This window comes from Mesorhizobium maamorense (genome assembly GCF_044998965.1).
Lineage (GTDB): Bacteria > Pseudomonadota > Alphaproteobacteria > Rhizobiales > Rhizobiaceae > Mesorhizobium.
The window spans coordinates 3,566,232-3,796,917 of sequence record NZ_CP173356.1 but is presented as its reverse complement, the minus strand read 5'-3'; the positions used below and the strand labels follow the sequence as shown (position 1 = coordinate 3,796,917).

The following is a 230,686-nucleotide window of genomic DNA, read 5'->3' as shown; positions in this document are numbered from 1 at the left end:
GGCGCAGGGCCTCGGCTGGTCGAGCAAGCACGCGTCGGGCATTGCTGGCGATGCCATCACTTCGGGGCTCGAGGTCACCTGGACCACGACGCCGACCAAATGGAGCAACAACTTCTTCGACAACCTGTTCAACTACGAATGGGAATTGACGAAAAGCCCGGCCGGCGCCCATCAGTGGACGCCTAAGGGCGGCGCAGGTGCCGGCACGGTGCCGGACGCGCATGATCCCTCGAAGCGCCGCGCGCCGGCCATGCTGACCACCGATCTCGCGCTGCGGGTCGACCCGGCTTACGAGAAGATCTCGCGGCGGTTCCACCAGAATCCGGATCAGTTCGCCGATGCCTTTGCCCGCGCCTGGTTCAAGCTCACCCATCGCGATATGGGCCCAGTCGTTCGCTACCTTGGCCCGCTCGTGCCGAAGGAGGAGCTGATCTGGCAGGATCCGATCCCGGCCGTCGACCATGAACTGGTCAGCGAACAGGATATCGCATCGCTGAAGGCCAAGATCCTGGCCTCGGGCCTGTCAGTTTCCGAACTGGTCTCGACCGCCTGGGCTTCGGCCTCGACGTTCAGGGGTTCCGACAAGCGCGGCGGCGCCAATGGCGCCCGCATCCGGCTGGCGCCGCAGAAGGACTGGGACGTCAACCAGCCTGCTGAATTGGGCAAGGTGCTTGCCACGCTCGAATCCATCCAGAAGGCTTTCAACGCGGCACAGACCGGCGGGAAAAAGATCTCGCTGGCCGATCTGATCGTGCTCGGCGGCGTCGCCGCGGTCGAGAAGGCGGCAAAGGATGGCGGCAACGAGGTGAAGGTGCCGTTCACGCCGGGCCGCATGGATGCCTCGCAGGAACAGACTGATGTCGCCTCCTTTGCCGCACTCGAGCCGAAAGTCGATGGCTTCCGCAACTATGTCCGGGGGCCGCAGCCGATGTCGGTCGAAGCGATGCTGGTCGACCGGGCACAGTTGCTGACGCTGACCGCGCCGGAGATGACGGTGCTGGTCGGCGGCCTGCGGGTGCTCGGCGCCAATACCGGCAAGTCCAGGCACGGCGTGTTCACCGACAGGCCGGGCACGCTGACGAACGACTTCTTCGTCAACCTGCTCAGCATGAACACGGTCTGGGATCCGGCCGCCGGGTTGGATGAGATCTACGAAGCGCGCGACCGCAAGACCAAGGCGGTCAGGTGGACCGGTACCCGCGCCGACCTGATCTTCGGCTCGCATGCGCAATTGCGTGCGCTGTCTGAGGTGTACGGGTCCGCGGATGCCGGGCAGAAATTCGCCAGGGATTTCGTTGCGGCGTGGACCAAGGTGATGAACGCCGACCGGTTCGATATCACCGCCTGATTCAGGCGGAATTTTTCCACCCCATAAAAAAGGCGCGAGGCTCGGCCCCGCGCCTTTTCTTGTCCAGGCTTTCGAAATCAGTCCTTTTCGAAGACGCGCGCCTTGGCGACGACGCCGGCAATGGCGCCGCCGATCAGCGGCGCGACGATGAACAGCCAGAGCTGGCTGATCGCGGCGCCGCCCGAGAACAGCGCCGGGCCAATGGAACGGGCCGGATTGACCGATGTGCCGGTCACCGGGATCATGGCGAAGTGGATACCCGCCAGCGTCAGGCCGATGACCAGTCCGGCGAAGGCCGTCGCATGCCTTTCCGCGGTAACGCCGAGGATCACGGTGACGAAGGTGAAGGTGCCGATCAGCTCCCACAGGAACGCGGAAGAGACGCCCCATTTCGTCTCGTCCCAGCCATTGGCGCCGAAGCCGCCAGTGTGTCCCCCGGCCTGGCCGGAGACGATGATCCACAGCGCCAGCGATGCCAGGATGGCGCCGATGATCTGTGCGATCCAGTAGGGTATGACGTCCTTGGCCGGCAGCCGGCCGGCAAGGAACACGCCGAGTGTCACAGCCGGGTTGAGATGCGCGCCCGAAATGGGGCCGATCGCGTAGGCGGCCGCGATAAGGCCGATGCCGAAGGCCAGCCCGATGCCTTCCTGCCCCAGCGGCAGCGCGCCGCCGAAGCCGCCCGTCACCACCGACGCGGTACCGATGAACACCAACAGGAATGTGCCTAGAACTTCCGCCAGATAAGTCTTCATTGCCCTCTCCTCGTGACGATCCGCCGGTCCACGCTTTCCGCGCCGCGAATCATGGCGGCAAGAGTATTCCCAACCGAAAAACTTGGAAAGCTGAGCTGTCGCATCCCTACCGTGCTTGCAGCCGCCAGTTAAGAACATTAGAGAGCTTGCATCTATTGACGATCTGCTGTTGACCGCGCCGGAAGATTTACTGCTCGAGCGGTTTTCGCCGATCCCAACAGGCGGCCTGCCGTCGCGAGAGGGGGCGGGGTTCAATCTCACCGTGAAAGGCTCTAAGAGCAGACCGAGATGATGCGCTCGATTTGGTGGACTGAAGAATGCGACTAGGCGGACGGCTGGCTGCGGCCATCGAAGTGCTGGAAGACATTGGCCGGCGTCACCGGCCGGTGGCCGATGCGCTGAAGGACTGGGGCCTGTCGCACCGTTTCGCCGGCGGCGGCGATCGTGCGGCGATCGGCAACATCGTCTACGATGCGCTGCGCCGCAAGCGCTCGGCAGGCTGGCTGCTGGGCGATGACACGCCGCGCGCCATCGGCTTCGGCGCCCTGCTGCTCGAATGGGGCCAGACCGCGCGCTCGCTCAACGAAGCGCTCGACGGCGACAAATTCGCGCCGCCGCTGCTGACAGCCACGGAGCTCCAGGCAACCGACGAGCGGCGGGTTGCCGACGCGCCGCCCGCGGTGCGCGCCGACATACCGGATTGGTGCGAGCCGCTTCTGCAACGCGCCTTTGGCGAGGCCTGGGTCGAGGAGGGCGCGGCGCTCGCCACCCGCCCGCCGCTCGACATCCGCGTCAACACTTTGCAGGCCGATCGGGCCAAAGTGCTGGCGGAACTTACCGAAGCCGGCGCCAAGCCAGCCCCTATCGCCCCGCACGGCATTCGCATTCCGCCGATCGACGGCGACGGCCGGCATCCCAACGTGCAGGCCGAGCCGGCTTTCCAGAAGGGCTGGTTCGAAGTCCAGGACGAGGGATCGCAAATCGCCGCCGCTCTTGCAGGTGCCGAGCCTGGAATGCAGGTGCTCGATTTCTGCGCCGGCGCCGGCGGCAAGACGCTGGCGCTATCGGCGGCGATGGGCAATACGGGTCAGGTCTTCGCCCATGATGCCGAGAAGGCGCGGCTGGCTCCGATCTTCGATCGCATCCGCCGCTCGGAAAACCGCAACGTGCAGATCGTCACCAAGCCGGCGGAATTGTCGCCGCTCACTGGCCATATGGACCTCGTCCTGGTCGACGCGCCTTGCACCGGCAGCGGCACCTGGCGGCGGCGCCCGGATGCCAAATGGCGGCTGACGCGAAGGCAGCTCGACGCCCGCAAGGGCGAGCAGATGGCGATCCTCGATACCGCTAGTAGCTTCGTCAAGGCGGGCGGCCTGCTGGTTTACGTCACCTGTTCGGTGTTCGACGAGGAGAATGGCGACCAAGTCGCCTCGTTTTGCCAGCGCAATGGCGGTTTTGCCCCGGTCGATCATCGCCGGCTCTGGGACAGCCGGTTTCCCGGCCATGAAACGGCGATGCGGCTCGGCGCGCTGGGCGGTATCTGCCTGTCGCCGGCGCTGAGCGGCACCGACGGTTTCTACATCTGCGCGCTGCGTAGGGCTTCCTGAATGGAGCGGAAGCGAAGCTTGCGCTTCCGCTCTCGAGATCAAATTGCTGCAGTGCAGCATTGCATGATTGCTTGCCGCTCACGCCTCTGCAATAAGCTTTTCCGGCAAAGGTGAAAGCAGCGACGGCCATGGCAGCAAAGATCGTACCCGCTCCGGACTATGAGGACCGCGTCAGGGCGTCCTTCGCGCGCCAGCAGGCAATGGCGACCATCGGCGCCGAATTGACGCTGGTGACGCCCGGCATCATCGAAATCGAAATGCCCTATTCGGCCGCACTCACCCAGCAGCATGGTTTCCTGCATGCCGGCGTCATCTCGACCGCGCTGGACTCGGCTTGCGGCTATGCGGCCTTCTCGCTGATGCCGGAGAATTCCGGCGTGCTGACCATCGAGTTCAAGGTCAATCTGCTGGCGCCGGGCAGGGGCGAGCGCTTCCTGTTCCGCGGCTCGGTGACCAAGCCCGGCCGCACCATCATCGTCGCCGACGGCCAGGCCTATGCCTTCGCCGCCGACGGCGAAGCCAAGTTGATCGCCACCATGACCGGCACCATGATGACGATGGTGGGCCGCGACGGGATTGCTGGGTGAGTGGCCGGTTCGCCGCAGGCGAATTCATCGTGCCAGTGGCACGATGAAAGGCCACGAACGCCGGGAGCTGCCGCAGGCAGCGGGTTCCGGCGAGCAGGCGGTGAAGACTGCAGGACAGGGAGGAGTAAATCATCATGACCGATAAAGTGTCGCGCCTGTCCGGCAAGGATGTCCTTTTCGTCATGGCTGCGCAGGCCGAATACGGGCCGCATCTACAGCGGCTGTTCACCCCGCTGATGACCGGTGTCGGCCCGGTCGAGGCAGCCGTCCGGCTTGGCGCCGAATTGTCCTGGCTGAAGTCGCAAGATGCGCTGCCGGACCTCGTCGTGTCGCTCGGCTCCGCCGGCAGCCGGACCTTGGAGCAGACGGAAATCTATCAGGCGGTCTCGGTCAGCTATCGCGACATCGACGCCTCGCCGCTCGGCTTCGAGAAGGGCGCGACGCCATTTCTCGATTTGCCGGTTACGGTGCCGCTGCCGTTGCGCATCCCGGGCATAAAGGAGGCGACGCTGTCGACCGGCGGCGCAATCATCACCGGCGCGGCCTTTGATGCAATTGCGGCAGACATGGTCGACATGGAGACCTTCGCCTGCCTGCGCGCCTGCCAGTTGTTCGACGTGCCCCTGATTGGGCTGCGCGGCATTTCCGACGGTGCGGCTGATCTCAGGCATGTCGGCGACTGGACCGAATATCTGCACGTCATCGACGAAAAGCTGGCGGATGCCGTCATGCGCCTCGAACAGGCGATCGGCTCGGGCTTGCTTCGGACGGCATCTCCCGGTGACGTGACGGGACCGTCTGAAAGTCAGGTTCGCAACCCATTGCGCCGACTCGTTTCTTTCTCTAAACGCTCGCCATGAAAACAGCCAATCAACCCGACACCGTCCTGATTGTCGATTTCGGCAGCCAGTTCACCCAGCTCATTGCCCGCCGCATCCGCGAAGCCGGCGTGTTTTCCGAGATCGTGCCGTTCCAGTCGGCCGAGGCGGCATTCAAGCGCATCAATCCAAAAGCCGTGATCCTGTCCGGCGGTCCGGCCTCGACCACGGATATCGGCAGTCCGCGGGCGCCGCAGATCGTCTTCGAGGCCGGCGTGCCGGTGCTCGGCATCTGCTATGGCCAGATGGCCATGTGCGTGCAGATGGGCGGCGTTGCCGAAAGCTCCAATCATCGCGAATTCGGCCGCGCCTTCGTCGAGATCGAGAAGGAAAGTCCGCTGTTCGAGGGCCTCTGGGCAATCGGCCAGCGTCACCAGGTGTGGATGAGCCATGGCGACCGCGTCATCTCCTTGCCCAAGGGGTTCGAGGTGTTCGGCAAGTCGGAAGGCTCGCCCTTCGCCATCTTCGGCAATGTCGAGCGCAAGATGTATGGCATCATGTTCCATCCGGAAGTGGTGCATACGCCCGACGGCGCCCGGCTGCTCAGGAATTTCGTCCACAACATCGCCGGCATCGAGGGCGACTGGACGATGCGCGCCTACCGCGAGCACGCGGTCGAGGCGATCCGCAAGCAGGTCGGCAAGGGCAAGGTCATCTGCGCGCTCTCGGGCGGGGTCGACTCCTCGGTCGCCGCGCTGCTCATCCACGAGGCCGTCGGTGACCAGCTCACTTGCATCCTCGTCGACCATGGCCTGATGCGTAAAGACGAGGCCGCCGGCGTCGTTTCGATGTTCCGTGAACATTACAATTTGCCGCTCATTCTGGTGAACGCGTCGGATCGCTTCATCGGTGCGCTCGAAGGCGAGGCGGATCCCGAGAAGAAACGCAAGACCATTGGCCGGCTCTTCATCGAGGTGTTCGAGGAAGAGGCCAAGAAACTCGGTGGCGCCGATTTCCTGGCGCAAGGCACGCTCTATCCCGACGTCATCGAAAGCGTCTCCTTCACCGGTGGCCCGTCGGTGACGATCAAGTCGCACCACAATGTCGGCGGCCTGCCCGAGCGCATGAACATGAAGCTGGTCGAGCCGCTGCGCGAACTGTTCAAGGACGAGGTCCGCGCACTCGGCAAGGAACTCGGCCTGCCCGAGAGTTTCATCGGCCGCCACCCGTTCCCGGGCCCGGGTCTTGCCGTACGCTGCCCCGGCGGCATCACGCGCGAGAAGCTGGAGATCCTGCGCGAAGCCGACGCCATCTATCTCGACGAGATCCGCAAGGCCGGCCTCTATGACGCCATCTGGCAGGCCTTCGCCGTGCTCTTGCCGGTGCAGACGGTCGGCGTCATGGGCGACGGCCGCACCTACGAATTCGTCTGCGCGCTGCGCGCCGTCACCTCGGTCGACGGCATGACGGCAGATTTCTATCACTACGACATGGCCTTCCTGGGCGCCGCCGCCACCCGCATCATCAACGAGGTCCGCGGCATCAACCGCGTGGTCTATGATGTGACGTCGAAGCCGCCGGGAACAATTGAGTGGGAATAAAGGTAGGTCGTTCGCCAGCATTCGGCGACTATCGAAGAAACTTCATTAACCGTCTGAATCTTATGTGCTTTTCTGTCTAGTTCTATCGCTGACTATCGCCCCTAAGCGGAATCATTTGACGGTATATCTGACGGCATTCCTTTTCGCGTCATCTTCGCTGCAGACTGATGCCGTCAGTGCGCCGGACTCAAGCATGTTGGCATCTTTCGAGGTAAGGCATTGAATCCAATGGGTTCTCCCAGGGCCTTGACGGTAAAACGAATGACGGTAAAGTTAGGCGTTTCACAATCCTAGATGCGCCAGTCCGCCTCCTCCTATGCTCACAGACATCGCACTTAAGAAGCTGAAACCAAAAGAGAAAATATACAAAGTCACTGATCGTGACGGTATGTACGCGACCGTGGCTCCCACAGGGCAGATATCGTTCCGATACGACTACCGAGTGAATGGTCGGCGAGAGACAGTGACGCTTGGGCGCTATGGTGAGGGAGGCATCTCGCTAGCAGAGGCGCGTGACCGCTGTCTTGCCGCACGAAAAATGGTTGCAGCCGGAAAATCGCCAGCCCAGGAAAAGCAGCGCGACAAGCGGCGCCTGTCTGCGACGGCTACGTTCGGCGATGCCGGCAGAGTATGGTTTAAAGAGGCGAAGATGGCGGACAGCACGCGCTCGATGCGCAAAGCCGTCTTCGATCGAGACATCTCGCCGACTTGGGATAAAAGACTCCTCACGGAAATAACGTCGGACGACTTGCGGGCGCTCTGCGCAAAAGTCAGGGATCGTGGCGCACCAGCAACGGCCATTCATGTCCGGGATATCGTTAAGCAGGTCTATGGTTATGCCATTCTGCACGGCGAGAAGATCGCCAATCCGGCGGACGAGGTAGGGCCAGCTTCCATAGCCACCTTCGAGGCGAAAGACCGGGCGTTGTCACCCGTAGAAATTCGACTCATGCTGAAAGAGTTGGAAAACGTGCCGACGTTGCCGACCATTCGGCTGGGCCTAAAGCTGATCCTGCTCACGATGGTTCGGAAAAGTGAGCTTCTGGAGGCGACGTGGGATGAGATCGACTTCGAGAACGCGGTGTGGAGCATTCCCAAAGAGCGAATGAAGCGGAAGAAGCCACATAACGTCTACCTGTCCCGCCAGTCCCTCGACATCATGATTGCGCTCAAGACTTGCGCTGCGAACTCTCGATACGTGCTTCCATCTCGCTACGACGCCGACGAACCCATGTCGCGCGCGACCTTCAATCGGATTACGATGGCGATTGTGGACCGCGCAAAACAACAAAATCTGCCGCTTGCTCCCTTTACGGTGCACGATCTACGGCGGACCGGCTCCACGCTCCTAAACGAGATCGGATTCAATCGAGACTGGATCGAAAAATGCCTTGCGCACGAAGACAGTCGCTCCTCCCGCGGCGTCTATAACAAGGCAGAATATGAACCGCAGCGGCGCCATATGCTGCAGGAGTGGGCCGACATGATTGAAGCGTGGGCGGCTGGCAATAAACACGCACCCACACTGCAGCCGATTTCCGGGGCAGCGGTCATCCTCGATCCGATTTGACGGGTCTCGTCATCCGCAACCGTACGTCGGGTCCCGGGGCCAGTTCGATCGAACCAGTAGAGGACGCGTTCCGCCGTTCCTGAATCCACGCTTCGACTTCTCCCAGGTCCCAAACGACGCAGCGGGGGGTCAGATTGAACCGTCGGGGGAACTCGCCTCGTTGTTCCATTTCGTAAATGGTCGTGTCCGATAGCGGGACGATTTCTCGCAGCTGCGACCTACGAACAGTTCGTACGACGCGACGCGAACCGAAGTGTGGCAGAACGGAAATCGGGCCAGGCTGCTCAATTTTGGATGCATTCACCTCTGAAGACTGCTGCGGTTTGACCATTTCGTACCCGGGAGAGAATTGCGTTGCCGGCCAATCGTCGCGCAACTTTCCGAAGTCGCGTACAGCCGTCAATTGCGACCACCTATCCTTGCTCGCGCGCCAAGGAAACCCGAAGGCGCCTCATTGCAGGAAGTGTCTGGATGCGCTGGGAACTTTGCTCTGCGGTCATTTCAAAGTGGCTCTATTGCTGGAAGAGATCGAAGGACGACAGCGCTGCTCCCCTACCTACGCACCAGCCGCAAGCGCGAGCCAATGAGGATTGGGCATCCCGGACCTTCCGGCCGAGGGCGATCCAGCTGAATTAGCCGAAATCGTGCACCACAATGTGATCAACTTGGGGAACCCCATTCCCAACGCCCTGCTGACAATCTAGAGCTTGTTAAAACATCGCTGTCAGACCGATTAGAGGTGAACTGACAGGCGAAGGGCCGGGGAGCCGCCATGTCTGTTTCCGGTTCGAAGCTGCTGTGGAACAGCGCCATCCGCTTTACCTGTTTTTGGGCCGTTGTTGCGGCTGTACGTTCGCCTGGTTAGATGTTGATCGGATTTGGCGACCCTCATAGCAGTGGGAAACGGAGACCTGGGAGGCGTGAACACTCAAGGCTTTGCATTCGTCATAGCTAGCAGTTTGGTGGCGTTCGCAGAGCTGCGCGAGGAGAAGGTTTCAGAACCTTCTGGGTAAGCTCGTCCAATATGCGTTGGAACATCTGGGCCCGTACTAGCCGCATTGCGCACCGGAGCGTCACGCTCAACCTCTTGCATCCGGGCTGACGGAAAAGCCGGCGCAATGCAACGATCGCCAGCGCGCAGACATTCCTCCGATGAACTCGCACCGGCGCGATTTCGACTCATCCGCGTCGCAGCAAACGGAGAATTACGAGTGGAGCCGGTCAAACCGTCCCGGTTGGGGGCCGAAGCAGTCCGTGGTGATGGTACCCTGAGCATCGGTCGCGGGCAAAGCAGCACGCCCATCTGGGCCTGCTCCTCAACCTCTACCAGCCCTTATCCACTTCATGTTCAAACCGACACAGCTGTCATAACATCGCGTCTTCTCGACGAGTTGGGCAGGCCGATACAGGTCTACGCGCGCGCTTCAGGCCTGATCAAGCCAACTCTGGTAACCCAACCGGTGAGGACCAGGACCAGCCGCCGATCGAGCACGCATGCCGTGTCATTGAATATGAGACGCCGGCCGATATCCTCTGCGATGGAAATGTTCCTTATGACATACCCGCCACGTACCGGTGGGCGTACTTTGATCTGCTTTCCACCGGCTCTTACCCCGGAGCGCTAGGTGGAACTATGCGCCTGTTCTTTCGCTTCGTCGCGCCGTTTGTGCATCGATCTTCATTGAAAAACATGGTTCTCAAGATGGGCACTGCGTATCAAGATCTTGTGCAGTACAGGCTCGGCCTGCCGAAATCTGCAGATGGCATTGTTGGCCCGTCGGTTGCCATTGACGAGAATCCAGAAACAAAGCCAAGTTCCAGTTTCTGGGATGCGAAGGGCCAACGGATGCCGCCCAAAGGTGACATAGGAGGAAAACCCCTTGCCTTGGTCACTCCCACCGCCTTGGTGCCAGGTGTTTATGTTGAGGTGAACAGCGATTCTGCGGCAGAGTTGTGGATGGACGTTTCTCTGCTGCATTCGACCGGCACTGTTGACGGCGAACCGTTCGATTTCGACTGGCTGTTCTCGCCGTCCGATGGGTAGCTCACCGGTCGACAGGGTCACCCCAGCGGGTCTCAACCGCATGGTTGAGGCTCAGGCTCGCATCGTGTCTGTCTCACCTCAAATTCGGTTGGTTTAGTATCCTCTAGCAGTGGGAGGGACGACGGCTGACCAAAGCCGGTTACTTCATTTGCATCGGCGAAAGGAAGGACTGCAACGTGACCATGGGTTCCCCGACCTGTATCGATATGTGCGGTTCCGCCCCCAAACCGCGCTCGTGAGGGTGAGGGGGGAAGAACTTGAAAGCAGGACGAACTGGGTTAGAAACGTGAGCGCGCGGCACGATGGCGGTCGGAGTTCGGCGTTGCTGCTATGACTTGGGCGTGAGGCCTGCTGCTCGATCGTCCGCCAGCACTCGGTTTGCCTCCTCTTCGAGGATCACTCCAAAGTCAAGCGGACGTATGTTACCTCGAATGTCGGTCAAAGCTGGCCGGTAAGTATACCACAACTCGCGTATTGGTCGCTGATAAGTCTCGTAGTTTTCAATTCGGCAAAACCAATTTTGCTGGCACTTTATGATCAACTCGACCGAGTCAACGGCTGATATGAGCCGCCCCTGCAACCCTTTTTCGATCACAAATTCGCGGGCAAGCCTTTCAAAAGAACCTCGGTCATTCTTCTCGATTTCGCTTATGTTTTCCGCGATGAACTGATCTCCGATCTGGATTACCGGTACAACAGTAGAATTGTACGACGCCGCATATTCTTTTGACGGGTCAAAAAAAACGGTGAAATTAAAGAGGTATTCAGCCGCAAGCAGGGCTGCTCCCATCAGGGCAAGAACGCCTGTGAGCAATCCGACTAGCTCGCCAGCAACCTTCATAAATGCCATGCCTCTTTTTCGCGGAGAACTGTTGCTCGAACGATCGCCACGCTTGGCCCACCCAGGCCACTGCGTGACGCGTTTTAGCAGCACGCGGGGCATCTTTCGCAAGGATCAGATGCGTACGCGTTCTCAGGGACTGAGACCAAATATGCCGCGCAGCAAAACAACAAGACGATTGCCATAGCTTTGCCGACTATTCCCATGCACCCCCGCATCTTTTCTTGCTCGTGGATCGATCGTTCGTCAAAACTGATCCATTGGTCGGATCGGATTAGACCGTGCCGTGTGCATCGCGCGAAAGCGACGTTTCCAAGCCTTAGTCCCATTCTATTAGAACAGTCTCATATTCCTGGCTGAAAATCGACTCAATTATGGCAACGGCGCGTGATAAGTGAATTGGCGATATACTTTGCTTTTGGAGATCGGCTCACGGCATTCCCTGCAGAGAACGTTGACTCTCCAGGCCCGCCGCATTCCGCGCAATGCCTCCCAAGGGCACGGAAATGGGCGAAATTCGTAGCCTTGCTGAGTTCACGCGCGGATATCACACAGTGCCGAGCCAACCGACTTTCGAGCAAAGGCTCAATGGGCTTGATGCCAGATTATGCAAGCGACGTGGGAAGAACTGCGCATCAAATTCAGTCTCGTTGACGATCCTTTTCGACCGCGCGACGACATTTTTGCGGGAGTAGCCTATCCACGCGAGATGCTCGACCGATACGGCCAGAACGGCCTCCTAGCTGCCTACAATGCCGGTCCTGGGCGATACAAAGAGCACCTTACAGCTGGCCGACCGCTGCCGCGCGAGGCGATCGAGTACGTCAGGTAAATCGCACCGCTGATCAATGGTGCGACTCCAATCTCGTCACGTGCACGGCAAAGATCGGGCAGGGTGAGTGTGCTCGGCTCAGTGATTTTATCGCATAGCGCGAACGCCTCGAGCGACACCGCATTGTTTAGCTGCGGTGATGCCGATTGTGATACCGGGATGGTGTTCGCGGCGATCCATCTGCCCCGCATGCGATCAGCGAGCGCCCGAGCCGTCATCGATCTGACGGCATTCGAACCGCAGCCGGATGGCTTCTCTCTTAGAGATTCATCCGCGGGGAAATCCGGTATCGAGAGCCTGTTCGCCAAGCGTCCGGCGGTGCTGGCGCGATGATCACTGGAAGCCTGGTCAATCGCATTCCGGTCGGTTCCGTCGATAAATTGCGGTAGGAGGTTGGTTTCCAAGGAGTGCGGGGAGGGATGGCAGGATAAAGGGCCGCGATGTGCGGCTCGGTCGGATGGTTGTTTTCATTATGGTTTTCGTTTCGCTTCACGATGTGCGCAAGAAGTCTGCGATGCGCGTCATCGCTATTTCCTCAATATTTCCAATGAAATCGCACCTCGCGATTGCCGAAGCCGTGATACGCGATAATGGCGTTCGCCTCCGCCAGGCAGCCGCTCGCGCGCGGGGCTTCTCATCCTGCCGACAGTCACTGCGGTCCGGGAGCGCGCGTAGGTCACTTGGATCTGTTTCAGACCGACGGTCTGCTCGCCAAGATACGCACTACGGCTCGTCGGCTGATTTGTTTTCGCTTGGCCGCACGCATGCAACTTGGGATCAACGGGTGGGCTTGCCTCCAACACCATCTTGTGCGTGATCATGAACTAGGTCTTTAGGGGAAGGGGTGGTCGTGTCAGACATCGATCTTGGCGAACTTAGGGCGGCGCTTGATAGCTGGGCTAGACTAGTTGCTGCTGAACGTGGCGCCGAAGGCGTCTATCTGTTCGGCAGTCTGGTTTACCGAGGCGGTGCGCAGTTCACATCCCTAAGCGATGTCGATTTGGTCGTGAAATTCGGAACATCCATGAACGCGTTGGCGCGCGCCACGTGGCTTGGCCAGCTGTTCCCCCTAAAGAAGCAACTCGAGATCACGCTCTTAAGCCTCTTGCAGCGTCGTATCGTGGAACCGCTCGCGAGTGTCGCAGCTGTAACGCAAGCTGAGATTGACCTTGATATTCAGAAAGAGAACCAGCCCTCCTTTTATTCGAGCAACACATTCGTCGATCTGTTGAGCGGCGCGACGATTGACGGCTTGCCCGGATCGGCGTCCGCGGCGCCGTGCAATCGTCTGCTCGCAGGTAGCATCAGTATGACCCAAAAAATGCGACACCAGTTTCTTGGGGTGAGTGCCAACAATCGGACGATTCTCCAACCTTTCGACGGCGAAGACCGTGTTCCCAAAGCGGTGATGCGCGCAGCGGCTATGGCCCGCCGACTGGCTGATCCGAGCTTAGGTAAAGGTGCCGAGTATGACACTCGCTTGGGGCTCGATCACCTCACGAAGTATCTACTGGATCACGAGAAGGACGATTTGCGGCTTGAGGATCTGAGCCGGTTGATCTCCGAACGTCGGGGTGCGCGGGGCGAGGGTGGACCAATCAGCCAGTTCGACCAACTGCTCTTGTCTGAGATCGTCTTCGACCTAGCCGCCGCTAGTCGCCAAGGCTCGTCAATTATGCCGGTTTCCCTGCCCCGTCACGGTACTCCACCGAGTCAGCAGGAAACGCACGTTGTACCCGACGCGCCGAATGACGGCGGTAGCGCGCCGGCCAACACGACGCAGAAGGAGGGGAAGCCGCCGCTGCCGAAGTTTAAGGGTGGGACGCCGTTGAGCTTTTTTCGGACCGGTTCCAACAGGCGTTTCCCGGTGTTCGAAGCATCGAATGGTTCGACCAAAGCGCTAACGCTATCGATCGCTTGGCACGTCTACTCCAGCAGCCGCTGAAGTTTAGCGATGCGGCCCCAATCTGGTGGTGGCGCGATGGAAATCTCGACATCCAACGCTTTGCCCAAATCGATGCGTCCGTGGTCCTTATTAATCACGACGAGCTGAAGATTCGGCGGATAGCCGCCGTTCCCGGTGCGACCTACAAATGGAACTTCGTTTATGTCGAAGTCGACGCAATGGAACCCACCGGCCTCTATGAAGCGGATCCAGATCGACTGGAAGAACGGATAAAGATGAGCGGATACGCCGCTGAGGAATACGGGCTATACGCGGGGTCACATATCTTCAATCGTGGAGAATATGATGATGGCGGAACCTACATTGACGGGGTTTATGTTGATACCACAGGGAACAGTACACTTCGCGTACGTTACTTGACGCCATACAATTTTATAATCGCACCGCAAGACTCGCCAGTTAACAACATGGAATTCGATAGCGTCTTGGTTAGCTACATGAACAGGGCTCTAAATGAAGATGCGAAACTGGTAATCGAAGAGCTATCGCGCGAGGTGGCGCAACTGCCGTTACATCTTATCAAATGACGTCGTAGTTCCCTAGGATTTGCTCAAAAGCGAAGTTCGGGAGACTTCACAGCGGCCGGGTGCAGCATACCCGTCTAAGAATCGACCCTCTCCGCGTGCCAAAGCTCGTACTGCGGCTTGCATGATCCGCCTGGAGCATTAATCCGCCGTATCGGAATCCTTCCTTCGGGCGCGTGCAAGTAGCGCCGAACCGCTTTTTGAAGTGTCCTGAAACAATAGCCGAACCTCTCGATCGTTGCGCGCCGGGTGGGCGAGCATTCGGTCTCAGGTGCTTACGGAAAGATGGTCCGGCGTAACCGTCGATATTGTATTCGAAGTGTCTAAAAACAAGCTTCCCTCAAACGTTGTTGCGATCCATGCTCGACGCCGCCCCTGACGTACAATCGTTCATCAGCCAGCATCTCCACAGCCTGCTCTTTCTCGAGGAGTTTACCTTCGCTCGGACGAAATTCACGCCGCAGGGCGAGGGGCGAAGCTGGCGATGCAGAGGCTGAGCGCCGGTGGTTCGAAAGCAAGGTGCGTGGAAAGGCAACGAAGCAGGTGTGCGAAACGCTGCGCCACCTGCGAAGCTGCCCGGATATCCCTGTCCCCAATGAACGTGGCCGTGTCTTCAATCTGGCGGCCACGGCCTTCAAGGACATCTTGAAAGTCGTTGTCTACCGACCATCCCCGAACCTGCCCGAGGACTGCCGCCGCGTTCGTCGCCATGTCAGCAAGACCGAGGGCTTCATTCATATCATCGATGCGAATGATTACCTCGAATTGTCCCGCTTGCTTCGCGTTCCCGAGGAAGTCGTGCGCTATTTTCGCTATCGCGAATTGGTGCTTACGGAATTTGCGGAGAGTGCCGCGCTCTTCCGAAACAGCCTTCGTAGGCCACTTCATTGGTGTGATCCGGACGCGGCCCCGGGGGCGGCGTCGGAGGATTTTGCGCGTAGGCTTATACAGGACGAACAGGACTGGAATCTGGCGCCGTTCCTGCGCGGGCTGCATGACCATCGTTCGGTACCGGAGCTGAGCGACGATTATCACGACATCTTGCTGGAGTCTGCGAAGCTTCCCGGTGGCATGGCGTGCTGCAAAAGAGCGGATTATGCTTTGTATCGAGAAGGCGCAAAAAGACGAGTTTAGGAGGCCATGCCGGTTCACCTTTCCCGCAACCGATTGCGGCTTTATCTTCGTTCCGGCCGATCCTGAATGGGTCGCACACCCGGACTGGCCCACGATGCGGGTTCGTGGCTTGTGCCAGTTTGTTGAGGCCCACAAAACGACCAACGGCTATCGAAGTGCGTCGGGATTCTTGTGGCCAAGGATGGAGAGCATTTCGATATCCTTTGGTGCCTCGTCGCCCATGCATGGGGAGAGGACCCGGCGTTTCAACGGCTCTCCAAAGCAATTTTCCGTTCCGCGAATTGAAAGGACGCGACCTCTATGGATATCGGGTCGCTGATGATCCGACGAAAGAAACTGCACCAATAGCTGACTACGCAAGCAGAAGTCCTAGACTCCGTTCGACACCTTCGACAACCGCTTTCGCCTCATTGCGCCCGACCGGCAGGGCGGTGTGGACAGCGGTGTTACGCAGTTTCATCCAGTTGGAAACTTCTTCTTCAGTCGCGTTTTCGATATGGCCTGCGCGGATAGCCCGAAAAAAGAGCTGCCTGAGCGACAGTGGCCTATCGACGTTTTCCCATGGCTCTTTGTCCAAGCGTTTTCGAAGCTCTGCCTCCAACAGCGACATAGCCGCGATCACAGCCGCACGATATTCCTTGGCATTGAATAGGCGCCGCGGCTCAAGATTCTGCACATGGCCCATCTCTTGCCCCAGGTGGACGAATGTCTGGCCGAGTATGTGGATGAAGTCGCTGTCTTCAGATAAGATAAGCGGGCGGCTTATGTATAAGACTCCTGGGGGTGAATCCGCGATGTTCCATTCCGTGACAACCGGAATGACTCGCAAAGGCTGGCGATTGGGACGCGTGGAAACCTCTTGCGCACGTCCTAGCGCCAAGCCCAGTTCAAACTGGGTGTTGCGGGTTGTGGCGTCGACGACCATCACGGCAGCGCGGTCGATAAGCGTGTCGATTTTGGCGCTGATGCTTTCACCCAGATTGACCACATCGGCTGGCGTCACCGGAACAAATCCCGCTGCTTCAGCAAGAGGAAAGATGTGTTGCTTATAAAAGGGAAGTACGTCCAGCGGCGTTGCAAACAGGCAAAGCCGCGTCATCGCATCGCGGGGCAACAGGAATTGTTCGAGTGGCTTCTCGTCCGTTGGCTTTAGCGTTGGGCCTGCATGCTCGCGGCGGTATTCGCGGAGCTCGGCAAAGGCTTCTGCAAGAACGTCCCCGTAGCGGTCTCGCGTTCCTGGCAGGTTGACGACCTTGACGCCTCGACGCTCGAACCGGGCAATGTCGCCTGGTCGTGCATTGACTACGACAGCGTACGCCATACGCCGGGTCTTACCCAGGCGGGTTGCGACGACGTGCCAGATTTGCCTGAAATCAGGATCGTCCAGGCTGTAACCCACGAACACGGCCGTTTTCGTGATGAGCAGGTTGGCGAGATAGGTAGCAATCAGTGGGTAGTTAGCCAAAAACCCGTCATAGTCGGCCTCTGTCACCACAAGGCGCTTGGGGTGGCGCAAATCGCCATGGAGTTTGAGCAAAAGTATCCCGGTAGTCCCGATATTGATGGAGAGTTGGTCTTCATCCACTACCGGATGGACCGAACGGTTGTCCTGCCGTTCGAGGTCGTATTGCTTCTCCAGCAGAAAATCGAAATTGGTCGTGCAAACAATATCGAACGGAAGAGTACAAAACTCCTTGTGCGCAGGGCCGGGCCGCACCTTATCAAGGTGAAGCAGCTCGGCGAGCCGTTCGATAAGGCGCGTTCGTCCGAACTCATGTTCGTAGGCGGAGATCGCATCCAGCACCCCAGTCGGCGAATAGTCCGTCAGCTCATCCGCGAAATGTTTGCTGAGATCGCCCCATAGCGGCATTTTTGCAGGCGGTGGCAACACTGCGTTGAGCGACATGCCCGCGCCAATGACGGGCAGCCAGCGTCCGTTAACAAGGTCGTCCAGTAATGGCTTGGGAAAATACGAGAGATACTTTGGAGCCACGGGTGCCTGCAATTAAGTTGGTGCTGAAGAATAGGTCAGTAAAGCGCGGGCAATCGACATTAGGCAAGTACCCATGAAGCATTGGGGCATCCTGTTGCGCAGCACCGGGCTCTATCAGCTACGCCCAAAAGCTGCGCAGGACGAAGCCACTGCGCGTGTTCGCCCTTCGGGTGACGATCTCCTGCCCAACACGGGAGCCGCGTCTCGAAAGCCGTGCAATTTCTCCGCGCCGGCCCTAATCCATCGCACCGAATTGCCAAGACAAACTATCCCAAGGAAGCGCAGAAATGAGGACAGCGCCACCGAGCCGCCAGCCTCGTCGGCTAGCCACGGCCACACGAACCGTCGTAGTCCATGCGCTTGGTGAAGCCCCGTTCCGTCCCAGAACAAGATCTTCAGAGAGCGAGGCATTCTTGCCGCGGAAGAGAACAGATGACGCAAGAACAGCTCATTCTTCAGATGTTCCTGGAGGAGGTGGAGAGCAAGGATCGCAAATACGGGCACTATCACTCCGGGAGCATCTGGGCTCCGGATCGACCTACCGTCCTCTATGTTGACACGGTGCCGATCGGGCTCGCCATCACCGAAATGACCGAAAGAGTGACGGTGCGATACTTCGATGGCGAATACCATCGGGAGGACAGCAGGCTCATCCGATCCGCCAAGCCTTGGCAGCTAACGCATTCCTGGACAAGGGAGCAGGACGTGCCCTGCGGGCGCTTTCGGGTCATTGCCTACTCGCCGAAAAAGGGCATCGACTGATCTGTCATTTGGCAAGCGACCGAGCAGGAAGTGATTGGCGCTCTGATCCCAAAAATCGTGGAAACCTTGAAGGCGGCCAAGGGCACTGTTCAGCGCCTTATGGACGCCGAGGATGTGGCGGCGGCGAAGAGGAAGAAGGAGAGAGAGGAGGAGTGGGAGCGCTATCTGAAACAGGAGGATGCTCGCAAGGTGGCTCAGGCACTAGCCGATAGCCAGCAGCAGCTTGCGGATATTATTGAAAAGTGGGGCAAGGCGATCACGGTAGAGCGTTTTTTCGCGGATGCCGAAAAGCGGTTGAACACTTCGGACGATGAAGATCGCCGCAAGCGCCTGGAGGAGCGCCTGGCTCTCGCGAGAGCAATGATGGCAAGCGTCGATCCGCTGGATTTCATCGAAGGCTGGCGGGCACCGCAGGAGCGGTACCAGGCAAAATTCGACTACCCTCGACAAAGCATGAGTGCGGAAGCTCAAATTTGAACGTTTTGCCATAAACGTGGAGCGCGGCAGGCGGACATTGGCTTGGGAGGAGTGCACAGCGACGTTGGTCTCAATGCTCGATAAGAGGCGCATTGCTGCCATTCACAATGCGGACATTGAAAAGGCCATCGTTGGGTGGAACTCCGTCTTTCGGAGCGGTTTGGGTTTTGGGCAAGAGCAACGGCATCAGGGTCCTGAACGTGCACGGCGGCGCGCGCTCACGAAGCCACTACACCTCCGCCAAGGGACAAACCCCGGCCGAGGCGCCCTACGATGGGACTTTGCCTGTGTTTCCTGAATCTCGCAGGTGTGGCCTTAAGTCGCAAACTATTGGGCTCAGAAGCGGGGCGTCGGACTTCATTGACGGCGCGACAAGCACCATATGCTCATCCAAAGCCCTCCAAACGAGAGAAGCTCGCCCGACGTCGCACTGCGGTCGTCAGCCAGCAATGGCTATGGACTAAAGGAACCTGGAAACCATCATGCCTGAAAATATCAGACTAACGTCAAGAGACGTTCCCCTCATTCAGCTCGGCGTATACCAGTGCCGCTTCCCGGTGAGCGAAGATCCGTCAGTACCTGGCGGCTACCGTTTTTGTGCCGGGCCAACTTCGCCTGATCGCTTCTACTGCGATCACCACCACAGCATCGTGACTGCCGTCGACCCTCGTCGAGCCCGCTCGGGTCCCCATTTGCCCCAACGGCGCGCCGCGTAAATTACGTTTGAGCGCTCCGCACGCTGGCAGTCGCGTCACCTCATCGGGATGATGTTGTCCTCAAATCTTTCTTGCAATTCGGCAACCCCATTTCAATCAACGAAGCGCGTCCTGTCAGACTTGAGGACGACGGTGGCGAACTCGGGCATTTCCAGACCTTGGCGCACCTTGGCATCAAGATCCTGCTCGGCCGCCTTGATGGCGGCGAGCCGCGCCAGCACGGTCCGAGCCTCCAGGCGGGGTACCACGGCGACGCCATCGCGGTCGCCGATCAGTATGTCTCCCGGCGAGGTAGTCACGCCTCCCAGCACCACCGGAAAACCGACTGTGCCTGGACCATTGCGCGCCGGCGAGTTCGCGATGACGCCAGCACAGTAAACCGGCAACCCGACCGCCTCGATCCCGATAACATCGCGCACGAGGCCGTCGGTGACGAAGCCGGCGACCCCCTTATTGCGCGCCATGCCAAGCACGAGATCCCCGGTGACCGCCGCCCCGGCAAAGCTGTCGGTGGCCGCAATGATGACATCGCCACTTACGGCGACATCCAGCGCCCCAAACAGCGCGAGATTGTCGGAAGGGCCGCACTGACAGGTCACGGCGACGCCGACCAGCGTAGCAGCAGCTGGCGATAGCGGCTTGATCGCATGGTGCAAGGCTCCGCGCCCGCCCATGGCGTCGACGACCTGGCTGACGGGCACGCCGGAAAAGGCACTGATGATGTCTGCCGCAGGCCGCTCGAAACGGCGCTTGATGGTGAGCAGCGGCGGGTCTTCAATCATGTGGCAGCCTCGTAGCTTGAACGAACGAAAGACAGTCTGGACCGAGGTCGCTAAGGCTCCGTGCCCCCATCAGCCCCATGACCCGGTCGATCTCCTTGCGATAAAGTTCGAGCACGTGTCGCACCCCATCTTCGCCGGCGACCGCGAGCCCCCATAGCTGTGGCCGGCCGATCAGGCAGCAGGACGCTCCGAGCGCCAACGCCTTGACGACGTCGGAGCCCCTCCTAACGCCGCCGTCAATCAGGACAGGTATGCGGCCATCGACAGCCGCGACCACCGCAGGCAGCGCGTCGAGCGACGCGACGGCACCGTCAAGTTGGCGTCCGCCGTGGTTGGACACGATGACGCCGTCGATACCGCGCGCCACGGCCTCAGTGGCTTCTCCGGGATGCAGGATGCCCTTCAGCAACAACGGTCCGGACCAAACGGTGCGCAGCCAATCGACGTCGGCCCAGGACAGCCCAGGGTCGAGCAGTGCGGCCATGCGGCCCGCCAGCGCGCCAACCGTCGCCGTCTCGCCGGGACGCAGGTAGTTGCCGAAGGTCAGTTTCGGAAGCCGGGTGCGCATGCGCAGCAGCCACGCCGCCTTGGTGGCGGCCGCCAGCGTCCCTGCCACACCGAAGCGCGGCGGGATGGAAAACCCGTTGCGGATGTCGCGTTCCCGGTTGCCGAGCAGCTGATTGTCGACGGTGAGCACCAGCGCGCCGTATCCTGAGGCACTCGCCCGATCCACCATTTCCCGGGTGAAGCCGCGATCGGTGTAGACGAACACCTGCATCCATCGCGGGCTGGTCCCGGTGGCTGCTATGTCCTCCAATGTGCAGGCCGAGCCGTGACTGGCGCAGTAGAAGGTGCCAGCGGCTGCCGCTGCTCGGGCTGCCGCGCACTCGCCGTCGGGCCAGAACAGACCAGCCAGGCCAGTTGGCGCGATACCGAGCGGGATGGCGAGCTTTGCGCCGAAGAGATCAAGGGAGAGATCCCGTGTCGCTGCACCGTTGAGGGGCCGCGGCAGGATAGCAACGTCGTTGAACGCCTGTTCGTTGCGGCGCAGCGTTCGCTCATCCTCGGCGCCGCCGTCGGCGAAGTCGAACACCGGGCGCGGCAACGTCCGCAGTGCGGCGTCGCGCACCGCGGCGATGCTGTACAGGCGCTTCAGCGCCGCCGTCGAAGCAGGTGATTCTGCAACGCCGGCACCGCCGTTGGCCCGAGGGGCTATGTTTGAGATAATCGAGGAACTACTCACGGTTTCTTACCGCCGATGCGACCATAATGCGTCGGTCCTCCGCCCCCCGGAACACGCACACAGCAGAGCGTGCCCTCGAAGGAGGGGTCGCTGCCGGTCGCCAGCACGCCGGCATTTGTCACCCAAAGCATCTCGCCGGAGAAGACGCAGTTGGTCGTTGCCTTGCCGCAGATGAAGAAACCTTCCGCGGTACCGTCGGGCTTCAGCACATGAATACCATTGGCGGCAATATCTGTGACATAAAGGCGGCCATCGGCGCCGACCTTCAGCCCGTCCGGGATCGGATTGGTTCCAGGCAAGCGGCCAAGATCTTCGACGCAACCATCGGGACGCTGCCGCTTGACGTGCCCCGTGTAGGACTCAGCCCAGACGATCGAGCCGTCCGTCTCGATCGCCAGTCCATTCGGGAAGGTCGGCTCGTCGAAGCCGACAGCAAGGTAGGCACTGCCATCGGGGTTGACGGCAAAGATGTAGCTGGGGTCCGGATTGCTGGGGTTGTATGTGCCGGGATCGCTGAAGATAAGCCGGCCATCAGCAGCAAACACGAGATCGTTTGGGCCATTGACCCGAATGCCCGCAACTTCTGTTAGCAGGATTTCCGGCTTTCCGCCTTCGGCAACTCGCTGGATCGATGGCGTTGTCATCTCCGCGGCCCGCCAAGGTCCGGTCGTGCCACCATTCTGACAGACGTAGAGCAGGCCATCCGAACCGAGAACGCATGCATTCGGCGCTCCCGCAACATACGCGAACTGCCAAGCAGTTCCTTCACGATCGATGGCGGTCAGCTGGCTGCGATAGCTTTCGACGATGACAACGCGCCCATCAGAAAGCATCGTTGGACCCTCGGGCCAGCCGAGGCCAGTCGCGACAACCTCGACTGCGAGCTTTTCAACCTCCTTCATGGTGCGATCTCCAGACCGGCAGCCTATCAAGATTTGTCGGGTCTAATCCAGCAGTCTACGCGTTCGTTGAATACATTGTGCGGCGATTGCAGGCATCGACGCATGGCCGCTTTGGGGCGCGAAGTCGACAGGAGCGTCGGCACCAGCGATGTCCGCTTATAGAAGCCGGACGGTGGTGCGGGGATGGCGGACATGAGGCGCAAACCCGCCGCTCGCTCGCTACGGCGCTGTTTACGGCGCGCTCGCGCGCGGCTAGCCACTCTCTACCGCAAGCGGGGTCGAGCAGTTCACGCAGCGCTCGCTCAAGACGATGATGGACGTGCGGCCGCCGAGGCGTTGCGCTCGTTGATCGGCGAGATCGTGCTCACTCCTGGTGACAAGCGCGGCGAGGTGCATGCGGAGCTACGCGGCGAGCTGTTCGGTATCCTCGAATTCGCCAAAGCTGAGCAATACAAAAGTCCGACGATGTTATGACAAAAGGGGTTGCGGGTCCTGATTCGAACCTGCGCACCAGACGTCACCCATCGGCCGCGGAACCATACGGAACGATGCGGGAAGATTTCTGATTTTGGCCCACGAATAAGCTAATGGAACCAATGACTTGGGCACGTCCTCCGGGCCCACCATCGTCCTCTAAACCCCTTGTTAATACTACAAACTGCTGTTTCCAAAGCGCTTTCCGCCCTGTATGGTTCCAACATCGGCTCCAACATTTGGGTGGTTTTGGGTGGCAAAAGTCGCTGGTCTGATAAGAAAGAAGAGTGCCTATTTTTACGTGCGCAGGATACCCGAAGAGGTCCGTTCGCTGCTTGGCGGCAAGCAACAGGTAACCCGGAGCCTCAACACCACGGACTATCGTGTAGCTTCCGATAGGGCGCGGAGGATGGCAGCGGAAACGGACAAGGTTTTCGCGGATGCGCGTCTGGGAAAAGCGCCAAGCGCGGTGGCAAGCCGTGGCGTCACGCGCGAACAGCTTTTCGATGCTGCCCGGCTGCACCTATACAATCTTGAGCGCCGGACAACGGATTGGGGAGACACCAGCCCGGAAGCCGCGAAGGAAATCATCCAAGCGGATTTGGCGAACATTGGTTCGCCGCACGAAGAGGTCTGGGCAAGCGCTGTCCAGCCGGCGACTGCAAAGGTGATCAAAGAGCTTGGCTTAGAACTTGATCGCGGTGACCGCCTTTGGTTCGAGTTCGCGTCCCTCATCCGCCGAGCGGAGCAAGAGCACCTAGAACGGGAGCTAAGCCGCATCAACGGGACGATAGGAGCCACGGCGACGGACGCGCTATTCTTCAACACATTCGCGCACAATCCCCCACCGAAATTGTCCCTGCCATCCGGGCTGTCGCTCAGCCAAGTTATCACCCGATTTGAGAACGACCCGACGCGAGGCCACCTTACTGAAAGCGCGGGCAAGAAATACATTCTGCCGTTCGCTGTCCTTCGTGAGGTCGTTGGCGAAGACAAGCCAATTGGCGAGATTGCCCGCGCGGATTGTGCAGCCTGCCATGAACTTCTAGCCTCGCTGCCCCGCAACTATAACAAGCTGATTGAATTTCGGGGGAAAGGGCTTAGGGAACTGGCCGAACTGGCGAAATCGAGTGGGGCCACGCTCCTCTCGCAAGGCACGGTGCAGGTCTACGCTCATCATCTGTCGGCGTTTTTCAACTACGCCGTTCAGAAGGGCATCATCGATCACAATCCGGCCTTCCGCTTGATGGCCGGACAGCCCAAAGAGGGATCGTCCCGGCTGACCTTCAACGACGATGAACTGAAAGGCTTACTAGCGGAGTTGCCCGGTTGGGCCGGCAATCGACGTGGTGGGAGGTTCTGGGCACCATTGGTCGGACTGTTTTCTGGAATGCGGCTTGGCGAGGTCTTGTGGCTGCACACTGACGAATTCCAAACGGTTGACGGCATTGACGCTATCGTCCTGCGTCGGACGGATGACCGCAGCCTGAAAACCCGTGGCGCGGCTCGTGTCGTTCCTATTCATGCCGAGCTAAAACGGCTCGGGTTCATGAAGTTCGTTGAGGATCGAAAGCGGGCTGGCGGAAGGCTGTTCATCGATCTGCCGGGAGACGATCAACAGCATTGCGTCGATATGTTTCAGAAGCGGTTCAGCTACATGCTGAAACAGAAAATAGGGGTGCGGGCGGGCGTTTCCTTTCATTCCCTTCGGCACAACTTCCGCGATGGGCTGCGCAACGCGGGAAGTCCTACCGATGTGACTCGGGCGCTGGGAGGCTGGGGCCGTGGCGGCAGCATCGAAGAGCGCTATGGGCAAGGCGCGCGTCCTGCGGTTCTCAGCCAATGGATGGACAAGGTGACGTATCCCGGCCTTGATCTCAGCCATTTACACATGGCGAAGGCAGATCAGCCGGAAGCAGCCTGAAACTTTGCAACTGGGTGCAAATCCTGTGAACCTCACTGAGCCGACTGATCTTCCAGATTGGAAGTGGCCCCGGATGCCAGTCTACAACGGCTTCACTCACGAGGAGCGAGTTCTCGGCTGGCAACTCATACACCGCTTCATCAAGGATGGCTGGTTGCCAAACCCCGAGCGATGTTCGATCTCGGGTGCTACGGCAGCCCTCCAAATGCACTGCGAGGACTATTACTCCCCATGGGCGCCGTATCCAATCAATCGATCAATCCACATGGCCCTGCATCGCCGGTTCCGGCAACCCGATCCTTGGAACCGGATCGTAGAAAGGTACGCGGTGACCGGTGCGGAGTGGTTTTGTGCCCTCGCCATGCAGCCAATTGACTTGGCCGCAACGCTGCGCGCCCGGCACGGGGCTCATATCGCAGACGTTTTCCGGAGAGCCCCTTTCCCTCCGAACAATATTGCCGCTGTCCAGCGGGGTTAGCACGGCCCGCCACGGCCCTATCGCCAAGCGTAGGTCGGTAGGCAAATAGTTCGTGCCTGCTAAAAGTCACAAGGCTCGAGGAAACTCTCCTCGTAACGGTTGCCTTCTCGATGGATGTATCAATCCGGGGTGTCTTGGAGATCGCGCACCAACGCGATCACATCCAAGTCGATGATCTTCGCGATTGCCAAAAGCTCAACGAGATCGACGCGGCGGTCACCGCTTTCAATGTTTGCAATGAACGGCTGATGCCGGCCGAGCACCTTTGCCACCTCGGCCTGCGACATCCCTTTTGCTCGCCGCTGTCTGGCCAGCGCCGCTGCAATCATCTTCTGGCGCTGGGAATAAACCGACTTCCGCATTGAATGGTTGACCAGTGATCAACCGGGCGGTAATCCGATATTCGGATTATCCAAAAATCGGATATTTGGCTGATCTTAGCGGCCGGGCTGCAACAGCAATTCTGGAGCAGAGTAATTCAAATAGGGGGGACGTCAAATGAGCCGCTGGCTGGTCAGCACACTGTCAATGATCAACGGGTTTATGGCGCTCGCCATTTTCTCCCTTGGTGGGCTGCTTGGGGGCATACTTCTGGGTCAGCCCGGATTGATCCTCGGCTTTATCGGCGGCTTTCTTGCCGCTGCGATACTGTGCGGTGGATTGGCGGCACTCTGCCTGATCGAGAAGCATCTGCGGGTGCTCGCCGATGATCTAAGGAAGCGCCAGAAGGCCATTGCTCCGACCCGAACAGAGCCATCAATCAGATAATCCTCGTGAGGAGCCAGTTCGCAGTTGGCAACTGGCTAGCGGGCCTTTAGCTCACGGCGACACACCCTCCCGAGCTTCCCGCAAAGCCCGGCTGAACAGATGGTCGAAAATCCGATCACGATCCTCGGCGTTCGTCATGATGATGTTTTGCAGGCTGCTGTCGCGCTGATACTGCTTGATGGTCTCTTCAAGCAGACGACGGACGAATGTCGGTCGTGAAACATCCGGCGGATTATTCCGCAACACCGCTGCCATGTCTTCATCGAGAGCTTTCCGCTTTACCTGCTCTAGCCGGATAAAGTCTTCCTCTGTAAATTGCGTTCCGTGGCGCTCGTTGAACGATTTGACGATTTCAGAAAGTGCCTTGGCTTCATCCTCGGTGTATGGCTTCGCTCCAAATTCACTGATCGCCATCAATGGCTTAGTATCGCCAGCATTCAAGGAAGCTGACCCGGTTTCCTTCTGCTGCACCCTAAATGCCCGGAGCCTCAGCATTTCTTCGGTGATGTCGACTTCGGGTGGCTGCTCACGGTTGGGAAGCATTCGGTCGAGCCAATCCACGTAGGCGAATAGTTTTTCGAGACTGGTATCTCCAAGCCGAACAATCTGTGCAACGAAGCTATAGAACCGCTTGTAACTTCGAAGCAGTTGTCGAAATTCCTCTTGTCGCCCTTCGTCATCCTCAGCTTCGAACCGCCCAACCGCGTTGCGAACAAGCGCTTCGAGCGTTACCCGATCCTGAGAGGAGAGCACCCCCTTGAAAAAGGTGGTGGCAAAACGGTCGATTTCGTCGTCATCGATGACGTTGCCCCTTTGGCTTAATCCGGTTTGAAGTTCGCTCTGGCCCAACGCGAGGACCAGAGAATGAAGCGCAGCCGTTTCAGTGAAGAGCAGATCATCGGGATTTTGAAGGAGCATGAGGCCGGAGTTTCGGTGGCCGATCTGTGCCGCAAGCACGGGGTCAGCGACGCCAGCATCTACAAATGGAAGGCGAAGTATAGCGGCATGGACGTGTCGGAAGCGAAGCGGCTGAAGACGCTGGAGGATGAGAACGCTCGTCTGAAGCGGCTCCTGGCGGACGCCATGCTCGACAATGCCGCTTTGAAAGATCTTCTCGGAAAAAAATGGTGACGCCCGCTGCCGAGCGAGAGGCTGTCGCGCATCTTCGAACGGCATTCGAGATGAGCGAGCGGCGGGCGTGCAAGACCATCGGCTGCTGTCGGATGACGGTTCGCCACAAGGCGAGCCGTGGCGACGATGGTGACCTGCGGGAGCGGATGAAGGCGATCGCGCATGAGCGCCGGCGCTTCGGCTATCGCCGCCTGCACGTGCTGCTGCGGCGGGAAGGTTATGTGGTCAATCACAAGCGTCTGTTCCGGCTCTATCGCGAGGAGAGGCTTGCCGTTCGGCGCCGTGGCGGCCGCAAGCGAGCCATTGGAACGCGGGCACCGATGATGGTCCCCGTTGCACCCAACGACCGTTGGTCACTGGACTTCGTGTCGGATCAGCTGACCGATGGCCGTCGCTTCCGGATATTGACCGTCGTCGACGACTGCACGCGCGAGTGCCTGGGGTTGGTCGCGGATACGTCTCTGTCCGGCGTGAGGGTTGCCCGCGAACTCGATCGGCTCGTGATCGAACGCGGCAAGCCGAAGATGGTGGTCAGTGACAATGGCAGCGAACTGACCAGCAATGCGATCCTTGCCTGGGCCGATGCAAGCCGCGTGGACTGGCATTATATCGCGCCGGGCAAGCCAATGCAGAACGGCTTCATCGAGAGCTTCAACGGTCGCCTCCGTGACGAACTGCTGAACGAGACGCTGTTCACCTCATTGGCACAGGCTCGCGCGGTCTTGGCCAGTTGGCGGACAGATTACAACTTCAATCGCCCACATTCGCGGCTCGGATGGCAGACCCCCTTCGAGTTCGCCCACACCTTCACCCCGCGACGGGACACAGCGCTGCGCACCGTGATCAGCTCCGCGCCTGTGCCCGTCGCTCAAACCGCCCAACAGGGCAACATAGATCGCCGGAGCGAACTCAGGATTGGATAAAACTTGGGGGCAACGTCATCGACAAAACCGAATTGTCGGATACGGGCCTCTAGCTGATAAATTTGGTTCTTGTCGGACACCGCCTCGATGCTCGAAACTTCATAGAAGGGGCGGAAAGCCTCCTTGATGTCATCCATCGTATTCTGAAAGTCGAGGATGAACGTGCGCTCCTTGCCGTGATATGTTCGGTTAAGCCGGGACAGGGTTTGCACAGCCTGCAATCCGGCGAGTTTCTTGTCGATATACATTCCGCAGAGCTTCGGCTGATCGAAGCCCGTTTGGTACTTCTCCGCAACGATCAGAACCTGGTACTCAGGCGTGTCGAAACGGCGCGGCAATTCCGTCTCACTGAAGGTGTTCAACTCGGCTTCGGTATATGTGTTGCCATCAATGTGGAGTTCGCCAGAGAACGCGACGAGCGCTTTCAAGTCGCGATAACCCTTGTCCTCGATATACGCCTTCAGTCACCAGGAGCCCGAAAGGTTGTGCTTGGCTTACTCGTGGACGGGAGCAGTGTTCGGCTCAGCCGCGAAACAAGAGCACGGGTGTCGGATCACGTGCGCGGTATTGAGAAGTTTGGGCTAGCCGCTCAAGCTCGACGATCCGAGCTTCACCGCCCCGATCTATGCCAACCTTTTCGCCGACGAGGAAGGCGAGGGCCACAGCCTCATCTGGTCCCGCCCCAGCCGCCGCAACGGCGAATGAATGAAGATCCTCTCGCTTGGCAATCGCGCCGGGCGAGAGTTCTCTAGGTCTGATCAGACCGTCGCGCAAATCGCAGGCCCGCACCGCCGCCATTTTCCGCAAGGAATTCTATCCCCGCTGCCTCAAATGCACGGCGGATCGCAGCAAGATTGTTTCGGTGCGGAATACGAATACTCCTCTCGAAGTCTACTATCGTAGTCCTGGAAACAGCGGCTGCCTCGGCTAGGTCGCCCTGACTCCATGCCTGTCGGCGAAGTGATTGGGCGCGGGGAGAGGGTTGGCGCCGACCGACACTGGCCTGATTTCCTCAAGGAAGAGCAGGATGACGCTGAAAAGGCTGACGCCTTGCTGGCTGAGATTGTGGCGACGCCAGCGCAGTCCTTGGCGGGCGTGGTCGCCAGGCTCGCGGTCATCCTTCGGGAGGCGACTGACAACACCGACCTTTGCGAATTTCCGCTGCCGCACATCCGCTCGGCCTTGGCCGATCTGCGGCGCCTCACGCATGAAACGATAAGCGACGAGCCTACCGGCTGGCCCGCAGGCGATCAGTCTATCGGCGTGCTGTTCGAGCAGCCTGCATCATCTTTCGCCGCCTGGCGCGCCTTCAGCGCTTGGAGCCAGGGCGATGATGATGCGTATCGCGCCTGGACCGACACTTTCAAGACACTGCAAGGCGCGAGCCAGTAGGCACCGCAAGTCTAGGCGCACCGATCGCGCAAATGGGGATTGCGACGTAAATCGGCGCGTCTATCCCGCACGTGAATGTGCTCGCAAGCCACTATGTCTACGAAGCGGCCAGATGCGCCGGTATCGGCCGCAGTTCTGATCAGTTTTCCGCGCCGTCGCTACTCCTTTGTTCTTGTTGCTCAACACCGGAACCGTTCCGAATTTCCAGGATCATTTTTCCTGGAAAAGGCAAAGAATTCTATGCACCCGTCGCCATTTATCTGAGACAACTTCTTTTTATCTGAGACAATTCCTCTCGTCCTCTCGTCCTCTCGTCCTCTCGGTTTAGAATGTCTGCGGCTTGAGAACTTCGTGGGCAGTTTTGGAGCAAAGAGTGGTTCACCACGACCGGCTTTGTCTGGCGAGCAGACTGGTGCTGATCGCGTCCAGCTTTCTCGCGGTGCTGGTCTCTCGCGGGGAGGCGCAGAATGCGGACCGCGTCATCAGAGATCAGACAACCGTCATTGAGCGGTTCGAGCCGCCGCCTCGGCGGCCTCCAAGTATCACCGTTACGCATGCCGCGCCGGTCGCCGGCCTATCCCCCGAGCAGCTCAAGACCATCCGCTTCCGGCTCCGCAAAATCGATCTCGAAGGAGCGGTCACGCTCCATCCGGCGATCTTCTCTACGCTCTGGAGGAAACTGATTGGTCGAGAGGTTTCACTGCTCGATATGAAGGAGATCATCGACGGAATCGAACGCATCTACCGTGAACACGATTACTATGCGGCGGCTCTGGTCCCGCAGCAGGATTTCAGCAGCGGCCGGATCCGCATCATCGTCTACGAATCCTATCTCCGCGACGTTGTCGTGGAATCGGACCAGCCCGGTCTCGAGGAACGGCTGAAGCCGTATATTGCCCGCATGGTGGGGGAACGACCGGTCCGTGTCTCTCACCTTGAGCGCTACGCCTTGCTCGTCGCCGATATCCCCGGCTTCACGGTGGAGGCCAAGCTTTCCAAGGTCGAGGACGATCCGGCCGCGGGGAGGCTTGTTTTGAAGGTCGACTTCAAGAGGAGAGGGCTCGATGCCCGCCTCGACAATCTGGGCACGCCATCAACCGGGCCGCTGCAGCTTTCCGGTATCGCGCGCGTCAACGATGCTCTCGGATTGTTCGAGAGCACCGAGGCGCTCGCGGTGACCAATCCCGCCGACCCGGACGAGCTCGTGTTTCTCCGGTTCGGGCAGGCATTTCCGCTCGGGCCGTCCGGGTTCGTCGCCGGGTATGAGTTCGGCCAAGTCTGGTCGAATCCACTGGACGACGACGACATTCACATCGGGAGCACGTTCGGAAAGGCTTTTTTGAATTACGCGATTGTGCGCACGATCGACCACAATCTCTTCGCCAAATTCGCGATCAATACCAAGGATGTGGCAGTCGACGTCAACGGCGATCCGGCGGCGCGCAATAGCAATCGATGGCTGACGGCGGCAGCCACGTTTGACACGACCATAGGCGGTGTCGCCGTGGTCGCCGAGGCCGGCCTGGGCCAGGGTTTAAGCGGTCTCGGCTCGAACACCGAGAACGCTGATTTCACCTACATGTTCGGTGAAGGCACGCTCTCACGCGATATTACCGATACCCTCTCGGCGCAACTGCAGTTCACCGGCCAGTACGCCTTCACCGAGCTCCCTTCCGCGGTCCGCTTCGACCTGGGAGGCGACCCCTATAGCCGAGCCTTCGACAGTTCCTCGATCACCGGCGACGATGGCATCGCGGCCGCGTTCGAGCTTCGGAAAGGGATCGATGCCATCATGCCGTGGCTGGCCAATCCCAGCCTATTCGGATTCGTTGACTATGGAGCGGTGTGGAACCCGCCGGGCAGGGATTATGAGTTCGCTTCGCTCGGTTCCGTCGGTATCGGCATCCGCGCCGGGATCGGAACCCACCTCAACGTCCTGGCCTACGTCGCTACGCCCTACAAGGATGAAGCCAAGCTCGGTGTCGAGGGCGCCCTGTTCCGCGTCGCGGCTGGGGTGCGGTTCTAGCCATGCGGCCTTTACGCTCAAGTCTCGCCCAGCGCGTGGATCCACGCTCATGAAAAGGAATTGCCCATGATCACGATCCGTTCGATGTCCGTGACCACCCTCGTGGCGCTAGTAAACCTGGGTGTCTTGTGGGGCACGGGCGTGCGCGCCGACACCCTCCCCCGGGTCGAGGGCGATACGCCGGCAAACGTTTCTGCTGTCATAGCAGAGATCCAATCGAAAGCCGTATACGCACATACAAGCTGGGGCATGCGCGTGGTCGATCTCGACATGGGGACTGTGCTTGTCGATCAGGCGGCCGACCGGTCGCTCACTCCGGGGTCGATCATGAAGGTCTACAGCACGGCCACTGCGCTCGACCTGTATGGGACGGACTACCGGTTCCATACCCCGGTCTACAAAGCTGGGCCGGTGTCGGAAGGCAGGCTTGACGGCAATCTGATCTTGGTCGCCTCTGGAGATTTCAGCTTCGGCCTGCGAGAGCAGCCTGACGGCACTCTCGGCTACAACAATTTTCCAGAGATCGACCACAACTATGCCGACACCGGCTTTGCGGGGGGCGCCTTGGTCAAGGAGAGCGACCCGCTAGCCGCCCTGGACAATCTGGCGAAGAGGGTTCATGCCTCCGGCATCGCGGAGGTCAAGGGCGACGTCATCATCGATGAGCGGCTTTTCGAAACCCATCGCGACCCCACGGACGGGATCATTTCCCCGATCTGGCTCAACGAAAACGTCATCGACATCATGACGACGGCGGCCAGCGCGGGGCAGCCGGCCAAGATTGATTGGCGACCCAAGACCGCGTCCGTCAAGGTGATAGGCGCCGTGATGACCGTCGCAGAGAATCCAAAGCCCATCACGATCGAGTCGCCTGCCCCTGGAGAGATACGGGTCAGCGGCGAAATCGCCGCCGGAGTTGCGCCCACCTTGAGCATCTGGCATGTGCCGGACCCTGCCGCCTTCGCTCGAACAGCGTTCATCGAAGCTTTGCAGCGCGCCGGTGTGAAGGTAGACGCGAACGCGCTTGGGCCAAATCCAGTTGACGAACTGCCGGACGCGGCGGCCTATTCCCCTGACGACAAAGTGGCCGAGCACGTCTCGCCTCCGCTCTCGGAATTCGTCAAGGTCGTTCTCAAGGTCAGCTACAATCGCGGCGCCCATCTGATGCTGTGCCTTGCAGCCGTGAAAGGCGGAAGCCGAGACTGCGTGGCTGGAATCGGCAAGGAGCTCGAACTGCTCGACCGCCTGGGTGTGTCGCGGCAAAGCACTTACGTCTTCGACGGCGCCGGCTCCGATGATCACGCCAAGACAGCGCCCGCGGACCAGACAACGGTGCTCACGCGAATTGTCAAGGAGCCGTGGGGATCGGCCATCCGGGACGGAATGGCCATCCTGGGCGTGGATGGAACACAAGCTGCGAACGGTCTTGGAACCCCGGCCGTCGGGCATATTCACATCAAGGATGGCACACGGGTGATCTCCGCGCCCGGAGATTATCAGGGCATCATCATCGCCAAGACCCAAGTCGGCTATATCGAGGCGAAAAGCGGCCGCGAGCTCGCTTTTGCGATCTTCCTCAACAGCGCTCCTTTTGGCTCGGTCGAGGATTTCATCTCCGCCGATCACGACATTGCTGCAATTGCCGCCGCGATTCAGCAGGCCTACTAGGCGCGACGCTTGTGAGGCAGGCATGGTAACGCCCCACAGCACTCCCAGCTTTTATATCTTCCGTAGCAGCGCCTTTATGCGCGTTCTCTTCGGATTGGCATTCTCATTGGTACGTCGGTACGTCGCGGCGATCGAGCCGCGGCCGCATTGGAGGAAGAGATGGAACGAACGCTGTTCAAGAGAACGCGAAGCGGCTTGACGGTTGCCTTGGGCGTCGTGGCGCCACTTTGGGGTGCCGGAATCGGCGCGGCCGCAGCCGAACTCGACCTTCCGCCCGCTATCCGCTCGATTATGGACGCGCCACGCTATTCCGGGGCGATCTGGGGCCTCCGGGCAGTCGATCTCTCCTCGGGAGCCACGACGGCGGCCTATGGCCCGGACTGGCTTTTCTTCACCGGTTCGGTGCGAAAGCTGTTCTCGGTCGGTCTCGCGCTCAACGCGCTCGGCATAGATCATCGCTTCGAGACGAAGGTCTATCGCGTCGGCGAGGTAGGGACCGACGGCACGCTTCAGGGAAATCTTGTCTTGCTCGCAAGCGGGGATCTGACCCTTGGCGGACGAACTGCGGCCGGCGGCAAGATCGCCTTCACCAACTTCGATCACACCGAGGCCAATTCGCTCGGCAGCGCGATCCTCACGGAGTCCGATCCACTGTCCGGGCTGAATTCCATCGCGAGCCAGGTCGCCAAATCCGGAATCAAGGCCGTCACGGGCGATGTCGTCATCGATGATCGCCTTTTCGATCATTTCCGCGTGCCAAACGGGAATGTTCTGATCACACCGATGATCGTGAACGACAATCTCATAGACGTGACCATCCTGCCGGCTGAAGCTGGGCAACCGGCCGCGGTGGACTGGCGCCCTAAGACCGCGGCTTTCACCGTCAGTTCGCAGGTGAAAACCGTCGTCGCCAGCGAACCGATAGAAATCTCCCTCGAGATCTCGCCCACCAACCCTAAGGTCGGGATCGTCAAGGGCCAGATCCCCGCTGGCTACAGGCCGAGCCTGCCCGGCGTGGCAACATTGGTCCAGACGTTCCCTATCGTCGAGCCGTCTTCCTTTGCGCGCACAGCTTTAATCGAGGCGCTGGGCAGGGCGGGAGTCTCAGTTACGGCATCGGCGACAGGCCCGAACCCGGTGGCAAAGCTTCCTTCGAAAAGCGCCTACTTACAGTCAGCGGAAGTCGCTCGACTCGTTTCACCGCCATATGCGGAATACGCGAAGCTGATCCTCAAGGTCAGCCACAATCTCGGGGCCAATCTGAGTCTTGCGCTATTTGGACTGACGCAAGGAGCAAGAACCATCGAGACGGACCTCGCAGCCGAGCGGAATACGCTGATAGGTGAGTACGGACTTTCTCCCGACGGCTTCGATTTTCCGACAAACGGCAGCGGCAGCCCCGATAGCCGTGCGACACCCGGCGCCGTTACGGGCCTCCTTGCGGCAATGCGGAAGACGAAAGCGTCGGAAGTTTATTTCGACGCTCTTCCCGTTCTCGGGGTCGATGGTTCGTTAGCCACAGTCGGGATCGATCCGCCAAATCCCGTCATTGCGCCAGGCGTGGGAAACGTGTTTGCGAAAACCGGGACAACAGTCGCGGACGGCACGCTCAAAGCCCAGGTCTTTGCGGGATACATCAAATCGAAGGCAGGAAAATTGCTGGCCTATGTCACTTATGTGAACAACGTCGCGCCAATCGGGAGCATTGCGGATGTCATCAAGGTATTCGCGGACGAGGGAGCGATATCTGCGATTTTGTACGAACTCAACTGATGACCGCGAGATTTCCCATTGGGTGCCGTGGGGCACGTTCCAACCGCCGGAGCAGATGATGAAACATTCGAAATTGGCGTCTTGGGCGGGAGCCGCGATAGTTGCCTGCCTCCTGCCGAAACTGGTCTTCGCCGAGCCCGTCATAACTGACCCCGTGACGACTGACCGTGTCACCGAGGTTCTCCCAAAGCTCGATGCCATTATCCGCGATGGCATGTCGCGAACCGGCGTGCCCGGCTTGGCGATCGCCATCGTTCACGGCGATACGGTAGTGTTTCTCCGCGGCTACGGCGTTCGCGAGGTGGGCAAACCTGAGCCCGTCGACCCCGACACTGTGTTTCAGCTCGCCTCGATGTCGAAGCCGATTGCGTCCACGGTGGTCGCCACTCTCGTCGGCGATGGTCTCGTGGCTTGGGACGATCCGATCGTAAAGCACGACCCCGGATTCGAACTGAAGGATCCTTGGGTCACGCGCGAGGTCACGCTTCGTGACATGTTCTCTCACCGAAGCGGTCTTCCCGGACATATTGGCGACCTGCTCGAGGACCTGGGATACAGCCGCGAAGAAATCCTGTTCCGGCTACGCCACGTCAACCCGGCCGGTCCCTTCCGGGCAAGCTACGCCTATACCAATTTCGGCTTGACGGAAGCGGCGCTCGCCGCAGCCAAGGCTGCCGGGAAGCCTTGGGAAGTATTGTCGGAAGAACGGCTGTACCGACCCGCGGGCATGACCCGGACGAGCTCGCGACATTCTGATTTCCTCGCCGCCGAAAATCGCGCCGTGAATTCCGTCCGCGCTGACGGCAAATGGCTTCCCGGCCCGCCACGCGATCCTGACGCCCAGTCTCCGGCTGGCGGCGTCAGCTCCACGGCACGCGACCTCGCGCAGTGGCTGAGGCTCCAGCTTGGCGGCGGCAAGCTCGATGGCAAGGAGATCGTCACCTCGGCTGCTCTCGCCGAGACTCACCAACCGGTGATCGCACGGGGATCCGCGCCGGGTCCGTACGGCGCTTTTCCTCCTTCTTACGGACTCGGCTGGAACGTCGATCTCGATCCGCAAGGTCGTATCCATCTCAGCCACTCGGGAGCGTTCAATCTTGGTGTCGGCACGAATGTGCATCTCGTTCCGTCGGAACGGCTCGGCATAGCCGTGGTGACGAACGGCTATCCGGTCGGCCTCGCGGAGGCCACGAGCAAGAGCTTTCTCGATCTGGTATTTGCCGGAAAGGTTGAACGAGACTGGATCGACGCCTACGGCCAGTTCATGGCTGATGCCATGAAGCCCGACTACGGCGGCGCCATCGATGCCGCGCGCGCTCGCTCGCAGCCTTCGCCGGCCTTGCCTGCCGCAAGCTATGTCGGCACTTACGACAACGACTTTTATGGCGGACTGACGGTTACACCAAAGAGCGGCAGCCTGGTCATGAGCCTCGAGCCCCGCACGGAGTCCTTTCCACTTCAGCACATCGCCCGCGATACGTTCACATACCAGCCGATAGGCGAAAACGCCTCTGGACCGAGCGCCGTTACGTTCACCGTTGAGGCCGACCGGACGACAGCCGTCACGATCGAGAATTTGAACCTCCATGGCCAGGGGATTTTTCTTCGAGACCCACGCAAGCCTTGACCCAGAGAGAGAGAGAGAGAGAGAGAGAGAGAGAGAGAGAGAGAGAGAGAGGAGCTTGGGGGGTGTCGAGCATGACCGACATAGCGAACCAGCCGCCTTGAGGTTTCGATTCTGACACGATGCCGCTGGACCCACATCGTCCGGCGTCCGAGAACCTTCACGCTCGGCGGCGTTGGCGTCCCAGAAGACTTAGGTGTTGCCCAATGTTATTAGGTTGCGTCTAACGTCAAACGCCCCAGCAACCTGGTAGGTGACATGGATTTCAGGACGTTCTCAGGCTACGGATACCTTCTCATCGGCGGCCTTATCCTCGTTGGCGCCGGGCTCCTGACCATTTCTCTCATCGTCAATCTTGGGGTGGCGCACAGTGTGCGGCAGGACGCACGCCATCGTGAAAAGCTGTTGGAGTATTATCGCAACACCTTTTCGCAGCTGGGGGTGATCCTGATCGGAATTGGAGTATCTCTGTTCATCTTCTTTTTTCAGCAGAATTACCAGGACCAGCGCAAACGCGAAGCCGAACTCCAGCAGGTCATGGCCAAACTGGCGGCACGAATTGCTCGTGGCGCTGCCGTTGTCGAATCCCTTGGTGAATTCGACACGCTGCTCGATGACGGCGGGCCCTACATCGATCCGAAACTCGGTGGAAAGAACAACGCCATCGGCGCGCACGGAGCGGAGCTCGCCAAGCAGGTCGCCGAGATTCTTTTGGTCGAGCGCGATGTTGACGTTCAGGCGTTCGAGATCCTGAACCTATCGCGCGACTTCGAATCGTCGTTCGTCGTCAACGAACTCGATCCGACGCTGTGGTTCAATATCGTCAGCGATGAGAGCGAGATCAAATATGCCACCGCCCAGCTCCCGCTGGACTACACGGATTTGCACGATGCGATCGGCGGTGAGCCAGTTGATGCTGCGATCGCTAATCCTGAAAAGGAGCGGAAGATCAAGCAGGAGGTGCTGGATATCTTTTATGATGCCGACCTGTTGCGCCTGCGCAGCAGGAGACTTCTCGGCCGTGCGTGCTGGCTTTTCAGCAACGGGCGGGGCTTCGTCAAACTTAGACCGGTCGATGAGATTGAAGCGGACGCCAGGTCGCACCAGGAGTGGATCGATCGGTCGAAGCATTTCCTGACGCATTTGACTTCGGGAGGCGGGGATTGCTTCAAATTGCTCCGCTACAGCCCAACGTCTTGAATCGAGACTGATTTCGCTACCCTCGCGTGGCTAATCTCCGTCCGCCGCCGCGTGCCGGGATTATTCCGTCGCGAAGCTCTATGCCTTGTCTCCTTCCATGTTCATGTTGTTGCCTCGCCCACGGAACCGGCTCCGTTTCCAGGGCCACTTTTCCTGGAAAAGGCAAAGAATTCTATACCGTTGTCGCAATGTCTCTGAGATAAATTGTTCCGTCTTTGGAGTGTCTGCACCTAGAGAATTTCATCGGTGCATGTATCCTTGATAGGCTGAAATATGTGCCCAGTCATTATTGTATCCGAAAGACCCGAAGATGCCGACTATAAAACGATGTTGAGGGCCTTGGTCAGCTATAATGATGCGGCGGGCGAACCCTCTGGCTATGAGCCAGTCGCCATCCTCATTCGTGATCATGATCGCGATGAGACCATCGGCGGCCTGTGGGGAAAAGTGTCTTACGATTGGTTGTTCGTCGAACTGTTGTTTGTTCCGGAACTCCTGAGACGGCAAAAGCTCGGGACCCAACTCATGGATGCTGCTGGACAGCTCGCTCGGGAGCGGAAGTGCGTTGGGGTCTGGCTGGAAACTTATGGATTCCAGGCGCCAGCTTTCTATCAGAGCTTGGGTTACGAAGTGTTCGGGCAACTTCCAGATCACGCTCGGGGCTCAGGTCGGTTCTTCTTGCGCAAGATGCTGGCAGCATCGGTTTAGTGACAAGCAGTGCATCTCGGCTATGGTAGAGTGCGGATGTGGCCCGGTGGACTCGCGGCTGGACAACCGCATTCTGGTCGAGTTGGAAGTCGACCCTAAGCGAGTGCGCGTGAGGATGGCCGCCTGAAAAAGAATAATGTTCTGCGCTCCGTTTCGCGCCGGCTCATTTTTGCAGGCTCTGTCGGCTGCGGCCCCTCGATCAGGAAGGCGATGTTCAAAGGGAGGCAGAGCCATGGCGTCGGTTGATGAGATGAAGAGCCGATGGGTCTGTAGCGAGTGGGGCTCACCGAGATGGCGTGACGTCTACGCCAAATAAGAGGCGATACGCCGCTGTTACTGAACGCCGAGTCCCACGTCCCACGCCAGTTACCGGCTTGAGCAGTGGGACAAGAGCCAGGTCGGCGCGACCCATACCATCCAGGCTTACGGCTCGGTGCCTTATGCCTAGCTAGTTTCTTGTGGGAACCGGGCAAGAGCCGACAGACGCGCGAGAAGCTGGCAAGAGCTTCCTTATGATCCCAGCACTTGGGAGGCGGGGATGGTTGTTGGCAAGTCTGGAACTTACATGCTTCTCGACGGCTGCACGTGGAGGGTCGTGTTCATGAGGGAGGCTCCCCCGGCCGCTATGTTCGCAATTTGGACCTGACGAATGACAATCGCCCTCCCTCAAAGCAGCTAAGCCTCTCCGAAACGCTGCTGGGCCATTGCGCCAGCAAGCCAGATCGGATCGAACAGGTCGACCAAAGCCCTGTGGCAAGGCGATTGAATTTGGTCGAGACCCGCTTCGTGGCCGCCCGTCAGAAACGCGCCGACGCCTTCGTCGACCGCGGCTGGATCTGGAATCCGCAGCCCCAGCGAGGCCAAATCGCCGGCAATCGACGTTTGGGACGGCAGGTACGCAACCGCGGAGCGCAGCCGCATGCTCGGCGCTGGAAGCCGGATCATCACAATTCGGGTCACCGATGGCTGCGCGTCGGGGCCGATGATCGTGGCACCGCACATCAGGCCCGCAAGGACGCTAGCCGGTGGCGTCGGCAAGGAAAGGCAGAAGAACATGCGGCCATCGCCGCCGGGTTCGACCAAGTCGAGGTGCATGGCCCGCCCTGCCACCGCGAGCGGGCCTTCAAGTTGAAACCGGCTCGTCGGCAGCCGCTCCGAATAGTGCGCGAGAACGCCCTGCGGGCCACTCGATTGGATTGACAGTTCCGCCCGGATCAGCTGGGTGCGAAAATAGGGCGACCAGGCGTGGGAGTAGCAGGCGTAGGTGCCGGCGAGCGACCGGCTTGCATCCTGGCGCTGCCCGGCGAGCGACCGGCGCGACGGTTCGCTTAGCCGCTCCAGAACGTCACGCTCGCAATTATGTCGAGTACAAATGGCCTGGATGAACTCGTCGAGCTCGCAGTCGGCGATCCAGGCTCCCGGACGCCCGACATCCACGACCTTCGCCCAGTCCTCGTAGAGCCGAAGCTCGCGCGGGTGGGCACGCCCCTGCATCCATTTGTGCGCGCGCTCGACATCGAACGACGTCGCCGGGTTGACACGACGGAACGCCGCCGCGAGGTCCTTGCGTGTCACGGCGCCGAGGAATGCCATCGTCACCCGCAATTTCTGACCAATATTCTGCGTCACGCGTTCTCCTTTGCTGTTGTTCTCCCGCCCGCGGATTCGCCCCGAATTTCCAGGGTCAGTTTTCCTGGAAAAGGCAAAGAATTCTATAACGCCGCTCCCGCTTATCTGAGAGGATCTCTTTTCGATTTAGCGCGTCTGCGGTGAAACCTTCGTCACCCGGCATGCAGGCGGCAGAAATGCTGTTGATTTGCTGCCTCAATCGGCAGTCATGGGTGCATGGAATCCAATCTAAGATTTCCTAATTCGGGAAGATTCGAGGGACCAGGCGGGTGGGTAGAAAAGTCGATGTCATCAGGCGGTCGCGCCTTACGGCCGGCCGGCTCAGGCAAATTTGTCCGCCGACGCGGATCTCGTGCCTGGCGCCGGCCCTAGTACTCCTTGCAGGCCTGCTATCGACGGCACTTCCAGCAAACGCCAGGAACTTCAATGTCGGCAGCGAGGCGCAGCTCCAGGCCGCGCTCGATCCGAGTGGTGGCGCTCAGGACGGCGACACCATCACCTTCACCGCGAACATCATCTTGAGCACCAACCTGCCTGAAGTGAAGCGCGACGTGACCATCAACGGCGCCAATCATACGCTCTCCGGTAACAAGCAGCATCGCGGCTTGTTCGTCCAGTCGGGCAAGGTCGCAATCAATGATCTCGCCATCGAAAATGCCAAGGCACAGGGCGGCAACGGCGGCAACGGCGTGAGCCCCAACACGGGTGATGCCGGCGGCGGCGGCGGCGGCGCTGGACTTGGCGGGGCCCTGTTCGTCGCCAGCAGCGCCCGTGTGACAGTGAGCAACGTCACCTTGCTGCACAACCTGGCGCAGGGTGGCGACGGCGGTGCCGGCGTTTCGGCCGGCAGCAACTTTGCAGGCGCCGGCGGCGGCGGCGGCGGTATGTTCGGAAACGGCGGCATATACGACGGCACCAGGGCCAAAGGCGGCCCCGGCGGTGGCGGCATTGGAGGTGGACCGGGACCCGAGAACGGTGGACCTGGTGTCTTTGGCGGCGGCGGTGGCGGCGGCGGCGTCCGTGGAGGAGACGGCGGATTTGGCGGTGGCGGCGGCGGCGGTGGCGGTATCGGTCCCGACGGGAACCCCAGTAACGGTGGTCAGGGGGGAATCGGCGGCGGCAGCGGCGGTGGTCATGGACAAGGTGGCGGTGGCGGCGGCGGCCTGGGCGGCGCGATTTTCGTTCAGCATGGCGGCGAGCTCACTGTGGCCGGCCATCTCGACATTTTTAGAAACAGCGTCGCAGGCGGCAACGGCGGAGGAGGAAAGGCCACCGCCGGCCAAGGCATCGGATCGGGCATTCTCTTTCACGGCAACGGGTCATTCACCGTGGCCCCTGGCGCCGGGCAGACCCAGTTGATAAGCGACACCATTGCAGATCAGACCGGGGGCGCCGGCAGCGGCGGCAATTGGGCTATCGTCAAGAACGGGGCCGGCACGACCATTCTCGACGGTGCGACTTCGCTCTCCGGCGGCGGCACCGTCAATGAAGGCGTCCTGGAGATCAACGCTCTGCGCCTGGCGGGCAATATTACAAACAAGGCCTCACTCGTCTTCGCCCAAACAATCAACGGCACGTATACCGGCAACATGTCCGGCAGCGGCAGCCTAACCAAGACCGGCACTGGCGATCTCACGCTCTCAGGTACCAACACCTACGCCGGCGGCACGACCGTCAACGGCGGAGCGCTGTTGTTCACCACCGACGCCAGCCTGGGCGCCGCGGGCATCGGCATCAACCTGAACAACGGCACGATCGGAAGCGTGGCCACGGTCCATCCGGGACCGACCAGCAATCGCCCCGTCACGATCACGGACAAGGGCGGCTTCTCCGTTGCATCGGCTCCACTCACCTGGAGCGGCGTGATCAGCGGAAGCGGCCAGTTGACCAAGGCCGGCGACGGCGACCTGATCCTTTCAGGGGCCAACACCTACGGCGGCGGCACGACCGTGACCGGCGGCGTCCTGCGCTTCACGAATGACGTCAACCTGGGCGCGGTGGGTACGGCGATCACGTTGAATGGCGGCGCGGTCGGAACCACAAAGGACACTCCTTCGGTCACGTCGATCGACCGCAAGATCGTGCTCGCCGGTAACGGCGGCATCGACGTGGCGCTGCATCCCTTCATCTGGAGCGGCAGCATCAGCGGCGGCGGTCGCCTCATCAAGAGCGGCGACGGCGAGTTCGAGCTAACGGGCGCCAACACCTATTCCGGCGGCACGCTGGTGCAGCGCGGAACGCTACGGGTCGCTTCCGACGACAAGCTCGGCGCCATGGGTACGGGGATCACGCTGGAAAACAACGGCGGCCTGCGCGCATCCGAGACCTTCACCAGCATGCGCAATGTCTTACTGGAGGGCGCCGGTGGCGTATTCCTGGTCGACCCCGGCAAGACCCTGACCCTGAATGGGATAGTCGGCGGTTCGGGCAATCTCACCAAGGTCGGCGACGGCACTCTTATTCTCACCGGCGCCAACAGCAACGCCGGCAACATCTTCAACAACGGCGGCGCGGTGCAGGGCAACACCACGAGCCTGCGCGGCAATATCGTCTTCGACCCCAACGCGAACAATCCGATCGCCAAGTCGATCACCTTCGACCAGGCGACCAACGGCATCTATGCCGGCAACATCACCGGCCTCGGCAGCCTGACCAAGACCGGCGCCGGCGCGCTGACCTTGGGCGGCAACAACAGTTATACCGAGGGCACGACGGTGTCGGCCGGCATCCTGCAGGGCGCAGCCAACAGCCTGCAGGGCCGTATCCTGAACGATGCCGCCGTCATCTTCAACCAGGGTGTCAACGGGACCTATGCCGGCGCAATGACCGGCGTCGGCACCCTCACCAAGAACGGCACCGGTAAGCTTACCCTTACCGGCAGCAGCACTGTCGGCGGCGGCACGACCATCAATAGCGGGGGCTTAGCCGTCAACGTTCACCTGACCAGCAACGTAACGCTCAACAAGGGCGGCATCCTGAGTGGCGTCGGCAACATCACCGGCAATATTACAAACAACGGCGGCACGATCGAGCCGGGCAACTCCATCGGCAACATCACGATCGACGGCAATCTCACCTGGAACAGCGGCACCTTCGAGGTCGAAATCAGTCCCAGTGCCAGCGACCGCATCACCATCGTTGGCGCCGGTCACAAGGCAACGGTACATGCCGGCACCCTCGACGTTGTCCCGTTGCCCGGCATTTACGTGCCTAACACGACGTACACGATCGTCTCGGCGCCGGCCGGCGGCATCGCCACATTTAACGATGTGACCGCCGATTTCGCGTTCCTGCGCCCCGTGCTCAGCTTCGATCCCACCAACCTCTATCTCTCCCTGATCCTGGCGCCAGATGCCTTCCGCTCGGCCGGCCAGACGTCGAACCAGCGGACGGTCGGCGGTGTGCTCGATGCCGCTGCAGCTGGCGGTAACTTCGGTGGCATCGTCGGGGCGCTGTCGGGCCTGCCAACAGCGCAGGGGGCACCGGCCCTGCGGGCACTCTCCGGCGAGATCGCGGCGGGTGCCATCATGGCCGGCATCGACAGCGCCGATCGGTTCCTGGCGGTGTTCGACGGGCAGGGCGAGGGCGGGCCCCAGCCTGTCGGCACGGAGGGCGCGGCGAGCGGCGCCGCGGCCTATGCCGAGGACGACAAGGCGGCGGGCGAGGGCAGCTTCGCCGCGCTCGACATGTCGGCAAGCCATGCCGCCGATCCTGTCGAGGCGGTGCTTGCCCGCCGCTGGAGCACCTGGGGCGCGGCCTATGGCGGCTCCGAGCAGACGGGCGGGGATCCGTTCGTCGGATCGCACGATACGAACGCTCGAACCTTCGGGCTGGTCGGCGGTGTCAGCCACCGCTTCGACGAGACGCTGGTCAGCATCGCCCTCGGCGGCGGCTGGTCGAACTTCTCGCTCGCCGATGGGCTGGGCGAGGGCGATGCCGGCACCTTCAATGCCGGCATCTATGGCCGGCAGGGTTTCGGCAATGCCTATCTCTCCGGCGCGCTGGCCTATGGTTTCAACGCCGTCGAGACCAACCGCACAGTGCTTGGCGACACGCTGACCGGCAAGTTCGACGCGCACACCTTCTCGGGCCGCGCCGAGGCCGGCTACCGCTTTGAGACGCCGGTCGTGGCGATCTCGCCCTATGCCGCCTTCCAGGCGATCTCCTATCACCTGCCGGCCTATTCCGAGACGTCGAGCGGCGCCGGACCCTTCGCGCTTCACTATGACAGCGACACCAGCACCGCGACCCGGGTCGAGCTCGGTACTCGGCTCGATCATGCGATCGCGCTCGAAGACGGCGCCAGACTGACGCTGAGCGGCCGCGCCGCATGGGCGATCAATGGCGGCACCGATCGCAATTTCGGCGCCGGCTTCCAGGCTCTTCCCGCCAGCAGCTTCACCATCGACGGCGCCGAACCCGACCGCAACGCCCTGCTCATCGACGCCGGCGCCCAATACACCTCTCCCTCCGGCGTCTTCGCCGCGGCCGCCTTCCAGGGCGAGTTCTCCGGCAACGTGAAGAACTATTCCGGCAAGCTCAAGCTCGGCATCACCTGGTGAGGCTATGCGCATCTTGCCGTGTTGTTCCTTTGTCAACAGTCAATTCAAGATCCCCCAAATTCGGGGGACTTCTGGGGTCAAGCACATGGGTAGAAAAATCGATGCACCGAGGCAGGCTCATCTGACGACGGCTCTGCTCGGGGAAACTTGTCTGTCGACATCGGGCTCGCGCCTGGTACTGGCCATCCTTCTCGCAGCTGGAACGCTGTCGACAACGCTTCCGTCGAGAGCCGAGGACTGGCCAGTCTACAACGAGGGGGATCTGCATTACGCCATCTTCAACGCCGACTACGGCGACACAATCCGGTTCTACGCCAATGTCACGCTGACAGCCAACCTGCCGCCCGTGCGGAGCGGCAACATGACCATCAACGGACAAGGCTTCACCCTCTCCGGCAACAACCAGTATCGCGGCCTGTTCGTGCAGCAGGGCGCGATCAACGTGGCGATCAAAGATCTCACCATCACCAACGCCAGGGCCGAGGGCGGTAAGGGTGGCGACGCAAGATTTATTGTACCCGGCAATCCCGCCCGCGGCGGCGGCGGCGGCGGCGGCGCTGGACTGGGCGGCGCGCTGTTCATCGGCAAAGGCGCCAATGTGACGGTAAGCAATGTCAACCTGCAGGCCAACCAGGCGCGCGGCGGCAATGGCGGCGCGCTCGGACCTTTGACCTTGAGCAGTTCGTGGGGCAGCAGTGGCGGCGGCGGTGGCTATTGGCCGATCGGAGCCGATGGCGGCGACGGCGGCGCCTCCGTCAGTGGTGGAGGCGGTGCGCCAGACAGCGCCGGCGGTGACGGTAGCATAACAGACGGCAGCCCCGGTGGTTTTGGCGGCGGCGGCGGCGGCAGCGGCTGGTGTTCGGGCAGCGACTGCCCTTATATACCGGGGGCCGGGGGTTTTGGCGGCGGCAGCGGGGCCGGCAGTAGTGGAGTGGCTGAGCCTGGTGGCTTCGGCGGCGGCACCGGCACCAGCAACGACGTCAGCGGTGGCGGCGGTGGCGGCGCCGGTCTCGGCGGTGCGATCTTCGTTCAGGAGGGCGGCAGCCTGACCCTGGCCGGCACTCTCAACATTTCCGGAAATGCCGTCGCTGGCGGTGACGGTGGAAGGAGGGGTGGGCAGGGCAATGCCACTCCCGGCCAGGGCATCGGGTCGGGCATCTTCCTTCACGGCAACGGGTCGTTCAGCGTCGCCCCTGGCGCCGGACAGACGCAGACCATAAGCGACATCATCGTCGACCAGACCGGAGCTGGCGGCACCGGTACCGACAGTGGCAGCTGGTCTCTGGTCAAGAATGGCGACGGCGCGACCGTTCTCACCGGCGCCAATGCCTATAGCGGCGGCACCATCGTCAATGCCGGCATCCTGCAGGGCAAAACGTCGAGCCTCAGAGGCAACATCACCAACAATGCGTCCGTCATCTTCGACCAGGCCGGCAACGACGGCACCTTCGCCGGCAACATGTCCGGCAGCGGCGCCCTGTTCAAGCGAGGCGGCGGCGTGCTTTCGCTCACGGGCACCAACACCTACGCGGCCGGCACGCGGGTGGAAGAAGGAGTCCTGCAGAATCGCTTCCGATGCCAAGCTCGGCGCGGCAGGCACCCATCTCAACCTGGACGGTGGTGGCGGTCTGAGTGCGTCGGCGACCTTTGCCAGCACCCGCCCCGTTTGGCTTACCGGCGCTCGCGGCATCGTTCTCGTCGATGCCGGCGAAACCCTCACCCTGAGTGGTGTAGTCAGTGAAAGTGGTGCGCTGGTCAAGTCCGGCCCCGGCGACCTGATTCTTAGCGGGGCCAACACCTACTCGGGCGGCACGACGGTCACCGGCGGCGTGCTGCGCTTCGCCAACGACGCCAACCTGGGCGCGGCAGCCACCGGGATCATGTTGAACGGTGGTGCAGTCGGGACCATGACGGACACACCTGCGGCGACGTCGATCAGCCGCAATATCACCTTGGCCAGCAACGGTGGCGGGATCGATGTGGCGGCGCAATCCCAGTCTCTCTCCTGGAGCGGCAACATAAGCGGCAACGGTGGCCTCTTCAAGACCGGAGCCGGCACGCTGGTCCTCATCGGCAACAATACCTACACCGGCGGCACGCAGGTGGCAGGAGGGACCCTGTGGGTTGCCTCCGACGCCAAGCTCGGCGCAGCCGGCACCCATGTTGACCTGAACAACGGGGCTCTGCGCGCCTCGGAAACCTTTACCAGCGCCCGCCCTGTCGGGCTTTTAGGCGCCGGTGGCGCTATCCTCGTGGACGCCAACAAGTCCCTCACCTTGAGCGGTGTCGTCAGGGGTTCGGGCAGCCTCACCAAGACTGGCGACGGCACCCTCATCCTCACTGGCGCGAATGCCTATACCGGCAGCACCACCGTCAATGCCGGCGTCCTGCAGGGCAATACAATGAGCCTGCTGGGCCACATCACCAACAACGCCTCCGTCGTCCTCGACCAAGCAGCCAACGGCACCTATGCCGGCAACATCACCGGCCTCGGCAGCCTGACCAAGATCGGCGCCGGCACGCTGATCCTGCCCGCCGCCGCCAACTACGCTGGCGGCACGACCGTCTCGGCCGGCGCGCTGCAGGGCACGACCTTTAGCCTGCAAGGCAACATCCTGAACAATGCCGCCGTTATTTTCGACCAGGGTTTCGACGGCACCTATGCCGGCAACATGACGGGCACCGGCACGCTCACCAAGAACGGCCCTGGCACACTCACCCTCACCGGCACCAGCAGCGTCGACGGCGGCATGACGGTCAACGCCGGCGCGCTTCTGGCGAACGGCTCGATCGCTTCGTCTCGCGGCCTGAGAGTGAATACGCGCGCGACGGTGGGCGGCACCGGTATATTGCCGTCGACGATCATTAATGGCGGCACACTTTCGCCTGGGAATTCGATCGGCACGATCAATATCATCGGGAACCTTGCGTTCGGCGCCGGCTCGGTCTACGCGGTCGAGGTCTCCGGCAGCGCGGCCGACCGCGCGAACGTTACCGGCTCCGCCGATCTTTCGGGCGGCACCGTCGATGTCACGTTCCTGGCAGGCGGCTCTGTTTCCAGGAACTACACCATCCTCAATGCCACGGGCGGTCTCGGCGGCACCAAATTCGCCGGTCTCAGCGACGCGCCGTTGCCCGGCTTCAAGACCAGCCTCAGCTATGACGCCAACAATGTGTACCTGGTAACGGGCACCGACCGCACCGATCCTGAGCTTAGTGCCCTCAATCGGAACCAACGGACCGTGGCCGACAGGGCGCTCGAGCATTTTGAAGCCAATGGCAGGCTGCCCGCGGAATTCGTCAGGCTCGATGCGAACGGGCTGTCAGCCGCCTCCGGCGAGATCGCGGCGGGTGCCATCATGGCCGGCATCGACAGCGCCGATCGGTTCCTGGCGGTGTTCGACGGGCAGGGCGAGGGCGGGCCCCAGCCTGTCGGCACGGAGGGCGCGGCGAGCGGCGCCGCGGCCTATGCCGAGGACGACAAGGCGGCGGGCGAGGGCAGCTTCGCCGCGCTCGACATGTCGGCAAGCCATGCCGCCGATCCTGTCGAGGCGGTGCTTGCCCGCCGCTGGAGCACCTGGGGCGCGGCCTATGGCGGCTCCGAGCAGACGGGCGGGGATCCGTTCGTCGGATCGCACGATACGAACGCTCGAACCTTCGGGCTGGTCGGCGGTGTCAGCCACCGCTTCGACGAGACGCTGGTCAGCATCGCCCTCGGCGGCGGCTGGTCGAACTTCTCGCTCGCCGATGGGCTGGGCGAGGGCGATGCCGGCACCTTCAATGCCGGCATCTATGGCCGGCAGGGTTTCGGCAATGCCTATCTCTCCGGCGCGCTGGCCTATGGTTTCAACGCCGTCGAGACCAACCGCACAGTGCTTGGCGACACGCTGACCGGCAAGTTCGACGCGCACACCTTCTCGGGCCGCGCCGAGGCCGGCTACCGCTTTGAGACGCCGGTCGTGGCGATCTCGCCCTATGCCGCCTTCCAGGCGATCTCCTATCACCTGCCGGCCTATTCCGAGACGTCGAGCGGCGCCGGACCCTTCGCGCTTCACTATGACAGCGACACCAGCACCGCGACCCGGGTCGAGCTCGGTACCCGGCTCGATCATGCGATCGCGCTCGAAGACGGCGCCAGACTGACGCTGAGCGGCCGCGCCGCATGGGCGATCAATGGCGGCACCGACCGCAATTTCGGCGCCGGCTTCCAGGCTCTTCCCGCCAGCAGCTTCACCATCGACGGCGCCGAGCCCGACCGCAACGCCCTGCTCATCGACGCCGGCGCCCAATACACCTCTCCCTCCGGCGTCTTCGCCGCGGCCGCCTTCCAGGGCGAGTTCTCCGGCAACGTGAAGAACTATTCCGGCAAGCTCAAGCTCGGCATCACCTGGTGAGGCTATGCGCATCTTGCCGTGTTGTTCCTTTGTCAACAGTCAATTCAAGATCCCCCAAATTCGGGGGACTTCTGGGGTCAAGCACATGGGTAGAAAAATCGATGCACCGAGGCGGGCTCATCTGACGACGGCTCTGCTCGGGGAAACTTGTCTGTCGACATCGGGCTCGCGCCTGGTACTGGCCATCCTCCTGGTAGCCGGCATGTTGTCGGCCGCGCTTCCGGCAAGTGCTGTCGAGACTGACTGGATTGTCAAAGACGAAGCGACGCTCAGGGACGCCATCAGTAGCGCCCAGAAAAACGACACCATCACCTTCACCGCGAACGTCACCCTGAGCGCAAACTTGCCCACCGTGCAGAAAGACGTGACCATCGACGGTGGCAACTTCACGCTGTCCGGCAATAACCAGTATCGCGGCCTGTTCGTCCAGTCCGGCACAGTAGTCGTCAACGATCTCACCATTGCCAACGCCAAGGCCCAGGGCGGCAGAGGAGGCGACGCAAGGTATGGCGGCGAGCTGTATATTGGAGGCGGCGGCGGCGGTGGCGGCGCTGGACTGGGCGGCGCGCTGTTCGTCGCCAGCGGCGCCAACGTGACGGTGAGCAACGTCAACCTGCAGGCCAACCAGGCGCATGGCGGCAACGGCGGCGCGCTCAGGCCAGATACCGGCGGTTGGACCAGTGGCGGCGGTGGTGGCTATTGGCCCACCGGTGCTAACGGCGGCGACGCCGGCCCTGTCGTCAATGGTGGCGGCGGTACAGGCGGCGGCGGCGACGGTGCCCACGCCTTTGAGCGCCAGGGCCACCCCGGTGGCTTCGGCGGTGGCGGTGGCGGCGGCCCCAATGGAGGTGGCTCCGGCGGTTTTGGCGGCGGCGCCGGCGGCAACGGCGATATCTTCCACTCAGTGGCTGTGCCCGGTGGCTTCGGCGGCGGCAATAGCAACGGCAAGGACCCCAGTGCCGGCGGCGGCGGCGGCGCCGGTCTCGGCGGTGCGATCTTCGTTCAGGAGGGCGGCAGCCTGACCCTGGCCGGCGCTCTCAACATTTCCGGAAATGCCGTTGCGGGCGGTGACGGTGGAGTGGAAAACGGGTGCAAAGGCCTTCCAATATCTCCAGTGTGTGGTGGCAATCCCGGCCAGGGTATCGGTTCGGGCATCTTCCTTCACGGCAACGGGTCGTTCAGCGTCGCCCCCAGCGGCGGGCAGACACAGACCATAGGCGACATCATCATCGACCAGACCGGAGCTGGCGGCACCGGCGCCGACAGCGGCAGTTGGTCTCTAATCAAGAATGGCGACGGCGTGACCGTTCTCACCGGCGCCAACGCCTATAGCGGCGGCACCATCGTCAATGCCGGCATCCTGCAGGGCAACACGTCGAGCCTGCAGCGCAATATCACCATCAACAATAATGCCTCCATCTTCTTCGATCAGGCGGGCAGCGGCACCTATGCTGGCATCGTGTCCGGCACCGGCAATCTCTGGAAACGAGGCAACGGCGAGGTCGCGCTCACTGGCGAGAACACCTATACGGGCGGCACGCGGGTGGAAGGCGGAACCCTGCTTGTCGCCTCCGACGCCAAACTCGGCAAGGCAGATGCCCATCTCCACCTGCTCGACGGCGGCGGTCTGCACGCCTCCGAGACCTTCACCAGTTCCCGGCCCGTCGGGCTTTTGAGGGGTAACGGCGTCTTGCTCGTCGATCCAGGCAAGGCCCTTACCTTGAGCGGCGTCATCGGAGGAAGCGGCGTGCTGGTCAAGTCCGGCTCCGGCGACCTGATCCTTTCCGGTACGAATACCTATTCGGGCGGCACGACCGTTTCGGCCGGCGCGCTGTTGTTCACTACCGGCGCCAGCCTAGGCGCCGCGGGCAGCGCCATCAATCTGAACAGCGGCACGATGGGGCTAGCTTCGGATGCTTCGGCACAGACGGTCAATCGCCCCGTCACGATCACGAACAGCGGCGGTTTCTTCGTTGCATCGGCTCCACTGACCTGGAGCAGCGTGATCAGCGGCACCGGCACGCTGGTCAAGTCCGGTACCGGCACGCTTTTTCTCTCCGGCAACAACACCTACACCGGCGCGACGATCGTCGACGCCGGCACGCTTGTGGCGAACGGCTCGATCGTTTTTTCGAGCCTGACGGTGAATGCGGGCGCAACACTTGGCGGCACTGGCAGTGTCGGCGCCGCCACGCTGGCCGGCGGCACGCTTTCGCCTGGGAATTCGATCGGCACGATCAATATCATCGGGAACCTTGCGTTCGGCGCCGGCTCGGTCTACGCCGTCGAGGTCTCCGGCAGCGCGGCCGACCGAGCGAACGCTACCGGCTCCGCCGATCTTTCGGGCGGCACCGTCGATGTCACGTTCCTGGCAGGCAGCTCTGTTTCCAGGAACTACACCATCCTCAATGCCACGGGCGGTCTCGGCGGCACCAAATTCGCCGGTCTCAGCGACGCGCCGTTGCCCGGCTTCAAGACCAGCCTCAGCTATGACGCCAACAATGTGTACCTGGTAACGGGCACCGACCGCACCGATCCTGAGCTTAGTGCCCTCAATCGGAACCAACGGACCGTGGCCGACAGGGCGCTCGAGCATTTTGAAGCCAATGGCAGGCTGCCCGCGGAATTCGTCAGGCTCGATGCGAACGGGCTGTCAGCCGCCTCCGGCGAGATCGCGGCGGGTGCCATCATGGCCGGCATCGACAGCGCCGATCGGTTCCTGGCGGTGTTCGACGGGCAGGGCGAGGGCGGGCCCCAGCCTGTCGGCACGGAGGGCGCGGCGAGCGGCGCCGCGGCCTATGCCGAGGACGACAAGGCGGCGGGCGAGGGCAGCTTCGCCGCGCTCGACATGTCGGCAAGCCATGCCGCCGATCCTGTCGAGGCGGTGCTTGCCCGCCGCTGGAGCACCTGGGGCGCGGCCTATGGCGGCTCCGAGCAGACGGGCGGGGATCCGTTCGTCGGATCGCACGATACGAACGCTCGAACCTTCGGGCTGGTCGGCGGTGTCAGCCACCGCTTCGACGAGACGCTGGTCAGCATCGCCCTCGGCGGCGGCTGGTCGAACTTCTCGCTCGCCGATGGGCTGGGCGAGGGCGATGCCGGCACCTTCAATGCCGGCATCTATGGCCGGCAGGGTTTCGGCAATGCCTATCTCTCCGGCGCGCTGGCCTATGGTTTCAACGCCGTCGAGACCAACCGCACAGTGCTTGGCGACACGCTGACCGGCAAGTTCGACGCGCACACCTTCTCGGGCCGCGCCGAGGCCGGCTACCGCTTTGAGACGCCGGTCGTGGCGATCTCGCCCTATGCCGCCTTCCAGGCGATCTCCTATCACCTGCCGGCCTATTCCGAGACGTCGAGCGGCGCCGGACCCTTCGCGCTTCACTATGACAGCGACACCAGCACCGCGACCCGGGTCGAGCTCGGTACCCGGCTCGATCATGCGATCGCGCTCGAAGACGGCGCCAGACTGACGCTGAGCGGCCGCGCCGCATGGGCGATCAATGGCGGCACCGACCGCAATTTCGGCGCCGGCTTCCAGGCTCTTCCCGCCAGCAGCTTCACCATCGACGGCGCCGAGCCCGACCGCAACGCCCTGCTCATCGACGCCGGCGCCCAATACACCTCTCCCTCCGGCGTCTTCGCCGCGGCCGCCTTCCAGGGCGAGTTCTCCGGCAACGTGAAGAACTATTCCGGCAAGCTCAAGCTCGGCATCACCTGGTGAGGCTATGCGCATCTTGCCGTGTTGTTCCTTTGTCAACACGTGGTTGAGAACCCCCCAATGCGGGAACTTCGGGAGCCGGGCAGATGGACGCTGGCATCGCGTCTGACGCTGTCTATTTTCCTCGCCGCGGTGGGCATGATGTCGGCAGCGTTTCCGGGAAGTGCCGTCACCATCACATTGTCACCAGTGAGACACAGCTCAAGGGCGCCATCAATAACGCCCAAAAGCGTGACGCCATCACCTTCAAAGCCGACATCACCTTGAGTGCCAACCTGCCCACGGTGCGTAGCGACGTGACCATTAATGGCAACAACCACACGCTGTCGGGCAACAACCAGTATCGCGGCCTGTTCGTGCAATCCGGCGATGTAGCCATTAACGATCTCACCATCGCCAACGCCAAGGCCAGGGCGGCAAGGGCGGCGACGCAAGATTTCATCGATTCGGCTACCCCGACCCCGCCGGCGGTGGTGGCGGCGGCGCTGGACTGGGCGGCGCACTGTTCGTCGGGCCCGTAGCCAACGTGACGGTGAGCAACTCCAACGGGACCATTGCGAGGCACCGGTATCGACCGGATCGCACAGCTCCTTGCCATCGGAACAACTGGCTGACGTGAATGCCGGCCGATCGCGCGACCTCGGATACCGATACTCCCGGCTCGAATGACGCTGGCGACCAAACGCTCCTTCTGCTCCCGTGACCAGCGCCGGCACCTCTCGACCGAGGTGATCACTTCCAACCGCGCCGTCGTCATAGGGCTACTCCTAGAATTGTCCCTAGGACTTCCGACGTTCGCCCTCAGCCGACAAGACGGCCCTCACCGGAGGGCTACGTTCTACTTACGGCCCCAACAGGACCTTTCGTAATGTGGGGTCGTGCGGTTGGAACCGGATGGGCAAGGGCTTTGATGCGGGTCAAGCCATTGTAGGCTGACATCTTGCGAACCAGTCCGCATCGGTTCTGAGCCCACCGATGCCTTCATTGCCTGCCTCCTTCATTTCACAGAGTGCACCAATGACCTCTCGAACGGGCTGATCTTGGCCGAAGGACGGCTGAAGCCTCGATCGCCTATGCCGCAACGGCGCGTCGCGCGTTTCTTCCCCTGGGCATGCCCATTCCTCGCGGAACCAAGAAACGCGCGCCTGCACCATCCTCCGCTTTGCTGCGGTCGCAAGCGATGCGGCGGCGGTCGCCTTCGGCCCCACGATCGCCATCGAGGTCGCATGGTGCGGGCTCGGAAACGAAGAGAACGGAGACTGAAAATGGCTACCATCGGCACTTTCAAGAAGACCAATGCGAACGAGTTCACCGGCGAGATCGTCACCCTCAGCGTTCAGGCCAAGGGCGTGCGCATCGTCCCCGACACCCGGGCCAGCGGCGAGAACGCGCCAAGCCACCGCGTGGTAGTCGGCAAGGCCGAAATCGGCGCCGCCTGGTCCAAGCGCTCCAATGAGGGCCGCGACTATCTCGGGCTCAAGCTGGACGATCCGAGCTTTACCGCTCCGATCTACGCCAACCTTTTCGCCGACGAGGAAGGCGAGGGGCACAGCCTCATCTGGTCCCGCCCCAACCGCCGCAACGGCGAGTGAACTGGCAGACGCCTCGCCCGATGTCGGGCGAGGCGCCTTCTGCCGGTGACCGCGGAAGCTTTCCGCGCCGCCTGCGGCCATGACCGGCGTCTTTTCATCAGGTGCGCTGCTTGATGCGCGCCGACGCCACTCCCTCAAGAACTCGTGGCAGTGCGAAATAGCGCCCCTCAATTGCGCACCTGATCACCGTCTCCACACTCCTCCATCCTGACCATCGATCGCCGTTCAATCGCGACGGCCACAAGGAGACACCCGATGAATGCCGACGCCGCGCCATTGCCGCCGCGCTACCTGCGCACTTCGGAAGCTGCGCATTTCCTCAGCCTTTCGGCGCGTACGCTGGAAAAACACCGCACCTACGGCACCGGGCCCGCCTATCGAAAACTCGGCGGCCGCGTCGTCTACGCCGTCGACGACCTCCAGGCCTGGGTCCAGCGCGGCGCCATGACGTCGACATCCGATCCGCATGGCTCGGTGCTGCCCGCCAAGCCTCAAGCCGCCCGCCTAATCGCGTACGCCGGGCGCGAGAGGCGCTGACCCGGCTGATCTCCCCTATGTCGGCACGACCACGCCAACCGTCGGAACGCGGACAGCTTGATCTGTTCCACGCGCTGCCCGGTGTTGTCGCGCCACGCGATGCGCAGGATCTCATGGCCTATCCCTTCTTCTCGCTTGCCAAATCCAGGCGCATCGCGCCGATCGACTTTCGCGCCGGCGATGTGGCTATCCGCGTCGAGGCTATGCCAGATCACGGCATGGCGACGATCTGGGACGCCGATATCCTGATCTGGGCCGCGAGCCAGATCGTCAGCGCGCGGGACGCCGGATTGCGTACGTCGCGCCTGATGGCTGCGACACCATACGAAATGCTCACCTTCGTCGGCCGCGGTGTCTCGAAGCGAGACTATTTGCGCCTCAAGGCGGCGCTCGATCGCCTGCAGTCGACAAGCGTTGTCACCTCCATTCGCCAACCCGCCGAAGGCCGGCGCCATCGCTTCTCGTGGATCAACGAGTGGCAGGAGCGCTTCGATCGAAACGGCCACCCGCTCGGCGTCGAATTGATTTTGCCGGATTGGTTCTATCGCGCTGTCATGGACGATGCGCTGATCCTGACGATCGACCGGGCCTATTTCGGCCTGACGGGCGGCCTGGAGCGCTGGCTCTATCGGCTGGTGCGCAAGCATGGCGGACGCCAGCGCGCCGGCTGGCGTTTCGACATCCGGCATCTGCATCAGAAGTCCGGCAGCCTGTCGCCGCTCAAGCGCTTTGCCTTCGAACTGCGTGACATCGTGCGCCGCCAACCTTTGCCGGGATATCTGCTGTTCACGGAAGTCGCAGCCAGCGGTCGTGTGCTGCTGCCGTTCGAGCCGGCGCCCGCGCCGGTTGACAGGATCGTGCCATCGGGAACCCGAACTATCGTGCCATCGGGAACCGCCTCCTCGTGCTTTCGGGAACCGCGATCGGCCTTAACGGACGAGCCCGCAACGGAAAATCACGCCCTTAACTTAGAGTCTAACTCTCAATCTAACAGTCTTGCGCGCAAGCCGCGGACTGACGGTGGGGAGAAGAGGCAGCGGTGCGTTGGCCGGCGCGAGGGAGACGACACATGACGTCGTCTCCCCAATCGCCGCCGCGCGGCGACCTCACGACGGTCGAGCTGATCTGGATCGAGAAGCGGATCGAGCACCGCATCCGCTTCGGACGTGCTGGCCATGAGACGATCATCGACAAGCGGCGCCGCGTCGTCGGATTTGCGCCGGGCAGTGTCTTTGCGTTCGTGCGCTGGGCGGCGAATGACTTTGGCACTGTCGTTTCGCGCATCGACATCGTGCGCGCGGTGTTGCCCGCTGAACCGTATCAGACGCTGCCTCACATCCGGCCAGGCGGCGAGATCCTGCTCAAGATCGCAGGCTGGGACAAGGTTGAGCGGGTTCTCCAACGGATCGATGCGATAGAAGCGATCGGTCTCGATCCGGCTGAAGTCGCACCGGACTATTGGCGTCAGACCCACAACCGTCTCATTGCCGGCGCAACGCCGCGTGCTTAAAAGGGCGCACATTGCGCGGCGGTTGGTTGGTTGTTCTTGCTTGATTTTCTGGCGCGTTCCGCACATTGCCGGCCACCCGCGCAATGTGTATGGAGCAGCCAAGATATTGTATTTGTTTTCCTTTTTCCACATTGCGGTGCCGCGCCATGGCTGATGAGCGCGAGTTTCGCATTCGACCCGGGCGCATCCGCTCCACGCGCGCCCAGCAGGCCCGGCCCTTCATTGCGCAGGCGTTGGCCGCGGCGAAAAAGGCCGGCGGCGGTATTTCGCGCTCGAGCCGGATTGTACAAGCAGGCCGCTCCCGCTTTGGTCACGGTCAGCGCGCCAGCATCCAGGCCAACCGCCTCATCACCTCGCGGTCGCGCAGCGCCGTCGTCAAGGCGCGAGTCGTCCGTCATTCCCTGCGCGCCGCTCCACTTGGCACCCATCTCAACTATCTGCGCCGCGAGGGTGTCAGCCGCGACGGGGAGAAGGGGCATCTGTTCGGGCCGGGGACGGAGAATGCCGATGGCGCCGCCTTCGCCGCGCGCGCCAAGGACGATCGTCACCATTTCCGCTTCATCGTCTCGCCGGACGACGCTCTCGAAATGGCGGACCTCAACGCCTTCACCCGCGATCTGGTGGGGCAGATGGAGAAGGACCTCGACACGCGGCTCGACTGGGTGGCGGTCGATCACTGGAACACCGAGCATCCCCACATTCACCTGATCGTGCGTGGAGTTCGCGACGATGGCCAGGATCTGGTCATCGCGCGTGACTACATCAAGGAAGGCATGCGCGACCGGGCTCGCGATCTGGTGACCCAGGAACTCGGTCCGCGCAGCGATCTCGATATCCGCCACGGGCTCGAAAGCCAGATCCAGTCCGAGCGGTGGACGCAACTCGATCGGCAGTTGCTTCGCGACAGCCGTGACAACGGGATCATCGATCTCGCGCCATCTCGCCTAAGGCAACCGGACGAGTATCACGCTCTGAAAATCGGTCGCCTGCGCAAGCTCGAGACCCTTGGTCTTGCCCAGCAGGCCGGGCCTGGCCAATGGGCAATCGACGAACGGGCCGAAGCAGCACTGCGCGAGCTTGGTGAGCGCGGCGACGTCATCAAGCGCATCCACCGCGCGATGAGTGCGGCTGGCATCGAGGGTGGCTCAGCCAACTATGTCCTGGCCGCGGAGAGCCTGGAGACGCCGGTTGTCGGCCGGCTGGTCGATCGTGGGCTCGATAACGAATTGATCGGCACGGCCTATGCCGTGGTTGACGGCGTCGACGGACGCACCCATCACATCAAGCTCTCCGATCTGGAGGCGGCCGGCGACAGCGCACCGGGATCGATTGTCGAGCTGCGAAAATTCGATGATGCGCGCGGTCAACGCCGGGCCGCGCTCGCCGTGCGCTCCGACCTTGGAGTGGATCAGCAGATCACGGCATCGGGTGCGACCTGGCTCGACCGTCAGGCAATCGCGCGCGAACCGGCCGCCCTGGCCGAGGCCGGTTTCGGCGCCGAGGTTCGCGAAGCCCTCGACCGGCGCGCCGAACATCTTGTCAAACAGGGGTTCGCGGAGCGCCAAGGCAGACGGGTCGTCTTCACCCGGAACCTGCTCGACACGCTGCGACGTGCGGAACTGGAGACGCTGGGCGACAGGCTCGCCGCCGACACCGGAAAACCCTTCAAGCGCGCCGCCAGCGGAGACTTTGTTGCCGGCGCCTATCGCCAGCGTTTGTCACTCGCCTCCGGCCGTTTCGCCATGATCGACGACGGGCTCGGCTTCCAGCTCGTCCCCTGGACGCCCTCACTTGAAAAGCATCTCGGCCAGCACGTCTCCGGTGTCGCACGTGGCGACGGCGGCATCGACTGGAGCTTTGGCCGCAAGAAGGGTCTCGGCCTCTGACACTGGAAGAAAGGAACAACCATGTCCGCCACGAAAATCCTGTGGGGCCAGATCCTCACGGTCTTCCTGATCGCCCTGGCGACGACCTGGGCGGCGACACAATGGACCGCATGGCAACTCGGTTTCCAGATGGGGCTCGGTCCGCCCTGGTTCGAGATCGCCGGGTTGCCTGTCTATTATCCGCCCGCTCTGTTCTGGTGGTGGTATTTCTACGACGCCTACGCGCCTTCTATCTTCGTGAAAGGCGGATTGATCGCCGTGTCCGGTGGCTTCCTCTCGATCATCGTTGCCATCGGCATGTCGGTGTGGCGGGCGCGCGAAGCCAAGACTGTCCAGACCTACGGGTCGGCGCGCTGGGCCGAGAAGCGAGAGGTGGAGGCAGCCGGCCTAATCGATAACGATGGTGTCGTGCTCGGGCGCTATGACTGCCATTATCTGCGTCACGACGGGCCAGAGCATGTGTTGTGCTTCGCCCCGACCCGGTCCGGCAAAGGCGTCGGCCTGGTGGTGCCTTCGCTTCTGACCTGGCCGGGCTCGGCGATCGTCCACGACATCAAGGGCGAGAACTGGCAGCTCACCGCAGGCTTCCGCGCTTTGCACGGTCGCGTGCTGCTTTTCGATCCGACCAATTCGAGATCGTCAGCCTACAACCCGCTTCTGGAAGTCCGCCGCGGCGAATGGGAGGTTCGCGACGTGCAGAACATCGCCGACATTCTCGTCGATCCGGAAGGGAGCCTGGAGAAGAGGGACCATTGGGAGAAGACCAGTCACGCGCTGCTGGTCGGCGCGATCCTGCATGTTCTCTACGCCGAGCAGGACAAGACGCTGGCCGGCGTCGCGGCCTTCCTCTCCGATCCCAAGCGCCCGATAGAATCGACGCTTGCGGCGATGATGAAGACCGCGCACCTGGGAGATGCCGGCCCGCATCCGGTCATCGCCAGTGCGGCGCGCGAGCTGCTCAACAAATCCGACAATGAACGCTCGGGTGTGCTCTCCACCGCGATGTCCTTCCTCGGTCTTTACCGCGATCCGGTTGTCGCCGGCGTGACCCGGCGCTGTGACTGGCGAATTTCCGACATCGTCGGGGGAGGCAACCAGCAACGCTCTATCTCGTCGTGCCGCCTTCGGACATCAACCGGACCAAACCGCTTATCCGCCTCATCCTCAATCAGATCGGTCGCCGCCTCACCGAGGACCTGACTACCAAGACAAGCCGCCACCGCTTGCTTCTGATGTTGGACGAGTTCCCGGCGTTAGGCCGCCTCGATTTCTTCGAGAGCGCGCTGGCTTTCATGGCCGGCTATGGCCTGAAAAGCTTTCTCATCGCGCAGTCGCTCAACCAGATCGAGAAGGCTTATGGCCCCAACAACTCGGTCCTCGACAATTGCCATGTCCGCGTCAGCTTCGCCACAAACGACGAGAGAACCGCCAAGCGTGTCTCAGATGCACTCGGCACGGCAACCGAAATGCGGGCGATGAAGAACTATGCCGGTCACCGGCTTTCGCCCTGGCTCGGGCATCTCATGGTGTCGCGGCAAGAGACTGCGCGGCAGTTGCTCACTCCTGGCGAGATCATGCAGCTTCCGCCGACTGACGAGATCGTCATGGTGGCGGGCGCGCCGCCGATCAGGGCCAAGAAGGCCCGGTATTACGAGGACGCCAGTTTTAAGGAGCGCGTGTTGCCGCCACCCGAACTGGCGCGGTCGCAAAAGGCCGAGCCTGACGACTGGAGCCAGTTGCCGATCCTGGCTCACTCTGAGGCGACACAAGTCTCCGGAACGCTACAGCAGGGCGATGGCGATCCAACGGGATCGGAGCGCCGCCTGCAGGCAGAACTCAATCGGGTGCAGGCGGTCGAGAAGGCGGCGCCCATTGAGAATGAATTCGAGATGGAACCGGCCGACGATGCCGACGACGATGATGCCGTCCGCAACCGACGCCTGGCGCGCCTCATGCAGGGCGTTGCGCGGCAGGTTTCCCTGGACCCCGATGACGGCATGGAGTTGTAAGCGTCATGACGGCTCGCAAAAAAAGGTGCAGATCTCCGTCTATCTCGATCAGGCCATCATGACGATGCTTGGCGATTATGCGGCGCGGCGTGGTCAACCCCAATCCATGATTGCGGAAGCCGCACTGGCTTCGTTCCTGTCGCCGGATGCGGATGCACGCCGCGAGGCTGCTATCGCCAAACGCCTCGACCAGGTCGACCGCCGTCTGGCCAGGCAGGAGCGCGATATCGGCATTGCGGTCGAGACACTGGCGGTGTTCGTCCGTTTCTGGCTGACGACAACGCCGGCGTTGCCCGAGCCCGCCGCCCAAGCCGCGCGTGCCAAGGCGGCCGAACGCTACGATGCCTTCGTGACGGCCCTGGGCAGGCGCCTGGCCAAGGGGCCGAAACTGCGACAGGAGATTTCCGAGGATATCAATCCGATGGACAACAGCGAAAACCCACCCTGACGCATTGCAGGGCCAATAAGCGGCTAGCGCGGAGCCTGATGGCCATGCTCATCATGATGATGGGTATACTCGACGCCTCTGGCGGTCACGCGACGACAATGTTGTTGCAGCGATGATGACGATGATGATCAGCCGCGGCAACAGGATGGGCGAGCAAGTCCCGGCAGCCGGTCCGTCGCACCTCGATCAATCGATGGCGTCAGCCTTGTTGTCGGCGAGGAGAGCCGCCCGCTTGCCGATAGCCGACTTGACCGAGTCGACCAGCTGTTCAGGAAAGCCACGGGGCAGCAAGATGAACACCTCGTCGGCCTGCTTCTCCACGTTTTCAGCAATGTCGTCGAAAATCCTGTGCATGACAGGGCTACCCACACCGGCAATGTCAGCGGTCTGCAGGAAGTGGCGTGGCATGATGTCAGGTATCGAATAGTGCCTGTTCTTGCCGACCGACATGGCCAGTTTGAATTTTTTGCGCGGAATCTGTCCGGTATCAAGGCTGGGCTGCGCGGTCAGCACGTCGTAAAGCGGCGTCATGCGGAATCGTCCGCCAGGGCTGAGGAAAATACTGAAATTCTTGGCGTGGCCGTCGGTCGCGCCAATCAGCCAAAACAAGATGCAGGTGCGCAAGAAGGTGGCGATGTCTTCATCTGGCGTATCGCTACCCTTCAAGAGCTCGACAATCTCGCGCATGCCGGGACCGCCATCCGACTGGTACTTGCGCGTCGGCGGCACTGACAGTGCTTGACAGATATCCTCCTGCGGCAGGCGCAGGAGGCGGCCGTCGCGGGCCCACAGCCGGTCAAAGCGTTCTACGATCAGCGTGCGGCGCTTGCCGAAGTCAGCCATCTGGGCCTGGGCGGCGGGAACGCCAAACGCTTGCAGCAGCTTAAGGCACAGATACTCGTTCTCGACGCTGTTGGAGAGATCGATGCCGTTCGGCAGCCGGCCGATCTGCGGCTTCAGGATATGGGTGGTCGCTGCCGTGCCGATCGGTTTGAACCAGCCTCCGTCCTTGCGCAGCAGTGCGGTCTTTTCCTGCGCGCCGGCAATCGAGATGCGAAAGTCCTCATCCTCGCCGAGGCCGAGCGGAGCGGCAGCAAGGTTCTCAAGGATTCCGGCGACGTCCTGGTTGCTGACCGGCTTGCCTTCGACACTGCCGGGAGGGCCTGGATCCATGCCATCAGGCAGGAATTGCAACGCGCCGACGCAGTCATGGCCGAGCGCAGCCAGCATGCTGTAGGCATCCGTGCCGTCGGCGCCGACGCGTTCGGCAACACGCCTGCGTATGGCGTCATTGTCCGGAAGCAGGTTGTCGAAGACGTTGGTCACCGGCGTGCCGATATAGCGGTCTTCCCGCAAAGGAAGCGAGAGTGAGATCGGGAAGGTGCCGCGCCAGTCCAGCCATTGGCGGGCGTATTGGAAGTCGATGGCGCCCGTCGATTCCCTGCGCAGTACGCCCACTAGGCGCCCGTTCAGGAAGACATTCAAGGGGATGTGAGCCCGTCGCCGTGCCATTAGAACAGGTCCTCAATATCAGCAGAGCTGCCTTTGCTGCGCGCGCGCACGACGAGTTCAAGGTCGAGAGCGGAGAGGGCGGCCATCAAGGTGCGGAGTTGCATCGCAGGCTCGCCGGCCTCGAGGCGGGAGACCGTACCCTGGCGCAGGTGGATCTGGTTGCCGAGCCTGCCTTGCGTGAGCCCGGCGTTCTTGCGGGCGCGGCGCAGGATGGCTCCTAGTTGTTTTTCGTTGCGAGCGATCTGGTCTGTCATGATGGGTCTCCACGCCCGTAATATACGCGATCGCGTATTAGCCGTCAATATACGAGGTTGCGTATAAATCGGTGATATACGCGATCAGGTATATAAGGAAGATATACGCGATCACGTATGATGTCGGTCAGCTGGCAGCGGCGGTCTTGGCCCCAGCTGAAACGAGACGAGACATTCTTGATGCTTTGTGAAGCACATTTCGCCGCTCAGTTGGGAACACATCAACCAAACTGGCATCTACACTTGGGATACGGAACTTCAGATGCCGGACCGCTACGACGAGACGCGTCCTGAAAACCGTGTATTCCTTGCTCACTCGCGATTCATTGCCCCTCGGCGAGGATCAAGATTCTTAAGCGACACGAGCGTCTGCCCGAGCGGCTACGCCTCGAGTTACTTTCTCGAGGTCGGCGTGGGGAATGGGAGGTCCGCGACGTACAAAACATCGCCGACATCCTGGTCGATCCCGAAGGCTCGCTTGAAAGGCGCAACCCTTGGTGGCCGCGCCGGCCTTCGCAATCCGCAAGCCCGCCGTTGCCGTGTTCACGCTCGATGACTATGTCGCGGCGGGCACAATGTCGGCCGGCCAGGCCGCGATATTGCGTGCCGCGGTTGCCGTGCGCGCGAACAAGGCACTCGTATAATCGGGCAGTACGACAATGGCATTGGTTCGGGTCAGAGTCGCGTGCTGCTTGTCTGGAACAGGCTGATCTTTCCCGACGGACGTTCCATCGTTTTGGAGCGTCAGCCAGGCGCGGATGCTCAGGGTTTTGCCGGCCTCGAGGACGAAGTCGACTATCACTGGGGCGACTTGTTCAAGGCTGCGGTATTGTCGACGGTTCTGAGCGTCGGCGCGCAGGCCGGTTCGTCAGATCAAGACAGCGACATCGTGCGTGCCCTGCGTAGCGGCGCTTCCGATAGTGTCAGCCAGGTAGGCCAGCAGGTGGTTCAGCGGCAACTCGGTATCGCGCCGACGCTTACGATCCGACCGGGGTTTCCCGTCCGCGTGCTCGTTACCCACGATCTTGCGCTCGAGCCATACGGAGGTTGACATGGCCAAGTTGAAGCTCGCCACGATCGCCGACGACAAACCGGTCAAGATTACGGTGGAGCTGCCAGCGCCGCTACATAGCGACCTGATCAGGTACGCGGAGATCCTTGGCAGGGAAATAGGGCAGTCATCTGTCGATCCGGCGCGCCTCATCGCGCCGATGGTTGCGCGGTTCATCGCGACCGACCGAGGCTTCGCGAAAGCAAAAAAGGAGAAGCTGTAGATAGCCGGCCACCTCATCGTGTGCGTTTAAGCCGGCGGGCAAAGATCGCGGCTATTGGTGCGCTTTTAGGATCCTGGCCTCACCCAGCAAGGACGACCGGTCAGTTCCCATCATATTGATCAAGTTGCGGGCCTGCTTCTCGGTGATGCCCGTTTCGCGAGCCAGGAACCGAACCAAAAACTCTTCCTCTTCCTCAATCCGCGCCCGGTTCTTGCGCCTTGCATCTGCTGGGCGGGGTATCGCCTTCACCGCAGGTTGCGGCATCCAGAACGACCAAACCGGCCTCTTTCGCCGCAGCGAGAAAAGCTTGGCGTGCGATTTCGACCTGCTGCGGCATAGGGAGGCGGCCGGTACATGCTTGAAGTGCCGCCTTGTAGCGCTCGCCATGTTCCTCAGGCCAGCTGTCCATCATAAAAATTGCGGCCTCGGAGACGCTGATCAAAGTGCGATAAGCGCCTGGTCTTTTTCGTCTCGATGATCACCGGCTCTTGAAAGAATGGATCCTGCAAATGGTCTGCCCGTGCGTTGCCAAAGCGAACGAGGGAAAGATGGTTTCGTTCCGAAGCGGCCTCGGCCGGGCAAAACGCAATGGTGTCTATAAGGGTGGCTACCCGCGCTTATGCCTGAGATATCCACACTGTCTTCCCGGACGGCCACACGCCAGGCCAGGCGACTTCGCTGACTTGCGTGCACGGCGTGACAAGGTCGACGCGTCGGTCTTCTTCCTCCAGGAGGTGACAAGCCCCGCCGGGCTGTGGCCATTCGACAGGCACTGGTAGAGTAGACCCGCCGCTCCATTTGCGAAGCGACGGGCTCTCGCCCACCCCATACCTGTCAGAGCAATTTAGATGCCAAGCAATAGCCGGCCGAGTTCGATGAGGGTAGGAACGCCGTCAGACGTCGGCGCCTGGTAAACCTTTGTGCCGACCAGCCGGAAACGTAGCGCGCCAAGCCTTGTCTGGTCGGCGACGCCGAGAAGGTAATGGCTCGGCAAGGGTGCGAACAGCACGTTTCTCACGATGCGCGAGATGCCGTTCGGACCGCTGCATGAGACGTCGTCCCAGCTGTCGGGCGCGGAGTCGCCAATGGGGCCGAAGGTCGCAACCCCTTCCATTCAGCGTCAGGCATAGCTCAGAATAGGAAGACATTCCTCCTCCAATCAATTCGCACTTGACAGTTTTGTTCTTTTTTTGTTCACTTTCCGTACAGGAAATTAGGGGGCGTTCAGATGGATCGCGTTGTGTCACTCGACGGCCGGCAAGAGGCTGCCCTTCAAGCCGTCGCCGACAAGTTCGTTGCCATCCACAAAGGGATGTGATGAAGGCCCTCAAGGAAATGATCGTCCTCAATGGTCGCCTTAAGGATCGCCTTGACGCGCTCTCGGCACCACGCCGCGCGACACCCTAGGGCGGATCCGCAATGGCCACGATGTACCTAGACGCTGAAGCCAAAGCCGAGCTCCACTCCAAAGCAGAGAAGCTCATCGCCCGCTACGAAAGCCCTCTTGAGACCGTGAAGGCGCTCATGGCAATCACCAGTCCAACACCGAACAAAATATGACTTCGTTGTCCCGATCCCACGATGCTAGACAGTCCGTCAAAGCAAAGAGGCAGGCCGCATATGGACCGCATTTCCATCCTTGAGAGGCTGATTGCATTCCCGACCGTGAGCCGGGATTCCAATCTCGAACTCATCCACTATGTCGCCGGAGTGCTGGGTCAACATGGCATAGCCAGCCAGATCATTCCCAGCCAGGACGGTCACAAGGGGAACCTTTTTGCCACAATCGGCCCCTCCGGCACGCCGGGCGTCATGCTTTCGGGCCATACCGATGTCGTGCCGATCGATGGGCAGGACTGGACGCTGTCCCCCTTTGAGTTGACCTCGCGCGATGGAAAACTCTACGGGCGCGGTGCTGCCGACATGAAGGGCTTTGTCGCTTCGGCTCTCCAGGCATGCGTCAAGGCTTCGACGTTAAAGTTGAAGACCCCCCTCCATCTGGCGCTTTCCTACGACGAGGAAATCGGCTGTATCGGCGTGCGAAGTCTTATCGAGATGTTGCAGGGAGCGCCGCAAAAGCCGCTTCTGTGCATTGTCGGCGAACCGACCGGCATGCAGGTGGCGACCGGCCACAAGGGCAAGATCGGCGCGCGGGCCCTGTGCAGGGGGCGCGAAGGTCACTCGGCGCTGGCGCCTCTGGCGCTCAATGCCATCCATCTCGGATGCGATTTCGTCGCGGCGCTTCGCCGGGAACAGGTCAGGCTGGCCAGCGAAGGCGCCCATGATGGAGACTACGATATCCCCTATACCACCGTCCACGCCGGCAAGATGAATGCCGGTGTGGCGCTGAACATCGTACCGAATCTTTGCACGATCGATTTCGAGATCCGCAATATCGCCGCCGACAATGCGGACGAGATCCTCGACAGGCTGCGAGGCGAGGCGGGGCGCATCGCGGACGAAGCTGCCTCCATCGCTCCCGAAGCCGCGATCGACATCGAAGTCTTCACCACCTATCCGGGTCTCGATACGCCCGCCGTCTCGCAGGCAGTTGCCTTCGTCAAATCCCTGACCGGCGCTAATGGCACGATCAAGGTGGCGTTCGGCACGGAGGGCGGACTTTTCAGCCGCGACGTCGGCACGCCGACCGTGGTTTGCGGCCCCGGCTCCATGGCGCAGGGGCATAAGCCGGACGAATTCGTCAGCATCGAGCAATTGGACCGGTGCGACGCCATGCTGGACAAGCTGCTGCATCGGTTGACCGAGGCGTCGCCGCTGACGATGTGAGGCCGGGATAGGTCCTCTCGTCCGTTATTCGTCGCCTGGAACGCCATAGCTCGGCGCGTCCGAGGGGTTGATGGCGCGCGTCACATAGGCGTCGAGTTGGGGCTTGTAGAGTTCCCACAACGCGGCCAGTTCCTCAATCGGACAGGCTTCCGTCCAGTCGCAGCGCAGATCGGCTACCGGCCAGGCGACGTCGCGCACCAGTTTCATGCCGGCCGAACGAACCGGCCCAGCCTCGCCACCAGCCTTCAGCGCTGCCCGCATGGTAGCGATGATGCGGTCGCCGAGATGGCCTTTGGAAGCGAGGAAGGCGTCGACCATGGCGTGCGGCACGCCGTCATTGGCGAGAAGGTTGCCGCCGCAGGCAACATTTTCGGCCAGCGCTTCGGACCAGGTGCCAAGCGCCTTGGGGCCGGAATGAATGGCGGTGATGCCTTTAGCATCGACGGCCAGAACCTGCCGGTAGTCGATATGGGTGCCGGTGCGCTTCAAGATGGCGACGGCCTCTGCTGCAGAAGCGCCGCGCGCCATCAGCTTGAGCCCGCGCGTGCCGAGCGTCGGGTCGGTGACGTTCTGGCTGGCGATAGCGCCGACACCGGCCTGCGCATAGGCGCAACGCGCCGCAACGGCGGGCGAAGAAGACGACACCGCGACCCCAAACATGCCCGTTTTCGCGCAGCGCGCGACGATGGAGAAGGTCATGGCGCTCAGTCCGGAATGACGGCGGTGCCGTCGATCTCGACCAGCCAGTCCGGCCGGGCCAGGGCTGAGACGACCAGCCCGGTGGAAACCGGATGCACGCCTTTGATGTACTCGCCCATGGTCCGGTAGACCGCCTCGCGGTGGCGGACGTCGGTGACGTAAACGACCACCTTCACCAGATGCTCCATGGTGCCGCCGCATTCTTCGATGAGCTGCCTGATGTTCTGCATGACTTTGTGGGTCTGCTCGACCGGATCGTGGCTGTCGATGTTCTTGGCCGTATCGAGGTCCTGCGGGCACTGGCCGCGCAGGTAGACGGTCCTGCCGCCCCGTGTGACAACAGCCTGACACAGGTCGTTATCGAGCTTCTGCTCGGGATAGGTGTCTTTGGTGTTAAACGGGCGAATTCTCGTATGCGCCATTGTGGCCTCCCTTGGATCGAAACCTGTCGGTCCGAAAAGTTGACTATTGCTCCTCGGCCCGATGCCTCATGGAAGCATGATAGGCCATATATTTGCGCCGCGTCGAAATGCGGTCCGCCACGTGCATGGCGTCGTGCCAGACGCCCCAGATGAAGCTGGAGCCCCTGCGAGCCTGCCATGGCAAGCCCAGGAAATAGATGCCTGGCTCGACCGATACGCCGCGCTGATGCCTTGGCCTGCCCTTCTCGTCAAAGGTGTCGACCTTTAGCCAGCTATAGTCGACGCCATAGCCCGTTGCCCAGATGATCGAGGCAATCCCGACCTCATCCAGGTCCAGTTCGAGAACGGGATGGGTCATGCATCGCGGGTCCGCATCGATCCTGCGGGCACCAGGCTCTTCGGGGAGATCGAGGCCGTTGCGGGCGATATAGGCATCGGCTTCGTCCAGCAGCGCTGTCAGATTGGCGTCGCCGCGCCGGATATTGTCGCCAAGATCGGGCGCGAAGGTCAGCAGGCCGTTCCGGAACGATTCCGTGCGGCCGACAAGCGTCATTCCCTGCATCGCCAAGCGCCGGAAGTCGATCGTCTCGCCTTCGCGCACGCCGCTCACCGCAATGGTGACATGCTCGGTGCCAGGTCCCGGCGTTTCGGTGTCCCATTTGCCCAAAACCCCCAGCCACCAGCAGAAATCACGGCCACGATAGGCGCGGGGAGGGCGGTCGTGCGGGCCTACCGAAAGATATACGCGCTTGCCCGAACGCTGGAGTTCATCCGCAATCTGCACGCCTGAAGATCCTGCCCCAACCACCAGCACCGCGCCTTGCGGCAATTGCGCCGGATTGCGGTAGGCATTGGAATGCATCTGCACCAATCTGGCACTCTCAGGCACGACGGAAGGAATGATCGGACGCTGGAAAGGCCCGGTCGCGGCAACTACGCTATCGGCTTCGATCACGCCTTCCGACGTGTCGACCCGGAAGCCGGGTCGGCCGACATGCCTTTCTGCCTTTTCCACCGCCACGCCGCAGCGGATGGGGGCAGCGATTTTCTCGGCATATGCGACGAAATAATCCGCGACCTCCTCTTTCGGGGGAAATCCGTCGGGGCCGGTGTCGGAGAATTCCATACCCGGAAAGCGATCGTGCCAGGCGGGGCCGTTGGCGACCAGCGAGTCCCAGCGTTCGGAACGCCAGCGTTCGGCGATACGGCCCCGCTCGAGGACAAGATGAGGCACGCCGTTTATGGTCAGGTGCTCGCTCATGGCCACCCCCGCCTGACCGGCGCCGACAACGAGCGTGTCCACTTTTTCGACTGGCATTTTCGTTACCTTTTCTGGCGATTAGGGATCGCCGTTCGCGCAACCCGGCGCACTAAACTCCCGTGTTTGCCGGTGATCGGCTCGGTTTGAGGCGGGAAAAGTCCTCGGTTCGGTTCATGCGGCAACTCAGGGAAGGACAATCGGCAATGTCAGTCACCCCCGCCTGGGCCATCACGCCCCTGAGTTCCGCTTCGAACATCTTGGCCAGATGAGCCGGCCCTTTCGTCCCCAGCGCGGCGGTGGCGGCGAGGAACGGCCTCCCTGCAAATGTGAAATCGGCACCGCATACGAGTGCTTTCAGGACGTCCAGCCCCGAATGGACTGAGCCGTCCAGCATGATCGCGGCGCGCCCCGCCACGCGGCGCTTCAATGCCTGCACCAGATCGATCGCGGCCGGTGCCGCATCGAATTGCCGCCCGCCGTGGTTCGATATGATAATTCCGTCGATGCACAGTTTTACCGCGTGTTCGGCATCGTCCGGGTGCTGGATGCCCTTGAGCACCAGCGGCCCTTGCCACTTCTGGCGAATGCGCTCGACCAACTCCCAGGTGACCGCTCCCGCCATATGCCGGTCGACATAACCGGCAACGTCGGCAGGGCGGCGGCGTCCCTTCAGATAAGGGACGAAGTTGGCAAAGCGCGGCTGCCGGTGACGAAGCGTGGAAATCAACCAGGCCGGCGCCCGCGCCACATCGTAGACCGTTCTCCAGGTCGGCCGGAAGGGCACCGTCAACCCGTTGCCGAGGTCGCGCAGGCGTTTCTGGCGCATCGGCGTATCCAGGGTGAGCACGAGGGCATGAACGCCAGCTCTGACGGCTCGGTCGACCATGTCCAACGTTACGCGGTAGTCGTCCTCGGGCACCGCGTAGAGTTGCAACCAGACCACGCTGGGGGCGATGCGGGCGATCGTCTCGATGTCGGAGTTGGATACCATCGACAGCAGGAACGGAATCCGTGTCTTCTCCGCCGCTGCGGCCAGGGCGTCGTCGGCATTCGGCCACACCAGACCCGACAATCCCATGGGAGAGATTCCAAGCGGCATCGCATAGTCCCGGCCGAATAGCGTCGTGGTCAGGCGCGGCACGCTTGTATCTAGACCATAGCGGGGAATGATTTCGATGGCATCCAGCGCCCGGCGGTTGCGTTCGATGCAGATTTCACTACCCACACCGCCTTCGAGATAGTCGAAGGCAAATCTCGGAATCCGCCGTTTCGCACGCTTCATGAGGGCTTGAAAGCCAGGATACCGCCTGATGAGCTTCGCGTCGGCGCTGGTGGAAGCGCCAGCACCCCATCCCGATCCGGGACCAAGCTGATCTAGCCTTGGAGTTGCCATGCTCGGTCTCTTTGGGCAACGTCGACGTCAGCGCAGCCCCGCGGCGCTCCCGCAGGGCTGGTGTTTACGCGCGACACGTGACGCCTCAACCGGAAAGATAGACCGGGAGGGAGTCCGGATCGCGTCTCGGCACAAGGGCGTGCCATGCCTAAGGAAACGAGTGTTTTCATCATTCTTGCGTTTTCAATCTTGCCACCCCGGCCGAACGCCGGAGGCCGCAAGGCTTGTTCACGTAAATATGTCGAGCGGTAGGAATGCGGACACGATGGCATTGGGAACATCGACCAATTCGCTGATGCGCAAATCCACGGTCGCACTGCAAATGGCATAGGCCTGCTGGCTATGGTAACCCCTGGTTCCCAGATAGTCGATCATCCCGAGCAAAGCGCGCCGCGCCGCAAGATTGATGCTTTCCGAGACGTTGGTGCCGTTGTCGTCGAGCGACAGGCCGGTTGTCGCCATATACTGGCGGGAGGTTGCGCGGGCTGTTTCGGTGTGGATGAAACGCAATTGGGTGAGCCTGTCGCGCGCCGCCTGCTGCTTGTGCAGGGTAAGGCGCGCGGTCAGCGTGGCGCGCATCTCGATGCCTTGCCCGCAGACTTCGCCGTCACCCTGCGCGAAATGCGCATCGCCGGTGGAGAACAGGGCGCCCTCGACGAAGACCGGAAAGAACAGCCGCGCGCCGATGCCCGTCTGGCGAATATCAATGTTGCCGCCGTTCTCACGCGGCGGCCCGGTGCGCAGCGCTTCCGCGCCGAGCCGGGCCGGCACCGCGCCCTGAGGCTCGGTCGGCGGGAAGCCGAACTCACCGCGTGCCAGCGAGGCGGCTTCGCGCGCATTGGCGCGCTCAAGCAGCGCCCTGTCCGGAGCGACGCCGATGGTACCCATGAACGGGTCCGCCGGTATACGGATGCCGGGCAATTGCTCGCTGGTGGCGAAGCCGCCTTCCAGCCGCCACTTGACAAGATAGCGATCCGGGAACACGTCGCGCAGGAAGCCGAACCCCGTCGATTGCACCGTATAGCCGAACGTCGCCGGCGCGATGTCGACAATCTCGACTTCCAGTATGTCGCCGGGTTCCGCGCCTTCGATATGGACCGGGCCGGTCATCGGATGGACGAGGTTCGAATCGATGGTTTCGAGGTCGGCGAGTGTCGTTTCCGGCGTCACCTGCCCGTCCAGCGCATCGCGGGTTTCGATGACGAGGGTGTCGCCGTGCCGGCAGCGGGCTATCGGCCCGATATCCGGGTGCCAGCGGTTGTGGCCTTCGGCCGTGTCCTGGCCGAGCGGATTGCTGGGATGGATTTTCATCTCGACCCGGGCCATGTGCCGCCCCCTCTAGCGTTCGTTCCGGAAATAAGGTTTGCCGAGCGCTGCCGGCGCACCCAGCCGGCTGCTCTTGTCGAAGGCCGAAAGCAGGATCAGCACGGCGATCGTCAGCACGTAGGGCAGCATGGACAACACCTCGGCCGGGATCGAGCCGAAGCCGGCTGCCTGGAGGGTGAAGTTGGCGCGTAGCGCCAGACCGAAAAGATAGGCTCCGGCCAGCAGCCTGAGAGGGCGCCACGAAGAGAAGACGATGAGGGCGACCGCGATCCAGCCGAGGCCGCTGGTGGTGGCGGCCTGCGACCAGTTGGGAACGCGCGCCAGGACCAGGTAGGCGCCGGCGAGCCCCGCCAGTACGCCGCTCGCAATGGTGTGGCAATATTGGATTGCCGCCACCCGTACGCCCATGACGTCGGCAGTCGCCGGGCTTTCGCCAACCGAGCGCGTCGTCAGACCCGGCTTAGTATAGCGGAAATAGACCGCAACCAACACGACCAGCACCCAACTCGCATAGACCATCGGGTCATGCTGGAACAAGATCCGGCCAAGCACGGGAATGTCGGAAAGGAAGGGCAAATCACAAGGCGTGATGCGCACGGCGATGGCCTGGCCCTCGACGGACTTGCCCAGGAACGTGGCGACGCCGCTGCCGAAGATGACCATGGCCAGGCCGGCGACGATCTGGTTGGCTTTCATGGTCACGCACAGGAATGCGTGGACTGCCGCCAGGGCAGCTCCGGCCAGCATGCCCGCGACCAGCGCCACGGCGATGCTCGATGTGCCTTGCGCGGCCAGAAATGCCGATACCGCGCCCATCAGCATCATGCCTTCGATGCTAATGTTGATGACGCCAGCCCGCTCGGACAACAGGCCGCCGAGCGCGGCCAGCATCAGGGGGGTGCCCGATGCGACCGCGGCCGCAGCGGCCAGAATGAGGATGGCTTCGTTCATGTCTATTCTCCCGTCCGGGCACCCGGTGCAGGGCCGACAATCCTGACGCGGTACAGGAGGAAGATTTCGCCGGCGAGCAGGAAGATGAGGATGGCGCCCTGCAGCACCACGGAAATGGAACTGGGCACGGCGATGCCCGGAAGCGACTGGAGCGTCGCTCCGGCATTGGCGAGACCGCCCAGCAATATCGCCACGGGCACGACGGCGAGCGGATTGTACAGCGCCAGGGCGGCGACGATGATGCCGGTATAGCCGAAGCCGACGGCCAGCCCCGTCGGATCGAGTCGATGCGCCCGCCCGGCGACTTCCGAGGCCCCGGCAAGGCCGGCCAGGGCGCCGGATATCAGCAGGAGAACCAGTGCGGTGGCGGCCACGTTGATGCCTGCATAGCGGGCTGCACCGGGAGAATCGCCCACCACCCGCGCTCGGAAACCGACCCTTGTCCAGCGCATCATGGCGAAGACCAGTACCGCCATGGCGCAGCCGATCAGGAAGCCGGCATGAATGCGCGTATTGCCGAACTCCATCAGCATGCTGCCGAGGGGGATGCGTGTTCCTTGGGGAAAGTTGGTCGAGGTCGGATCGCGTAGCGGGCCGTTCGAGCCGAAGATCAGGAAGCGGGCCAGTAATATCGCGACATAGTTAAGAAGCAGCGTGGTGATGATTTCGCTGGTGCCGAGCCGGACGCGGGCCAGTGCCGGAACGAGCATCCAGGCTGCGCCGCCGGCCATGCCGGCAGCCAGCACGATAGCGGCGGCGATCGGGCCGGCAAAGGCATCGCCAAGGAAAAGTGCTGCCGCTGCCGCGCTCATGCCGCCGGCCACAAGTTGTCCCTCGGCGCCGATATTGTAGAGCTGGAACTTGAAGGTGACCGCCGCCGCCAGTCCGGTGAAAATGAGCGGGGTGGCCGAAACCAGCGAATCTTCGATGCCGTAACGCGTGGCGAACGAGGCGGAGACCATCTCGCCGTAGATGAGGATGGGATCGAAACCGTTGGCGAACAGAAAGGTCGCCCCGACGGACAAAGCGAGCGCGATGGAGCAAAGCGGGACACCGATGTGAAGAAGCGGCCCGGCCTGCGCGCGTCGGTCAAACTTCAGCAAAGCGCTTTCCCTTTTTCGATCCGGCCATGGCCAGGCCGATCTCGACTTCGTCGAAATCACCGACCGCGCTTTCATGGGCGATGCGGCCCGCATACATGACGACGATGCGATCAGCGAGATCGCGCACCTCGTCGAGATCTTCCGATATCAACAGGATGGCGGCGCCGCGATTGCGGTAGTCCTGAAGCATGGTGCGCACGAATTCGATGCCGGCGACATCGAGCCCACGCGCCGGCGAAGCAATGACGAAGGCTTTGGCCGAATTGCCGAGCTCGCGCGCCAGAAGGACTTTCTGGACATTGCCGCCCGACAGGCGGCGCACGATCTCGCCGGGCTCGCGCGCCTTGATCTCGAATTGCCCGATGGCTTCAAGCGCGCGCCGCTTCGCCTCGCCCCTGTCGATCAGGAAATTCATCTGCGCCGTCAGTTGTAGGTTGTCGGCGATGGAAAGGCCGGACGCCAGGCCTGTGCCGAGGCGATCCTCCGGGACATAGGCGAGGCCGGCGCGGCGGGCGGAGCGTGGGCCTTGCCCGGTCACGTCGTTGCCATCAACGCTCACGGTTCCGGAAACCGGCGTACGCAGGCCCGCAAGCGTCTCGGCAAGCTGCAACTGCCCATTGCCGGCGACCCCTGCCACGCCGAGGATTTCGCCGGCCCTAACGTGCAGGTCGATATCGTAAAGGCCGCAATGGTGGTGCGCCGGCAAGGACAGGCCTTGCGCCGACAGAACGATGCTGCCGGGCGCGCGGATTGCCGGGCGAGGTTTCAGGTCGACATCGCGCCCTACCATCAGACGAGCCAGTTCGGCGGGCTCATAGGTTCCGGTTGCGGCGCTGGCCACGACCTTGCCGGCGCGCATGATGGTGGTGCGGTCGGCAATGGAAAACACTTCGCCCAGTTTATGCGTGACGAGCACGATGGCCTTGCCGTCATCGGCCATGGCCCGCAGCGTCGTGAACAGGGATTTTACCTCGCCGGGCGCCAGCACTGCCGTCGGCTCGTCGAGGAAAAGCACGTCAACGTCGCGAAACAGCATCTTAACGATTTCCACCCGCTGCCGCTCGCCGAGCGAAAGCCTGTCGATGGTGGCGTCGGGATCGATTTCCAGCCCGTAGCGCGAGCCGAGGTCGGCTACCGTCGCGCGGATCGTGCGGGCATCCATGAAGAAGCGCTGGCGCGGATCGCCGAGCACGATGTTTTCCGCCACGGTAAAACGCTCCACCAGATGAAAATGCTGGTGGATGATGCCGATCCGCTGGGCCAGCGCGTCGCGCGGGCTCCGGAACGTCACGCGCTTTCCGGCAACTTCGAGTTCGCCGCTGTCGGCGCTGTAAAGCCCGGTGAGAATGGAGGCCAGCGTGCTCTTGCCGGCTCCGTTCTCGCCAAGCAGCGCATGGATTTCGCCGGCGCGAAGCTGGAAATCCACCCGGTCGTTGGCAACCACCCCGGCGAAGGCCTTGGAAACGTTCCTGGCTTCGATGAGCACGGTGCCGGCACCCACTGCGCTCGTTCCGGCTTTGGCGTGCGCTTTATTTTCCATTGGCGGCGCCAAGCACGCCTTCCACGAAGTAGTTCATCTCAAGCAGTTGCTTGAGCGAGGCCACGTGTCCCGCCGCGAGGATTTCCTTGCCGTCCTGATCCTTGATCGGCCCGGTGAAGGGCGCGAAAGCGCCGCTTACGATCTCCTTGCGTTTGGCCTCGACGCGGTCGCGCACGTCCTGCGGCACGGAATCGCCATAGGGTGCGAGGCCGGTGGTATCGTCCTTCACGTAGCCGTAGATCGGGTCAGGCTTCCAGGTGCCGTCGCGAACCGCCTTGGCCACGTCGATATAGATATGGCCCCAGTTCCAGACGGTGCCGGTGAGCCACGCCTTGGGCGCGAAGGAGGACATGTCGGCGTTGAAGCCGGTCCATTTTATGCCCGCTTCCTGCGCGACCTGTCCGGTCGCTGGCGTATCCTGGTACTGGGCGAGCACGTCGACGCCGGCGGCAACGAGGCTTTCGGCCGCCTGACGCTCGATGTTGGGGTCATACCAGGTCGAGGTCCAGACAACCCGGACGGTCGCATTCGGGTTCATCGAGCGGGCGCCGAGCGTAAAGCTGTTGATGTGGCGCAAGACTTCCGGGATCGGGAAGGCCGCGACGAAACCGATCTCGCCTTTCTTGCTGGCCGAAGCGGCGACCATACCTTCGAGGTAGCGCGCCTGATCGGCCATGATCATGTAGGTGCCGAGGTTCGGGGCGGTCTTGAAGCCGGTGGCATTCATGAACTTGACGTCAGGATAGCGTTCGGCGGCGGCAACCATCTGGTCCATATAGCCGAAGCTTGTGCCGAAGATCAGCTGGTTGCCACGCCGCGCCAGATCCTCGAACGTGCGCTGGCTTTCCGGTCCCTCCGGCACGTTTTCCACGAAGACGGTCTCCACATCGGCGCCGAGCGCCTTTTCCATCGCCTTTCGGCCGAGGTCATGGGAATAGGTCCAGCCGGCGTCTCCGATGGGGCCGATATAGACAAATGCCACCTTGAGCCGCCCATCGGCGGCTTCGGCCATGCCGGCCATGGCCACGAGGCCGACGGATAATAGGGATGCTGCTAATTTTCGGGCAAGATTCTTGAACACGGCTTTTCCTCCCTTAGCCAAATTGCATCCATTGTTTCTTTATATGTCGACAATAGTCAATTAAATTGTATCCAACACTCGATAGCTTTCGGGCCGCAATCGGAGGCCGGACGAACCAGACCGGCCTCGGATGTCGTCAGTCGGGCATGGGATGGTGGATGCAGAAGTTCTTGATCTGCTGATAGGCGGCCACGGCCTCGAGCCCTTTTTCGCGGCCATAACCGGACAGTTTGTAGCCGCCGAACGGGAATTCCACGTCGAGGCCGACGCCGAAGGAATTGACCCAAACCTGGCCGACGCGCAGCTTTTCTCCGACGCTTAGTGCGGCGCTGATGTTGCTGGTGTGGATACCGGCGACGAGGCCGAAGGGCGAATCGTTTGCCAAGCGCACGGCTTCTTCCGCGGTATCGAACGGAATGACAGTCAGCACCGGCCCGAAAATTTCCTCGCGGGCTATGCGGGTATCGTTGCCGGCGCCGACCACCAGCGCCGGCTGCACGAACGCGCCGCCGGCGAGGGCGGCGGTTTTCGGCGTCTCGGCGCCCATGAGCAGTTCGCCGTCCTTTCGCGCAACGTCGAAATAGCGTTCGACGTCCTGCATGTGCTTCGTGCTGATCAGCGGGCCCATGTCGGGATCATCGACGCCAGCACCGAGCGTCATGCTGCTGATGCGCGCATGTAGCCGGGAAACGACCTCGTCATGCACCGAGCGCTCGACGAGAAGGCGGGTTCCGGCATTGCAGACCTGGCCGCAATGGGTAAGGAAGCCGCCCGCCACGATCGGCAGCGCCTTGTCCATGTCGGCATCGGCAAACAGGATCTGCGCCGACTTGCCGCCGAGTTCCATGTTGCAGGGGATGGCATGGGAGGCTGCGGCGACGAGCACGCGCTCGCCGGTTTCCACCGACCCCGTGAAGGTGACCTGGTCGATGCCCTTGTGGCGCGCCAGCATGTCGCCAACCACAGAGCCGCGCCCGTTGACGAGGTTGACAAGGCCGTCAGGCAGGCCCGCTTCCTGGCAGATTTTCATGAACTCGTAGGCCGTCACCGGCGTTTCGGCCGACGGCTTGATGATGACCGAGCAGCCGGCGGCGAGCGCGGGCGCCACGCCGCGTGCGATGAGCTGGAGCGGATAGTTCCACGGAATGATGTGCAAGCTGACGCCGATCGGTTCCTTAACGGTCCAGTCCGACCAGTCCGGTCCGAGCGGGATGGAGTTGCCGTGCATTTTGTCTGCGGCGCCGCCGTAGAATTCGAAGAAGCGGGCGGAGCAGTCGACCTCCCAATAGGCGTCGCGCAAGGGCTTGCCGCTGTCGGTGCTTTCGAGCCGGGCGATTTCGTCGCGCCGTTCCAGCAGCAAGGCAGCGATCCGCTGCATGGCGCGGCCTCGTTCGAACGGGCGCATCCGGTGCCAGGGACCGTTGTCGAAAGCCTCGCGTGCCGCGGCCACGGCGGCGTCGACTTCGGCGGCACCTGCGCGCGCGAATTCGGCAATGACCGCGCCCGTCGACGGATCGATGCTCTGGCCGACGCCGTCCGATCCTTCGTTGAGGACCTTGTTGCCGTAGACAAGCGGAATGAAGTGAGAATGAGCGGTCATGAGATCTCCCTTGGCCAATGCGTACCGGCGGTCGTCGGTTACGATTGCGCAATGCACTGGTATTGTGTATACAATCACTCTATATTTGTCGACATGATTTGACAGCATGTCCGCAGAATGTTAGGCGTCTGATTTCGAAACGGTCATCAAATTGGGGGAGTCCATGGACCTCGGACTAAAGGGAAAGTGCGCTCTGGTAACGGCCGCCTCACGTGGCCTGGGGCGCGCTTCGGCGCTTGCGCTGGCGGCTGAAGGCGCCAAGGTGGCCGTCGCCGGGCGGGATGCCAAGGTGCTGGACGAATTGGTGCAGGAACTGCGCGCCGTGGGCGCGTCGGATGCGATGGCCGTCCGTATGGACCTCGCCCGGCACGAGACGCTGCGCCCTTCCGTCGACGCGGTGGCAGAAAAGTTCGGCGGTCTGGATATTTTTCTCGGCAATACCGGCGGTCCTGCCTCGGGCCCATTTCTCAGCGTTTCGCGCGAGGCGTGGCAGACGGCGATCAACGAAATCCTGCTGCCTCTGGTTGATCTTTCCCGTGCTGTGCTTCCGCACATGCAGGCCGCGGGCGGCGGGCGCATCATGTTCGTGACCACCGTCGGCGTGAAGATGGTGCAGCCCAACATGGTGCTTTCGGATTCGCTGCGGCTGGCAATCGTCGGCCTCGCCAAATCGCTGTCGATTGAGTTCGCGCATGAAAACATCATGGTGAACTGCCTTTGCCCCGGCCCGTTCGCCACAGACCGCATGGAAGACCTGATCGTCGCCAGCATGGAGCGCGACGGCCTTTCGCGCTCCGATGCCGAAGCGGTGTGGCTGGACGAGGTGCCGGCGCGCAAATTCGGCGATCCGGGCGATTTCGGGGCCATCGTGGCGACCCTTGCCTCGTCGCGCGGCGGCTTCATCACCGGCACTGCCATCGCGCTCGATGGCGGCAAGTCGCGAGCCTATTGAGGCCCCAACGGGTGCCAGTATTCCAGCGGAGATCGATATGACAGTGCAGATGGATGGCGGCGCCTCGATCGTCGGATGGCTCCAGGCGGCCGGAGTGGAGAACGTGTTTTCCGTCTCCGGCGGGCCGATCAATTCGATCTACCGCGCCTGCGCCAAACAGGGCCTGCCGCTGATCCATGCACGGCATGAGGCTGCGGCGTGTTTCATGGCCGAATCAGCATCGCGCGTCACCGGCAAGGCGGGCTGCGCGGTGGTCACGCTTGGCCCTGGAGTCACCAACGCGGTCACACCGGCGCTGGTGGCGACGATGGCTGGAACGCCGATGATCATCATCGGCGCGCATTCGGGTACGCGCAGCTTCGAACGGGGTGCGGGCATGTCCTACGATGTGCTGCCCGTCATGAAAGGCGTGACCAAATGGGCGGCGCGCTGCATCGATGGGAATCGGCTGACCGAGTATCTGGACATCGCCTGGCGCAAGATGTGGGCCGGACGGCCGGGGCCGGTCTTCCTTGAAGTGCCGACCGACATCCTGTCCAGCGCGGTCGACGCCGCTTCCGCCTCCACACCGCTTTCTGCGCCGCCGGCCCCAAGCAAAGCGGGTGTCACCGCGGCGGACGCCGAGGCTTTACGCACGCTGTGCAGCGCCGCCCGTCGTCCCCTGCTGCTGCTCGGCGACGAAACATTCTGGGATCGCTCCGACCGCACCCAGGAAGTTGTGGACAGGCATGGCCTGCCCTTCTCGACGCTGCGCCTGGCACGCGGCATCGTCGACGAAACGCAGGAGCGTTTCGCTGGTCCCGGCTACACCGCCTGCAATGGAGCGCTGCGCCGCGCGCTGGCGGAAGCCGACTGCATCCTGCTGGTCGGTCATCATTTCGAATTCGATCTCGAATTCGGCGATACGCTCGGGCCTGGTACCAGGGTGATCCAGGTGGCGTCCGACACGGAATTGCTGAACCGAAACCGCCGCGCCGACCTCGCGATCGCCGCTTCGCCGTCGAGCTTCTTCGACGTGCTGGCCGACGCACCGCCGATGCAGCCGGATAGTGCATGGGTTTCTTCCATCCTTACCGACTGGGCGACGGAGTGGAAGTCCCAGCGCGGGGAGGACGATAATACCGGCGTCCATCCCATCGTCGCGGTCGATGCCGTCACCGACGCCGCGCCCGGCAATACGATCTTCGTGTCGTCGCACGGCAATGTCGATTTCTGGGCGGACGCCCGCCTGAAATTCTCCGAGCCCGGCCGTTATCTGCGCGCCGGTCAATCCGGATCGCTGGGCGCCGAGGTGCCCTATGGCGCGGGCGCAAGCTTTGCCGATCCCGAGGCGCCGGTGATCGTCTTCGTCGGCGACGGCGGAGTGGGTTTCCATGTTTCGGAACTCGACACCGCCGAACGCTATGGCCGCGCCTTCATAATCGTCGTACTTGACGATCAGAAATGGGGGCGATCTCGCTGCCCCAGCACCAGAGTTTTGGCGAAACCTACCAGATGGACCTGCCGCGGCGCGACTGGACCAAGGTCGCCGAAGGGCTCGGCGGCAAGGGCTATCTGTGCCGCGACCCGCGATCGATCGGCGAGGCAGTCAAGGCAGCCATCGCCGCCGGCAAGCCGGCCATCGTGCAGGTGCCGGTGCGCAGCGTCATCAGTCCTTACATGGCCTATATCTCTTGAAAATGCAGACAACGAGGACGACGCGATGAAAATCTGGAAGAATGGCAACGCCACCGGAATCACCCCTCCCAACCATTTCGGCGGCCTGACCGTGCTTGATGTCGTTCCGTTTTCCGGCAGCAACTTCTCGGTGCAGGTGTCAAAGGCACCGAAGGGCGGCGGCGGCGAACTACACCATCACGACGACTGGTCCCAGGTTTTCCACATGATCAGCGGGGAGATGACCTTCGACACAGGAAAGGAACGATTTAAGCTGTCGGCAGGACAGGCAGTGCTTTTCGAGCCGGGTGACCCGCACTATACGATCAACGAGGCCGATGAAGAGAGCACCTACCTCGTCATTACGGTCAAACAATAGAAAGGGCGTTGGGCGAAGGCGAACAGCCATATCGGCGACACGCACGTGTATGGTTGAAGTCTTCGTGATCCTGCTCTTGAGAATCGGAGTGACGTGTGGTTGAAGCCGTTGCAGAGGAAAAAGAATCCCGGCTGTCGTCCGACAGCCTGATCCGATTCTCGAAGGCGATATACTCGACAGCAAGCTGAAGCCTGGTGATCGGCTCGACGAGCAGTCGCTAGCCCGGCGTTTCGAGGTATCGCGTACGCCGGTGCGTGAGGCCTTGCGGCATCTGGCCTCCAGCGGCCTTGTCGAAATCCGCAAGAACCAGGGTGCGACGGTGCGGCGCCTGACCACCACCGAACTGATCGAGATGTTTCAGGTGATGGCGGAATACGAGGGACTCTCGGCGCGGCTAAGCGCGCGGCGCATGTCGATTGCCGAAATCGAGGAAATGCGACGTCACCACACGGAATGCACTGCCCTCGCCGAGGGCCGTGACTATGAGGGCTTTTTCGCCGCCAACAACCTGTTTCATGAGGCGATCTTCCTTGGTTCGAAAAATGAGTTCCTGCATGCGGAAGCCCGCAAGCTGCGCAACCGCGTCAACGTTTACCGCAGGCACATCACCGGGCCGCGGCTGATGCATAAATCGGTCGAGGAACACGCCGGCATCGTCGCGGCGATCGAGGCCGGCGACGAGGAACGCGCCCATCGGCTGATGCGCGAGCATGTGGATCTTCTCGCCGGCTCGGCGGCCGACGTGGTGCTCGCGCTTCAGGCGCAAAACGGCGAAGCTTAGCGCTGTTATTTGCCGACGCAGGACTTCTGTAGCTGGACATCGCATTTGCAAGAGTTTCCGGCATCGGCGACCTGCGGCTGATTGGATGCAAAATTCGCGGGCGCGCGCCAGCGCCACCCGCCAGACGAAAGGGAGTAGAAAATGCTGGTCGAGAACAATTCCGCCAAGCACGGACAGGCGCTCAGCCGCAGCGAGGCGGCGATCGTCGGCAAGGCGGCGCCCGACGAAGTGCGGCGTTACCTGCCGGCATTCCCGATCTACAAGAAGACGCCGCTGCTCGAACTGCCGGGCTTGGCGCGGTCGCTCGGCCTTGCCGGTATCGCCGTCAAGGACGAAGGCCAGCGCTACGGCCTGTTTAGCTTCAAGGCTCTGGGCGGCGCCTATGCTGTGGCGCGGTTGGTGCTCGAACATGCGCAAAAACAGCTCTGCCGTAGCCTGACGCCGGCGCAATTGCTGGATGGCGACGTGCAGGCGGTCGCGCGTGGCATGACGGTGTGCTGTGCCACCGACGGCAATCATGGCCGTTCCGTTGCCGCCGGCGCCCAGATGTTCGGCTGCCGCTGCGTGATCTTTCTGCACAGCGGCGTCTCGGCAGGCCGAGAAGCTGCAATCGCCGCCTTCGGCGCGGAAATCCGGCGCACCGACGGCAACTACGACCAGTCGGTCGCAGAAGCCAGCGCCACCGGCAAGGCCGAGGGCTGGACGGTGGTTTCCGACTTCTCTTCCGAGGGCTATACGGAAATTCCGGGCACGGTCATGCAGGGCTATGCGATCATGCTGGACGAGATCGTCCATCAGTCGACCGCGCCTTACACGCATGTCTTCGTGCAGGGCGGCGTCGGCGGGCTCGCAGCGGTCGTTTCCGGTCACCTCCTCGACAGGTTCGGCACGGAGCGGCCGCGCATCATCGTGGTCGAGCCGTCGCGGGCAAATTGCCTGCAATTGAGTGCGCAGGCGAACCGCCGCCTGGCGATGGAGGCCGGCGACGCCACGGTGATGGCGATGCTCGAATGCTATGAGCCTTCGCTGGTCGCGTGGGATATCCTGGAAAAGAGCGCGGATTTCTATCTCGACGTCAGCGACGACACCGCGGTCGAGGCGCTCAGGCGTTTCGCTAAGCCGCTTGAAGGCGATCCGGTGCTCAAGATCGGCGAGTCCGGGGCTGCGGGCCTTGCTGGCCTCGAAGTGGCGATGGCCGATCCTACCATCCGCAACAGGCTCGGGTTGAACGCAAAATCGCGGGTGCTGCTGATCGGCACCGAGGGCGCTACCGATCCAGAGCTTTACGAAAAGCTGCTGAAGGATGGCACCGCCGCCTTCGCCGCCGCAGGGCACTGACTTTTCCAGTCGGCGACCGTAAGCTCGCTGCCTGGAAAGGCGCCGTTTCTGCTTGTTGACGAACATGACGGCTCGCCGTCATCCTCGAGCTTGTCCCGAGAATCTGCCCAGCGTCCAGTTAAATAGCTGAGACGTATTGTCATCCATGTGCGTGGATGCTCGGGACAAGCCCGAGCATGACGATCGGAGACCTGCCCACACTTCGTCAGCGCTTTTCTTCGGGCGCCTGTTATTCGCCGCGCAGCGCCGCTGAAAGCTTCCAGATCGCGTTGCCGTTCAGCGGGGTCGAGGTAACCTGTACATCGAGTGCGTCGGCGACCGCATTGGCGATAGCGGCGGCCGGCCCAATGGCGCCGCCTTCGCCCATGCCCTTGGCGCCCAGCGGCGTCAGCGATGTTGGGGTGACGATATGATGGACCTCGATGTTGGGGATTTCCGGCGCCTGCGGCATTAGATAGTCGGCGAAGCTCGTCGTCAGCGGCTGGCATTCGGCATCGTAGACGAAATGCTCCAACATGGCCGAACCGATGCCCTGGACGACGCCGCCGCGAACCTGGCCGTCGGCGATCATCGGGTTGAGCACGACGCCGCAATCCTCGACCACGACGAAACGGCGCAGCTTCATCTTGCCGGTCGGCACGTCGATTTCGACCACGGCGGCGTGCACGGCGTTGGAATAGGTGCCATCCGCCGGTCCGTCCTGGCTGAAGGAAGCTTCGAGGCCGGGCACCATGCCTTCCGGCATCTGGTCGGCGTTGCGCAAGGCGATGCGCGCCAGCTTGCGGATCTCGACGAAGCGGCCGGCATCGGCCTTGAGGCAGGCCTTGCCGCCGCCAAGCACGACATCCTCCGCCTTGGCCTGCAGCAGGTGAGCGGCGATGGCGCGCAGCTTGTCGGCCAGTTGGGTCGCTGCGGTATGGACCGCGCCGCCGCCAAGCGCTGCCCCACGGCTGCCCCATGTGCCGACCGAGTAGGGCGTCATCAGCGTGTCGCCATGGCGCACGAACACATCCTTCGGATCGATGCCGAGCGCATCGGCGGCCACCTGTGCCATCGTCGTTTCGAGACCCTGGCCATGGTTCTGCATGCCGAGGTCGACGATCGCCTGGCCGTCCGGCTCCATTTCGACGCGGGCGGCGATGTAGCCCGTCTCGATGGGGACGCGGCGGCGGATGAAATCCGGCGTCCCATGCGCCGTCTGCTCGATGAAGCAGGCGATACCGACGCCGACGCGCCTCGTGGTCGACGCCTTGGAAGCCTCCGCCTCGGCGCGATCTGCAGCCAGAAGCTCGCGTATCGTTTCCAGCGACTCGGCGTAAGAACCCTTGTCGTAGCTGAAGCCGAGCACGTTTCTATATGGGAATTCGCGGATGATGTTCTTCAGCCGGAATTCGATCGGATCGAGGCCGAGTTCCTCAGCGATGTCGTCCATCAGCCGTTCCTGCGAAAACACGGCGGACGGTCGGGCGACACCGCGATAGGTGCCTATCGAGCATTTGTTGGTGGCGACCGCCCGGTAGACGGCGTGGTAGGCCTGGAAGTCGTAGGGGCCGGGCAGCACCTTGCCGACCATGCCGGGCTCGCCGGCCGAGGTGAACGGGTAGGTGGAATAGGCGCCGTTGTCGACGGTGACGTCGGCCTTGAGGCCGAGCAGCCGGCCTTCCGCAGAGACATAGGCTTCAAGGACGTGGAGATGGTCGCGGGCATGGATGCTGGCCATGAGATGCTCGCGCCGGTCTTCCACCCATTTGACTGGCCGGCCGGTCTTCACCGCCAGCCATGCTACCAGCACTTCCTCGGTGAACACCTGGCCCTTGACGCCGAAGCCGCCGCCGACATCCGGCGCGATGACGCGCAGCCGCGATTCGGGCCAGTCGAGGACTTCGGAGAGATATGTGCGCACCAGATGCGGGATCTGGGTGGAAGACCAGATGGTCAGCACGCGGTCGGCGGGATTGTATTCGGCGACGACGCCGCGCCCTTCCATCGGCACGCCAGCCTGACGCTGGGTGCTGTAGGTGCGGCGGATGATGTGCGCGGCCTCGGCGCGCGCCTTGTCCAGGTCGCCGCCCTTCATTTCGCGCTCGACGATGACATTGCTTTTCCAGCCGTCGAACAGGGTTGGCAAGGAGGGATCGCGCGCCTGGTCCATCGTGCCGACGACCGGCAGCGGATCGTAGTCGACAAAGACCAGTTCGGAGGCGTCCTCCGCCTTGTAGGGATCGTCCGCCAGTACCGCCGCCACCGGCTCGCCGACGAAGCGCATCTTGCCGGAGGCAAGGATGGGCTGCTCGGAATATTGCATCTGCGGATAGTCCTGATGCGCCTTGATCGACAGGCTGCCGAGATCGTCCGCGGTGAAGACCTGCGTCGGGAAGCCGACATCCGCCAGTGCCGAACTGTCGATGCCGAGAATGGTCGCGTGCGCCACCTGAGCCCGTACCATCGACAGATGCAGCATGTTCGGCCGGGTTATGTCGTCAAGGTAGCGCGCGGCGCCGGAAAGCAGCCGCACATCCTCGAAACGAAGTACCCGCGCGCCAATATGCCTCGGATTTTCAGCCCGCGTCATGATCTGTTACTCCCCTCGGCAAGGTGGTCGCCGATCGCCTTGCGCACCGCCGCGACGATGCCGTGGTAGCCGGTGCAGCGGCAAATATTGCCACTCATGGCTTCCCTGATCTCGTCGTCGTCGGGCATGCGCTTTTGGGCCGCCATCGCGCTCACGAAGGGGATGAGCGCCATGATGAAGCCGGGCGTGCAATAGCCGCATTGCAGGCCATGCTCGCTCTTGAAGGCCTGCTGCAGCGCGTGTTCTGCGTCCAGGCCGCCGACGCTTTCCACGGTCGCTATCGCCTTGCCTTCGCATTGCACCGCAAATGTCAGGCATGACAGTTTCGGCACGCCATCTATATGCACCGTGCAGCAGCCGCAAGCGCCATGGGCGCAGCCAATATGAACACCGGAAAGTCCGAATTCGTGGCGCAGCACATCCGCCAGCAGGCGGCGCGGCTCGACCGCCAGCGACTTTTCGGTTCCGTTTACCTCAAGCGTGATGTCGGTCATTTGCTTTCCAGTGCCCTTGCGCAGGCGGTTTCGACCGCGCGCCGCGTCAGTTCGCCGATCAGGGCTCTCTTGTAGTCGGCGCTAGCGACATGGTCGCTCGATGGCTGGACTTCGGCTGCGAACATTTGGCCAGCCTCCGCCGCCTGCGGGGCTTTCAGCGGCTTACCGACGAGAAAGGCTTCGACGTCCGGCGCGCGTATGGCAACAAGATCGGCGCCGCAGCAGACGATCGCCGCCTTGGTGATGGTTGCGCCATCGAATTCGAGCACGGCGCCTACCGACGCGGTGGCAAAATCGCCGCGCCGTTCGCCGATTTCCATGAAACTTCCCGCCGATGCTGCCGAAGGCATCGGAAACTCGACCGCGATCACGAGTTCGCCGGGCTCCAACGCGGTGACGTAGGCGCTTTCGAAAAAGTCGACGGCGGCGATGCGCCGCTCTCCATTCATCGAGCGCACGACGATCGATGCATCGTGGAGGATTGCTGCCGCCGGCAATTCCGCCGTCGGGTCGGCATGCGAAAGGCTGCCGCCGATCGAGCCATGCCTTCTGATGGTGGGATGCCCGATCCAGTGCACGGCATCCATGAAGGCTGGGAAATGTTTTGCGACCCTGGAATCGCTGGCATAGTACTCATGCCGGACCAGTGCGCCGATGCGCATGACGTTGCCGTCGAATTCGATATCGTTCAGCGCCAGCGCGTTGATGTCGACCAGATGGGAAGGGCGCGCCAGCCGCAAATTCATCATCGGCACCAGGCTTTGCCCACCGGCGATCGGACGCCCTTCGTCTCCGAACTCGGCAAGCAGGCGCACAGCATCTTCAATGTCGGCTGCCTTGTGATATTCGAAAGAAGAAGGCCTCATCACATTCCTCAGGGCGCTGGCCTCAGGGCAGTTGGCCTCTGGGCAGGGAACAAACAGGCGTCCGCTGGAAGGCGGCCCGCTGCATTGGCTATTCCGATATGGGGGCTTATCCGATGCCGGAGCAAGCCGCTGTTTTATTCTGGGCCGACCCTAAGCGAAGCCAAACTTGTATGCAATAATAAAAATATTGTAGACAAGTTTGGCTGCGATGCGTATGACTGGATATCCTTACCGGTCTTCTCCATCCGTCGTCCGTCTCCGCGACCGGGCGGAGAGGATCGGGCCTCATCCGAGAAGGTCACCGGCGCAACACAGCATGGAGTTTGGCGAATGAGCAGCACAAGCCGGCAAGCCGTCCTCGATACCATCGATAGGAACAAGGACAAGGCGATCGAACTCCTGCGCAAGATGGTATCGATCCCGAGCGTCACCGGCGACGAGGCTGCCATCCAGGCTTTCGTGGCCGACTACATGAAGGGCATTGGCCTTGACGTCGACATGTGGGAAACGGACTGGGAGGAACTCAGGAAGCATCCCGGCTACCGCCCCGTCGATCGTGGCTATGAGGGCCGGCCGAACATCGTCGGCACGCGCAAGGGCAAGGGCGGCGGCCGCTCTCTACTGCTCAACGGCCATACCGACGTGATCCCGGTCGGCAACGGCGAAGGCTGGAGCGACAATCCGTGGTCGGCCAAGATCGAGAACGGCCGCATCTACGGCCGCGGCTCCTGCGACATGAAGAGCGGCGTGGCCGCGCACATCCTTGCCGTGCAATTTCTGAAAGAGGCCGGCGTCGATCTCAAGGGCGACGTCTACATCAACGTCGTCATCGACGAGGAAGTCAGCGGTCACGGCACGCTCGACACCGTCATGCGCGGCTACAAGGCCGATGCCGGCATCTCGGGCGAGACCAGCGACCTTCATGTGCAGCCGGCCTGCATCGGCCGCATCTGGTTCCAGATCGACGTTGAAGGCAAGCCTGCCGGCATTCAGCAGCGTTATCTCGGCATCAGCGCCATCGCGCTCGGCAACAAGATCGTTCAGGCCGTCCAGGAACTCGAGGACGAGCGCGTCGCCACCGTCAAGCATCCGCTCTATCCGAGCGCCATCGATTCGCTGCCCTGCATCATCGGCAGTTTCCAGGCGGGCAATTATCCAAGCGCCTTTCCCGCCAGCGCGGTGCTCAAGGGCAGCATCGGCACCGTGCCGGGCGAGGACCACGAAGGCGTCAAGCAGAGCCTGGTGGACAAGATCGCTGCCGTCGCGGCAACGGACCCGTGGATGAAAGACCATCCGCCGGTGGTTCGCTTCGTCGGCTACGACGCCGAGGCTTCGGAAATCCCAACGGACCACCCCATCGTCACGACGCTGTCGAACACCTACAAGGAACTGACCGGCCGCGATCCGGTGATCAGCGGCCGGCAAGGCGCGGCCGACACCCGTTTCCTCAATCAGTACGCGGACACGCCCACTGTCATCTTCGGGCCCGGTTCGACGGCGGTGATGCACGCCAATGACGAATATGTCTCGATCGAGGATTATCTCATCGCCATCAAGGTGATGGCGCTTTGCATCCATGACTGGTGCGAACCGGCCAACTAACAGCGGCCGCGCCAGCCGCGCGCCTGATGGGCAACATCGGCGCGCAACGCGTGGCCATGACATAGGGCAGAGCCCAGGAGCGACCCGTGCCCCAGATCAAGCAGGTATTCACCGTCAACCATCCGCGCCCGGTCGTTTGGGCCCGGTTCCAGGATTTGCCGCAGGTGGCCGAGTGCCTTCCGGGTGCCTCCCTTACCGACCCCGTGACGGCAACCCATGCCGCCGGCCGCATGACCGTCAAGCTTGGCCCGGTGCGCGCCGATTTTGGTGGAGCCGTCGAGATCGAGGCTGACGAGGCTAGCTACACCGGCAAAATCGCTGGCACCGGAATGGACAAGAGTCACGGTTCGCGGGCCAAGGGCAATGTCGTCTACACGCTCGAGGAAACCGCAAACGCCACCGCCACCAAGGTGACGGTGATGGTGGACTACACCCTGGCCGGATCGCTGGCGCAATTTGCTCGCGGCGGCATCGTCGACGCCGTCGCCGACCAGATCTGCCGCGAATTCGCAACGAATCTGGAAACGCAGCTCAATGCGGAGCGGGAGCAGGCGGCGGAGCCTACGCCAGACGGGTGCGCGGCGAATCCGGCCGGTGCGGTGGTGAAGCCTGCTCCGCACCGAGCCAAAGAACTCAACGCTATAGGGTTGATCGTTGCCATCCTGCGTCGAAAGGTGCGTGTCCTGCTGGGGCGAGCCTGAGCAAGCCGGAGCATGTTTCCGGACGTCGCCACCAGTTCAGTATGCAATTTACACTTCTTGGTATGCATAATATATCTACTTGAATACAATACCGACAAAAGCTAAGGTCGCTTGCCAAGCCCGACATTCCAGACGGGATCGGTCGGAACGATCGGAACTGCTGGAGACAGCCGAGTTCCGGGGCGGAACACAAACAGGGAGGAAATGATGGCAATTCGTATGAAAGGTCTGCTAGCCGCCGCCATACTGTTGGCGGGGACGGGCATCGCCTCCGCGCAAGGCACGCTGGTGGTCAGCATCTGGGGCGGAAACTGGCGTGACGGCGCCCAGGAGGCGATCGCAACCGAGTTCACCAAGCGCACCGGCGTCGAGGTCAAGTTCATCACCGGCGGCACCATGGACCGCCTGACCAAGGCCAAGCTTTCGGCGGGCGCGCCCGAGGCCGACGTCACGCTTACCACCAGTCACGTGGCGTATCTCTATTCCTCCGACAACCTTTTCGAGAAGCTCGACACTTCGAAGATTCCCAATCTGAAGGAAACCTATCCGTTCGCGCAGCGGAGCCCCTACACCGTGGGCCTGTATTCCTATGTCTATGCGCCGGCATACCGCACCGACCTGATGCCGGCCGATTTCAAGATCACCAGCTGGAAGGATCTCTGGGGCGACCAGGTCAAGGATAAGCTTGGCCTGCCCGACTTCGATCCGAGCCACATCATTATCGCTGCCGCCAAGCTGTCGGGCGCCGACGCCAAGGACTGGAAGAAAGGCATCCCGCTGCTTGAAAAGCTGAAGCCCAACGTCAAGGCGCTCTACCAGTCCGATGCGACTTCGCAGGAATTGATGAAGACCGGCGAGACCCCCGTACAGGTCCTGCTGTCGATCAACGCCTACCACCAGATGGGGCAGGGCATTCCGATCAAGCTCGTCATTCCTGAGGAAGGCGGCGTTGTCGGCATCGATGCTGTCGGCATCAGCGCGGGCACCAAGATGGCCGACGCGGCGTATGAATTCATTAATACGGCGCTCGACCCAAAGGTCCAGGAGAAGCTCTGCGACCTCTACAAATGCTCGCCGATGAACGCCAAGGCGCATGTCAGCGAAGAGATGTCCAAGCTTCCCGGTATCTTCACCTCGGAGGACCAACTGAAAAAGCAGATCATCGTCGACGACGAGACCCGCGCCAAACTGCTTCCCGAATGGAAGTCGTGGTTCACCGAGAATATGACGCGCTAACTATCTCGCCTGCATCTGCTGCACCGTCCGCAAACGAAATCGGTTTTCGCCGGCTACGGTGCAGCCTGTTCGAAGTGCTAGAGCGTCCCTTGTGCGTCCGACAGGGCGTGTGGCGCTCTAGCCGCTCCCCGCCGTGTATGGCGGAACGAAGACTTCTCATGGACCTGGAGTGGAGCCTGCGGTGAACGATCGGCGGATATGGTGGTTCTTCATAGTGCCCTGCATGCTGGTGGCGCTTGCCGTCGTCATGTCGCTGGCCGCCGTTTTCCAGTACAGTTTTCGTGAATTCATCCCCGGGTCCCTCGATACCGGCGGCTTAACGCTCGACAATTTCTACAATATCGGCCGGCCGCTCTATTTTCTGGTGATCCTCGACACGCTGCTCATCAGCCTCTTGACCGCGGTTTTCTGCCTGCTGCTGAGCTATCCCGTCGCCTACGCGCTGGTGCGCACCGAGGCGGAGTGGTTGCGCGCCTTGCTGGTCATCTTATCGATAACGCCGCTGTTCACCGGCGAGATTGTGCGCACCTATGCCTGGATGCTGGTGCTCGGCAGCGACGGTTTCGTCAATTCGATCCTGATGTCGCTCGGTATCGTCAGCGCGCCGGTGCAGTTCATGTACACGAAGTTCGGCGTTATCGTTGCACTCGTCCATTTCTCGATGCCGGTCATGATCATCCTGCTCGCCACCGCCATCAGCCACGTCAACCGCGACTACGAGAAGGCCGCGGCCAATCTGGGCGCGGCGCCGCTGATCGTTTTCTGGCGGGTTACCGTGCCGCTGACCATGCCCGGCATCGTCGCCAGCACGGTCGTCATTTTCGCGTGGACCATGAGCGCCTTCGCTACGCCTCAGTTGATCGGCGGCGGCAAGGTCCTGATGATCTCCAATCTCGTTTACCTGCAGGGGCTGTCGTCGTTCAACTTCCCGGTCGCGGCCGTGCTCAGCGCGGTTGCCTTCATCGCCGCGGTCGGAAGCCTGGCTCTCGTTCAACCATTCGTCACGCGGCTTGAGCGCCGCGTCGCGCAGCAATAGGCAATGGCCATGGGCAAGTTCCTGTTCTGGGCGCTGGTAGTCGCCATCCTCATATTCCTGACGATCCCGGCGGTCGTCGTTATCATGAGTTCGGTTAATCCGACCGAAACACTCGCATTCCCGCCAAAGGGCTTTTCGCTCCACTGGTACGCGCGCGCTTTCAGCTACGACGATTTCCGGACCTCGTTCTACAGCGGCCTGATTGTCACGGTTTGCGCCTCGACGATCGCCTCCGTGGTGGGCGTAGCGGCGGCTTATGTGACCCACCGCTACGCCTTCAAGGGAAGGCGTCTCCTGGAGTTCCTTCTGGCGGCCCCGCTCATCATCCCGCGCTTCACCACCGGTTTCGGCTTCCTGCTCGTCGGCGCCGGGCTCGGCATCAACAATGGCTATGCGATTGTGATCCTGACGCATGTCGTGCTGGTGTTGCCCTTCGTCACGCGCAGCGTCTATGTCAGCCTGGTCAATGTCGACCGCTCGCTGGAGCGCTCGGCGGCCAATCTCGGCGCCTCACCGGTAAACGTCTTGCTGCGCATCACCCTGCCGCTCCTGACGCCGGGTATCGTCGGCGGCTGGATCATCGCCGCGATCCTTTCCTTCACCGAATTCACCGCCTCGCTCTACGTAACCAGCTATGCCACGCAGACGCTGCCTGTGGCCATGTACACCTATGTTCGCGAATATACCGATCCGACGATCGCGGCGATTTCGGCCTTGCTGATCATCACCACGACGTTGGGCATGTTCATCGTCGACAAGACACTTGGCCTGAAGCGCGTCCTCGCCATCGAATCGCACTAGATCCCGACATGACATCTTCAGCGCATGACGCTCAGGGAGAGAACATGAATACTCAAGCGGCAACCGGACACCATGGCGACGTTGCGGTAGAGATCGCCAATGTCGCCAAGAATTATGGCGCGGTGGTCGCCGTCAAGCAGGTCTCGCTGCCGATCAGGCGGGGTGAATTCCTGACCCTGCTCGGGCCCAGCGGCTGCGGAAAGACGACGCTGCTCAACATGATCGCCGGCTTCGAGGCGCCGACGGCCGGAACAATCAGCATCGACGGACGCGACGTCACCAACGTGCCGCCGCACCTGCGTGATACCGGCATGGTGTTCCAGAACTATGCGCTGTTTCCGCATATGAACGTGTTCGACAACGTCGCCTTCGGCCTGCGTATGCGCAACGTCGAAAAGCAGAAGATCGCGCACGATACCGAGGCGGCCCTCGACATGGTCAAGCTTTCAGGCATGGGCGGGCGCCGGGTCAAGCAATTGTCGGGCGGCCAGCAGCAGCGCGTGGCGCTGGCGCGCGCCATCGTGTTCGGGCCGAGCGTACTTTTGCTGGACGAACCGCTGTCGGCGCTGGACAAGAATTTGCGCACCCAGATGCAGTTCGAGCTCAAGGATCTGCATCGCAAGACCGGACTGACCACCATCTTCGTCACCCATGACCAGGGCGAGGCGCTCAGCATGTCCGACCGCATCGTGGTGATGAGCAAGGGCGAGATCCAGCAGATCTCCCAGCCGCTCGAACTTTATAGCCGCCCGGTGAACAGTTTCGTGGCCTCCTTCATCGGTGAAATCAATCAGCTTCCCGTAGCGCGGCTCAAGCGCAGCGGCAGTGCGGTCGCGTTCGCCTTCCAGGACGGGTTGGCGCTCGATGCCGGCGATGACGGACGCGCGCTGCCGGAAGACAATTCCGATGTCAGCATCTTCGTGCGGCCCGAAAGCATCGCTATCGCCGATGCAAGCGGACAGGCCGGCAATGTGGTCAAGGCCAAAGTGGTTTCGCACATCTACCAGGGAACGCATACGGTGACGCGCATCGAAGCGACGGGGCTGGGCCTGCTCGACATGCGCGTCAGCGGCGGCCAGATCATCGACCAGAAGCCGGCTGGTTCGGCGATCGATGTCTATGTCTCGCTCGACAATGCCGTCGTCTTGAAAGCGGTGCAGGGCGCGAAATAGACTTCTCTCCCGCTGACGTCTGCTCCCGACCAGCCGACGCGGATGGATCAGTAGCCGCGCCGGGTGTCGGCGCGGTGCAGGGGTTCGCCACCGGCGCTGACTCGCCTGATGCTTTCGGCAACGTCGCGCGCGGCTGCCTCCGGAACGGTGATGCTGGCCAGATGCGGCGTGATCAGCACGTTTTCCATGCCCCAGAAGGGGTGGTCCTGCGGCAACGGCTCGACCCAGAACACGTCGAGCGTGGCGCCGCCCAAGTGACCGGAGCGCAGCGCCTCGACCAGAGCCGGCTCGTCGACCACCGGCCCGCGCGATGCATTGACGAACTTGGCGCCGCGCGGCAAGGCATCGAAAACCGTTTTGTCGATAAGCTTTTCCGTGTGCTTCGTATGCGGCATCATGTTGACCAGGATTTCGACGTCCGACAGGAACGCATCCCGTTTGGAAGCGCCAAAGGTTTTCACGCCGTCGATCGTCTTGTCGGCATGGTCCCAGCCGCGCACGTCGAAGCCGGCCGCCGCGAGGCCGGACGCCACCGCGCCGCCGAGATGACCGAGGCCTAGCACACCGACCTTGATCCGGTGCAGCGGGCGCGGATGGATATACTGCCATTCGCGCCGCCGTTTGGCCTGTTCGAACTCGGGGATGTTGCGGGCATAGCGGATCACCGAAAACAGGACGTAGCTGCGCATCAGGGCGATCATGCCGGGGTCCGACAGGCGTGAGATAGGCACGTCGGGCAGATCGTTGCGACCGACGAGCAGATCGATGCCCGCGCCAAGATTGATGACCTGCGCTATGTTCTTGAACGGCTCAAAGAATCCGGGCGCCGGCTTCCAGGCCAGCACATGGCGGATATCGTCCGGGTTGCCGACGTCCGGATAGACGCGGAAATCGAGGCCGGGAATGTTTTCCTTGAGCGCGTCGCCCCAGGTGACCGGATCGTCGAAATCGCTGAAGAAGAGCACCGCGCCATATTGCCTTGCCGCATCGTCCTCGGTAGGCGAGGTGAGTTGCGGTGCCGATGAAGCGGATTGTGTGCTCACTGCCTTATCCCCCCTGCCGCGGCGCCTTGAGGCGAGTTCACTCAAGCGGTTACATCGCGCATCAGGCTGCCGAAACCAGGTTTGGCGCCCTTGACGCCGGCCAGCGTCAGGCTGTGCCAGAAGGAAGCCTGGATGGCTGAGACGACCGGCTTGCCCAAAGCCGTTTCAAGCGCTTCGATCGCGCCCGCCGTGCGGAAATTCGTGCAGCTCACAAAGACGGCGGTGGCGTCCGGATGATCAACCGATTTGCACAAATCATAGACCTGTTCCAGTGAAACCTCGGCCAGTTGCAGATCCGTGTTGATGCCGAGATTGTGGGAGCGAAGCACCTTGTGGCCGCTTTCCTCGAGAAAGCGGATGGCGCGCTGGTGGATCTCGTCGACATAGGGCGTCGCCAGCGCCACCGGTCCGGCCTTCACCTTGGCCAGCGCCGCCAGGCTGGCGGTCGAGGCAGTGGTTATCTTTTTGCCCGGCGCCCAGGCGACGAGCTTCTTCGTCAAGGCATGATCGTAGGAGGTGCCGTGCAGGAAGGAAGCGCTGGTACCGCCGAAGCACAGGACATCGATCGGCGCCGAACCGAGCAGGCGCGCCGCCTCTTCCAGTTGCGGCGCGTTCATCATCGCCTCGATGCCCTCGACAGTGACCTTGGGCAGCTTGATCCGGGTCGTGTGGACGGAAACGCCCTCGGCGGCCATCGCCCACATTTCCGATTCCATCACCACGCTCGAGGCCATGAAGATCAAGCCGATCTTGGCGAGAGACCCGTTGCCATCATAACGGAACACAGGGTGCGCCTGCGATCGGGCCGCCGCTATTTCCAGGGTCGTCATTGCAAAGCTCCTCCTGCCTAACTTGCGGGCCTATCTCACCCATGCGCGGTTTTCTCATCCCGCATCCTGACTTGCATCATGCCGCAGCGTCGTGCATCGGTAAAATAGTTTTACCTGCTTAACCAAATCGGGAAATCCTATGCAATTCTCGTTTCGGTCGCTTCAATACGTCGTCGCGACCGCGGAGGCCGGCAGCGTCAGCGGCGGCGCCCAGATGCTCAACAGTTCGCAGCCTTCCGTCTCCGCCGCGATTGCCCAGATCGAGGCGGAACTCGGCGTCGCGCTGTTCGTGCGTCATCATGCGCGCGGCATGACCATGACCGCGGCGGGGCAGCGGTTCGTCAACGAGGCCCGTATCCTGCTCAACCATGCACGCGATTTCGCAAGAAGTGCCGCCGCCCTTGGCGCGGCGGTGACCGGCGAGATCACGGTGGGAAGTTTCGTCACGCTCGCTACCCGGTTCATGCCCGGGCTTTTGACCGAATTCGCGGCGCGCGCACCCGGCATCACGGTCAATCTGGAGGAGGGTAACCAGCAGGAAATCCTTGAGGGGCTGACCAGCGGGCGGCTCGAACTGGCGCTGGCCTATGCCTACGCCGTTCCCGAGGACATCAAGGCCGAGCGCTTGACGGAACTGCCGCCCTATGTGCTCGTCTCGTCCGAGCACCGGCTGGCCCGGCGCCGCCAGATCAGCTTGCACGAAATCCGCGATGATCCCTTCATCTTGCTGGACCTGCCGATTTCGAGGGATTATTTCCTCAACCTCTTCCTCACCTGCGGCATCGAACCTCGCATAGCCTACCGTTCGCGTTCGCCGGAACTGATCCGCAGCCTGATCGGCCATGGCCGCGGCTACACCATCCATAACGTCTTGCCGAGCAACGGCCTGAGTTATGACGGCAGCCGCATCGTTGCGCTGCAAATCACCGATCGGGTGGCGCCCGTGCATGTCGTGGCGCTGAGCCTGCGTCGGCAAACCATGCGGCCGACCGTGCAGTTGTTCGCAAGCTTCCTCGCCGGCGCGTTTGCACCGGGAGGACTTTTCGAAACCGGCCTTTCGACTGTTTCCGCGCCGTCCATGCCACGCGGATAAACACGTCGAGGCCTTGGCAAATAAGGCTTCCAGCGGCACATTGTATGCAATATCGATTTTTTTGTAGACATTATCCTCACTCCACGGATACCCTGCGCCCAGATCGGACTGAAAAGTTCGGTGAAATCGGGGAAGGAAATGGCTCGGTGCCGGTCGCGACAGTCGAGGCCGACCACTCGGAAGCCGGCGGGGGAACAAATAATTTAGCCGGCAAATATGCCCTGATCCATCGAGATGGTCGCGATTGTTATTCACTGGAGGAGACGACATGAAGCGTAAATTGAACTGGCTGGGCGGCCTCATCGCAACCGCCTTCCTTATCGGCGGCATGCTGCCGGCCAATGCGGAGAAATTGGTTCTGGGCAACGAGGGCAGTTACCCTCCATTCAGCATGGTTTCCGCGGACGGCACCCTTACCGGTTTTGAGCCCGGACTGGCGCGCGAGATGTGCAAGCGCATGAACGCCGAGTGCGAAATCGTGGTGATGGATTTCAAGGCTCTCATCCCGGCGCTGCTTCAAAACAAGCTCGACGCGGTCGCGACACAGACCAAGCCGCTTCCGGAACGGAAAGCCAAGGTTCTTTTCGGCCGACCGATCCTCTTCAACCCCGATTCCTACGTCATTCCGAAAGACAAGGACTACACCTTCACCAAGGAAGGCCTGAAGGGTGTTCGCATCGGTCTGCAACGCAGTTCGGCACAGGCGAAATACATTACGGAAAAATTCGGCGACGTGGTCGAAATCGTCTCCTACGACAACCCCGACCAGATCCGTCTCGACCTGGCCAGCGGTCGCCTCGACATGAGCCTTGGACCTAAGATCAGTTGGACGAACGAATTTCTTTCCAAGCCGGCGGGCAAGGACTGGAAATTTGCCGGCGGCGACCTGTGGACCGGCGGCGGCGAGCAGGGTTCGAGCTGGATCGCCCGCAAGGACAGTGGCGAACTGGTCGATCGCATGAACAAGGCGCTCGACAGCATCATCGCCGATTGCACCTTCACCAAGCTGCGCAAGCAGTTCATGGATGTAGCGCTTCTGCCTGAAGAGGCCGCCTGCAAATAAGTCTAGCGGGCCGCGGCGCTCGATGCCGCGGCCTTTCCTGGTGTTTTGAACGGCGAATGGGTTTCCATCGCTCGGGAGTGTGCTTGTCATGCCCTTGCTGGGGTTCGTCGAACAGCTTGGCCTCGGGGCCCTGATTACCATCCAGGTAGCCGTCCTGTCCTACCTGCTGGCGCTTCTCGTCGGCACGCTGTTTGCGCTCGCCACGGTCCGGCGCAAGCCCGTCATGAATGTCTTCTGGCAGGTCTATGCCTCGATCTTTACCGGGGTGCCATCGCTGCTCGTTGCCTTTCTTTTCTACTATGCAGGCTCCGGCATGATCGCCAGCCTGTTTTCGCTGGTCGGCATGCGAGTGACGATCGAGGTCAACCCATTCGCGGCCGCCGTGGTGGCGCTCGGCCTCGTCTATGGTGCCTATATCGCCGACATCGTCAGGAGCGCCATCCACAACGTACCGGCCGGCCAGTTCGAAGCGGCCAATGTGCTGCTCATCCCGCGCCCGGCGGCATGGTTTTTCGTCATCCTGCCGCAGGTGCTGCGGTTCGCCCTGCCAGCGCTGACCAACATGTGGATCGTGGTACTCAAGGATACCGCGCTGATTTCGCTGATCGGCCTGAAGGAAATCATGACCTATGCGCGTCTCGCCTCGGGCGTCACCAAGGAGCCGTTCATCTACTATATACTCGCGGCTGCGTTCTTCCTGCTGATGACGGGGCTGACCTACTTGGTGTCGCAACGGGTCGAGGGCTGGACGGAACGTGGATCACGCCGCGCCACTGCCAAGGGGGTCGCCCGTGCACTATGACATCGCGCTCGCGTGGCAAAGCCTGCCGACGCTTCTCTCCGGAACGGTCACTACTCTCGTCGTGCTGCTGCCGGTCCTCATCCTTGGTCTTGCGAGTTCCATCCCGGTCGCGCTTGCCCGCCTGGAGCGGGGTCCCGGCTCGCTATTGGCGGCAACCTACATCGTCTTTTTTCGCGGCGTGCCGAGCATTGTCCTGCTCTATCTCATCTATAGCGGCCTCCCGCAATTTCCCGTCATCCGCAACACCTCGCTTTGGGTGCTGTTTTCCAATGCCTATTTTTGCGCATGGGTCGGGCTGACGCTTACTCATTCGGGCTACATGGCCGAAATCGTCAGGGGCGGGCTGGCGGCCGTGCCTGCCGGCACCATCGAGGCAGCGCAGGCGCTCGGCCTCGGGCGCATGCATATCCTGTTCAAGCTGCGCCTGCCGATGGCGGCGCGCTATGCCCTGCGCGCCTATCAGAACGAACTGTTGATAATGGTGAAGAGTACGTCGGCCGTCAGCGCGATCACGCTCGTCGACCTGACCGCGGCGGCAAATACCGTGTTCGACTATACCTACGACCCGTTCACGCCGCTGGTCACCGCCGCCGGCATCTACTGGGTCATCATCAATGCCATGCGCTACGCGTTCAACGTCGCCGACAGCCGCCTGAACCGGCATCTCGCGCTGAAATGACGATGCTCTGGATAGTGCCCACAAGGATGAAACCATGCCAGCCAATCCAGAGACGCCATCCGCCTCAGCATCGCGACCCGACTCGCAGATGGCGATTTCGGTGCGTGGCCTGAACAAGTTCTACGGCGCCTTCCATGCCTTGAAAAACATCGACATGGACGTGGCAAACGGCGAGATCGTCATCGTGTGCGGTCCCTCCGGTTCGGGCAAATCGAGCCTCATCCGCTGCATCAACCACCTCGAACAGCACAATGCCGGCACCATCCACGTCAACGGAACGGAACTCGTGGCCAGGCCGGCCAGCGTCATCAAGGTGCGCCGCGATCTCGGCATGGTATTCCAGAACTTCAACCTGTTCCCGCACATGACGGTGCTGGCGAACTGCATCTTTGCTTTGCGGCTGGCCCTGCACATGCCGCAGGCGGAGTCCGAAAAGGTCGCGCGCGACCATCTCGAGCAGGTCAACGTCCTCGACCAGGCGGGAAAGTATCCGGGCGAACTGTCCGGCGGGCAGCAGCAGCGTGTGGCGATTGCCCGCGCGCTGTGCCTGCAGCCCCGGATCATGCTGTTCGATGAACCCACCTCGGCACTCGATCCGGAATCGGTGGGGTCGGTGCTGCGCATCATGGAGAAGCTGGCCGCATCCGGCATTACCATGGTGTGCGTGACGCACGAAATCGGCTTCGCGCGCCGGGTCGCCCACCGCTGCGTCTTCATGGAACGCGGCGAAATCGTGGAAGACGCGCCGACCGCCCAATTCTTCGGCAAGCCGAACAACCTGCGCCTCAAAGCATTCCTGGATCAGGTCCTCTAAAGCGTGTCGCGATTAATTGGCCTCACATTGACCTGCCACTGAGTTTTTCCTCCATCTGAGATTAGAGTCCGGCCCTTGATCGCAGGACGGACAGATGAAGCGGAAGCGGTTCACGGAAGACCAGATCATTGCGGTTCTGCGCGAGCACGAGGCGGTGAGAAGGTAGGCGATCTTGTCTGCAAACAAGGGATCAGCGAGGCGACGCTGTATAACTGGAAGGCGAAGTATGGTGGGATGGACGTGTCCGACTTGGAGGCGAGAACGCCAAGCTGAAGAAGCTGCTGGCCGACCAGATGCTGGAAGCGGCGGCGCTGAAGGAGCTTCTGTCAAGAAATTGTAAGGCCCGCCGCCAAGCGAAGCCGTCGCGCATCTGCAGGCCGCCATGGGCCTGTCGGAACGGCGGGCCTGTTCCATCGTCGGCGCCGATCGGAAGATGATCCGCTACCGGTCTGTCGCCCACCGGAGACGGAGCTGCGCGGAAGGCTGCGCGAGCTTGCCAATGAGCGAACGCGCTTCGGCTATCGGCGGCTGTTCATCTTGCTCAGGCGCGAGGGCGAGGCATCTGGGGTCAACCGCATCTACCGGCTCTACCGCGAGGAGAGCCTGACGGTGCGCAAGCGTCGGGCAAGACGGCGAGCGGTCGGCACGCGGGCGCCGATCCTGGTCGAGGCAAAGCCGAACGCGCGCTGGTCGGTGGATTTCGTCCATGACCAGTTCGCCAGCGGGCGGCGCTTCCGCGTGCTCAACATCGTCGACGACGTGACGCGCGAATGCCTGGCGGCGATCCCCGACACATCGATCTCCGGCCGCCGCGTCGCTCGCGAACTGACCGATCTGGTCGGCCGACGCGGCAAGCCGGACATGATCGTCTCCGACCACGGCACGGAGTTCACCTCGAACGCCATCCTCGCCTGGTAGAAGGGTCATCGCGTCGAGTGGCACTACATCGCGCCGGGAAAGCCGATGCAAAACGGCTATGTCGAGAGCTTCAACGGCCGGATGCCTGACGAGCTCCTGAACGAGAGCCTGTTTTTCGGCCTCGAGCACGCCCGAAGCACCATCGCTGAATCCGGCCGCGTCCAGGACGGTCTGAACTTCCTGCGGCGAGCGGTGGATCTGGACGACAATCCGCTTTATGACGAGCCATGGGGGTGGATGCAGCCGACGCGACATGCGCTTGGAGCATTGCTGATGGATGCCGAACGACAATGCCGAAGCTGAGGCTGTCTATCGCGCCGACCTTGGCCTTGATGCGACGTTGCCGCGGCCTTGCCAACACCCACGCAACGTCTGGAGCCTTCACGGCCTGCTTGAATGCCTTAGCCGACGTGGTGACGCGGTAGAAGTCGGCCAGGTCCGACAGCAGTTGGAATAGGCGCTGGCGCTTGTGGAGGTGCCGATCATGGCATCATGTGCCTGTCGCGGCGTACCGCGATAAGTGGCAAGGATCTGCTCGCCACGTCGCAGCGTCCCCAGCGCCAAGAGCCAACATCGAATCTCGCACGCGTCCATTGCGCGCGAAGCCGCCCGTCCCTTTGCTACAGGCAAAGATGCCCTGCACAAAGTACTTGTCGAACCGTGGCAGTGCTGGTCCGCGATCTCGCGCATCCGCAGGGCAGACGCTGCTCCAGTGCTCCCATGCTGGTGAAAGCTCTGCCTCGTCAATCACACCTTCACTGAGAACCCCCTCAGGGCCTCCGTCCTCCATATGCATGCAACCCGTCTCAACCTCCGCTCAAAGGGGCGTCTTCCGAATGGCAGCTATCCGCCGAGTTCGACCGGACAGCGGACAGACCGGTTCCGGCCCCATTTCGGTCATCACTACCAGGAGTTCCTGGCGATCCGCAGCTACATTGGCGATATCTCGAAGCCGTAACTAGTCGCGTTCGTCGTCCTTAGGTCCGCCAGACTATACGAGAGAATACGAAGCAAACGGCTTGGCGAACCATCCGCTAACGTTTCCGTAGGAAACGGCGACCCTCAGCGACTGACACAATCGTTATCCGTCAAAAGCTTACGAAGCCGTTCGCCAAAGTCGATTCAAGGAGCTGGTCCAGCGACTCGTCGATCGCATTTAACTTCTACGGAACGGCAGTTTCGTGCCTCGATTTTGCTCGTAGAGCCGGGCCCGTTGTGAAAGGCACGTCGGATAACAACTGCTGAGAGTCTCGGATCACCGCTCTAGGCAGATTGCCACCCCCTGGCCGCCGCCGATGCAAAGAGAGGCGAGGCCCTTGCTTGCCTTGCGCCTGATCATCTCGTGGAGCAGTGTCACCACGATGCGGCAGCCGGATCCGGCAAGCGGGTGGCCGAGTGCGATGGCGCCGCCGCTCATGTTGATGATCTCCTCGTTCCAGCCCATCTCGCGGTTAACCGCGATGGCCTGTGCGGCGAAGGCTTCGTTTATCTCCATGACGTCGAGCTCGGATGGCTGCCAGCCGGCCTTCTCCAGAGCAAGGCGTGAGGCCGCGACAGGCCCCAGCCCCATATCCATTGGCTCGACACCCGCCGAACCATAGGACGCGATGCGGGCGAGGGGCTTTAGCCCGAGCTCGTTCATGCGCGTCTCCGACATCACCAGCACGGCGGCAGCACCATCGTTGAGACCGGAGGAGTTGCCAGCCGTGATTGTCCCCTCTCGCTCGAAGACCGGCCTCAGCCGGCCAAGTCCTATGAGGGTGGTCGAGGGGTTTGGATGCTCGTCACGGTCGACGACGACATCGCCTTGCCTGGCCTTTGTCGAGACAGGGACGATCTCATCGTCGAACCTTCCGGAGCGGATGGCGGCATCCGCTTTCTCCTGCGAGCGTAGCGCGAAGCGGTCCTGCTCATCACGCGTGATCTGGTAGCGCCGCGCCAGCCAGTCGACCGTGACGCCCATATGGACCTGATGGAAGGCGTCCCACAGCCCGTCGGTGACCATCGAATCCTTGACGATCCGGTCGCCCATGCGCACGCCGCCGCGAATGCCTGAAAGGAAATGCGGCGCCAATGTCATCGAGTCCTGCCCGCCGGCGATCACGCAATCGGCGTCGCCGCACCGAATCGCCTGCGCGGCAAGATGGATCGACTTCTGGCCGGCGCCGCACACCTTGTTGACCGTCATTGCCGGCACGCTGACCGGCAGGCCGGCCTTGAGCGATGCCTGCCTTGCCGGGTTCTGACCGGCACCGCCGGTTAGAACTTGGCCCATGATCACCTCGCTGACGGTATCAGGCGCAAGCCCGGTTTCGGCAAGCATCGCCCGAATGAGCTGCCCGCCCAGTTCCGCCGCCGAGAGGCTGGCTAGCGCGCCGTTCAGCTTGCCGATCGGCGTGCGTTTGGCCGCCACGATATACACCGCATCCTGCATTTCCTGTCCTCCACCCTTGCGGCAAAGAGGGTTGTGCTCGCCGCTTGACATTCTGGTTATAACCAATAATCTGAAAGCAGCATGCAGACAAGATGACGGCTTCGCGCCGGCCTGCATTCCGGGAGGAAATACATGTCATCCGTGCTTTGGACGCCGGCGCCAGCCGCGTTCGAATCGTCCAACCTTGCGCGCTTTTGCCTGACCAACGGCTACGACCCGCGCGACTACGAAACGCTGCATCGCTGGTCGGTCAGTGACCCCGGCGCGTTCTGGCGGGCGGTGTGGGACTTTTGCTGCGTGATCGGTGACCCCGGCGCGATCTCTTTCCTGCGCGACGATCAGGCGCCGATGACGCACAGCCGGTTCTTCCCCGACGCATCGCTCAATCTCGCGGAAAACCTGCTGCGCGGCGAGGAGGGCAGGGCAGTGGTCATCGAGGCCGACGAGAGCGGCCATTTCCGCACCTTCACCCGTGGCGAACTGCGCCGGCTCGTCGCACGAACAGCGCAAGGCCTGCGCGCGTCCGGCGTAGCGAGAAGCGACAGCGTGGGTGGTATCCTGCCCAACCGTGTCGAAGGTCTCGTGGCGCTTTTGGCGACGCTGTCGATCGGTGCCGTCTGGTCGTCCTGCTCGCCCGATTTCGGCGCCTCGGCGATCGTCGATCGCCTCGGCCAGATTGGCGTCAAGGTGCTGTTCGCAGCATCGCGCTACCGCTATGCGGGCAAGGAGCACGACATCGCCGACCGGCTGGCCGAGATTGTCGCGGCGATGCCGACTGTGACCACGCTGGTGCTGACCGGGGAGCCGGGCGCGAAGCCGAACTGCGCGGCGGCCTGTCTCGCCTTCGACGATTTCGGTCGCGACGGCGCACTGGCCTTCGAACGCGTGCCTTTCGATCATCCGGCCTATGTGCTCTACACTTCGGGCACTACGGGTGCGCCAAAGGCAATCGTCCACCGCACCGGCGGCGTGCTGCTCCAGCATCTGAAGGAGCATCTGCTGCATGGCGACGTCCGTCCGGGCGACGTGATGAGCTGGTACACCAACACCGCCTGGATGATGTATCACTGGCTGATCTCGGGCCTCGCCTGCGGCGCGGCTGTTGTGCTCTATGACGGCACGCCGATCCTGAAGACCGCTGATGGCCTCGACCCCAGTCCGCTCTGGACAATGGCGCAGCGTGCACGCGTCACCCATTTCGGCACCAGCCCGAAATATCTGGCCACGCTGGCCGCCGAAGGCTACGCGCCCGGACGCTTGCATGACTTGTCCTCACTGCGCTCCCTGCTCTCGGCCGGTGCGCCGGTCTCTCCCAACCAGTTCGACTGGGTCTACGAGCATGTGAAGCAGGACATGATCTTTGCCTCGATCTCGGGCGGCACCGAAATCATCGGCTGTTTCCTGCTCGGGTCGCCGACCCACGCCGTTCGCCGTGGCGAACTGACCGTCAAAGGGCTGGGCCTCGCGGTGTCGGTGATGGACGAGCGCAACGCGCCGGTCATCGGCCGGCAGGGCGACCTGGTCTGCACCGAACCGTTTCCATCCATGCCGCTGACATTCTGTGGCGACGACGGCGATGAACGCTACCACGCCACCTATTTCGCGGCGCGCCGGGAAATCTGGACGCATGGCGATGTCGCCGAGATGACCGCTTATGGCTCGGGGATCATCCATGGCCGATCGGACACCACGCTGAAGCCCGGCGGCGTGCGCATCGGCACGGCCGAAATCTACGCCGTCTGCGAAAGCTTTGCCGAGATCGAGGATTGCCTCGTGTTCGGCGCGCCGGTCGAAGGCGACGAGGAGATCGTGCTTTGCGTCAAGCTAAACGATGGTTTTGGCCTCACGCCTGAGTTCGCCGCGCAGATCCGCCGCGCGATCCGTGAGGGCGCATCGCCGCGTCATGTGCCGCATCGCATCTATGCGGTGCGGGCCGTGCCCTACACGCTCAACGGCAAGAGGGTCGAAGGGGCCGCTCGCACCACGCTTGAAGGCAAGCCGGTGAAAAACATGGCTTCGCTCGCCAATCCCGCATGCCTCGAGGAATACCGCGCGCTCGACAGGAGCAAGGCGGCATGAGTCGAGCCAAGGGAGCGATCGTCGGCATCGGCGAATTGAAGCCGCAGCGGCTGACCAGCGGCGTGACGACGCTGGAGATGATCGCCGAGGTCTCGCGCCTTGCAGTGTTCGACGCCGGGCTGGAACCGTGTGATATCGATGGGCTGCTGGTCGGGCCGCAGGTCGGCGAGACGCCGCAACATGTTCCGGCGACCATCGCCGAATATCTCGGGCTGGCGCCGACCATGGCCAATGTCGTCGACCTCGGTGGCGCGTCCGGCGCCGGCATGGTCTGGCGGGCGGCGGCGGCAATCGAGGCCGGCATGTGCGAGGCGGTGCTGTGCGTGCTCGCCAACAATCGCGAGGAGGCAGCACCCCGCTCGCCCAACCGCAACCCGATCCGCGAGTTCGACGTGCCGTTCGGCGCTTCGGGCGCCAACATCTCCTACGCGCTGCTGATGCAGGCGCATAGGGCGGAGCATGGCTCGACCGCCAGGGATTTCGCGCTGATTGCCGCGGCGGCACGGGCCAACGCACAGCTCAACCCCGACGCGATCTTCTTCGGCAAGCCGGCGGATGTGGAGATGGTGCTGGCCTCGCCGATGATCGCTTCGCCGCTGCATCTCTATGAAATCGTCATGCCAGTCGCCGGCGGCGAGGCAGTTGTCGTCACCTCGGCCGAACGCGCGCGTTCGCTGCGCAAGCGTCCCGTGCATTTGCTGGGGGCCGGCGAGAAGGTCACGCATCGCGCGGTCAGCCAGGCGCCCTGCCTCACCTCCGGTCCGCTGAAGAGTGCCATGGCGCGGGCCTTCGCGCAGTCCGGCACCAGGGCCGATGACATGGACCTCCTGTCGCTCTACGACTGCTACACGATCATGGTCGCCACGACGATCGAGGACGCCGGTCTCTGTGCGCCGGGCCAGTTTGGCGCGTGGCTGCGCGACCACGATCTTTCGCACCAAGGCGACAAGCCGCTCAACACGCATGGCGGCCAGCTCGGCTTCGGCCAGCCCGACCTTGCCGGCGGCATGGCGCATGTCGTCGAGGCGGTGCGTCAACTGCGCGGCGAGGCGGGCGAACGCCAGATCGGCAAGGCCGAGCTCGCGCTGGTCACCGGCAATGGCGCGACGATGAGCGAGGCGACCGCGCTCGTGCTGGGAGCCGCCTGATGTCCGTCGATCTCAGTGCACTGAAGACCCCCGGTCCGACGATCACCACGCTGACCCAGCCGTTCTGGGATGCGGCGGCGCAAGGGCAGCTTAAAATCCAGCACTGCGAGGACTGCAACCAGGCCGTGTTCTATCCGCGCCCGATGTGCCCGCATTGCTGGGGCAAGCGCCTGGTCTGGAAAGAGGCGTCGGGCAAGGGCCGACTGAAATCCTTTTCGCAAGTGGACAAGCCGGGCCATCCCGGCTGGCTGCCGGCCGCTCCCTATGTGGTCGGGCTGGTCGAATTGGCCGAAGGCCCGACCATGCTGAGCTTCATCCTGACCGGCGCGCAGCCACCGCACGTCGGAGACGCGCTGCTGCTCGCACCGACAGCCATCGGCGGTCGCGTCCTGCCAGCCTTCAAATCAGTGGAAACCGCAACAGAGGAGAAGCCGCAATGAGCACCGAGACGAAAGATGGCTGGGTAGGTGTGGTCAAGGGTCGTCCGGAAGTCGGCGCCTTTGCCGAGCGCACGCGCCGCACGCGCGCCAGCGACATCGAAGCCTTCACCGATATGACCGGCGACCGCAACCCGCTGCACTATGACCGCGCGCTGGCGGAGAAGTCGGTGTTCGGCAAATTGATTGTCCAGGGCGGCGTCACCTCCGGAATCCTCAATGCGCTGGTCGCCGAAGACCTGCCGGGACCAGGGACCGTGTTCCTCGAAGTCGCCTGGAAGTTCGTCAAGGCGGTCGGTGTTGACGAGGAGATCACCGGACGCGTCGAGGTCAAAGAGGTGCGCCCCGACAAGCCGATCTGCAAGATCGAGACATCCGTGCGCAACGGCCAAGGCGAGCTTTGTCTCACCGGCACGGCCACGGTGTTCACCGTTCCGCTGCAAGGCGCGTGAGTGCGGTGGACGACAGCCGTCCTGGCGTGGCGGCCGACAGCGAACGCTGGCGTGTGCTGTCGCTGCTTTGTCTGGCTGTCGTTCTGTCGCTGACCACCTGGTTTTCGGCAACCGCCATCCTGCCGGAGTTGAAGCAGGAGCTTGCGCTCACTGCCGGCGCCGAGGCGTGGCTGACCAACGGCGTCCAGCTCGGCTTCGTGATCGGCGCGCTGGCGGCGAGCCTGGTCAACCTTCCCGACCTGGTGCGACTCAGCCGCCTTATGGCCGCCGCAGCTCTTGTTGCCGCGCTCGCCAATGCCAGCCTGCTGTTTCATGCCGACCCGGGCGGTGCCATCGCCGCGCGCATCGTCACCGGCGCAGCACTTGCCGGGGTCTATCCGCCGGCGTTGAAGCTGGTTGCAACCTGGTTCACGCGCGATAGGGGGCTGGCGCTCGGCGCGGTCATTGGCGCGCTGACCATTGGTTCGGCACTGCCGCATCTATTCCGCGCCGCCTCGAGCGCGCTCGACTGGCGGCCGGTGGTCGTCGCCGCCAGCCTGGCGACGGCGATCGGCGCGCTGCTGTTCCTGCAGTTCGCCAGGGAAGGGCCTTATCCCTTCGGCAAGGCGGTGTTCGAGCCGTCGCGCATCGGCCAAGTGTTTCGCGAAAAGCCGCTGCTGCTCGCCAATCTCGGCTATCTCGGACACATGTGGGAACTCTATGCCATGTGGGCGTGGCTGCTTGCTTATACGCGTGCCACTTTCGAGGCGCAGGCCGTTGGAACGGCGGCAGCCGCGTCGCTGTCGACCTTTTTCGTCGTCGCGTCCGGCATCCTCGGCTGCCTGCTCGGAGGCTATCTCTCGGACCGCATCGGCCGTACGACGACCACAGCCGGCATGATGATCGTCTCGGGAAGCTGCGCACTGCTCATGGGCTTCCTGTTCACCGGGCCGCTCTGGCTGTTCATGCTGGTTGCCATCGTCTGGGGCATTTCGGTGGTCGGCGATTCCGCGCAGTTTTCAGCTGCCGTCACCGAGCTTGCCGACCGCCGCTTCGTCGGCACGGCGCTGTCCGTGCAACTCGGCGCCGGTTTCGCGCTGACGGTGCTGGCCATCTGGTTGACGCCGCGCTTCGCCGACCTTATCGGCGGCTGGCGCTGGGCCTTCCTGCTGCTCGTTCCGGGACCGATCTTGGGGGCGATTGCCATGCTTATCCTGCGGCGATTACCCGTCGCTTCGAAGATGGCAGGCGGGCGGAGGTAATGCACCGGGCCGATAAAGAGCCTCTGTCAGTTCGACTGGGGTAAAGGGGTCAATCTGATAAGAGTTGCACACCTAGTGCTCTACGTCTCTGAGCGGCCGTACGTTTTGCGATCTTCGACAAATAGAAGGAGCAGAAATCATTCAAACGGCGATCAATCTGCTTGTCGATAATATCAAAAATTTCAGGGCAATTCGAGGCCCGAAAAGAAGCACGCCAGCCTCGAACTGTATGGTCTATGACCACGTTTGTCTGGGCATAGCACCGATCCTTAGAACTCCAAGGTCGCCCCGCAACACCCTTGCTAATTGCGGCCTGACCATTCGCAATAAGAGATTGGATATGTGCCATCAAATTGTTGCATGCTGCATCCGAGGGCGGATAAACGCCCGGCAGCAATTTGTACCCTAAAAATGTGTGCGGTTCCCCCACAGCTCCGATGAAAGCTTTGCTTGGAGACTTGCTAGGATCGTAAATATCCATCTTCAGCTCTGCCAAAATAACTTTTGCAGCATCCATTGCCTTTTGCACTGCAGTCGGCGTCTTACCGATGACGATGAAATCGTCGATATAGCGAATGCAGGTAATGCCCCTCCCGTTCATTTGTCTATCAAATGCTTCGAGCACAATGTTACCTGCCACAGCCGAAAGCGGACATCCTTGCGCTACGCCGTCTTCCCCAGTCGGAAATAGCTTTCGGTCCGCCTCGCTCAATTTGTCTGCATTTGACAACTCAACGGTCAGAGCCTCTTCGACAAGTCGAACGAACTCCAATTCAACCGAAGCGGTTCTTAGGAACTCGATCACTATCAATCGCGGAATCTTCGTAAAGAAGCCGGATATATCTGACCCTGCAACGAAGCGGTCGCCGGCTTTTACCCGTTCATCGAACAATGCGATCGCATGGTTTACGCCCCGACCGCGAATGCCGCCGATGGACGTTGGTGTTTGAAGCACACGTTGGACGTCTGAGATTTCTGTTGCGCTCTGTAGAACATCCAGAATTGCGCGCTGAACAATGCGGTCCTCCAGGGGTGCTACTACGATTGGCCGCCTTCCAATTTTGCCGGCACCTTTCTGCGGCGTCGCGCCATAGGCCTCAGCGAAGCGATAGCCCAGGCGTAGCCGGTCCTGCAGCTTGCGAAGATTGGCCGGCAAGTTCTCGCCAAATTTTCGCGCCGATTGTTTTGTTTTTTCTTGTTGCGATGTTTCTGCATTTCGCCGGATGGCATGCCATGCCGCTACAAGAACGCTCATTGAACGAACGCGCTCACAAAGAGATTTGGATGCAAACCTAGCTGTGGGGCCTGCCGACAAAGTTGTTCCCCGGCTAGTTGCGTCCTTCAAGCGAAGCCCCTACGACCAATGACGACGAGGCATCGACCTGCACCGCGAAGCTAATAGCCGCGCGATGGTCCCCGCCTCTCGTCCCTGCACCCGATACGGGCCAAGCGAGAACTAGGCCAGTGACAAAACGGCCGCCGCCCTCCGGCTCAAAGCCGAAGTAATCGACACCGATATAACTCCGCGTCCGCGCATGCTAACTTCCCTTTCCAGCTTATCAGCTTTTTAGGCGCGTCAAGTCCTTGCGTGGCTACCCGCCCTGGCCGACACTTATGTTCGGAGACTGATCGGCAGGCCGCCAAAGACGGTACACCAGTCTCGCGCATGTCAGCCGGGGCGTGCGGGCGTCCTTCAAGCGAAGCCCCTACGACCAATGACGTCGAGGCATCGACCTGCACCGCGAAGCTAATAGCCGCGCGATGGTCCCCGCCTCTCGTCCCTGCACCCGATACGGGCCAAGCGAGAATCAGAGCCAAGTCAGCACATTGGTGCTACGCGATTCGGCCTGAGAACAAAAGGGGAATATCGGCTATTTCGCCGATGCTGATCTACAGCCCTGTGGATAGGCTGCAGCTGGCACGGCGCTGTCGGTGCAGCTCGGCGTTGGCTTCGCGCTGACGGTGCTGGCCATCTGGTTGACGCCGCGCTTCGCCGACCTTATCGGCGGCTGGCGCTGGGCCGTCCTGCTGCTCGTTCCCGGCCCGCTTCTCGGAGCCGTGGCCATGCTGTGGTTGCGAAACTTGCCGGAGAGCGTGAATATGGCTGGCGGCCTCCGTTAGGGAGGACGCTGCCGCTCCATGAGTCGCGGCAAATGATTTTGCGGCGGGACCGAATGGAACAAACGACCAGAATGCGTGGGCGTCCTCGCTACGACCAGGAAGATGCCGGAGCCGCCGAGGCGTTCCGCTCGATCGGCTCCAAGGTCGAGCTCAACCGCGACGAGGCGGCACCACTGTGGGTGCAATTGCGCAACCAGGTCGAGGAAGCCATCAACACCGGCCTGCTGGCGGCCAATTCGCGCATCCCTTCCGAGCAGGCGCTGTGCGACTTCTTCGGCGTCTCGCGTCCGGTCGTGCGCGCCGCGATCGGCTCGTTGTCCAGCGAAGGCCGCATCATCAAGATGCCGCGCAAGGGCATGTTCGTCGCCGCACCGCGCGAGCATGTCGACTTCATGACCGCCAATCTCGGCGTGTTCGACGATTTGACGGCGAAGGGCCACAAGGTCTCGACGCGCACGCTCGAAATCTACCGTTGCCCGCCGAACGAGAAGGAATCCAGCGTCTTCGGCATTCCCGCCAATGGCAGCGTGGTCCGCATCAGCCGCGTCTACATGACCGACGGCGCGCCGATCACCATGACGCGTATCAGCCTGCCGGGGCACCGGGTGCCCGGTCTCGAAAACATCCTGTCCGAAAACCAGTCGATTTTCGGCACCATCCGCGCGGTGTTCGGCCTGACGGTGAAGCGCGCCGATCGCTGGCTGCGCGCGGCGTTGCCCACCAAGGAAGAGGCCGAGCAGATGGGCGTCGCCGCCAACACGCCGCTGATCGAAATCGAGTCGATTGCTTATGACGCGGATGGTGCGGCGCTCGAATACTACGAGGCCTTCTACAACTCCTCCGTTGCCCGCATCCACATGGCGGTCGAGCAGCCGTCGGCGACGGTGAACGGTGTCGATCGCACCTGAATCTTATCAGTCGAAAAGATTCCGTTTTCTGGTTATAACCAGATTGACGGGCCCGGGAAGCTTCTGTAACGTCCTTATCATGGGTCGGGAGGAGCCTGACCCCTGCGGCATTATCAGGATCGATCGGCTTGCGACGCCGCCTTGGCGGCGAGGGGAAGATTTTGCCCACGCCCAAGTTTGATCCTGATGGAGGATTTGCATGGACTACCGGTCGCAATTCGACCTGACGGGCGAGGTTGCCGTCGTCACCGGCGGCGCCAGCGGCATCGGCCTGGAGGCCGCCAAGGCGCTCGGCACCTGCGGCGCGCGGATCGTCCTGCTCGACATGAATACGAGCGGCCTGGATGCAGCCGCTGAGGCGCTCAAGGAAGCCGGTGTCGCGAGCGTCGACGGCCGCGTGCTCGACGTCACCGATCCGCGCGCCGTCGAGGCGATGGCCGCCCGGATCGTCAGCGATTCCGGCCAGGTCGACATACTGGTCAACAGCGCAGGCATCGCTCGCCTCAACACCGCGCTCGACACATCGGACGAGGAATGGCGCCTGGTGATGGATGTCAACGTCAATGGTACCTATTGGGCCTCGCGCGCATTCGGCCGTTCCATGGTCGCCCGCAACAAGGGCTCGATTGTCAATCTGGGCTCCATGTCGGGTCTGATCATCAACCGTCCGCAGACCGCGCCGTCCTACATGGTGAGCAAGGGCGCGGTGCACATGATGACCAAGGCGCTCGCCGTCGAGTGGGCGAAATCGGGCGTTCGCGTCAATGCTTTAGCGCCGGGCTATGTCGGCACCGAGATGACGCTGAAAATGCGCGAGCGTCCCGAACTCTTCAACACCTGGATCGACATGACGCCGATGGGCAGGCTCGGCGAGCCGCAGGAGATCGCTTCGGCGATCCTGTTTCTCGCCTCGCCGGCGTCGAGCTACGTCACCGGCGCGATCCTGTCGATCGACGGCGGCTACACGGCCTGGTGACGGGCTGAGCAAGGATTGGAATATCGCATGACAGTTTCGGACCTAGAGGCACGTCAGGCAATCATCGACGCCTGCCTCAAGATGAATGCGCTGGGCATCAACCAGGGCACGTCAGGCAATGTCAGCCGGCGCCATGGCGAAGGCATGCTGATTTCACCGACCAGCACGCCTTACGAGACACTGGTGCCCGATGACATCGTCTTCATGGCGTGGGACGGCGAGGTCGACGGGCGCCTGCCGCCATCGAGCGAATGGCGTTTCCATCTCGACATCATGAAGGCGCGGTCCGAGGTCAACGCGGTCGTCCACGCGCATCCGACCTACTGCACCACCATTGCCATCATGGGCAGGAAGATACCGGCGATCCACTACATGGTCGCGGTCGCCGGCGGCAGCGACATTCGCTGCGCTCCTTACGCCACCTTCGGAACGGCAGAGCTCTCGGCGCTTGCGGTGGAGGCGCTGCGCGACCGCAAGGCCTGCCTGCTCGCACAGCACGGCATGATCGCGGTCGGTTCCAGCCTCAGCCAGGCGATGTGGCTGGCGGTCGAGGTGGAAACGCTGGCGCGCCAGTATCACGGCGCCCTGCAGATCGGCGAGCCGCCGATCCTGTCCGAGGAGGAGATCGAAAACGTCATCAAGCGCATGGCCAGCTATGGCCTGCGCGACAAGGAGGCTGCTGCCTGAGCGGCGGTCATCTGGCAGAATCCTTCGGGAAGGCCCGAAGCGATCAACAAGGGAGGAATGAAATGACCGGATCCATGAAAGGCCTCGTCAAGGCGCTCGCTGTGGGATTGGCGGCGGCTTGCAGCCTGGCCGCCATCTCGAGCGCGAATGCCGAGGAACTGTCGCTCAAGGGCAAGCGCATCGGCGTTTCTGCCATCGGCACCGATCACTATTGGGACCTGATGGCGTTCCGCGGCATCCAGGACCGCGTGAAGGAGCTGGGCGGCGAAGTCATCGCGCTCGATGCCGGCCGCAAAGACCAGCAGCAGATCGCGCAGCTGCAGACGCTGATCGCACAGAAGCCCGACGCCATCATCGAGCAGCTCGGCAACCTCGAAGTGCTGAACCCGTGGCTGCAGAAAATCCGCGACGCAGGCATCCCGCTGTTCACTGTCGACACCGCTACGCCACACGCCATCAACAACACCACCTCCAACAACTACAATATCGGCGCCGAGATCGCGCTGCAGATGGTCGCCGACATGGGCGGCAAGGGAAATGTGCTGGTCTTCAACGGCTTCTACAGCGTGCCGGTCTGCAAGATCCGCTACGACCAGCTGAAATATGTGCTGACCTCGTTCCCCGACGTGAAGATCGTCGAGCCGGAACTGCGCGACGTCATCCCCAACACCGTGCAGAGCGCCTATTCCAACGTGACGGACATGCTGACCAAGTCGCCCGAGAAGGGCTCGATCGGTGCGGTGTGGGCCTGCTGGGACGTGCCGCAGATCGGCGCCACCCAGGCGGTCGAGGCCGCCGGCCGCAACGAGGTCAGGACCTACGGCATCGACGGCAGCCCGGAAGTCATCAAGATGGTGATGGACCCGAAGTCGTCCGCCGGTGCCGTGGCAGCGCAGCAGCCCTACGAGATCGGCAAGACATCGGTCGACAACGCCGCCAGATATCTTGCCGGCCAGAAGGTAGCGCCCTTCACCTTCGTGCCCGCGGTGCTGATCAACAAGGAAAATGCCGCCGAAAAGGGAAAACCGTTCCTCGACGCGGCCGAGAAGGCTGGCGTTAAATAGGCTGAGCGTAACGGCGGGCAACCATGCCTATGGCTGCCCGCCACAGCAACCAGGATTGACGGCCATGCAGGCGGCAAAGCGTGAAATTGCTGTATCGATGACAGATATATCGAAGCGGTTCGGTCCGGTGCGTGCGCTGGAGAACGCGAACCTCGAGATTGAGCGCGGCTCGATCCTCGGCCTTGTTGGCCAGAACGGCGCCGGCAAGTCGACGATCATCAAGGTGCTGGCTGGTATCATCAAGCCGGACAGCGGCACCATTGTCATCAATGGCGAGACCGTTGCCGCGCTCTCGCCGGCATCGGTTGAAAAGCTCGGCGTCCATTTCATCCATCAGGACAGGCTGCTGGTGCCGACCGCAACCGTCGGTGAGGCGGTGTTCCTCGGCCACGAAATCGGCTTCGGCCCGTTCCTCAGCCGTCGAGCCATGGAGCGCAAGGCAGCCGATCTGTTGCAGCGGTTCTTTGACATGCAATTGCCGGCGGGAACCCTGGTCAAGGACCTGACGACGGCACAGCAGAAGGTGGTGCAGATCACGCGGGCCCTGGCGCAGAAAGCCTCGGTGCTGGTGCTCGACGAGCCGACGGCGGCGCTGGTCAAGCGCGAGGTGGATAGCCTTTTCGACGTGCTGCGGCGGCTGCGCGACGACGGCATCGCCGTGGTCTTCATTTCCCACTACATGCAGGAGATCGAGAAGCTCTGCGACCGCGTCACCGTGATGCGCAACGGCACCGATGTCGGCACGGTCGACCCGCGCAAGACATCGATCGATGAGATCATCTCGATGATGATCGCCCGCGACGTCGGCGAGATGTTTCCCAAGCGTTCGGTCACGTTAGGCGCGCCGGTGCTCGAAGTCGCCAATCTGCGCCTCGGTGGCGGTTTTGAAAACATCGGCTTCAACGTTCGCGCCGGCGAGATCGTCGGCCTCACCGGCCTGCTCGGATCTGGCGCCAAGGAAATCGTGCAGTGCCTGTTCGGCCTCAAGACCGCCGATGGCGGCTCGGTCAAGGTCGAAAGCAAACAACTGTCGCTGTCGACCCCGGTCAAGGCTGTGCGCGACGGCATCGCCATGCTGCCGGAAGACCGCCGCGCGCATGGCGTGGCGCTTTGCCTGTCAGTACGCGAGAATATTTCGCTAGCCAGCCTGCGCCGCTATTCGAAGAGCGGTCTGGTCAGCCGCGGCAGCGAGAACCAAGCGGTCGATGGGCTGATCAAGGAGCTGTCGATCAAGACGCCGCATCGCGACGCGCTGGTGCGCGAACTCTCCGGCGGCAACCAGCAAAAGGTGGCGATCGCCAAATGGCTGAGCTGCCAGTCGCGCGTCTATGTGCTGGACGAGCCGACGGTGGCCGTCGATGTTGGCGCCAAGGTCGAGATCTACAATCTGTTGAACCGGTTGGCGAGCGCGGGCGCGGCGATCCTGCTTCTGTCCTCCGACCTGCTCGAACTGGTCGGCGTCTGTGACCGGGTGCTGGTCGTCTATCGCGGCCGGCTTGCCGGCACCTTCTCCGGCCCGTCGATGAACAGCGATGCGCTGCTCGCGGCCTCGTCAGGCGCCCGCTCGAACGCTGATGGGGTGGCGGCATGAGCGCGACCACTCTCCACACTGAGGCCGGCGCCTCCGACGAAACCCGCGCCAACGGCAAAAGTGCTAGCCGACGCTTCGCTACTATCGTCGTGCGGCTCGGCGCGATTGCAGCCTTCGCCGCGATCATGGCCTATTTCGTCGTCTTTGCGCCGGGATTCACCTCGACCTTCAACCTCATCAACGTCGTGGAGCAGTCGGCGATCCTGGGCGTGCTCGCCTATGGCATGACGTCCGTCATCATCGGCGGCGGCTCCGATGTTACCGAAGGCGGCATCGACCTTTCGATCGCCGCCAATATGGGGCTCTGCGCCGCCGTCTACGCGACGCTGCTGGCGATGGGCTATGGCGACTTCCTGTCGGTGCTCGCGGCCATCGCCGTCGGCATGGCCGTCGGTGCGCTGAACGCCCTTGCCGTGGTCGGCCTCGGCATCCTGCCACTGCTGGCGACGCTTGCCGTGCTCAATGTCGCGGCCGGCATGGAACTCACGCTCACCCAGAACACGGTCGTCGGCGCATCCTCCCCGCTGCTCGCCTTCCTGGTCTCTGGTGGCCTTTTCGGCATCTCGGCGCTCGCTTGGGCGTTGATCATGTTCTCCGTCATCATCATAGTCATCATCCATGGGACGGCGTTCGGGTTGCGGCTTTACGCGGTCGGCGGCCATCCGGAAGCGGCGCGCGCGGCCGGCCTCAGCGCGCCATTCTATGTGTCCTTCACCTATGTGCTGAGCGGCTTCTGCGCGGCGGTGGCGAGCGTCCTCACCGTTTCGCGGCTCTCGGCCAGCACGCCCGGTTCCGGCGAACTGCTTTTGTCGGTGCTGGCAGCGGCCTTGCTCGGCACGGTTTTTTCCCGCCGCTTCGTGCCGACCATGGGCGGCACATTGCTCAGCGTGCTGTTCATCGGCCTGCTCGGCAACGGCTTCCAGTTGCTCAATGTCTCGAGCTACTGGGTCAACGGCGTGCAAGGCGCGCTGATCCTGCTGGTGGTGGCCATCACATCCTTTGCTCGCGGCTCGGAGGGTTCACGATGAGCGTCTCGGCCAACGACAGCACCAAGGTGAGCCCGCGCGCCTTCCTTGCCAAATACAGCATGCTCATCGCCTTCGCGGCGATCGTCATCTTCTTCGCCGTGGCAAGCCCGACCTTCCTGACGCTGGCGAACCTGTTCAACGTGCTGGTCAACAATGTTGTCATGCTGGCGATTGTGGCGCTCGGCCTCACCATCGTCATCTCGTCCGGCGGCATCGATCTTTCGGTCGGCGTGTCCGTCGACATGGCCAGCATGGTCTTCGTCATGCTGCTTGCCGCCGGCTATAGCGGCCTGGTCGGCGTCGGCGGCGGGCTGGGTGCTGCGCTCATCGTCGGCATCCTGAACGCGATCCTCATCACCCGGCTCAACATTAGCCCCTTCCTGGCGACACTTGGCGTGCTGTTCATCGGCCAGAGCACACAGCAGCTTGCCACCAACGGCGGCCAGCCGATCTACCTCACCAGCGGCTATGCCAGCGACCAGTTCAACGCCATTGCCCGGACCGCTTTGTTCGGCGTGCCGACACCGGTGATCGTGCTGATCGTCCTGGCCGTCGCCGTCTACGTCCTGCTGCACCGCTCCGTTTTCGGCCGCTATGTGCAGGCGATGGGCGCACAGCCAGGCGTCGCCTGGTACTCCGGCATCCGCGTGCCGCGCGAACTATCGACGGTGCATGTGCTGTGCGCGCTGCTTGCCGGCGTCACCGGCATCCTCTTGTCAGCGACCGTCAAGTCCTACGTACCGCTGTCCGGTAACGCCTTCCTGCTCGACGCGATCGGCGCCACCTTCATCGGCACCACGCTCAGCCGCGAGCGCAAGCCCTCGGTGATCGGCACGCTGCTCGGCGTGCTGTTGCTCGCCATCGTCAAGAACGGGCTGCTACTCATCGGCTGGAATTTCTATTGGCAACAGGTCGGCATCGGCGTGCTCGTTTTCCTGGTGCTGGCCGTGAGCTTCGGCCTGCGCCGCGCCACCCATTGAGTTCGACCACCTATTGAGTTCGAAAGGTCAGCCACCATGCCACAATTCGACGTCAGTTCGATCGGCTTCTACGTCCTCGACATTCTGGGACGGCCAGTCTCACGCATCCCCGACGGCGGCCGCGCCGACTATATCGAGGAGATCCGCATGACGGTTGCCGGCACGGCCGGCGCGACCGGCATGGACTGCGCCATTCTCGGACTGAAGACGCGGGCCGTGACCACGCTCGGCACTGACGACATGGGCGACTGGTTCCTCGCCAAGCTGAAGAAATATGGCCTGGAGTGCGGCCTGGTGCGCCGCGACGGCAGCGTCCAGACCTCCTCCACCATTCTGCCGGTGCGGCCGAATGGCGAGCGTCCGGCATTGCATGTGCCGGGGACGGCCGCCGTCTTCGAAGTCGCCGACGCCGATCTCGACGCCGCGCTTGACGCCACGGTCGTCCATGTCGGCGGCACAGGGCTGTTGAAGCGTTTTGATGGCGCACCGACGGTCAAGCTGTTGAAGCGTGCCAAGGAACTTGGCCGCATCACAACCTTCGATCTGATCCAGGCGACGCCGGAAACCTGGGAACTGGTCGAACCGTGCCTGCCCTATATCGACTATTTCGTGCCGAGCATCGACGAGGCGGGCGAGATGGCGCACGACCGGGATCCGGCCCGCGTTGCCGCCTTCTTCAAGGCCAGGGGCGTGAAGAACTGCATCCTGACCCTCGGCGCCGGTGGCGTTCACGTCTCGCCGCAGCATAGCGAGGATTTCCACCTGCCGGCCTTCGACGTCGAGGTCTTCGACACCACGGGCTGCGGTGACTCCTTCACCGCCGGCATCATCGTCGGTATCGTCAAGGGCTGGGACCTCAAACAGTCGGCCCGCTTTGCAACCGCCGTCGCCGCCAAGGTGGCGATGGGCCTCGGCTCCGACGGCAAACTCGTTTCATTCGACGACACGGTCGCGGCGATGAATTCGCTCCTGGTCAAGACATCAAAGGTGCAAGCAGCATGACCATTCTTCCTGAGGCCAAGGGCAAGACGGCGCTCGTCACCGGCGCCAGCCGCGGTATCGGCAGGGCGCTGGCCAAGGGGCTCGCCGAGGCGGGCTTCGCCGTCGCCGTCACCGACCTGCCGTCGCAGGCCGCGGAGCTTGCCGTAACCAAGGCCGAGATCGAGGCGATCGGCCGCAAGGCCTATGTCTACACAATGGATGTCAGCAAGAAGCACGAGATCGACGCAACGGCGCAGGCGCTGCTTGAGGCGGCTGGCAGCATCGACGTGCTGGTCAACAATGCCGGCATCCTGAAGCCCAGCCTGCTCCAGGATCTCGACGAGGCCAACTGGGACGCGCATTTCGACGTCAACGCCAAGGGCGTGCTGATGATGTGCCAGGCGGTGCTGCCGCATATGCGCGCCAGGAAATCGGGCCGGGTGATCAACATCGCCTCGATCGCCGGCCGCCAAGGCGTGCCGACGCAGGGCCACTACGCGGCGACCAAGTCGGTCGTCATCACGCTCACCCGCGTGCTCGCACAGGAAGTCGGCATGGACGGCGTCACCGTCAACGCGATCTGCCCTGGCATCATCTTGACCGAGATGGGCAAGAACAATCTCGGCAGCGACGCGGCGATCCGCCATTGGGAACAGGTCGCAGCGCTGAAGCGCCTCGGCGCGCCGGAGGACATCGTCGGGCCGATGCTGTTCTTCGCCTCCGACCTGTCGGCCTTTGTCACCGGGCAGGCGCTCAATGTCGACGGCGGCATCTATTATCACTGACGCGCCGCCGCGAAGTGCACGTTGATGACATTTATATCCAGAGTGCGGTCGCCGGACGTATCTCTAGAGCGTTTCCTATTTTGGGAGAATCGTAGGATTCCCAAAACCGGATGTTTGTGATTCAAGATGCTGGCTGGATTGGAGGCCAGCATCTGATGACGCGAGCGCTTTCAAATTATCTTCGTGAGCGTGCAGTGGCGGCAGTTGTCGACGGGGAGACCTGCCGTGCGGTTGCCTCGCGCTTTGGCGTTGCGGTTTCCTCTGTGGTGAAGTGGTCGCAGCGTTACCGTGCCACCGGCTCGGTGGCGCCGGGCAAGATGGGCGGACACCGTAAGCGCGTTCTGGAGCCCCATCGGGCTTTCATTGTGGAGCGGATCAATCAGACCTCTGAACTGACGCTGCATCGGCTGAAGGACGAGTTGGATGCGCGGGATCAAGGTCTCGCACAATACGGTGTGGCTGTTCTTGAGGCGCGAGGGCCTGAGCTTCAAAAAAAACGCTGTTCGCCCTTGAGCAGGCACGCGCCGATATTGCCCGCAGGCGTCAGCGATGGCGATCCTGGCAGACCGGCCTCGATCCGCAGTGCCTGGTCTTCATCGATGAGACCTGGATCAAGACCAACATGGCTCCGCTGCGCGGTTGGGGGCCGAAGGGCAAGCGGCTGCGCGGCCTGGCTCCGCACGACCACTGGCGCACGCTGACCTTCCTCGGCGCGCTGCGCTGGGATCGGCTCACAGCGCCTTGCGTCTTCGACGGCCCGATCAACGGCCAATGCTTCCGGGCCTATGTCGAGCAGCAGCTCATCACGGTGCTGAAGCCCGGCGATATTGTCGTCATGGATAATCTGGGAAGTCATAAGTCGGCGGCCATCAGGCAGATGATCAAAGCTGCCGGCGCCAGGCTTTGGTACCTGCCGCCCTATTCCCCGGACCTCAATCCGATCGAGCAGGCCTTCGCCAAGATCAAACACTGGATGCGCCAAGCTCAGAAACGTACAATCGAGGACACTTGGCGCCACATCGGCCACCTCGTCGAAACAATCGAGGCAGCCGAATGCAGGAACTACTTCGAAAACGCAGGCTACGCTTCCGTCAAGATATGAAACGCTCTAGCGTCCGGTCGACAGCGTGAGCGATACGGTCGAGTTCTTCATCAGCAGAATCGTGACATGTCGGCTGCCAAACGCTTCATCTGCAAAGCGCTGAAACGGCCTGTGCCACCGATCTGGCCTTCCACTCCTGGAACGCAATCCGGCTTTGCAGCTTGGCGCGAGGCGCCGATCAATTCTTTACCGAAGGTGGGTTTCTGCAGGAGGATCAGGCACTCGCTGCTTCAAAGAAGCACTTAGCAGCAGCGCAGGCGGACGAGATCGCCAGCCTGGCGGCAGTGGGTCTCGCTCACCAGATGCATTTCTCGCCGCGCTATCTCGGACGGGAGGACGAACTGCGGGCCGAATTCGACCATGCATTCCACAGCCGCTCGGTTGCGCGTGGATGCCGCGCAATCACATGCGCATCGGCTCCCTCTACCCTTTCGAAGATGAACTGCGTCGCGGATTGGCGGCGATCTCCGCGGCTCCCGCAAGCATTCCGCTCGGCAGAGATCGCGACATAAATAGCGATGACCTGCAGCCGAAAGGCGGACGTGATCGGTTGACCCGCCTGAACAGCAGGAGCGAAAGTCGGCCTCCAAGGAAGAGTTTCAGGCGCCGGCAGGCTTACGAAAGTCCCCGGGGAGGAACCCCGGGCGACAAGTGGCGGCGATTTCGGATTCGGCGGATGTCGGGGAGGGCGCGACTGCCGCGGAGAAGCGCGGGATGTTTGGAAAAATTTGAGAGCAAGCCAAGGGGTGCGTTGCAAATACCGTCACCGGCCGCCTCGGCGTTGAAGGCGATCGTATAGGTAGCATCATCCGGCCGATCTTCTTGCTGGATGATACCAAGGCTCCAGCTTACTGCTTCGGGCTCAGGTCGATCTGGAACCATTTTTCCGAAAGCTTTGCCAATGTGCCATCTTTGCGCATTTCGGCGAGCGCCTTGTTGAGGATCGCCTTGAGTTCCGGCTCTTCCTTACGGATGCCAAGGCAGACATTCGTTGCCATGATGCCACCGACCAGCAACGGGCCGGTCGTCTTCAGCGTACCCTGACTCTTTGCCGCGCGATCGCGGGCGAACACGACATTATCGAACTGGCCGTCAAGACGGCCGCTCTCCAGATCAAGTTGCACCTGCTCGGACGACTTATAGGTCTGCACCTTGACCACGTCGCCAAAGTTCTCCTGGACGAACTGCAACTGGCTGGTGGAAAGCGAAGCACCAAGCGTCATTCCCTTGAGGGCTTCCTTGAGATCGGCGACAGCCTTCTTGCCTTCCGGGGTATCGGTGGAAAAGCTTTCACCCGTGTGCGGCAGGTTGGCGATCGGGCTGTCGGCACCGACGAGGAAGGTGTTGGGCGTAATGACATAAGGATCTGAGAAGTCGATCACCTTGCGCCGCTCGGGGTTTGGACCCATGGTCAGGACAACGTCAAACTTGCCGGCCAGCAGCGACGGTATCTGGCTGTCCCAGTCCTGCGCAACGATCTTACAGTCGAGCTCGGCACGCTTGCACACGTCCTTGATGACATCGAGATCAAGACCCTCTAGCTCGCCCGTGGGGGTGGTCGAATTGAATGGCGGGAATGCGCCTTCCACGCCAACGGTAACGGTCTTCCACTCCTTGGCGAGCGCTGCGCCGGCGTCGAGCAATAAGAATGCGGAAAGGCCGAACGCGACGGCAAGAGCGCTTCTTTTGAACATAGTTCCCTCTTTTTCTTGAACGGTTGTCACGATGCGGTTCATCTGCGGCTGCGAAAATGAAGCCCGGCAAGCCTGAGCGACGCTTTAAGCTTGTACTTGGATCGTAAAGCTGAAAAGAGGAAACTCGTTCACATATAGGAATTTTGTTCAGATTTTTGAGGCATACGCGTGCATCCCTAGCCGCAGGGCGCCAACTTCAAAGATCAAGGCCAGACTTCCTACGCGCAGGATGCCCTGACGTGGCGGACAATGTCGGCGTGCGTGGCAAACCACACGTCCTTGCGTGTACGGATATGGGCCACCAGTTCCTTGAGGAGCCAGATGCGCGAGCGATGACCGATTATGTCAGGGTGCATGGTGAGCTGGAAAATGCCGCGTTCCTCATAGGCGGCATCGAACTCCCGCTTGAATATCTGCAGGATATCATGGGGTGCGATTTGCGGCCGCAATCCACCCCAGCGATCCATGATCAGATAGGCCGCATCGTCACGAATCCACTCGACCGGCAGTTCGGTCACGCCGCAAGGTGCGCCATTCAGCAGCAGCTCATAGCAATCGACGTCGGCCATCAGGGAAGAATCGTAGAGCAGTCCCATGTCGGCGGTAATCTGGAGCGTGTTCTCGCTGAAATCCCAGGAGGGTGTGCGGATGCCTACCGGGCGGACCTTGGTAATCTTCTCCAGTGTGTCCGCTGCCCGGAACTGCAGATCACGTTCCGTATCTTCGTCCAGCAGCGTGTTGCGCTCGTGGATCCAGCCATGTAGGCCGATTTCGTGCCCTTCGGCGATCAATGCCCGCTGCTCGTCTGGATAATGGATCGCCGAAACGGCGGGCACGAAGAACGTGGCGGGAATGGCTTCGCGGCTCAGCAGTTCGCGAATGCGTGGAATACCCTGCCGCGGACCGAATTGCCCCTGCGAAAGCGCCGAGATCGACCGGCCACCATCGCGCAATTCGAAGGTATCGTGGTCGGAATCGAACGACAACGCGACCGCGCATCTGGCACCATCCGGCCAGGCAGCGGGTTTCAGGCTTCGCCCCGCGCGGGCGCGGTTCATGATGGTTTGCAGCCGTTCTTCCGACCAAGTCCAGGTCGGCACCACGGTATTGGAATTGGTGGTCATGCCAAAGGCCCTCCGCTTACGGAAAGTGTCTGGCCGGTGATCCACCCTGCATGGGGCGAGGCGAGGAAAAGCACGGCACTGGAGATATCTTCCGGCAAGCCGATGCGCCGGAGCGGGATTTCGTCGATCATCGCCTGCTGGCCAGCTTGCCCGTAGGAGGCCCATTGGCGCTCGTAGTCGGGGCTGGTGCGCAGGAAGCCGGGCGCCACCGCATTGACGTTGATACCGAAAGGTCCCAGTTCATGGCCGAGCTGGCGGGCAAGGCTGATGAGCGCGGCCTTGGCGCTTGCGTAGGCCTGGATGCCAGTCAGACTCACGCCGATGCCAGCGCCGCTGGAGATGAAAACCAGCTTGCCTGCGCCCCGCTTCTTCATGGACGGCACGACAGCGCGCGACACCAGAAATGCCCCGCGCACGTTAACGTCATAGATTTTGTCCCAATCGGCCGCCGGAACGTCTTCGACCGGCTTTTTGGTTTGGCCCAGCACTCCGCCCGCGACGTGGACGAATATGTCAATACCGCCAGCGATATCCGCCCCAGCTATCACCCTCGCGATCTGTTCCTCGTCGGTGACGTCCAGAAACCCGGTGGAGATTGAGCCGCCGCGGGCGGGACTGGCCTCGGCGGCCAGTCTTTGCAACTCCGTCTCGACAACGTCGGTGGCCAGAACCGCCGCGCCGTCGGCAGCGAATGCCTCGCAGATCGCGCGCCCAATTCCACGCGCGGCACCAGTCACGAGCACGCGCTTTCCTTCGAACTGAATGTCCATATCACTGCTTGTCCGCTGCTTGAGGTCTGTAGCCGAAGCGATAGCTGAGCTCATCGGCATTCCGGATCACCGCTTCGATCATCTGGTTACGGCATGCGGCGAAGCGGGACGACATCGTTGCTATATCCAGGGCGGCGATTACCTCGCCTGACGAGTCGCGCACCGGTGCAGCGACACCCGATCCGCCCTCGGCTGCTTCCTCATCGCTGATTGCGTAACCGTCGACGCGGGCACGTTCGATGATGCGGCGAATTTGGATCCGGTCGATGACCGTGCGCTCGGTGATCTGCACGATACGTTCCTTGCTCAGATAAGCCGAAGTTTTTTCCGGGCTCCAATGGGCCAGCAAAACCCGGCCCATCGCAGTACAGAAGGCAGGATCGGAACCTGTAAGATCAGAATCGAAACGCACAGCCTGGTGACTGACGCTCTTGGCGAGCAGCTTGATACGGCCATCGCTGCGGCGGGCCCCGAGGAATACTGTCTCGCCTTCGCTGTCTCGTAAGGCGTCCATGATCGGCTGCGCGGTGGCGATCAACTTGGCATCGCGGCCGCTCGACCAACCGGGGCCATTGCGGAATGCCTCGTGGATTCTATATGCCTCGGCCTCATCCCGTACGACGTAGGCACGCGAGACGAGCGTCGCCAGCAGGTTGAACGTACTGCTCTTGGGATAACCCAGCTCCATGACGATGGTTTTCAACCTGAGCGGCTTCGATGACCGAGCCAGTAGCTCCAGTATCTCAAGGATCCGGACAGCGGATTTCACTTCGGAATCTTCTATTCTGTTCATGTATGAGAACTTAATTCCTATTGAAGAATTTATCGCCATCCATACCATGCTCCCGGACTATTGAAAAGGAGCGGATTTACAGATGGACGCAACAGGCAAGGTCGCCATTGTCACCGGCGCAGCGCGCGGTATAGGCAAGGCGTGCGCATTGGATTTGGCGCGTGCCGGGTACCACATTGCACATGTTGACGTGCTCGAAGAGGAATTGCGCGGCACCGCCGCCGCAGTTTCCGAACTCGGTGTTCGCGCGCTCACTTTCGTGGCAGATGTGTCGAGCTACAAACGGGCCGGCGAGATCGTCGAGGCGACGGTTGCAGAACTCGGCCGTATCGACTTTCTTCTCAATAATGCCGGACGGTCCGCACCCGTCGGCATTCTCGAAATCTCTGAAGAGGATTTCGACAGCGCGATCGCGATCAATCTAAAAAGCTGCTTCAATTATATCCAGCACGCAGCCCCTCATATGCTTGAGCGGGGTGGCGGGCGCATCGTGTCCATGTCGTCGTTGAATGCGCTTTCCGGCGGCGTGACGGCGGCGGTCAGCAAGTTTGCCTATGCCGCCGCTAAAGCCGGCATTCTGGGCATGACCCGGGCGCTCGCAAAGGAACTGGGGCCACATATCGCCATCAATGCGATCTGCCCCGGTGTCATCCGCACCGAGATCGATACGAACGTGACCGATCGGGCCGACGAGGTTATCAAGGGTATTGCGCTTGGACGGCTGGGCTGCGCCGATGATGTGGCTCGCCTGGTGACCTTCCTCGCCACGTCGGAACCGTGCTTCATGACCGGGCAGACGCTGACCGTCGATGGCTTCCAGTTCAATGTATAGGCTTCCATAGAGCGACCAGGGGGAGGAGAAGAGATGATGGATTTTCTCGGCCTTGTGAGCTTCGGCCCCGAAGGCTGGGGGCTCTCGCTGCTCTTCGCCTCGCTCGTGACAATTGCGGTTGCCACTTGCGGCTTTCTTCTCGGCGTCGTCCTCGGCGGATTTGCAGCTTGGGCAAATCTTGCTGGCGGCACGGTGCTGCGGGTCAGCGCGGATACGTATACGACGATATTCCGTGGCATACCCGACCTGCTGGTTATCTACCTCTTCTACTTCGGCGGCAGCCTGCTGGTCACAAGCACATTTGACGCCGTGGGCCATGCCGGCTTCGTTGGCCTGCATCCGTTCGTTGCAGGGGCCGGCGCCATAGGCATAGTTTCGGGGGCCTATCAGGCCGAGGTTTTCCGTGGTGCGTTCCGCGCTCTGTCCAGAGGCGAAATCGAGGCAGGAAAATCGGTCGGCATGGGCCGCCTGCTGCTGTTCCGCAGGATCATCGCGCCACAGGTGCTGCAGTATGCGCTGCCGGGCGTCGGCAATGTCTGGCAGATGACGCTGAAGGAATCCGCCCTGATCTCGGTGACGGGCCTAGTGGAACTGCTGCGCCAATCGCAAATCGCCGCCGGCTCCACCAGAAAGCCTTTCGAGTTCTATCTGATTGCTGGCGCCATCTTCCTGTTCATAACCTGGCTGTCGCAACGCATTTTCGAGCGGTTGGAAAAATATACTTCCCGCGGTGTTCCGCAGGAGGCTTCGTGATGGATATCGTCTTCATTTACGACACCTTCGTGGCGTTGCTGTCAGGCGTCCCGCTGACCCTGAATCTGACTTTCGTGGCGTTTGCCATCGGTACGGTCCTAGCCATGCTGCTCGCATTGATGCGGATGTCGCGGATCAAAGCCTTGGATGCGACTGCCCATGCCTATGTCTTCGTGTTGCGCGGCACACCGCTGCTCGTGCAGATATTTCTGATCTACTACGGGCTCGGACAGTTCCGGCCGACGCTTCAGCATCTCGGCCTATGGCAGTTTTTCCGCGATCCCTATTGGTGCGCGATCATGGCTCTGGCATTAAACAGCGCGGCCTACGGCAGCGAGGTGGTGCGCGGTGGACTTCGGTCGGTACCGAAGCGTGACGTGGAAGCCGCCCGCGCCTGCGGCATGTCCGGCCTGCTGCTCTTTCGCCGCATCGTCATGCCCATCGCCCTTAGGCAGGCTCTGCCCGCTTATGGGAACGAACTTATCCTCATGGTCAAGGCCACTTCGCTGGCATCGATCATCACGCTGATGGAAGTAACCGGGATTGCCGCTCAGCTTATCTCGTCCAGCTACCGGCCCATCGAAGTGTTCATCGCCGCGGGCGCCATATACCTGATCATCAATTTCTCACTCACACGCGCAATCGCAATGCTCGATTGGCAGCTGACGCCCCATCTTCGCGGCCCGGCCGCAGTCGGCGACAAAATGGAGGGCGGCAATGTCTAGCCAGACGCCAGCGCAAACCGTCATTTCTCTGCGCGACCTGCACAAGCGTTTCGGTACCCTCGAAGTGCTCAAGGGCGTGTCGCTCGACGCCAAAAAAGGCGAAGTCATTGCGATATTGGGATCGTCGGGATCGGGCAAAAGCACGATGCTGCGCTGCATCAACATGCTGGAACTGCCAAGTTCCGGAGAGGTCGTGATCGGCGATGAAACAGTAAAACTGAAGAGACGCGGCGACGGGCTGGCGATCGCCGACCGGAAGCAGATTGACAAGATCCGCTCTCGTGTTGCCATGGTGTTCCAAAGCTTCAACCTATGGTCTCATATGACGATCCTCGAGAACCTGATCGAAGCGCCGGTGCACGTTCAAGGCCGGTCTCGGCGCGAATGCGAGGAAGAAGCCAAGGCGCTGCTGCAAAAGGTCGGCATCGGCGACAAGTCCGGCGCCTATCCCTCACATCTTTCCGGCGGGCAGCAGCAGCGCGCCGCCATCGCCCGGGCACTGGCGATGCATCCGGACGTCATGCTGTTCGATGAGCCGACATCCGCCCTTGATCCCGAACGTGTCGGGGAAGTGCTTAAGGTCATTCGGGCGCTTGCCATAGAGGGTCGGACGATGCTGGTGGTGACCCACGAAATAGGGTTCGCCCGTGAGGTCGCCAGCCGGGTGATCTTTCTCCACGACGGCCGGATCGAGGAGGATGGCCCCACAAGCGAAATCTTCGACAATCCCAAGTCTCAGCGCTTTCGCAAATTTATCGCCACGGTGCAGCATGGCTGACCCCTGGATCGGAATCCATTGAGGACCGGGGAACGACAAATGCAGGCGTCTGAAGCTCAAATCTCGAGCTGGCTCGCGGCCCAGCAGGGTGCCATGGTCGATCTGCTGCAAGAACTGGTCGATATCGATTCCGGCTCCTATGACAAGAACGGCGTCGACGCTGTAGGCGTAAGGCTGGGACAATTCCTGGCCGGACACGGCATCACAACGGCAACGATGCCGATCAAGGGATTCGGAAATACCTTCCTTTCCGGAACCGAGGCGGTTCGCAGAGACAGGCAACGGCACAACTTCCTGCTGCTGGGGCACCGCGACACGGTCTTCGGCAATCGCGCTGAAGAGCTTCGGCCTTCGCACTGCTCCCATCCAGTGCATGGGTCCACCCCAGACTTTGCCCGCTGCCGAAAGGTGGCGGGCTTTTTTCATTCGGCCCGGAACGACCAGCGCCGTGAGAGGTTAGGCGTCTGGCCGATGCTCCTCCCTCCCTCCGTCAACGTCGGCTCAATAGCCCGTCTCGGCTCGCGCCGGGGCGGGCTTTTTTGCGTTTAATGCGGAACAACCCGGCTGTCTGCCATGTTGCAGCCCCGGAAGCTTGGCGACGACAACTCCCCAGCTTCCGCAGCCCGTCTCGCTCCACGGCAATGGCTTCGAGGCGGGCTTCTTGTATTTCGGCGATGCCTTTTGCAGCCCAGCTGCTGAAAGGTGGCCGGCTTTTTTGGAACCTACTGCAACCCCTTACGACGCTCGAACATTTCGCGATTGCGAGCCTTCGCTTCATTGACCAGATGACGAAGTTCGGCGCAGGAAACGGCAAGTTGCGTCCGGGACACCTCGCACTTGCTGCGCAGAACTTTGGCCTCAGCGGCCAGTTCCTTGCCCTCGCGCCGCAGAATATCCAAGCGGTCCTCTGAGCGTCCCATCGACGGACAATGCGCCCGATGGAGCGGCGGCGCAACAGCGTTGGCGCGATGGCGCATGTCTGCTAGGCGCCGTTTGCCGCACTAGGTTCCAGCGGCTCGTGGTCGGGCTGTTCATGCCACATGACCTGGCGCAAGTCGCGCATGTCGACTTTCTGGCCGCAGATCTTGCAGGTGTAGAAGATGTCTACTTCGCGCACCGGATCGCGACCATGCAGATGCCCAGGCTGGGCGGGCCGAGGTCGGATAGCTTGGTCACCGGTTGCGCAGCTTTTTCGCTTCGAGTTCCAGCGTGGCGCGCTCGTTACCATGACGCTTGATCAATTCGCGCACCTGTTCGGCGCTGATGCCTGCCTGCTCGGCGAAGTACTGGACCTCATAGCTCTCATCATAGCCAACGATCACACTGGGAGTTTGCGGTTGCGCCAGAAACGGACATTGTTTGGACGTGATCGCGCTATGGACGATCGCCGATCCCTAGGTGACCTTGGCGGCGAAAGACGGTGTAGGCCTCCAAGGCCGCTCTAGCCCACGCTCCGAGATCGGCGCGAGGATCTTTCTCCGATGGCCGTGAGGTGATCCCAAGCGGCGGGCGAGCCCGCTCGCTTGGAGGTTGAATCTCGACCGTGCCGGCCGAACGCTGTTATCAGCGCCCCCAGATCCCCTGTCCGTAACCGGGCCCGGGGATATCAAAGATCGAATTTCCTGCCGAGGTCGGCGCACTGTCGGCAGTGCTGACACTCGCTGTGCCGCTCGGGTCGACCGCGTAGCCGTTGTCGGAAACCATCGAATGGTGATCGGTCTTCGGATAGGCGGAGCTATGGCTGTAGTCCGCGCCATAGTGGTCGCTGCCGGCAAAACAGATGCCGGAGGCAAACAGGAAGGTCGCCGTGGTAAGAACGATTTTAAGCATTTCAATTCTCCATCTTTGAGGGTTAGCATTTGGCCCCAACGCGCCGTGCCCCCGCACCGCATTGATGAGCCGTCTTTCATGCCCTTTGGGCAAACCGACCAACCGTTATCCTTCTGGGTTTGCGGCGGCAGGTTGTTCAGCGCACGGTCGTCTCGTTACGTTCGTGCGCTGTCGGAGGGCTGCTTGATAGCAGCCGAGATCATCACCATTCGGCGGCGTCAACGCGGCCTGTACGAATGGCGGCTGTTCCCGATCAGCCGTCGCGTGGTGGGGTTGACGTCTGCCTCTTGTCGATCGTGACGTTGTAAGAGCCGGCGAGCCCCTTCATGGGCCGGATGGTTTTGGTCAATAAGGCTCGCGCGGAGCCGGTCGGGGAAATCGTACGAAGTAACTGGCTTATGCATTTTGAACCTCAGGTCTCGGAGCAAGACGCGTCGACACCTCGGCAAGACTAGATTTTCGTCAATGGCGCCGGGTATTTTCATTTCAGCCGTTGAATCTGCCGCATCTGCGATTGTTATTGTTATACATCGCTTTCGTTTCAGGAGTTTTTCTGTAGTTCTATGGGTGTGTTTCGTTTGTTTCAGCGGCCACACGCGACGGGGATGACAAGCGGCATTTTGTGACTGGTTATGGTCCGAGTCGTTTGCTCGATCCGCGCTGTCGGCCGTGCAACCTAGGCCATTCGTGTTTCGGCCGTTTTCCGGAGGATCGGATAGAGCTTCGTTTTCACGTCAGCGCTGGCGATGACTCCCACGCGCCGAAACAGTTGAAACAAATCACGCAGCGTCTGAATGCGTGCTGAAACAAAGAGGGTCTAATATCCGTCTTCGGGAGATCACGTGAACAAAGGGAATGACCATGCGGCCTGATAATCCGGTACCATCCACACACACAGGCTATGCCCTTTTTGACGCCAACAATGTCCTCGTCGACAGCAATCCGGAGATATTTGGAAGCCGGCGGCTCGATCGCCGCGAGATGCATCCAATGGACACCATTGCCGCAGTCGCCGAAACCCTCTCATATCTGAAAAGTTTCGACGGCCGCCCAATCGAGCCGGGCAACGCGTTCGCTGACAGCGCTGCAGCGCGGTGGATGCAGATCGACAAGGGGCCGGTTGAAGCGGAAACTTTGGATGGGCAATGGAAGCTGTTCACTGCACACCCTCGCCCGAATGGTGGCATGGCCCTGGTAAGCGTCGACATTACCGACATGAAGCGAGCGCAGATCGCACACCAGGAAAACGCGGAGGTATACCGCTGCATCACGGACAGTCACCCGCTGCCCGTTTGGGTGGTGGACGCGGGAAGCGGGCAGATCCTCTATGAAAGCCTCGATGCGTCGAACCTGCTTGGCCGGAAATGGCAGCCGAACGAGCGGCAATTCCTGACGGATCATTTCGTGAACGCTGGCCAATTCGATGATATCAGTTCTCTCGCCAACAACAGCGACATCGTGCGGGATCACGAAATCCAGCTTAAAAACACAAGCGGATCGACCGTCTGGTGCTCGACGAACTGCCGCCGTGGCGTTTATGGCGGGCGCCCCTCGCTCATCATCGGGGTATTGGACATCACGGAACGCAAGCAGCGCGAGGATCTGTTCGGTTTCCTAATCAAGCATCATCCGTTGCCGGTATGGATGAACGATGCAAGTTCGGGGGAACTCATATACCAGAGCGATGCTGCCGAACGGCTGCTTGGATGGAGCAAAAAGGCGCGACGCCAGACGGTGCGGCTCGGCGACTACTTTGTCGACCCTGGGAAACACCGGGAAATCAATCGGGAGCTCATGCAAAAGGGCGTCGTCGAAAATTGCGAGGTGCTTCTTAAAAGACCCGACGGGCAAGAATTCTGGGCCACGGGCAATCTCAGGGTCGTCGATTTCCAAGGCCGGCGAGTGGTTCTCGCCGGCATCGCCGATGTGACCAAGCAGAAGAAGCGTGACGGTGAAGTCGCAGCGGCTCGGGAGATGCTGGCAAACGCCGTTGAATCACTCTCCGAGGGATTCGCACTGTTCGACGAAGATCACCGCCTGGTCATGTGCAACAGCCTTTACCGCGAGCTGAATCACCCGGTGCGGGATCTCGTTGAACCGGGAGTGGAATGGGCCGAACTGCTTCGCGAATCCGCCAAACGCGGCGTGTACCGTAATGCGGTTGGGCGCGAGAACGAGTGGCTCGACGAGCGGATTCAAGGCCTGATCGAATTCCACTCCCATTTCGAGGTACCTCTTGCCGACGGCGAATGGCACTCGGTCTCGATACATCCCACCGATCTTGGCGGTTTCGTCGTAACGCGCGCCGACATCAGCGAGCGCAAGAAGGCCGAGGCCGTCGATCGCGACGCCACGACACTGCTGCAAAAGGTGCTCGATGCCTGCCCTTCGCCGATACGGATGACGACTTTCGAGGGAGAAACGCTCTATCGCAATCCTGCTACCAGAGAGCTCTACGCCGACCGCCCGCAAATAACCGACCACTATGTCGATCCAAATTACAGCGCAATCTTGGAGCGCACCCTGATCGAAAAGGGCAGGATCGATGATTTCCGAGTCCAGCAGTACGACACCGAGGCAAAGGTCTTCTGGGCATCGATTTCCGCTCGCCTGATCGATTTCCAGGGAAGGCAGGTGATCGTGTCGAACGCGACGAATATCACCGATATGATCGCCGCCCAGGAAGAAACGCGTAAAGCCAACGAGCGGCTGATCGACGCAATCGAATCTCTGGCCGAAGGGTTCGCTCTCTACGACAAGAACGATTGCCTGGTACTGGCAAACAGCAGATATCGCCAAATGCACGCGGTAAGCGCAGATGTGCTCGTTCCCGGCGTGAACTGGTTCGAGTTCCTCCGCGTGACGGCAGAGCGAAACCAGTTTCCGGTTCCACGGGACAAAATCGACGATTGGCTTGCCGAGAGGGCAAAGGACCGCCGCGAGTTCCGGCAACAGGAATTCCGTCATACAGACGGCGGTTGGTTTTTCGTCTCGAATTGTCCGACCCGCGAAGGTGGATTCGTCGTTACCCGCCTCGACATTACAGAGCGCAAGCGTGCTGAGGAGGCCGCCAGGGAAGCGAATGAAATGGTCCGTAAAGTCCTCGACGCCTGCCCCGTTAACATCCAGATGACCCGTGCGCATGATGGGAAGCTGCTCTACCGCAGTCCCGCCACCGTCGAGCTGCTCGGCAACGTCACCAGCGCCGTCGACTATTATGTCGATCCTCCAGAGCGGATGCGGTACGTTGAGCGGTTGCTCGCGACGGGGTTGGTCGACGATTTCGAAACCCAGCTCAAACGCAAGGACGGTGGAACCTGCTGGTGCTCGATTTCCTCTCGACTGATCGATTACCACGGTGAGAAGGTGATCGTTTCCCACACCTACGATCTCACCGATCGTATCGAAATGGAGCAGGAACTGGAGCGACAGCGCGAGACGCTGCACCAGAACGAAAAGCTGTCGGCGCTCGGCGGATTGCTGGCGGGAGTGGCGCATGAACTCAACAACCCGCTCTCGGTGGTGCTTGGCCTGTCATCGTTGTTGAAGGAGACCGCAACCGATGCCAAGGTCGTGGAACGCGCCGACAAGATGAGCAGGGCAGCCGAACGCTGCGCCAGAATCGTCAAGACATTCCTGGCTATGGCCAGAAAGCAGCCGACGCGAATCTCAAACGTTGCGATCAACGATATTATTTCCGAAGCGGTGGAGGTGGTGAGCTATTCGATTCGATCGTCGGACATCGGGCTTTCAGTTCATCTTGAACCTGGCCTCCCCCCATCTGGGCGGATCCCGATCAGCTTGGCCAGGTGCTGATCAATTTGCTTGTCAATGCAGAACAGGCGCTGCACGGCTGGGAAGGGCATCGGGAAATCACGCTTTCAACGCGGCTTGATCCCAAGACCGGCAACATAATCGTCCGCGTTGCCGACACGGGTCCGGGAATTCCCAAAGAGATACTCCCCCGCATTTTCGAACCGTTCTTCACCACGAAAGAGATTGGGGCAGGGACTGGGATCGGGCTATCCTTCTGTCATCGGATCGTTCAATCCCATGGAGGAGCCATCGAGGTCGAGTGCCCCGAGGCGGGTGGCTCGACCTTCTTACTTTCGCTGCCGGCTTCGGATCGTCTCGACAAACAAGCCGAAACTGCTGAAGACGAGCTCCCGAATTCAACCGGCATTGCTTGTCTGGTGGTAGACGACGAAGAGGATGTGCGTGAGCTGGTCGCTGAGGTGCTCAGGCGGGATGGTTTCAACGTCATCCTTGCCAGATCCGGCGAAGAAGCACTGCTGCACCTCCAGAACCGCACTTTCGCACTGATCCTGAGCGATCTGAAAATGCCGAACATGGATGGACGGGGATTGTTCAATCAGATTGCCAAGCTCCATCCGGCCGAGCTCGACAGACTAGCTTTCCTGACGGGGGATACGATCAGCCCGGGTGCGCAGATGTTCCTGCGCGCCGCGAAACGGCCCTATCTTGAGAAACCGATCAAACCTAACGAGCTCCGTTCGTTTGTCTCGAATTTGGTGGTCAACAGCAATACTTGACAGATCCGTTGATTTGCAGGTCACTTCAGAGGCGACTTTTCCATAGGCTAGTTGCCGGTGGTCGATTTTGACGACGCACGCACACGTAGTTGTCTGCGATGACGAACCGGATATCCGCGACACGGTGGCGGAATATCTGGAACATCATGGCTATGCCGTGTCGCGGGCCAGCGCGGGGCCTGCCCTGCGTGAACTTGTCGATAGCACGCACATCGATGTGGTCATATTGGATATTCGCATGCCAGGTGAGGATGGCCTTTCGCTGGCGCGATATCTACGAGAGCACGCAGACGTTGCCATTATCATGCTGACTGGATCGGCGGAAATCGTCGACCGTGTTGTCGGCCTGGAGATTGGCGCCGACGATTATGTCGCGAAGCCGGTGGACCTGCGGGAACTGCTGGCGCGGGTCAAGGCCGTGCTGCGCAGGACGTCGGCGAGCGAAAGGGCTGCCGAGAAAGCAAGCACTCCGGGGCGCCAGGTCCAGTTCGGTAAGTGCCGCTTCGACCCGGACGCACACAAAATGTACAACGCCGAGGGGATCGAGATAGCGATCACCCCGATGGAGTTCCGGCTTCTGAAAGTATTCAGCGAACACCGCGGACGAGTACTCAACCGCGATCAACTGCTCGAACTCGCGCATGACCGCGGATGGGAACCTTTCGATCGTAGCATCGACATTCGCGTTTCGCGCCTGCGCAAGAAAATCGAGGTCGATCCCTCCAAGCCGGAGGTGATCAGGACGATCCGCGGCATGGGTTACCTCTACTCTTGAGCGCGCCGCTGGCTGGCTGGACCAGCGCATCAGCCCTTGCGGCTGAGGTATTGCGACTTTGTGGTTCCAGGGGATAGCCCCGCTCAAACTTCTGAGTTTCGGGAATCTAACTGCGTTGCCCTGGGCTTCCACTGTCACGTGTGTGCGCTGAGCGGCTGGCGTGCAGACCAAGCCGGCCTTCTCGATACCTGGATTGTGTGCCGCAACCGCCGGGGTCCGAGGCTGCGACACGTTCCCTGCGCCGACAACGACGCGGGCACCTTAAGCGCGAATCAGAGCCGTTCGAAGTCGAGAAAGTCCGGCCCTCCCACCCAGGCGGCCTTGAAGCGCATCCATCTTTTCGGCGTCCACCCGCAGGTTGCCATGGTGGGCCTCCACGATCAGCACGCTCAATTCCAGCAAATCCGGCGCCGGAAGTCCTCCCGCCGTCTCCGCAGAAAAATCGGTCTCGGCAGCGAGCTTGCGGATTGCGGCGGTCTCGGCGCGCGCCGCCTCGCTCGCACCCTTTGCGGCGAAGGCGACGCCCCGCGCATATCGTCAGGTTGCCTCGACACAAGGCAGGGCGGTTGCCGGCACCGGCAACGCGAGTATGACCTCGGGATCGCTGGACTGGGCGTGGGCAAAATAGGCCGCCGCCTTGGTCGGCTTGCAGCCCGGCCACCTTCTCGGCCGTGGTGTTGGAGACCAGCCACTCAAGCTTTTTGGCGGCCTCGGGCGATTGCCTCAACGTCGCCCGCCATCTGTGCGGAGGTCATCAGGAAGTGCCGGTTGAGCGAATAATAGCCGTCCGTGTAGACACCGGACGTGCTGTCCGGCGCCATGCCGACGCGATCGAAATAGGCCTCGTCCGCTGCCACCGCCTCGCGGTTGATCTCCAAACTATCGATCCACCGGCCGACCTGGTGATAGATGTGCGCTGGCATGTGCACGATGTGTCCGGCGCCGGGCATGAGGGCGGCCAGCCGGTCGACATGGGCTTCGGCCCTTTCCAGCGTCGAGGACGCTTCGACGGCATGGATACAGAGATGGATCTCGCCGACATGATCCGGATTGCGCGCCAGCACCCGCTCCAGTGAGGCCACAAGCTTGATCGTGTCCGGCTTGGCGTTGCTCCGTCGTCAAGCCAGTAGTCCAGGGCATCAGATCTCGTAAGCGCGTCAGCGCGTGATGATTTCCTCGTCCTGCGGATGGCGGTCTGCCAGTTCCGCCATCGCCGCGGCATAGTCCTCGTTCAGGGCGCCCTGGTCGGCCGAAGCATCGGCGCTGTAGCGCTTGGAGAGCGCGGCGATGTGGTCCTTTTCCCGGCTGGTGGCAAGTGCGTTAGCTTGCCCGCCTGCGCGACGGCTTCGGCCGCGTCCGTGGCCGCCTACTGGCCCATGCCGGCATTGATGTTGGTGCCGAGCACGTAAGCCTCGCCCCAGAAACACATGGCGCAGGTGGAGTCCAGTTTCTGCGCGGCCGTGAAGGCGCGCTGCGCTTCGACGTGGTTGAACGCCCACGCCCAGCGTAGGCCCTAGTTGAAATAGGTCTGCGCCAGCGGGTGGCGGTGGTGACAGGATAGGAATGGCTGCCGAGGTTTTGGAACAGCGGGACGCTTGTCGCATCCTCTCCAAACACCGCCGCCTTGGCCTGGCGGTGCGGAAGGCCCGAGTCATGGGCATTGGCGGCGGGCACCGCCAGAAGGATAGCCACGCTCGCACAGGCCAGTAGCGGGAGCCTAAATGAAAGCTTCATGGGATCAGCCCACCTTGTCTTCCTGGCCGCGCCTCAAGCCGCGGACCACCAAACCGATTTCGGACCGGCTGATCCCGATGTCCTTCAGGAGGGCATCCTCCATTGCCGCAAGGTTCCGTTCCGCCCTCCGGCGAACCTGGTAGTCCCGGAAAGAGTGGTAAGCTGCTCGCATTCTCGACATTGCACTACTCCACGATTAGCGCCGCGGGATGCAGCGGTGCCGTTGCATTTAAACCATCCCTGTGTCAGGCGTTTTTCCGCGCCGAATGCGAAGTGTTTCGTTTGTTTCAGCGACGGGGAGCGCTTTTCCGTGCGGTGTGGACTCCGAGCTGCCAGAGTCGCGAGGAAATCGCCTTCTTTCAGGGCGCTGGATTGTGAAACGGGTGTCCGAGATCGCCACGCTCGCTTGCGCGTCAGATGGCAGCACCGGGAGTCAGCCCCACAGTCCGACAAGATGCCTTTGCAGGGCGCTTGGCGAGCGGAGTTTCTCCGCCGCTATGCTCCGAGACGCCAGCCGCCCGGAACTCAGCCAGCGCAACGCTTAGTCGGCCTGTCTTTCACGGCGGTCCTACGATGGTCGTTGGCCTGAAGCCGACGTACGTCTTTCACGACGCGAACGGCAGCAATCCGCCCCGTTCCGGCCATAGAGGCGATCTTTGCCTTCGCCCGGAAGCGGACGTTGCGGTGACCACCCGGAGTTCATGGTCGTGCCACAACCGGCCATTCCCGCAAGGTCTGTGTGCGTCATGCCCGACTCGCCCGAACGCTCAGCCACCGATCATTGGGCTTTCCGATGCAACGACGTACCTCGCTGACAATCCAGCCGGCGTCTGTGAGTGCGGACCGTAGAGCGGACTCGCGCCAGTAAGTCTCGACGTAGCGCCCAGGCGCTGCAGCGCCGCCGGGTGTGGACACTTCCTCGCCATCGCCCTCTCTAACCGAGGCATGCAGTCGGCCACCGGTCCGGGTCGCCTCGGCAAGCCGTCCAAGCACCGTGCCGAAATCCTCGCGCGCGACGTGAATCAGGCAGGCACAGGCCCAGATCCCGTCGTACGGCGTGCCGGGACGCTGCGGGTCGGCCAAGTCTTCGGTCAGCGGGTCCAACAGGTCGGCCTCGAAGCCATTCTCGCGAAGCAGTTCGACGAAACCCTTCGAAATGTCTGTGCGCCGGACGCTAATCCCCCGCTTCTCAAGCTCAAGTGCGTCTCGCCCGCCACCGCTTCCGATCTCCAGCACTCTGCCCGAGCCACCCAGCTCAGTCACGAATGCAGCGATTTCTGTCGCGACCCATTCGGGCATCGGCGCGGCCTCGGCAGCATACTCCGCCGCGACCAAATCATAGGACCGCACAGTATCCCGGTCGGTGCTCATCGTAGCGCTCCTCCTTTCAGACAAGAGGCCGATGAGCGAGAGCCCCATCAGCCGTTGCGCCCTTACACTTTCGGCAGTTGGTGACATCGCGGGCGATTTACTTCCCAGCTTTAGCAGGAATGCGATCTGAGACACTACCGACCGTTTGCCCATGGCTGCCGGGCGGCAGGGCGCCCCCCAGCGGATGTTCAATCGGACTTTGCCTTCGCCCAAGAGCGGACGCTACTTCAGAGCCGGCTGAATGTTAGCTGCGTGCCTCGCCCCTGACAGGCAGGTCAGTTTGAGCGAATGGGAAGCGCGTCCCCTGACCGAAGAAGTAACGGACTGGCTGGCCAGCCGGTTACACTCGCAACTTTAGAACCTCTTGGTAGGCAAGTGCCCGCAACGGGTATCCGCGCCTGTCAAATGGCCGATGTGCTGCGCCATACGCAAGAATGGGATCAACCCGCAAAGAACAACGAGCGGATTGCTCAAAACGCGCCCTGCAACTTCATCGGCGGATGCATGAGTGCCCACCTTGTCGTACACGCAGCGCCTTTGTGATCATGACAGTGAGACCCGAAAGTGCTCTCAACGATGGTCTACTAAAGGGCCGCGTAGGGGCGGGTGGGAGCCTGGGCGATCAGAGGCACCGGCATGTCTTGATCAGGACGAGTACTCCCACGGCGTAAGGCACCGCCAAAGCCCGAAGGCGTCCGAACCCGCAACCGGACAGCTTTGTTCCACAGAAAAGTCCCAACGCAATGCGCGCAGACTTTACTACTGATCGAACGGACCAGGTCTGCTGGGGTTGACAGGGCCGCAGAGCCATCTCCGGGGCACCGGAGCAGTGTCGGCATCGCGCCGAGGATGTGAACGTCCGTTCCCGGCGGCGGGAACGCGGAAGATCCGCTCAGCAGACCCTATCGCCAGAGAAAATAAGGCCCGCCCGCGCCATTTGGGCGTCACCGTTTTGCGGCATCGCTGTCGGCCGCGGCGCGAGACAGGAACATCTGCGTCGTCTCGGCGAGGTGGGTCTTCAGCCAATCCGCCATCGCCTCCTCTTCGCGCAGATTCTGCTCACAGACACGCGCCACCTCGGCCTCCCCTTCGGCGTTGGCCGCGGCGATGAGCATCGTGTAGGAGGCAATCTCCATATGCTCGAAAGTATAGCTGGCAAGCGAACCCTTCATCACCTCGTCGCCGGCGAACACGCCGCTGATCGACTGGGCCATGGCGGTGAGCTTGCCACCTGCGTCTTTCATCGCGGAAGATCCCTCTCCGATCCGGTCAAGGCAGGTTCTCAGCCGTGAGGCCTGCTGTCGCGTCTCTTCGAGATGCTGACGGATCCGGTCACCGAGCTCCGGATAGCTTTCGAGGCGTGACAGTTGTCCGGAGAGCATCGTCTCGGCCTGCTCCTCCATGGCGTGAGCGTCTCTCAGCCACTGTATCAACCAGTCGCGCGATTGTGTCATGAAGGTCTCCCTTGGGTTGCTCGCCCAAACCGCGAGCGGAGAGCATTGTTCCGCCGGCAGGCTCGACCAGAGGCGCGGCCGACGCGCGGATTGACCGCCGACGCGACGGTCACTTCTTGCTCTGGCCCGAGGCATCGGCCAATGCCGGTTTCACCAGCTTGCTGCGGATATCCCGCGCCATTTGCAGATGCTCCAGTACGGCCGGCAGGATATCCGAGGCGAAATGCTGGACGTCCGGATCCTGGCCGGAGCCGATCTCCCATTCAAGGAGTTGCACAGTCTTCTGATGGTCGACGATCTGGCCGCTGATGTAAGCGAGATCGAATTCGACGCCTGTAAGCTTCTGCCGGCAATGGCAGCGGCGAAGGGAGGCCACTGATAAAGGTGTGCCGTGTGGAATACCGAATGGATCCGACGAGACACATGCCGTCGCAGGTATAGCGTCTGCGACCCCGGGAGCCATGTCGGAGGGGGCAAGTGTTTGAAGGGATCGTCTTCGTCTGCGGCTACTTTGTACCCGCCAACCCTGCTGACAGGACAACGAGCGTTCATCGACACGGTTTCGCCTATCGGTGAGATAGTGGCGACACCTCCCCCTACTTCTCTGCCTCCACAATCTTATCGAGAACAGCTTCAGGTGCCACGTCGCGCTTCAGTTCCTTCAATTCATCGTCCGCTTCCGTGGGAACATTCATGCACCTGGCAATCTCCTCGACCATCTTGATGAGCTTGGTCGTCTCGTGTTCGTTGAGCAGGCTGACCTGAAGATCGAGGTCTGCTCTCGCATCGTCCTCAGCGGCCATCCGGTTCTGGTTGATGAGCACGAACGTGGACAAAAAGATCGCCTCCACGGATGCAATCATCGCCAGGATAACCAAGGATGGGTCCCAAGGCTGAACAAAGCCGACGGGCTTGATGTTGAGGACGATCCAGCCCCCAAAGAAAACAAGATGGATATAGACGAACATCATGCTGCCTGCGAACTGGCTGATTGCCCCCGCGGCGCGTTGCTCCGCAGTGGCAGCGTTCGCATCGCGCTTCCGTCGTTGAACGATTGCTTCGATGTTGCGGGCCAAGGCAGGAGCGAGGCCGTCCGCGGGTGGTGTGGTTGGGGTGGCGTATCCCATGTCATTGCCTGAGGTGTTCGGGCGCATAGCTCTCTCCGTGTCTGCACCTGACCCACTTAACTGGTCGGTTGGCGTTTCGATCCATGCAGCCTCAGGAGCGCTGACGGACCTTCATCACGAATGGCTCACCCAATGAGACAGACCTATAAAGGCGGACGCAAATCGGCATAATCGCGGCATCTGGCTGTCTGCTTTCTTCGAACTATGACAAAACGACTCTGTGCCGGGATCCGAAAAGATGGCTTCCGCCCGAGTCATTCGCGCGGTGCAGGAGCATTGTAAGAAGCTTTTTCAGGTGAGGGGGTCCGGCCGCCGCGATGCTGTCCACCATCTTCAGCACAAGGTGCGGCGCAGCATGATGCACCATGTGACCGGCGCCCGCGACGATGCGTATCATCGAGCCCGGTAGGACTGCGTGCAAACGTTGGGAATGATAGTTGGTATCGAGCAGGCTGTCCGCGTCCCCGGCCATGATACCTATCGGCGCGTTTGTCCTCCCTGCGGTCTTGGGAGCTAATGCGGCAACGGGGATCAGCAGACCAGATTCCGCAGCGGTCGTTCGCAAGTGCGACGGTGCGCTGACCAGATTTCGCAACGCATTTGAAAACTCTGGCGGGACAAGTTGCGGCCCGAACAGGCGGCGCATCAACACGGGCCAGATCAGCCTAACGACAGGCGGCAGGATGGTGTGGCAAAGGATGGTTCCCACGATCGGCAGTGCCGGCAGGGCGGCAAGCAGGGCATCGAGCCTGGGGGAAGGGAAATGATAGCCGGAGAGGAGAACCGCGCCACCAATCTCGTCAGGATACCGGGCCGCCCACTGGAGGGCGACCGATGCCCCCCAGGAATGGCCAAGAACGATAGGATTGTCTGCCCCGATCCTCTGCGTGGCGCTCTGGAGCAGATCTGCCTGGGCCGCGGCGGTCCATAGGCGACCGCGCGGTCGTGTACTGCCGCCAAACCCGGGACGGTCGAAGACAATAACGCGATAACGCTTGGCTGCTTTGTCGACTAGACCGCTGATTTGGAAGTCCTCAGCGGCGGAACCGTTCCCGTGCAGGAGAACTAGGTCCCTGCCGCTTCCAGCCTCGATATATCGTAGGCGGACACCGTCGACCTCTATGGTCCTTCCTTTCGCGCGGACGGAAAGCGCTTGCTTGGTCGCCGCTCGATTGTTCAGCGCTAGCAGGGCCACCGCCGCAATCAGGCCGCCGACCCAGACGCGTGATGATCGTTTCAGTGAGAATTGGAACCGGAAAGACATGCTGCCGTGCTCCTTGCGTAGGTTGAGGCGACTGGCGAATCGCCGCTGGGACGTCGCACCCCAAAGGCTCACCGTTTTTCGCCATCCGAACCGAGACGCCACATGGTTGTTCCGGCGCCTGATCGCCTGACCTTCGAACGAGGCTACGGGCTTACCTCGGCCCAGGGCTCCTCGAGATTGAGCCCGCGGAAGGTCAAATGACAGCCGGAAGATGCGTTAGTCTTACCAGCCGTTTCCACAGACTGGATAGCCAAAAGAGCGCCGGTGACGAGTAACCCTTGGGCTCCAAACATGGCGACGTGCTCGCGTTTAACTCGCACGGTCTACCCACGCAGGGGCTCTGTAAATCTAAGATAGCTAAAAAAGTTTTGGCTAATGGAACATCGCGCGGTTCAGCGTGTTTGCTTTCGACGAAAATGGAGAAATCAGGCCGTGAACAGCGTCATTTATCTCATAGGCCTCGTTGTCGTCGTGCTGGCAATTCTCTCCTTCCTCGGTTTTCACTAGGAGCCATCATGCAACGCGAAGGCGATCAGGGACGTCCAGCGCCCGATTTCGATAAAGCAAAGAGCGAGCTGTCCGAGCGGCTCCAGGAAGAGACCCAAAGTGCCACCCGATTGATTCACGACGCCAGTGACGAAGTCGTCAACAAAGCTGGCAAGTACGCGTCGGAAGCGCAGGAGGCGTTGTCAGGGAAGGCGCAGGAAACGCAGCGTGATATGAGCGCGAGCTTAGCCGCTTTTGGGGGCGCGCTGCGGGCAGCAAGTGAGCATCTGGCCAACTGCGATCAAGCCACCGTTTCGAAGGTCGTGCTTACTGCCGCTGGTGGGCTGGAGCGCCTCTCGTCCTCTTTGCGGGACAAACCAGTCGAACAAGTCTTAGGCGAGGTCAGGTCCTTCGGGCGCGAAAACTCTGGAGTGCTTTTCGCCGGGTCGGTTCTCGCCGGTTTGGCTCTGGGACGTTTCATCAAAAGCTCGCCACCCGCTGATTCGAGCGAAGCGGACGGTCGGCTGAAAAGCAGTGGCGCCCCAAAGACTGTAAGGCGCCCGAAGACCACAGGCAGCTCTCCACGGGACGACCTCACGTCATAACGAATGCAGCCACTTTCTTGGCCGAGCACGGAGCATGACCGATGAACAACGATCAGGACGGCCGCAGTCTCGCGAGCCTTGTGAGCGACCTTACACAGCAAGTGACGACCCTGCTACAGACCGAAACAAGGCTTCTGCGGGCCGAGATATCCGAAAACGTCAGCAAAGCTGGGCGCGGCGCGGTCGAAGTCATAGGTGGTGCCGTGTGCTTGCTGGCATCGCTGGTGGTACTGCTCCAAGCCCTCGTGATCGCTTTGGCTAAGGCGGGTCTGGGGGCAGGGTGGTCCTCGCTGCTTGTCGGTGTCGTCGTGGCGGTCCTGGGAGTGATTCTCCTGCGCACGGGAATGGCCAGCATAGCGCCTTCGGAATTGGCTCCTGACCGCACACAAGAACAACTCAAGAGCGATGCGCGTGTAATCAAAGGACAAATGAGATGAGCGAGAAATCGGCAGCCGAACTCGAACGCGAAGCCGAGATTGCCCGCGCAGCGGTCGTCGATACCGCCGAATCCATCCGCAGCAAAATGACACCCGGTCAGTTGATCGATGAGTTCACCGGGTTGTTTGCCGGCGGCGCAGGGACCGCCGCCCTCGGCAGGCTCCAGACCCAAGTCAGCGACAACCCTTTGGCCCTGATGCTGGTTGGGACCGGCCTAGCTTGGCTGATGCTTGGCAGCGGTGCTTCGGCGGGTGAGTCTCCGGCAACACAGGCTGCAAACAATCAGCCAGAACCCGACAGGGGGGCGTTCGGGGGCAGCGATATGAAAGGGGCTGCGGAAGGGCTGAGTTCTGGGCGGGAGATCCCCGGCGGACGACCGTCAGCCGGAGAGATGCTCTCGGATGCCGGCGATGCCGTTGCCTCTGTTGCAAGCAACGCAAGCGAAGCGGCGTCAACAGCGGCTGGCGAGACCAAGGATAAGCTTGTAAACACCATGGGGCAGCTTGGCTCCAGTGCGGGTGATATGGCTGCGCAGGCGAGTCGAACCTGGCAGGAACTATTTGAGCGCGAACCACTGGCACTTGCCGTCCTCGGCCTGGCGGCGGGTACGGCTATCGGTGTGCTTCTGCCTCGCACAGCTTTGGAAGACGAGCAACTCGGCGGCTATCGTGACAAACTACTTGGCAGCGCCAACAGTGCTTTAGAGGAAAGCGTGGAGCAAGCGAAAGAGATCGCTGCCGAAGCTTACGAGACAGTCAAGAGCGAGGCGGACCGGCAGGGCTCGAGCGGCGCCGCCGACACGGTAGCCGGTAAGATCGGTCAGGTCGTCAACGCCACCGCAAAGACTACCGAAAAGGCTGTTCGACATCGACTTCCCGAATCGGATCAGTCCTCCACGACCAAGTCTTAAAGTGTCTGCACAGGCGAAACACCGGCTAGCTGCTCAGACAAGCTTTTCATGCGTCGGCATCGTGTAAGATTAAGATTCAGAGAATCTTCTTGAGGTTCTCATCTCACACCGGTTTCTCGTTTCTTTTCGTTGATCGTTTGGCAAGCCTCGATAGGGCTCAGTCAGCCTGCCGCCGCCAGGCGTATTCAGTTGCTGATTTCCTCGCAGGGAGTTGAATGGGACGTCAGTCAGCGGTCAAATTGAACTTGGAGTCGCCTGTCGTGAACAAAACCGCGCGCCGACGGTTTGATTGCATGGAAACTGAAACACTCGTCGGCTATGTCGCGGCACTATGCTCGATGGTGAGCTTTGCGCCGCAGGCCTGAAGATCATAAAGACGCGGGACACGGGCAGTATCTCCGCGCCGATGTATGCGATTACGGTGGTGGGCTTCGCGTTTTGGCTCATCTTCGGATTCATGAAAGGCGAGTGGCCAATCATTATTACAAACGCCGCCTGCTTCGCTCTCTCGGCATTCATTCTTCTGATGACCGTCCTTCCCCGCGCAAAGAAGGACGCAGTCGCGGACGTGCTAGATGCCGCTGCCACAAGGAATGAGCGGTGATTTTCCTTTGGTTGCGTTGTGAGATTTGTGAGGCGCTCAGGTGGCAGCAGGAATAACGCCTTTATGTCGGGAGTTCTCTTGTGGTTCGAGTCGAAATCCGTCCTGGCGAATTATACGACTGCCTGGTCATCGGCGCGGGACCGGCCGGCCTAACCGCCGCGACCTATCTGGGGCGGTTCCGGCGCCGCGTCATCGTTGTGGACGCCGGCCAAAGCCGCGCAAAGTTGATACCGACAACGCACAACTGTCCCGGTTTTCCTGACGGTATTTCCGGGGTGGAGTTGCTTGACCGTCTGCGGCAGCAGGCCCTGCTGAGCGAAGTCGAACTCCTGGACGATACGGTCCACCACGTTGAACGGAACGGGACAGACTTCGTCGCCACGGCATCCCTTCCCATTCGGGCTCGCGCGGTGCTCATGGGGACCGGCATTGTTGATACGCTTCCAGACACGCCCGAGGCTGCCGCTATGATCAAAGCCGGCACATTGCGGCTGTGCCCCATCTGTGACGCCTACGAGGTCATCGACAGACGGGTTGCGGTGATCGGCCCGGCAGACCAGGCAGTGAAAAAGGCTTTGTTCATACGAAGCTACACAAGCGACGTTACCATGCTGGTCGAGACGGGAACTCGATCCGACCCCGCCGCGGGCGCTTTGCTAAGAGAGGCGGGAATCAATGTCGAGGAGTGCATCCCAAACTCAATCAGCTCTGCCGGCAATCACGCGACCGTCAGGCTCGTTGCCGGGAACACAGTTTCTTTCGATACCATTTATCCCGCATTGGGCTGCACGATACGATCGAAGCTCGCGACCGATCTCGGCGCGGAATGTGACGACGTCGGCAACCTTGTTGTGGATTCGCGCCAGCGCACCGCAATTGCAGGCCTCTATGCCGCAGGCGATGTGGTTGACGAGATCAATCAGATCGCGGTCGCGTTCGGACACGCGGCGATCGCCGCAACCGATATGCACAGCTATCTCGCGCATAACGAGTGAACATACATTCGGCCCGGTTTATGGCGGCGGGCACGTTCCCGCCGGCGAAGTCATAGGTACGGAAATCTTCCGCGTTCCGTATTTTCGATAGAGCATTTACGATCCGGTGAATAACAGACCACAATGGTGCGCATTGAGGGAGCTCAGCGAAAGAAAGACGTTGGGCCCGCCGAGGGGCAGAAATGATGTAGATGCTCTTCGGGCAGCGAAAGCTGCGGACATAGCTCGCATCAGCTTGGATGAAATATCTGAAGAGGTCGGGAGTGTCTTCGAGGTGATTTCGGAGGCCATGCAGCATCGCGATGGCGGCTCGCCTGACTAATTTTAATTAGAGCAGTTCACCGTTTCACGGAAACGGCGAACCGCTCCGACTCTTTGTTTGGGGTCGCTGGCTCCGTCGACGTTCACGACGCAGTAGGGCGAGGGCGCTGCGATTTCTCCCGTTGAACTAGGGCCCTGTGAGCCAGTCTCGATCTTTTGACCTGCCACTGAGTTTTTCCTCCATCTGAGATTAGAGTCCGGCCCTTGATCGAAGGACGGACTGATGAAGAGAAAGCTTTTTACGGAAGAACAGATCCTCGCGGTTTTGCGCGAGCATGAAGCAGGTGCGAAGGCGGGCGATCTGGCCCGCAAGCACGGGGTCTCGGAGGCGACGCTGTATAACTGGAAGGCCAAGTATGGCGGGATGGACGTCTCCGACGCCAAGCGGCTGAAGGCTCTGGAAGACGAGAATGCCAAGCTGAAGAAGCGGCTCGCCGACCAGATGCTGGAAGCCTCGGCATTGCGCGAGCTTCTGTCAAAAAAATGGTAGGGCCCGCCGCCAAGCGCGAAGCCGTAGCGCATCTGCGGGCCGTTATGGGCCTATCGGAGCGTCGGGCCTGTTCCTTTGTGGGCGCTGATCGCAAGATGGTCCGTTACCGGTCTCGGCGTCCGCCCGAGACGGAGTTGCGCACCAGGTTGCGTGACCTTGCCAACGAGCGCCGGCGCTTCGGCTACCGGCGGCTGTTCATCTTGCTCAGGCGCGAGGGCGAGGCATCTGGGGTCAACCGGATCTACCGGCTCTACCGCGAGGAGAACCTGACGGTGCGCAAGCGTCGGGCAAGACGGCGAGCGGTCGGCACGCGGGCGCCGATCCTGGTCGAGGCAAAGCCGAACGCGCGCTGGTCGGTGGATTTCGTCCATGACCAGTTCGCCAGCGGGCGGCGCTTCCGCGTGCTCAACATCGTCGACGACGTGACGCGCGAATGCCTGGCGGCGATCCCCGACACATCGATCTCCGGCCGCCGCGTCGCTCGCGAACTGACCGATCTGGTCGGCCGACGCGGCAAGCCGGCAATGATCGTTTCCGACCACGGCACGGAGTTCACCTCGAACGCCATCCTCGCATGGTCGAAGGATCATCGGGTGGAATGGCACTACATCGCGCCGGGCAAGCCGATGCAGAACGGTTATGTCGAGAGTTTCAACGGCCGGATGCGCGACGAGCTGTTGAACGAGAGCCTGTTCTTCGGCCTCGACCACGCCCGAAACGCCATCGCCGAATGGCGGGAGGACTTCAACACCGCGAGGCCGCATTCCTCGCTCGGCTACCAGACCCCGGCGGCCTATGCCGGGGTCATCACCGCAACCGGCTCCGACGCTGCGCTGATCGAAAGCTCCGCGCCTCCGCCGGTTGCTTCCCCCGCGCCCCATGGCGTAACAGAAACTGCCGAGGCTCTAATCGCCGCTGGATGACAGTTCAGTGGCAGGTCACTTTTCCTTGGTGTCAGGATCACGGATCGGCGCAATGATAGCTTCGACTTTGTTGTCCCAAAGCCTAAACCTTTCGCACACCCTGCCTGGCGTACACCGGCCCGCGAAGATGCCCATTGTGTGGGGGCAGAAAAGGGGACCTAACCCACCATTTGAAGCGGCATAGTGCGACGAGAAATGATGCGTTCGAGTTCGCCTTCGTCCTCGATGCCGGCCTGGAACAGTGCCATCAGCTCACATGCTGCGTCATGGGCCGTGTTGGAATCAAGGCTGCACCGCCTGTCTGAGCAATATCGGATAAGAACCCGCTGCAGCATTTCGAGATCGTTTGGGTAAATGGCGATGTCGGCCGGATGCAACCGCATGCTGTAGTCCCTTTCAAGCCAATGCTTTCATTGAGCAGCTCAGGGAGCCGCTGACGACCTTCAATCGCACTTCGCTCCGGCTCCGTCATTTAACAATGATATCCCCGCCCCAGTCTGCCGCAGCCAGCCACGCCGTGGCCCCCCTTTACCGATTTTGCTCGTTGGAACCAATAACTCGGCTAGAACGCATGGAAGACAGCTGACGCGGGCTCGTCCATTGACAACAACAGCCCCGTGAGTTGGACGTCATTTGTGTCGACAAATCGAGAGGTAGTCTGGTCAAGTGCTATGATCGTTACAAACAACAAAGGGAGGCAAATCAAAATGAATATTCCTGGATTTGCTGCAGAAGCCGCTCGCTTACAAGAAAGAACCGGGCGCTGCCTCATGCGATTTCCGATTCAAGCAAGGCCAATGGCGCCGAGTCATGAAGGACGTTGGAGCAAGCTGGTGAATCCCCAAGCGCTGAGTTGGGGAGGAAGTCGACCGGGGAGCTGTGTGGACGGTTGTTTGGCGTCGTGCCCAAGGGACTTCGTTGGTGGAATTGCGGCCGCGTGTGCCCTCAACTGCCTTTGGATCTGCTTCGGATCTCGAGTTCTTGGGTGTGCTTCCTTTGCCGCCACCTAAGTGCCCGTGCTCATAAACTCAGTCCCGAAATGTAGGTCATTCGATCTCGTCAGTGGCATTCAGCACTCCAAGCACGGGAACAACCTGGTGCGTCCGAAGTGGCGCACGCGCTTCGCCCGGGAATCTCGAGCACGGCTTCTCAAACGATATTGACGTGCCGCATTACCTGGCCATTGCTCTCCAGTATGTGTGCTTTTTTGCAATCAAACGATCGTCCATAGCCGGTTGGTTGACCTGGCGACCGTGGTGGCGATCTTCTTGATGAACTCGCCGATCGGGCCGGCGTTCGAGGCGCTCTGGCGCCAGGAGCTCGGCATGAGCTAGGGCAACGCATCCTTTCGGATGTCCATCCTCCATTGGGTCGATGACGGCCTGCTGACGGTGTTCTTCCTCGTCGTGGGAATGGAAGTGAAGCGCGAGATGACAGTCGGTCACCTCGCAAGCCGCCGCTCCGCCGCGCCTCCGATCGCGGCTGCGCTCGGCGGCATGGTCGTGCCCGCGCTTCTCTATGCGCTCGTCGTCCCGGCGGGACCGTAGTCGCGCGGGTGGGGCGTTCCGATGGCGACCAACACTGCGTTTGCAATTGCTTGATCGCCGTGATGGGTGCTCGCGTCCCCGTCGAGCTGCGCATCTTCCTCACAGCAGCCGCTATCGTCGAGGCGCCGCAAAGCGCTGGCACGCAAATATCATAGCCCGCTGACGTTTATGTGGGGTCTTGAACATGAGGTTTTTGGATGGTTCTACCTACCGGCACGACAGTAGCAGTTGCTGACGGCGAGAGGGTCCGCCTGTTCCACAATACGGGCGTGAAATCTGGGGCGCATTTGGCCGAGATCACGGCGGCTTCGCCAACGTCCGCCCATCCGGGTTCCGGCGTGCGCCACCACACCGGCTCCGCCAACCCGGACAGTAGACAACTCGTGGAGGACGACTTCGCGGCAGCGACGGCGGCGTTCCTCAACAAGCTCAGTCTGGACGGGACCATAGAGCACCTGGTCCTTGTCTCCGACCCCGGACCTTGGGGGAGATGCGCAAGCATTTTGACCGCGACCTGAAGGGCAAGATCATTGGCGAGCTCGCGGAGGACTTCACCCGGCGTCCGCTCGAGGACATCGCCTGTTTGATCGCCGATGCCTGACGCACCTCTGGAAACGGCTGCTCATGCAACTCCGTGCAGGCATAACCTGCGCGAAGTCAAAGTTGCCGACGACGACTGCTCTTGGAGGTCCGACAGGTCTTCTCCATCCGCCGCCAGGTCTCTCCGGCGGTAGCGCACTTCGCCGAATTCCTGCGCCAGAGGCAACGACAATATCGCCACGCTTCCAAACAATCCGCTTGCGCCTTCTGGTGATCGTAACCTGACAGATGGCGGCCCTAAGGAGAGGCGGCTCAACTCGCAACCCGGCGGCGCAGCACTCAAAGTGTCTAAAAGACTGCTGCCATGATTATTGAATTTGCAACAAAAAAATGCCTAGTGGGGCGATGACGGTACCTTCACGTTGGTGTGGTCACGCCGTCGAATGCCGCAAAATATGAAAAATCGTCCGATTGGTCCCGACAGTTAGTGAAACCTCGAAATTTTTTTCGCAATAGTTTTCTTTTTAAAATCAATAGCGTAACTTTTGACGGTTCTTGAGTCGGATTCTATGCGGTTGCAGGAAATATTTGACAGCAATTTCAATGGGTTAAATGTTGTTTAAACAATCGGGTGGGAAATCATGCCCGCGAAGGGCATTTATCTCACACCGAGTGGCAGCTTTGCGCCCAAACTCCGTCCTAGAGTTGCGCTTTGCCGTTGACCCAAAGCTGCCGTTCGTCGGATCATGAAATTAGAAGGCGGCGTGGCCAAGACCGTGCCCTGTTCTTCTCACGCTAAAACTGCGTAGAGGTTCAGCCTCATCGTTCGAGGCAGATCGCCACGCCCTGGCCGCCGCCGATGCAGAGTGAGGCCAGGCCTTTGCGGGCGTTGCGCCTCGTCATCTCGTGGAGCAGCGTCACCACGATGCGGCAGCCGGATCCGGCCAGCGGATGGCCGAGCGCGATGGCGCCGCCACTGATGTTGATGATCTCCTCGTTCCAGCCCATCTCGCGGTTGACCGCGATCGCCTGCGCGGCGAAGGCTTCGTTGATCTCCACAACGTCGAGGGCGGACGGCCGCCAGCCGGCCTTCTGCAGCGCAAGGCGTGACGCCGCGACGGGACCCAGCCCCATATCCATCGGCTCGACACCCGCCGAAGCATAGGACGCGATCCGGGCGAGGGGCTTTAGCCCGAGTTCGTTCATCCGTGTCTCCGCCATCACCAGCACGGCGGCGGCACCATCGTTGAGGCCGGAGGAGTTGCCGGCGGTGATTGTCCCCGCCGGGTTGAAGACCGCTTAAGCCGGCCAAGCCCTTCGAGGGTGGTCGAGGGGTTTGGATGCTAATCCCGGTCGACGACGGCATCGCCTTGCCTGGTCTTTACGGAGACAGGCACAACCTCATCGTCGAACCTTGCCGAGCGGATGGCTGCGCCGGCTTTCTCCTGTGACCGAAGCGCGAAACGGTCCTGCTCATCGCGCGTGATCTGGTAGCGCAGCGCCAGCGACTCGACCGTGACGCCCATGTGGACTTGATGGAATGCGTCCCACAGCCCGTCGGTGATCATCGAATCCTTGACGGCCTGGTCGCCCATGCGCACGCCGCCGCGAACGCCTGGAAGGAAGTGCGGCGCCGATGTCATCGAGTCCTGTCCGCCGGATGCGCGGCAGCTTCTCCCATTGATGGAAGGGCGGCGGCGATGGCAGTTGCCATTCCAGCGTGGTCGCCCCTTCGCCCCAAGGATTGGCGCTTGCCTGGCGTCTTCGGCTGAAGGCCTCGGCAACCGCGATGAAGAAAACGATGAGCCCGGCCGTTGAGATGTAGGAACCGATCGACGAGACGAAATTCCAGCCGGCGAAAGCATCGGGATAGTCGGCGTAACGTCGCGGCATGCCCGCCATGCCCAGAAAATGCTGGGGGAAAAAGACGAGGTTGACGCCGATGAACATCAGCCAGAAATGCAGCTTGCTGAGCGTTTCGCTGTACATATAGCCGGTCATCTTCGGGAACCAGTAGTAGAAGCCGGCGAAGATCGCGAAGACCGCCCCCAAAGACAGCACATAGTGGAAGTGAGCGATCACGAAATAAGTGTCGTGGTACACGCGGTCGATGCCGGGGTTCGCAACCATGATGCCAGTGACGCCACCGATGGTGAACAGCAGGACGAAACCGAGAGCCCACATCATGGGTGTCTTGAACTCTATCGATCCTCCCCACATGGTCGCCAGCCACGAAAACACCTTCACGCCGGTTGGAACGGCGATGACCATCGATGCGAAGGCGAAGTAGCGCTGCGTGTCGACCGACAGGCCGGTCGTATACATATGATGTGCCCAGACGACAAAGCCGATCGCGCCGATTGCCACCATTGCATAGGCCATGCCGAGATAGCCGAAGATCGGCTTCTTGGCGAAGGTGGAGATGACGTGGCTGATGATGCCGAAGCCAGGCAGGATCATGATGTAGACTTCGGGATGGCCGAAGAACCAGAACAGATGCTGGTAGAGGATCGGATCACCGCCGCCGGACGGCGAAAAGAAGGTCGTCCCGAAGTTGCGATCAGTCAACAGCATGGTGACCGCGCCGGCGAGCACCGGCAGCGACATGAGAAGCATGAAGGCTGTGACCAGCATCGACCAGGCGAAGAGAGGCATCTTGTGCATCGTCATGCCGGGTGCGCGCATGTTGAAGATGGTGGTGATGAAGTTGATCGCGCCGAGGATCGAGGAAGTCCCCGAAAGGTGGATGGACAGAATAACGAGGTCGACGGCGGGACCTGGCTGGCCCTCCGTCGAATAAGGCGGATAGAGCGTCCAGCCGCCGCCATGGCCGAGCGTACCGGGCGCTCCCGGAACGAACATCGAGGTGATGAAGAGGATGAATGACACCACCAGCAGCCAGAACGAGATGTTGTTCAAGCGGGGGAAAGCCATGTCGGGTGCGCCAATCATAATTGGCACCATCCAGTTGCCGAAGCCACCAATCAGCGCCGGTATGAGGACGAAAAAAATCATGACCAGTCCATGGGCACTGACGACGACGTTGTAGACACCCGGATCGCCAAAAATCTGCAAACCTGGTTCTTGCAACTCCACACGGATCAACACGGAAAGCGCGGTACCGAGGCACCACTGTAAGGGAGCTATTTTTGGCTGAAGCTTCTTTGCATGCGCGTCAGCTCAATGCGTGGCCGGCCAATCCATAAACCCACGGTCCGTTTTCTTCCCGGTTCAGGAATCGGCCCCCTTTGGACATGGTCGGAACGGTCTCGGCAATGCCAAGGCGGCACTGCTCGAGAAATGCGGCAAACATGCCATCCTTCTCCCGGGTATCGACTCGGGCGAAGCGCCCAGCAAGATTTACATCCGGTTGTCGATTAATTCACAGCGATGCCAACCAGGGATCCGCCAGCCTTGACGTGGCGGTTGTGACGCTCAGCCTTCGTTGTCGAGCTCCTGCAAACCATTCTGGATGGCTTCGATGAGCATCGGCGTAGAGTAGGGTTTCTGAACCCAGCCGAGTGGTCTTGCCGCTTCGGCCCGAAGCTTTACATCGCGGTCAGCGTGCGCAGTTGCAAAGATGCACCGGATACCGAAGGCCCGGTAAAGTTCCAACGCTGCGTCGATTCCGTCGCGCTTGCCAAGCAAACGGATATCCATCAAGGCAATCGTGGGCTGAGCCGAGCGCGCAATTATGATGGCCTCCTCGGCTGTGCTGGCTATCCCAGCCAACACGAAACCTGCATCGCTAAGACTGGCCTCGATATCAAGTGCAATCAGGTAGTCGTCTTCGACGATCATGATGGATGGTTTGCCGGAAACTCTCGCTTCTGCACCAGTCCCATCGTCTCTGGAGAAAACTAGCTGAGGTCTGGATGGTCGGCTCGAAACCCCCGTCCGGCTTGTCTCAACTATTGCCGTTTTTAACGTCAAAGCCGTTCTCCCCGGGAGCCTGAGAAAAAATCACGATGCAGCGAGACGGATCTCGCTCAACTTCGAAAATCCCACCAATCTGGCGCGCCAATCCCTCAACCAACCGCAAACCTGACGAGGAATGACGCTCTGCCCGCAAATCGAAACCTGGACCTTCATCCTCGACCGTCAACACCTGCTTTTGACCGTTTTGCTTGATCTCAACCCGAATGGTGCTGCTTCCCTTGGCCGCTGATCCATGTTTGACCGCATTGACCAAAAGCTCATTGACTATGAGCGCAAGCGGCATTGCGATATCGTTGGGCAATTGGATGGGATCGGCGTCGCAAACTAGTTGGACATTCGCTGGAAACATCTGCTTTGTGGTTTCGCAAATGGCCCCGACAAAAAGTGGCGCGCTGAAATTGGATGCATCTGGCGTGTCGTAGAGGACACGTTGAGCCGCAGCCATGGTCGCCACTCGTTTGCTTGCCTCACCAATTGTCTTGCGAGCCTCGGGATTTTGACTGGTCCTGGCCGCTACCGAAAGCAACGACGTCAACATCATCATGTTGTTCTTAACGCGATGGTTGAGTTCGTTAAGCAGGATCCGCTGTTGTGTCTCAGCTTGCTTGCGCTCACTTACGTCGACCAGCATGTTGATGCCGCCGACAATTTCTCCAGCTGCATCCCGCATCGGCGTCGGATAGGGAATGAATGGGATCCGGGTGCCGTCCGGCCGCTCGGCAATCGCCTCAACTCCCCGGACCGGTCGCCCTTCACGAAGCGAAACAGCCATTGGACACTGGTCGTGAGGAAGTGGCGTTCCATCTGGCCAATAGAGCTTCCAGGTAACGCACCATTCATCACTGCCGATCACCGGCGTTCGGCCGGCGAGTTCGACCGCTGCCTCATTGAAATAGGTGATCTTGCCCTGCTGATCGGTTGTGTAGATTGCTGCAGGGATGGCGGCGAGCAAATCCTGAAGGTGACGTTCACTGTCGCGCACCTTTGCCTCCGCGACTTTCTGCTCGGTTATGTCCCGGGCAATTTTGGAGGCGCCCACGATACGGCCCGCTGCGTCTCGGACAGGCGATATTGTCAGAGAAATGTCGACTAGCGACCCATCCTTGCGGCGCCGGATTGTTTCGAAATGATCGACAATTTCGCCATTGCGTATCCGACCCAGGATGAGCGGCTCCTCCCCCAGCCGATCCGGAGGGATGATGATCGTGATGGACTTGCCGAGCACTTCCGAGGCCGAATAGCCGAACAGCCGCTCAGCCCCCCGGTTCCACGTTAAAATGACCCCATTCAAATCCTTGCTGACGATCGCGTCATGGGAAGACTCCACGATTGCTGCCAGCCTCTGAGCAGCATTTTCGCCCTTTATGCGCTGAATGCCGAAACCGAGCTGACGAGCGATGGTCCGACCCAATTCAATCTGCTCTTCCGAATACTCCTGAGGCTGGTCGAAGTAGGCCATGAACTTACCAAGGAGCCGTCCACCTTGTGTGATCGGAATGAAGTAGACCGCACCGATTCCCTCGCTGCGGATCGCCTGTTTTAATTGTTCCGGCAAGTCCGCATGCTTTGCATCGCCGACACAGATAGGCTGCGGATCTTGGCTCTCCGTCGACCAAGGCGAGTGTCCTTCCACCGCTAAGCGGTAAGTATCGGACAGGCCACGCCAAGCCACAAACTTCATGCGCCCATCTTTATCCAACAGCAATATCGAAGCACGCTGGCATTGGAGCGCACGTTGGATCGCATCGAGCGCCGGCTCATACACATCCTCTTGCGTGCGCGCATGCTGCAGCATTTCAGTGAATCGATGTATCGCACCCTGTTCCTCGGCACGTTTGGCAAGCGCCGCCTCAACCCGCTTGCGCTCGCTGATATCGTGCTGAACCCGTACAGCGTATCGAAACGACCCCTCGCAGTCATGAACACTCGACGAAGTCACAACAGCCCAAAAACTGATCCATTCTTGCGAACAAATCGCTTCTCAAGTGTGTAGCTGTCGATTTCACCGGCCATTTGCCGTCGATACTGCTCTCGATCTGCTTCAACATCGGCCGGAAAGGTGCGGTCAAAAATCGACCGTCCAATCAGCTCATCCTGCGTGTATCCCAAAAGGGCACACAGATGGGAATTCACCCGCAGCAGTTGGCCTTCGACATTCGCTTCTACGATACCTGCGGCAGCGTTCTCATAGGTGATGGCAAGGCGCCGCTCCTGTTCGCGTATAAGCTCCTGCGCCTTGATCATTTCAGTCACATCGATGGTGATGCAGCGGGTGTTGAGGAAGCGGTCAGCCACTAGGCGAACGTTGGACGTTATTTCTACCCAGCGGATCGACCCATCTTTGGCCCGCAGCCGGGCCCGGTAGTTTTTAAGTTCCTCCCGCCGGGACAGGCGGTCCAATATGTCTCCAATAGCAACCTGATCTGCGTGAAATTCGCGAATATTGCGGCCTATATATTCCTCGGCCGCGAATCCCAACATTTCCAATTCTGCGCGATTGGCACGCAGAATCGTGCCGTCTTTTCCGACGAAGTGAAGTGCGATGGCGGCATTCTCGAAAAAATCCTCAAACTCATCAGGGAGGATCGGATCGGGAAGCTGACGCTCGCGACTCCTCTCCGAGAAAGATGCCACCTCATCGACTCGAGCAGGAAGACCCCCTTGTTTCATTTGGTACCCCCGTCTCCTAAGAAGCAGTTGGAAATGCGTGAGAGGACCAAAGGTTCCACATTGACCCTTCAGTCGGCGCCAGGCGCATCAGATCCGTCAATGCTAGGTGCATCGACACCGTGGATCGCGGGCTCCGTGGGTCGCCTGGATAGGTGCAACTTCAGCAGAGGAGCTCAAAAGAAAATCGCTTGCCGCGCGCCGTTGCTAGGCCTCATTGCTGCCTCTGGGGGAAGAAGCAGGCGAATAACCTTTCTATCGTGGCTCTTTGCGAAGGTTGAGATAAGTCGCATCGAACTCAGCGGCTCGCGCCAAGCGATCCCAGTTCGTGATGGTCACCACCTTACGCTGCCAGGTGATAAGGCCAGCACGGCGCAATGCCATGAGCGTCCGATTGAGATGGACAACAGACAGTCCGATCGTATCCGCCAGCATGTTTTGCGTGACAGGGAATTCGAATGACCATTCCCGGGTCAAGCCGACGACCTCCATCCGCAGGAACATCTCGCAAATGATGTGCGCCAGGTGGGCTTCAGCGGACCGGCGCCCCAGGCAGGCAATCCATACCCTCTGAATGGCGGCATCCACCGCCAATATCGTTGTCAGCACGCGGAACAGATGCTGGTGGGTCTCAGTGATCCGACGCAGCGGATCATGGCCGATGAACGCCATGCGAGCCGGTGCCAAAGCAACGACGTTGTGGTCCATTACGTGCAACAGGAATGCATGCAGATCAACGAAGTCGCCGGGAATGTGGAGGGCCGTTATCTGGCGCCTGCCGTCGGCGAAGGTGACAGTTCTTCCCGTGATCCCCGAGACGATAACGCAGCTCTCCTTGGGTTCGGCGTGCTCCGCGACGATTTCGTCACCGACTTCGTAGTCACGTACCCGCCAGGGACCGTCCTGAAGTACTGCCCGGTCTTGATCCGTGAGAACGTCCCGTCGCTCCAGCACTTTGAACAACACCGATACGTCGACAACTGATCGGTTCGGCAGTATCGTCTCACTTGGCAAGAGTTACCTCCTCAATGTCGAGCGCCGCTCAAAAGCTCAGATCAGGCCGGATGGCGTGCCGTGCCTCGCCGCTATGCTTGGGAACTGATCACGTCGACAGCCATCAAAATCGTAGCATCATGGATAGTACCGCTGTCTAAGGGGTCGAGGGCGGCAAGCCAGACCATCCATTTCTTCGTGTGGCCGATAGCTCTGGCGTTGCCGAGCGCTTGCTCGCGATGCCCAGCACCCATTCCGGCAAGCTGCATCTCCCCTCATTCACCTAATGAACGTAAGGCTGCACGAGGCCGAAGGTTCCGCTCCACAGGAAGAAGAACGCTTCATATCTTCCCCTGGAGCGACACCTTCGCCCCAACGGCCGGACCACGATATGCATGTAAGGGACTTGGCCGGAGACCGGGGCTGCCCTCACCCCGACCGCATTACGCCTGGTTCGTCGGTATCGTCGATCGCGCCCATCGCCTTCTGGAGTGGATACCAGATCCTGAAATCCGCTCGTGGCAACGAGATAGCCGGGTTCCTCGTAAACTTCCCAAGATGTCGCAGCAAGGTTCGCGAGCTCGGCATGAATTGCCGGGTGCGCCGTGCTTTCTATGGACTCAAAACGGAATTTCGGCATTCACATCTCTCATTCTAGTTAGGGCGAAGCGCCGGCAGCCGGTTGTTGGCGGCTGTCGCTGTTCGAGCCATCGTCCGCGAGCACGGTCTTGGCGATGTATTCCTTGAGGTCGCCGACTTCCTCGCTGATCTCGTCCGCCAGTATCCCTTCGCTTTCAGCATCGGAGATACATTGATCGGCTAGCTTCTCGGCGGCTATTTCGGCCGCCATTGCCGAAGGGGCATCGCTGATATGTTCATCGATCCATTCTCCGACGAAATGTGCCGTTTTATTCACCAGGAGGTCCGCGTCGCCGGCAGCAGCGGTCTTGGGATTGGCAAAAGCGGGTTTGGAATTCATTTGAGCACCACCTTCAATGTGCACCTACCAACGCGGATTTCGCACGAAGGATGCAAACACCTTGTCGAAAGTGCCGTGGGCTCGGCGATCGACCCGAGTGACTTCTTGCGCCGATTTGAACGGTGATCATTGCTGCCGAAATGGTGAGATAGAGAATGCTCGCAGGCTGCTCCTAAAAAGATGATCGAACGCCGCTTGGAATGGAACATGCGCTCCCACCACTGCTTGGCGCTCCGCCGGCATGCATTGTAGAGCTTGGCACAACGGGAACCTGCGTTGCAGTCGAAAGTTCTTGATGATGGCAAATCACCCGATCACGAGCGTGCTCACCTCAATTGGCACGTTGACCTCTCGGCCGGCAGCATTCCTGGTGCTGCTGGCTTACGCAGCCCTTTGGCTATTTCTCGACAGGGCGAGTTTGAACTGGCACGGCGCGGCGACCCTGTTCACCTGGGCCATGACACTGTTCATTCAACGCGCAGAGCATCGCGACACGCAGGCGATCCATGCCAAGCTGGATGAGATGTTGCGAACGAATAGCTCGGCATCGAACATCACCAGAATCGATGATGAGGAACCAGAGGAAATCGAAAAGCATCGCACTCGTAAACAGCAGGGCGATTGAGATGTACCATGCGGCCTCGTGGCGCCACGGGCGGGCGCGCACCCAGTGAGGTTTGGCCTGAACCTGCGACGGCTGCTTAACAGCCTCAAATACGTGGCCGTTGCCGTCATCGCCAGCCTGATCACGTTGCTCAGCATAAACTTGGCACCAGAGCCACGCATTTTGCGAGCGCTTGTCCCGCACCGTTTCGACGCGTCGGATCCCGATTTTGCAAGGAGCATGAGCAGTTATTCGCAAGGACAGCTGTTCGATTCAAACGCGGTACAAACCCTTGTCAACGGAGATGAGATCTTTCCTTCAATGCTGCAGGCAATCCATGCGGCTCGGTCTACAATTGATTTCGAGACCTATATCTATTGGTCGGGGGTCGTCGGTTATGAGTTCGCGACCGCGTTGGCAACCAAAGCCCGGGAGGGTGTCGAGGTCCGTGTGCTCGTTGACTGGGTCGGCAGCCTGCCGTTCGATGAAGACCTGATCGAGATCATGACAAGCGCCGGCGTGCGGTTCCAGCGCTATAGACCTATTCATTGGTATACGTTGGATCGTGTAAACAACCGGACCCATCGCAAGCTGCTCATCGTCGACGGGCTGGTCGCGTTCACCGGCGGCGTCGGTATTGCCGACAACTGGCTCGGAAACGCCCGCAACCCAGATGAGTGGCGCGACACGCACTATCAAGTCAAAGGACCCGCAGTGTCTGCCTTCCAGGCGGCATTCGCGGAAAACTGGTTGGAGACGGCCGGCGAGACATTGCAAGGTGAGAAGTTCTACCCACCCTCCGAACCTGCGGGGTCGCTTAGCGCTCAGCTGATCCTGTCATCGCAGCCAAATGGCTCGGAGAACATGGAACTGATGATGCTGGCGGCGATCGCTGCCGCCAGGGATCATCTTCGCATCGGAATGGCCTATTTCGTGCCTGACGATATTGCCCTGCAGCAGATCTTGGACGCCAGGAAACGAGGGGTAGCAGTCGACGTGATCGTGCCCAACTGGCTCACAGACGTGCCCCTGGTCCGAAAGGGCTCGCGGTACTTCTGGGGCGACTTGCTCAAAGCTGGGGTCCGGATCTTCGAGTTCCAGCCAACGATGTATCATCCCAAACTCCTGATCGTCGACGACGTCTGGACGAGCTTTGGCTCTGCCAACCTGGACGAGCGCTCTTTGCGGCTGAACGACGAAGCCACGCTGAATGTCTACGGCCGGGATTTTGCCAAAACGCAGATCGACCTGTTCAACCAGGATCTTGCGCGATCCAGGCAGATCAGTTTGGGCGAATGGGAAGCGCGCCCCCTGACCGAAAAAGTATCGGACTGGCTGGCCAGCAGACTACACTCGCAACTCTAGAGCCTCTTGGTGGGCGAGTCCCCGCAAACGGATACTCGTCGGTCGCGTCATCGAAGTGTCGCATCGGCGCCGTGATAGCGCGCCTGGATGCGGCATTGGCGAGACAGCACCATCGTGTGCGCGTTTAGGCAGTGCGTCGATACCGGTTGTTCGCAACCGACGGCGTGCCGGCCGCCTGCTGAAACACGGCGGAACAAACAGCTAGCCGCCTCGTTTGAGCAGGGTGCCGCCCGGCGCGCTCTCAAGCAGGAGATGACGATGGCAACCAAGAAAGCTTCGCAGACAAAGGGACTTGAGGATCTCTTCCAGGATGGCTTGAAGGATATCTACTACGCTGAGCGCAAAATCCTTTCCGCCTTGAAGAAGATGGCGAAGGGAGCTGAATCCGAAAAGGTGATTGCTGCCTTTGAGAAGCATCGAGGGGAGACGGAAGGCCAGATCGAGCGCCTGCAGCAGGTGTTCGAGATCTTCGGCAAGCGGGCACAGGGAAAGACCTGCCCGGCAATCGACGGCATCATCGAAGAAGGGCAGGAGATCCTGGAGGAGTTTCAAGAGGCTCCGGCCCTGGATGCCGGGCTCGTAGCCGCCGCGCAAGCCGTCGAGCACTATGAAATCGCCCGATATGGAACGTTGATCACCTGGGCCGGTTTGCTTGGTCTGAAAAAGGCCGTTCCGCTGCTCGAACAGTCGCTCAAGGAGGAAAAGGCGACGGATGAAGCACTGACGCAACTCGGGGAGGCCGGTGTGAACGAGAGAGCTATGCAAAAGGCAGCATAGATATCCGTACTGGATCACGCCGAGGACGTGCGTCATGGATATCCGGCAAGCCGAAGTAGCGGTCTCCGGGCCTACGGCCGCGAAACAGGTGCCGGTAGATGGGATCGGCTCAGGCGAGGGTCGGCTGATCAATCATGATGGCGAGCGACTCGCTATCAGCAAGGCGGCGGACCGTTCGATTACCGCGTATTCGGCGATCTGTACCCGTCTTGAGTGCATCGACGGGCGGAACCCGGTTGACCAGACATGGTCCTGCTCCTGCCACGGATGCGGCTTCGACCAGCAAGATGTGGTTCTTTCCGGGCCGGTAACCAGACCGCTCGAGGCCCGGGTGCCGGCGCAGGCCGGACTCTAGGGATGGAGATCCTCGTCACCGGTGCTACAGGTTTGATAGGCTCGTCAGTGTGCGCGCGCCTGGAGGCGGAGGGACACGAAGTACGGCGCGTGCTCCGCAGCGCCCGACGTGCGGGCTTTCCGAAGAATTCGGACGTCATCGTGGATATGACGAAGGCGGTCCGACCGGAGGACTGGTCTTCCCCTCTTTCAGGCGTCGATGCCGTCGTGAACTGCGCCGGCGTGCTGCAGGACAACGCGCGGGAAAGAGTTCAGGAGGTCCATGCCATCGCCGCTTCCGCTCTCTTCAGGGCCTGCGAACGGGCCGGCATCAAGACGGTCATCCACTTCTCGGCGATCGGTGTCGACCGCGATCAGCCGTCCGCCTTCTCCGCCAGCAAGCTGGCCGGCGACAAGGCATTGATGGCGCTCGATGTCGGCTGGGTGATCCTGCGTCCCTCGGTGGTGCTGGGGCGCGGCGTCTTTGGCGCAAGCGCATTGTTGCGTGGGCTGGCCGCACTGCCATTGTTGCCGGCCATGCCTGGTACCGGTCGCCTGCAAGTCGTTCAGCTCGATGACATTGTCTCGACCGTTCTTTTCTTCCTCCAGCCCGCGAGTCCTACTCGCTTGACGCTGGAACTTGCGGGGCCGGAGGCACTCACCATGACAGAGCTCATCAGTCGTTACCGCCAGTGGTTCGGATGGAAAAAGACAGCCGTATTCACCTTGCCCGGCTGGGCGGCGAGAGGCCTCTATCGTCTGGGCGATCTGGCTGGATGGCTCGGCTGGCGACCGCCGATCCGCAGCAATGCGCAAAAAGAAATCACTCGAGGCGCTGTCGGTGATCCGCAGCCTTGGATCGCGACGACAGGTATTCACCCGGCAAGCCTCGCATCAGCACTTGCGGCCGACCCGGCAACGGTCCAGGAGCGATGGTTTGCCGGGCTCTATTTCATCAAGCCGGCGATCTTCGTTGTGCTGCCATTCTTCTGGATCATGACCGGCATCATCTCGCTCACGACAGGCTGGCGTAATGGCGTCGAACTGCTGATCGGCACTGCGGTGGCGCCCCACGCCGAGGCCGCGGTCGTGGCCGGTGCAATCGCCGACGCGGCTGTCGGCGCGCTAATTGCCTTCCGGCCGACAAGCCGCCCGGGTCTTTGGGGTGCGATCGCGATCTCGCTGTTCTATGCCATCGCCGGCACCATCCTGCGCCCGGATCTCTGGAACGAGCCACTCGGCCCGCTGATGAAGATCCTGCCGATCCTCACCTTGCACTTCGTTGCCCTGGCGATCCTGGATGAGCGCTGATGCTTTATTTCGTGGTCAAATATCTGCACGTCATCGGCGCAGCCGTGCTGCTTGGGACAGGGGCGGGGATCGCCTTCTTCATGCTCCTCGCCCACCGGACCGGCAATGCCGCAACGATCGCGGCAGTTGCCCGCATCGTGGTTGTCGCTGATTTCCTCTTTACCGCGACTGCCGTCGTCGCGCAGCCCATCACCGGGGTAGCCCTTGCCTGGCAGGCTGGCTATTCACTGAGGGAAGGATGGATCGTGCTGTCGATTGTGCTCTATGTCGTGACCGGCCTCTTCTGGCTGCCGGTCGTTTGGATGCAGATGGAGATGCGCAATCTGGCGACGCACGCCGCCACATCTGGCGACCCGCCGCCGGAACGATACAACAAGCTGTTTCGGTTGTGGTTTGTCTTCGGCTTCCCTGCCTTCGCCGCCGTGCTCGCCATCTTCTGGCTCATGATCACGCGTCCCCTCATCGGTTTGTTCGATTGACGGTGACGATGGTTTCGCTGGCCGAGTGATGGGCAGCAGGTGAGTTCCGCCAACACGGCTTCTTCACCCTGAGCAGAGGCGCGACGCCATAGAGTGCTTTCCCCCGGGATTGGCGGCACGGGAGAAAGCGTTGGCGTCAGCCCTGAGCTGAAAGGTGTCACTAGGCGCGAGCGCCGTTGCCGTCTGACCCCCTGGCGCGACTGGAGCCCTGGGTAGAACCGATCTGTTCGCTCTGTGCTCCGCTGTCCGCGCGGGGGGAGCCAAGCATGGGTTCCTCACCCATCGGCTGGCCCGGGACGGTCGTGAACTCTCCGTTGCCGTCAATGGATTTGCCGCTCGACCAACGGCCCTCGGGCGGCGGCACGCCGTCGACGAAACAGTTGACGAATGCATAGCTGACGTCGCGAAGTTCCTGTTCCTGGGGGAAGGAATTGGGAACCGGCAGCGAAGCCGCGAGCCCACCCATATCCTCGATGGCTGCTAACCATTGCTGCTGGTGCATCGTGTCGCGGGCGATCAGGAATGACAGCATCTCTCTCATGCCAGGATCGTCGGTCATATTGTAGAGGCGTGTGGCAAGCACTCTGCCACTGCTTTCTGCCGTGACATTGGCCATCATGTCGGCGGCGAGATTGCCGCTGGCGTAGACGTGTGAAGCGCTGAAGGGCACGCCGTTTGAATTTTCCGGCAATGCCGCGAGTCCGGTGGAAAGGATGTGGCGGAAGTTCATGCCGTTCAACACGGAGCCGCCGATCGTGTCGGCTGAAATGTCTTCTTGCAAAGAAAGCGGCGCTCCTTCCAGATTCAACGCCACGGCTGTCGCGAGCATCTCGATATGGGCGAGTTCTTCGGTGGCGGTGTTCAGCAGCAGATCCCGGTATTTGCCTGGGCCGCGCGCGCCCCAGGCCTGGAAGAAATACTGCAGCGCAACTCGTATCTCGCCTTCGACGCCGCCGATCGCCTGCTGCAAAGCACGAGCAAAGATCGGGCTGGGCGTTTCCACGCGCACAGGGAATTGCAATTTCTTGTCGGTGTAAAACATCTCATGTTATCTCCATTGATCTCGCCCAACCGACCGCAGAACCAGATGTTCCTTCTGTTCAACAGCATTCATCCTGACGATGTCGAGTTGCTCCGGCGTGCGCGCGAGGTGTGCAACCCGCTTCGATACGGCCCGGTTGTTTGGCGCAAGACCACGATGAAGCGAGCCGCGACGATGATCGCCTTCACCGTGGCCCTCAGGACGCCTTGGTCCCCGGTTCATCGCCGGTCATGGTGTGAAGGAGCTTGGACAGGAACGCTGCTAGCGCTTGTTCAGGCTGGGCCGCCTCTTCGCTCAACATTTCTATGCCCCATCGACCCAGCACCGCTTCCTGGACCACGTTCGGGCTAGGCATGAATATGAACGATCTGGGGCGGTCGTCCTCGTAGCCCGACAGCCTCCACGTCTGCCACAGGCGGTGCAAAAGCAGGCGGATGTTCATATCCGACATGCTGTAGCCGATGAAAAGGATAGTCCGCCCCAATGCATCCGCGCGGAATTTCACATCCAGGGGTGAATCGAAGGACAGCCGGTCGAAATAGTCGGTCTCGGCCAGAATGAGGGAGGAGTCGTCGTCGAAGTCGCCGTGGTATTTGACGATGTGGGTGACACCGTTGCCGGCTTTGGCGATGTCTTTTGCGTTTGCCACCTTCACGTAGTCGCGGCTATGGACTTCGAAGGCGACCTCGAGGTTGCGATCGTAGTTGGTCGTGTAGATGATCGGGAAGTCCAGTGCCACGATCAGGCGGTGGATCTCCGAACGTCTCACTTTCTCACGCGAGACACTCCAGTTCCGATCCATCCAGCTTCGCAGCGGTCCGATGGTGCCCCGCTTCAACCGGTAGAACTCCGCCAAGGTCTGGTAGCTGACGTCCGACGGCGCGATGATGCCGTGATCGATGCCCAGGTCCTCGACCAGATGATCGATGAGCTTACGCCAGGAGGGCAGGCCGACACTCATTGACACGCCAGCCCCAACGAACAGGATCGCGCGCCGCTCCCTGACGGAACGCGCTAGCTGCTCGATGGGGGAAAGCATGGACAAACCTCCGACCGATAATCATCCCAACTACCGGGACGGTCGCCGGTTCCATTCTCGTGCAGGCGGTGACCCGCCGTGGGGTTTGCGACGCGCCCGGGAACAATCATCCGCATGGGGGTCGTAACGGGCGCAGCCGGAACAAAGCATTGTGCTCGCGGTTTAGCTCCGGCGCCGATCGCCAGCGGAGAATGCATCAATGACAATCAAGGAGCCGGCACACTCGGGTAGGTTAGCCTGGCCGCAGACAGCCAAGCGCGGCATGGACGAGCAGGACAGAAGCCAAGCAGAGGCTCGCGCCAGTCGGCATCCTGAAGCCGATCCTGTCGACGAATCGCGTAGCACCGTGAACTGTAACGAGCTACGGGCAAATCGCCAGACCCGCGAGAGAGCATGATGGCTAGGCCGGCCCCCACCGAACGATCCGGCCCGGTCCAGGATGTGGTAGACGGTGGTCAACACCGAGCGGTCGGGCGAACCTTCGAAAGCTTCTTCATGGCCGGCTTCGAATGTTCCTCCCACCGGCGGAACGACGGTGTCCGGCTCGATCTTGTTCGCGCTACCTCGCACAACATCCATGCCTTGGCGGACTACAGGAGTTGTGCCGAGCTCGGGCTTCGAACGATCCGAGACGGGTTGCGCTGGCACCTGATCGAAACAGCGCCGGGCATCTATGACTGGTCGAGTTGGGCGGCCATGATCGAAGCGGCTCGTGCCGTTGGCGTGCAGGTGATCTGGGATGTTTTTCATTACGGGTCGCCCGATCACATCGATCAGGGATCGCAGGAATTCATCGACGCCTACGCCGCTTTTGCCGCGGAGGCCGTGCGGTTCCATCGGTCCTTCACGGGCACCTCTCCGCTGCTTTGTCCAATCAACGAAATCTCATTCTTTGCCTGGGCCGTCGAAGTCGGCTACTTCCCGCGTGTCGGCCCAAAGAAGCGCGGATGGTTCAAACGGCATCTCGTCAAGGCAGCGGTCGCGGGCATCCGTGCAATGCGACAGGCCGACCCCGACTGTCGATTCGTCTGGGCTGAGCCGCTGATCCATATCGCGCCTCGCGACGGCAGCCGAGCGGAACGGCAACGCGCGCAGAACGCCCGGCGAGGTCAGTTCGAGGCGTATGAGATGCTGATGGGACAGGTCGAGCCTGAACTGGGCGGCAGCCAAGATCTTGTCGACGTGATTGGCCTGAACTTTTATCCTCACAACCAATGGTATCTAAACGGTCCGACCATTCCCATGGGCCACCATGAATATCGGGCGCTGTCCGAGATGTTGCTCGAGGTCGCTCACAGGTTCCGCAAGCCGATGTTCATTGCTGAAACCGGGTCCGAAGGATCCGCCGGGCCAGCATGGCTGCATTATGTCTGCGATGAGGTCCGCGCCGCGATGAAGCTGGGCGTCCCCATCCAAGGCATTTGCATTTATCCCGTGACAGCCTATCCGGGTTGGGACAATTCCCGCCACGCCGAAGTCGGCTTGTTTTCTACCGTGCACGCGGATGGTTCGCGCAGCATCCGGCAGCCAGTTGCGGACGAGCTGGCGCGCCAGCGCCTTCTGTTCGCGTAAGCCCGGCCATCACGCGTGCAGCATGGGCCTGTCGGGTAGAACGGCATCGCGTTCGGCTTCGTCCGGCAAATGGTTACGGCGCGAGCACAGCAAATGTCGGCGCCTCCAAAGAAGCCGAGGCCGGCAGGGTCTTTTGTATCCTCGCGAATGTGGCCAAGGCCTGACCCACCACTTGATCCATGTTGTAATAACGGTACGTCGCTAGCCGTCCAACGAACCAGACGTTTGGGCAGGCGTCCGCCATTGCCTCGTAGCGTTTGTACAGCTCCTCGTTCTCGGCTCTCGGAACAGGATAATAGGGATCGCCTATATCAGTCGGGTATTCGTAGGTGAGGCTGGTTTTCGGATGCCGTTGGCCTGTCAGATGCTTATACTCCGTGACGCGGGTGTAGTTTTCCGTCTGCGGATAGTTCACCACCGCCACTGGCTGGAATTGTTCGCAATCCACTGTCACATGGTCGAACCGCAAGGAACGGTAAGGCAGACGGCCGAGCCTCCAATCAAAATATTCGTCAATCGGCCCGGTATAGATCAGCTGCCGAAAGCCGATCTTCTCGCGTATCTCGCCATAGTCGGTCTGCAGCATCACCTTGATTTCAGGCCTGTCCAGCATCCGCTCGAACATCCGCGTATAGCCACCGGCGGGCATGTTCTGGAACGTGTCGCCAAAATAGCGGTCGTCGCGGGTGGTGCGGGTCGGCACCCGTGCCGTTACGGACTTGCTCAGTTGAGACGGATCCACGCCCCATTGTTTACGGGTATAACCGCGGAAGAATTTTTCGTAGAGTTCCCTGCCCACGGTGCTGACCACCACGTCTTCGGCGGTTCGGACCTCCTCCACCGTTTCGCGTCGCGAAGCGAAGAAGTCTTCCAGTTGGTCGGAGGTGAGATCAAGTCCGTAAAGACGATTGATTGTGTCGAGATTGATCGGGATGGGCAGCAGTTTGCCGTCCACCGAAGACAGGACGCGATGTTCGTAGGGCCGCCACGCCGTGAACTGCGACAGATAGTCGACGATGGATTGCGCGTTGGTGTGGAAGATGTGGGGACCATAGCGATGGATCAGGAGTCCCGCTTCGTCGTAGCAGTCATAGGCGTTGCCGCCGACATGATTTCTGCGGTCTATGAGCAGGACACTTTCGCGGCGTTGCGATGCAATGCGCTCGGCAAGCACGCTGCCGGCAAAGCCGGCTCCGACGATCAGCCAGTCGAACATCGTCAGGCTCTCCTGCGCAGCGGAACGACAGTTTTCATCGCCTGGACACCGTGGATGTGTGAGGTCATGGCATCCCAAGTGCGTTCCCACGACTTGTCGGCGAGATAGGCATCAACTGCCCTCACCTGCCGGTCTCTGGGGCGGGCAAGCATGCAGCGAAGCTTGGTCGCAATGTCGTCGGCGTCGACGATCTCGACGAGACCAGCCGCACCGTAGGTGCGAACGACATCAACGATCGCGGTGGAGATCACGGGCAGTCCGGCCGCAAGAAACTCGGGTGTCTTGGTTGGGCTGATGTATCGCGTTGCCTCGTTGAGCGCGAACGGCATCCAGCCGACTGCCCAATGACGAAGATAGCTCGGCAGGTCGGCATAGTTCTTGGGCCCGAGCCAATGCAAATTGTCTGCCCGTGGCAGGGTCGCCGGATCGATCTTGACCACCGGCCCAAGCATGACGAACTGGATGTCGGGCATCGCGGCAGCCGTCTGGCCAACAAGGGCGATGTCGAGCCGTTCGTCGATCACGCCGAAATAGCCAACCCTTGGATGGGGAATGGCTGCCTGGTCGGATGGTTCGTCGCCCCCCTCTCTCGCCATGTTGAAATGAGCAGCGTCGATGCTGCTTGGAAACGCAAAGATCGAACGATGCTGACTGCGCTTTGCCTCATAGAGGCTTTGCCCGCCCGTGAAGACCAGATCGGCACGGCGGAACAGCACCCTTTCCAGCTGTGCCAGTTCCGCGGGCGCGTCCCGGAAGGCGGACAACTCATCCATGCAATCGTAGACACACACATTGCAGCGCAGATGACTGCTGAAGCGCAGCGCCATTGGCGTGTAATACCACGCAATCAGCCGGTCATGAGGAACGGGTGCGACGAGTTCATTGACGAAGCTTCGCTGGATGGCGTCCACCTTTGTCGCGGATGTTCCAAGCGGGACGACCGGCGTGACAACCCTGATTGCCGGAGCTACGTCGTTCACGCGCATGAAGGGACCGCGGACATCTTCGAAGGCTGGTTCTTCGAAGTAAATTACCTGTTGCTGCCGGGCGGCGAGGGTCAGGAGGTGCTGTGGCCTTTGAAGTACAAAATTCCATCGGAGATGTGAAAAGCAGATAAGTACTGAATTATACGCCTGGGATGTGCTTTTTTTATTTTTGAAAGCGCGATGTCCATATATTTGCCCTTTTAATACGAGTTATAACCGCGAAAATTAACGTAGGTTAATTTTCGACCTTGCCATCTGATACCCATCAGTTCTATCTAACTTGCGATTCAGTAAGTTGTTCCAACGGGATTAATTGACCCGCGTAGGTCGATCGCCGGCCCCGACGATCAGAGGCAGGGTCGCCCGACTGCTTCGCAGGCGGTGTCGGAATGCGGCATGAGATCCGCTGGAATTGGGACTACGGCGGCGCCCTAACGTGGCGCTTTGCCACGCATCAAGCTGTTGAAGGCCGGCGGGAAAATCAACACGTGTTAGCCGACGCTGCTAGGATACGAACGCCTCGAATCAGTTTGTTTGGACCTGGGTGTCGGAAGCTGAGAGAGGCGGTCGAGGTTTGTGGACATGAAGATCAATTTCGAAACGCACGTCTTTCCGTTGTTTCACCCGCAGCAGGTGGACGACCTGAAAGATCCTTGTCCCGTATTCGACGGGACGCTCTGGCACATGTTCGGATCGAGCGGCACCGTTACGAGCGAGGAATGGAAGATACTGCACGCCACAGCGCCGGATCCGCGTGGCCCCTGGACCGAGCATGAACCGATCGCCTTGCCGATCACCGGCTCGGGCGTGGCGGCGCCCGGTGTCATCCACGAAGGCGGGGTTTTCCACATGTTCATCCAGACCGAATTCATGAAGTCGGGTGGGCGGTGCGAGCATGCGGTGTCCAATGATGGTTTCCACTGGGTTGTTTTGACGTCGGCGATATTATCCCTGCCGGACACCGATGAAGATGGCATCTACGATCCCCATCCGGCGGTCATCGGCGGCAAGCGCTACATCGTTTATTCGGGAATGCCGAAGTTCAGCAGGGTCCCGCAACCCGACGTCTATCTCGCACGCAGCCAGTCCGACTCCTGGTTCGGACCATGGAAGCGCGTTGGCAAGATCCTGGACCACTTGGACGTTCCGCATCACAACGCACGCGAGCATCCCGACTATGAATGGGGCATCGAAGGCGCTCAACTGGTCGAGTTGCCGGATGGACGCGTGCTGCTCAATGCAACCTGCTTCCTCCCTGAGGGTCCGCGCGGCAGCCGCCAGCGTGTATTCTTCGCAATTGCCGATCGCGTCGAAGGACCTTACGTGTCCGTCGGCCCAGTGCTGGATCCGGGCGAGCCGGGAGAGAACGGGCACTCGACTGTAATGATAGAGGGCCGGCAACTGACGCTGTTCTATCAGAGCCGGCGCGAGGCAACGAATCATAAGTGGCGCTACGGGCTGGCCACGTGCGACCTGGATCAGCAGATTTTTTCAAACGTCGCTTGACCCAGCGCGCCCGGAAAGGCGCCATCACCGCGACGGTCAACCGTCCCTACCGCTGTAAGTGAGGACACAAGTGCTCGCTTCGATCGCGGATCGGACGACACCCGCAGGCAATCAGCCCTGGGGTGGATCTCCGCGATCGCGGTAGCGGCGACGTCTTCGCTGAATCTGATACGGACGTTCGGGCATTGCGGTCGCGGGAGGATTCCGGGTCGATGGTTGGTCTTCCTTGAGAAGGCGAATGATGGCGTCAACCGGATCCGCCAGCGATTCACGCGCCCGCGGTCGAAGCATGTGCCTGAGACCTGATACGATTTGCTGCAGCATCAAACTCCACCTATCGTTCGGGCTGCCAAACATCGTTTACCAAGATTTGTTCCGGCCCGTGGCTGCGCGGTCGTGGTCTGGACATGGACTATCATCATCCTCATCGCCGCAATGCCGAAAATAGAGCATCAGACCCTTATGCTTCGACCACCGACCCATCCCTTCCCACGGGCGAGCACGGAGCGGGGCATGGCCGAGTCGCTGGTGAAAACGGCAGAGTGACGTCAAAATTTCCCACTAATCAGCTGCCAACGACTTCTCAACCGTCGAGCAGATAGCCCTTGATGGGAGCGGGGTCTCCCCACGACATTGGCGACCGGCCAGCTTCTTCCATCTGCGGGTGACGATGAGGCCATCTAGCAGTGGTGCCGTCGGCGGGAGGGACTGGCGCTGAGGAGGACAACCGGTTTCCCTTTCCCAACGGCTCGTCGGTGGGGATGGGAGTGCCAGGCTGACGCCGGCGGCCCACGTTTCGGTTGGCAACGCTGCTGTCGACCAGAGACCTCGAAAGCTCGCTGGCGATCGCCTAGGCTCAGGGTGCACCCCGCCGGTTGATCGTCACTCTCGACTTCCCCATGTCTGCGGCCGAGGTTACCGCTTCACCAGCTCATGGGTTCCACAGCACCTGCATGATGTTGAGCTCAAAGGTCCCGGGTGCGTGGCTGGCGTCGGCCAACTGCCGAGCGTCCCACTCTCGGGCAATGGCGCCGTTCAGCGCCAGCAGCCAGAAACCGCTGGCAAGCGGCATCGCCCAGGCCGACGGCTCCGCCGCCAGTGCAGCGCCAGCCGGCAGGAGAAAGTAGGCGACCGACAATTGCAGGGGTAGCCGCGTCAGGCGCAGCCAGGCCCTGGTAAAGTCGAGCGGGGCGGTGCGCAACACTGGCGAGCCGAGCGGATGGAACCGCGCGCTCAGCATGAATATGAGAAGGCCACCGGTCAGGCCGGCCATGGCCGCCGGCACCGCGTCATGGCGAACCAAGCTAATGGAAGCGGAGGTTGCCGCCCCCAGACCGAACAGGACAGCTGCTCCCGCCAGCCGCCATGAAAGCGTTACGTGGCCGGCGGGCAAACCCCAGGCCCAGCTCGAGATCCAGGTCGGCGTCGAGCGATCGAAGGCGCCGAGCAAAGGCTTGCGTCCGCCGCAAACGCTCACCAGATCGGCAGTGTCGGTGTTGACCAGATCGCGAGCGCTGCGCAGGCGCAGGACGGCTGCCGGGCAAAAGCCCGCGCCAAACAGGATCGCGGCGCCGAGACCCCAGGCTTGTGCGAGCGGTTTTGCGATGACGAAACAGCCAAGGCCCACTGCCGCCGCGACGATGAAGGTAGTGAGAACGCCCAGCACACACGCTGCCGTCGCCGCCACGCGCCGGCGCTCTACGAGTGAAAGTGGCAATGCCTTCAGGAAGGGCGCGAAGGCGCGCGACAGGCAAAGCCTGGCGAGCGCGCTACCGGTGAAGGCGCCAAGCAGTAGAAGTGCGGCCGGCAGTCCGACCGTCCACATCATCTGGGCCTGCCTAAGCGTGGTGGATGTCGCCTGCAATGCGACGACGATGTCGGCAACGGCGTAGGCGAACAGAGCACCACCTCCAACGGCGATCCAAACAAGATCGCGGCGGCGCGTCGAGCGCAAGCCAGCCGAGAGTTCGCGCCGGAGTAGGGTCAGGACAAGCCTGTCGTGCCGCATTGTTCCATCATCGCAATCGCAAACCGGTTGGATGTCGACATAGGTCGGCGACGATTGTGCCGCCAGTAGGGCCGTCGCCCTCAGCCTCCCGTGCGCGGGCTTTGCGCTGACGTTTCTCAGCGCTGACAGGAGACAGTCCTGCATCGTCGCCTGAAACTGGTTGTGACGGTGCGCACCGCTGTCATCGCGTTGTTCACCGCGGCTTCGTTGAAGGGCGTGGCTACTGCGCCGTCGCCAAATTAGCGCGCGGTGCGCAGGTCACCCAGCGCCTGGAAGGCGCGCCCACGGTTGTCGCACAGCATGCCGCGGTTGCCGAGCCGCGCCTGCGCGGTCTCGGCGCGGTCCTTAATGGCGTGGCGGGCGCTCTCTATTTCATTCCTCTCGATGACGCCGTTGCCATTACGGTCGAGATTCCTGAACAGGCGCTCGCGGGCGGTCGCCACCTCCTTCGAGATGACGCCGTCGCCGTTGGTGTCCATCCGTTGCTGAATACGCTTGCCGGGCATGTCCGTGCCGATCGGCGCGTGCCCGCTCGGCCTGCGCGGCTATCAGATTACCGAGACCGGCACCGAAGTCGGCGGCTGCGTCGCGCGCGAATGCCGCTTGCCCAGCCTCTCGGCATGGGGCCGGGTGGGCGACTATCGCCAGTATCAGCTCAGCCAGATGCCCAATGTCGACGTCTATTTCGAAAGCCGATTGTCGGCGCAGGACTTACTGGCCTTGGGCTTTCAGAACATCGCCATCGCCACCGGATCGACATGGCTCCGCGACGGCGTGGCGCGCGCGCATGTCGTGCCGATGCCGGTGGGCCCAGCCGTGGCGGCATACACGCCGCCATGTAGCGCGGCCTGCCGGTTATCTCCTAATCGGAGGCTTTCAATTTGTTTATCGCCAACGCCGCGAAACTTCGGCCCTTGCACTGTTCCCATACAATGTATGTGTTCCCCCAGACTCGCCCGCTTGCCGAGATGTGGCAGGCTTTTTCCGCTTAGATGCAACCAATGGTTTGGGGCCACGTTGCTGCCCTGGGCCAGCATCGTCCTCCGTTGGCCAGCTCCCAGAAGCCCGCCACTGCTTCTCAGTGGCGAGCTTTTTCTTTTCCGAGAAACGAAGGGCCAGTTGGCTAGTTTGGTTGCGAAGGAGGATCGATCCGATGCAAAAGGATAGCGATGGGCACGAGAGGGAGAATCAGCAATTGCTCGCCCGACGGCTCGCAAACGAGGTCGGCATTCCCGAAGTGGATGCACTGGATCTGATCAAGCTCATCGGGACAGACTGGAACTCGCTGTTGCGCGAAGCCCGGTTTCTAAAAACCCAGCGCCGGCCATTTTGATGTCGGCCAGGATCGCGGCCCGTGAAGCCCTTGCGCGACCGGAGGTCCTGCTGCATGTTTTCGCGGTTGGACTTCCGGGAGAAAATCATGCCAATTCAACGAAAGGCGGCCGAGGCCGGTATTTTCGACGAATCCGAGTTGGCACTGCTTGGGCGGGTCTTCGACGAGCTTAAGCCGGACAACCCATTGCCTGATGAGCGCGACTCGATTGCCTCCCGGATCATTGCAAATTACATGGCAGGTGTGGTTGACGAGGCCGAGTTGTTTTCGCTTTCGAGGCAGCCGCTGGGCCGTTAGCCAAAGTCACGGAAACTAACCGCCTGCCCAGTTTTGCGTTTAAGGGCGTCTCTCCCGCATTTCGCCTACGTCTTTTTGCGGCCAAACACTTGCTGCCGAAGGTGGCGGGCTTTTTACTGTGTGGGTGGAACCCCATCTGGCGACAATCGTTCTGTGCGGCAACACTGCGGGACCGTTAGATCAGGACAACGATGCGGAGAAGGCAACGGTTCACCGACAAAGAAAGGCACGAGAGAAAGGAGCGTACCTCGGATGTTGCGCGCGAGCTGATCGAGGTCGAGCGGGCGGCACGGGATGCGAAGACAGCTCGGCTCCGGGAGCAGCGGCTGACCGCTGAGATTCGCAGCTCAGCACCTAAGAAGGTGCAGCCCCGATAGCTGCTTAAGGGAGGCAGCGATGCTCGATACCCATGATACCCATATAGACATTGCGCGGGCGGCTATTGAAGCCACCTTTTTGTTGCGACGTCATTCCATGGTAGCAAACGCCGCATTTCGGCGCGATATTGATCACTCCCGACGCGTGCTCGCGGCATCACGAGAGCTTCTGAAACGCCTGCGCCAAAGCCATGGCGATGACACCGCCCGAGCTTGGGCGGATGCAGACCCGGCTCCCTTCACTATCTCAGCGTTCGATGCCGATGTCCTCCGCGCAGCGTTCAGAGATTTGGTGTTGGGAACGAGCGTGCCCGAGTGTCAATGGCGCGATCTGGCTAAGACCCTGGTACTCGGGTACGCCGGGTGTGATGAGGTCCAAATTGGCTTGCTGGATTGGATCACCAGGAAGTAAGTACTTGTGCCAAGTCGAGTTGAGCGCGTTTCTGGAGATCAACCAGGCGCGCCACGGGGGTTTTCGACGTCTCGGCTTCGGGAGTTCACGATTTTCATTTGTCCGGCTGAATGGCGATTTGACATGCACAACCCGCCGCCAAATGTGGCGGCGGGTTGTGGGTTTCCTTCGAGGTTTCAGTCGTAGACTTTGACGATCTTGCGGGTGCTCGGGTCCACCAAAACCGTGCGGTTGTCGATCACCACATACCGGTATTTGACATTGGGGACCTCATGGAGCTCGACCGTGTCCGGCAGAGCCGTGCCGACATTCAGCTCAAGTCCGAGAAGGTTCACGGAAGCCAGCGGTTGCTTCTTCACGTATTTGCGCACGACGGTGTCCTGTTCCGGTGTGATGACAACATCCTGTGCCGCAACTGCGCCGACGCCGGCCAAAAGCAATAGCGCGGCAGCGGTGCTGGTAAGGGGGATCCTCATGGTTTTTCTCCTGTTGTTCCGGCGACAGCACAAGTCTTCTGTGCGCCAGGCAACTGAACACGTCGGCAGGCCGAACGTTCCTCGATCAGGCTTCAGTCGGAATCCTGACCAGACCAAAGGCCGATCACAAAACGCAATGGTCTTATCTCTTGAGACTGGGCGGAACGGCTTAGGGCTAGGCTAGTTGCTTCTCCAGACTCGGAGAAAGCAGATGGATAAAAGCATTGGCCAAGCGCGTTGGTTGCTCGCGCCAACTTTCGCCGCAGCCGTCACATTTTTGGTGATCGGCATATTCCTTGGCTGACATGTCGTGGATCGGCACAGCTACGTCCCTTCCTGTGCTGATAGGGCCCGCAAGCCGCTTCGGTGGCTGGCGGGCCCTCTATTTGCAGTATGTTTGGTGAGCAAAAGACAATGACATCGATCCAGAGAACGAATGAGAGTGGCAACGCAAACCAACAGGCAAATGCGGGCTGCTCTTGCTCAATGGAACATACCTCCGCCCTCGCAGTTATGTGCGTTCCGATTGGCTAGTGTGGAGAAACCATGAAGCGAGACTTTGAATACCTGTGCGCTTGGGCCAGCGCACGGGGCATTAAAATCTATCAGCGTTCAAAGACAGTATGGATCGCGGCTGGCGGCTTTCGAGGTCGCGATTTGGAAGTTAAGGGGCGGTCGCCAGCTATTGCACTCTCATTATGGATCGAGGCTACCCAGTACAGAGGTACCATATAGAACTGTTGGCCGGCGCCTTTTGGGGGGGCGGGGGGTAAACCCGGCTTTTAATAGGGCGCCGGCCTAGCGGGTTGGGGTCCGCCAAGAAGTATATTACCAGAAAACCCTGATGGTAGATATCCCGCGATAACAGAATATCTGCGCGTAAGATTTGGTCCGAGTCAGTCGATCTCGAGCGGCTCGTGGTCTGGGCAGTTCATGACACATCACCTGACGCAGGTCGCGCATATCGAGCTTCCGGTCACGGATTTTGCAGGTATAGAAGTTGTCCGCTTCAAGCGCCGGATCGCCACCATGCCCATGCCCATGCCCATGGCCGGGCCGGGGCGGGCGGGGTCGGGCCGGTGTTCGGCCAGGTCGGCTTCTCCAACAAATTCGCCGGGAAGTTTAAGCGGCGGTCGAACTGGGTGCGACAGAAGAAGCGACCGTTGCTTGGACCGCCACACTAGAACACCGAGCAGCGTTGTAGGCGTCTCTTCCGCATTCCACTCGACGGCCTGGCGCTCGAACGAATCCCATAGCTCGTTCACTGGGATTCAGTTGAAAGACGCAGTCGACCCATAGACGCATCAAGTCGGCAGAATGAGCCTGGGCTGTGTGGGATACGGTCACTTGCCATCACAGCAAGAGCAACGCTCAACTCTGGTCCACAACCGCTGCGGGTGTGGCACAGGACCGTTTTCTCATTGTTGAGTTGAATCAAGATTGAGCGACCGGGAACCGGGCCTTCGGGGGATAGTTCACATTCCAGGGAAATCTGACGGCGCTCACCAGGTGAATGGGAGTTTGGCGTTATCTAAATTAGGATTCACTGAATGTCTTCCTGCCTCGCGCTGTAACACAGTCCGACTGACATGACTTCTTCTGAGCACGATCTGGATGCCGGCTTCGATCCACCCGAACTGGACTTGCAATCTGTTTGTTCGACAACCGATGAGCGGACGATAGCGACTCAGCGGGGCAGGGCGTCTTGTTCCGTCATGGCACCCGGTCTACACACCTTCGAGGCAAGTGATCACGTTGTCTATGTCGGTCTCGAGGCCGCACCAGGCGTGTGTGCCTCCCTCGGGGGAGCCAAGGCTCAGCGCTACGACGCGGCGGCAGGGAGCATCATCGTCAAGCCGGCACATCTTGAAGCTCGCCTGCGCCTACCACAGGCGCGGGAGAGCGCAATTGTCGTCTACCCGGACGACAGCCTGAAGGAACTGGCCAGGCAGCAATTCGGCCCGGTGGAGACGGAGTTGATGCCTCCGCCCCTGGGCACGCGAGACTTTAATGCGTTGCGCATCGCCAAACTGCTCAAGGCGGAGCTTACGAAGAAGGAGGGCGTCAGCCACGTCCATATCGAGCAGCTGATCGCAATCATGGGCATTCACGTGCTTCACGCCTATGCCTCACGGACCAGCCGACCGGAGCAGTTCAAGGGCGGCCTTTCCAGGCAGTCCGCGCGAAAGCTGCAGGAGTTCCTGAGCATAAATCTCACCCGCAAGATCTCCGTCGACGAGCTAGCCGCCCTTGCCAGGCTTTCACCAAAGCATTTCACCCAAGCCTTCAACCGAAGCTTCGGGATGGCACCGCATCGCTACCTTTTGGATCTGCGGCTCGATCATGCCACGCGTCTGCTTTCAGACCGAGACATGACCATTGCGGAAGTCGCCTATCTCAGCGGGTTCTCCAGCCAGAGCCATTTGACGGCTGCGATGAGGAAATATCGAGGCGCGACGCCGACCCGCTTTCGAACTTCAACCTGAAGCTCCGGTCACACGCATTCGTTAAGGCGATATTAGCTTTACGCAATAATGGCTTGTGTTATTCCAGTAACACTCCGCTACAACTGTGTAACCAGACCAAAGCACGGCGGGTGTTTTTGTTAAAGGCCGTACTTTTCTGAAATACGGCTGGACGATTCCGTGCCTTTCTTTAATCAGGTGTCCTGATTCTTCGAGCACCATGAATTATGACTTGCTAATGTTAGGGGGATACATGGCTGGGTTGGCCTGCGGCGGGACGATCCACGAGCAGATGGAGACCGGCGACGGCGCCGGCGAGCTAAGGCTGAAAACCGGCGGCCGGCATCCCGGACGCGCATTCTCCCACACGCGTTCGGGCCGTCGGGGGGCGCCGGAAAGGCAAGCTGAAAGGCCTGTTTTCTCGCAGCTTCTGCGCGGTGGGCGCATGACCAAGTGGAAGGGCGAGGCTGCGAGCTTTGCGCCAAATTCGGCTCAGCTCGTGTCCGCAATCGCAAGAAACGGACGCGCGGTGCTCTTGCCCGCATTGCTGCTTCTGGGGCTGGCTACAAGTCAAGCGTCAGCCGCGGATCTCTATTGGGATGCGAACAACAGCGGGATCGGGATTGGCGGAACAGGAACGTGGGATACGAGCACGTCCTCCTGGAACACGACCGGCAATGATGTGGCCGGCCCGTTCACGACATGGAACAATGCCACCCCGGATAACGCCATCTTCCAGGGCACCGCTGGCACGGTCATGCTCGGCGGCCCGATCACGGCGGGCGGCCTCACCTTTAACGTCAACGGCTACACCATCGCCGGCGGCACACTGACGCTCGGCGGGGCGACGCCGACGATCAATGCCGTCGGCAACACTACCATCAGTTCGGTTATTGCCGGTAGCGCGGGGCTTACAAAGGCGGGCGCGGCCGTACTCACCCTGACGGGCGCGAACACCTTCACGGGTGGCGTCATAGTCAACGGGGGAACGCTCTCGGTCGGTTCGGATGCAGCGCTCGGCAACATCAGCAACAGCGTCACGCTGAACGACGGCACTACTTTTACGGCCACGGGCGCCCTGAGCACCACCCGCCAGGTAGTCTTGAACGGCGCTGCCACAATTTCTGGTGCTGGCGTGGGCTCCGCCCTAATAACGGGCGCTGGCACCCTCTCCGTCGTGAGAAGCGTCACGATGAGCAATGACGCCAATACCTACACAGGCACAACGATTCTGAACTCCCCCGGTGCCGCTGGAACGGTGTGGTTTACATCCGTCAGGGATACGGGCACGGCGAGTTCGCTGGGAGCGAGTGGCGATATCCTCGTCAGGGGCGTGAGTACCTATACCGGTGACGGCGACACCACCAACCGCACATTCCGGTTTACACCTTCCAGCAACACGTCGGCGACGCTGAGCAACTTGGGGACCGGTACCCTGGCCCTGACGAGCTCGATATCCTTTGAAGGAGGCCCGCTCGGAATTGCCATCTCGGCCACAAGCGCCGATATCGATCTCTCCGGTACGATCAGTGGCACCAATACGTCGACTGTCACCTATACCGGAGCCGGCACCACGCGCGCGATCACGCTCGGAGGAGCCAATACCTACACAGGTGCCAACAGCATCGGCGCCGTGACGCTGACAGTCTCGACCCTCGCCGACCGGGGCTCTGCCAGCTCCCTCGGCACGAACGACAATACGGGCGCGGGGCTTGCCGACATCCAGATCAACAATGGCACGCTCAGCTATACGGGCGACGGCGACAGCAGCAATCGAACCTGGAAGATTTCCAACAATTCGAGCCTGCTCAATAACGGCACCGGTGCACTGGCCCTCACGGGGGCGGTGACCTTCGACCCCGTTGCGAGCATCGACACGCTCACCCTCGGCGGCAGTTCCACGACCGAGAATACCATTTCGGGCGACCTCACCGGATCCGGACGCGTGGTCATGGATGGTGCGGGCACTTGGGTCCTTTCCGGCGCCAACACCTTTACGGGAGGTGTCACCGTCCAAAGCGGCACGTTGCGCGCCAACACGGCCCTCAGCGCGACCACCAGCGTCACCGTGAACGGCGGCACCCTCGACCTCGCCGGGAATGATCTGTCCCTGAACGCGCTTGCCGGCACTGGCGGCACTCTCGCGTTGGGTGCCGGGAACCTGACGCTCACACTGGGCACCGGGGGCAGCAGTAGCTACGGCGGCAGCATCACCGGAACCGGCAGCCTGACCAAGCTCGGCGCTGGCACGCTGACGCTCACCGGCGCGAACACCTATACCGGCGCGACGACCGTCGGCGGCGGCACCCTGGCGCTCGACTTCTCGCCGGCCGGCGGGCCGACTAGTAACATCATCTCCGCTTCTTCCGCCCTCATCATGAAAGGCGGCACGGTCAAGCTCACCGGCGCGGCGGGCGAAACCAACGTCCAGAGCTTCGGCGGACTCACCATCACGACAGGCAACAATGTTGTCAGCGCCACTTCCGGCAGCGGCGGCAGCACCACTATCAATCTCGGGTCCGTCAGCCGCACGGGCGGACTTGCCAACTTCGTGCTGCCGACGACAGGCGCGATCACGACCAGCAATCCCAATGGCGCCTTGGGTGGATGGGCCACCGTCAACGGCTCGGACTATGCCAAGGTTCAGGGGGGCAACATCGTTGCCTTTACCTCGGCCGATTACGTCAACAAGGACGACGCCTCGACCTGGCAAGCCAACCAGATCATCAGCGATGCCGGTAATGCCGCCAACACGCCCTATTTTGGAACAGTAGGCAGCAGCGTGCAGATCGGCGGCCTGCAATACACCGCGGCGGCCAACTCCACGGTTACCGTGGCTGGTGGCCAAAGGCTTGGCGTCGACGGGACCATCATCGTCGCCCCGTCCGTAGGAGCGGCCAACCAGACTATCACTGGCGGTTCCATTACCGGCACGCTGGGTGGCGGCGTCCTGGGCATCCAGCAGAACGGTACCGGCACCTTCACCATCGCCTCGACCGTCGTCGACAACACGGGTGCCATCGGCTTCACCAAAGCCGGCACAGGCAAAGTGGCGCTGTCCGGCAGCAACACCTACACCGGCCCCACCACAGTGGCGCAAGGCACGCTCTCGATCAATTCGGTAGCCAATGCGGGACAGGCGAGCGCTATCGGCGCGGCCGCGACCGATCCGTCGAACCTCGTCATCCAGGGCGCGACGCTGGAATATACTGGTGGAACCGCCTCCACCGACCGCGGATTCACCATCGCCCGCTCCGGCGCCAACACCTCGGGCACGATCTCCGTTGCCAATGCCGCCAGCAACCTGACCTTCTCCGGGCAAGTGGTGAGTCCCGACGCTGCCAATTTCATCAAGGATGGGGCGGGCACACTCACGCTTGCGGGCAGCAACAACAGCTATACCGGCAACACCACGGTCAATGGCGGCACGCTCGCGGTCGCCACGCTCGCCAACGGTGGCGTCAATAGCTCCATCGGCGCATCCAGCAGCGCCTCGTCCAGCCTCGTCCTGCAGAACGGGGGCAAATTGGACTATCTCGGTGCCACGGCGACGAGCAACCGCGGTTTCACGCTCGCTTCGGCAGGCGGCATCGGCGTTAGCAATAGTGCCACGACCTTGACGCTGAGCGGTGTCGCCACCGGGCCGGGCAGCCTGACCAAGACAGGTCCCGGAACGCTGGTGCTGTCCGGCACCAATGATTATACCGGCGGCACCACGGTAAGCACGGGCATTTTGCGCGCGGGTTCTAGCAGCGCCTTCGGCACCGGTGCAATGACGGTTGCAACCGGAGCGACTCTCGACCTCGCCAACAACAGCAACTCTGTCGGCGCGCTCGGCGGCTCCGGCAACGTGGCCCTGGGCACCGCAAGGCTCACGATCAACGGCGGCGGAGCATTCAGTGGGGTGATCAGCGGCACTGCTGCTGGCGGTGTTACCGTTGCCTCGGCGACGCAGACATTCAGTGGCTGCGGCAACAACTATAACGGCTCCACCATCCTTCAGGGCAGCAGCACATTGAACGTTGGCTGCCTGGCCAATGGGGGACTGGCGAGCGACATCGGCGCCTCCGGCAACGCTTCGACCAACCTGGTATTCAACAATGGCGCACTGAACTATACCGGCACTACGGTGACGACCGACCGCGGCTTCCAGCTTTTGGGCGGTACTGGTGCGGTCGGCGTGGCGAATGCGACAACGACGTTGACGTTTGGCGGCCAGGTCATTGGAGGCGGCACCCTCCGTAAGGACGGCCCGGGCACGTTGGTTCTTTCTGGCAGCAATTCCTACACCGGCGGCACAACTGTAACTGGGGGCACCCTGCGCGCCGGCTCGACGAGCTCCTTCGGCACCGGTGGCATGACCGTGAACGCCGGCACGACACTTGACCTCGCGAATCTCAGCAACACCGTCGCCGGTCTTGCGGGCAGCGGCGATGTTACGCTCGGTTCGGCGACCCTCACTCTGAGCGATGGGCTCAACCTCACCTTCGCCGGCGCGATCAGCGGCACGGGCGGACTCGTGAAGAACGGTCCTCGCACGCAAGTACTGTCCGGCACGGCTAGCAGCTATACCGGTCCGACCACCATCAACGGCGGCATACTCGCCGTCGCGAGCCTCGCCAACAGTAACAGCAACAGCTCGATCGGAGCTTCGAGCAACGCAGCGACCAATCTCGTCCTCAACGGCGGCACGCTGCAATACATGGGCACGGGCGGCAGCACCGACCGGCAGTTCACGCTGGGCAGCAGCGGTGGCGGCCTTGACGCTTCGGGTACTGGCGCAATCAATTTTACCAGCACGGCGGCCGTAGCCCTCCCGGGTGCGGGAGCCCGCACGCTGACGCTCTCCGGGACCAACACAGCCAACAACACGCTTTCGGCCCGCATAGACAATCCCTCCGGCGCTACGACCGCGCTCACCAAGTCCGGCACCGGCACATGGGTGCTCAAAAACCAGACAAGCACTTATACTGGGGTCACCAGCATCGGTGGCGGTGTGCTTGCTGTCGACAAGTTGGCCAATGGTGGACAGGCGAGCTCTATCGGCATGTCAGCCAAGGATGCGTCGAACCTGGTGATCGGCAGCGGATCGACGCTGCGTTACACCGGCAGCGGCGACACCACGGATCGCCTCTTCACGCTCTCAACGGGCACCAGCTTCATCGAATCTTCCGGAACGGGGGCGATTGTCTTCAGCAATACAGGGTCGGCGGCCTATACCGGCCTTGGTAACCGGACACTTGCGCTTGGCGGTACAAACACCGGCCTCAATACCATGGGCGGCACCATCGTCGACGGTCCCGGCGGCGTGACCACGCTCGCCAAAAACGACGCCGGCACCTGGGTGCTGACGGGCAACAACACCTTCACAGGCAACACCGTCATCAACGATGGCAACCTGATCATCGGCAACGGCGGCTCGACCGGCAATGCGGGGGCGGGCAATGTCATCGTCGCAAACGCGACCTCTACGCTGTCGTTCAACCGCAGCGACACGTTCGATTTCGCCGGCAATCTCAGCGGCACCGGCAACATCGCCCAGATCGGCACAGGCACCACCAGGCTCACCTCGGCGATCGACAGCAGTATCGGCGGCACGACGCGGGTCGACGCTGGGATGTTGGAGCTTGCGAGTAATCTCACGACCGGAGGCGGCACCACTGTGAACGCCGGCACGCTTCAGGTCGATGCTGGCAAGACATTGACGACGCCGACGCTGGCCATGAACGCCGGCTCGACGCTAAACGTCGCCGGCACGGTGCAGGCTGCCGGGCCCACGCCCGTGGCGATAACCGGTGACGCCGGTGCGAGCACGATCAACGTCGCTGCTGGCGGTACGTTGCGCGGCAACGGCGATCTCGGCGGCGGCAGCGACATCGTCAATCTGACCGGAACATTGAACACCGGCGCCGGAACATTCAACCTTGGCGCTGGCAACGACACGCTGACGCTCAACGACGGCGGCGTTCTCACCGGAACGGTCGACGCCGGCACCGGTGGCCAGACGGGCGCGGGCGATACGCTTCGTGTAATCAACTCGGCGGCTCGCACAGTGCAGGGCGCGGGCATCAGCGGGTTCGAGAGCCTTGATAAGCAAGGCGCCGGAACCCTGACGCTTTTTGGTGACCACAATTACAGCGGCGGGACGACGATCCAGAACGGGACGCTCCAGCTGGGTAACGGTGCGGTAGCGGCTAGCTTGACGACGCCAACCGTCGCCAACAACGGCACGCTCGCGTTCAACATGAACAGCGATTATGCGTTCGGCGGCATCATCTCCGGCACGGGCTCACTCAACAAGCTCGGTACCGGCACAACGACGCTGACTGGCAATAACACATACGCCGGCGCGACGAACGTCACTGCCGGCACTCTGCTCGTTGATGGCAATCAGTCCGGTGCGACCGGACCCACCAATGTCTCGGCGAGCGGCACTCTGGGTGGCACCGGCATCATTGGCGGCAGCGTCACAGTCGCCGATGGCGGCACGCTGAGCCCCGGTGATGCCGGTAACGCCCCAGGCACGCTGACCATCAATGGCAATCTGGCGCTCGCCAACTCCAACCTCAACATCAATTTCGGCCAGGCGAATGTGCCCGGCGGTCCGCTCAACGATCTCATCAATGTCGGCGGCAACCTGACGCTCGACGGCACTCTGAACGTCAGCCAAAGCGTAGGGGGCAATTTCGGTCCCGGCGTCTACCGCATCATCAACTACAACGGCTCGCTTTCGGACAATGGTCTCGACGTCACGGATCCAAACTATTCCGTGCAGACGTCCGTGGCCAACCAGGTCAACCTGGTCAATTCAGCCGGACTTGCCTTGACCTATTGGGACGGCGATGCCGGCCCGCATTCGAACGGCGCCGTCAATGGTGGCAACGGCACCTGGCGCGCCGCCGGCGACCAGAACTGGACCGACGCGACCGGGCTCTTCGCCGCTCCGTTCGCCAATGACAGCTTCGCCATCTTCCAGGGCACCGCGGGCACGGTTACGGTCGACAACACCAACGGTCAGGTCGGTGTTGCCGGCATGCAGTTCGCGACCGATGGCTATGTGGTGCAGAGCGGGGACATCGCGCTGGTCAATGCGCAATCGATCATCCGCGTCGGCGACGGCACGGCGGCAGGTGCGGCTTACGTTGACACGATAGCTTCCAATCTGACGGGCGCCAGCCAGTTGGTGAAGACCGACCTCGGCACGCTGGTCCTGACCGGCGCCAACAGCTACAGCGGGGGCACCGCCATCAATGGCGGCACGGTGCAGATCGCCGACGACAACAATCTCGGCGACGCTTCGGGCGTTCTTTCGCTAAACAGCGGCACGCTGCACACGACCGCCAACATGAACTCGGCGCGTTCCGTGGCGCTAAACGCCGGCGGCGGCACTTTCGAGACCGACAGCGTCACCAGCATGGTGCTGAACAGCACGGTCAGTGGCGCTGGCGCGCTGACCAAGGAAGGCGGCGGCACGCTCATCCTGGCAGGCGCCAATATCTATCAGGGTGGCACGTTCATCAATGACGGCACGGTCCAAATCACGGCCGACGGCAACCTTGGCAACGCGGCCGGCAAGGTCACGTTCGACGGGGGAACGCTGCATGTGGTCGGATCGGGTTTGTCGTCGGCACGAGATGTAACGCTCAACGCCGGCGGCGGCGCGATTGCCGTTGACAATTTCGTGGAATGGGCCGGCTCGATAGACGGGTCAGGCGCACTTACGTCGGCAGGGCCCGGCTTTCTCGCCCTGAGCGGCGACAGCACCTATACGGGCGGCACGACCATTGCTGGCGGAGATCTGCAACTTGGCAACGGTGGCACAACGGGCTCGATCCTGGGCGATGTCGTCAACAACGGGAACCTGGGTTTTGATCGCTCAAACCTGTATACCTTCGACGGTGTGATCTCCGGCAGTGGCCAAGTCACGCAGGTAGGCGTCGGCACCACGGTGCTCACAGCTGACAACACCTATGCCGGTTCGACGCAGGTCTTTGGTGGCTCCCTCTACATCGACGGCGACCAGAGCGCCGCTACCGGACAGACATTAGTCAACAATGGCACGCTGGGCGGCAATGGCATTATCGGCGGCCTAGTGACCCTCTTTCCGGGCGCCAGACTCGCTCCCGGCGATGTCGGCACCACCCCCGGCACGCTCACCATCAATGGCGGTCTTGTGCTGGCCATTGGTTCGAACCTCGACTATTCGTTCGGCCAGGCGGGTGTGGTCGGGGGCGCTTACAACGACCTGACCGTCGTTCATGGCAATCTGACCCTCAACGGTACGATCAACGTCACCGAGGCCCCTGGCGGCAATTTCGGGCCGGGCATCTATCGCGTCATCAGCTATGACGGCACGCTGACCGGCAATGGACTGAACACGACATCGCCCAATCACGTGGCGCAGACGTCGGTCGCCGGGCAGGTCAATCTCGTTGACACCAGCGGCCTGACCCTCAATTTCTGGGACGGCGACGCCGGCCCCAAGGCCGATGGCGCCGTCAATGGCGGCAACGGGTTCTGGCAGTCCCCCAGCGGGAACGACAACTGGACCGACAGCGACGGCAGCGTCAACGCTCCCTTCCCCGACACCGCGTTTGCCATTTTTGCCGGCGCGGCGGGAACCGTAACGGTCGACAACAGCTTTGGCGATGTCAGTGCTCTCGGAATGCAGTTCGCCACCGGCGGCTATGTGATCCAAGGACAGGACGTCGCGTTGGTCGGTCCGCAGTCGACCATCCGCGTCGGCGATGGAACGCTGTCCGGCGCCGCTTACACGGCAACCATCGCCTCCAACCTGACCGGTGCCAGCCAACTGGTGAAGACCGATCTCGGCACGCTGGTACTTGGCGGCGCTAACAGCTACAGCGGCGGCACCGTTATCAAGAACGGCAGCCTCTTGGTTTCTGCCGATGCCAATCTTGGCGATGCAGCCGGCGGTCTAAGCCTGGATGACGGCGCAACGCTGCAGACCGCCGCCGCATTCACCTCGGCGCGCGACGTCACTCTCACTTCGGGCACCGGTACCTTCCAGGCCGATGCGGATCTTACCCTTTCGGGCCTGATCGGCGGCGCGGGCGGTTTGAACAAGACGGGCGCCGGAGCACTCACCCTGACCGGCTCCAACAGCTATGCGGGGCCGAGCACAGTGACGGCCGGCGGCCTCTATATCGATGGCGACAACAGAGCAGCCACCGGCGCAGTCTCGGTTGCCAGCGGTGCGACCATCGGCGGCAAGGGCACTGTCGGCGGCGATGTGACCGTCGCCGATGGTGCAACGCTTTCGCCCGGCTCGGTCGACGGCACGCCCGGCACACTGGCGATCGCCGGGAGCCTCAACCTGTCCAGCGGCTCTGTCCTCAACTATTCCTTCGGGGAAGCGGGCGTCGCCGGCGGGGCTCTCAACGACCTGACGACGGTCGGGGGCAATCTCGTCCTCGATGGCATCCTCAATGTCAGCGCGAGCGCGGGCGGTACCTTCGGGCCCGGCGTCTACCGCGTCTTCAGCTATGACGGGTCGCTGACCAACAACGGCCTCGTCGTAGGCACGATCCCGTCAACCGGCTATTCGATCCAGACCTCGATCGATCACCAGGTGAACCTCGTCAACACGCAGGGCCTCACCTTCAACTACTGGGACGGCAATGCCGGCCCGAAGAACAATGGCGTGATCAATGGCGGCGACGGCGTGTGGCAGACCTCGGCGGGCAACGACAACTGGGCCAATGAGACGGGCACGGTCAATGCTCCCTTCGCCGACGCCTCCTTCGCCATCTTTGCCGGCCAGGCCGGCACGGTGACGGTGGACGACGGCTTGGGCCAGGTGACGGCCTCCGGCATGCAGTTCATGACTGGCGGCTATAGTGTCCAGGGCGGCGGCATCGCGCTCACCGGAGCATCCAGCAGCATCGTCGTCGGTGACGGCACGGCGGCTGGCGCCGGGATGACGGCAACGATCGCGTCGGCTCTTTCGGGCAATGCGCAACTGGTCAAGTCCGACCGCGGCACGCTGGTCCTGACCGGCGCCAACAGCTACACCGGCGGCACGGCGATCAATGGCGGCACGCTACAGGTCTCCGCCGACGCCAATCTGGGCGATACCGCCGGCGGGCTCAGCTTCGATGGCGGTACGCTGCGCACGACCGACAGTTTTGCCACTTCGCGTGCGGTGAATGTCATGAGCTCCGGCACGGTCTCCACTGCGGCCGCCACGACACTGACTCTGAACAGCGCGCTGAGCGGTTCGGGCGCATTCACCAAAGCCGGCGACGGCACCCTCGTGCTGGCCTCGGGAGGCTCCGCTTTTGCCGGTCCGACCTCCGTGCAGCAGGGCACCTTGGCGGCGGGTGCGGTGGATGCGCTCGGCGCCGCATCGGCATACACGGTTGCCTCGGGTGCAACGCTCGATCTCGGCGGCTTCAACCAGACCGTCGCCTCGCTCGGCAACGCGGGCTCGGTGCGGTTGGGCACCGCGCTCGGCACGACGCTGACTGTCAATGGCGACTACACCGGCAATGGCGGAACCATCTTCCTCAATGCCACGCTCAACGGCGATGCTTCGACCACCGACAAGTTGCTAGTGCATGGCAATACATCCGGCACCGGTATTCTTGCGGTCGCCAATGTCGGTGGGGCAGGGGCGCAGACCGTCGAGGGCGTCAAGATCGTCGATGTCGACGGAAGCTCGGCCGGCACCTTCTCGCTTGCCGGCGACTATGTCTTCCAGGGCGACCAGGCCGTGGTCAGCGGCGCCTATGCCTACCGGCTCTACAAGAACGGTGTCAGCACGCCGAGCGACGGCGACTGGTATCTGCGCTCGGAACTGACCACTCCGACCGGCCCACAGGCACCGCTCTATTCGCCGGCCGTGCCGATCTATGAGGCCTATCCCGGCGTCCTGCAGAGCTTGAACGAACTGGGCACTTTGCAGCAGCGCCTCGGCAACCGGTCCTGGGTGGGTGCCGCCCAGGGCGCCGACGAGATCGGCAGCGTTCCGACACAGAACGCCATCTGGGCCCGCATCGAGGGCGCCCATACGCGGCAGAGTCCCGATAGCGCCACCACCGTCTCGGACTATGACGTGACGACATGGAGACTGGAGTCAGGCGTCGACGGGCTGCTCTACGAGGACGCCACCGGCATCCTGCTTGGCGGTGTCTCTTTCCATTACGGCACGGCCTCGTCGGACATCTTCTCGATCTATGGGGCCGGCTCCATCGATGCCACCGGCTATGGCTTCGGCGGCACGCTGACCTGGTATGGTGACAATGGCTTCTACACCGACGCGCAGGCCCAGGTGACGTGGTATGACAGCGACCTGAAGTCCGCCACGCTGGGCAGCGAACTTGCCAAAGGCAATAACGGGTTCGGTTATGCTCTGAGTATCGAAGCCGGCCAGAAGTTCGCGCTCCAGGGCAAATGGACACCGACGCCGCAGGCTCAACTCTCTTATTCCTCAGTCCGCTTCGACGGCTTCACCGATCCGTTCGATGCGGCAGTGTCGCTCGACAGCAGCCAGGCGCTCATCGGCCGTGCCGGCCTGTCGCTCGACTACGAGGATGCCTGGACAGGAGCTCAGGGAAGGGTAAGCCGATCACATCTCTACGGCATTGCCAATCTTTACTATGACTTCCTGGACGGCAATGACGTCGACGTCTCCGGCACCGCGCTGCACGAGCACGACCAGCCGCTATGGGGCGGGCTGGGTGTCGGTGGATCACTGAGCTGGAACGAGGACCGTTACACCGTCTTCGGGGAGGCCTTCGCCAGGTCGAGCCTGAAAGAGTTCGGCGACAGCCGCTCCATCGGCGCAAAGCTCGGCTTCAGCGTCAGTTGGTAGGCGGACCGAAGTGATGGTTGGGCCGATCACCATAAGGTCGGCTTATCAAATGTGTCGGCCGGCCAAGACGCCGGCTGAGTAATGAAAGGTGATCGAATTGCGCATGTGGAAATTCCCGCTGGCCAGTGCAGCCGCGACGCTCGGCTTGATGGTGATGGGCACCGCGGCTTTGTCTCAAGAGGTGACTTCAAAGCTGCCAGGCGGCGCGACCTCGCTCCAGGAGAGCTATCAAGACTGGAGCCTGACCTGTCAAAGCAGCACATCAACGGTAACGTGCGGTGTCTCCCAGCAACAGACGCAGCAGAACGGCCAGCGGCTCCTGGCTGTCGAGCTTAGGCGAAACAGCGACGCCACGCTCGCGGGCAATGTCGTGCTTCCGTTTGGGCTTATGCTCGACGCCGGCGCCGCATTGCAGATCGATGACAGCCAGCCCCTTGAGGCGCTGCGCTTCTCAACCTGCTTGCCGGCCGGCTGCATCGTGCCGCTCACCCTCGATGAAGGAACAGTAGCCGCATTGCGGGCGGGTTCGGTGCTGAAGATCAAGGTCAGAAGCACCGACCAGAAGGACGTCGCTTTGTCCGTATCGCTGAAAGGGCTCGCACCTGCTCTGGACAGGCTAAGCGTTCTTGCTGGAGCGTGACGATTCTCTGTTGGGTTGTCCGTTTCCTTACCTAACGAAAGCCGTTACTTGCCACTGATTTAAGCCGCATCGCGCTGAGCTGGATGCAAGGTCAGCTTCCCTCCAGATCATGGCGAAGCGGTCGACCCGCTTTCGTGACCAATGCGGCCGCGCTCATAACGCTATCGTCACAATGCATGATTACCTTCTTTGTGGTTAGAACTGAGGCACCGCTCTAGAAAATGCTGACCCTCGGCGACTAAGATGATGGTTATTTGTCAATGGGCTACGAAGCGGTTCGCCCAAATTGATTCAAGAAACTGATCCAGCCATTCGCTGAACCGCATTCATCTTCTACCGAATGGCAGCAATGCGCCCAATTCCGGCAGTTCGGGATGCCTTTGCCATTACCCAAAAGCAGACGTCACCCGAAAGCCATCCCCTCTCGGCAAAATATGCCGCGTTACCTCCTTCGCCAGCTCATGGGTTCCGACAGCGCCTGCATAACGTGGAGCTCAAAGGTCCCGGGTGCGTGGCTGGCGTCGGCCAACTGCCGGGCGTCCCACTCTCGGGCAATGCTGCCCTCGGCCAGAAGCACCGCGCGGCTGCACAGGCCGGGAACCGCTTCGACCACGTGGGTGGAGATGATGACGGCTTGGCGGCGGCTCGCCGCCAATGCAAGGATGACGCGTTTGACCTCGAAGGCGGCAAGCGGATCAAGGCCGTTCAGGGACTCGTCCAGGATCAGCAGCGGCGGCGCCCCGAGGAGAGCCGCGGCAATGGCGATCTTGGCCCGCGTACCGAGTGAATATTCGGCGATTGGTCGGTCGAGCCAGCGGTTGAGCCCGAGCCGGTCGGCGACATTGACGCCAGGCCAGTCGTCTTCGGCGCAGCCGCGGATCGAGGCGACGAGCTCAAGATATTGCCGCCCGGTCAGCGCCACCGGTAGATCGGATGGATGCATGGCAAGACCGAAACCGGATTTGGCACGTTCCGGTGCGCCGGCAAGGTCGATCCTGTCGATCGCCACGGTCCCCCCAAGTGGCGGAATCTGGCCGGTGATCGCCCTGAGCAAGGTGGACTTGCCCGAGCCGTTGGCGCCAAGCAGGCCAAGGATGTCGCCTCGGTCGATCGACAGATCGATGTCGCTGACGACCGCGCGGCCCCCATAGCCGGCGCTGAGCCCGCGAACCGCGAGTATCTCGACGGGATCGGCGCTGTTATCCATGGCGGTATCTCCGTTGCGCCCGGTGCCATAGGAACAGGACAAGGGCGGCAAAGCCAATCAGCACCGTGCGCCCATATTCGAGCGATTCGTAGCTGGTGTAGGCGATGGCGCTGAGGAAGCTCAGCACGGCGACGAACGGCGCGGTCATGAAATAGGCGGCGAACACCGCATAGGCGCCGTTCAGCGCCAGCAGCCAGAAACCGCTGGCAAGCGGCATCGCCCAGGCCGACGGCTCCGCCGCCAGTGCAGCGCCAGCCGGCAGGAGAAAGTAGGCGACCGACAATTGCAGGGGCAGCCGCGTCAGGCGCAGCCAGGCCCTGGTAAAGCCGAGCGGAGCCGTGCGCAGCACCGGCGAGCCGAGCGGATGGAAGCGCGCGCTCAGCATGAAGACGAGAAGGCCGCCGGTCAGGCCGGCCATGGCCGCCGGCACGGCATCGTGACGAACGAAGCTGATGGAGGCGGAAAGGGCCGCGACGACACCGAAGAAGATGGCCGCGCCAACCATTCGCCAGGACGGGCGCACATGGCCAGCCGGCACGGCCCAGGCCCAGCTGGAGAGCCAGGCTGGCGCCGAACGATCGAAGGCACCGAGCCAGGGCCGGCGCCCGCCTGGATCGCCCGCCAGATCGGCGGTGTCGGTGTGGACAAGGTCGCGAGCGCTCCGCAACCGCAGCACGGCTGAGACGCCGAAGCCAGCGCCAAACAGCATCGCGGCGCCGAGACCCCAGACTCGGGTGAGTGGTTTTGCAATGACGAAACAGCCAAGGCCCACCGTCGCCGTGACAACCACGACAAGCGGAATGCCCATCGCACATGTCGCCACCGTCGCGGTGTGCCGGCGCTCCCGAAGCGAGAGCGGCAATGCCTTCAGGAAGGGCGCGAAGGCGCGCGACAGGCAAAGTCTCGCGATCGCGCTGCCAGCGAAACCTCCAAGGCCAAGAAGTGTCACCGGCAAGCCAAAGGTCCACAGCGCCTGCGCCTGCCGCAGCATGGCCGCCCCCGCCTGCAACGCGACAACGATCTCTGCGATGGCATAGGCAAGCAGAGCGCCGCCACCAAGCCCGATCCAGGCAAGGTCGCGGCGGCGCGTCGAGCGCAAGCCAGCCGAGAGTTCGCGCCGGAGCAAGGTCAGGACAAGCCTGTCGTGCCGCATTGTTCTATCATCGCGATCGACCTCGCAAACCGGTTGGATGTCGACATAGGTCGGCGACGATTGTGCCGCCAGTAGGGCCGTCGCGCCTCAACCTCCCACGGCGGGCTTGGCGTTAACACTCTTCAGCGCGGCCAGGAGATAGTCCTGCATGGTCGCCTGCAGGTTGGTCGTTGCGCTGCGCACCCCCGCCATCGCGTTCTTCACCGCCGCTTCGTCAAAGGGTTTTGCTGTTTGTGCCGCCGCCAGATTGGCGCGCGCGGCACGCAGTTCGCGCAGTGCCTGGAAGGTGCGCGCGCGGTTGTCGCGCAGCACGCCGCGGAACTCCTTCCTCACCTCGGGCGGATAGCTGCTGGCAATCTCTGACAACAGCACGCGCGCCGCCGCGCCCTGGCGCAGGCCGTGCATGGCATAGCCGACCAGGAAGAAATTGACGGCCAGCGACAGCGCAAGCAGCACCAGCGTCGCCGTCCACATCCAGGAGCGCTTCAAAGCGAGCCCTCCTCTGCCGGATCATCCGCGACACCGCCGCTATCGGCCAGCGACGATCCCAACGCCAGCGCCAGAAGCTCCGTATCGGACGGATCGTCCTGCAACCGCGCCACCTGGTAGCCGGCCAGCGTCGCCGCCACGAGCGCGGCAGCGGCGCAGGCTACGAACCCGGTCGGACTTAAGAGCAGGCGCGCCAACAAGGACGGGCCAGGCGAGCCGGCTTCGATGCGAGCCAGCACATTGCGTGCCAGTTTTTGGTCGTCGCCATCGATCAGCGCCGCCTCGAGCACGAGGCGGTCGAGAGCGGCATCGGGATCGTTCTTCCGCTCCGCTGCCATCAAGGCCAGTGCCTGCTGGCGGAAGGGTGCGGGCCATGCCTCGACTGTGTCGCCGAAGCGACGCCTGTTTCGTTCGAATTCGTCCCGTGTCATGAGGACTTCCTTTCGCGGCTCACGGCCACCATTGCCAAATGATCCCTGAGTGCGCGCCGTCCGCGCACAAGCAATTGCTCGGCCGAGCCGACGCTGCTGCCCATCACCTCAGCGATCGCCGCGATGTCGAGGTTGCCTACGGCCCTGAGCAGAACCGCCATGCGCTGCCGTTCCGGCAGGCGCGACAGCCCGTCGCGCACGATCGCCAGCTCCTGCCGCGCCGCGGTCGTCGCTTCGGCATCGGCCTCCGGCGACGCGACCTCGTCCCTTATGTCGTCCAGCCCGATGAAACTGCGCAGCGCCCTGCGTCGACGCTGGTCGATGCAACGGTTGGCGGTGATCCGGTAGAGCCAGGTTGAAGCCCGCCCTCTGGCCGGATCGAACCGCGCGGCCTGTTTCCAGACGGTCACGAACACCTCCTGCACCACATCCTCGGCGTCGCCGGCATTGCCGAGATAGCGGGCGGCAAATATCCGCAGCCCACGGCCATGGCCGGCGATGAGCTCGGACAGCGCGCTTTGGCTGCCCGCGGCGATGCGCGCCAGAAGCTCATCGTCACCGCGGGGCTCCTCACGTCGCACGGCGGCGCGCATCCACAGGCGAAACTGCTGGTTCGGCGAATCCGAAATTCGCATCGATCAGGAGGAGCACAGAAACGAATTTCGGATTCAAGTCCATCACACCAGATGTCAGCGCCGCCAGTGGCGGAAGCCATGGACCGTGTTGCCGTTCGGGCCGGTGAAGCTGCCGACCGAGCGGCCCCGGAACGGCCCGCGCGCCGACACCCGTTTCCCCGAAAAGGACTGCCCATTCGGCCCAGTCCCAGAATAGCTTCTGGCGCAGCGGTCAACAACGCCTCCCACGCATTTGGAACTCGACGTGTAGGTGCCGCCATTCGGACCGGTGCGGGTGGTCGAGCCGGTGTAGATGCTGCTGTCCTTGCCGACGCTGCGGCTGAACTCGCCGCCATGCGCTGTCGGACGCTGCCACTCCTCGGCCGAGGCCGCCGAAGCTGCCGACCAGGCAAGCATCGCACCGAGACCTAGAATCGGAATCTTTACCGAAGACAACATGTCGTACTCCTTGTTTTGTAGAGGAATGAGAGCTGCCGATCATCAGTTGGCGTGGTCGGCGATCAGCTTGCGGACAGAGGCGATCTCGTCACCCGAGAGCTTGCCGTCACCGTCCCGGTCCGCGAGGTCGAACAAAGGCATGCTGCTGGCGAATTCCTGTTCAGAGACCTTGCCGTCGCCATTGGCGTCCATGCGCCGCCAGCGGCTGCCGAGCCGCGCCTGCGCGGCATCTGCCCGATCCATGATGGCATCGCGGGCGCTTTCGATCTCCTTCTCGTCGATGACGCCATCGCCATTGCGGTCGAGCCGCCTGAACCGGCGCTCTCGGACGGCTGTCATCTCATCCTTGGAGATGGCGTCGTCGCCATTGGTATCGATCCGTTGCAGGATGCGCTGGCCCGGCATGTCCTGTGCCTGCGCCGCGCAGAGCGGCGCAAGCCCGATGAGCAAGGCCGCAATCAGTAGCGAGCGTTTCATGATGATGTCCTTTCATTGTCAGGCCGCGGGGGCGACTGCTGACCGATACGCAGCGAGAGCCGGGCTCCTACGCTCGACACTCAAGATTCTTTGCCGGCCTTGAATTTTCTATCGCTGCGGGGATAGGCGGCTGTGCTGGCCGCACCTCGAAAAAATCATCTCGCTTTGCGTAGGACCACCACAGGCGCTGCGTAGAAGGCTCTGCAAGGACGGTCCGCGGCGGACCATCCGACCCAATGCGGAGATCAATATGAACAAGATCGTCATGGCCTTTGCCGGCCTGCTGCTTGGCGCGGGTAGCGCCTGTGCGGCGGACAGCGGTGCCAGGGAACTCTTCCGGCGCGTGGACACCAACGGCGACCGCAAGCTCGAATTCAGCGAAATCCAGGCCGCGCGAGCGCAGATGTTCGACCGGATGGATGCCAACCACAATGGTTTGCTCGACGCGGGCGAAGTGCGCGCGGCAGTGGAACAGGTGAAGTCGAAGCGCGACTTCCAGGCCGCCCAATTCGGCGGCTTCCAGGCCCAGGCCGACCGCATCGACCGCAATGGCGACGGCAAGATTTCGCGCGCCGAGTTCGCCGCCTTCATCCCTGACCGGTTGCTGCAGGCGGACACGAATGGCGATGGCGCGCTTTCTATCTCCGAACTGCGTGCGCTCCGACGTCAGTAATCCCCGAACCCTTCGACCCCATTCAACAGGAGTGAAAAGATGAAGCGGACAATCACAGCGTTTTGCGGTTTGATGATTGGCGCCACAGGGCTCGCCTCGCCGGCCGAGGCCTTGCCTGTCGTGCCGGCCTCTGCCCCGGCGTCGGTCGCCACAGCGCCGACGCCAGTCTGGTTTCGGCGCGGCTTCTACGTCGTTGGCGGCGGATACTACTATAATGGGTATCGCGGCTATGCCCGCGTGCGGCCAGGCTACCGCTACTATAATGGCTACTGGTTCCCGGCAGCCGCCTTTGCCGCCGGCGTCGCGGCGGTGACTGTCGCACCGGTAGCGCCAAGTCCGGCCGTCCGATTGGAAGCAGCGCATGTGCGCTGGTGCTACGAGCGCTACGTCTCCTACCGCGCCTGGGACAACAGCTACCAGCCCTATAACGGTCCTCGCCAACAATGTTGGTCGCCTTATAGTTGAAGGCTCTTCGCTGAGGGCCTCCAACCCTTTCAAGGCAGCATAGGAGATGACCATGATCGACAACCGCTCGATGCCCACGAGCACGGTCATACCGGTGCTTTCGTATCGCGATGTCGAGACGGCCAGCCATTGGCTTTGTGAGGCCTTCGGCTTTGAAATACGGCTGATGATCGGCAATCATCGTGCCCAGCTCGGCTTCGGAGACGGCACCGTCGTTGTCACAGAATTGAAGTCTGGCGGACTGACGGGGACAGGTGGTCCATTCGCAGTGATGGTACGCGTCGAGGATGTCGACGGGCACCACAGGCGAGCCGCGCGGCATGGCGCAGCTATTCTCAGCGGGCCAACGAGCCATCCCTATGGCGAGCGTCAGTATTCCTGCCGTGACCTCGACGGCCACAATTGGACCTTTTCGCAGTCGATCGCTGATGTAGTGCCCGAGGACTGGGGTGGCATCGTCATGGAAAGCTCAAACGGTCGTGATCTGGAGAGCTGACACCGACTTGCTGCAGCGACAGCCCATCAGCTTTTGGATTGCGACGCCGTTACGACTTGCTCAACGGCTAAGACCAACCTCATCGTGCAAGCGACTGCAGCTTGATGACCGTCTCCGATTTCCGCCACCGGGAGAAGCATTCACGAAACCAGGCGCCTTCCTCCGTTGGCGTGATGTCGGCGCTCGCGTATTGCGATCAATGGGTAATCTGGGACGATCTCGACCCAGAAGGCTTACGCCACCGCGGTACTAGCGCCGGAGCACCACGCCCACGCTAAGCTGGATGCCGCAATCGATGTTTCCCGGTCGGAAGCTGCCGATCTGCTCCGGCCCCAAAACAGCCGTGCTCGTTTGCGGGTTCATCGACTCTTTGTGGATGAAAGAGACACCGCGTGCATGGAAAACTAGTCCTCCTCCCGTCCTTAGGTTCGCCAGACCATACGAGAGAATACGATGGAAATGGGCTGGCGAACCATTCGCTAACGTATGGATTGCCCATAGGAAACGTTGACCCTGGCCGATCCCATATCAATCGATGGCGGTTTGGTGCGTAGCACCTTTTTTTTGCCAGTTTCTGGCCGACATTCTCGGACGGGAAATCATATGCTCCCAAATAGATGAATTGACTGCCCTGGGGTGCGCGACGCTTGCAAACGACCAGGTCAGAAAAATCCCGATGAAGATTGCGGCCGGGGTCGTGGCGCGGTTCTTCCCCGCCGCTATCGCGCGCGATGATCTAAGGGCTAGGCACAAGGACGCGATTGGCAGGGCGCGAGGTTGGCGCTGAGCAACGAGGAATACTGGTGCGCGACTGCCTTGGCTCGAGATCAACAGGGGTATGGACCATCCCGATTGGAGGGTCGTGATTAATGCACTGACTGCAAACCAGCCAATCGGCAATTTGAGATTCGGATCGTCCCCGAATCAGAGTGAGGCCAGCGATCGGCCCCAGCGCCGGTCGTTCAGCGTCGAGTGCAGTCGCATCCGCTTCCAGGCGCCGAACTTGTAGAAATCGAAATCAATGTCGGAGATAGCCGTCTGGATCATGGCCCAAAGCGACCATTTGAAATCGCCAAGCATCCGATAGACGAACATGCGCGCCTGAACGGCCGGCTCCACCCGGCCGAAATAGGCTTCGATGGCTTCGTTGTTCATACAATCATCGAAGAACATTTCCGAGCACCACGTTGCCAAATCGTAGCAACGGTCGTTGTTGGAAGCGTATTCGAAATCAACGATCATAATACGGCCGTCGCTGGTTGACAGGAAGTTGGCGGGGGCGGGATCGTTGTAGCAAGGCACGAGATCGATCCCCGCGGCTTCGAGCGCAGTACGCGCTGCCCGATATTGTGCGTGGATCGAAGGAAAGCCGAGGGGCAGCTCCCCTCCCAACTCGGCCAGTTGCTCGAGATGCTCCTCGATCATGTCGAAGACGGTCTTTGTGAGACCGAGAAGGGGGAGTCGTTGAACGAGCGGTAAAGCGCGATTGTGCTCTCCCTGATGCCGGCCGCGTGAAAATCCCTGGTGACGCATGTGCGGGAATTCTCGACGAAATCGTAGATTTCTATGCCCTCGTCTTTCAGATAGTCGAAGCATCGGGGCCCGATGCCGAGCAGGTAGGCTCGCTGGCCCGCTTCCAGGGACGCGGCGCGATCGATGAAGCGCTCCGTGCCCGGGCCAGGCAACTTGACAAAAAAGGAGCCGCGTTCGCCGGCCACGCTGACACGCCAGTTGGAGTTGCTGAAGCCGCCGAACATCGGCCGGTAGCGAATGGCCTTGCCTTGCCAGGCGATGACCTTGGATAATGCTGCCTCGAGTTGGCGCTCGGCGAGGGTGTTGCCTTCGCCCAGGCTTTTTTCAACGGCGGACATTCAAAGCCACCCGGCACGAGGGTCGAGATCGACGCCGGCCAATGTGGCCCGGCACCGGATCAGGCGCCAACATGCATAGCGGAAGAATTCGACATCCTTCCTTGCGGAGACGGCGTCCATGACCAGTCCCCACATGGTCCACGCCAGGTCATCGGCAACCGCATAGAGCTTGGCGCGGCGAAGGCTTTCAAGCCGCGCGCGGCCCTCGAACATTTCAAGAGCAGGCAGCATCTCTTCTTCAGGCCCGAAGGCTTCGTTCATCAGGATACCAAACTCGAAGTAGGGGTCGACATTGCGCGCCTCGTCGAAATCCACGAGTTGGATATTGCCGTGAGTGTCGATCAGGATGTTGGAGGCGAGGCCATCGGCATGAGCCGGAACGGTGTCCACGCCGGCAGCCTCGATCATGCGCTCGATACGGAACACATCGTCCTGCAAGACAGTTAGTTCACTCGGCGCACCGCTCGTGTTGCGTGCGATTTCCGCCTGAAGGATTCTGATCCTGTCGAAGACAGACCAGGTACGCGTCAGGCGAGGGCCGGAATGGATCCTGCGCTTGATGCCAAGCACGGCATCCATGACGTCTGCGTTGCGCAAGTCATTGACGCGTGCTGTCCTCCATCCGTCCAGAAATTCCATCAGCGCGATGCCGCGCACGGCGTCCGAAACCAGGATGTCGGGCGCGCAGCCGAGTATCGCCGCCTTCCGCTGGGCGTCGAAAGAAGCAGCCGTATCGATATAACGACGCTGATCGGGATGAATGACTTTCAGCAGCAGGGAAGGGCGTTGGCCTTCCATTGATAGTTCGAGCCGCGTGCTGTCGATGCCGCGATGTGTAGGCACAAGGAGACCAGGCGCGCCCGCCTCCGCCGCGACTTTTATCCGGGCTGCGCTCCATGTCTGACGGTCCAGGCGCGATGTCGCCGCGCGATCGACAAGGCCATCCCAATCCTTCGCGAGAATCGCAGAAAGTGCATTCGTCGCGGCAGTGCCGGCGACTTCCGTTAAGTCTTTGCGGGGCGTCGAGCCCTTTTCCGCCAAAGCCATTTCCATCAGGTAAGATTGTCTCGCGCACTGTTCGAACGATGCCGCTGCAGGTCCGGCCAACGGCGCCGACAGGGCCAAGCCGATGCTATCGCTCCGGTGCCTTGTGTAAAGAAAAGATTTGGAGGCAGGCAGGTTTTGGAATGCGCGCCTTGGCTAGACCCTGATGAGGTCGACGCCCAGTTCGTCGAAACGTTGCACGAACTCCTCGCCCACGCCCTTGGTCGTAATGACGTGATGCGCATCGCCAAGGCCGAAGGCGCGCACGGAGCCGAAGCGTCCGAACTTCGATGCGTCGGCCACCATGATGGTGGTGGAAGCCTGTAGTCTGGCGGCATCGTGCAGTGCGACCTCGTCCTCGCCGAAGCCCATGAAGCCGTGGTCGTAGTGAACAGCGCTGGCGCCCATCAGCGCCAGATCGAAACGATGGCCATTGAGCGCGGTGATGGTCGCGTGGCCGAAGGTCGCCTGGTACTCCGGCACCATCGGGCCGCCGAGCACGCGAACGCTGGTACCCCAGCCATGCGAAAAGAAGTGCGCCGCGACGGCAATGGAATTTGTGAAGATGGTCAGGTCCTGATGCTTGTGCAACTGCTTCACGCAGGCGAGCGTCGTCGTGCCGGAACTGACGAATATCTTCATCCCGTCGCGAACGAGGCTAGCAGCCTTCTCCGCGATCCGGTTCTTTTCCGGCGCGTTGACCTTGTTTCGTTCGACGAAGGGCTTGTCGGCCTCGTTGGGCGTGATGACCGCACCGCCATAGACTCTTCGGGCGAAGCCGTTGACTTCAAGGATGCGCAGGTCGCGCCTGATGGATTCAGGACTGACCTCAAGACGCTCCGCTAAGGCATTGACGCTCGCGCGTTCGTTGGCTCGCAGGATTTCAAGAATCTTTTCCTGCCGGAATTCTGAAAATCTCATGGACTCATTCTACCGCCGGCCGCTGGGGCAGCCCATCTGCGTTCCCTGACATGAGCGGCTCCAACAGCCTTGGGCTAATGGCTTCCGCGACCAAGTCAAGCCTCCCGTTTGCGGCATGATAAGTTCAGGCCGATGATCCGTCAATTCGGCAAAAATTCATAAAACATCCAAATCGTTCAGCCATAGCATGCATCAGGCTGAGTTTGGAAAGAAATTTCACCTTTAAAATCAACAGTTATATCAAATCTGACTGACTCTAAGCGGCCTCAATGTCATCCGATTACGAATCTGTGCGCTTGCAGAGCGGTTTGCCTTGACTCTGAATGGTGCGACTATAATGATGTTTTTGACCGATTTGTTGATTCTGGCTTTGGCGGACGAATCGGTTGCGCGACGAGCCCTTCAAGGCGCCCTTCCGGGCGCCGCGATTGAATCGCCGAGTGTGGCTGCGACGCCGCGCATTTCCTGCACATCCAGAGATGGATGGAGTGTTTCGGACCGGCGGTGGAGGCTGGGACTGTGATCGGCTTGGCAATTGATAACGAAGTCGCGCGTTCCAGCAAGGCGCGCATGCAAGCAAAGGGGAACATCAATGGTTACGCGTAGAGATCTTATTGTAGGGGCTGGTGCGCTTGGCGTGGCGGGCATGGTCGGCGGCATGCCGGTGCCAGTGCGCGCTGACGGCAAGAAAAGTGTCGTGCTTGCCTCGATGGGGCCGGTTACCGGCAACTGGGACCCGACCTCCCACACCACGCTCGGGCAGGGCAATTTCGAGAAGTTCGTGTTCAATGCGCTGACCAGGGCCCCGATGCGTGACGGCGAGGCGGACCTTCTGGAGCCGGCGCTGGCCGAAAGCTGGTCCCTGATCGACACGAACACGATCGAGTTCAAGCTGCGCGATGGTGTGAAATTCCACGATGGCAAGGAATTCGGCGCCGAGGATGTGAAGGCCACCTACGAATACTCTTCCGATCCGAAGCGCCCGGCCGCCTCATTCTGTCCTGGCAAGGTTGATGTCGAAGTCGTCGACCGCCTCACGGTTCGACTGCACACCGGGAAGTACGGCTATCCGGCTTCCGCCTGGTGGTTCATCTCGAGTGTGATACCGGTTCTGTCGGCCAAGGATGTCGCCGATCCCAAGAGCCTGGAAAAGCGCCCGAACGGCACCAACGCGTTCAAATATGTTGCCACCAACGGCGACCAGAACGTGCTGGCCGCCAATGACGATTATTTCGGCGGCCGTCCGAAAGTCGATGAGGTGATCTACGCCTACGTGCCCGACGCCAATACACGTGTCCTAGGCTTGCTCAACGGCCAGTATCATATCGCCGAGCGCCTCGAGCCAGAGCAGTACGCCTCGCTTCAGGGCAACCCCAAGGTCGTCACCCGCAAGGGCCTGACGACAGAGAACAAGTATCTGCACTTCCGCTGCAACAAGCCGCCATTCGATGATCCTCGCATCCGCCTCGCGGCATGCCATTCGATCGACCGCAAGCAGATCCTGGAACTCATGGGTGACGCGGCGCTGCCCACCAGCTGCTACATCTCGCCAATGAAGTTCGGCTTCAAGGATATCGAGGGTTATCCCGACTACAATCCGGAGGAGGCGCAGCGCCTGCTCGCGGAAGCCGGCTTCCCGAAAGGCGAAGGCCTGCCGCAGCTCGAATACATCACGTCGATCGGCTTCTATCCGAAGACGAAGGAATATGGCGAGCTGATCACCGCCATGCTCCAGGAGCAGGGCTTCAATGTCCAGCTTACCGTCCTTGAGCCGGCCGCATGGGAAGTCGCCATCTATCGGCGAGCGGACGGACAGGGTCAGGGCCATATGTGCGACGTGGGCTGGATGACGCCCTCGCCGGAGCCGGACCTTGTGCTGCGGCCGAACTGGCATTCGAGTGCCGCGCTCATCAGCGGCATTAACGATCCCGAGATCGATGCGGCGCTCGACAAGGAGCGCAAGGCACCCAATCCGGAAGAGCGCCTGAAGATTCTTACCGAGGAAACCTTCCCGACGATGGCGAAGAAGGTTCCGAGCTTCTCGTTATTCTCTGCGCTCACCTTCCATGGCGCATCCAAGAGCCTTGAGGGCGCCGTCTACCTCCCTTACGGGCCGATCGACTTGTCCAAAGCCGATCTGGTCTGACGCAAGGAACAGGCGGCGCCGGATTCTTACCGGCCAACGCCGCCACTCTCCCCGCACGAGACGGACTCCATGCTGTTTGCCATAGATTTTCTCATCCGCCGCCTGGCCCAGGGCGCGATCATCGTCGTTACCATCGCGCTGCTGATCTTCACGTTGCTGCGTGTCGTGCCCGGAGATCCCGTGCGGCTCATGCTGGGGCCGATGGTGTCGCCCTCGGTCGCGGAGCAAACCGCCAAGGATCTTGGATTGCGCGACCCGATAATCGTTCAGTTCGGTCGCTATATGGGACACGTTCTGCAAGGCGATTTCGGACGCTCCTTCGTGCGAAGCGCTCAAGGCGGCAGCACTGGCGGTTCTCGCGGTGAATCGACTTTCGATGCGAGCAATCGAGCGTCTGTGATCGGGCTTATCGTCACGACCTTGCCCTTCAGCCTCCTGCTGGCCGGCCTCGCTTTTCTGATCTCGCTGGCTGTCGCCTTGCCGCTCGGTGTCTGGGCCGGGCTCAATGCCGGGAGATGGCCGGATCGCTTCGCGCTCTATCTGAGCTCAGTGCTGGTTTCATTGCCCAATGTCTGGCTTGGACTTGTGTTCATTTTCCTGCTGTCAGCCAAAACCGGATGGCTTCCCGCGATCGGTTATCAGAACTGGACCTATGCCATACTGCCGGCGCTGGTCCTCGCGGTTGAACTCATTCCGGTGATCGTGCGCTCCCTGTCGGTGTCCGTGTCGTCGAACCTCCTCGATCCCTATGTGTCCGTAGGTCAGATACGCGGCCTGACGCGTGCGCGGATGATCGCCGCGCATGTGCTGCGCAACTCATCCATTCCGTTGCTCAACCTTCTCGGCATTCAGGCGGTGGGTCTGATCCTCGGTGGTCTCTTCGTCATCGAGTATCTCTTCAACTATCCAGGCATCGGTCTGCTGATGATCAATGCAGTGTTCCAGCGCGACTTTCCCATCATCCAGGCGATCGCAATCTTCTCCTGCGTCGCGCTCGTACTTGTGAACATATTGGTCGATTTCGCCTCGACCACGATAGACAGAAGGCTGCAGTACTGATGTCGGAGCAAGCCATCGTCGAAACCACTGCCAGCCAGCCGGCGAAGTCGCGCAGCCTGGGCGCCAGCATTTTCCTGAATGCCGCGAGGACGGCGGAGTTCAGGGTGGGTGCGGTGATATTCCTCGGCCTCCTGCTACTGTCGGTCGTCGCGCCCACATTGCTCGGGCTTTCGGCGACAAAGTTCAGCGTGGGGCTGAAATTCTCACCGCCCTTCCCGGAGCAAGGCTGGGTCTGGCCGCATATGTTTGGCACAGATCAGCTCGGCCGCGATCTTCTGGCACGTTCGCTGATAGGGCTGCGGAACGCATTGATGATCGGCATTGCCAGCGTCATCGGCATGTTCGTCATAGGTTCGGCGATCGGAATGCTGGCGGGCTATGCCGGCGGCTGGACCAGTCTCATCCTGATGCGCATCACCGACGCGCAGATGTCCATCCCAGTCATCATTCTGGCAATCACGATCCTCGGCGTGACACGGCCGACACCGATGTCGGTGATTCTGGTGTTCATCCTCGCTGGCTGGCCGGGCTACGCCCGCATAGCGCGCAGCGTCACCATGTCGGAACGGCGAAAGGAATATGTGCGCGCTGCCAAGATACTGGGCGCCTCGGACCTGCGCATTTTGCTTGTGCACATCGCGCCCAACACTTTGCCGCCTATAGCTTTCGTGGCCGTGCTCGACGTCGCGCGCATGATGATATTCGAGGCGATCCTGGGGTTTATAGGCATCGGCATCCAGCCGCCTACGCCGACCTTCGGCACCATAATCGCCGACGGCACGAAATATCTCATGAATGCCTGGTGGATCACCACCATACCCGGCCTGCTGCTGGCAGCGTCGCTGTGCGGCATCAACCTGATGGGTGGCGCTCTCGAACGCTCCCGTAACAAATTCCTGCAGGGGGTTCTATGAGCGCGGAAAGTGCCAAAATCCTCGAGGTCTCGGACCTCTCGATCGATCTCGCCACGGCTGCCGGTGGTCGGCGCGCGATCCTGCGCAACGTCGATCTTTCGGTCTCGAAGAACGAAGTCCTGGGCATCATCGGCGAAAGCGGCTCCGGCAAAACGGTCCTGTCGCGCGCACTGGTGAACTGGATAAGCCCACCGCTTCTGCCGACGGGTGGAAGTATCGCCTACCGTGGGCGCAATCTGTTCGGCCTTCCGCCCGCCGAGATGCAGAAGCTGCGCGGCCGCAAGGTAGCCTACATCGGCTCGGACCCAGGCAGCGCGCTCGATCCCACCATTCCGGTCGGCCAGCAGATCATAGAGAAGCTTCGCGCCGTTGAGCCTGGTATCTCGACCGCCGACGCGAGGGCCCGCGTATTGCGGGTGCTGGATGCGGTGCGCATTCCCTCGCCGGCGCAGCGCTTCCACGAATTTCCGTTCCAGTTCAGCGGCGGCATGATGCAGCGTGTACTGATCGTCGACGCGCTCGTCACGAATCCGGACTTGCTGGTGGCGGACAACATCACGCAGCCGCTCGACGTGACAGTGGCGGCCCAGATCCTGCGCCTCCTGCGCGATCTGCAGCGCGACTTCTCGACAGCGATCATATTCGTCTCCTCGGCGCTCGGGGTGCTGAACGAGATTGCGGACAACATTCTGGTGCTGGCCGATGGCCGGGTGGTCGAATGTCGTGACACGCGCAGCCTCATCGAGAAGCCGGACCACAGCTACACCCGCAATCTCATCGGGAGCCTGCCTCGCATATGGAATGCCCAACCGACGGCGGCCGCGCCGGAAGAAGCTGTGGACGACAAGCGCGAAGTCATCCTCTCGGTACGTGACGTCTATCGCTCCTACTCCACCAAGGATCGCCAGAGGCTGTTCGCGCATCGCGTGGTGCAGGCCGTACGCGGCGTCTCGTTCGACGTCTACAAGGGTGACAATCTCGGCATCGTGGGCGAATCCGGCTGCGGGAAATCGACGTTGTCGCGGCTGCTCAGCCGCCTCGAGGCTCCGAACAAGGGACAGATACTGTTCAAGGGACAAGACATCGCCCGTCTGGGCGGCCGCAAGCTGATGGACTTGCGCCACAGATTCCAACTGCTGCTTCAGGACCCCTACAACGCCATCCCGCCACACCTGAGCATCGGTCGCACAATCGCTGAGCCGCTGCGTATCCATGGCGGGTTGGCCGCGAAGGAGATCAGGGAACGCGTGGCGGCGACGATGAACGAGGTTGGCCTGCGGTCCGACCTTACGGACAGATTGCCGGTGGGCCTCAGCGCCGGTCAGCGCCAACGTGTCAATATCGCGCGCGCCATGGTGCTGGAGCCGGAACTGCTCATTCTCGACGAGACCTTGTCCGCGCTCGATCAGGTCGAGCAGGGCAAGTTGCTGGACCTGTTCGAGGGGCTGCAGAACCGGCACGGCATCACTTATGTCTATATCTCCCACGATCTGAGCATGGTTCGCCGCGTCTGCAACCGCGTAGCCGTCATGTATCTCGGGCGCGTGGCGGAACTTGCCGGCAACAGGGCCACGTTTTTCGATCCCGCGCACCCCTATACGCGGGCATTGCTCAGCGCGGTGCCAGCCATTGAGCACAAGCCTTACGATACCGGGACCTACCTGCTGGAAGGCGAACCGCCCGATCCGATCGACATCCCTCCGGGCTGCAGTTTCCGCACACGCTGCCCCTTCGCCTTCGCGCGTTGCGTGAGCGAGGACCCCAAGCTGATGAAGCGCAGCGGCGACGACTATGCTGCCTGCCATCTTGTCACCGCCGGAGCCGCCGCACCGGTGAGGATGCCCGCCGTGGATGTGAGGGCATCGTGAGGATAGCTAGATTTCCAACCGCGTCCGGCAGCGCGATGCGGCTTGCCGCGCCCGCCTCAAATTTCTGATGAGCACGTCCACTATGGAATTCGATTACATTGTCGTAGGGTCTGGCAGCGCCGGCTCACCGCTCGCAGCGCGTCTCGTCGAAAAGGGCGCGAGTGTCCTTCTCCTCGAGGCGGGCAAAAGCGAAAAGCTGCATCTGACACGCGTGCCGGCCGCGCTGATGCATACGATCGGCAACGTCCGCTACGACTGGAATTACGTGACCGAGCCGGATCCCAGTCGCAATGGTCTGCAGGAATCATGGCCACGGGGGCGCGTTCCGGGCGGATCCTCGGCCATCAACGGCATGATCTTCATTCGCGGCGCCGCGGCCGACTACGACGCCTGGGAGGCGATGGGCAACAAGGGATGGGGATGGAATTCGGTGCTTCCCTATTTCCGCAAGATGGAGACCGCCGATAACGACAAGGATAATGCCTATCGCGGCGGCATGGGACCTCTCCGGGTGTCGGCCTTACGCTGGAAGCACCCGATATCGGCCAAGTTCATCGACAGCTTCGTCAATGCGGGCGTCCCCCTGAACCCAGACCTCAACGGAAGATCCCACGAGGGTGTCGCCTGGAATCAGGGCTCCACCAGAGGCGGCGTTCGTCACTCGGCATTCGACGCCTTCATCCTGCCTCGCCTCGGTGACGCCAAGCTCACATTCATGGACGATGCGTTGGTCGAGCGCATCGTACTGGAAGGCAAACGGGCTACCGGCGTCGACATTCTGCGCGGCAGCCAGAAGGTACGAGCCACGGCACGGCGCGGCGTGGTCTTGTCGGCCGGATCCATCAACTCGCCGCAGATACTGATGCTCTCTGGCATCGGCGATCCGGACCAACTGACCCCCCATGGGATTGGCGTGCGGATCGCAAGTCCCGAGGTCGGCCGCAACCTGATGGAACATCCGGGCCTCTATGTCCGTGCGGAGATGAACGTCAAGACGGGGAATGCCTATGCATCGCCGATCGGACGGGCAAAAGCATTCGCCGAATGGATTCTCTCGCGCAACGGTGTGTTGAGCGTGCCCACCGCCCAGGTGCTCGCCTTCCTGAAATCGACGCCGGATAGGAAGATACCGGACCTCCAGTTCCATCTCTTCCCCTTCGGATACTTCAACGACAACGGCCGTTTGCACGTGCCGACGCGCAACCTTGTTACCATCCTGGCCAACGTCAACTATCCCAAGAGCACCGGCCACCTCGAGCTTCGTTCCAGCGATCCGCGACAGCCGGTGGCGATCTATCCGCGCCTGCTCGACCATCCAGACGACGTTGCCTGCGTGCTGCGCGGCTTGGATTGGATACGCAGGCTCGCTTCGACGCCCCCGTTCGGCAGCCATGTGCGCGAGCTCATCGACGTGCCGGCTGAAGGCGCGGGGCCTGCCGCGGACGAAGCCTATGCGCGCAAGGCCACGGTGCCGTTCCTGCATCCGGTGGGCACTTGCCGGATGGGATCGGACGAAAACGCGGTCGTCAGCCCGGAGCTTCGCGTACACGGCACCGAAGGGCTCTGGGTCGCGGATGCCTCGATCTTCCCGCGTCATATCGCCGGCAACACCAACGCGACGGCGATCATGATCGGCGAGCGTGCGGCCGACCTCATCCATCCGTAGCGGAGAACTAGTTTATCATGACGCGGAATTTCACGCAGAACTTCGTCGGCGGCAGGCGCGTGGATCCCCTGGGCGCCGATTTCATCGAGGTCCGCTCGCCCTACGACGGAAGCCAGGTCGGCGCGGTGCCGCTGGCAGCGCAGGCCGACGTGGATCTTGCGGTCGCGACGGCGCGCAAGGCATTCGACGAGGGCGCTTGGCCGCGCATGCCGGTGGTCGACCGTATTGCTGTTATCCGCAGGTTCGCGGAATTCTACGAGACCCGCTCCGACGAGTTCGCCGGTTTGGTGACGGCGGAGATGGGCGCGCCGGCCTGGTTTGCCAAAGCCATCCAGACCCTCATTCGTGATCAGGGCCAAGCCTATGTGGTTGCCGCCGAGGGGTATCCTTGGGAAGTGCATCGCGCTGGCTATCCCCGGGGCAACGCAGTTTGGGTCCGTGACCCGGTAGGCGTGGTCGCCGCTGTCATCCCGTGGAACGCGCCACATCAGGTCGCTCTGGCGAAGCTCTTTCCGGCCCTGCTCGCCGGCTGCACGGTGATCCTGAAGCTGGCGCCGGAAACCGCGATTGACGGCCAGTATCTGGGCGAGTTGTTCAGTGAGGCGGGACTGCCGGAGGGTGTCCTGAGCATCCTGGTCGCTCACCGGGAGGTAAGCGAATATCTGGTGACGCATCCGGGCGTGGACAAGATCGGCTTCACCGGCTCCACTGCTGCCGGCGGCCGCATCGCCAGCCTGGCGGGCGCACAACTGAAGCGCGTCAGCCTCGAGCTCGGTGGCAAATCCGCGGCAATCGTGCTGGACGATGCTGATATCGGCCAGACAGTCGATGCGCTCCGCTATCGTTCCTTTCCCAACAATGGGCAGGTCTGCGTCGCGCAAACGCGTATCCTCGTGCCGCGCCGGCGCCACGATGCCTTTGTCGACGCGCTTGTGGACAATGTCTCTGGCATGACGATTGGCGATCCGGCGGATCCTGAGACTTTTCTGGGGCCGCTCGTGGCGGAACGCCAGCGTCAGCGTGTGCTCGACTTCATCGCTGCGGGCATCGAAAGCGGAGCCGATCTTGCCGCCGGAGGGCTGGGGATGCCGGAAGGCATCAATCACGGCGCCTTCGTCAAGCCCACGATTTTTGCCAATGTCAATAACGCCTCGCGCATCGCTCAGGAGGAAATCTTCGGCCCGGTCGTGTGCGTCATTCCCTACGACGGCGTGGACGATGCCGTTCGGCTCGCGAACGACTCTATCTATGGCCTGTCGGGTTCGGTGTGGACCTCGGATCCTGATCGAGGATTGGAGGTCGCGCGTCGCATCCGAACCGGCGGCGTGACCGTCAACAACGCGGCCTCCGATCTCCTGTCGCCATTCGGCGGCTTCAAGCGCAGTGGGATCGGACGCGAATTCGGTCCCGAGGCGATCAACCACTACATCGAACACAAGACCGTAGCTGTCTGAGCGGGGACGACATGAGCAATAGTCCTGCCGTCTGGGGGCACGTTGAGGCATTGGCCAGGCGCTTTGTTGAGCTGAGCGACAGGGTGTGGGGAACGCCCGAACTCAACTATCAGGAACACCGCTCGTCACAGGAGCATGCGCGCATGCTGCGGGAGCAGGGTTTTCGGGTCGAGACGGGGCTCGCCGGAATGCCGACCGCAGTCATGGGAGAATCGGGGGAGGGCGGATCGGTAATAGCCTTCCTCGGAGAGTTCGATGCGCTGCCGGAACTCAGCCAGGAGGCTGGCGCGGCGGAACATCGGCCTCTCGCAGGAAACGGGCCAGGCCATGGCTGCGGCCACAACCTTCTGGGGTCCGGTGCGATGCTCGCCGCCACGGCGGTGAAGGAATGGCTGGCCGCGGGCAACCTGCCCGGCCGCGTGCGCTACTATGGCTGTCCGGCAGAGGAAGGCGGGGCCGGCAAGGCCTTCATGGTTCGCGACGGCATTTTCGATGATGTGGATGCGGCGATCTCGTGGCATCCATTTGCATTCGCCGGCGTGATGGAGCCAGCAGCGCTGGCCTATGCCATTCTCGATTTTTCCTTCACGGGGCGCTCGGCTCATGCTGCTAGCTCACCGCACCTTGGGCGTAGCGCGCTCGATGCCGTCGAGCTGATGAGCGTTGGCTCGAACTACCTGCGCGAGCATATCCCCTCCGACTGCCGGCTTCACTATGCCTATCTCGACGCAGGTGGGCCGGCGCCCAACATCGTACAGGTTCAGGCGACGGTGCGTTACATCGTGCGATCGCCACGCGCCGGCGAAGTCGTGGCGCTTGTCGACCGTGTCAAGGGCATCGCCGATGGCGCTGCCCTGATGAGTGAGACCACAGTAAAGTGCGCCTCGTGTGCGCCATGAACAGCTTGCTTGGGAATCGCGTGTTGGAGCGGGCTTGGCCCGCAATTTCGAAATGCTCGGGCCACCGGAATTCGACGCGGAGGACGAGGCCTTCGCGCAACGGATACAGGCAAGTCTGACGCAGGATCATGTGCAGTCGGCATATGCGATGTTCGGGCTGGAGCCCGGCGCAACGGCATTGTGCGACCGCATCATTGGAGTCGGATCGAACGGCAAGCAGATGCTCGGATCGACTGATGTGGGAGACGTGAGTTGGAAGATACCGACGGTCCAGGCTTATGGCGCCACTATGGCGATCGGGACGCCGCTTCACACCTGGCAGGTCACAGCCCAAGGCAAATCGCCTCATGCCCATAAGGGAATGGTGCATGTTTCGAAGGTGATGGCAGCCACCGGGGCGGATCTGCTGAGCGACGCTGCCGTGTTGATCGAGGCGAAGAAGGAGCACGCCTCCAGACTGGCGCGCGATCCTGTGGTGAACATTCTTCCGGCCGACCTTTCTCCGCCGCTTCTTGGCTGGAGCATGTCCGCTTAATCCGGATCATATCCTGTGGCGTGGAAGTAGTTTTGGCACTCACCCTGAGAGCAGCTCGACGATCGAACCGACTGCGCCCCACAGCGCCTTGATGAGTCGCGCTGCTTTGGAGCGCAGAAGCGCCGTGAGTTTTGAGAATGCGTTCTCGATTGCTTGTCGCGAACCAATGGTCAACGCTGGCGAGACACGAGAGTTTCTGAAATCGAAGCGCTCGCGGTCGAGGTAAAACGCCACATCAGGATGCGCATAGGTCAGGAAGAAGCCAGCCTTCCCATCTGTCAGCGCGGACAGGTTTGCTTCGATCCCGCCTCGATCCGGGATCAGCGAGCTTTGCAAGTCGGGTATTTCCGCCGCCAGCGCGCGAGGCCAGTTTGGGAAGAACGTGATGGTCAGCGTATGCAGAGCGGCAAGGTAATGAGCAGGCCTCGCAGGGAGAGTTTCCGGGCGTCCCGGACCACGCTGTCCGAACTTGCAGCGCAACTGCCGGCACAGATCGCGTGCCGACCTTCGACAAGCGAAAAGTCCAGCTTCAGCGCTGCCATGCCGCTCTCGGGATCGCCTGGATAGCGCTGCCCATCAGCACGCCAAGGCCGGACAGTTCGTCAGCCGTTGTTTGCCACTGATTTAAGCCGCGTCGGGCTGAGCTTGATGCAAGGTCAGCTTTCCCTCCAGACCATATCGAGACGGTCAACCCGCTTTCGTGACGAATGCGGCCGCGCTCATAACGCTATCATCAAAATGCATGACTACCTTCTTTGTGGTTAGAACTGAGGCACCGCTCTCAGAGAAACTAGTCGTCTTTTTGGTCCTTTGGTTCGCCAGACCATACGAGAGAATACGAAGGAAAAGGTTTGGCGAACCAGCTACTAACGTATTGTTTTCCCGTAGAAAACGATGACCCTCAGAGACTAAACATGACCGTTATCTGTCAGGAGGTTACGAAGCGGTTCGCCCAAAATGATTCAAGAAGCTGATCCAGCATTCGCTGACCGCTTTTATCTTATACCGAACGGCAGCTTTGCGCCCATTGTCAGACATTCGGGTGTGACCGTTGCCTACCCCGAAAGCAGCCATTATTGGGTGCCCGACGCCACTCGGCTGCCGAAGTTCGCGGCAATCTGAATCTGTAGAAAGCTCGAAAAATCTTCCAACAACCGCGATTGTTTGCTCAACCGCGCACGGAACAGCCAGACTTTGAACGAAATGCTCGGCTCGAATGGGATCGCGACGATGCGCTCGTCCTTATACCAGGACATGGTGAGCTGATCGACGATCGATATTCCGCAGCCCTCCGCGACAAAGCTGCAGGCGGTGTCGGATTGGGTGGTTTCGATATGAAGCCTTCGGACAACGCCAAGGGATTCAAAAGCCTTGTCGATTGCCAGTCGGGATTGATCGTTTCGTCCGAGTGAGATGAAAGGCTCACCGCCGAGATCTTTCGCGCTTATCCTGGCAGAGCCTGCCAGGCGATGCGATTGCGGTACGACGCAGAGGGCCTGGAGTGTGCCGATATGGACCGCTTCAACCTCATCGCGATCACTAGGAAGCACTGATAGTGCGAGGTCAGCGTCTTGCCGCACAATCAGATCGGACACGTTCCGCGATTGCACGGAATCCAGCGACACATTCACTTCGGGCTTGTCTTTGCAATATCCGGCAATGATTTGAGGCAAAACCTGTCGGCTGATTGCCGGGAACCCGGCGATGCGCAGCGTTCCATAACGGTTGAAGCGAAGACCTTCCGCAACCCGTTCGATCTTCTTTACACCTGCGTAAACGCGTTCAGACTCCCCGAAGAGAATGCTTGCTTCCGAGGTTGGGAAGATCCTTCCGTTTCGCCGTTGGAAAAGCTGAATTCCGCTTTGACGTTCAAACTGACGAATGAGTTGGCTGACAGCTGGCTGGGAGACCCGCAGCATGTGCGCCGCACCGACCATGCTGCCGGCAACCATGACGGCACGGAACGCTTCAAGCTGCCTGAGATTCATGCACTATCCTCTATAAGGGAACCTTATCGTTCCACACAAACTTCCAATTGGACATACGCAAATGCAAGTGAAAACATGAGAAAAATCCAGCCCATTAGCTGTTTCCAATAGCTGTATGCCAAAACAAGAACTTATAGAAAAGGGAACGAGCACGATGAATTCACTTTCGTTCGAGAATGACCACTCAAAAGCGCCGGCAGCCCGAACTGCCAGACAGTGCTTTTTAAAAATGGCCTTGGCCGGTTGTGTTGCTATCGGGGCTACCGCCTATGGGTGGGCTGAAGATCTGGGTGTCATTAAGGAAGGCACGCTCACCGTTGCCGCCACGGCCTCGTTTCCGCCGATCGTCTCGGTCGACCAAAGTGGCGCCTATGTCGGCATTGATGCCGACATCATAGAGGCTGTGGCAAAAAACCTCGGCCTCAAGGTCAACTGGATCAACATTAAATTCGACAGCATCATCCCCGGTGTGACCGCCAAGCGTTTTGATGTCGGCATGACCGGCATCACCGATACGGTCGAACGCGAGAAGGTGGTGGATTTTGTCAATTATGCCAATGTCGGCTCGGGCATCATCGTACAGGCGGGCAATCCCAAGAACGTCGGCAAACTCGACGATATCTGCGGTTTGATCGTAGCGTCCCAAACCGGCGATGTAGCCACCTCTTACGCGAAAGCTCAGTCGGAAAAGTGTGTTGCCGAAGGACGTCAACCTGTCATTGTCAACGAATTTCCTGAAGCGACGCAGTCCATGCTGCAGCTCCAGAATGGCCGTGCCGACATCATCATCCATGATTATCCCCTGTCAGCCTATCAGGTGGAGCAATCCGGCGGGAAACTCGCGCTGGCCGGTGGGCAGTTTTCTGAGGCCCCTTACGGTATGGCCGTCTACAAGGACAACACCGCCCTGCGGGACGCACTTGTCAAAGGTCTCGACGCCATCATTGCCAGTGGCGAGTATGGCAAGATCCTCGACAAATACGGCGTGGCAGAAATGGGCATTGAGAAAGCTGGCTACAACGGCGCGTCAAAATAGTCTCCAATAGCGGGCCGATTAGCGAGCGAACGCCTTCGGCCCGCTTGAGAGCCCTGTAGCACAGCAGAAAAACCAATGACTGTTTCAGAATTTCCCATCGTCCGCCGGCGGCATCCATGGCGTTGGATATCCACGATCATCATGCTCGCTCTGGCGGCGGCGGTGGCGGCACATGTTTCGCAAAACCCCGTCTTCTCGTTTCAGTCGGTTGCCGACTACTTGTTCGAGCCGCGGATTATTTCGGGCGTCCTCATCACTATCTATGTGACATGTGGATCGATGCTCTTCGGTCTGGTTCTGGGAGTCGCGCTCGCCGTAATGCGGATTTCGGACAATCCGGTGATGAGCGCCGCATCCGGCCTTTTCATTTGGTTCTTTCGCGGAACGCCGGTGCTCGTCCAGCTCATATTCTGGTTCAACATCGGCATCATCTTTCCGGCGATCACCTTGGCGTTGCCGGGAGGTGACATCCTCTTCCACGTCTCCACCAACAGCCTCATGACGCCCGCCGTGACAGCGCTTCTAGGTCTCGGCCTGAACGAAAGCGCATATATGTCGGAGATTGTACGAGCCGGCATTCTGAGCGTCGACGACGGTCAGAGGGAAGCGGCCAAAGCGCTCGGACTGCCCCCATCCAAGGTCATGAGTCGTATCGTCCTTCCGCAGGCCCTGCGTGTGATTATCCCACCAACAGGCAACCAGTTCGTCTCGCTGTTGAAGACATCGTCGCTGGTATCTGTGATCGCGGCGGGCGATCTGCTGACGCAGGCTACCCGCATCTACAACGAGAACTTCCGGATCCTCGAACTGCTCGCCGTGGCAAGTCTCTGGTACCTGCTGCTGACCACGCTGGCCAACATCGCGCAGCATTATATCGAGCGCCGCTACTCCCGCGGATTTGTCGACCGCCCCAAACAGAGCTTTTTCGGCACAGTGAAGATCGCAGCCTGGCGAACCCGGGCCTTTCCAGCGGGGAAGCAAGGTGCTGCACGCCATGACTGACAACATCGTTGAGATCAGGAACGTCAGCAAATCCTACGGCGGCACGGCTGTTCTGAAGGATGTCCGACTGGACGTCCGTGACGGTGAAGTTGCCTGCATCATCGGCCCCTCCGGTGCTGGAAAGTCGACGCTGTTGCGATGCGTCAACCGACTGGAAAAACAGGACGCCGGCATGATTTTCGTCGCCGGACAGCCAATGGGCTTTGCGCTGCGCGCCGGCAAGTTCCATGAGCTCGACGAAGGAGCACTGGCTCGGCAAAGAGCCGGCATCGGCATGGTGTTTCAACGCTTCAATCTATTTCCGCACATGACCGTGCTGGAAAACATCGTCGAAGCCCCGGTGACATTGCGCAAGACAACAAAAGCCCAAGCAGGTGATCATGCCCGCGAGCTGTTGGCGAAGGTCGGCCTCACGGAAAAGCTTCACCAGTTTCCCGCGCAGCTTTCCGGTGGGCAACAACAGCGCGTCGCGATCGTTCGCGCCCTGGCGATGAACCCCCGCCTGATGCTGTTCGATGAGCCAACCTCGGCTCTCGATCCGGAGCTCGTGGGCGAAGTGCTCGCCGCGATGAAAGACCTCGCCAAAGACGGAATGACGATGATTGTGGTGACCCACGAGATGGGCTTTGCCCGCGAGGTTGCAGACACCATTCACTTCATGGTCGAGGGCGAGATCGTGGAAAGCGGCCCCGCCGAGAAGATGCTCCGCTCACCGCAACAGCAGCGGACCCGGTCATTCCTCAGCAGAGTCATGTGAACGCCAGCAGGGCCGCTTGCCAATACAGCGGCTGCCTCCGAGCCCCGACCATCTGTCCAACGGGAGAACCAGCCCTTGCTCTACAACGATATTGTCGACTTGTCGGGTGGCTACGCCTTCCCAGCCTGTCTGCCGGACGTGACGCGTGAAGCGGCGATTGCCGCGAGCACATACCGCTCCGAAACCATGCAGTACACCGACGTGCTGGGTCTGGATGATCTGCGGGACCTGATCGTCAGCTATGTCAGGGAAGACGGTGTTGTTTGCCATCGTGACAACGTCATGATCGTCAATGGCGCGAAGCATGGCTTGGATCTGACCTGCCGTGCATTCCTATTCTCGGGAGACAGGGTCATCGTCACGGCTCCCACCTACATGACAGCACTCAGTATTTTGCGAACGCACGACGTCGAATTCCTGGCTATCCGTCAGGATGAAGATGGTATCGACACCGAAGACCTGGAAGCCAGGCTTGTCGAGGCTCAAGCGCTTGGCGAGCCTCTACCCAAGCTTCTTTTCGACGTCCCTGACTTTCATAACCCAACAGGCATCACAACAAGCCTTGATCGCCGTCGTCATCTTGTCGCGCTGGCGGAACGCTTCGGTTTTCTCATTATCGAGGATGATCCGTATCGTCGAATACGCTTTGAAGGCGAACCCGTGGCACCCACCAAAAGCCTCGACGCCACGGGCGTGGTGGTTGCCCTGGGAACCGCCTCGAAAATTGTCGCCCCGGGCCTGCGGATCGGGTGGGTTATCGCCGAACCAACCATCATAAAGCGCATAGCAACCTACAAAGCCGATGGCGGGACCAGTCCCTTTAACCAAAGGATCTTTGCCGAACTCCTGCGCACCAATCAGATCGATGGACATATCAAAACTCTGATCGAGGAGCTGCGTGCCCATCGTGACGCGATGGTTGATAGCCTGGCTTCGTTGTTGCCGGCAGCGACTGTCAGAAAGCCGTCAGGCGGTTATTTCCTTTGGGTCGAGCTTCCACCCGACGTGGACGCTGATGTGCTGGCAGGTCTCTGCCCTCGTTTTGGAGTAAAAGCCTATTCCGGGCGGCTGTCGTTTCCTGGGCAGCCGACACAGAACGCTCTACGACTTTGCTACTCATTTGAGGACTCGGCCCGTATCAAAATTGGCATCGGCAGAGTAGCGGACGCTTACAATTCGCTGAGAGCTGGCAAGTTCGATGAAGGAGCGAAGCGATTGGCTGTAGCAGACTCCTTGGACGCAAACATCTATTGAAAAAATCTCCGGCTGTATGCGGGTTCCACCGTATCGACGTAAGCCAAAAGCGGAGCCGTGATTAAAAGCGGACGTCACTTCGCGGCCAAGCCCCACCTTTCCATAGTCGCCTATGGACTTGCCGCGATATCCTCTGCAAGGCGCGCCAAATACAATCCCGTCCGGCATTGTCCCACACCGGTGTCACGAGGTCGGGCAAGCCGCGGAAGGAAGGTTGGCTCAAGTCCATTGCGCATTACCGTTTTCAAGCTATGATGAAAAGCGTCATTCTTGGAAACAATATGAAAAAAAACTTCAAAATTGAACCGGCGACCACTAAAGATGTCGCCGCCATCGCCCATCTGCTGAGTTGCGCCTTCGGTTTCAGCAAGGCACGATCGCAGGAATACCTCGCCAATATCGGCCTCGAAACGTTGCGGTTCATCCGCGGCGAGGACGGTCGTCCAGTGGTCTGCGCGGGGCTGCTTCAAACGGCGCATGTCTTCCATCGCAAGCCTGTGAAGGCAGCTAACATCGTGCATGTCGCGGTCGCGCCGGAGCGGCGCGGGCAGGGGCTCGCGGTCCCCTTCGTCGATTCGCTCTGCGACGAGGCGGCGAAGAACGGTGCGGCCATAGCCACGCTCTTTGCGTCGACGCGCCCGGTCTACCGCAAGGCCGGCTTCGAGCTTGCCGGCCACGAACTCGTTTACGAGGCCGAGACGGCAGCGTTGCCTTCTACGAGCCGGTTAGCCTTCGGGCGCGTCGAACTTGATGATCCGCGCCTCGTTACCGCCTACGCCGAAAAGACGTTGCGTGAAGCCGGATTGCTTGTAAGAGACGCCGCACATTGGAACGAGCTGCGGCGCGCCCCGACCGACGCGCTCGCCGCCTATCTGGCCGAAGGCGAGACCGCCTATCTCATCCTCGACATGGGCGACAAGGCGCGGCTTGTGATCCGCGACTGGTTTGCCGCTTCGTCCGAGGCCGCCCTCGGCCTGCTCTCCTTCCTTGCCCGCTTCCGCTCCGTTTATCCGGTAGTGCGCTGGCACGGCGCTCCGCATGACGATCTGGTGGCGGCGATGCCGGACAAGGGCTGGCGGCTTGCCCACCAGGAGGAGTGGCTGTTGCGGGTGCTTGACCCCGCCGCCGCCTTGCGCCAGCGCGGCTACCACGTCGACCACGCAAGGCTCACGTTCCGCATCGGCGAGGCGGCTCTTCAGGTTGAAGTGAGTGGCGGCGCAGTCGAAGTGCGCAAGGCCGGCACATCCGGCCCGGCGGTGTCAGTGCAGCCAACAGGTTTCGTTCAGCTTTTCACAGGCTTTCGCAGCGCCTCGAAACTGGCGCACTATGGCCTTCTTGCCGGCGACTCAGCTGACATACGCCGCTGTGATCAGCTCTTCGCCGGACCGCCGCCCTGGGTGGCGGAGCATTTCTGAGCACAACGCACGAACCAGGAACGGTTATGACACATGCGCTGATAGCCTCGCTGAGAGCGGCGGCCGGAGACATGACGCCGGCGCTGGCGCGAGTCGCCGAGACGGTGTTGGCGCAGCCAGACGCCACGCTGCGCCAGAGCATCACCGAGCTCGCCGAGGTGTCAGGATCGTCGGAGGCAAGCGTCATGCGCTTCTGCCGCGACCAGGGCTTTACCGGCTTCCAGGATTTCAAGCTGGCGCTGGCCAAGGAACTGGCGACCGACGAGCGGGCGCGGGACATTGGCTCGCCATCCGACGACATCCAGCGGCTGGTGGAGACCGCGATCATCTCGCTACGCGAGACCGAGCAGCTGATCGTCCGCAAAGATGTCGCTACCGCTTCGCGAAAGCTCCTCGACGCCTCCGTAGTCGAGTGTTTCGGCATCGCCGCTTCCGCCGTCACGGCGCAATACCTTGCCTACAAGATGACCCGCATCGGCAAGTTTTCCCGCGCTCTGGGCGACGCGCATCTGGCGGTCATGGCGGCGGGAACCGCCCAGTCCGGCACCGTGCAGGTGGTGATCTCGAGCTCGGGCTCGACCATCGATGCCGTGCGCGTTGCCGAGCTCGCTCGCTCGAAGGGCGCCTTCGTCATTGGGATCTCCAACCGCTCGAAGAGCCCGCTGATCGCTGCCTGCGACCTGGCGCTGATCGCTTCCTGGCCGGAGACCCCGCTCACTGGAGGCGCCTTCCCGTCAAAGATCAGCCAGCTGCTCATCGTCGATGCGCTGGTCGCCGAGATGACCAGGCAGGATCCGAAGCGGCTCGTCGAGCTCAGCCGCACAGCGGAGGTTGTGAGTGACCGTAGCTTCTGATTTGTCGGTGCTCGCAGTCGACATCGGCGGCACCAAGATAGCGGCAGCGGAAGTCAGCGGCGAAAGGATCGCCAAACGGTGGCAGGCGCCGACACCACGTACCGGCAGGGGCGACGATCTCATCGCGGCCATCGCCGAGCTTGCGCCGAAAAGCGGTTTTGGCGCGGTCGCCGTCGCCACCACCGGCATCGTGCGCGACGGCGCGCTGACGGCGCTGAACCCTCAGACCCTACCGATCGAGGACGGCTATCCGATTGCCTCAGCGATCGAGCGCGCCTTCGGCATGCCGCCGCTCGTCGTCAATGATGCGCAGGCTGCTGCCTGGGCCGAATTCAGGCTCGGCGCCGGCAGAGGTTTTCGCAACTTCGCCTTCTTCACCGTTTCGACCGGCATCGGTTGCGGTCTTGTCGTCGACGGCCGGCTGGAAAGCGGCGCCACCGGGCTCGCCGGCCATGTCGGGCACGCGATGTCGGATCCCGGCGGGATCCCGTGTGGTTGCGGCCGGCGCGGCTGCCTGGAGACGGTTGCCTCGGGTAGCCGCATTCGCTGAGCCATGGCGGTGGTTTGCGGAGAGCCGATTCGCTAGAAGGGCGAGTTTCCAGTCTGACCCATCCGAAACCGGACTGTCTGCTCGCGTGATGAGTTTCGGGCGCCGGCAGGCGTACGAAAGTCCCCGAGGAAGGAACCCGCGGGCCACAGGCGATGGCTATGGGGATTTCGGATTTCGGCAGATGTCGGCGATGGCGCGACCGCCGTCGGGAAGCGGCGGGTTTGACGCGGCCGGACCGCTTCGGCTCGCCTCCGCGCGGTGTTGTCCACTGGCGGTACGGCAATGCGATATGGAGCTCGATAAGCGAATCTGGGAAGCTTGTCTCCGATGGCAGTGTGCCAAACGCCTTGAGAAGATGGGCCTTACGCCCAGCTACGCAGCTATCGACATTGACCGCACTCCTTGCTTTGTCTGATTGCTATGGAACACCGCTTCACCCGCCAGGAACTATATGACCGCGTTTGGTCCAAGCCGATGTCGCATTTGGTTGCCGAGCTGGAGACGACGGTGGGAATTCTTACAACGCTACTGCGCCGTGCCGACATCCCGACGCCTTCGGCCGGGCATTGGATGCGAAAGGAGTTCGGGAAGCCAACCGAACAGCCGTCGTTGCCGCCAGCACCAGGTGGATGTGTCGAACCGCTAATTCTGGACACCGAGACGCGAGGGACTAAGCGCAATCTTAAGCAAATCAAAACGGAGCTCGAAGTGGCTCCCGCTGCAAGGCCAGACGTCCAAGCCGCCGAGAGTGAAAATAAGCCTCCTCAACCACCGAAGCCGCGTCCGAGCAAACCGACAACGATGACGCGCGAGGATCTCTATCGCGCGGTGTGGACGACACCGATGTCGAGATTGGCCGAGGAGTATGGAATTAGCGGCAATGGCCTCGCCAAGATCTGTGGACGCGAGGACATTCCATACCCGCCCCGTGGCTATTGGGCGAAGCACGCTGTCGGCAAAGCGCCGAAGCAGACGCCGATGCCGAAATCGAACGGCGCGCGAACCATCATCATCCGTCCGACGCCGTTGCCGCCACCGCTAGTCGAATTGCCGCCTGAGGTTAAACAGCACGCAGACAGAGCGCGTGCCAATGCAATTGGACTCGCAGTGCCGGAGCGTTTGGTGAGACCGCACGCAGTGATCGCGTCATGGCTCGCTGAGCATGAGGAGAAAAAGCGGCGGGCGCGACAGGAACGCGACCCGTGGAGGCGCGATCTGTATCGCCTAGTGAGTTCACTGAAACGGATCGTCGCAAGCATCGCATTTTGGATGCGCTGTTCAAGGCAGTCGAGCGTCAAGGCGGAGAGGTTAGGCAGGGGGAGCGGGGAATGATCCTCGCCGAAGTCTCGGGCGAGAAATTTGAGTTTCAGGTTCGCGAAAAGCAGAAGCAGGAACGCCGGCCGTTGACCGAGGATGAAAAGCGGTGGCGCTCGCCGGGAGAGAAAAACTGGAAGCAGGAGCTGGTTTCCACGGGACGGCTCGTTATTGAGGTCAAGACTTGGCAGTGGCCGACCGGTCTTTCGCGCCAATGGATTGAATCCGAAAAGCATCCGATGGACACCATGCTGCCCGACATTGTTGCAACGTTCATTGCAGCCGGACCGCTCCTTGTGCAGCAACGTAAGGATCGAGAGGCGGCTGAACGCGAGCGGCAACTTGCCGAACAGCGCCGCTACGAAGAAGAGCGACGGCGCAAGCGCGACGCGAACCGTTGGCGGCGTCTCAAGGAGATGGCGCAGGATTGGCGTGAGCTTGCAACGGTTCGTGATTTTCTTGCGACACTAAGGTCGATGAACGTCGACCCGTCTACTGAGATCGAAGGGCGGAGCGTGGCTGAATGGATTGCGTGGGGCGACAATTGGCTTGAACGTGCCGACCCCACGGTCAACGGCGTCGATAGCGTATTCAGGCAGATCGCTGCCATTACCGATTGGACCTACCGAGATTGATCAGAACGGGTGCGCAGCGAGTTCAGAAGTGATGCGCCCAGGCAGAAAGCTAGTCCCTTTCTTGATCTTTAGGTTCGCCGGGCCATACGAGAGAATACGAAGGAAATGGGTTGGCGAACCAGCTGCTAACATATTGATTTTCTGTAGAAAACGATGGCCCTCCGGGCCCACCATTGTCAAAAATATCAAATACTTACCGGGAAATCTTCTCAGGTAAGTTCATTTATATCGGCTAAGCTCAATGGCGTTCGAAAAAAACATTTGGGCCTTTTGCGCGGCAACTCTCCTTCTCATCGAAGACACTCGTCACACATAATACAGAAATTCTGGCGTCGAAAGGTTGCTCAAGTCCTGTGCGGTGATCGGCGGCAACGACGTGCAAATGGGATGGTTTGAGCGATTGATCGAGAATGCCGCGACGGCCAATTAGCTGGCGCGAAACCGCACTACCACAATCTGCATTGGCGCCTTTCGGCCGGATTGTGGTGCGGTCCTCAGCTCAATGCGTGGCCGGCCAATCCATAAACCCACGGTCCGTTTTCTTCCCGGTTCAGGAATCGGCGTCCTTTGGACATGGTCGTAACGGTCTCGGCAAGGCCAAGGCCGCACTGCTCGAGAAACATGGCAAACACGCCATCCTTTTCCCGGGTATCCACTCGGACGAAGCGTCCTGCAAGATTTCTAAGATGGACGGCAGTGAGATGGACCGCGTCCAGATCGCTGAGCGCGACCATCGGGCCGATCACATAACCACGCCCGAACTCGCGACACATGGAATAGCCGACGATCTCGCCGCCACGGCTCAAAGTTTGGATTGAGGCATTCGCCGAAAGCTGTGCGAGCAGCCTCTCGCGGTCTATCCCAAATGCACGCTTGTCGAGCGCCATGATTGCTGTCAGCCGGTCGCTCGGCAGCGCCTGCAATTCGCCCTCCATGGCCGGCATGGCCGGGAGTGCCGGAGGAACCTCCCCCTGATGCATATATACGATCGCCTCGCTCGTGAAACCGAGTGAGACATAGAGGGGATAGGCGGCATGGGTGGCATTAAGCGCCAAATTGCGATCGCCACACTGCTCAAGCACCTGGTCCATGAGCCATCGGCCGCCCCCTTGCGCTTGCGTGCGGGGCGTCGTGATCACGACGCCGATGGTGGCGAAATCGTCCCCTTGCGGAAACCACATCGCGCTGCCGAAAACCCGGCCAATGCCGTCTACGGCGACGATGCCACGGCCGGCACGGCGCAGAAACTCCCAATCCTTGGGCCGATGCGGCCAGCGGACTGAGATCGACAGCGCGTGGAGCAGCTCGACTTCGACTTCGTCGATGTCCCGCGCGACCAGTTCGAAAGACTTCAGGCGCACTGATCTCTGCATTTCAGTCGACCCGCTCCTTATCCAAGTCCCGTGCTCGCGCCCACGTCCTGACGCCGCTGACGGTTCCGCAGCCGTCTTTTGCCCTATGATTGCATCCGAAAGCCAGCAGGTTTCGCTGGTTACGGACCGATATTCGAAATCTTCGGCCAAAGCATAGCTTCATTCGGCACGGAATGCTCTCGCCTGCTGCCACACTTGTTGCATCCAGCGAACTGCGAGTGGAGCGGCGCCCTGTGAATGTCGAAGAAATTCTTGCGAGGCTGATCGCGTTCCCCTCGGTCGTGGGCTCGCCCAATGGCGCGATCGTCGACTGGGTGCGTGAATATTGCCAGGCGGCCGGAGCAGAAGCGACCGTCCTTCGCGGCCCCGAAGGCGATCGATCCAACCTGTTCGTCACAATCGGACCTCGGCGCGCCCGCGGCTACATCTTGTCGGGCCACATGGATGTGGTGCCGGCCGGGGAACGGGAATGGCACTCGGATCCCTTTGTGCTGCGCCAAGACGGCGCCAGGCTGCATGGTCGCGGCACGTCCGACATGAAGGGCTTTCTCGCTTGCGCGCTGGCCGCCCTGCCGCGGCTTGCGGCGATGGACTTGCAGCGGCCAATTCATCTCGCATTCTCCTATGACGAGGAGGCAGGTGCCCGTGGCGTGCCGCATCTCATCGCCGTCCTGCCAAGCCTGTGCGAGAGGCCGCTTGGCGCGATTATCGGTGAGCCGAGCCGGATGGAAGCCGTGCGGGGGCACAAAGGCAAGGCGGCTGCGCGGCTCGAGGTGATCGGACGGTCCGGCCATTCTTCACGGCCTGAGCTCGGGCTGAATGCCGTGCATGCAATGGCAGGTCTCGTCACGCAGGTGGTGGCCTATGGCCAGACCCTTGCGAACGGACCGTTCGACACGGATTTCGCGCCTCCATACTCGTCATTGCAGGTCGGTGTCATCGCCGGCGGCCAGGCCGTCAACATCATCCCCGATCGCTGCACCGCCGACATCGAGGTCCGTGCGGTGCCGGGCGTTTCCCCATCATCCCTGATCGAGCCGGTAAAGGCCAAGCTAGCGGCTCTACGTGACAGCGGCTTTGAGGTGGCGTGGCATGAATTGAGCGCGTATCCGGGGCTTTCGCTCGCGCAGGAGAGTGACTTGGCAGCCCTTCTGGTCGAGTTGACGGGGCGGGAGCCCCTGTCTGCAGTGAGTTATGGGACGGAGGCTGGCCTCTATCAGCAGGCCGGCATCGACGCGATCATCTGCGGTCCCGGCGATATCGGCCGGGCTCATCGTGCCAACGAATATATCGAGATCGGCGAACTTGCTGCCTGCCAGAGCATGATCGAGCGTCTCGGCTCGCGCCTTGCCGCGTAGCGGGAGAGGGTGGGGTCATGGCTTTTCTTTTCAATTCCGACCCGGTGCGCGCAGCGGTCTTCCGCAAGGTTTTCGCACGCGAGCTCCCGGACGTCGAACTGTTCCACAGCAGCGAATGTGTCGACCCGGAGAAGGTGCGCTACCTCCTGACCTGGACGGCACCAGATGACATCGCGCGCTATCGCAATCTCGAAGTGCTGTTTTCGCTTGGCGCCGGCGTCGACCAGTTCAAGCGTGAAAGCCTGCCTCGGCGGGTGAAACTGGTGCGCATGGTCGAGGACGGCATCATTCGCATGATGCAGGAATATGTCGTTCTTGGCGTGCTCAGCCTCCATCGGGATATGGTGGCGTATCGTGAACAGCAGAAGCGCCAGGCATGGCTCGGTCTTGCCGCTCCGCAGGCGACCGAACGCCGCGTAGGGTTTCTTGGCCTCGGCATGCTGGCGCAGGCGGCTATCGAGCGATTGCTGCCGTTTCGCTTTCCCCTCGCTGCCTGGAGCCGAAGCAGGAAGGAGATCGACGGCGTCACCTGCTTCCATGGCGCGGATCAGCTTGCCGGTTTTCTCGCGCAGACGGATATTCTCGTTTGCCTGCTGCCGCTGACGGAAGAAACCCGCGGCATCCTTGATGCGGAACTCTTCTCCCGGCTGCCAGCCGGGGCGAGGCTGCTGCATGTCGGCCGCGGGCCGCAGTTAGACCAAACCGCCCTGCTCCAGGCTCTCGACAACGGTCACCTCGCCGCCGCGATGCTCGATGTTACCGATCCCGAGCCGCTGCCGGACGACCATCCACTCTGGCGGCACCCGAAGGTGGCGATCACGCCGCACATCGCTTCCGTGACGCAAGCAGATTCCGCGGCGCAATCCGTCGTGGACAATATCCGGCGCCACCGCGCCGGAGAAGAACTGATCGGCCTCGTCGATCGGACACTCGGCTACTAACCAGGGAAACATGACATGTCACTTCTGATCACGATCGACACAGATCCGGCCTTCGCGCCCAAGCAGGCATTACCGGCTCCGGAGCGGCTCATCTCCGGCAATCCATCCTTCAAGACTTGGGCGCAGGACGCTTCGAAAGGCGAAAAGGTCCTGACCGGCGTCTGGGAGGCGACGCCTGGCGAAACGCATTCGATCAAGGGCACGACCTGCGAATTCTGCCACATCATTTCGGGTCTCATCGAGATCGAGGAGAAGGGCGGTGAGACCAAGACTTACCGCACCGGCGACAGTTTTGTGATGAAGCCCGGCTTTGTGGGCGTATGGCGCACGATCGAAACTGTGCGCAAGATCTACGTCAGCGTTTACGACTGAGCTCAAGGCTCAAGGTTCGGCCGAATAGCGCGCGCAGCGGTTCCAGAACAATCGACTTTCCAAGTCCCGCCCGACGCGATTCGACGCCGTCGGGCGGCTCATCCTCGACGGAAAATGCGGCGCGCTGTCGACTATTGTTCCGATGAAACCCGGTACGAGATGCCGAATGTCGCTGCCGTGTTGAGCAAGCTGCGACCTTCGGTGCCCGTCGGTCTCCAGGAGGACCTCAATGAAGGCTTACACGATAGCGCACATCCCAGGCGACGGCATCGGCAAGGAGGTGACCGAGGCGGGATGGGAGGTGCTGCAGGCTGCGGCAAAGCGAGGCGGTTTCGCCCTTGAGAATACAAGGTTCCCATGGTCGTGCGCCTACTACCTGGAAACCGGTGCGATGATGCCCCCAGACGGCGTCGAGATCCTACAGAAATTCGATGCGATCTACCTCGGCGCCGTGGGGTGGCCAGCGAAGGTGGCCGACTCCGTATCGCTTCACGGACTGCTCCTGCCGATCCGCAAAGGATTCACGCAGTATGCCAACATACGGCCGCACAGGCTGTTGCCAGGCGTACAGGGGCCCCTTCGCCGTGATGGTTTCGATATACTGTGCATCCGCGAGAACACGGAAGGCGAATATTGCGGCGCCGGTGGGCGCATTCATACCGGCACGGCCAATGAGGTCGCGATCGAGACGGCAATCTTCACGCGTACGGGTGTCGAACGGATCCTTCGTTTCGGTTTCGAACAGGCGCGGACGCGCCGCAAGAAGCTTGCATCCGTCACCAAATCCAACGCGCAGAAACATTCCATGGTTTTCTGGGATGAGGTCACGCGCGAGGTGGCGAAGGACTACGCCGATGTGGAGGTCTCGCAATACCACGTCGACGCCATTGCCGCCCGCATGGTCCTGGCGCCTGAAAGCCTCGACGTGATCGTCGCCTCCAACCTTTTTGGCGACATCCTCACGGATATTGGAGCGGCCATTCAGGGCGGGCTGGGTTACGCCGCCTCCGCCAATATCAATCCCGATCGCAGCGCGCCTTCGATGTTCGAGCCGGTCCATGGTTCGGCACCCGATATCGCAAATCTCGGTATCGCCAATCCGATCGCCGCGATCTGGTCCGGCGCCATGATGCTCGGGCATCTGGGCGAGGGGCAGGCGGCAGCCGAAGTGATGTCGGCAATCGAGTCCGCAACCGCACGCGGGATAGGCACGATTGCAGGCAAGGACAGGACTGAAGCAATCACGCAGGCCGTGCTGGCCGGATTAAGCTGAAAGAGCAGAGGAAAAGAACCATGAACGCAATAACGAAGATTGGTTTCCTGAAGGATGCGGACCTGTTTCGCCAGCGGGGACTCATTGGCGATGTCTGGCAGCATGCGCACAGCAACGCGACTGTCGATGTGATCGATCCGGCCAGTTTGGAAGTGCTTGGAACCGTACCCGACATGGGCCGGGATGAGACAAGGGCTGCAATAGATGCAGCGCAGGCAGCGTTCAAGGACTGGAAAGCAAGGACCCATGCCGAACGCGGAGCGCTTCTGGAACGCTGGCACGGTCTGATACTGGAAAATGAAGAGGACCTGGCGTTGCTGCTGACGCTGGAACAGGGCAAGCCTCTGGCGGAGGCGCGCGGTGAAATCCGCTATGGCGCCTCCTTCGTGAAATGGTTCGCCGAAGAAGCACGCCGGATCGGTGGCTCGACCATTCCGTCGCCCACGCCAGATCGCCGCATTCTGGTGCTGAAGGAGGCCGTCGGCGTCTGCGCCATCATCACGCCATGGAATTTCCCCAACGCAATGATAACGCGCAAGGTGGCGCCGGCGCTGGCCGCGGGTTGTACGGTTGTCATCAAGCCGTCGGAATTCACGCCATTCTCGGCACTAGCGCTCGGCGTTCTGGCGGAACGGGCAGGTATCCCTGCCGGCGTGATCAACATTGTCACCGGCATGCCCACTGAGATCGGCAACGAACTGATGGCCAACGAGACGGTGCGCAAGATCTCGTTCACCGGCTCGACCCGCGTCGGAGCGCTGCTCATGCGTGGCGCGGCCGATAGCATCAAGCGCCTCAGCCTCGAACTCGGCGGCAACGCGCCCTTTATCGTCTTTGACGACGCTGATCTGGGCAATGCAGTCGAGGGGGTGATCGCATCCAAGTTCCGCAATGGCGGTCAAACCTGCGTCTGCGCAAACCGGATTCTCGTGCAGGCGGGCGTTTACGACGCTTTCGCAGAAAAACTGAGCCAGCGCGTATCGCGAATGAAGGTTGGCGCAGGGACCGACGAGGGCACGGAGATCGGCCCGATGATCAATGCGGCAGCGATCGACAAGATCGAGCGTCACATCGCCGATGCACAGGCGAAAGGCGCGCGGATCATCGCCCAGAGCGAGACGGTGCCGGACGGCAAGCAATATGCACGGCCCATCGTGCTGGGAGGAGCTAAGACCGAGATGCTCCTGGCGTCGGAAGAGACCTTCGGCCCGGTGGCGCCGCTTTTTCGCTTCGAGACGGAAGAAGAGGCCATCGCGATCGCGAACGGTACGCCCTTTGGCCTTGCCGCGTACTTCTACACCGACAACCTCAACCGGTCATGGCGTGTCGCCGAAGCGCTGGAGTTCGGCATGGTAGGGCTCAACACAGGCATGATCTCGACCGAGGTTGCGCCTTTCGGCGGTGTCAAGCAGTCAGGGGTGGGGCGCGAAGGATCGCAGCTCGGCATCGAGGAATATCTCGAGGTCAAGACGCTTCATGTTGGCGGGCTTAACTAGGCAGTAGGTGGCAGCACCTGCAGCTTCCAAAGCGTTGGAACAACAAGAAAGGGGCGGTGAAAACCGCCCCTTTCTTTGTATTGCGACCAGTGATCATTAACGTGGTGGGGAGCGCCTCAGCCTGGCGCGACTGCACTGGCAATAGACGTTCAGGCGAATTCGCGAACGGGCTCCAATCCGACGGCGCCGGCCAGCCCGCCGATGTCCTTGATTTCGGTGTATTCGTAGAAGGGGTTCGCGGGTTCGTGGCCACGATTCACCCACACCTTGCTCTTGATGCCAAGATCATAGGCGGTCATGAGATCGTAGCGGAATGAGGACGACACGTGCGTGATGTCTTCCGGGCCGCAGCCGAGCTTGTCGAACATATACTCGAAGCCCTTCATATGCGGCTTGTAGGCGCCGGTCTCCTCGGCCGTGATGATCGTGTGGAAAGGTGCGCCAAGTTTCTCAACGTTCGACATGATCAGGCTCTTCATGGAGTTCGATAGGATCACCAACGGAATCTCCTTGGCGACCCTGGCCAGCCCCGCCGGGACATCCGGGTGCGGACCCCATGTCGGTATTTCTGCATGGATGCGCTGGGCATCTTCGGGGCGGAACGTCACATTGTTGCGCTTGCAGGCGCGCTCCACGGAATTGTGCACGACCTCGCTGTAGGGCTTCCAGGCGCCAAGAACCTCATCGAGGCGATAGGCCGAGAAGTCCTTGATGAACTGCGCCATCACGGTTGGGGAGAGTTGCGCACCGTAAACTCGTCTCGCCGCGCCGGCCATGTCGAAGTTGGTCAGCGTACCGTAGCAATCGAAGGTGATGTATTTCGGTCTGAAACGCGTCATTGGCGTCTATCCTTCCAATCTTGGCGGCACCGCGTGCCTTTAACGACAAGTATCATAGTGAGAGCCGGATAAGACTAGTCACCGCATTCGATGCGCCATGAAGCAGATTGTTTTGTATCGCGCGAGAGCTTTGGCAGAGAGTTGCGCCCGAGTTCGTTTCGAGCTCGGCGGGAGCGCGATCTTTCAGCCGTGCGTCCGCATAACATGCGGTGCCAGCGGCAAAGGAAAGTCAAAACGCCTATCGCTCACGTTCTGGTCGGGAGGAACTGCTGTCGGCCGCAGCTTATCTTGGGCCTAGGAAAATTCAGGCCCGGAATGAACCATGACCGCGCAGCAGATCACGCTGGAAACGATGACAATGGCGCATCCGAGCGGT

202 protein-coding genes and 15 pseudogenes (1 of these 217 running past the window's edge) are annotated in these 230,686 nt (G+C 61.3%); 134 read left to right on the top strand and 83 right to left on the bottom strand.

Annotated features, from left to right (window positions below; translation table 11 throughout):
* A protein-coding gene (gene katG, locus ACIU1A_RS19115; protein ID WP_404925001.1) for a catalase/peroxidase HPI crosses the window boundary here: on the top strand, nt 1–1,348 show its 3' portion. It extends 851 nt beyond the left edge of the window; 1,348 of the gene's 2,199 nt are visible here — the last part of the coding sequence; the start codon falls outside the window, past its left edge; it ends in the stop codon at nt 1,346–1,348.
* Nucleotides 1,349–1,425: 77 nt separating this feature from the next.
* Here katG and ACIU1A_RS19110 read toward each other — a convergent pair whose 3' ends face one another.
* On the bottom strand, nt 1,426–2,103 hold the full coding sequence (locus ACIU1A_RS19110; RefSeq protein ID WP_140498338.1) for an MIP family channel protein: 678 nt from the start codon (nt 2,101–2,103) through the stop codon (nt 1,426–1,428).
* Between the two features lie 317 nt (nt 2,104–2,420).
* Between ACIU1A_RS19110 and ACIU1A_RS19105 the strand changes: the two genes are divergently transcribed.
* The 5 genes from ACIU1A_RS19105 to ACIU1A_RS19085 all read left to right on the top strand — a co-directional run bounded on the left by ACIU1A_RS19105 (nt 2,421) and on the right by ACIU1A_RS19085 (nt 8,286).
* Nucleotides 2,421–3,710 carry an RsmB/NOP family class I SAM-dependent RNA methyltransferase gene (locus ACIU1A_RS19105; RefSeq protein WP_404925000.1) on the top strand — a complete coding sequence of 430 codons (1,290 nt, stop codon included), beginning with the start codon at nt 2,421–2,423 and terminating at the stop codon, nt 3,708–3,710.
* 128 nt (nt 3,711–3,838) lie between these two features.
* Nucleotides 3,839–4,297, top strand: a complete 459-nt coding sequence (locus tag ACIU1A_RS19100; protein WP_027146613.1) for a PaaI family thioesterase — start codon at nt 3,839–3,841, stop codon at nt 4,295–4,297.
* A gap of 134 nt (nt 4,298–4,431) precedes the next feature.
* The gene (locus ACIU1A_RS19095) at nt 4,432–5,157 is read left to right on the top strand and encodes a 5'-methylthioadenosine/S-adenosylhomocysteine nucleosidase (protein ID WP_404924999.1); all 726 of its coding nucleotides are present in this window, start codon (nt 4,432–4,434) and stop codon (nt 5,155–5,157) included.
* Complete coding sequence (gene guaA, locus ACIU1A_RS19090) at nt 5,154–6,716, top strand: glutamine-hydrolyzing GMP synthase (protein WP_404924998.1); 1,563 nt, start codon at nt 5,154–5,156, stop codon at nt 6,714–6,716. The genes ACIU1A_RS19095 and guaA overlap by 4 nt, the downstream gene beginning before the upstream one ends.
* Nucleotides 6,717–7,032: 316 nt before the next feature.
* Nucleotides 7,033–8,286 (top strand): tyrosine-type recombinase/integrase, encoded by a 1,254-nt coding sequence (locus ACIU1A_RS19085; RefSeq protein WP_404924997.1) that lies wholly within the window; start codon nt 7,033–7,035, stop codon nt 8,284–8,286.
* Here ACIU1A_RS19085 and ACIU1A_RS19080 read toward each other — a convergent pair.
* Nucleotides 8,267–8,557, bottom strand: coding sequence for a helix-turn-helix transcriptional regulator (locus ACIU1A_RS19080; protein ID WP_404927965.1), 291 nt, complete (start codon nt 8,555–8,557; stop codon nt 8,267–8,269). The genes ACIU1A_RS19085 and ACIU1A_RS19080 overlap by 20 nt on opposite strands.
* 1,362 nt (nt 8,558–9,919) lie before the next feature.
* Here ACIU1A_RS19080 and ACIU1A_RS19075 point away from each other — a divergent pair.
* A complete protein-coding gene (locus tag ACIU1A_RS19075; protein WP_404924996.1) occupies nt 9,920–10,330 on the top strand; it encodes a hypothetical protein in 411 nt (136 codons plus the stop codon).
* A gap of 328 nt (nt 10,331–10,658) precedes the next feature.
* Here the strand turns inward: ACIU1A_RS19075 and ACIU1A_RS19070 are convergent, their stop codons facing one another.
* Complete coding sequence (locus ACIU1A_RS19070; RefSeq protein ID WP_404924995.1) at nt 10,659–11,180, bottom strand: hypothetical protein; 522 nt, start codon at nt 11,178–11,180, stop codon at nt 10,659–10,661.
* A gap of 598 nt (nt 11,181–11,778) precedes the next feature.
* Between ACIU1A_RS19070 and ACIU1A_RS19065 the strand changes: the two genes are divergently transcribed.
* From ACIU1A_RS19065 to ACIU1A_RS19045, 5 genes are all read left to right on the top strand, one after another.
* The gene (locus tag ACIU1A_RS19065; protein ID WP_404924994.1) at nt 11,779–12,003 is read left to right on the top strand and encodes a lytic transglycosylase domain-containing protein; all 225 of its coding nucleotides are present in this window, start codon (nt 11,779–11,781) and stop codon (nt 12,001–12,003) included.
* A 63-nt stretch (nt 12,004–12,066) separates the two neighbouring features.
* A complete protein-coding gene (locus tag ACIU1A_RS19060) occupies nt 12,067–12,336 on the top strand; it encodes a hypothetical protein (RefSeq protein ID WP_404924993.1) in 270 nt (89 codons plus the stop codon).
* A 517-nt stretch (nt 12,337–12,853) separates the two neighbouring features.
* Entirely contained in the window at nt 12,854–13,948 is a 1,095-nt protein-coding gene (locus tag ACIU1A_RS19055) for a hypothetical protein (protein WP_404924992.1), read from the top strand.
* A complete protein-coding gene (locus ACIU1A_RS19050) occupies nt 13,921–14,496 on the top strand; it encodes a hypothetical protein (protein ID WP_404924991.1) in 576 nt (191 codons plus the stop codon). The genes ACIU1A_RS19055 and ACIU1A_RS19050 overlap by 28 nt, the downstream gene beginning before the upstream one ends.
* A gap of 516 nt (nt 14,497–15,012) precedes the next feature.
* Nucleotides 15,013–15,627 carry a hypothetical protein gene (locus ACIU1A_RS19045; protein ID WP_404924990.1) on the top strand — a complete coding sequence of 205 codons (615 nt, stop codon included), beginning with the start codon at nt 15,013–15,015 and terminating at the stop codon, nt 15,625–15,627.
* A 352-nt stretch (nt 15,628–15,979) separates the two neighbouring features.
* Here ACIU1A_RS19045 and ACIU1A_RS19040 read toward each other — a convergent pair whose 3' ends face one another.
* Complete coding sequence (locus tag ACIU1A_RS19040; protein ID WP_404924989.1) at nt 15,980–17,620, bottom strand: SIR2 family NAD-dependent protein deacylase; 1,641 nt, start codon at nt 17,618–17,620, stop codon at nt 15,980–15,982.
* A gap of 432 nt (nt 17,621–18,052) precedes the next feature.
* On the opposite strand from ACIU1A_RS19040, the gene ACIU1A_RS19035 reads away from it, so the two are divergent.
* The 3 genes from ACIU1A_RS19035 to ACIU1A_RS19025 all read left to right on the top strand — a co-directional run bounded on the left by ACIU1A_RS19035 (nt 18,053) and on the right by ACIU1A_RS19025 (nt 19,575).
* Nucleotides 18,053–18,382 carry a hypothetical protein gene (locus ACIU1A_RS19035; protein ID WP_404924988.1) on the top strand — a complete coding sequence of 110 codons (330 nt, stop codon included), beginning with the start codon at nt 18,053–18,055 and terminating at the stop codon, nt 18,380–18,382.
* 30 nt (nt 18,383–18,412) lie between these two features.
* Entirely contained in the window at nt 18,413–18,859 is a 447-nt protein-coding gene (locus ACIU1A_RS19030) for a hypothetical protein (RefSeq protein ID WP_404924987.1), read from the top strand.
* A 482-nt stretch (nt 18,860–19,341) separates the two neighbouring features.
* Nucleotides 19,342–19,575, top strand: coding sequence for a GcrA family cell cycle regulator (locus ACIU1A_RS19025; protein ID WP_404924986.1), 234 nt, complete (start codon nt 19,342–19,344; stop codon nt 19,573–19,575).
* A gap of 92 nt (nt 19,576–19,667) precedes the next feature.
* Here ACIU1A_RS19025 and ACIU1A_RS19020 read toward each other — a convergent pair whose 3' ends face one another.
* The 3 genes from ACIU1A_RS19020 to ACIU1A_RS19010 form a co-directional block, all read right to left on the bottom strand.
* Nucleotides 19,668–20,357, bottom strand: coding sequence for an RraA family protein (locus tag ACIU1A_RS19020; RefSeq protein ID WP_404924985.1), 690 nt, complete (start codon nt 20,355–20,357; stop codon nt 19,668–19,670).
* A complete protein-coding gene (locus ACIU1A_RS19015) occupies nt 20,350–21,486 on the bottom strand; it encodes an alpha-hydroxy acid oxidase (protein ID WP_404924984.1) in 1,137 nt (378 codons plus the stop codon). Before ACIU1A_RS19015 ends, ACIU1A_RS19020 begins: the two co-directional genes overlap by 8 nt.
* Before the next feature lie 110 nt (nt 21,487–21,596).
* Nucleotides 21,597–22,502, bottom strand: a complete 906-nt coding sequence (locus ACIU1A_RS19010; protein WP_404924983.1) for an SMP-30/gluconolactonase/LRE family protein — start codon at nt 22,500–22,502, stop codon at nt 21,597–21,599.
* Nucleotides 22,503–22,847: 345 nt separating this feature from the next.
* On the opposite strand from ACIU1A_RS19010, the gene ACIU1A_RS19005 reads away from it, so the two are divergent.
* Nucleotides 22,848–22,976 (top strand): hypothetical protein, encoded by a 129-nt coding sequence (locus tag ACIU1A_RS19005; RefSeq protein WP_404924982.1) that lies wholly within the window; start codon nt 22,848–22,850, stop codon nt 22,974–22,976.
* A gap of 253 nt (nt 22,977–23,229) precedes the next feature.
* The gene (locus ACIU1A_RS19000) at nt 23,230–24,900 is read left to right on the top strand and encodes a DUF6538 domain-containing protein (RefSeq protein WP_404924981.1); all 1,671 of its coding nucleotides are present in this window, start codon (nt 23,230–23,232) and stop codon (nt 24,898–24,900) included.
* 597 nt (nt 24,901–25,497) lie between these two features.
* On the opposite strand, the gene ACIU1A_RS18995 is transcribed toward ACIU1A_RS19000, so the two are convergent.
* Nucleotides 25,498–25,740: a helix-turn-helix domain-containing protein gene (locus tag ACIU1A_RS18995; RefSeq protein WP_404924980.1), complete on the bottom strand. Its 243-nt coding sequence runs from the start codon at nt 25,738–25,740 to the stop codon at nt 25,498–25,500.
* A 136-nt stretch (nt 25,741–25,876) separates the two neighbouring features.
* Between ACIU1A_RS18995 and ACIU1A_RS18990 the strand changes: the two genes are divergently transcribed.
* Nucleotides 25,877–26,146, top strand: a complete 270-nt coding sequence (locus ACIU1A_RS18990; RefSeq protein WP_404924979.1) for a hypothetical protein — start codon at nt 25,877–25,879, stop codon at nt 26,144–26,146.
* A gap of 51 nt (nt 26,147–26,197) precedes the next feature.
* Here ACIU1A_RS18990 and ACIU1A_RS18985 read toward each other — a convergent pair whose 3' ends face one another.
* Complete coding sequence (locus ACIU1A_RS18985) at nt 26,198–26,995, bottom strand: hypothetical protein (RefSeq protein WP_404924978.1); 798 nt, start codon at nt 26,993–26,995, stop codon at nt 26,198–26,200.
* A 15-nt stretch (nt 26,996–27,010) separates the two neighbouring features.
* On the opposite strand from ACIU1A_RS18985, the gene ACIU1A_RS18980 reads away from it, so the two are divergent.
* Nucleotides 27,011–28,200 (top strand): IS3 family transposase gene (locus tag ACIU1A_RS18980; protein ID WP_404924977.1). Its coding sequence is split into 2 segments (ribosomal slippage): nt 27,011–27,269 and nt 27,269–28,200, totalling 1,191 coding nucleotides; the frame shifts between segments, so codons are not numbered across the junction.
* Here the strand turns inward: ACIU1A_RS18980 and ACIU1A_RS18975 are convergent.
* A complete protein-coding gene (locus ACIU1A_RS18975; protein ID WP_404924976.1) occupies nt 28,146–28,628 on the bottom strand; it encodes a UvrB domain 3-containing protein in 483 nt (160 codons plus the stop codon). The genes ACIU1A_RS18980 and ACIU1A_RS18975 overlap by 55 nt on opposite strands.
* 160 nt (nt 28,629–28,788) lie before the next feature.
* On the opposite strand from ACIU1A_RS18975, the pseudogene ACIU1A_RS18970 reads away from it, so the two are divergent.
* Nucleotides 28,789–28,905, top strand: a pseudogene (locus ACIU1A_RS18970) (DUF736 family protein); the annotation flags it as partial.
* Between the two features lie 43 nt (nt 28,906–28,948).
* Here the strand turns inward: ACIU1A_RS18970 and ACIU1A_RS18965 are convergent.
* Nucleotides 28,949–29,098 carry a hypothetical protein gene (locus ACIU1A_RS18965; RefSeq protein WP_404927964.1) on the bottom strand — a complete coding sequence of 50 codons (150 nt, stop codon included), beginning with the start codon at nt 29,096–29,098 and terminating at the stop codon, nt 28,949–28,951.
* 47 nt (nt 29,099–29,145) lie between these two features.
* Between ACIU1A_RS18965 and ACIU1A_RS18960 the strand changes: the two genes are divergently transcribed.
* From ACIU1A_RS18960 to ACIU1A_RS18930, 7 genes are all read left to right on the top strand, one after another.
* A complete protein-coding gene (locus ACIU1A_RS18960; protein ID WP_404924975.1) occupies nt 29,146–29,592 on the top strand; it encodes a hypothetical protein in 447 nt (148 codons plus the stop codon).
* Between the two features lie 373 nt (nt 29,593–29,965).
* Complete coding sequence (locus ACIU1A_RS18955; protein ID WP_404924974.1) at nt 29,966–31,618, top strand: ShlB/FhaC/HecB family hemolysin secretion/activation protein; 1,653 nt, start codon at nt 29,966–29,968, stop codon at nt 31,616–31,618.
* Between the two features lie 66 nt (nt 31,619–31,684).
* Nucleotides 31,685–33,286 (top strand): D-alanyl-D-alanine carboxypeptidase/D-alanyl-D-alanine-endopeptidase, encoded by a 1,602-nt coding sequence (dacB, locus tag ACIU1A_RS18950; protein WP_404924973.1) that lies wholly within the window; start codon nt 31,685–31,687, stop codon nt 33,284–33,286.
* Between the two features lie 159 nt (nt 33,287–33,445).
* Complete coding sequence (locus ACIU1A_RS18945; protein WP_404924972.1) at nt 33,446–35,059, top strand: D-alanyl-D-alanine carboxypeptidase/D-alanyl-D-alanine-endopeptidase; 1,614 nt, start codon at nt 33,446–33,448, stop codon at nt 35,057–35,059.
* 55 nt (nt 35,060–35,114) lie between these two features.
* On the top strand, nt 35,115–36,686 hold the full coding sequence (locus ACIU1A_RS18940) for a serine hydrolase (protein WP_404924971.1): 1,572 nt from the start codon (nt 35,115–35,117) through the stop codon (nt 36,684–36,686).
* 255 nt (nt 36,687–36,941) lie between these two features.
* Nucleotides 36,942–37,883 carry a hypothetical protein gene (locus tag ACIU1A_RS18935; protein WP_404924970.1) on the top strand — a complete coding sequence of 314 codons (942 nt, stop codon included), beginning with the start codon at nt 36,942–36,944 and terminating at the stop codon, nt 37,881–37,883.
* 273 nt (nt 37,884–38,156) lie between these two features.
* Nucleotides 38,157–38,591, top strand: coding sequence for a GNAT family N-acetyltransferase (locus ACIU1A_RS18930; protein WP_404924969.1), 435 nt, complete (start codon nt 38,157–38,159; stop codon nt 38,589–38,591).
* A 675-nt stretch (nt 38,592–39,266) separates the two neighbouring features.
* On the opposite strand, the gene ACIU1A_RS18925 is transcribed toward ACIU1A_RS18930, so the two are convergent.
* Nucleotides 39,267–40,220 (bottom strand): hypothetical protein, encoded by a 954-nt coding sequence (locus ACIU1A_RS18925; RefSeq protein WP_404924968.1) that lies wholly within the window; start codon nt 40,218–40,220, stop codon nt 39,267–39,269.
* Nucleotides 40,221–40,489: 269 nt separating this feature from the next.
* Between ACIU1A_RS18925 and ACIU1A_RS18920 the strand changes: the two genes are divergently transcribed.
* The 6 genes and pseudogenes from ACIU1A_RS18920 to ACIU1A_RS18895 all read left to right on the top strand — a co-directional run bounded on the left by ACIU1A_RS18920 (nt 40,490) and on the right by ACIU1A_RS18895 (nt 53,418).
* Nucleotides 40,490–44,782 (top strand): autotransporter-associated beta strand repeat-containing protein, encoded by a 4,293-nt coding sequence (locus ACIU1A_RS18920; protein ID WP_404924967.1) that lies wholly within the window; start codon nt 40,490–40,492, stop codon nt 44,780–44,782.
* An 85-nt stretch (nt 44,783–44,867) separates the two neighbouring features.
* Nucleotides 44,868–46,523 carry an autotransporter-associated beta strand repeat-containing protein gene (locus tag ACIU1A_RS18915; RefSeq protein WP_404924966.1) on the top strand — a complete coding sequence of 552 codons (1,656 nt, stop codon included), beginning with the start codon at nt 44,868–44,870 and terminating at the stop codon, nt 46,521–46,523.
* Nucleotides 46,471–46,611: pseudogene (locus ACIU1A_RS18910) on the top strand (autotransporter-associated beta strand repeat-containing protein); the annotation flags it as partial. The gene ACIU1A_RS18915 and the pseudogene ACIU1A_RS18910, both read left to right, overlap by 53 nt.
* A 78-nt stretch (nt 46,612–46,689) precedes the next feature.
* Nucleotides 46,690–49,176 (top strand): autotransporter domain-containing protein, encoded by a 2,487-nt coding sequence (locus tag ACIU1A_RS18905; RefSeq protein WP_404927963.1) that lies wholly within the window; start codon nt 46,690–46,692, stop codon nt 49,174–49,176.
* An 85-nt stretch (nt 49,177–49,261) separates the two neighbouring features.
* Nucleotides 49,262–52,900 carry an autotransporter domain-containing protein gene (locus ACIU1A_RS18900; protein WP_404924965.1) on the top strand — a complete coding sequence of 1,213 codons (3,639 nt, stop codon included), beginning with the start codon at nt 49,262–49,264 and terminating at the stop codon, nt 52,898–52,900.
* A gap of 83 nt (nt 52,901–52,983) precedes the next feature.
* Nucleotides 52,984–53,418, top strand: a complete 435-nt coding sequence (locus ACIU1A_RS18895) for a pectate lyase-like adhesive domain-containing protein (protein WP_404924964.1) — start codon at nt 52,984–52,986, stop codon at nt 53,416–53,418.
* Here the strand turns inward: ACIU1A_RS18895 and ACIU1A_RS18890 are convergent.
* Nucleotides 53,348–53,554 (bottom strand): annotated as a pseudogene (locus tag ACIU1A_RS18890) (transposase); the annotation flags it as partial. The gene ACIU1A_RS18895 and the pseudogene ACIU1A_RS18890 sit on opposite strands and share 71 nt — an antisense overlap.
* A gap of 608 nt (nt 53,555–54,162) precedes the next feature.
* On the opposite strand from ACIU1A_RS18890, the gene ACIU1A_RS18885 reads away from it, so the two are divergent.
* From ACIU1A_RS18885 to ACIU1A_RS18855, 7 genes and pseudogenes are all read left to right on the top strand, one after another.
* Nucleotides 54,163–54,489, top strand: coding sequence for a DUF736 domain-containing protein (locus ACIU1A_RS18885; RefSeq protein WP_113190782.1), 327 nt, complete (start codon nt 54,163–54,165; stop codon nt 54,487–54,489).
* A gap of 255 nt (nt 54,490–54,744) precedes the next feature.
* Complete coding sequence (locus ACIU1A_RS18880; RefSeq protein ID WP_027042654.1) at nt 54,745–55,026, top strand: AlpA family transcriptional regulator; 282 nt, start codon at nt 54,745–54,747, stop codon at nt 55,024–55,026.
* 17 nt (nt 55,027–55,043) lie between these two features.
* Entirely contained in the window at nt 55,044–56,099 is a 1,056-nt protein-coding gene (locus ACIU1A_RS18875; RefSeq protein WP_404924963.1) for a replication initiator protein A, read from the top strand.
* On the top strand, nt 56,096–56,536 hold the full coding sequence (locus tag ACIU1A_RS18870) for a DUF2840 domain-containing protein (RefSeq protein WP_404924962.1): 441 nt from the start codon (nt 56,096–56,098) through the stop codon (nt 56,534–56,536). Before ACIU1A_RS18875 ends, ACIU1A_RS18870 begins: the two co-directional genes overlap by 4 nt.
* A 146-nt stretch (nt 56,537–56,682) precedes the next feature.
* Entirely contained in the window at nt 56,683–58,422 is a 1,740-nt protein-coding gene (locus ACIU1A_RS18865; RefSeq protein ID WP_404924961.1) for a relaxase/mobilization nuclease domain-containing protein, read from the top strand.
* Nucleotides 58,423–58,443: 21 nt separating this feature from the next.
* Nucleotides 58,444–60,431: pseudogene (locus ACIU1A_RS18860) on the top strand (conjugal transfer protein TraG).
* Nucleotides 60,412–60,879 (top strand): CopG family transcriptional regulator, encoded by a 468-nt coding sequence (locus tag ACIU1A_RS18855; RefSeq protein ID WP_404924960.1) that lies wholly within the window; start codon nt 60,412–60,414, stop codon nt 60,877–60,879. The pseudogene ACIU1A_RS18860 and the gene ACIU1A_RS18855 overlap by 20 nt, the downstream one beginning before the upstream one ends.
* 186 nt (nt 60,880–61,065) lie before the next feature.
* Here ACIU1A_RS18855 and ACIU1A_RS18850 read toward each other — a convergent pair whose 3' ends face one another.
* Nucleotides 61,066–62,391, bottom strand: coding sequence for a type II toxin-antitoxin system HipA family toxin (locus ACIU1A_RS18850; RefSeq protein WP_224681987.1), 1,326 nt, complete (start codon nt 62,389–62,391; stop codon nt 61,066–61,068).
* Nucleotides 62,391–62,645: a helix-turn-helix domain-containing protein gene (locus ACIU1A_RS18845; protein ID WP_140671306.1), complete on the bottom strand. Its 255-nt coding sequence runs from the start codon at nt 62,643–62,645 to the stop codon at nt 62,391–62,393. Before ACIU1A_RS18845 ends, ACIU1A_RS18850 begins: the two co-directional genes overlap by 1 nt.
* Before the next feature lie 491 nt (nt 62,646–63,136).
* On the opposite strand from ACIU1A_RS18845, the pseudogene ACIU1A_RS18840 reads away from it, so the two are divergent.
* The 3 genes and pseudogenes from ACIU1A_RS18840 to ACIU1A_RS18830 all read left to right on the top strand — a co-directional run.
* A pseudogene (locus ACIU1A_RS18840) lies at nt 63,137–63,274 on the top strand (P-type conjugative transfer ATPase TrbB); the annotation flags it as partial.
* Nucleotides 63,274–63,696, top strand: a pseudogene (locus ACIU1A_RS18835) (TrbI/VirB10 family protein); the annotation flags it as partial. The pseudogenes ACIU1A_RS18840 and ACIU1A_RS18835, both read left to right, overlap by 1 nt.
* A 1-nt stretch (nt 63,697) precedes the next feature.
* Entirely contained in the window at nt 63,698–63,919 is a 222-nt protein-coding gene (locus ACIU1A_RS18830) for a DUF2274 domain-containing protein (RefSeq protein WP_140671343.1), read from the top strand.
* Nucleotides 63,920–64,112: 193 nt separating this feature from the next.
* On the opposite strand, the gene ACIU1A_RS18825 is transcribed toward ACIU1A_RS18830, so the two are convergent.
* Nucleotides 64,113–64,361, bottom strand: a complete 249-nt coding sequence (locus ACIU1A_RS18825) for a DUF982 domain-containing protein (RefSeq protein WP_404924959.1) — start codon at nt 64,359–64,361, stop codon at nt 64,113–64,115.
* A gap of 414 nt (nt 64,362–64,775) precedes the next feature.
* Nucleotides 64,776–65,027 (bottom strand): annotated as a pseudogene (locus ACIU1A_RS18820) (type II toxin-antitoxin system HipA family toxin); the annotation flags it as partial.
* A gap of 311 nt (nt 65,028–65,338) precedes the next feature.
* Here ACIU1A_RS18820 and ACIU1A_RS18815 point away from each other — a divergent pair.
* Entirely contained in the window at nt 65,339–65,479 is a 141-nt protein-coding gene (locus ACIU1A_RS18815) for a hypothetical protein (RefSeq protein WP_404924958.1), read from the top strand.
* A gap of 60 nt (nt 65,480–65,539) precedes the next feature.
* Nucleotides 65,540–66,706, top strand: a complete 1,167-nt coding sequence (gene argE / locus ACIU1A_RS18810) for an acetylornithine deacetylase (RefSeq protein ID WP_404924957.1) — start codon at nt 65,540–65,542, stop codon at nt 66,704–66,706.
* Nucleotides 66,707–66,730: 24 nt separating this feature from the next.
* Here the strand turns inward: argE (ACIU1A_RS18810) and ACIU1A_RS18805 are convergent, their stop codons facing one another.
* The 10 genes from ACIU1A_RS18805 to ACIU1A_RS18760 form a co-directional block, all read right to left on the bottom strand.
* Nucleotides 66,731–67,405 (bottom strand): DUF1028 domain-containing protein, encoded by a 675-nt coding sequence (locus ACIU1A_RS18805; protein WP_404924956.1) that lies wholly within the window; start codon nt 67,403–67,405, stop codon nt 66,731–66,733.
* 5 nt (nt 67,406–67,410) lie between these two features.
* Nucleotides 67,411–67,827 (bottom strand): RidA family protein, encoded by a 417-nt coding sequence (locus ACIU1A_RS18800; protein WP_404924955.1) that lies wholly within the window; start codon nt 67,825–67,827, stop codon nt 67,411–67,413.
* A 43-nt stretch (nt 67,828–67,870) separates the two neighbouring features.
* Entirely contained in the window at nt 67,871–69,145 is a 1,275-nt protein-coding gene (locus ACIU1A_RS18795) for a flavin-containing monooxygenase (protein ID WP_404924954.1), read from the bottom strand.
* A 52-nt stretch (nt 69,146–69,197) separates the two neighbouring features.
* Nucleotides 69,198–70,370 (bottom strand): alpha-hydroxy acid oxidase, encoded by a 1,173-nt coding sequence (locus tag ACIU1A_RS18790; RefSeq protein WP_404924953.1) that lies wholly within the window; start codon nt 70,368–70,370, stop codon nt 69,198–69,200.
* A 339-nt stretch (nt 70,371–70,709) separates the two neighbouring features.
* Nucleotides 70,710–71,807: an acetamidase/formamidase family protein gene (locus ACIU1A_RS18785; protein ID WP_404924952.1), complete on the bottom strand. Its 1,098-nt coding sequence runs from the start codon at nt 71,805–71,807 to the stop codon at nt 70,710–70,712.
* 12 nt (nt 71,808–71,819) lie between these two features.
* Nucleotides 71,820–72,758 carry an ABC transporter permease gene (locus ACIU1A_RS18780; RefSeq protein ID WP_404924951.1) on the bottom strand — a complete coding sequence of 313 codons (939 nt, stop codon included), beginning with the start codon at nt 72,756–72,758 and terminating at the stop codon, nt 71,820–71,822.
* Between the two features lie 2 nt (nt 72,759–72,760).
* The gene (locus ACIU1A_RS18775; RefSeq protein WP_404924950.1) at nt 72,761–73,861 is read right to left on the bottom strand and encodes an ABC transporter permease; all 1,101 of its coding nucleotides are present in this window, start codon (nt 73,859–73,861) and stop codon (nt 72,761–72,763) included.
* The gene (locus ACIU1A_RS18770; protein WP_404924949.1) at nt 73,848–75,401 is read right to left on the bottom strand and encodes an ABC transporter ATP-binding protein; all 1,554 of its coding nucleotides are present in this window, start codon (nt 75,399–75,401) and stop codon (nt 73,848–73,850) included. The genes ACIU1A_RS18775 and ACIU1A_RS18770 overlap by 14 nt, the downstream gene beginning before the upstream one ends.
* The gene (locus ACIU1A_RS18765) at nt 75,391–76,482 is read right to left on the bottom strand and encodes a BMP family ABC transporter substrate-binding protein (RefSeq protein ID WP_404924948.1); all 1,092 of its coding nucleotides are present in this window, start codon (nt 76,480–76,482) and stop codon (nt 75,391–75,393) included. The genes ACIU1A_RS18770 and ACIU1A_RS18765 overlap by 11 nt, the downstream gene beginning before the upstream one ends.
* A gap of 136 nt (nt 76,483–76,618) precedes the next feature.
* Nucleotides 76,619–78,082 carry an aldehyde dehydrogenase family protein gene (locus tag ACIU1A_RS18760; RefSeq protein ID WP_404924947.1) on the bottom strand — a complete coding sequence of 488 codons (1,464 nt, stop codon included), beginning with the start codon at nt 78,080–78,082 and terminating at the stop codon, nt 76,619–76,621.
* A 163-nt stretch (nt 78,083–78,245) separates the two neighbouring features.
* Between ACIU1A_RS18760 and ACIU1A_RS18755 the strand changes: the two genes are divergently transcribed.
* The 6 genes and pseudogenes from ACIU1A_RS18755 to ACIU1A_RS18730 all read left to right on the top strand — a co-directional run bounded on the left by ACIU1A_RS18755 (nt 78,246) and on the right by ACIU1A_RS18730 (nt 83,188).
* Nucleotides 78,246–79,034, top strand: coding sequence for an SDR family oxidoreductase (locus tag ACIU1A_RS18755; RefSeq protein ID WP_404924946.1), 789 nt, complete (start codon nt 78,246–78,248; stop codon nt 79,032–79,034).
* A pseudogene (locus tag ACIU1A_RS18750) lies at nt 79,009–80,475 on the top strand (thiamine pyrophosphate-binding protein); the annotation flags it as partial. The gene ACIU1A_RS18755 and the pseudogene ACIU1A_RS18750, both read left to right, overlap by 26 nt.
* 2 nt (nt 80,476–80,477) lie before the next feature.
* On the top strand, nt 80,478–80,711 hold the full coding sequence (locus tag ACIU1A_RS18745) for a thiamine pyrophosphate-dependent enzyme (protein ID WP_404927962.1): 234 nt from the start codon (nt 80,478–80,480) through the stop codon (nt 80,709–80,711).
* Nucleotides 80,712–80,736: 25 nt separating this feature from the next.
* Nucleotides 80,737–81,069 carry a cupin domain-containing protein gene (locus tag ACIU1A_RS18740; RefSeq protein WP_404927961.1) on the top strand — a complete coding sequence of 111 codons (333 nt, stop codon included), beginning with the start codon at nt 80,737–80,739 and terminating at the stop codon, nt 81,067–81,069.
* A gap of 124 nt (nt 81,070–81,193) precedes the next feature.
* The gene (locus ACIU1A_RS18735) at nt 81,194–81,850 is read left to right on the top strand and encodes a GntR family transcriptional regulator (RefSeq protein WP_404927960.1); all 657 of its coding nucleotides are present in this window, start codon (nt 81,194–81,196) and stop codon (nt 81,848–81,850) included.
* A gap of 141 nt (nt 81,851–81,991) precedes the next feature.
* A complete protein-coding gene (locus ACIU1A_RS18730) occupies nt 81,992–83,188 on the top strand; it encodes a diaminopropionate ammonia-lyase (protein WP_404924945.1) in 1,197 nt (398 codons plus the stop codon).
* 229 nt (nt 83,189–83,417) lie between these two features.
* Here ACIU1A_RS18730 and ACIU1A_RS18725 read toward each other — a convergent pair whose 3' ends face one another.
* The 3 genes from ACIU1A_RS18725 to ACIU1A_RS18715 are packed head-to-tail and all read right to left on the bottom strand — an operon-like array spanning nt 83,418 to nt 87,120.
* Complete coding sequence (locus tag ACIU1A_RS18725) at nt 83,418–85,760, bottom strand: xanthine dehydrogenase family protein molybdopterin-binding subunit (RefSeq protein ID WP_404924944.1); 2,343 nt, start codon at nt 85,758–85,760, stop codon at nt 83,418–83,420.
* Nucleotides 85,757–86,254, bottom strand: coding sequence for a (2Fe-2S)-binding protein (locus tag ACIU1A_RS18720; RefSeq protein WP_404924943.1), 498 nt, complete (start codon nt 86,252–86,254; stop codon nt 85,757–85,759). Before ACIU1A_RS18720 ends, ACIU1A_RS18725 begins: the two co-directional genes overlap by 4 nt.
* Nucleotides 86,251–87,120: an FAD binding domain-containing protein gene (locus ACIU1A_RS18715; RefSeq protein WP_404924942.1), complete on the bottom strand. Its 870-nt coding sequence runs from the start codon at nt 87,118–87,120 to the stop codon at nt 86,251–86,253. Before ACIU1A_RS18715 ends, ACIU1A_RS18720 begins: the two co-directional genes overlap by 4 nt.
* A gap of 330 nt (nt 87,121–87,450) precedes the next feature.
* Here ACIU1A_RS18715 and ACIU1A_RS18710 point away from each other — a divergent pair, with 330 nt between their 5' ends.
* The 6 genes from ACIU1A_RS18710 (at nt 87,451) to ACIU1A_RS18685 (ending at nt 93,668) form a co-directional block, all read left to right on the top strand.
* Nucleotides 87,451–88,722, top strand: coding sequence for an ArgE/DapE family deacylase (locus tag ACIU1A_RS18710; RefSeq protein ID WP_404924941.1), 1,272 nt, complete (start codon nt 87,451–87,453; stop codon nt 88,720–88,722).
* Between the two features lie 86 nt (nt 88,723–88,808).
* Entirely contained in the window at nt 88,809–89,423 is a 615-nt protein-coding gene (locus ACIU1A_RS18705) for an SRPBCC family protein (RefSeq protein WP_404924940.1), read from the top strand.
* Between the two features lie 219 nt (nt 89,424–89,642).
* Nucleotides 89,643–90,659, top strand: coding sequence for a PotD/PotF family extracellular solute-binding protein (locus tag ACIU1A_RS18700; RefSeq protein ID WP_404924939.1), 1,017 nt, complete (start codon nt 89,643–89,645; stop codon nt 90,657–90,659).
* A 181-nt stretch (nt 90,660–90,840) separates the two neighbouring features.
* Complete coding sequence (locus ACIU1A_RS18695) at nt 90,841–91,695, top strand: ABC transporter permease (RefSeq protein ID WP_404924938.1); 855 nt, start codon at nt 90,841–90,843, stop codon at nt 91,693–91,695.
* 9 nt (nt 91,696–91,704) lie between these two features.
* Complete coding sequence (locus ACIU1A_RS18690; protein WP_404924937.1) at nt 91,705–92,496, top strand: ABC transporter permease; 792 nt, start codon at nt 91,705–91,707, stop codon at nt 92,494–92,496.
* A 44-nt stretch (nt 92,497–92,540) separates the two neighbouring features.
* Complete coding sequence (locus tag ACIU1A_RS18685) at nt 92,541–93,668, top strand: ABC transporter ATP-binding protein (RefSeq protein WP_404924935.1); 1,128 nt, start codon at nt 92,541–92,543, stop codon at nt 93,666–93,668.
* 47 nt (nt 93,669–93,715) lie between these two features.
* On the opposite strand, the gene ACIU1A_RS18680 is transcribed toward ACIU1A_RS18685, so the two are convergent.
* Together ACIU1A_RS18680 and ACIU1A_RS18675 are read right to left on the bottom strand one after the other, a co-directional pair.
* On the bottom strand, nt 93,716–94,711 hold the full coding sequence (locus ACIU1A_RS18680; protein WP_404924934.1) for a 2-hydroxyacid dehydrogenase: 996 nt from the start codon (nt 94,709–94,711) through the stop codon (nt 93,716–93,718).
* A 41-nt stretch (nt 94,712–94,752) separates the two neighbouring features.
* A complete protein-coding gene (locus tag ACIU1A_RS18675) occupies nt 94,753–95,541 on the bottom strand; it encodes an Asp/Glu racemase (protein WP_404924933.1) in 789 nt (262 codons plus the stop codon).
* Between the two features lie 139 nt (nt 95,542–95,680).
* Between ACIU1A_RS18675 and ACIU1A_RS18670 the strand changes: the two genes are divergently transcribed.
* The 6 genes and pseudogenes from ACIU1A_RS18670 to ACIU1A_RS18645 all read left to right on the top strand — a co-directional run.
* On the top strand, nt 95,681–96,634 hold the full coding sequence (locus ACIU1A_RS18670) for a LysR family transcriptional regulator (protein ID WP_404924932.1): 954 nt from the start codon (nt 95,681–95,683) through the stop codon (nt 96,632–96,634).
* 268 nt (nt 96,635–96,902) lie between these two features.
* Entirely contained in the window at nt 96,903–97,697 is a 795-nt protein-coding gene (locus ACIU1A_RS18665) for a transporter substrate-binding domain-containing protein (RefSeq protein WP_404924931.1), read from the top strand.
* An 88-nt stretch (nt 97,698–97,785) separates the two neighbouring features.
* Nucleotides 97,786–98,499, top strand: a complete 714-nt coding sequence (locus ACIU1A_RS18660; RefSeq protein WP_404924930.1) for an ABC transporter permease — start codon at nt 97,786–97,788, stop codon at nt 98,497–98,499.
* Nucleotides 98,489–99,178 (top strand): ABC transporter permease subunit, encoded by a 690-nt coding sequence (locus ACIU1A_RS18655; RefSeq protein WP_404924929.1) that lies wholly within the window; start codon nt 98,489–98,491, stop codon nt 99,176–99,178. The genes ACIU1A_RS18660 and ACIU1A_RS18655 overlap by 11 nt, the downstream gene beginning before the upstream one ends.
* A gap of 34 nt (nt 99,179–99,212) precedes the next feature.
* A complete protein-coding gene (locus ACIU1A_RS18650; RefSeq protein ID WP_404924928.1) occupies nt 99,213–99,992 on the top strand; it encodes an amino acid ABC transporter ATP-binding protein in 780 nt (259 codons plus the stop codon).
* 94 nt (nt 99,993–100,086) lie between these two features.
* Nucleotides 100,087–101,057 (top strand): annotated as a pseudogene (locus tag ACIU1A_RS18645) (IS3 family transposase); the annotation flags it as partial.
* A 1,108-nt stretch (nt 101,058–102,165) separates the two neighbouring features.
* On the opposite strand, the gene ACIU1A_RS18640 reads toward ACIU1A_RS18645, so the two are convergent.
* Entirely contained in the window at nt 102,166–103,344 is a 1,179-nt protein-coding gene (locus ACIU1A_RS18640; RefSeq protein WP_404924927.1) for an acetyl-CoA C-acetyltransferase, read from the bottom strand.
* 132 nt (nt 103,345–103,476) lie between these two features.
* Here ACIU1A_RS18640 and ACIU1A_RS18635 point away from each other — a divergent pair, with 132 nt between their 5' ends.
* The 5 genes from ACIU1A_RS18635 to ACIU1A_RS18615 are packed head-to-tail and all read left to right on the top strand — an operon-like array spanning nt 103,477 to nt 108,701.
* Nucleotides 103,477–105,423 carry an acetoacetate--CoA ligase gene (locus tag ACIU1A_RS18635; RefSeq protein WP_404924926.1) on the top strand — a complete coding sequence of 649 codons (1,947 nt, stop codon included), beginning with the start codon at nt 103,477–103,479 and terminating at the stop codon, nt 105,421–105,423.
* On the top strand, nt 105,420–106,571 hold the full coding sequence (locus tag ACIU1A_RS18630) for a thiolase family protein (RefSeq protein ID WP_404924925.1): 1,152 nt from the start codon (nt 105,420–105,422) through the stop codon (nt 106,569–106,571). The genes ACIU1A_RS18635 and ACIU1A_RS18630 overlap by 4 nt, the downstream gene beginning before the upstream one ends.
* Nucleotides 106,571–107,011 (top strand): Zn-ribbon domain-containing OB-fold protein, encoded by a 441-nt coding sequence (locus ACIU1A_RS18625; RefSeq protein WP_404924924.1) that lies wholly within the window; start codon nt 106,571–106,573, stop codon nt 107,009–107,011. The genes ACIU1A_RS18630 and ACIU1A_RS18625 overlap by 1 nt, the downstream gene beginning before the upstream one ends.
* Nucleotides 107,008–107,460, top strand: a complete 453-nt coding sequence (locus tag ACIU1A_RS18620; protein ID WP_404924923.1) for a MaoC family dehydratase — start codon at nt 107,008–107,010, stop codon at nt 107,458–107,460. The genes ACIU1A_RS18625 and ACIU1A_RS18620 overlap by 4 nt, the downstream gene beginning before the upstream one ends.
* Nucleotides 107,461–107,465: 5 nt before the next feature.
* Complete coding sequence (locus ACIU1A_RS18615) at nt 107,466–108,701, top strand: nitrate/nitrite transporter (protein WP_404924922.1); 1,236 nt, start codon at nt 107,466–107,468, stop codon at nt 108,699–108,701.
* A gap of 49 nt (nt 108,702–108,750) precedes the next feature.
* On the opposite strand, the gene ACIU1A_RS18610 is transcribed toward ACIU1A_RS18615, so the two are convergent.
* Entirely contained in the window at nt 108,751–109,956 is a 1,206-nt protein-coding gene (locus ACIU1A_RS18610) for a reverse transcriptase domain-containing protein (RefSeq protein WP_404924921.1), read from the bottom strand.
* Between the two features lie 677 nt (nt 109,957–110,633).
* Here ACIU1A_RS18610 and ACIU1A_RS18605 point away from each other — a divergent pair.
* The 11 genes and pseudogenes from ACIU1A_RS18605 to ACIU1A_RS18555 all read left to right on the top strand — a co-directional run bounded on the left by ACIU1A_RS18605 (nt 110,634) and on the right by ACIU1A_RS18555 (nt 120,924).
* Nucleotides 110,634–110,822: a hypothetical protein gene (locus ACIU1A_RS18605; protein WP_404924920.1), complete on the top strand. Its 189-nt coding sequence runs from the start codon at nt 110,634–110,636 to the stop codon at nt 110,820–110,822.
* 71 nt (nt 110,823–110,893) lie between these two features.
* Nucleotides 110,894–111,730 carry a GntR family transcriptional regulator gene (locus ACIU1A_RS18600; RefSeq protein WP_056577120.1) on the top strand — a complete coding sequence of 279 codons (837 nt, stop codon included), beginning with the start codon at nt 110,894–110,896 and terminating at the stop codon, nt 111,728–111,730.
* Between the two features lie 199 nt (nt 111,731–111,929).
* Nucleotides 111,930–112,706, top strand: a complete 777-nt coding sequence (locus ACIU1A_RS18595) for an SDR family NAD(P)-dependent oxidoreductase (RefSeq protein WP_404924919.1) — start codon at nt 111,930–111,932, stop codon at nt 112,704–112,706.
* Between the two features lie 27 nt (nt 112,707–112,733).
* Nucleotides 112,734–113,393 (top strand): L-fuculose-phosphate aldolase, encoded by a 660-nt coding sequence (locus ACIU1A_RS18590; protein ID WP_404924918.1) that lies wholly within the window; start codon nt 112,734–112,736, stop codon nt 113,391–113,393.
* Between the two features lie 62 nt (nt 113,394–113,455).
* Nucleotides 113,456–114,457, top strand: coding sequence for a sugar ABC transporter substrate-binding protein (locus ACIU1A_RS18585; protein WP_404924917.1), 1,002 nt, complete (start codon nt 113,456–113,458; stop codon nt 114,455–114,457).
* A 97-nt stretch (nt 114,458–114,554) separates the two neighbouring features.
* Entirely contained in the window at nt 114,555–116,048 is a 1,494-nt protein-coding gene (locus ACIU1A_RS18580; protein ID WP_404924916.1) for a sugar ABC transporter ATP-binding protein, read from the top strand.
* A complete protein-coding gene (locus ACIU1A_RS18575; RefSeq protein WP_404924914.1) occupies nt 116,045–117,076 on the top strand; it encodes an ABC transporter permease in 1,032 nt (343 codons plus the stop codon). Before ACIU1A_RS18580 ends, ACIU1A_RS18575 begins: the two co-directional genes overlap by 4 nt.
* Nucleotides 117,073–118,056, top strand: coding sequence for an ABC transporter permease (locus ACIU1A_RS18570; RefSeq protein WP_404924913.1), 984 nt, complete (start codon nt 117,073–117,075; stop codon nt 118,054–118,056). Before ACIU1A_RS18575 ends, ACIU1A_RS18570 begins: the two co-directional genes overlap by 4 nt.
* 36 nt (nt 118,057–118,092) lie before the next feature.
* Nucleotides 118,093–119,058 carry a carbohydrate kinase family protein gene (locus ACIU1A_RS18565; protein WP_404924912.1) on the top strand — a complete coding sequence of 322 codons (966 nt, stop codon included), beginning with the start codon at nt 118,093–118,095 and terminating at the stop codon, nt 119,056–119,058.
* Nucleotides 119,055–119,822 carry an SDR family NAD(P)-dependent oxidoreductase gene (locus ACIU1A_RS18560; RefSeq protein ID WP_404924911.1) on the top strand — a complete coding sequence of 256 codons (768 nt, stop codon included), beginning with the start codon at nt 119,055–119,057 and terminating at the stop codon, nt 119,820–119,822. Before ACIU1A_RS18565 ends, ACIU1A_RS18560 begins: the two co-directional genes overlap by 4 nt.
* Nucleotides 119,823–119,977: 155 nt before the next feature.
* Nucleotides 119,978–120,924: pseudogene (locus ACIU1A_RS18555) on the top strand (IS630 family transposase).
* Between the two features lie 848 nt (nt 120,925–121,772).
* On the opposite strand, the gene ACIU1A_RS18550 reads toward ACIU1A_RS18555, so the two are convergent.
* From ACIU1A_RS18550 to ACIU1A_RS18535, 4 genes are all read right to left on the bottom strand, one after another.
* Nucleotides 121,773–122,660: a transporter substrate-binding domain-containing protein gene (locus tag ACIU1A_RS18550; RefSeq protein ID WP_404924910.1), complete on the bottom strand. Its 888-nt coding sequence runs from the start codon at nt 122,658–122,660 to the stop codon at nt 121,773–121,775.
* A 176-nt stretch (nt 122,661–122,836) separates the two neighbouring features.
* The gene (locus tag ACIU1A_RS18545; protein ID WP_404924909.1) at nt 122,837–123,742 is read right to left on the bottom strand and encodes a polysaccharide deacetylase; all 906 of its coding nucleotides are present in this window, start codon (nt 123,740–123,742) and stop codon (nt 122,837–122,839) included.
* The gene (locus ACIU1A_RS18540; RefSeq protein WP_404924908.1) at nt 123,739–124,566 is read right to left on the bottom strand and encodes an SDR family NAD(P)-dependent oxidoreductase; all 828 of its coding nucleotides are present in this window, start codon (nt 124,564–124,566) and stop codon (nt 123,739–123,741) included. The genes ACIU1A_RS18545 and ACIU1A_RS18540 overlap by 4 nt, the downstream gene beginning before the upstream one ends.
* On the bottom strand, nt 124,514–125,305 hold the full coding sequence (locus ACIU1A_RS18535; RefSeq protein WP_404924907.1) for an IclR family transcriptional regulator: 792 nt from the start codon (nt 125,303–125,305) through the stop codon (nt 124,514–124,516). Before ACIU1A_RS18535 ends, ACIU1A_RS18540 begins: the two co-directional genes overlap by 53 nt.
* Before the next feature lie 82 nt (nt 125,306–125,387).
* Between ACIU1A_RS18535 and ACIU1A_RS18530 the strand changes: the two genes are divergently transcribed.
* The 5 genes from ACIU1A_RS18530 to ACIU1A_RS18510 all read left to right on the top strand — a co-directional run bounded on the left by ACIU1A_RS18530 (nt 125,388) and on the right by ACIU1A_RS18510 (nt 128,942).
* Nucleotides 125,388–126,137, top strand: coding sequence for an SDR family NAD(P)-dependent oxidoreductase (locus ACIU1A_RS18530; protein ID WP_404924906.1), 750 nt, complete (start codon nt 125,388–125,390; stop codon nt 126,135–126,137).
* A 36-nt stretch (nt 126,138–126,173) separates the two neighbouring features.
* Nucleotides 126,174–126,890: an ABC transporter permease gene (locus tag ACIU1A_RS18525; RefSeq protein ID WP_404927959.1), complete on the top strand. Its 717-nt coding sequence runs from the start codon at nt 126,174–126,176 to the stop codon at nt 126,888–126,890.
* On the top strand, nt 126,890–127,615 hold the full coding sequence (locus ACIU1A_RS18520; RefSeq protein ID WP_404924905.1) for an ABC transporter permease: 726 nt from the start codon (nt 126,890–126,892) through the stop codon (nt 127,613–127,615). The genes ACIU1A_RS18525 and ACIU1A_RS18520 overlap by 1 nt, the downstream gene beginning before the upstream one ends.
* Nucleotides 127,608–128,393 (top strand): ABC transporter ATP-binding protein, encoded by a 786-nt coding sequence (locus tag ACIU1A_RS18515; protein ID WP_404924904.1) that lies wholly within the window; start codon nt 127,608–127,610, stop codon nt 128,391–128,393. The genes ACIU1A_RS18520 and ACIU1A_RS18515 overlap by 8 nt, the downstream gene beginning before the upstream one ends.
* Nucleotides 128,394–128,486: 93 nt before the next feature.
* Nucleotides 128,487–128,942 (top strand): hypothetical protein, encoded by a 456-nt coding sequence (locus ACIU1A_RS18510; protein WP_404924903.1) that lies wholly within the window; start codon nt 128,487–128,489, stop codon nt 128,940–128,942.
* Nucleotides 128,943–129,115: 173 nt separating this feature from the next.
* Here the strand turns inward: ACIU1A_RS18510 and ACIU1A_RS18505 are convergent, their stop codons facing one another.
* From ACIU1A_RS18505 to ACIU1A_RS18490, 4 genes are all read right to left on the bottom strand, one after another.
* Nucleotides 129,116–129,292 carry a hypothetical protein gene (locus tag ACIU1A_RS18505; protein WP_404924902.1) on the bottom strand — a complete coding sequence of 59 codons (177 nt, stop codon included), beginning with the start codon at nt 129,290–129,292 and terminating at the stop codon, nt 129,116–129,118.
* Between the two features lie 83 nt (nt 129,293–129,375).
* A complete protein-coding gene (locus ACIU1A_RS18500; RefSeq protein WP_404924901.1) occupies nt 129,376–129,510 on the bottom strand; it encodes a hypothetical protein in 135 nt (44 codons plus the stop codon).
* A 55-nt stretch (nt 129,511–129,565) separates the two neighbouring features.
* The gene (locus ACIU1A_RS18495; RefSeq protein WP_404924900.1) at nt 129,566–129,715 is read right to left on the bottom strand and encodes a DUF3606 domain-containing protein; all 150 of its coding nucleotides are present in this window, start codon (nt 129,713–129,715) and stop codon (nt 129,566–129,568) included.
* 241 nt (nt 129,716–129,956) lie between these two features.
* The gene (locus ACIU1A_RS18490) at nt 129,957–130,223 is read right to left on the bottom strand and encodes a hypothetical protein (protein WP_404924899.1); all 267 of its coding nucleotides are present in this window, start codon (nt 130,221–130,223) and stop codon (nt 129,957–129,959) included.
* An 855-nt stretch (nt 130,224–131,078) separates the two neighbouring features.
* Here ACIU1A_RS18490 and ACIU1A_RS18485 point away from each other — a divergent pair.
* The 3 genes from ACIU1A_RS18485 (at nt 131,079) to ACIU1A_RS18475 (ending at nt 135,551) form a co-directional block, all read left to right on the top strand.
* Nucleotides 131,079–134,039, top strand: a complete 2,961-nt coding sequence (locus ACIU1A_RS18485; RefSeq protein ID WP_404924898.1) for a PAS-domain containing protein — start codon at nt 131,079–131,081, stop codon at nt 134,037–134,039.
* Complete coding sequence (locus tag ACIU1A_RS18480) at nt 134,033–134,776, top strand: ATP-binding protein (RefSeq protein ID WP_404924897.1); 744 nt, start codon at nt 134,033–134,035, stop codon at nt 134,774–134,776. The genes ACIU1A_RS18485 and ACIU1A_RS18480 overlap by 7 nt, the downstream gene beginning before the upstream one ends.
* A gap of 67 nt (nt 134,777–134,843) precedes the next feature.
* Complete coding sequence (locus ACIU1A_RS18475; RefSeq protein ID WP_404924896.1) at nt 134,844–135,551, top strand: response regulator; 708 nt, start codon at nt 134,844–134,846, stop codon at nt 135,549–135,551.
* 692 nt (nt 135,552–136,243) lie between these two features.
* Here ACIU1A_RS18475 and ACIU1A_RS18470 read toward each other — a convergent pair.
* From ACIU1A_RS18470 to ACIU1A_RS18440, 7 genes are all read right to left on the bottom strand, one after another.
* Entirely contained in the window at nt 136,244–136,633 is a 390-nt protein-coding gene (locus tag ACIU1A_RS18470; protein WP_404924895.1) for a hypothetical protein, read from the bottom strand.
* Between the two features lie 656 nt (nt 136,634–137,289).
* Entirely contained in the window at nt 137,290–137,457 is a 168-nt protein-coding gene (locus ACIU1A_RS18465; RefSeq protein ID WP_404927958.1) for a DUF1127 domain-containing protein, read from the bottom strand.
* Nucleotides 137,458–138,029: 572 nt separating this feature from the next.
* A complete protein-coding gene (locus tag ACIU1A_RS18460; protein ID WP_404924894.1) occupies nt 138,030–138,656 on the bottom strand; it encodes a class I SAM-dependent methyltransferase in 627 nt (208 codons plus the stop codon).
* A 944-nt stretch (nt 138,657–139,600) separates the two neighbouring features.
* Nucleotides 139,601–140,110, bottom strand: coding sequence for a ferritin-like domain-containing protein (locus ACIU1A_RS18455; RefSeq protein WP_404924893.1), 510 nt, complete (start codon nt 140,108–140,110; stop codon nt 139,601–139,603).
* A gap of 109 nt (nt 140,111–140,219) precedes the next feature.
* Nucleotides 140,220–140,486, bottom strand: coding sequence for a DUF4142 domain-containing protein (locus tag ACIU1A_RS18450; protein ID WP_404924892.1), 267 nt, complete (start codon nt 140,484–140,486; stop codon nt 140,220–140,222).
* Between the two features lie 220 nt (nt 140,487–140,706).
* On the bottom strand, nt 140,707–141,264 hold the full coding sequence (locus ACIU1A_RS18445; RefSeq protein ID WP_140671349.1) for a DUF1003 domain-containing protein: 558 nt from the start codon (nt 141,262–141,264) through the stop codon (nt 140,707–140,709).
* Nucleotides 141,265–141,439: 175 nt separating this feature from the next.
* Nucleotides 141,440–142,501 (bottom strand): alpha/beta fold hydrolase, encoded by a 1,062-nt coding sequence (locus tag ACIU1A_RS18440; protein ID WP_404924891.1) that lies wholly within the window; start codon nt 142,499–142,501, stop codon nt 141,440–141,442.
* Between the two features lie 515 nt (nt 142,502–143,016).
* Between ACIU1A_RS18440 and ACIU1A_RS18435 the strand changes: the two genes are divergently transcribed.
* The 6 genes from ACIU1A_RS18435 to ACIU1A_RS18410 all read left to right on the top strand — a co-directional run bounded on the left by ACIU1A_RS18435 (nt 143,017) and on the right by ACIU1A_RS18410 (nt 148,273).
* Complete coding sequence (locus tag ACIU1A_RS18435) at nt 143,017–143,592, top strand: hypothetical protein (protein ID WP_404924890.1); 576 nt, start codon at nt 143,017–143,019, stop codon at nt 143,590–143,592.
* 41 nt (nt 143,593–143,633) lie between these two features.
* Nucleotides 143,634–144,029 (top strand): phage holin family protein, encoded by a 396-nt coding sequence (locus ACIU1A_RS18430; RefSeq protein ID WP_140671354.1) that lies wholly within the window; start codon nt 143,634–143,636, stop codon nt 144,027–144,029.
* The gene (locus tag ACIU1A_RS18425; RefSeq protein ID WP_140671356.1) at nt 144,026–144,940 is read left to right on the top strand and encodes a hypothetical protein; all 915 of its coding nucleotides are present in this window, start codon (nt 144,026–144,028) and stop codon (nt 144,938–144,940) included. The genes ACIU1A_RS18430 and ACIU1A_RS18425 overlap by 4 nt, the downstream gene beginning before the upstream one ends.
* Nucleotides 144,941–145,271: 331 nt before the next feature.
* Complete coding sequence (locus ACIU1A_RS18420; protein WP_404924888.1) at nt 145,272–145,544, top strand: SemiSWEET family sugar transporter; 273 nt, start codon at nt 145,272–145,274, stop codon at nt 145,542–145,544.
* A gap of 80 nt (nt 145,545–145,624) precedes the next feature.
* On the top strand, nt 145,625–146,539 hold the full coding sequence (locus tag ACIU1A_RS18415) for an NAD(P)/FAD-dependent oxidoreductase (protein WP_404924887.1): 915 nt from the start codon (nt 145,625–145,627) through the stop codon (nt 146,537–146,539).
* Between the two features lie 544 nt (nt 146,540–147,083).
* Nucleotides 147,084–148,273 (top strand): IS3 family transposase gene (locus ACIU1A_RS18410; protein ID WP_404924886.1). Its coding sequence is split into 2 segments (ribosomal slippage): nt 147,084–147,336 and nt 147,336–148,273, totalling 1,191 coding nucleotides; the frame shifts between segments, so codons are not numbered across the junction.
* A gap of 158 nt (nt 148,274–148,431) precedes the next feature.
* Here ACIU1A_RS18410 and ACIU1A_RS18405 read toward each other — a convergent pair.
* Nucleotides 148,432–148,656 (bottom strand): hypothetical protein, encoded by a 225-nt coding sequence (locus tag ACIU1A_RS18405; protein ID WP_140516719.1) that lies wholly within the window; start codon nt 148,654–148,656, stop codon nt 148,432–148,434.
* A 969-nt stretch (nt 148,657–149,625) separates the two neighbouring features.
* Here ACIU1A_RS18405 and ACIU1A_RS18400 point away from each other — a divergent pair.
* Both ACIU1A_RS18400 and ACIU1A_RS18395 read left to right on the top strand, forming a co-directional pair.
* A complete protein-coding gene (locus tag ACIU1A_RS18400; RefSeq protein WP_210239747.1) occupies nt 149,626–149,820 on the top strand; it encodes a Na+/H+ antiporter NhaA in 195 nt (64 codons plus the stop codon).
* A 197-nt stretch (nt 149,821–150,017) separates the two neighbouring features.
* Nucleotides 150,018–150,421: pseudogene (locus tag ACIU1A_RS18395) on the top strand (host attachment protein).
* Between the two features lie 758 nt (nt 150,422–151,179).
* Here the strand turns inward: ACIU1A_RS18395 and ACIU1A_RS18390 are convergent.
* The 10 genes and pseudogenes from ACIU1A_RS18390 to ACIU1A_RS18345 form a co-directional block, all read right to left on the bottom strand.
* Nucleotides 151,180–151,566: a hypothetical protein gene (locus ACIU1A_RS18390; protein ID WP_404924885.1), complete on the bottom strand. Its 387-nt coding sequence runs from the start codon at nt 151,564–151,566 to the stop codon at nt 151,180–151,182.
* A gap of 137 nt (nt 151,567–151,703) precedes the next feature.
* Nucleotides 151,704–152,003 carry a hypothetical protein gene (locus tag ACIU1A_RS18385; RefSeq protein WP_404924884.1) on the bottom strand — a complete coding sequence of 100 codons (300 nt, stop codon included), beginning with the start codon at nt 152,001–152,003 and terminating at the stop codon, nt 151,704–151,706.
* A 13-nt stretch (nt 152,004–152,016) separates the two neighbouring features.
* Nucleotides 152,017–153,483: pseudogene (ctaD, locus tag ACIU1A_RS18380) on the bottom strand (cytochrome c oxidase subunit I); the annotation flags it as partial.
* Between the two features lie 52 nt (nt 153,484–153,535).
* Nucleotides 153,536–153,721: pseudogene (locus ACIU1A_RS18375) on the bottom strand (GNAT family N-acetyltransferase); the annotation flags it as partial.
* A gap of 74 nt (nt 153,722–153,795) precedes the next feature.
* Complete coding sequence (locus ACIU1A_RS18370) at nt 153,796–154,161, bottom strand: response regulator (protein WP_140518341.1); 366 nt, start codon at nt 154,159–154,161, stop codon at nt 153,796–153,798.
* 106 nt (nt 154,162–154,267) lie between these two features.
* A complete protein-coding gene (locus ACIU1A_RS18365) occupies nt 154,268–156,094 on the bottom strand; it encodes a PAS domain S-box protein (protein ID WP_404924882.1) in 1,827 nt (608 codons plus the stop codon).
* A gap of 140 nt (nt 156,095–156,234) precedes the next feature.
* Nucleotides 156,235–156,969, bottom strand: a complete 735-nt coding sequence (locus tag ACIU1A_RS18360; RefSeq protein ID WP_404924881.1) for a PAS domain-containing protein — start codon at nt 156,967–156,969, stop codon at nt 156,235–156,237.
* 252 nt (nt 156,970–157,221) lie between these two features.
* The gene (locus ACIU1A_RS18355) at nt 157,222–157,980 is read right to left on the bottom strand and encodes a Crp/Fnr family transcriptional regulator (protein ID WP_140518343.1); all 759 of its coding nucleotides are present in this window, start codon (nt 157,978–157,980) and stop codon (nt 157,222–157,224) included.
* Between the two features lie 71 nt (nt 157,981–158,051).
* Nucleotides 158,052–158,228, bottom strand: coding sequence for a hypothetical protein (locus tag ACIU1A_RS18350; RefSeq protein WP_404924880.1), 177 nt, complete (start codon nt 158,226–158,228; stop codon nt 158,052–158,054).
* A 389-nt stretch (nt 158,229–158,617) separates the two neighbouring features.
* Nucleotides 158,618–158,962 carry a hypothetical protein gene (locus tag ACIU1A_RS18345; protein ID WP_404924879.1) on the bottom strand — a complete coding sequence of 115 codons (345 nt, stop codon included), beginning with the start codon at nt 158,960–158,962 and terminating at the stop codon, nt 158,618–158,620.
* Between the two features lie 274 nt (nt 158,963–159,236).
* Here ACIU1A_RS18345 and ACIU1A_RS18340 point away from each other — a divergent pair, with 274 nt between their 5' ends.
* The 6 genes from ACIU1A_RS18340 (at nt 159,237) to ACIU1A_RS18315 (ending at nt 163,807) form a co-directional block, all read left to right on the top strand.
* Nucleotides 159,237–159,563: a low affinity iron permease family protein gene (locus ACIU1A_RS18340; protein WP_140880310.1), complete on the top strand. Its 327-nt coding sequence runs from the start codon at nt 159,237–159,239 to the stop codon at nt 159,561–159,563.
* A gap of 45 nt (nt 159,564–159,608) precedes the next feature.
* Nucleotides 159,609–160,907: a phospholipase D-like domain-containing protein gene (locus ACIU1A_RS18335; RefSeq protein WP_404924878.1), complete on the top strand. Its 1,299-nt coding sequence runs from the start codon at nt 159,609–159,611 to the stop codon at nt 160,905–160,907.
* 258 nt (nt 160,908–161,165) lie between these two features.
* Nucleotides 161,166–161,684: a ferritin-like domain-containing protein gene (locus ACIU1A_RS18330; RefSeq protein WP_140518325.1), complete on the top strand. Its 519-nt coding sequence runs from the start codon at nt 161,166–161,168 to the stop codon at nt 161,682–161,684.
* A 34-nt stretch (nt 161,685–161,718) separates the two neighbouring features.
* A complete protein-coding gene (locus tag ACIU1A_RS18325) occupies nt 161,719–162,039 on the top strand; it encodes a Rieske 2Fe-2S domain-containing protein (protein WP_404924877.1) in 321 nt (106 codons plus the stop codon).
* A gap of 2 nt (nt 162,040–162,041) precedes the next feature.
* The gene (locus tag ACIU1A_RS18320; protein WP_404924876.1) at nt 162,042–163,328 is read left to right on the top strand and encodes an SDR family oxidoreductase; all 1,287 of its coding nucleotides are present in this window, start codon (nt 162,042–162,044) and stop codon (nt 163,326–163,328) included.
* On the top strand, nt 163,328–163,807 hold the full coding sequence (locus ACIU1A_RS18315; RefSeq protein ID WP_404924875.1) for a DUF2269 family protein: 480 nt from the start codon (nt 163,328–163,330) through the stop codon (nt 163,805–163,807). The genes ACIU1A_RS18320 and ACIU1A_RS18315 overlap by 1 nt, the downstream gene beginning before the upstream one ends.
* A 160-nt stretch (nt 163,808–163,967) precedes the next feature.
* Here ACIU1A_RS18315 and ACIU1A_RS18310 read toward each other — a convergent pair whose 3' ends face one another.
* A complete protein-coding gene (locus ACIU1A_RS18310) occupies nt 163,968–164,849 on the bottom strand; it encodes a manganese catalase family protein (protein WP_404924874.1) in 882 nt (293 codons plus the stop codon).
* Nucleotides 164,850–165,045: 196 nt separating this feature from the next.
* Nucleotides 165,046–165,888 carry an SIR2 family NAD-dependent protein deacylase gene (locus tag ACIU1A_RS18305; RefSeq protein WP_404924873.1) on the bottom strand — a complete coding sequence of 281 codons (843 nt, stop codon included), beginning with the start codon at nt 165,886–165,888 and terminating at the stop codon, nt 165,046–165,048.
* 495 nt (nt 165,889–166,383) lie between these two features.
* Between ACIU1A_RS18305 and ACIU1A_RS18300 the strand changes: the two genes are divergently transcribed.
* The gene (locus ACIU1A_RS18300) at nt 166,384–167,460 is read left to right on the top strand and encodes a beta-glucosidase (RefSeq protein WP_404924872.1); all 1,077 of its coding nucleotides are present in this window, start codon (nt 166,384–166,386) and stop codon (nt 167,458–167,460) included.
* 73 nt (nt 167,461–167,533) lie between these two features.
* Here the strand turns inward: ACIU1A_RS18300 and glf are convergent, their stop codons facing one another.
* Together glf and ACIU1A_RS18290 are read right to left on the bottom strand one after the other, a co-directional pair.
* Nucleotides 167,534–168,676, bottom strand: a complete 1,143-nt coding sequence (glf, locus tag ACIU1A_RS18295; protein ID WP_140518318.1) for a UDP-galactopyranose mutase — start codon at nt 168,674–168,676, stop codon at nt 167,534–167,536.
* A 2-nt stretch (nt 168,677–168,678) separates the two neighbouring features.
* The gene (locus tag ACIU1A_RS18290) at nt 168,679–169,662 is read right to left on the bottom strand and encodes a glycosyltransferase (RefSeq protein WP_404924871.1); all 984 of its coding nucleotides are present in this window, start codon (nt 169,660–169,662) and stop codon (nt 168,679–168,681) included.
* A gap of 582 nt (nt 169,663–170,244) precedes the next feature.
* Here ACIU1A_RS18290 and ACIU1A_RS18285 point away from each other — a divergent pair.
* Nucleotides 170,245–171,168: a hypothetical protein gene (locus ACIU1A_RS18285; protein WP_140518316.1), complete on the top strand. Its 924-nt coding sequence runs from the start codon at nt 170,245–170,247 to the stop codon at nt 171,166–171,168.
* A 931-nt stretch (nt 171,169–172,099) separates the two neighbouring features.
* Here the strand turns inward: ACIU1A_RS18285 and ACIU1A_RS18280 are convergent.
* Nucleotides 172,100–173,176, bottom strand: a complete 1,077-nt coding sequence (locus ACIU1A_RS18280) for a hypothetical protein (RefSeq protein ID WP_404924870.1) — start codon at nt 173,174–173,176, stop codon at nt 172,100–172,102.
* Between the two features lie 239 nt (nt 173,177–173,415).
* Nucleotides 173,416–173,682 (bottom strand): hypothetical protein, encoded by a 267-nt coding sequence (locus ACIU1A_RS18275; protein ID WP_140518315.1) that lies wholly within the window; start codon nt 173,680–173,682, stop codon nt 173,416–173,418.
* Here ACIU1A_RS18275 and ACIU1A_RS18270 point away from each other — a divergent pair.
* The 4 genes from ACIU1A_RS18270 (at nt 173,681) to ACIU1A_RS18255 (ending at nt 175,595) form a co-directional block, all read left to right on the top strand.
* Entirely contained in the window at nt 173,681–174,343 is a 663-nt protein-coding gene (locus tag ACIU1A_RS18270; protein WP_404924869.1) for a hypothetical protein, read from the top strand. The two genes, ACIU1A_RS18275 and ACIU1A_RS18270, sit on opposite strands and share 2 nt — an antisense overlap.
* Entirely contained in the window at nt 174,330–174,509 is a 180-nt protein-coding gene (locus ACIU1A_RS18265) for a hypothetical protein (RefSeq protein ID WP_140518313.1), read from the top strand. Before ACIU1A_RS18270 ends, ACIU1A_RS18265 begins: the two co-directional genes overlap by 14 nt.
* An 87-nt stretch (nt 174,510–174,596) precedes the next feature.
* The gene (locus tag ACIU1A_RS18260) at nt 174,597–174,806 is read left to right on the top strand and encodes a hypothetical protein (protein ID WP_140518312.1); all 210 of its coding nucleotides are present in this window, start codon (nt 174,597–174,599) and stop codon (nt 174,804–174,806) included.
* A gap of 396 nt (nt 174,807–175,202) precedes the next feature.
* Nucleotides 175,203–175,595 (top strand): hypothetical protein, encoded by a 393-nt coding sequence (locus tag ACIU1A_RS18255; protein ID WP_404924868.1) that lies wholly within the window; start codon nt 175,203–175,205, stop codon nt 175,593–175,595.
* Nucleotides 175,596–175,771: 176 nt separating this feature from the next.
* Here the strand turns inward: ACIU1A_RS18255 and ACIU1A_RS18250 are convergent, their stop codons facing one another.
* On the bottom strand, nt 175,772–176,071 hold the full coding sequence (locus ACIU1A_RS18250; RefSeq protein WP_404924867.1) for a DUF1236 domain-containing protein: 300 nt from the start codon (nt 176,069–176,071) through the stop codon (nt 175,772–175,774).
* A 1,715-nt stretch (nt 176,072–177,786) separates the two neighbouring features.
* Here ACIU1A_RS18250 and ACIU1A_RS18245 point away from each other — a divergent pair.
* From ACIU1A_RS18245 to ACIU1A_RS18235, 3 genes are all read left to right on the top strand, one after another.
* Nucleotides 177,787–178,557: a helix-turn-helix domain-containing protein gene (locus tag ACIU1A_RS18245; RefSeq protein WP_404924866.1), complete on the top strand. Its 771-nt coding sequence runs from the start codon at nt 177,787–177,789 to the stop codon at nt 178,555–178,557.
* 232 nt (nt 178,558–178,789) lie between these two features.
* Nucleotides 178,790–190,372 carry an autotransporter-associated beta strand repeat-containing protein gene (locus ACIU1A_RS18240; protein ID WP_404924865.1) on the top strand — a complete coding sequence of 3,861 codons (11,583 nt, stop codon included), beginning with the start codon at nt 178,790–178,792 and terminating at the stop codon, nt 190,370–190,372.
* A gap of 88 nt (nt 190,373–190,460) precedes the next feature.
* The gene (locus ACIU1A_RS18235; RefSeq protein WP_404924864.1) at nt 190,461–191,012 is read left to right on the top strand and encodes an invasion associated locus B family protein; all 552 of its coding nucleotides are present in this window, start codon (nt 190,461–190,463) and stop codon (nt 191,010–191,012) included.
* A 442-nt stretch (nt 191,013–191,454) separates the two neighbouring features.
* On the opposite strand, the gene ACIU1A_RS18230 is transcribed toward ACIU1A_RS18235, so the two are convergent.
* The 7 genes from ACIU1A_RS18230 to ACIU1A_RS18200 all read right to left on the bottom strand — a co-directional run bounded on the left by ACIU1A_RS18230 (nt 191,455) and on the right by ACIU1A_RS18200 (nt 195,842).
* Nucleotides 191,455–192,219 (bottom strand): ATP-binding cassette domain-containing protein, encoded by a 765-nt coding sequence (locus ACIU1A_RS18230; RefSeq protein WP_404924863.1) that lies wholly within the window; start codon nt 192,217–192,219, stop codon nt 191,455–191,457.
* Nucleotides 192,212–193,372 (bottom strand): hypothetical protein, encoded by a 1,161-nt coding sequence (locus ACIU1A_RS18225; RefSeq protein WP_404924862.1) that lies wholly within the window; start codon nt 193,370–193,372, stop codon nt 192,212–192,214. The genes ACIU1A_RS18230 and ACIU1A_RS18225 overlap by 8 nt, the downstream gene beginning before the upstream one ends.
* A gap of 87 nt (nt 193,373–193,459) precedes the next feature.
* The gene (locus ACIU1A_RS18220) at nt 193,460–193,861 is read right to left on the bottom strand and encodes a periplasmic heavy metal sensor (RefSeq protein WP_404924861.1); all 402 of its coding nucleotides are present in this window, start codon (nt 193,859–193,861) and stop codon (nt 193,460–193,462) included.
* Entirely contained in the window at nt 193,858–194,292 is a 435-nt protein-coding gene (locus ACIU1A_RS18215; RefSeq protein ID WP_404924860.1) for a hypothetical protein, read from the bottom strand. The genes ACIU1A_RS18220 and ACIU1A_RS18215 overlap by 4 nt, the downstream gene beginning before the upstream one ends.
* Nucleotides 194,289–194,885, bottom strand: coding sequence for an RNA polymerase sigma factor (locus tag ACIU1A_RS18210; protein WP_404924859.1), 597 nt, complete (start codon nt 194,883–194,885; stop codon nt 194,289–194,291). The genes ACIU1A_RS18215 and ACIU1A_RS18210 overlap by 4 nt, the downstream gene beginning before the upstream one ends.
* 96 nt (nt 194,886–194,981) lie before the next feature.
* Nucleotides 194,982–195,365, bottom strand: a complete 384-nt coding sequence (locus tag ACIU1A_RS18205; protein WP_404924858.1) for a hypothetical protein — start codon at nt 195,363–195,365, stop codon at nt 194,982–194,984.
* Between the two features lie 42 nt (nt 195,366–195,407).
* On the bottom strand, nt 195,408–195,842 hold the full coding sequence (locus ACIU1A_RS18200) for an EF-hand domain-containing protein (RefSeq protein ID WP_404924857.1): 435 nt from the start codon (nt 195,840–195,842) through the stop codon (nt 195,408–195,410).
* 250 nt (nt 195,843–196,092) lie between these two features.
* Here ACIU1A_RS18200 and ACIU1A_RS18195 point away from each other — a divergent pair, with 250 nt between their 5' ends.
* The 3 genes from ACIU1A_RS18195 to ACIU1A_RS18185 are packed head-to-tail and all read left to right on the top strand — an operon-like array spanning nt 196,093 to nt 197,476.
* Nucleotides 196,093–196,515 (top strand): EF-hand domain-containing protein, encoded by a 423-nt coding sequence (locus tag ACIU1A_RS18195; RefSeq protein WP_404924856.1) that lies wholly within the window; start codon nt 196,093–196,095, stop codon nt 196,513–196,515.
* 39 nt (nt 196,516–196,554) lie between these two features.
* Nucleotides 196,555–196,980 carry a BA14K family protein gene (locus tag ACIU1A_RS18190; RefSeq protein WP_140518265.1) on the top strand — a complete coding sequence of 142 codons (426 nt, stop codon included), beginning with the start codon at nt 196,555–196,557 and terminating at the stop codon, nt 196,978–196,980.
* 52 nt (nt 196,981–197,032) lie between these two features.
* Complete coding sequence (locus tag ACIU1A_RS18185) at nt 197,033–197,476, top strand: VOC family protein (protein ID WP_140672715.1); 444 nt, start codon at nt 197,033–197,035, stop codon at nt 197,474–197,476.
* A gap of 924 nt (nt 197,477–198,400) precedes the next feature.
* Here ACIU1A_RS18185 and ACIU1A_RS18180 read toward each other — a convergent pair.
* The 4 genes from ACIU1A_RS18180 to ACIU1A_RS18165 all read right to left on the bottom strand — a co-directional run bounded on the left by ACIU1A_RS18180 (nt 198,401) and on the right by ACIU1A_RS18165 (nt 201,312).
* Nucleotides 198,401–198,901, bottom strand: coding sequence for a phosphotransferase family protein (locus ACIU1A_RS18180; RefSeq protein ID WP_404924855.1), 501 nt, complete (start codon nt 198,899–198,901; stop codon nt 198,401–198,403).
* Nucleotides 198,898–199,347 (bottom strand): hypothetical protein, encoded by a 450-nt coding sequence (locus tag ACIU1A_RS18175; protein ID WP_404924854.1) that lies wholly within the window; start codon nt 199,345–199,347, stop codon nt 198,898–198,900. Before ACIU1A_RS18175 ends, ACIU1A_RS18180 begins: the two co-directional genes overlap by 4 nt.
* On the bottom strand, nt 199,348–200,472 hold the full coding sequence (locus ACIU1A_RS18170; RefSeq protein ID WP_404924853.1) for a phosphotransferase: 1,125 nt from the start codon (nt 200,470–200,472) through the stop codon (nt 199,348–199,350).
* A gap of 75 nt (nt 200,473–200,547) precedes the next feature.
* The gene (locus ACIU1A_RS18165) at nt 200,548–201,312 is read right to left on the bottom strand and encodes a DeoR/GlpR family DNA-binding transcription regulator (protein WP_404924852.1); all 765 of its coding nucleotides are present in this window, start codon (nt 201,310–201,312) and stop codon (nt 200,548–200,550) included.
* 592 nt (nt 201,313–201,904) lie between these two features.
* Here ACIU1A_RS18165 and ACIU1A_RS18160 point away from each other — a divergent pair.
* The 7 genes and pseudogenes from ACIU1A_RS18160 to ACIU1A_RS18130 all read left to right on the top strand — a co-directional run bounded on the left by ACIU1A_RS18160 (nt 201,905) and on the right by ACIU1A_RS18130 (nt 211,853).
* A complete protein-coding gene (locus tag ACIU1A_RS18160; protein ID WP_140518272.1) occupies nt 201,905–203,458 on the top strand; it encodes an ABC transporter substrate-binding protein in 1,554 nt (517 codons plus the stop codon).
* A 72-nt stretch (nt 203,459–203,530) separates the two neighbouring features.
* On the top strand, nt 203,531–204,517 hold the full coding sequence (locus ACIU1A_RS18155; RefSeq protein ID WP_404927957.1) for an ABC transporter permease: 987 nt from the start codon (nt 203,531–203,533) through the stop codon (nt 204,515–204,517).
* Complete coding sequence (locus tag ACIU1A_RS18150; RefSeq protein ID WP_140672712.1) at nt 204,517–205,431, top strand: ABC transporter permease; 915 nt, start codon at nt 204,517–204,519, stop codon at nt 205,429–205,431. Before ACIU1A_RS18155 ends, ACIU1A_RS18150 begins: the two co-directional genes overlap by 1 nt.
* The gene (locus tag ACIU1A_RS18145; protein ID WP_404924851.1) at nt 205,428–207,299 is read left to right on the top strand and encodes a dipeptide ABC transporter ATP-binding protein; all 1,872 of its coding nucleotides are present in this window, start codon (nt 205,428–205,430) and stop codon (nt 207,297–207,299) included. The genes ACIU1A_RS18150 and ACIU1A_RS18145 overlap by 4 nt, the downstream gene beginning before the upstream one ends.
* A gap of 67 nt (nt 207,300–207,366) precedes the next feature.
* Entirely contained in the window at nt 207,367–208,965 is a 1,599-nt protein-coding gene (locus ACIU1A_RS18140; protein ID WP_404924850.1) for a GMC family oxidoreductase, read from the top strand.
* A 59-nt stretch (nt 208,966–209,024) separates the two neighbouring features.
* Entirely contained in the window at nt 209,025–210,419 is a 1,395-nt protein-coding gene (locus ACIU1A_RS18135; protein ID WP_404924849.1) for an aldehyde dehydrogenase, read from the top strand.
* An 11-nt stretch (nt 210,420–210,430) separates the two neighbouring features.
* Nucleotides 210,431–211,853 (top strand): annotated as a pseudogene (locus ACIU1A_RS18130) (M20 family metallopeptidase).
* Here the strand turns inward: ACIU1A_RS18130 and ACIU1A_RS18125 are convergent.
* From ACIU1A_RS18125 to ACIU1A_RS18115, 3 genes and pseudogenes are all read right to left on the bottom strand, one after another.
* Nucleotides 211,850–212,003 (bottom strand): annotated as a pseudogene (locus ACIU1A_RS18125) (IS630 family transposase); the annotation flags it as partial. The pseudogenes ACIU1A_RS18130 and ACIU1A_RS18125 overlap by 4 nt on opposite strands.
* 239 nt (nt 212,004–212,242) lie before the next feature.
* Nucleotides 212,243–212,395, bottom strand: a complete 153-nt coding sequence (locus tag ACIU1A_RS18120) for a hypothetical protein (protein ID WP_404924848.1) — start codon at nt 212,393–212,395, stop codon at nt 212,243–212,245.
* 531 nt (nt 212,396–212,926) lie between these two features.
* Entirely contained in the window at nt 212,927–213,841 is a 915-nt protein-coding gene (locus ACIU1A_RS18115) for a LysR substrate-binding domain-containing protein (RefSeq protein WP_140656661.1), read from the bottom strand.
* 154 nt (nt 213,842–213,995) lie between these two features.
* On the opposite strand from ACIU1A_RS18115, the gene ACIU1A_RS18110 reads away from it, so the two are divergent.
* From ACIU1A_RS18110 to ACIU1A_RS18070, 9 genes are all read left to right on the top strand, one after another.
* Nucleotides 213,996–214,877: an ABC transporter substrate-binding protein gene (locus tag ACIU1A_RS18110; protein WP_140656663.1), complete on the top strand. Its 882-nt coding sequence runs from the start codon at nt 213,996–213,998 to the stop codon at nt 214,875–214,877.
* Nucleotides 214,878–214,952: 75 nt separating this feature from the next.
* A complete protein-coding gene (locus ACIU1A_RS18105; protein ID WP_404924847.1) occupies nt 214,953–215,879 on the top strand; it encodes an amino acid ABC transporter permease in 927 nt (308 codons plus the stop codon).
* Entirely contained in the window at nt 215,872–216,636 is a 765-nt protein-coding gene (locus ACIU1A_RS18100) for an amino acid ABC transporter ATP-binding protein (protein ID WP_140656665.1), read from the top strand. The genes ACIU1A_RS18105 and ACIU1A_RS18100 overlap by 8 nt, the downstream gene beginning before the upstream one ends.
* A gap of 75 nt (nt 216,637–216,711) precedes the next feature.
* The gene (locus tag ACIU1A_RS18095) at nt 216,712–217,890 is read left to right on the top strand and encodes a PLP-dependent aminotransferase family protein (protein ID WP_140656666.1); all 1,179 of its coding nucleotides are present in this window, start codon (nt 216,712–216,714) and stop codon (nt 217,888–217,890) included.
* Nucleotides 217,891–218,171: 281 nt separating this feature from the next.
* On the top strand, nt 218,172–219,305 hold the full coding sequence (gene eis, locus ACIU1A_RS18090; protein WP_140656758.1) for an enhanced intracellular survival protein Eis: 1,134 nt from the start codon (nt 218,172–218,174) through the stop codon (nt 219,303–219,305).
* A 26-nt stretch (nt 219,306–219,331) separates the two neighbouring features.
* Entirely contained in the window at nt 219,332–220,159 is an 828-nt protein-coding gene (locus ACIU1A_RS18085; RefSeq protein ID WP_140656667.1) for a MurR/RpiR family transcriptional regulator, read from the top strand.
* Nucleotides 220,143–220,709 carry an ROK family protein gene (locus ACIU1A_RS18080; RefSeq protein WP_404924846.1) on the top strand — a complete coding sequence of 189 codons (567 nt, stop codon included), beginning with the start codon at nt 220,143–220,145 and terminating at the stop codon, nt 220,707–220,709. The genes ACIU1A_RS18085 and ACIU1A_RS18080 overlap by 17 nt, the downstream gene beginning before the upstream one ends.
* 420 nt (nt 220,710–221,129) lie before the next feature.
* On the top strand, nt 221,130–222,041 hold the full coding sequence (locus tag ACIU1A_RS18075) for a hypothetical protein (protein ID WP_404924845.1): 912 nt from the start codon (nt 221,130–221,132) through the stop codon (nt 222,039–222,041).
* Nucleotides 222,038–222,658 (top strand): hypothetical protein, encoded by a 621-nt coding sequence (locus tag ACIU1A_RS18070; protein ID WP_404924844.1) that lies wholly within the window; start codon nt 222,038–222,040, stop codon nt 222,656–222,658. The genes ACIU1A_RS18075 and ACIU1A_RS18070 overlap by 4 nt, the downstream gene beginning before the upstream one ends.
* A 494-nt stretch (nt 222,659–223,152) precedes the next feature.
* Here the strand turns inward: ACIU1A_RS18070 and ACIU1A_RS18065 are convergent, their stop codons facing one another.
* Nucleotides 223,153–224,031 carry a GNAT family N-acetyltransferase gene (locus tag ACIU1A_RS18065; protein ID WP_140656679.1) on the bottom strand — a complete coding sequence of 293 codons (879 nt, stop codon included), beginning with the start codon at nt 224,029–224,031 and terminating at the stop codon, nt 223,153–223,155.
* Nucleotides 224,032–224,264: 233 nt separating this feature from the next.
* Between ACIU1A_RS18065 and argE (ACIU1A_RS18060) the strand changes: the two genes are divergently transcribed.
* The 5 genes from argE (ACIU1A_RS18060) (at nt 224,265) to ACIU1A_RS18040 (ending at nt 229,471) form a co-directional block, all read left to right on the top strand.
* Nucleotides 224,265–225,389, top strand: coding sequence for an acetylornithine deacetylase (gene argE / locus ACIU1A_RS18060; protein WP_404927956.1), 1,125 nt, complete (start codon nt 224,265–224,267; stop codon nt 225,387–225,389).
* A gap of 17 nt (nt 225,390–225,406) precedes the next feature.
* On the top strand, nt 225,407–226,330 hold the full coding sequence (locus tag ACIU1A_RS18055) for a glyoxylate/hydroxypyruvate reductase A (RefSeq protein ID WP_140656680.1): 924 nt from the start codon (nt 225,407–225,409) through the stop codon (nt 226,328–226,330).
* A gap of 15 nt (nt 226,331–226,345) precedes the next feature.
* A complete protein-coding gene (locus tag ACIU1A_RS18050; protein ID WP_140559989.1) occupies nt 226,346–226,702 on the top strand; it encodes a cupin domain-containing protein in 357 nt (118 codons plus the stop codon).
* 229 nt (nt 226,703–226,931) lie between these two features.
* Entirely contained in the window at nt 226,932–227,975 is a 1,044-nt protein-coding gene (locus ACIU1A_RS18045; RefSeq protein ID WP_140656682.1) for a tartrate dehydrogenase, read from the top strand.
* A gap of 20 nt (nt 227,976–227,995) precedes the next feature.
* Entirely contained in the window at nt 227,996–229,471 is a 1,476-nt protein-coding gene (locus ACIU1A_RS18040) for an NAD-dependent succinate-semialdehyde dehydrogenase (protein WP_140656683.1), read from the top strand.
* Nucleotides 229,472–229,620: 149 nt separating this feature from the next.
* Here ACIU1A_RS18040 and ACIU1A_RS18035 read toward each other — a convergent pair whose 3' ends face one another.
* Nucleotides 229,621–230,310, bottom strand: a complete 690-nt coding sequence (locus tag ACIU1A_RS18035) for a haloacid dehalogenase type II (protein WP_140656684.1) — start codon at nt 230,308–230,310, stop codon at nt 229,621–229,623.
* Between the last annotated feature and the right edge of the window lie 376 nt (nt 230,311–230,686).

Bases quoted from the DNA above. Each gene is read 5' to 3' on its own strand.
- ACIU1A_RS19110 (WP_140498338.1), bottom strand. From the start codon at position 2,103: ATGAAGACTTATCTGGCGGAAGTTCTAGGCACATTCCTGTTGGTGTTC.
- ACIU1A_RS19105 (WP_404925000.1), top strand. From the start codon at position 2,421: ATGCGACTAGGCGGACGGCTGGCTGCGGCCATCGAAGTGCTGGAAGAC.
- ACIU1A_RS19100 (WP_027146613.1), top strand. From the start codon at position 3,839: ATGGCAGCAAAGATCGTACCCGCTCCGGACTATGAGGACCGCGTCAGG.
- ACIU1A_RS19095 (WP_404924999.1), top strand. From the start codon at position 4,432: ATGACCGATAAAGTGTCGCGCCTGTCCGGCAAGGATGTCCTTTTCGTC.
- guaA (WP_404924998.1), top strand. From the start codon at position 5,154: ATGAAAACAGCCAATCAACCCGACACCGTCCTGATTGTCGATTTCGGC.
- ACIU1A_RS19085 (WP_404924997.1), top strand. From the start codon at position 7,033: ATGCTCACAGACATCGCACTTAAGAAGCTGAAACCAAAAGAGAAAATA.
- ACIU1A_RS19075 (WP_404924996.1), top strand. From the start codon at position 9,920: ATGCGCCTGTTCTTTCGCTTCGTCGCGCCGTTTGTGCATCGATCTTCA.
- ACIU1A_RS19070 (WP_404924995.1), bottom strand. From the start codon at position 11,180: ATGGCATTTATGAAGGTTGCTGGCGAGCTAGTCGGATTGCTCACAGGC.
- ACIU1A_RS19065 (WP_404924994.1), top strand. From the start codon at position 11,779: ATGCAAGCGACGTGGGAAGAACTGCGCATCAAATTCAGTCTCGTTGAC.
- ACIU1A_RS19035 (WP_404924988.1), top strand. From the start codon at position 18,053: ATGACGCAAGAACAGCTCATTCTTCAGATGTTCCTGGAGGAGGTGGAG.
- ACIU1A_RS19025 (WP_404924986.1), top strand. From the start codon at position 19,342: ATGCCTGAAAATATCAGACTAACGTCAAGAGACGTTCCCCTCATTCAG.
- ACIU1A_RS19020 (WP_404924985.1), bottom strand. From the start codon at position 20,357: ATGATTGAAGACCCGCCGCTGCTCACCATCAAGCGCCGTTTCGAGCGG.
- ACIU1A_RS19010 (WP_404924983.1), bottom strand. From the start codon at position 22,502: ATGAAGGAGGTTGAAAAGCTCGCAGTCGAGGTTGTCGCGACTGGCCTC.
- ACIU1A_RS18995 (WP_404924980.1), bottom strand. From the start codon at position 25,740: ATGCGGAAGTCGGTTTATTCCCAGCGCCAGAAGATGATTGCAGCGGCG.
- ACIU1A_RS18990 (WP_404924979.1), top strand. From the start codon at position 25,877: ATGAGCCGCTGGCTGGTCAGCACACTGTCAATGATCAACGGGTTTATG.
- ACIU1A_RS18960 (WP_404924975.1), top strand. From the start codon at position 29,146: ATGCCTGTCGGCGAAGTGATTGGGCGCGGGGAGAGGGTTGGCGCCGAC.
- dacB (WP_404924973.1), top strand. From the start codon at position 31,685: ATGATCACGATCCGTTCGATGTCCGTGACCACCCTCGTGGCGCTAGTA.
- ACIU1A_RS18945 (WP_404924972.1), top strand. From the start codon at position 33,446: ATGGAACGAACGCTGTTCAAGAGAACGCGAAGCGGCTTGACGGTTGCC.
- ACIU1A_RS18940 (WP_404924971.1), top strand. From the start codon at position 35,115: ATGATGAAACATTCGAAATTGGCGTCTTGGGCGGGAGCCGCGATAGTT.
- ACIU1A_RS18935 (WP_404924970.1), top strand. From the start codon at position 36,942: ATGGATTTCAGGACGTTCTCAGGCTACGGATACCTTCTCATCGGCGGC.
- ACIU1A_RS18930 (WP_404924969.1), top strand. From the start codon at position 38,157: ATGTGCCCAGTCATTATTGTATCCGAAAGACCCGAAGATGCCGACTAT.
- ACIU1A_RS18915 (WP_404924966.1), top strand. From the start codon at position 44,868: ATGGGTAGAAAAATCGATGCACCGAGGCAGGCTCATCTGACGACGGCT.
- ACIU1A_RS18905 (WP_404927963.1), top strand. From the start codon at position 46,690: ATGACGGACACACCTGCGGCGACGTCGATCAGCCGCAATATCACCTTG.
- ACIU1A_RS18900 (WP_404924965.1), top strand. From the start codon at position 49,262: ATGGGTAGAAAAATCGATGCACCGAGGCGGGCTCATCTGACGACGGCT.
- ACIU1A_RS18895 (WP_404924964.1), top strand. From the start codon at position 52,984: ATGGACGCTGGCATCGCGTCTGACGCTGTCTATTTTCCTCGCCGCGGT.
- ACIU1A_RS18885 (WP_113190782.1), top strand. From the start codon at position 54,163: ATGGCTACCATCGGCACTTTCAAGAAGACCAATGCGAACGAGTTCACC.
- ACIU1A_RS18880 (WP_027042654.1), top strand. From the start codon at position 54,745: ATGAATGCCGACGCCGCGCCATTGCCGCCGCGCTACCTGCGCACTTCG.
- ACIU1A_RS18875 (WP_404924963.1), top strand. From the start codon at position 55,044: ATGTCGGCACGACCACGCCAACCGTCGGAACGCGGACAGCTTGATCTG.
- ACIU1A_RS18870 (WP_404924962.1), top strand. From the start codon at position 56,096: ATGACGTCGTCTCCCCAATCGCCGCCGCGCGGCGACCTCACGACGGTC.
- ACIU1A_RS18865 (WP_404924961.1), top strand. From the start codon at position 56,683: ATGGCTGATGAGCGCGAGTTTCGCATTCGACCCGGGCGCATCCGCTCC.
- ACIU1A_RS18855 (WP_404924960.1), top strand. From the start codon at position 60,412: ATGACGGCATGGAGTTGTAAGCGTCATGACGGCTCGCAAAAAAAGGTG.
- ACIU1A_RS18850 (WP_224681987.1), bottom strand. From the start codon at position 62,391: ATGGCACGGCGACGGGCTCACATCCCCTTGAATGTCTTCCTGAACGGG.
- ACIU1A_RS18845 (WP_140671306.1), bottom strand. From the start codon at position 62,645: ATGACAGACCAGATCGCTCGCAACGAAAAACAACTAGGAGCCATCCTG.
- ACIU1A_RS18830 (WP_140671343.1), top strand. From the start codon at position 63,698: ATGGCCAAGTTGAAGCTCGCCACGATCGCCGACGACAAACCGGTCAAG.
- ACIU1A_RS18815 (WP_404924958.1), top strand. From the start codon at position 65,339: ATGGCCACGATGTACCTAGACGCTGAAGCCAAAGCCGAGCTCCACTCC.
- argE (WP_404924957.1), top strand. From the start codon at position 65,540: ATGGACCGCATTTCCATCCTTGAGAGGCTGATTGCATTCCCGACCGTG.
- ACIU1A_RS18805 (WP_404924956.1), bottom strand. From the start codon at position 67,405: ATGACCTTCTCCATCGTCGCGCGCTGCGCGAAAACGGGCATGTTTGGG.
- ACIU1A_RS18800 (WP_404924955.1), bottom strand. From the start codon at position 67,827: ATGGCGCATACGAGAATTCGCCCGTTTAACACCAAAGACACCTATCCC.
- ACIU1A_RS18795 (WP_404924954.1), bottom strand. From the start codon at position 69,145: ATGCCAGTCGAAAAAGTGGACACGCTCGTTGTCGGCGCCGGTCAGGCG.
- ACIU1A_RS18790 (WP_404924953.1), bottom strand. From the start codon at position 70,370: ATGAAGCGTGCGAAACGGCGGATTCCGAGATTTGCCTTCGACTATCTC.
- ACIU1A_RS18785 (WP_404924952.1), bottom strand. From the start codon at position 71,807: ATGGCCCGGGTCGAGATGAAAATCCATCCCAGCAATCCGCTCGGCCAG.
- ACIU1A_RS18780 (WP_404924951.1), bottom strand. From the start codon at position 72,758: ATGAACGAAGCCATCCTCATTCTGGCCGCTGCGGCCGCGGTCGCATCG.
- ACIU1A_RS18770 (WP_404924949.1), bottom strand. From the start codon at position 75,401: ATGGAAAATAAAGCGCACGCCAAAGCCGGAACGAGCGCAGTGGGTGCC.
- ACIU1A_RS18760 (WP_404924947.1), bottom strand. From the start codon at position 78,082: ATGACCGCTCATTCTCACTTCATTCCGCTTGTCTACGGCAACAAGGTC.
- ACIU1A_RS18755 (WP_404924946.1), top strand. From the start codon at position 78,246: ATGGACCTCGGACTAAAGGGAAAGTGCGCTCTGGTAACGGCCGCCTCA.
- ACIU1A_RS18745 (WP_404927962.1), top strand. From the start codon at position 80,478: ATGGGGGCGATCTCGCTGCCCCAGCACCAGAGTTTTGGCGAAACCTAC.
- ACIU1A_RS18740 (WP_404927961.1), top strand. From the start codon at position 80,737: ATGAAAATCTGGAAGAATGGCAACGCCACCGGAATCACCCCTCCCAAC.
- ACIU1A_RS18730 (WP_404924945.1), top strand. From the start codon at position 81,992: ATGCTGGTCGAGAACAATTCCGCCAAGCACGGACAGGCGCTCAGCCGC.
- ACIU1A_RS18725 (WP_404924944.1), bottom strand. From the start codon at position 85,760: ATGACGCGGGCTGAAAATCCGAGGCATATTGGCGCGCGGGTACTTCGT.
- ACIU1A_RS18720 (WP_404924943.1), bottom strand. From the start codon at position 86,254: ATGACCGACATCACGCTTGAGGTAAACGGAACCGAAAAGTCGCTGGCG.
- ACIU1A_RS18715 (WP_404924942.1), bottom strand. From the start codon at position 87,120: ATGAGGCCTTCTTCTTTCGAATATCACAAGGCAGCCGACATTGAAGAT.
- ACIU1A_RS18710 (WP_404924941.1), top strand. From the start codon at position 87,451: ATGAGCAGCACAAGCCGGCAAGCCGTCCTCGATACCATCGATAGGAAC.
- ACIU1A_RS18700 (WP_404924939.1), top strand. From the start codon at position 89,643: ATGAAAGGTCTGCTAGCCGCCGCCATACTGTTGGCGGGGACGGGCATC.
- ACIU1A_RS18690 (WP_404924937.1), top strand. From the start codon at position 91,705: ATGGGCAAGTTCCTGTTCTGGGCGCTGGTAGTCGCCATCCTCATATTC.
- ACIU1A_RS18685 (WP_404924935.1), top strand. From the start codon at position 92,541: ATGAATACTCAAGCGGCAACCGGACACCATGGCGACGTTGCGGTAGAG.
- ACIU1A_RS18675 (WP_404924933.1), bottom strand. From the start codon at position 95,541: ATGACGACCCTGGAAATAGCGGCGGCCCGATCGCAGGCGCACCCTGTG.
- ACIU1A_RS18670 (WP_404924932.1), top strand. From the start codon at position 95,681: ATGCAATTCTCGTTTCGGTCGCTTCAATACGTCGTCGCGACCGCGGAG.
- ACIU1A_RS18665 (WP_404924931.1), top strand. From the start codon at position 96,903: ATGAAGCGTAAATTGAACTGGCTGGGCGGCCTCATCGCAACCGCCTTC.
- ACIU1A_RS18660 (WP_404924930.1), top strand. From the start codon at position 97,786: ATGCCCTTGCTGGGGTTCGTCGAACAGCTTGGCCTCGGGGCCCTGATT.
- ACIU1A_RS18650 (WP_404924928.1), top strand. From the start codon at position 99,213: ATGCCAGCCAATCCAGAGACGCCATCCGCCTCAGCATCGCGACCCGAC.
- ACIU1A_RS18640 (WP_404924927.1), bottom strand. From the start codon at position 103,344: ATGCAGGATGCGGTGTATATCGTGGCGGCCAAACGCACGCCGATCGGC.
- ACIU1A_RS18635 (WP_404924926.1), top strand. From the start codon at position 103,477: ATGTCATCCGTGCTTTGGACGCCGGCGCCAGCCGCGTTCGAATCGTCC.
- ACIU1A_RS18630 (WP_404924925.1), top strand. From the start codon at position 105,420: ATGAGTCGAGCCAAGGGAGCGATCGTCGGCATCGGCGAATTGAAGCCG.
- ACIU1A_RS18625 (WP_404924924.1), top strand. From the start codon at position 106,571: ATGTCCGTCGATCTCAGTGCACTGAAGACCCCCGGTCCGACGATCACC.
- ACIU1A_RS18620 (WP_404924923.1), top strand. From the start codon at position 107,008: ATGAGCACCGAGACGAAAGATGGCTGGGTAGGTGTGGTCAAGGGTCGT.
- ACIU1A_RS18610 (WP_404924921.1), bottom strand. From the start codon at position 109,956: ATGAGCGTTCTTGTAGCGGCATGGCATGCCATCCGGCGAAATGCAGAA.
- ACIU1A_RS18600 (WP_056577120.1), top strand. From the start codon at position 110,894: ATGCGTGGGCGTCCTCGCTACGACCAGGAAGATGCCGGAGCCGCCGAG.
- ACIU1A_RS18595 (WP_404924919.1), top strand. From the start codon at position 111,930: ATGGACTACCGGTCGCAATTCGACCTGACGGGCGAGGTTGCCGTCGTC.
- ACIU1A_RS18590 (WP_404924918.1), top strand. From the start codon at position 112,734: ATGACAGTTTCGGACCTAGAGGCACGTCAGGCAATCATCGACGCCTGC.
- ACIU1A_RS18585 (WP_404924917.1), top strand. From the start codon at position 113,456: ATGACCGGATCCATGAAAGGCCTCGTCAAGGCGCTCGCTGTGGGATTG.
- ACIU1A_RS18580 (WP_404924916.1), top strand. From the start codon at position 114,555: ATGACAGATATATCGAAGCGGTTCGGTCCGGTGCGTGCGCTGGAGAAC.
- ACIU1A_RS18575 (WP_404924914.1), top strand. From the start codon at position 116,045: ATGAGCGCGACCACTCTCCACACTGAGGCCGGCGCCTCCGACGAAACC.
- ACIU1A_RS18570 (WP_404924913.1), top strand. From the start codon at position 117,073: ATGAGCGTCTCGGCCAACGACAGCACCAAGGTGAGCCCGCGCGCCTTC.
- ACIU1A_RS18565 (WP_404924912.1), top strand. From the start codon at position 118,093: ATGCCACAATTCGACGTCAGTTCGATCGGCTTCTACGTCCTCGACATT.
- ACIU1A_RS18560 (WP_404924911.1), top strand. From the start codon at position 119,055: ATGACCATTCTTCCTGAGGCCAAGGGCAAGACGGCGCTCGTCACCGGC.
- ACIU1A_RS18550 (WP_404924910.1), bottom strand. From the start codon at position 122,660: ATGAACCGCATCGTGACAACCGTTCAAGAAAAAGAGGGAACTATGTTC.
- ACIU1A_RS18545 (WP_404924909.1), bottom strand. From the start codon at position 123,742: ATGACCACCAATTCCAATACCGTGGTGCCGACCTGGACTTGGTCGGAA.
- ACIU1A_RS18540 (WP_404924908.1), bottom strand. From the start codon at position 124,566: ATGAGCTCAGCTATCGCTTCGGCTACAGACCTCAAGCAGCGGACAAGC.
- ACIU1A_RS18535 (WP_404924907.1), bottom strand. From the start codon at position 125,305: ATGAACAGAATAGAAGATTCCGAAGTGAAATCCGCTGTCCGGATCCTT.
- ACIU1A_RS18530 (WP_404924906.1), top strand. From the start codon at position 125,388: ATGGACGCAACAGGCAAGGTCGCCATTGTCACCGGCGCAGCGCGCGGT.
- ACIU1A_RS18525 (WP_404927959.1), top strand. From the start codon at position 126,174: ATGGATTTTCTCGGCCTTGTGAGCTTCGGCCCCGAAGGCTGGGGGCTC.
- ACIU1A_RS18520 (WP_404924905.1), top strand. From the start codon at position 126,890: ATGGATATCGTCTTCATTTACGACACCTTCGTGGCGTTGCTGTCAGGC.
- ACIU1A_RS18515 (WP_404924904.1), top strand. From the start codon at position 127,608: ATGTCTAGCCAGACGCCAGCGCAAACCGTCATTTCTCTGCGCGACCTG.
- ACIU1A_RS18510 (WP_404924903.1), top strand. From the start codon at position 128,487: ATGGTCGATCTGCTGCAAGAACTGGTCGATATCGATTCCGGCTCCTAT.
- ACIU1A_RS18490 (WP_404924899.1), bottom strand. From the start codon at position 130,223: ATGCTTAAAATCGTTCTTACCACGGCGACCTTCCTGTTTGCCTCCGGC.
- ACIU1A_RS18485 (WP_404924898.1), top strand. From the start codon at position 131,079: ATGACCATGCGGCCTGATAATCCGGTACCATCCACACACACAGGCTAT.
- ACIU1A_RS18465 (WP_404927958.1), bottom strand. From the start codon at position 137,457: ATGCGAGCAGCTTACCACTCTTTCCGGGACTACCAGGTTCGCCGGAGG.
- ACIU1A_RS18460 (WP_404924894.1), bottom strand. From the start codon at position 138,656: ATGAGCACCGACCGGGATACTGTGCGGTCCTATGATTTGGTCGCGGCG.
- ACIU1A_RS18455 (WP_404924893.1), bottom strand. From the start codon at position 140,110: ATGACACAATCGCGCGACTGGTTGATACAGTGGCTGAGAGACGCTCAC.
- ACIU1A_RS18445 (WP_140671349.1), bottom strand. From the start codon at position 141,264: ATGCGCCCGAACACCTCAGGCAATGACATGGGATACGCCACCCCAACC.
- ACIU1A_RS18440 (WP_404924891.1), bottom strand. From the start codon at position 142,501: ATGTCTTTCCGGTTCCAATTCTCACTGAAACGATCATCACGCGTCTGG.
- ACIU1A_RS18435 (WP_404924890.1), top strand. From the start codon at position 143,017: ATGCAACGCGAAGGCGATCAGGGACGTCCAGCGCCCGATTTCGATAAA.
- ACIU1A_RS18430 (WP_140671354.1), top strand. From the start codon at position 143,634: ATGAACAACGATCAGGACGGCCGCAGTCTCGCGAGCCTTGTGAGCGAC.
- ACIU1A_RS18425 (WP_140671356.1), top strand. From the start codon at position 144,026: ATGAGCGAGAAATCGGCAGCCGAACTCGAACGCGAAGCCGAGATTGCC.
- ACIU1A_RS18420 (WP_404924888.1), top strand. From the start codon at position 145,272: ATGCTCGATGGTGAGCTTTGCGCCGCAGGCCTGAAGATCATAAAGACG.
- ACIU1A_RS18405 (WP_140516719.1), bottom strand. From the start codon at position 148,656: ATGCGGTTGCATCCGGCCGACATCGCCATTTACCCAAACGATCTCGAA.
- ACIU1A_RS18400 (WP_210239747.1), top strand. From the start codon at position 149,626: ATGTCCATCCTCCATTGGGTCGATGACGGCCTGCTGACGGTGTTCTTC.
- ACIU1A_RS18390 (WP_404924885.1), bottom strand. From the start codon at position 151,566: ATGAACGAACTCGGGCTAAAGCCCCTCGCCCGGATCGCGTCCTATGCT.
- ACIU1A_RS18385 (WP_404924884.1), bottom strand. From the start codon at position 152,003: ATGACATCGGCGCCGCACTTCCTTCCAGGCGTTCGCGGCGGCGTGCGC.
- ACIU1A_RS18370 (WP_140518341.1), bottom strand. From the start codon at position 154,161: ATGATCGTCGAAGACGACTACCTGATTGCACTTGATATCGAGGCCAGT.
- ACIU1A_RS18365 (WP_404924882.1), bottom strand. From the start codon at position 156,094: ATGCTGCAGCATGCGCGCACGCAAGAGGATGTGTATGAGCCGGCGCTC.
- ACIU1A_RS18360 (WP_404924881.1), bottom strand. From the start codon at position 156,969: ATGAAACAAGGGGGTCTTCCTGCTCGAGTCGATGAGGTGGCATCTTTC.
- ACIU1A_RS18350 (WP_404924880.1), bottom strand. From the start codon at position 158,228: ATGCAGCTTGCCGGAATGGGTGCTGGGCATCGCGAGCAAGCGCTCGGC.
- ACIU1A_RS18340 (WP_140880310.1), top strand. From the start codon at position 159,237: ATGGCAAATCACCCGATCACGAGCGTGCTCACCTCAATTGGCACGTTG.
- ACIU1A_RS18330 (WP_140518325.1), top strand. From the start codon at position 161,166: ATGGCAACCAAGAAAGCTTCGCAGACAAAGGGACTTGAGGATCTCTTC.
- ACIU1A_RS18325 (WP_404924877.1), top strand. From the start codon at position 161,719: ATGGATATCCGGCAAGCCGAAGTAGCGGTCTCCGGGCCTACGGCCGCG.
- ACIU1A_RS18320 (WP_404924876.1), top strand. From the start codon at position 162,042: ATGGAGATCCTCGTCACCGGTGCTACAGGTTTGATAGGCTCGTCAGTG.
- ACIU1A_RS18315 (WP_404924875.1), top strand. From the start codon at position 163,328: ATGCTTTATTTCGTGGTCAAATATCTGCACGTCATCGGCGCAGCCGTG.
- ACIU1A_RS18310 (WP_404924874.1), bottom strand. From the start codon at position 164,849: ATGTTTTACACCGACAAGAAATTGCAATTCCCTGTGCGCGTGGAAACG.
- ACIU1A_RS18305 (WP_404924873.1), bottom strand. From the start codon at position 165,888: ATGCTTTCCCCCATCGAGCAGCTAGCGCGTTCCGTCAGGGAGCGGCGC.
- ACIU1A_RS18300 (WP_404924872.1), top strand. From the start codon at position 166,384: ATGGCCGGCTTCGAATGTTCCTCCCACCGGCGGAACGACGGTGTCCGG.
- glf (WP_140518318.1), bottom strand. From the start codon at position 168,676: ATGTTCGACTGGCTGATCGTCGGAGCCGGCTTTGCCGGCAGCGTGCTT.
- ACIU1A_RS18290 (WP_404924871.1), bottom strand. From the start codon at position 169,662: ATGCGCGTGAACGACGTAGCTCCGGCAATCAGGGTTGTCACGCCGGTC.
- ACIU1A_RS18285 (WP_140518316.1), top strand. From the start codon at position 170,245: ATGAAGATCAATTTCGAAACGCACGTCTTTCCGTTGTTTCACCCGCAG.
- ACIU1A_RS18280 (WP_404924870.1), bottom strand. From the start codon at position 173,176: ATGCGGCACGACAGGCTTGTCCTGACCCTACTCCGGCGCGAACTCTCG.
- ACIU1A_RS18270 (WP_404924869.1), top strand. From the start codon at position 173,681: ATGTCCGTGCCGATCGGCGCGTGCCCGCTCGGCCTGCGCGGCTATCAG.
- ACIU1A_RS18275 (WP_140518315.1), bottom strand. From the start codon at position 173,682: ATGCCCGGCAAGCGTATTCAGCAACGGATGGACACCAACGGCGACGGC.
- ACIU1A_RS18265 (WP_140518313.1), top strand. From the start codon at position 174,330: ATGCAAAAGGATAGCGATGGGCACGAGAGGGAGAATCAGCAATTGCTC.
- ACIU1A_RS18260 (WP_140518312.1), top strand. From the start codon at position 174,597: ATGCCAATTCAACGAAAGGCGGCCGAGGCCGGTATTTTCGACGAATCC.
- ACIU1A_RS18255 (WP_404924868.1), top strand. From the start codon at position 175,203: ATGCTCGATACCCATGATACCCATATAGACATTGCGCGGGCGGCTATT.
- ACIU1A_RS18250 (WP_404924867.1), bottom strand. From the start codon at position 176,071: ATGAGGATCCCCCTTACCAGCACCGCTGCCGCGCTATTGCTTTTGGCC.
- ACIU1A_RS18245 (WP_404924866.1), top strand. From the start codon at position 177,787: ATGGCACCCGGTCTACACACCTTCGAGGCAAGTGATCACGTTGTCTAT.
- ACIU1A_RS18240 (WP_404924865.1), top strand. From the start codon at position 178,790: ATGGCTGGGTTGGCCTGCGGCGGGACGATCCACGAGCAGATGGAGACC.
- ACIU1A_RS18230 (WP_404924863.1), bottom strand. From the start codon at position 192,219: ATGGATAACAGCGCCGATCCCGTCGAGATACTCGCGGTTCGCGGGCTC.
- ACIU1A_RS18225 (WP_404924862.1), bottom strand. From the start codon at position 193,372: ATGCGGCACGACAGGCTTGTCCTGACCTTGCTCCGGCGCGAACTCTCG.
- ACIU1A_RS18215 (WP_404924860.1), bottom strand. From the start codon at position 194,292: ATGACACGGGACGAATTCGAACGAAACAGGCGTCGCTTCGGCGACACA.
- ACIU1A_RS18210 (WP_404924859.1), bottom strand. From the start codon at position 194,885: ATGCGCGCCGCCGTGCGACGTGAGGAGCCCCGCGGTGACGATGAGCTT.
- ACIU1A_RS18205 (WP_404924858.1), bottom strand. From the start codon at position 195,365: ATGTTGTCTTCGGTAAAGATTCCGATTCTAGGTCTCGGTGCGATGCTT.
- ACIU1A_RS18200 (WP_404924857.1), bottom strand. From the start codon at position 195,842: ATGAAACGCTCGCTACTGATTGCGGCCTTGCTCATCGGGCTTGCGCCG.
- ACIU1A_RS18195 (WP_404924856.1), top strand. From the start codon at position 196,093: ATGAACAAGATCGTCATGGCCTTTGCCGGCCTGCTGCTTGGCGCGGGT.
- ACIU1A_RS18190 (WP_140518265.1), top strand. From the start codon at position 196,555: ATGAAGCGGACAATCACAGCGTTTTGCGGTTTGATGATTGGCGCCACA.
- ACIU1A_RS18185 (WP_140672715.1), top strand. From the start codon at position 197,033: ATGATCGACAACCGCTCGATGCCCACGAGCACGGTCATACCGGTGCTT.
- ACIU1A_RS18180 (WP_404924855.1), bottom strand. From the start codon at position 198,901: ATGATCGAGGAGCATCTCGAGCAACTGGCCGAGTTGGGAGGGGAGCTG.
- ACIU1A_RS18175 (WP_404924854.1), bottom strand. From the start codon at position 199,347: ATGTCCGCCGTTGAAAAAAGCCTGGGCGAAGGCAACACCCTCGCCGAG.
- ACIU1A_RS18165 (WP_404924852.1), bottom strand. From the start codon at position 201,312: ATGAGATTTTCAGAATTCCGGCAGGAAAAGATTCTTGAAATCCTGCGA.
- ACIU1A_RS18160 (WP_140518272.1), top strand. From the start codon at position 201,905: ATGGTTACGCGTAGAGATCTTATTGTAGGGGCTGGTGCGCTTGGCGTG.
- ACIU1A_RS18150 (WP_140672712.1), top strand. From the start codon at position 204,517: ATGTCGGAGCAAGCCATCGTCGAAACCACTGCCAGCCAGCCGGCGAAG.
- ACIU1A_RS18145 (WP_404924851.1), top strand. From the start codon at position 205,428: ATGAGCGCGGAAAGTGCCAAAATCCTCGAGGTCTCGGACCTCTCGATC.
- ACIU1A_RS18140 (WP_404924850.1), top strand. From the start codon at position 207,367: ATGAGCACGTCCACTATGGAATTCGATTACATTGTCGTAGGGTCTGGC.
- ACIU1A_RS18120 (WP_404924848.1), bottom strand. From the start codon at position 212,395: ATGGCAGCGCTGAAGCTGGACTTTTCGCTTGTCGAAGGTCGGCACGCG.
- ACIU1A_RS18115 (WP_140656661.1), bottom strand. From the start codon at position 213,841: ATGAATCTCAGGCAGCTTGAAGCGTTCCGTGCCGTCATGGTTGCCGGC.
- ACIU1A_RS18110 (WP_140656663.1), top strand. From the start codon at position 213,996: ATGAATTCACTTTCGTTCGAGAATGACCACTCAAAAGCGCCGGCAGCC.
- ACIU1A_RS18105 (WP_404924847.1), top strand. From the start codon at position 214,953: ATGACTGTTTCAGAATTTCCCATCGTCCGCCGGCGGCATCCATGGCGT.
- ACIU1A_RS18100 (WP_140656665.1), top strand. From the start codon at position 215,872: ATGACTGACAACATCGTTGAGATCAGGAACGTCAGCAAATCCTACGGC.
- eis (WP_140656758.1), top strand. From the start codon at position 218,172: ATGAAAAAAAACTTCAAAATTGAACCGGCGACCACTAAAGATGTCGCC.
- ACIU1A_RS18085 (WP_140656667.1), top strand. From the start codon at position 219,332: ATGACACATGCGCTGATAGCCTCGCTGAGAGCGGCGGCCGGAGACATG.
- ACIU1A_RS18075 (WP_404924845.1), top strand. From the start codon at position 221,130: ATGGAACACCGCTTCACCCGCCAGGAACTATATGACCGCGTTTGGTCC.
- ACIU1A_RS18070 (WP_404924844.1), top strand. From the start codon at position 222,038: ATGATCCTCGCCGAAGTCTCGGGCGAGAAATTTGAGTTTCAGGTTCGC.
- ACIU1A_RS18065 (WP_140656679.1), bottom strand. From the start codon at position 224,031: ATGCAGAGATCAGTGCGCCTGAAGTCTTTCGAACTGGTCGCGCGGGAC.
- ACIU1A_RS18055 (WP_140656680.1), top strand. From the start codon at position 225,407: ATGGCTTTTCTTTTCAATTCCGACCCGGTGCGCGCAGCGGTCTTCCGC.
- ACIU1A_RS18050 (WP_140559989.1), top strand. From the start codon at position 226,346: ATGTCACTTCTGATCACGATCGACACAGATCCGGCCTTCGCGCCCAAG.
- ACIU1A_RS18045 (WP_140656682.1), top strand. From the start codon at position 226,932: ATGAAGGCTTACACGATAGCGCACATCCCAGGCGACGGCATCGGCAAG.
- ACIU1A_RS18040 (WP_140656683.1), top strand. From the start codon at position 227,996: ATGAACGCAATAACGAAGATTGGTTTCCTGAAGGATGCGGACCTGTTT.
- ACIU1A_RS18035 (WP_140656684.1), bottom strand. From the start codon at position 230,310: ATGACGCGTTTCAGACCGAAATACATCACCTTCGATTGCTACGGTACG.